At 42.8% G+C, this 230,686-nt stretch carries 213 protein-coding genes, 4 tRNA genes and 2 pseudogenes (2 of these 219 only partly in view); 109 read left to right on the top strand and 110 right to left on the bottom strand.

The window, feature by feature from the left end; genetic code table 11:
- Nucleotides 1-914, bottom strand: partial view of a tRNA dihydrouridine synthase DusB gene (gene dusB / locus ACNURT_RS01955; RefSeq protein WP_419700317.1) — the 5' portion only. The gene continues 79 nt to the left of window position 1, outside the view; the window shows 914 of its 993 coding nt (coding positions 1-914); the start codon lies at nucleotides 912-914; its stop codon lies beyond the left edge, outside the window.
- A gap of 40 nt (nucleotides 915-954) precedes the next feature.
- Between dusB and ACNURT_RS01960 the strand changes: the two genes are divergently transcribed.
- The 4 genes and pseudogenes from ACNURT_RS01960 to ACNURT_RS01975 all read left to right on the top strand — a co-directional run.
- Entirely contained in the window at nucleotides 955-1,899 is a 945-nt protein-coding gene (locus ACNURT_RS01960; RefSeq protein ID WP_419700318.1) for a CPBP family intramembrane glutamic endopeptidase, read from the top strand.
- Nucleotides 1,899-2,111: a DUF2007 domain-containing protein gene (locus ACNURT_RS01965; RefSeq protein WP_166095338.1), complete on the top strand. Its 213-nt coding sequence runs from the start codon at nucleotides 1,899-1,901 to the stop codon at nucleotides 2,109-2,111. Before ACNURT_RS01960 ends, ACNURT_RS01965 begins: the two co-directional genes overlap by 1 nt.
- Nucleotides 2,112-2,259: 148 nt before the next feature.
- Complete coding sequence (locus ACNURT_RS01970; RefSeq protein ID WP_370997008.1) at nucleotides 2,260-3,060, top strand: phosphatidate cytidylyltransferase; 801 nt, start codon at nucleotides 2,260-2,262, stop codon at nucleotides 3,058-3,060.
- Between the two features lie 137 nt (nucleotides 3,061-3,197).
- Nucleotides 3,198-3,851: pseudogene (locus ACNURT_RS01975) on the top strand (phosphatidylserine decarboxylase family protein); the annotation flags it as partial.
- Nucleotides 3,852-4,463: 612 nt separating this feature from the next.
- Here ACNURT_RS01975 and rplS read toward each other — a convergent pair.
- The 7 genes from rplS to ACNURT_RS02010 all read right to left on the bottom strand — a co-directional run bounded on the left by rplS (nucleotide 4,464) and on the right by ACNURT_RS02010 (nucleotide 8,352).
- A complete protein-coding gene (gene rplS / locus ACNURT_RS01980; protein ID WP_076376620.1) occupies nucleotides 4,464-4,811 on the bottom strand; it encodes a 50S ribosomal protein L19 in 348 nt (115 codons plus the stop codon).
- 272 nt (nucleotides 4,812-5,083) lie between these two features.
- Nucleotides 5,084-5,758, bottom strand: a complete 675-nt coding sequence (gene trmD, locus ACNURT_RS01985; RefSeq protein WP_419700319.1) for a tRNA (guanosine(37)-N1)-methyltransferase TrmD — start codon at nucleotides 5,756-5,758, stop codon at nucleotides 5,084-5,086.
- Nucleotides 5,759-5,893: 135 nt separating this feature from the next.
- Nucleotides 5,894-6,283: a VOC family protein gene (locus ACNURT_RS01990; protein ID WP_419700320.1), complete on the bottom strand. Its 390-nt coding sequence runs from the start codon at nucleotides 6,281-6,283 to the stop codon at nucleotides 5,894-5,896.
- A gap of 13 nt (nucleotides 6,284-6,296) precedes the next feature.
- Nucleotides 6,297-6,497 carry a helix-turn-helix transcriptional regulator gene (locus ACNURT_RS01995; RefSeq protein WP_419700321.1) on the bottom strand — a complete coding sequence of 67 codons (201 nt, stop codon included), beginning with the start codon at nucleotides 6,495-6,497 and terminating at the stop codon, nucleotides 6,297-6,299.
- Nucleotides 6,494-6,955 carry a hypothetical protein gene (locus ACNURT_RS02000; RefSeq protein ID WP_419700322.1) on the bottom strand — a complete coding sequence of 154 codons (462 nt, stop codon included), beginning with the start codon at nucleotides 6,953-6,955 and terminating at the stop codon, nucleotides 6,494-6,496. The genes ACNURT_RS01995 and ACNURT_RS02000 overlap by 4 nt, the downstream gene beginning before the upstream one ends.
- A 228-nt stretch (nucleotides 6,956-7,183) precedes the next feature.
- Nucleotides 7,184-7,711: a ribosome maturation factor RimM gene (gene rimM, locus ACNURT_RS02005; RefSeq protein WP_419700323.1), complete on the bottom strand. Its 528-nt coding sequence runs from the start codon at nucleotides 7,709-7,711 to the stop codon at nucleotides 7,184-7,186.
- 101 nt (nucleotides 7,712-7,812) lie between these two features.
- On the bottom strand, nucleotides 7,813-8,352 hold the full coding sequence (locus tag ACNURT_RS02010; RefSeq protein WP_370995738.1) for a 30S ribosomal protein S16: 540 nt from the start codon (nucleotides 8,350-8,352) through the stop codon (nucleotides 7,813-7,815).
- A 155-nt stretch (nucleotides 8,353-8,507) separates the two neighbouring features.
- Between ACNURT_RS02010 and ACNURT_RS02015 the strand changes: the two genes are divergently transcribed.
- Both ACNURT_RS02015 and ACNURT_RS02020 read left to right on the top strand, forming a co-directional pair.
- On the top strand, nucleotides 8,508-9,050 hold the full coding sequence (locus tag ACNURT_RS02015) for a 5' nucleotidase, NT5C type (protein WP_370995739.1): 543 nt from the start codon (nucleotides 8,508-8,510) through the stop codon (nucleotides 9,048-9,050).
- A gap of 66 nt (nucleotides 9,051-9,116) precedes the next feature.
- Nucleotides 9,117-10,841 (top strand): PAS domain S-box protein, encoded by a 1,725-nt coding sequence (locus tag ACNURT_RS02020; RefSeq protein WP_419700324.1) that lies wholly within the window; start codon nucleotides 9,117-9,119, stop codon nucleotides 10,839-10,841.
- A gap of 16 nt (nucleotides 10,842-10,857) precedes the next feature.
- On the opposite strand, the gene pfkA is transcribed toward ACNURT_RS02020, so the two are convergent.
- The 4 genes from pfkA to ACNURT_RS02040 all read right to left on the bottom strand — a co-directional run bounded on the left by pfkA (nucleotide 10,858) and on the right by ACNURT_RS02040 (nucleotide 14,984).
- On the bottom strand, nucleotides 10,858-11,835 hold the full coding sequence (gene pfkA, locus ACNURT_RS02025) for a 6-phosphofructokinase (protein ID WP_419700325.1): 978 nt from the start codon (nucleotides 11,833-11,835) through the stop codon (nucleotides 10,858-10,860).
- A gap of 148 nt (nucleotides 11,836-11,983) precedes the next feature.
- The gene (locus ACNURT_RS02030) at nucleotides 11,984-13,735 is read right to left on the bottom strand and encodes a protein-disulfide reductase DsbD family protein (protein ID WP_419700326.1); all 1,752 of its coding nucleotides are present in this window, start codon (nucleotides 13,733-13,735) and stop codon (nucleotides 11,984-11,986) included.
- A 21-nt stretch (nucleotides 13,736-13,756) separates the two neighbouring features.
- Complete coding sequence (locus tag ACNURT_RS02035; RefSeq protein ID WP_419700327.1) at nucleotides 13,757-14,209, bottom strand: protein-disulfide reductase DsbD domain-containing protein; 453 nt, start codon at nucleotides 14,207-14,209, stop codon at nucleotides 13,757-13,759.
- Nucleotides 14,210-14,213: 4 nt separating this feature from the next.
- On the bottom strand, nucleotides 14,214-14,984 hold the full coding sequence (locus tag ACNURT_RS02040) for a biotin--[acetyl-CoA-carboxylase] ligase (RefSeq protein WP_419700328.1): 771 nt from the start codon (nucleotides 14,982-14,984) through the stop codon (nucleotides 14,214-14,216).
- Between the two features lie 47 nt (nucleotides 14,985-15,031).
- Between ACNURT_RS02040 and rsfS the strand changes: the two genes are divergently transcribed.
- The 9 genes from rsfS to ACNURT_RS02085 all read left to right on the top strand — a co-directional run bounded on the left by rsfS (nucleotide 15,032) and on the right by ACNURT_RS02085 (nucleotide 23,298).
- Nucleotides 15,032-15,406, top strand: a complete 375-nt coding sequence (gene rsfS / locus ACNURT_RS02045) for a ribosome silencing factor (RefSeq protein ID WP_090473431.1) — start codon at nucleotides 15,032-15,034, stop codon at nucleotides 15,404-15,406.
- A 93-nt stretch (nucleotides 15,407-15,499) separates the two neighbouring features.
- On the top strand, nucleotides 15,500-17,602 hold the full coding sequence (gene ftsH, locus ACNURT_RS02050) for an ATP-dependent zinc metalloprotease FtsH (protein WP_370995745.1): 2,103 nt from the start codon (nucleotides 15,500-15,502) through the stop codon (nucleotides 17,600-17,602).
- 55 nt (nucleotides 17,603-17,657) lie between these two features.
- On the top strand, nucleotides 17,658-18,308 hold the full coding sequence (locus ACNURT_RS02055) for a LutC/YkgG family protein (protein ID WP_419700329.1): 651 nt from the start codon (nucleotides 17,658-17,660) through the stop codon (nucleotides 18,306-18,308).
- Nucleotides 18,309-18,437: 129 nt separating this feature from the next.
- A complete protein-coding gene (locus tag ACNURT_RS02060; protein WP_419700330.1) occupies nucleotides 18,438-19,232 on the top strand; it encodes a hypothetical protein in 795 nt (264 codons plus the stop codon).
- Nucleotides 19,233-19,589: 357 nt separating this feature from the next.
- Nucleotides 19,590-19,952: a hypothetical protein gene (locus tag ACNURT_RS02065; RefSeq protein ID WP_419700331.1), complete on the top strand. Its 363-nt coding sequence runs from the start codon at nucleotides 19,590-19,592 to the stop codon at nucleotides 19,950-19,952.
- Nucleotides 19,953-20,351: 399 nt separating this feature from the next.
- Nucleotides 20,352-20,711, top strand: coding sequence for a hypothetical protein (locus tag ACNURT_RS02070; protein ID WP_419700332.1), 360 nt, complete (start codon nucleotides 20,352-20,354; stop codon nucleotides 20,709-20,711).
- Between the two features lie 46 nt (nucleotides 20,712-20,757).
- The gene (locus ACNURT_RS02075; protein WP_419700333.1) at nucleotides 20,758-21,588 is read left to right on the top strand and encodes a sensor histidine kinase; all 831 of its coding nucleotides are present in this window, start codon (nucleotides 20,758-20,760) and stop codon (nucleotides 21,586-21,588) included.
- A complete protein-coding gene (locus ACNURT_RS02080) occupies nucleotides 21,554-22,198 on the top strand; it encodes a response regulator transcription factor (RefSeq protein ID WP_419700334.1) in 645 nt (214 codons plus the stop codon). Before ACNURT_RS02075 ends, ACNURT_RS02080 begins: the two co-directional genes overlap by 35 nt.
- Nucleotides 22,199-22,227: 29 nt before the next feature.
- Entirely contained in the window at nucleotides 22,228-23,298 is a 1,071-nt protein-coding gene (locus tag ACNURT_RS02085; RefSeq protein ID WP_419700335.1) for a PA0069 family radical SAM protein, read from the top strand.
- On the opposite strand, the gene ACNURT_RS02090 is transcribed toward ACNURT_RS02085, so the two are convergent.
- From ACNURT_RS02090 to ACNURT_RS02110, 5 genes are all read right to left on the bottom strand, one after another.
- Nucleotides 23,295-23,684 carry a DUF2809 domain-containing protein gene (locus ACNURT_RS02090; protein ID WP_419700336.1) on the bottom strand — a complete coding sequence of 130 codons (390 nt, stop codon included), beginning with the start codon at nucleotides 23,682-23,684 and terminating at the stop codon, nucleotides 23,295-23,297. The genes ACNURT_RS02085 and ACNURT_RS02090 overlap by 4 nt on opposite strands.
- Nucleotides 23,684-24,130, bottom strand: coding sequence for a DinB family protein (locus ACNURT_RS02095; RefSeq protein WP_419700337.1), 447 nt, complete (start codon nucleotides 24,128-24,130; stop codon nucleotides 23,684-23,686). The genes ACNURT_RS02090 and ACNURT_RS02095 overlap by 1 nt, the downstream gene beginning before the upstream one ends.
- Nucleotides 24,131-24,223: 93 nt before the next feature.
- Nucleotides 24,224-24,967 carry a zinc ribbon domain-containing protein gene (locus ACNURT_RS02100; protein ID WP_419700338.1) on the bottom strand — a complete coding sequence of 248 codons (744 nt, stop codon included), beginning with the start codon at nucleotides 24,965-24,967 and terminating at the stop codon, nucleotides 24,224-24,226.
- Nucleotides 24,967-26,064, bottom strand: coding sequence for a Nif3-like dinuclear metal center hexameric protein (locus tag ACNURT_RS02105; RefSeq protein ID WP_419700339.1), 1,098 nt, complete (start codon nucleotides 26,062-26,064; stop codon nucleotides 24,967-24,969). The genes ACNURT_RS02100 and ACNURT_RS02105 overlap by 1 nt, the downstream gene beginning before the upstream one ends.
- Before the next feature lie 36 nt (nucleotides 26,065-26,100).
- Nucleotides 26,101-26,463 carry a TM2 domain-containing protein gene (locus ACNURT_RS02110; protein ID WP_419700340.1) on the bottom strand — a complete coding sequence of 121 codons (363 nt, stop codon included), beginning with the start codon at nucleotides 26,461-26,463 and terminating at the stop codon, nucleotides 26,101-26,103.
- Between the two features lie 153 nt (nucleotides 26,464-26,616).
- Between ACNURT_RS02110 and ACNURT_RS02115 the strand changes: the two genes are divergently transcribed.
- From ACNURT_RS02115 to ACNURT_RS02145, 7 genes are all read left to right on the top strand, one after another.
- Nucleotides 26,617-27,849 carry a DUF1028 domain-containing protein gene (locus ACNURT_RS02115; RefSeq protein WP_419700341.1) on the top strand — a complete coding sequence of 411 codons (1,233 nt, stop codon included), beginning with the start codon at nucleotides 26,617-26,619 and terminating at the stop codon, nucleotides 27,847-27,849.
- Nucleotide 27,850: 1 nt separating this feature from the next.
- Nucleotides 27,851-28,522, top strand: a complete 672-nt coding sequence (locus tag ACNURT_RS02120; protein ID WP_419700342.1) for a family 16 glycoside hydrolase — start codon at nucleotides 27,851-27,853, stop codon at nucleotides 28,520-28,522.
- A gap of 54 nt (nucleotides 28,523-28,576) precedes the next feature.
- Nucleotides 28,577-29,659 carry an NAD-dependent epimerase/dehydratase family protein gene (locus tag ACNURT_RS02125; RefSeq protein ID WP_419700343.1) on the top strand — a complete coding sequence of 361 codons (1,083 nt, stop codon included), beginning with the start codon at nucleotides 28,577-28,579 and terminating at the stop codon, nucleotides 29,657-29,659.
- Complete coding sequence (locus ACNURT_RS02130; protein WP_419700344.1) at nucleotides 29,644-30,438, top strand: SDR family NAD(P)-dependent oxidoreductase; 795 nt, start codon at nucleotides 29,644-29,646, stop codon at nucleotides 30,436-30,438. Before ACNURT_RS02125 ends, ACNURT_RS02130 begins: the two co-directional genes overlap by 16 nt.
- Nucleotides 30,439-30,445: 7 nt before the next feature.
- Complete coding sequence (locus tag ACNURT_RS02135; protein WP_419700345.1) at nucleotides 30,446-30,721, top strand: hypothetical protein; 276 nt, start codon at nucleotides 30,446-30,448, stop codon at nucleotides 30,719-30,721.
- A gap of 145 nt (nucleotides 30,722-30,866) precedes the next feature.
- The gene (locus tag ACNURT_RS02140; protein ID WP_419700346.1) at nucleotides 30,867-32,525 is read left to right on the top strand and encodes a glutamine--tRNA ligase/YqeY domain fusion protein; all 1,659 of its coding nucleotides are present in this window, start codon (nucleotides 30,867-30,869) and stop codon (nucleotides 32,523-32,525) included.
- Between the two features lie 170 nt (nucleotides 32,526-32,695).
- Nucleotides 32,696-32,953 carry a hypothetical protein gene (locus ACNURT_RS02145; protein WP_419700347.1) on the top strand — a complete coding sequence of 86 codons (258 nt, stop codon included), beginning with the start codon at nucleotides 32,696-32,698 and terminating at the stop codon, nucleotides 32,951-32,953.
- 33 nt (nucleotides 32,954-32,986) lie between these two features.
- On the opposite strand, the gene ACNURT_RS02150 is transcribed toward ACNURT_RS02145, so the two are convergent.
- The 3 genes from ACNURT_RS02150 to ACNURT_RS02160 all read right to left on the bottom strand — a co-directional run bounded on the left by ACNURT_RS02150 (nucleotide 32,987) and on the right by ACNURT_RS02160 (nucleotide 36,298).
- Nucleotides 32,987-33,820 carry an N-acetylmuramoyl-L-alanine amidase gene (locus tag ACNURT_RS02150; RefSeq protein WP_419700348.1) on the bottom strand — a complete coding sequence of 278 codons (834 nt, stop codon included), beginning with the start codon at nucleotides 33,818-33,820 and terminating at the stop codon, nucleotides 32,987-32,989.
- 88 nt (nucleotides 33,821-33,908) lie between these two features.
- Complete coding sequence (locus ACNURT_RS02155) at nucleotides 33,909-34,772, bottom strand: neutral zinc metallopeptidase (protein ID WP_419700349.1); 864 nt, start codon at nucleotides 34,770-34,772, stop codon at nucleotides 33,909-33,911.
- Nucleotides 34,773-34,909: 137 nt separating this feature from the next.
- Nucleotides 34,910-36,298 (bottom strand): IS4 family transposase, encoded by a 1,389-nt coding sequence (locus ACNURT_RS02160; protein WP_419699311.1) that lies wholly within the window; start codon nucleotides 36,296-36,298, stop codon nucleotides 34,910-34,912.
- 218 nt (nucleotides 36,299-36,516) lie between these two features.
- On the opposite strand from ACNURT_RS02160, the gene ACNURT_RS02165 reads away from it, so the two are divergent.
- The 4 genes from ACNURT_RS02165 to ACNURT_RS02180 all read left to right on the top strand — a co-directional run bounded on the left by ACNURT_RS02165 (nucleotide 36,517) and on the right by ACNURT_RS02180 (nucleotide 40,675).
- Nucleotides 36,517-37,197: a DUF6134 family protein gene (locus ACNURT_RS02165; protein ID WP_419700350.1), complete on the top strand. Its 681-nt coding sequence runs from the start codon at nucleotides 36,517-36,519 to the stop codon at nucleotides 37,195-37,197.
- A gap of 24 nt (nucleotides 37,198-37,221) precedes the next feature.
- Nucleotides 37,222-37,863, top strand: coding sequence for an RNA polymerase sigma-70 factor (locus tag ACNURT_RS02170; protein WP_419700351.1), 642 nt, complete (start codon nucleotides 37,222-37,224; stop codon nucleotides 37,861-37,863).
- Nucleotides 37,856-38,839 (top strand): FecR family protein, encoded by a 984-nt coding sequence (locus ACNURT_RS02175; protein ID WP_419700352.1) that lies wholly within the window; start codon nucleotides 37,856-37,858, stop codon nucleotides 38,837-38,839. Before ACNURT_RS02170 ends, ACNURT_RS02175 begins: the two co-directional genes overlap by 8 nt.
- 138 nt (nucleotides 38,840-38,977) lie before the next feature.
- On the top strand, nucleotides 38,978-40,675 hold the full coding sequence (locus tag ACNURT_RS02180; RefSeq protein ID WP_419700353.1) for a hypothetical protein: 1,698 nt from the start codon (nucleotides 38,978-38,980) through the stop codon (nucleotides 40,673-40,675).
- 152 nt (nucleotides 40,676-40,827) lie between these two features.
- Here the strand turns inward: ACNURT_RS02180 and ACNURT_RS02185 are convergent, their stop codons facing one another.
- The gene (locus ACNURT_RS02185; RefSeq protein ID WP_419700354.1) at nucleotides 40,828-41,805 is read right to left on the bottom strand and encodes an integrase core domain-containing protein; all 978 of its coding nucleotides are present in this window, start codon (nucleotides 41,803-41,805) and stop codon (nucleotides 40,828-40,830) included.
- A 366-nt stretch (nucleotides 41,806-42,171) separates the two neighbouring features.
- The gene (locus ACNURT_RS02190) at nucleotides 42,172-43,710 is read right to left on the bottom strand and encodes a Do family serine endopeptidase (RefSeq protein ID WP_370995772.1); all 1,539 of its coding nucleotides are present in this window, start codon (nucleotides 43,708-43,710) and stop codon (nucleotides 42,172-42,174) included.
- Between the two features lie 187 nt (nucleotides 43,711-43,897).
- Between ACNURT_RS02190 and dapF the strand changes: the two genes are divergently transcribed.
- Complete coding sequence (dapF, locus tag ACNURT_RS02195; protein WP_419700355.1) at nucleotides 43,898-44,692, top strand: diaminopimelate epimerase; 795 nt, start codon at nucleotides 43,898-43,900, stop codon at nucleotides 44,690-44,692.
- 363 nt (nucleotides 44,693-45,055) lie between these two features.
- On the opposite strand, the gene ACNURT_RS02200 is transcribed toward dapF, so the two are convergent.
- Together ACNURT_RS02200 and ACNURT_RS02205 are read right to left on the bottom strand one after the other, a co-directional pair.
- A complete protein-coding gene (locus ACNURT_RS02200) occupies nucleotides 45,056-45,562 on the bottom strand; it encodes a hypothetical protein (protein ID WP_419700356.1) in 507 nt (168 codons plus the stop codon).
- Nucleotides 45,559-46,140, bottom strand: a complete 582-nt coding sequence (locus ACNURT_RS02205) for an RNA polymerase sigma factor (protein WP_419700357.1) — start codon at nucleotides 46,138-46,140, stop codon at nucleotides 45,559-45,561. The genes ACNURT_RS02200 and ACNURT_RS02205 overlap by 4 nt, the downstream gene beginning before the upstream one ends.
- Before the next feature lie 315 nt (nucleotides 46,141-46,455).
- On the opposite strand from ACNURT_RS02205, the gene ACNURT_RS02210 reads away from it, so the two are divergent.
- The 3 genes from ACNURT_RS02210 to ACNURT_RS02220 all read left to right on the top strand — a co-directional run bounded on the left by ACNURT_RS02210 (nucleotide 46,456) and on the right by ACNURT_RS02220 (nucleotide 48,297).
- Nucleotides 46,456-47,145, top strand: a complete 690-nt coding sequence (locus ACNURT_RS02210; RefSeq protein ID WP_419700358.1) for an SIMPL domain-containing protein — start codon at nucleotides 46,456-46,458, stop codon at nucleotides 47,143-47,145.
- Between the two features lie 126 nt (nucleotides 47,146-47,271).
- Nucleotides 47,272-47,619 (top strand): hypothetical protein, encoded by a 348-nt coding sequence (locus ACNURT_RS02215; protein WP_419700359.1) that lies wholly within the window; start codon nucleotides 47,272-47,274, stop codon nucleotides 47,617-47,619.
- A gap of 303 nt (nucleotides 47,620-47,922) precedes the next feature.
- Entirely contained in the window at nucleotides 47,923-48,297 is a 375-nt protein-coding gene (locus ACNURT_RS02220) for a DUF6249 domain-containing protein (RefSeq protein WP_370995777.1), read from the top strand.
- Between the two features lie 81 nt (nucleotides 48,298-48,378).
- Here the strand turns inward: ACNURT_RS02220 and ACNURT_RS02225 are convergent, their stop codons facing one another.
- A complete protein-coding gene (locus ACNURT_RS02225) occupies nucleotides 48,379-48,897 on the bottom strand; it encodes a DinB family protein (protein ID WP_419700360.1) in 519 nt (172 codons plus the stop codon).
- Nucleotides 48,875-50,089 (bottom strand): sensor histidine kinase, encoded by a 1,215-nt coding sequence (locus ACNURT_RS02230; RefSeq protein ID WP_419700361.1) that lies wholly within the window; start codon nucleotides 50,087-50,089, stop codon nucleotides 48,875-48,877. The genes ACNURT_RS02225 and ACNURT_RS02230 overlap by 23 nt, the downstream gene beginning before the upstream one ends.
- 181 nt (nucleotides 50,090-50,270) lie before the next feature.
- Between ACNURT_RS02230 and gltX the strand changes: the two genes are divergently transcribed.
- Both gltX and ACNURT_RS02240 read left to right on the top strand, forming a co-directional pair.
- Nucleotides 50,271-51,800 carry a glutamate--tRNA ligase gene (gene gltX / locus ACNURT_RS02235; RefSeq protein WP_419700362.1) on the top strand — a complete coding sequence of 510 codons (1,530 nt, stop codon included), beginning with the start codon at nucleotides 50,271-50,273 and terminating at the stop codon, nucleotides 51,798-51,800.
- Nucleotides 51,801-52,158: 358 nt separating this feature from the next.
- Nucleotides 52,159-52,572 carry a hypothetical protein gene (locus tag ACNURT_RS02240; RefSeq protein WP_370995781.1) on the top strand — a complete coding sequence of 138 codons (414 nt, stop codon included), beginning with the start codon at nucleotides 52,159-52,161 and terminating at the stop codon, nucleotides 52,570-52,572.
- 11 nt (nucleotides 52,573-52,583) lie between these two features.
- On the opposite strand, the gene ACNURT_RS02245 is transcribed toward ACNURT_RS02240, so the two are convergent.
- Together ACNURT_RS02245 and ACNURT_RS02250 are read right to left on the bottom strand one after the other, a co-directional pair.
- Nucleotides 52,584-53,909, bottom strand: coding sequence for an APC family permease (locus tag ACNURT_RS02245; protein ID WP_419700363.1), 1,326 nt, complete (start codon nucleotides 53,907-53,909; stop codon nucleotides 52,584-52,586).
- A gap of 482 nt (nucleotides 53,910-54,391) precedes the next feature.
- Nucleotides 54,392-56,194, bottom strand: a complete 1,803-nt coding sequence (locus tag ACNURT_RS02250; protein WP_419700364.1) for a M61 family metallopeptidase — start codon at nucleotides 56,192-56,194, stop codon at nucleotides 54,392-54,394.
- Between the two features lie 347 nt (nucleotides 56,195-56,541).
- Between ACNURT_RS02250 and ACNURT_RS02255 the strand changes: the two genes are divergently transcribed.
- The 6 genes from ACNURT_RS02255 (at nucleotide 56,542) to ACNURT_RS02280 (ending at nucleotide 64,045) form a co-directional block, all read left to right on the top strand.
- A complete protein-coding gene (locus ACNURT_RS02255) occupies nucleotides 56,542-56,985 on the top strand; it encodes a MarR family winged helix-turn-helix transcriptional regulator (protein ID WP_419700365.1) in 444 nt (147 codons plus the stop codon).
- Nucleotides 56,986-57,008: 23 nt separating this feature from the next.
- Nucleotides 57,009-58,091 (top strand): efflux RND transporter periplasmic adaptor subunit, encoded by a 1,083-nt coding sequence (locus ACNURT_RS02260; protein WP_419700366.1) that lies wholly within the window; start codon nucleotides 57,009-57,011, stop codon nucleotides 58,089-58,091.
- Between the two features lie 118 nt (nucleotides 58,092-58,209).
- Nucleotides 58,210-61,329: an efflux RND transporter permease subunit gene (locus tag ACNURT_RS02265; protein WP_419700367.1), complete on the top strand. Its 3,120-nt coding sequence runs from the start codon at nucleotides 58,210-58,212 to the stop codon at nucleotides 61,327-61,329.
- Nucleotides 61,330-61,394: 65 nt separating this feature from the next.
- Complete coding sequence (locus ACNURT_RS02270; protein WP_419700368.1) at nucleotides 61,395-62,747, top strand: TolC family protein; 1,353 nt, start codon at nucleotides 61,395-61,397, stop codon at nucleotides 62,745-62,747.
- Between the two features lie 66 nt (nucleotides 62,748-62,813).
- Nucleotides 62,814-63,194 carry a response regulator gene (locus ACNURT_RS02275; RefSeq protein ID WP_370995789.1) on the top strand — a complete coding sequence of 127 codons (381 nt, stop codon included), beginning with the start codon at nucleotides 62,814-62,816 and terminating at the stop codon, nucleotides 63,192-63,194.
- On the top strand, nucleotides 63,191-64,045 hold the full coding sequence (locus tag ACNURT_RS02280) for a BadF/BadG/BcrA/BcrD ATPase family protein (protein ID WP_419700369.1): 855 nt from the start codon (nucleotides 63,191-63,193) through the stop codon (nucleotides 64,043-64,045). Before ACNURT_RS02275 ends, ACNURT_RS02280 begins: the two co-directional genes overlap by 4 nt.
- Before the next feature lie 94 nt (nucleotides 64,046-64,139).
- Here ACNURT_RS02280 and lnt read toward each other — a convergent pair whose 3' ends face one another.
- Both lnt and rsmI read right to left on the bottom strand, forming a co-directional pair.
- A complete protein-coding gene (gene lnt, locus ACNURT_RS02285) occupies nucleotides 64,140-65,768 on the bottom strand; it encodes an apolipoprotein N-acyltransferase (protein ID WP_419700370.1) in 1,629 nt (542 codons plus the stop codon).
- A gap of 179 nt (nucleotides 65,769-65,947) precedes the next feature.
- Nucleotides 65,948-66,670 carry a 16S rRNA (cytidine(1402)-2'-O)-methyltransferase gene (gene rsmI / locus ACNURT_RS02290; RefSeq protein ID WP_419700371.1) on the bottom strand — a complete coding sequence of 241 codons (723 nt, stop codon included), beginning with the start codon at nucleotides 66,668-66,670 and terminating at the stop codon, nucleotides 65,948-65,950.
- 111 nt (nucleotides 66,671-66,781) lie between these two features.
- Here rsmI and serS point away from each other — a divergent pair, with 111 nt between their 5' ends.
- Nucleotides 66,782-68,053 (top strand): serine--tRNA ligase, encoded by a 1,272-nt coding sequence (gene serS / locus ACNURT_RS02295; protein WP_419702106.1) that lies wholly within the window; start codon nucleotides 66,782-66,784, stop codon nucleotides 68,051-68,053.
- 259 nt (nucleotides 68,054-68,312) lie between these two features.
- Here serS and ACNURT_RS02300 read toward each other — a convergent pair whose 3' ends face one another.
- From ACNURT_RS02300 to ACNURT_RS02315, 4 genes are all read right to left on the bottom strand, one after another.
- The gene (locus tag ACNURT_RS02300; RefSeq protein WP_419700372.1) at nucleotides 68,313-69,296 is read right to left on the bottom strand and encodes an NAD-dependent epimerase/dehydratase family protein; all 984 of its coding nucleotides are present in this window, start codon (nucleotides 69,294-69,296) and stop codon (nucleotides 68,313-68,315) included.
- A 172-nt stretch (nucleotides 69,297-69,468) separates the two neighbouring features.
- Entirely contained in the window at nucleotides 69,469-69,699 is a 231-nt protein-coding gene (locus ACNURT_RS02305; protein WP_370995794.1) for a hypothetical protein, read from the bottom strand.
- Between the two features lie 73 nt (nucleotides 69,700-69,772).
- A complete protein-coding gene (locus ACNURT_RS02310; RefSeq protein ID WP_370995795.1) occupies nucleotides 69,773-70,138 on the bottom strand; it encodes a response regulator in 366 nt (121 codons plus the stop codon).
- Nucleotides 70,139-70,332: 194 nt separating this feature from the next.
- On the bottom strand, nucleotides 70,333-72,579 hold the full coding sequence (locus ACNURT_RS02315; protein ID WP_419700373.1) for a transglycosylase domain-containing protein: 2,247 nt from the start codon (nucleotides 72,577-72,579) through the stop codon (nucleotides 70,333-70,335).
- 117 nt (nucleotides 72,580-72,696) lie between these two features.
- Here ACNURT_RS02315 and ACNURT_RS02320 point away from each other — a divergent pair, with 117 nt between their 5' ends.
- The 3 genes from ACNURT_RS02320 to ACNURT_RS02330 all read left to right on the top strand — a co-directional run bounded on the left by ACNURT_RS02320 (nucleotide 72,697) and on the right by ACNURT_RS02330 (nucleotide 74,936).
- Nucleotides 72,697-73,776 carry an Mrp/NBP35 family ATP-binding protein gene (locus ACNURT_RS02320; protein WP_419700374.1) on the top strand — a complete coding sequence of 360 codons (1,080 nt, stop codon included), beginning with the start codon at nucleotides 72,697-72,699 and terminating at the stop codon, nucleotides 73,774-73,776.
- A 128-nt stretch (nucleotides 73,777-73,904) separates the two neighbouring features.
- A complete protein-coding gene (locus ACNURT_RS02325) occupies nucleotides 73,905-74,183 on the top strand; it encodes a NifU family protein (protein WP_419700375.1) in 279 nt (92 codons plus the stop codon).
- Nucleotides 74,184-74,243: 60 nt separating this feature from the next.
- Nucleotides 74,244-74,936, top strand: coding sequence for a hypothetical protein (locus ACNURT_RS02330; protein ID WP_419700376.1), 693 nt, complete (start codon nucleotides 74,244-74,246; stop codon nucleotides 74,934-74,936).
- 115 nt (nucleotides 74,937-75,051) lie between these two features.
- Here ACNURT_RS02330 and def read toward each other — a convergent pair whose 3' ends face one another.
- Together def and ACNURT_RS02340 are read right to left on the bottom strand one after the other, a co-directional pair.
- Entirely contained in the window at nucleotides 75,052-75,624 is a 573-nt protein-coding gene (gene def / locus ACNURT_RS02335; RefSeq protein WP_370995800.1) for a peptide deformylase, read from the bottom strand.
- Nucleotides 75,625-75,647: 23 nt separating this feature from the next.
- Nucleotides 75,648-76,874: a M16 family metallopeptidase gene (locus ACNURT_RS02340; protein ID WP_419702107.1), complete on the bottom strand. Its 1,227-nt coding sequence runs from the start codon at nucleotides 76,872-76,874 to the stop codon at nucleotides 75,648-75,650.
- Nucleotides 76,875-77,028: 154 nt separating this feature from the next.
- Between ACNURT_RS02340 and hpt the strand changes: the two genes are divergently transcribed.
- Nucleotides 77,029-77,565, top strand: coding sequence for a hypoxanthine phosphoribosyltransferase (hpt, locus tag ACNURT_RS02345; protein ID WP_419700377.1), 537 nt, complete (start codon nucleotides 77,029-77,031; stop codon nucleotides 77,563-77,565).
- A 166-nt stretch (nucleotides 77,566-77,731) separates the two neighbouring features.
- Here the strand turns inward: hpt and ACNURT_RS02350 are convergent, their stop codons facing one another.
- Both ACNURT_RS02350 and mfd read right to left on the bottom strand, forming a co-directional pair.
- Entirely contained in the window at nucleotides 77,732-78,256 is a 525-nt protein-coding gene (locus ACNURT_RS02350) for a transposase (protein WP_419700378.1), read from the bottom strand.
- A 294-nt stretch (nucleotides 78,257-78,550) separates the two neighbouring features.
- Nucleotides 78,551-81,907, bottom strand: a complete 3,357-nt coding sequence (gene mfd / locus ACNURT_RS02355; protein WP_419700379.1) for a transcription-repair coupling factor — start codon at nucleotides 81,905-81,907, stop codon at nucleotides 78,551-78,553.
- A gap of 337 nt (nucleotides 81,908-82,244) precedes the next feature.
- Here mfd and ACNURT_RS02360 point away from each other — a divergent pair, with 337 nt between their 5' ends.
- The 3 genes from ACNURT_RS02360 to ACNURT_RS02370 all read left to right on the top strand — a co-directional run bounded on the left by ACNURT_RS02360 (nucleotide 82,245) and on the right by ACNURT_RS02370 (nucleotide 83,487).
- Nucleotides 82,245-82,658, top strand: coding sequence for a DUF4199 domain-containing protein (locus ACNURT_RS02360; protein WP_370995804.1), 414 nt, complete (start codon nucleotides 82,245-82,247; stop codon nucleotides 82,656-82,658).
- Nucleotides 82,651-82,959: a DUF2752 domain-containing protein gene (locus ACNURT_RS02365; protein ID WP_419700380.1), complete on the top strand. Its 309-nt coding sequence runs from the start codon at nucleotides 82,651-82,653 to the stop codon at nucleotides 82,957-82,959. The genes ACNURT_RS02360 and ACNURT_RS02365 overlap by 8 nt, the downstream gene beginning before the upstream one ends.
- A gap of 165 nt (nucleotides 82,960-83,124) precedes the next feature.
- On the top strand, nucleotides 83,125-83,487 hold the full coding sequence (locus ACNURT_RS02370) for a TM2 domain-containing protein (protein ID WP_090473867.1): 363 nt from the start codon (nucleotides 83,125-83,127) through the stop codon (nucleotides 83,485-83,487).
- Nucleotides 83,488-83,636: 149 nt separating this feature from the next.
- Here ACNURT_RS02370 and ACNURT_RS02375 read toward each other — a convergent pair whose 3' ends face one another.
- Nucleotides 83,637-85,292 (bottom strand): M28 family metallopeptidase, encoded by a 1,656-nt coding sequence (locus tag ACNURT_RS02375; RefSeq protein ID WP_419700381.1) that lies wholly within the window; start codon nucleotides 85,290-85,292, stop codon nucleotides 83,637-83,639.
- Between the two features lie 132 nt (nucleotides 85,293-85,424).
- Nucleotides 85,425-85,640, bottom strand: a complete 216-nt coding sequence (locus ACNURT_RS02380) for a putative PEP-binding protein (protein ID WP_370995807.1) — start codon at nucleotides 85,638-85,640, stop codon at nucleotides 85,425-85,427.
- Nucleotides 85,641-85,739: 99 nt separating this feature from the next.
- Between ACNURT_RS02380 and ACNURT_RS02385 the strand changes: the two genes are divergently transcribed.
- Nucleotides 85,740-85,946 carry a hypothetical protein gene (locus ACNURT_RS02385; RefSeq protein WP_419700382.1) on the top strand — a complete coding sequence of 69 codons (207 nt, stop codon included), beginning with the start codon at nucleotides 85,740-85,742 and terminating at the stop codon, nucleotides 85,944-85,946.
- 42 nt (nucleotides 85,947-85,988) lie between these two features.
- On the top strand, nucleotides 85,989-86,156 hold the full coding sequence (locus ACNURT_RS02390; RefSeq protein WP_419702108.1) for a helix-turn-helix domain-containing protein: 168 nt from the start codon (nucleotides 85,989-85,991) through the stop codon (nucleotides 86,154-86,156).
- 249 nt (nucleotides 86,157-86,405) lie between these two features.
- Here ACNURT_RS02390 and ACNURT_RS02395 read toward each other — a convergent pair whose 3' ends face one another.
- The 11 genes from ACNURT_RS02395 to ACNURT_RS02445 form a co-directional block, all read right to left on the bottom strand.
- Nucleotides 86,406-87,290, bottom strand: coding sequence for an AraC family transcriptional regulator (locus ACNURT_RS02395; protein WP_419700383.1), 885 nt, complete (start codon nucleotides 87,288-87,290; stop codon nucleotides 86,406-86,408).
- A gap of 34 nt (nucleotides 87,291-87,324) precedes the next feature.
- Nucleotides 87,325-88,125, bottom strand: a complete 801-nt coding sequence (locus tag ACNURT_RS02400; RefSeq protein WP_419700384.1) for a hypothetical protein — start codon at nucleotides 88,123-88,125, stop codon at nucleotides 87,325-87,327.
- A 2-nt stretch (nucleotides 88,126-88,127) separates the two neighbouring features.
- Nucleotides 88,128-89,555 (bottom strand): alpha-L-fucosidase, encoded by a 1,428-nt coding sequence (locus ACNURT_RS02405; protein ID WP_419700385.1) that lies wholly within the window; start codon nucleotides 89,553-89,555, stop codon nucleotides 88,128-88,130.
- Between the two features lie 210 nt (nucleotides 89,556-89,765).
- The gene (locus ACNURT_RS02410) at nucleotides 89,766-91,820 is read right to left on the bottom strand and encodes a discoidin domain-containing protein (RefSeq protein ID WP_419700386.1); all 2,055 of its coding nucleotides are present in this window, start codon (nucleotides 91,818-91,820) and stop codon (nucleotides 89,766-89,768) included.
- A gap of 13 nt (nucleotides 91,821-91,833) precedes the next feature.
- Complete coding sequence (locus tag ACNURT_RS02415; RefSeq protein ID WP_419700387.1) at nucleotides 91,834-93,255, bottom strand: chondroitinase-B domain-containing protein; 1,422 nt, start codon at nucleotides 93,253-93,255, stop codon at nucleotides 91,834-91,836.
- A 115-nt stretch (nucleotides 93,256-93,370) separates the two neighbouring features.
- Complete coding sequence (locus tag ACNURT_RS02420) at nucleotides 93,371-95,065, bottom strand: glycoside hydrolase family 28 protein (protein ID WP_419700388.1); 1,695 nt, start codon at nucleotides 95,063-95,065, stop codon at nucleotides 93,371-93,373.
- 80 nt (nucleotides 95,066-95,145) lie between these two features.
- The gene (locus ACNURT_RS02425; RefSeq protein WP_419700389.1) at nucleotides 95,146-95,829 is read right to left on the bottom strand and encodes a fasciclin domain-containing protein; all 684 of its coding nucleotides are present in this window, start codon (nucleotides 95,827-95,829) and stop codon (nucleotides 95,146-95,148) included.
- A 19-nt stretch (nucleotides 95,830-95,848) separates the two neighbouring features.
- On the bottom strand, nucleotides 95,849-97,297 hold the full coding sequence (locus tag ACNURT_RS02430) for a RagB/SusD family nutrient uptake outer membrane protein (RefSeq protein ID WP_419700390.1): 1,449 nt from the start codon (nucleotides 97,295-97,297) through the stop codon (nucleotides 95,849-95,851).
- An 11-nt stretch (nucleotides 97,298-97,308) separates the two neighbouring features.
- A complete protein-coding gene (locus tag ACNURT_RS02435; protein ID WP_419700391.1) occupies nucleotides 97,309-100,647 on the bottom strand; it encodes a SusC/RagA family TonB-linked outer membrane protein in 3,339 nt (1,112 codons plus the stop codon).
- A gap of 227 nt (nucleotides 100,648-100,874) precedes the next feature.
- Nucleotides 100,875-101,954 carry a FecR family protein gene (locus ACNURT_RS02440; RefSeq protein WP_419700392.1) on the bottom strand — a complete coding sequence of 360 codons (1,080 nt, stop codon included), beginning with the start codon at nucleotides 101,952-101,954 and terminating at the stop codon, nucleotides 100,875-100,877.
- A gap of 61 nt (nucleotides 101,955-102,015) precedes the next feature.
- On the bottom strand, nucleotides 102,016-102,603 hold the full coding sequence (locus tag ACNURT_RS02445; protein ID WP_419700393.1) for an RNA polymerase sigma-70 factor: 588 nt from the start codon (nucleotides 102,601-102,603) through the stop codon (nucleotides 102,016-102,018).
- A 335-nt stretch (nucleotides 102,604-102,938) separates the two neighbouring features.
- On the opposite strand from ACNURT_RS02445, the gene ACNURT_RS02450 reads away from it, so the two are divergent.
- The 4 genes from ACNURT_RS02450 to ACNURT_RS02465 all read left to right on the top strand — a co-directional run bounded on the left by ACNURT_RS02450 (nucleotide 102,939) and on the right by ACNURT_RS02465 (nucleotide 108,522).
- Nucleotides 102,939-105,767, top strand: coding sequence for a TonB-dependent receptor domain-containing protein (locus ACNURT_RS02450; protein ID WP_419700394.1), 2,829 nt, complete (start codon nucleotides 102,939-102,941; stop codon nucleotides 105,765-105,767).
- Nucleotides 105,768-105,786: 19 nt separating this feature from the next.
- On the top strand, nucleotides 105,787-107,211 hold the full coding sequence (locus ACNURT_RS02455) for a hypothetical protein (RefSeq protein ID WP_419700395.1): 1,425 nt from the start codon (nucleotides 105,787-105,789) through the stop codon (nucleotides 107,209-107,211).
- Between the two features lie 58 nt (nucleotides 107,212-107,269).
- Nucleotides 107,270-107,827 carry a histidine phosphatase family protein gene (locus tag ACNURT_RS02460; protein WP_419700396.1) on the top strand — a complete coding sequence of 186 codons (558 nt, stop codon included), beginning with the start codon at nucleotides 107,270-107,272 and terminating at the stop codon, nucleotides 107,825-107,827.
- Between the two features lie 173 nt (nucleotides 107,828-108,000).
- On the top strand, nucleotides 108,001-108,522 hold the full coding sequence (locus ACNURT_RS02465; protein ID WP_419700397.1) for a hypothetical protein: 522 nt from the start codon (nucleotides 108,001-108,003) through the stop codon (nucleotides 108,520-108,522).
- Between the two features lie 77 nt (nucleotides 108,523-108,599).
- Here the strand turns inward: ACNURT_RS02465 and ACNURT_RS02470 are convergent.
- Nucleotides 108,600-108,673 (bottom strand) — tRNA-Pro (locus ACNURT_RS02470).
- 368 nt (nucleotides 108,674-109,041) lie between these two features.
- The gene (locus ACNURT_RS02475) at nucleotides 109,042-109,554 is read right to left on the bottom strand and encodes a hypothetical protein (protein WP_419700398.1); all 513 of its coding nucleotides are present in this window, start codon (nucleotides 109,552-109,554) and stop codon (nucleotides 109,042-109,044) included.
- A 238-nt stretch (nucleotides 109,555-109,792) separates the two neighbouring features.
- Between ACNURT_RS02475 and ACNURT_RS02480 the strand changes: the two genes are divergently transcribed.
- Nucleotides 109,793-111,394, top strand: a complete 1,602-nt coding sequence (locus ACNURT_RS02480) for a serine hydrolase domain-containing protein (RefSeq protein WP_419700399.1) — start codon at nucleotides 109,793-109,795, stop codon at nucleotides 111,392-111,394.
- 89 nt (nucleotides 111,395-111,483) lie between these two features.
- Here ACNURT_RS02480 and ACNURT_RS02485 read toward each other — a convergent pair whose 3' ends face one another.
- The 3 genes from ACNURT_RS02485 to ACNURT_RS02495 form a co-directional block, all read right to left on the bottom strand.
- The gene (locus tag ACNURT_RS02485; RefSeq protein ID WP_419700400.1) at nucleotides 111,484-112,683 is read right to left on the bottom strand and encodes a PQQ-dependent sugar dehydrogenase; all 1,200 of its coding nucleotides are present in this window, start codon (nucleotides 112,681-112,683) and stop codon (nucleotides 111,484-111,486) included.
- A gap of 152 nt (nucleotides 112,684-112,835) precedes the next feature.
- Nucleotides 112,836-112,909: transfer RNA gene (locus ACNURT_RS02490), tRNA-Pro, on the bottom strand.
- 60 nt (nucleotides 112,910-112,969) lie between these two features.
- Entirely contained in the window at nucleotides 112,970-113,242 is a 273-nt protein-coding gene (locus ACNURT_RS02495) for a DUF4242 domain-containing protein (RefSeq protein ID WP_370995826.1), read from the bottom strand.
- A 303-nt stretch (nucleotides 113,243-113,545) separates the two neighbouring features.
- Between ACNURT_RS02495 and ACNURT_RS02500 the strand changes: the two genes are divergently transcribed.
- Genes ACNURT_RS02500 through ACNURT_RS02515 form a run of 4 tightly spaced genes read left to right on the top strand, consistent with a single transcriptional unit; the run spans nucleotide 113,546 to nucleotide 118,291 of the window.
- On the top strand, nucleotides 113,546-116,875 hold the full coding sequence (locus tag ACNURT_RS02500) for a DUF4175 family protein (protein ID WP_419700401.1): 3,330 nt from the start codon (nucleotides 113,546-113,548) through the stop codon (nucleotides 116,873-116,875).
- A 1-nt stretch (nucleotide 116,876) separates the two neighbouring features.
- The gene (locus ACNURT_RS02505; protein WP_419700402.1) at nucleotides 116,877-117,302 is read left to right on the top strand and encodes an ATP-binding protein; all 426 of its coding nucleotides are present in this window, start codon (nucleotides 116,877-116,879) and stop codon (nucleotides 117,300-117,302) included.
- Nucleotides 117,302-117,727 carry an rRNA maturation RNase YbeY gene (ybeY, locus tag ACNURT_RS02510; protein WP_419700403.1) on the top strand — a complete coding sequence of 142 codons (426 nt, stop codon included), beginning with the start codon at nucleotides 117,302-117,304 and terminating at the stop codon, nucleotides 117,725-117,727. Before ACNURT_RS02505 ends, ybeY begins: the two co-directional genes overlap by 1 nt.
- 48 nt (nucleotides 117,728-117,775) lie before the next feature.
- Nucleotides 117,776-118,291, top strand: coding sequence for a glutathione peroxidase (locus ACNURT_RS02515; RefSeq protein WP_419700404.1), 516 nt, complete (start codon nucleotides 117,776-117,778; stop codon nucleotides 118,289-118,291).
- 186 nt (nucleotides 118,292-118,477) lie between these two features.
- On the opposite strand, the gene ACNURT_RS02520 is transcribed toward ACNURT_RS02515, so the two are convergent.
- The 4 genes from ACNURT_RS02520 to ACNURT_RS02535 all read right to left on the bottom strand — a co-directional run bounded on the left by ACNURT_RS02520 (nucleotide 118,478) and on the right by ACNURT_RS02535 (nucleotide 121,637).
- Nucleotides 118,478-119,266: an MlaD family protein gene (locus ACNURT_RS02520; RefSeq protein WP_419700405.1), complete on the bottom strand. Its 789-nt coding sequence runs from the start codon at nucleotides 119,264-119,266 to the stop codon at nucleotides 118,478-118,480.
- A complete protein-coding gene (locus tag ACNURT_RS02525) occupies nucleotides 119,263-120,054 on the bottom strand; it encodes an ABC transporter ATP-binding protein (protein WP_419700406.1) in 792 nt (263 codons plus the stop codon). Before ACNURT_RS02525 ends, ACNURT_RS02520 begins: the two co-directional genes overlap by 4 nt.
- A gap of 1 nt (nucleotide 120,055) precedes the next feature.
- Nucleotides 120,056-120,832 (bottom strand): MlaE family ABC transporter permease, encoded by a 777-nt coding sequence (locus tag ACNURT_RS02530; RefSeq protein WP_419700407.1) that lies wholly within the window; start codon nucleotides 120,830-120,832, stop codon nucleotides 120,056-120,058.
- 94 nt (nucleotides 120,833-120,926) lie between these two features.
- Nucleotides 120,927-121,637 carry a pirin family protein gene (locus ACNURT_RS02535; protein ID WP_419700408.1) on the bottom strand — a complete coding sequence of 237 codons (711 nt, stop codon included), beginning with the start codon at nucleotides 121,635-121,637 and terminating at the stop codon, nucleotides 120,927-120,929.
- An 85-nt stretch (nucleotides 121,638-121,722) separates the two neighbouring features.
- On the opposite strand from ACNURT_RS02535, the gene ACNURT_RS02540 reads away from it, so the two are divergent.
- The 5 genes from ACNURT_RS02540 to ACNURT_RS02560 all read left to right on the top strand — a co-directional run bounded on the left by ACNURT_RS02540 (nucleotide 121,723) and on the right by ACNURT_RS02560 (nucleotide 128,331).
- On the top strand, nucleotides 121,723-122,376 hold the full coding sequence (locus ACNURT_RS02540) for an oxidoreductase (RefSeq protein ID WP_419700409.1): 654 nt from the start codon (nucleotides 121,723-121,725) through the stop codon (nucleotides 122,374-122,376).
- Nucleotides 122,376-124,241: an ABC-F family ATP-binding cassette domain-containing protein gene (locus ACNURT_RS02545; RefSeq protein ID WP_419700410.1), complete on the top strand. Its 1,866-nt coding sequence runs from the start codon at nucleotides 122,376-122,378 to the stop codon at nucleotides 124,239-124,241. The genes ACNURT_RS02540 and ACNURT_RS02545 overlap by 1 nt, the downstream gene beginning before the upstream one ends.
- 1 nt (nucleotide 124,242) lies before the next feature.
- Nucleotides 124,243-124,488 carry a CBU_0592 family membrane protein gene (locus ACNURT_RS02550; RefSeq protein WP_218128523.1) on the top strand — a complete coding sequence of 82 codons (246 nt, stop codon included), beginning with the start codon at nucleotides 124,243-124,245 and terminating at the stop codon, nucleotides 124,486-124,488.
- A gap of 212 nt (nucleotides 124,489-124,700) precedes the next feature.
- On the top strand, nucleotides 124,701-126,563 hold the full coding sequence (gene mnmG, locus ACNURT_RS02555) for a tRNA uridine-5-carboxymethylaminomethyl(34) synthesis enzyme MnmG (protein WP_419700411.1): 1,863 nt from the start codon (nucleotides 124,701-124,703) through the stop codon (nucleotides 126,561-126,563).
- A 115-nt stretch (nucleotides 126,564-126,678) separates the two neighbouring features.
- Nucleotides 126,679-128,331 (top strand): Ig-like domain-containing domain, encoded by a 1,653-nt coding sequence (locus tag ACNURT_RS02560; RefSeq protein WP_419700412.1) that lies wholly within the window; start codon nucleotides 126,679-126,681, stop codon nucleotides 128,329-128,331.
- Here ACNURT_RS02560 and ACNURT_RS02565 read toward each other — a convergent pair.
- Entirely contained in the window at nucleotides 128,321-128,833 is a 513-nt protein-coding gene (locus ACNURT_RS02565) for a gamma carbonic anhydrase family protein (protein ID WP_419700413.1), read from the bottom strand. The two genes, ACNURT_RS02560 and ACNURT_RS02565, sit on opposite strands and share 11 nt — an antisense overlap.
- Before the next feature lie 91 nt (nucleotides 128,834-128,924).
- On the opposite strand from ACNURT_RS02565, the gene ACNURT_RS02570 reads away from it, so the two are divergent.
- Nucleotides 128,925-128,997: transfer RNA gene (locus tag ACNURT_RS02570), tRNA-Gly, on the top strand.
- A gap of 126 nt (nucleotides 128,998-129,123) precedes the next feature.
- Here ACNURT_RS02570 and nadB read toward each other — a convergent pair.
- Nucleotides 129,124-130,716: an L-aspartate oxidase gene (nadB, locus tag ACNURT_RS02575; protein ID WP_419700414.1), complete on the bottom strand. Its 1,593-nt coding sequence runs from the start codon at nucleotides 130,714-130,716 to the stop codon at nucleotides 129,124-129,126.
- 407 nt (nucleotides 130,717-131,123) lie between these two features.
- Here nadB and nadA point away from each other — a divergent pair, with 407 nt between their 5' ends.
- The 3 genes from nadA to ACNURT_RS02590 all read left to right on the top strand — a co-directional run bounded on the left by nadA (nucleotide 131,124) and on the right by ACNURT_RS02590 (nucleotide 133,947).
- The gene (nadA, locus tag ACNURT_RS02580; RefSeq protein ID WP_090473716.1) at nucleotides 131,124-132,116 is read left to right on the top strand and encodes a quinolinate synthase NadA; all 993 of its coding nucleotides are present in this window, start codon (nucleotides 131,124-131,126) and stop codon (nucleotides 132,114-132,116) included.
- Between the two features lie 357 nt (nucleotides 132,117-132,473).
- Nucleotides 132,474-133,517 carry a thiamine-phosphate kinase gene (gene thiL / locus ACNURT_RS02585; RefSeq protein ID WP_370995843.1) on the top strand — a complete coding sequence of 348 codons (1,044 nt, stop codon included), beginning with the start codon at nucleotides 132,474-132,476 and terminating at the stop codon, nucleotides 133,515-133,517.
- Between the two features lie 4 nt (nucleotides 133,518-133,521).
- Complete coding sequence (locus tag ACNURT_RS02590; RefSeq protein WP_419700415.1) at nucleotides 133,522-133,947, top strand: hypothetical protein; 426 nt, start codon at nucleotides 133,522-133,524, stop codon at nucleotides 133,945-133,947.
- 115 nt (nucleotides 133,948-134,062) lie between these two features.
- Here ACNURT_RS02590 and rmuC read toward each other — a convergent pair whose 3' ends face one another.
- From rmuC to ACNURT_RS02625, 7 genes are all read right to left on the bottom strand, one after another.
- The gene (gene rmuC / locus ACNURT_RS02595) at nucleotides 134,063-135,433 is read right to left on the bottom strand and encodes a DNA recombination protein RmuC (RefSeq protein ID WP_419700416.1); all 1,371 of its coding nucleotides are present in this window, start codon (nucleotides 135,431-135,433) and stop codon (nucleotides 134,063-134,065) included.
- Nucleotides 135,434-135,501: 68 nt separating this feature from the next.
- Complete coding sequence (locus ACNURT_RS02600) at nucleotides 135,502-135,765, bottom strand: hypothetical protein (protein WP_419700417.1); 264 nt, start codon at nucleotides 135,763-135,765, stop codon at nucleotides 135,502-135,504.
- A gap of 50 nt (nucleotides 135,766-135,815) precedes the next feature.
- Complete coding sequence (locus tag ACNURT_RS02605) at nucleotides 135,816-136,367, bottom strand: DUF4269 domain-containing protein (protein ID WP_419700418.1); 552 nt, start codon at nucleotides 136,365-136,367, stop codon at nucleotides 135,816-135,818.
- Nucleotides 136,368-136,377: 10 nt separating this feature from the next.
- Nucleotides 136,378-137,529 (bottom strand): hypothetical protein, encoded by a 1,152-nt coding sequence (locus tag ACNURT_RS02610; RefSeq protein ID WP_419700419.1) that lies wholly within the window; start codon nucleotides 137,527-137,529, stop codon nucleotides 136,378-136,380.
- 48 nt (nucleotides 137,530-137,577) lie between these two features.
- Nucleotides 137,578-138,060 carry a gliding motility lipoprotein GldH gene (locus ACNURT_RS02615; RefSeq protein WP_419700420.1) on the bottom strand — a complete coding sequence of 161 codons (483 nt, stop codon included), beginning with the start codon at nucleotides 138,058-138,060 and terminating at the stop codon, nucleotides 137,578-137,580.
- A complete protein-coding gene (ricT, locus tag ACNURT_RS02620) occupies nucleotides 138,060-139,469 on the bottom strand; it encodes a regulatory iron-sulfur-containing complex subunit RicT (protein ID WP_419700421.1) in 1,410 nt (469 codons plus the stop codon). Before ricT ends, ACNURT_RS02615 begins: the two co-directional genes overlap by 1 nt.
- A 2-nt stretch (nucleotides 139,470-139,471) precedes the next feature.
- The gene (locus ACNURT_RS02625) at nucleotides 139,472-140,617 is read right to left on the bottom strand and encodes an ATP-binding protein (protein ID WP_419700422.1); all 1,146 of its coding nucleotides are present in this window, start codon (nucleotides 140,615-140,617) and stop codon (nucleotides 139,472-139,474) included.
- Between the two features lie 186 nt (nucleotides 140,618-140,803).
- Between ACNURT_RS02625 and ruvX the strand changes: the two genes are divergently transcribed.
- The gene (gene ruvX / locus ACNURT_RS02630; RefSeq protein WP_370995852.1) at nucleotides 140,804-141,217 is read left to right on the top strand and encodes a Holliday junction resolvase RuvX; all 414 of its coding nucleotides are present in this window, start codon (nucleotides 140,804-140,806) and stop codon (nucleotides 141,215-141,217) included.
- A 68-nt stretch (nucleotides 141,218-141,285) separates the two neighbouring features.
- On the opposite strand, the gene ACNURT_RS02635 is transcribed toward ruvX, so the two are convergent.
- Nucleotides 141,286-141,717 (bottom strand): GxxExxY protein, encoded by a 432-nt coding sequence (locus tag ACNURT_RS02635; RefSeq protein ID WP_419700423.1) that lies wholly within the window; start codon nucleotides 141,715-141,717, stop codon nucleotides 141,286-141,288.
- 210 nt (nucleotides 141,718-141,927) lie between these two features.
- On the opposite strand from ACNURT_RS02635, the gene ACNURT_RS02640 reads away from it, so the two are divergent.
- The 4 genes from ACNURT_RS02640 (at nucleotide 141,928) to ACNURT_RS02655 (ending at nucleotide 145,044) form a co-directional block, all read left to right on the top strand.
- Complete coding sequence (locus tag ACNURT_RS02640; protein WP_370995853.1) at nucleotides 141,928-142,566, top strand: O-methyltransferase; 639 nt, start codon at nucleotides 141,928-141,930, stop codon at nucleotides 142,564-142,566.
- A gap of 3 nt (nucleotides 142,567-142,569) precedes the next feature.
- Complete coding sequence (locus ACNURT_RS02645; RefSeq protein ID WP_419700424.1) at nucleotides 142,570-143,118, top strand: glycoside hydrolase family 73 protein; 549 nt, start codon at nucleotides 142,570-142,572, stop codon at nucleotides 143,116-143,118.
- Between the two features lie 107 nt (nucleotides 143,119-143,225).
- Entirely contained in the window at nucleotides 143,226-144,062 is an 837-nt protein-coding gene (locus ACNURT_RS02650; protein ID WP_419700425.1) for a glucosaminidase domain-containing protein, read from the top strand.
- Between the two features lie 184 nt (nucleotides 144,063-144,246).
- Nucleotides 144,247-145,044 carry a hypothetical protein gene (locus ACNURT_RS02655; protein ID WP_419700426.1) on the top strand — a complete coding sequence of 266 codons (798 nt, stop codon included), beginning with the start codon at nucleotides 144,247-144,249 and terminating at the stop codon, nucleotides 145,042-145,044.
- A 427-nt stretch (nucleotides 145,045-145,471) separates the two neighbouring features.
- Here ACNURT_RS02655 and ACNURT_RS02660 read toward each other — a convergent pair whose 3' ends face one another.
- The 6 genes from ACNURT_RS02660 to ACNURT_RS02685 all read right to left on the bottom strand — a co-directional run bounded on the left by ACNURT_RS02660 (nucleotide 145,472) and on the right by ACNURT_RS02685 (nucleotide 150,546).
- On the bottom strand, nucleotides 145,472-145,639 hold the full coding sequence (locus ACNURT_RS02660; RefSeq protein WP_419700427.1) for a hypothetical protein: 168 nt from the start codon (nucleotides 145,637-145,639) through the stop codon (nucleotides 145,472-145,474).
- A 35-nt stretch (nucleotides 145,640-145,674) separates the two neighbouring features.
- Entirely contained in the window at nucleotides 145,675-145,866 is a 192-nt protein-coding gene (locus tag ACNURT_RS02665; protein ID WP_419700428.1) for a hypothetical protein, read from the bottom strand.
- Nucleotides 145,867-146,255: 389 nt separating this feature from the next.
- A complete protein-coding gene (locus ACNURT_RS02670) occupies nucleotides 146,256-147,494 on the bottom strand; it encodes a CehA/McbA family metallohydrolase (RefSeq protein ID WP_419700429.1) in 1,239 nt (412 codons plus the stop codon).
- Nucleotides 147,495-147,646: 152 nt separating this feature from the next.
- Complete coding sequence (locus ACNURT_RS02675; protein WP_419700430.1) at nucleotides 147,647-147,892, bottom strand: hypothetical protein; 246 nt, start codon at nucleotides 147,890-147,892, stop codon at nucleotides 147,647-147,649.
- A gap of 67 nt (nucleotides 147,893-147,959) precedes the next feature.
- Nucleotides 147,960-148,595, bottom strand: a complete 636-nt coding sequence (locus ACNURT_RS02680) for a response regulator (RefSeq protein ID WP_370995860.1) — start codon at nucleotides 148,593-148,595, stop codon at nucleotides 147,960-147,962.
- Nucleotides 148,582-150,546: a tetratricopeptide repeat-containing sensor histidine kinase gene (locus ACNURT_RS02685; protein ID WP_419700431.1), complete on the bottom strand. Its 1,965-nt coding sequence runs from the start codon at nucleotides 150,544-150,546 to the stop codon at nucleotides 148,582-148,584. Before ACNURT_RS02685 ends, ACNURT_RS02680 begins: the two co-directional genes overlap by 14 nt.
- Nucleotides 150,547-150,924: 378 nt before the next feature.
- On the opposite strand from ACNURT_RS02685, the gene ACNURT_RS02690 reads away from it, so the two are divergent.
- From ACNURT_RS02690 to ACNURT_RS02730, 9 genes are all read left to right on the top strand, one after another.
- Nucleotides 150,925-151,392, top strand: a complete 468-nt coding sequence (locus tag ACNURT_RS02690; protein ID WP_370995862.1) for a hypothetical protein — start codon at nucleotides 150,925-150,927, stop codon at nucleotides 151,390-151,392.
- Nucleotides 151,393-151,932: 540 nt separating this feature from the next.
- Nucleotides 151,933-152,955: a DUF3078 domain-containing protein gene (locus tag ACNURT_RS02695; protein ID WP_370995863.1), complete on the top strand. Its 1,023-nt coding sequence runs from the start codon at nucleotides 151,933-151,935 to the stop codon at nucleotides 152,953-152,955.
- 404 nt (nucleotides 152,956-153,359) lie between these two features.
- Nucleotides 153,360-154,688: a signal recognition particle protein gene (ffh, locus tag ACNURT_RS02700; RefSeq protein WP_419700432.1), complete on the top strand. Its 1,329-nt coding sequence runs from the start codon at nucleotides 153,360-153,362 to the stop codon at nucleotides 154,686-154,688.
- Between the two features lie 110 nt (nucleotides 154,689-154,798).
- The gene (locus ACNURT_RS02705) at nucleotides 154,799-156,184 is read left to right on the top strand and encodes an RDD family protein (RefSeq protein WP_419700433.1); all 1,386 of its coding nucleotides are present in this window, start codon (nucleotides 154,799-154,801) and stop codon (nucleotides 156,182-156,184) included.
- Nucleotides 156,168-156,371, top strand: a complete 204-nt coding sequence (locus tag ACNURT_RS02710) for a hypothetical protein (protein WP_419700434.1) — start codon at nucleotides 156,168-156,170, stop codon at nucleotides 156,369-156,371. Before ACNURT_RS02705 ends, ACNURT_RS02710 begins: the two co-directional genes overlap by 17 nt.
- A gap of 98 nt (nucleotides 156,372-156,469) precedes the next feature.
- On the top strand, nucleotides 156,470-158,047 hold the full coding sequence (locus tag ACNURT_RS02715; RefSeq protein WP_419700435.1) for a M1 family metallopeptidase: 1,578 nt from the start codon (nucleotides 156,470-156,472) through the stop codon (nucleotides 158,045-158,047).
- A 271-nt stretch (nucleotides 158,048-158,318) separates the two neighbouring features.
- Nucleotides 158,319-159,908 carry a carboxylesterase/lipase family protein gene (locus tag ACNURT_RS02720; protein WP_419700436.1) on the top strand — a complete coding sequence of 530 codons (1,590 nt, stop codon included), beginning with the start codon at nucleotides 158,319-158,321 and terminating at the stop codon, nucleotides 159,906-159,908.
- A 193-nt stretch (nucleotides 159,909-160,101) separates the two neighbouring features.
- Nucleotides 160,102-160,497, top strand: a complete 396-nt coding sequence (locus tag ACNURT_RS02725; protein WP_419700437.1) for a hypothetical protein — start codon at nucleotides 160,102-160,104, stop codon at nucleotides 160,495-160,497.
- A 137-nt stretch (nucleotides 160,498-160,634) separates the two neighbouring features.
- On the top strand, nucleotides 160,635-162,173 hold the full coding sequence (locus ACNURT_RS02730; RefSeq protein ID WP_419700438.1) for a YifB family Mg chelatase-like AAA ATPase: 1,539 nt from the start codon (nucleotides 160,635-160,637) through the stop codon (nucleotides 162,171-162,173).
- A gap of 114 nt (nucleotides 162,174-162,287) precedes the next feature.
- Here ACNURT_RS02730 and ACNURT_RS02735 read toward each other — a convergent pair whose 3' ends face one another.
- The 3 genes from ACNURT_RS02735 to ACNURT_RS02745 form a co-directional block, all read right to left on the bottom strand.
- Nucleotides 162,288-163,898 carry a glycosyl hydrolase family 28-related protein gene (locus ACNURT_RS02735; RefSeq protein ID WP_419700439.1) on the bottom strand — a complete coding sequence of 537 codons (1,611 nt, stop codon included), beginning with the start codon at nucleotides 163,896-163,898 and terminating at the stop codon, nucleotides 162,288-162,290.
- Between the two features lie 210 nt (nucleotides 163,899-164,108).
- Entirely contained in the window at nucleotides 164,109-165,884 is a 1,776-nt protein-coding gene (locus ACNURT_RS02740) for a cellulase family glycosylhydrolase (protein WP_419700440.1), read from the bottom strand.
- Nucleotides 165,885-165,932: 48 nt separating this feature from the next.
- Nucleotides 165,933-167,342, bottom strand: a complete 1,410-nt coding sequence (locus ACNURT_RS02745; RefSeq protein ID WP_419700441.1) for a glycoside hydrolase family 30 protein — start codon at nucleotides 167,340-167,342, stop codon at nucleotides 165,933-165,935.
- A 300-nt stretch (nucleotides 167,343-167,642) separates the two neighbouring features.
- Here ACNURT_RS02745 and ACNURT_RS02750 point away from each other — a divergent pair, with 300 nt between their 5' ends.
- Nucleotides 167,643-168,017: a response regulator gene (locus ACNURT_RS02750; RefSeq protein WP_419700442.1), complete on the top strand. Its 375-nt coding sequence runs from the start codon at nucleotides 167,643-167,645 to the stop codon at nucleotides 168,015-168,017.
- Between the two features lie 57 nt (nucleotides 168,018-168,074).
- Here ACNURT_RS02750 and ACNURT_RS02755 read toward each other — a convergent pair whose 3' ends face one another.
- On the bottom strand, nucleotides 168,075-171,011 hold the full coding sequence (locus tag ACNURT_RS02755) for an outer membrane beta-barrel protein (protein ID WP_419700443.1): 2,937 nt from the start codon (nucleotides 171,009-171,011) through the stop codon (nucleotides 168,075-168,077).
- A gap of 214 nt (nucleotides 171,012-171,225) precedes the next feature.
- A complete protein-coding gene (locus ACNURT_RS02760) occupies nucleotides 171,226-171,831 on the bottom strand; it encodes a hypothetical protein (RefSeq protein ID WP_419700444.1) in 606 nt (201 codons plus the stop codon).
- A gap of 190 nt (nucleotides 171,832-172,021) precedes the next feature.
- On the opposite strand from ACNURT_RS02760, the gene ACNURT_RS02765 reads away from it, so the two are divergent.
- Nucleotides 172,022-172,294: a hypothetical protein gene (locus ACNURT_RS02765; RefSeq protein WP_090473681.1), complete on the top strand. Its 273-nt coding sequence runs from the start codon at nucleotides 172,022-172,024 to the stop codon at nucleotides 172,292-172,294.
- 120 nt (nucleotides 172,295-172,414) lie between these two features.
- Here the strand turns inward: ACNURT_RS02765 and ACNURT_RS02770 are convergent, their stop codons facing one another.
- Together ACNURT_RS02770 and ACNURT_RS02775 are read right to left on the bottom strand one after the other, a co-directional pair.
- Entirely contained in the window at nucleotides 172,415-175,060 is a 2,646-nt protein-coding gene (locus ACNURT_RS02770) for a zinc-dependent metalloprotease (protein WP_419700445.1), read from the bottom strand.
- 85 nt (nucleotides 175,061-175,145) lie between these two features.
- Nucleotides 175,146-176,393, bottom strand: coding sequence for an aspartyl protease family protein (locus ACNURT_RS02775; protein WP_370995879.1), 1,248 nt, complete (start codon nucleotides 176,391-176,393; stop codon nucleotides 175,146-175,148).
- Nucleotides 176,394-176,451: 58 nt separating this feature from the next.
- Here ACNURT_RS02775 and ACNURT_RS02780 point away from each other — a divergent pair, with 58 nt between their 5' ends.
- Complete coding sequence (locus ACNURT_RS02780; RefSeq protein WP_419700446.1) at nucleotides 176,452-177,777, top strand: D-alanyl-D-alanine carboxypeptidase/D-alanyl-D-alanine-endopeptidase; 1,326 nt, start codon at nucleotides 176,452-176,454, stop codon at nucleotides 177,775-177,777.
- 72 nt (nucleotides 177,778-177,849) lie between these two features.
- On the opposite strand, the gene ACNURT_RS02785 is transcribed toward ACNURT_RS02780, so the two are convergent.
- The gene (locus tag ACNURT_RS02785) at nucleotides 177,850-178,416 is read right to left on the bottom strand and encodes a hypothetical protein (protein WP_419700447.1); all 567 of its coding nucleotides are present in this window, start codon (nucleotides 178,414-178,416) and stop codon (nucleotides 177,850-177,852) included.
- Between the two features lie 106 nt (nucleotides 178,417-178,522).
- Nucleotides 178,523-179,329: an N-acetylmuramic acid 6-phosphate etherase gene (murQ, locus tag ACNURT_RS02790; RefSeq protein WP_419700448.1), complete on the bottom strand. Its 807-nt coding sequence runs from the start codon at nucleotides 179,327-179,329 to the stop codon at nucleotides 178,523-178,525.
- Nucleotides 179,330-179,430: 101 nt separating this feature from the next.
- On the opposite strand from murQ, the gene ACNURT_RS02795 reads away from it, so the two are divergent.
- Nucleotides 179,431-181,008, top strand: coding sequence for a S41 family peptidase (locus ACNURT_RS02795; protein WP_419700449.1), 1,578 nt, complete (start codon nucleotides 179,431-179,433; stop codon nucleotides 181,006-181,008).
- Between the two features lie 126 nt (nucleotides 181,009-181,134).
- On the opposite strand, the gene der is transcribed toward ACNURT_RS02795, so the two are convergent.
- Together der and era are read right to left on the bottom strand one after the other, a co-directional pair.
- Nucleotides 181,135-182,436, bottom strand: a complete 1,302-nt coding sequence (gene der / locus ACNURT_RS02800; RefSeq protein WP_419700450.1) for a ribosome biogenesis GTPase Der — start codon at nucleotides 182,434-182,436, stop codon at nucleotides 181,135-181,137.
- Between the two features lie 141 nt (nucleotides 182,437-182,577).
- Nucleotides 182,578-183,453, bottom strand: coding sequence for a GTPase Era (era, locus tag ACNURT_RS02805; RefSeq protein ID WP_419700451.1), 876 nt, complete (start codon nucleotides 183,451-183,453; stop codon nucleotides 182,578-182,580).
- A gap of 144 nt (nucleotides 183,454-183,597) precedes the next feature.
- On the opposite strand from era, the gene ACNURT_RS02810 reads away from it, so the two are divergent.
- The 5 genes from ACNURT_RS02810 to ACNURT_RS02830 all read left to right on the top strand — a co-directional run bounded on the left by ACNURT_RS02810 (nucleotide 183,598) and on the right by ACNURT_RS02830 (nucleotide 187,388).
- A tRNA-Met gene (locus ACNURT_RS02810) sits at nucleotides 183,598-183,670 on the top strand.
- Nucleotides 183,671-183,888: 218 nt separating this feature from the next.
- Nucleotides 183,889-184,668: a DUF3667 domain-containing protein gene (locus ACNURT_RS02815; RefSeq protein WP_419700452.1), complete on the top strand. Its 780-nt coding sequence runs from the start codon at nucleotides 183,889-183,891 to the stop codon at nucleotides 184,666-184,668.
- Between the two features lie 426 nt (nucleotides 184,669-185,094).
- On the top strand, nucleotides 185,095-185,676 hold the full coding sequence (locus ACNURT_RS02820) for a Crp/Fnr family transcriptional regulator (RefSeq protein WP_370995887.1): 582 nt from the start codon (nucleotides 185,095-185,097) through the stop codon (nucleotides 185,674-185,676).
- 118 nt (nucleotides 185,677-185,794) lie between these two features.
- Nucleotides 185,795-186,673: an NmrA/HSCARG family protein gene (locus ACNURT_RS02825; protein WP_419700453.1), complete on the top strand. Its 879-nt coding sequence runs from the start codon at nucleotides 185,795-185,797 to the stop codon at nucleotides 186,671-186,673.
- 280 nt (nucleotides 186,674-186,953) lie between these two features.
- Complete coding sequence (locus ACNURT_RS02830) at nucleotides 186,954-187,388, top strand: VOC family protein (protein ID WP_419700454.1); 435 nt, start codon at nucleotides 186,954-186,956, stop codon at nucleotides 187,386-187,388.
- A 274-nt stretch (nucleotides 187,389-187,662) separates the two neighbouring features.
- On the opposite strand, the gene ACNURT_RS02835 is transcribed toward ACNURT_RS02830, so the two are convergent.
- Both ACNURT_RS02835 and ACNURT_RS02840 read right to left on the bottom strand, forming a co-directional pair.
- The gene (locus ACNURT_RS02835; protein WP_419700455.1) at nucleotides 187,663-188,247 is read right to left on the bottom strand and encodes a Crp/Fnr family transcriptional regulator; all 585 of its coding nucleotides are present in this window, start codon (nucleotides 188,245-188,247) and stop codon (nucleotides 187,663-187,665) included.
- A gap of 39 nt (nucleotides 188,248-188,286) precedes the next feature.
- Entirely contained in the window at nucleotides 188,287-188,880 is a 594-nt protein-coding gene (locus ACNURT_RS02840; RefSeq protein ID WP_419700456.1) for a DUF308 domain-containing protein, read from the bottom strand.
- A gap of 171 nt (nucleotides 188,881-189,051) precedes the next feature.
- On the opposite strand from ACNURT_RS02840, the gene ACNURT_RS02845 reads away from it, so the two are divergent.
- Nucleotides 189,052-190,860 carry a glycoside hydrolase family 2 protein gene (locus ACNURT_RS02845; protein WP_419700457.1) on the top strand — a complete coding sequence of 603 codons (1,809 nt, stop codon included), beginning with the start codon at nucleotides 189,052-189,054 and terminating at the stop codon, nucleotides 190,858-190,860.
- A gap of 155 nt (nucleotides 190,861-191,015) precedes the next feature.
- Here ACNURT_RS02845 and ACNURT_RS02850 read toward each other — a convergent pair whose 3' ends face one another.
- Nucleotides 191,016-191,432, bottom strand: a complete 417-nt coding sequence (locus tag ACNURT_RS02850; RefSeq protein WP_419700458.1) for a hypothetical protein — start codon at nucleotides 191,430-191,432, stop codon at nucleotides 191,016-191,018.
- A gap of 242 nt (nucleotides 191,433-191,674) precedes the next feature.
- Entirely contained in the window at nucleotides 191,675-192,826 is a 1,152-nt protein-coding gene (locus ACNURT_RS02855) for a M23 family metallopeptidase (protein ID WP_419700459.1), read from the bottom strand.
- A gap of 183 nt (nucleotides 192,827-193,009) precedes the next feature.
- Between ACNURT_RS02855 and ACNURT_RS02860 the strand changes: the two genes are divergently transcribed.
- The 4 genes from ACNURT_RS02860 to ACNURT_RS02875 all read left to right on the top strand — a co-directional run bounded on the left by ACNURT_RS02860 (nucleotide 193,010) and on the right by ACNURT_RS02875 (nucleotide 198,958).
- On the top strand, nucleotides 193,010-194,044 hold the full coding sequence (locus ACNURT_RS02860) for a DUF4097 family beta strand repeat-containing protein (protein ID WP_419700460.1): 1,035 nt from the start codon (nucleotides 193,010-193,012) through the stop codon (nucleotides 194,042-194,044).
- A 235-nt stretch (nucleotides 194,045-194,279) separates the two neighbouring features.
- The gene (locus ACNURT_RS02865) at nucleotides 194,280-194,927 is read left to right on the top strand and encodes a hypothetical protein (protein ID WP_419700461.1); all 648 of its coding nucleotides are present in this window, start codon (nucleotides 194,280-194,282) and stop codon (nucleotides 194,925-194,927) included.
- 258 nt (nucleotides 194,928-195,185) lie between these two features.
- Entirely contained in the window at nucleotides 195,186-197,288 is a 2,103-nt protein-coding gene (locus tag ACNURT_RS02870) for a glycoside hydrolase family 97 protein (RefSeq protein ID WP_419700462.1), read from the top strand.
- Nucleotides 197,289-197,437: 149 nt separating this feature from the next.
- Entirely contained in the window at nucleotides 197,438-198,958 is a 1,521-nt protein-coding gene (locus ACNURT_RS02875; protein ID WP_419700463.1) for a serine hydrolase, read from the top strand.
- 55 nt (nucleotides 198,959-199,013) lie between these two features.
- Here the strand turns inward: ACNURT_RS02875 and ACNURT_RS02880 are convergent, their stop codons facing one another.
- The 4 genes from ACNURT_RS02880 to ACNURT_RS02895 all read right to left on the bottom strand — a co-directional run bounded on the left by ACNURT_RS02880 (nucleotide 199,014) and on the right by ACNURT_RS02895 (nucleotide 205,467).
- Complete coding sequence (locus ACNURT_RS02880) at nucleotides 199,014-199,904, bottom strand: hypothetical protein (protein ID WP_419700464.1); 891 nt, start codon at nucleotides 199,902-199,904, stop codon at nucleotides 199,014-199,016.
- 55 nt (nucleotides 199,905-199,959) lie between these two features.
- Nucleotides 199,960-201,192 carry a family 16 glycosylhydrolase gene (locus tag ACNURT_RS02885; RefSeq protein WP_419700465.1) on the bottom strand — a complete coding sequence of 411 codons (1,233 nt, stop codon included), beginning with the start codon at nucleotides 201,190-201,192 and terminating at the stop codon, nucleotides 199,960-199,962.
- 33 nt (nucleotides 201,193-201,225) lie between these two features.
- Nucleotides 201,226-203,106: a glycoside hydrolase family 30 beta sandwich domain-containing protein gene (locus tag ACNURT_RS02890; RefSeq protein WP_419700466.1), complete on the bottom strand. Its 1,881-nt coding sequence runs from the start codon at nucleotides 203,104-203,106 to the stop codon at nucleotides 201,226-201,228.
- A 450-nt stretch (nucleotides 203,107-203,556) separates the two neighbouring features.
- Nucleotides 203,557-205,467 carry a 7TM diverse intracellular signaling domain-containing protein gene (locus ACNURT_RS02895; protein WP_419700467.1) on the bottom strand — a complete coding sequence of 637 codons (1,911 nt, stop codon included), beginning with the start codon at nucleotides 205,465-205,467 and terminating at the stop codon, nucleotides 203,557-203,559.
- Nucleotides 205,468-205,728: 261 nt separating this feature from the next.
- On the opposite strand from ACNURT_RS02895, the gene modA reads away from it, so the two are divergent.
- The 4 genes and pseudogenes from modA (at nucleotide 205,729) to ACNURT_RS02915 (ending at nucleotide 208,452) form a co-directional block, all read left to right on the top strand.
- Nucleotides 205,729-206,481, top strand: coding sequence for a molybdate ABC transporter substrate-binding protein (gene modA / locus ACNURT_RS02900; RefSeq protein ID WP_419700468.1), 753 nt, complete (start codon nucleotides 205,729-205,731; stop codon nucleotides 206,479-206,481).
- A gap of 24 nt (nucleotides 206,482-206,505) precedes the next feature.
- Entirely contained in the window at nucleotides 206,506-207,177 is a 672-nt protein-coding gene (gene modB / locus ACNURT_RS02905) for a molybdate ABC transporter permease subunit (protein ID WP_419700469.1), read from the top strand.
- Nucleotides 207,174-207,663, top strand: a pseudogene (locus ACNURT_RS02910) (ATP-binding cassette domain-containing protein); the annotation flags it as partial. The gene modB and the pseudogene ACNURT_RS02910, both read left to right, overlap by 4 nt.
- Nucleotides 207,664-207,864: 201 nt before the next feature.
- Nucleotides 207,865-208,452: a dihydrofolate reductase family protein gene (locus ACNURT_RS02915; protein ID WP_419700470.1), complete on the top strand. Its 588-nt coding sequence runs from the start codon at nucleotides 207,865-207,867 to the stop codon at nucleotides 208,450-208,452.
- A 60-nt stretch (nucleotides 208,453-208,512) separates the two neighbouring features.
- On the opposite strand, the gene ACNURT_RS02920 is transcribed toward ACNURT_RS02915, so the two are convergent.
- The 4 genes from ACNURT_RS02920 to ACNURT_RS02935 form a co-directional block, all read right to left on the bottom strand.
- Nucleotides 208,513-208,794 (bottom strand): hypothetical protein, encoded by a 282-nt coding sequence (locus ACNURT_RS02920; RefSeq protein WP_419700471.1) that lies wholly within the window; start codon nucleotides 208,792-208,794, stop codon nucleotides 208,513-208,515.
- Between the two features lie 96 nt (nucleotides 208,795-208,890).
- On the bottom strand, nucleotides 208,891-209,373 hold the full coding sequence (locus ACNURT_RS02925) for a DoxX family protein (RefSeq protein WP_419700472.1): 483 nt from the start codon (nucleotides 209,371-209,373) through the stop codon (nucleotides 208,891-208,893).
- An 80-nt stretch (nucleotides 209,374-209,453) separates the two neighbouring features.
- Nucleotides 209,454-209,732 (bottom strand): hypothetical protein, encoded by a 279-nt coding sequence (locus ACNURT_RS02930; protein WP_419700473.1) that lies wholly within the window; start codon nucleotides 209,730-209,732, stop codon nucleotides 209,454-209,456.
- Nucleotides 209,733-209,742: 10 nt separating this feature from the next.
- Nucleotides 209,743-210,315: a sigma-70 family RNA polymerase sigma factor gene (locus ACNURT_RS02935; RefSeq protein WP_419700474.1), complete on the bottom strand. Its 573-nt coding sequence runs from the start codon at nucleotides 210,313-210,315 to the stop codon at nucleotides 209,743-209,745.
- 252 nt (nucleotides 210,316-210,567) lie between these two features.
- Between ACNURT_RS02935 and ACNURT_RS02940 the strand changes: the two genes are divergently transcribed.
- The 5 genes from ACNURT_RS02940 (at nucleotide 210,568) to ACNURT_RS02960 (ending at nucleotide 216,515) form a co-directional block, all read left to right on the top strand.
- A complete protein-coding gene (locus ACNURT_RS02940) occupies nucleotides 210,568-211,404 on the top strand; it encodes a DUF1223 domain-containing protein (RefSeq protein ID WP_419700475.1) in 837 nt (278 codons plus the stop codon).
- A gap of 18 nt (nucleotides 211,405-211,422) precedes the next feature.
- A complete protein-coding gene (locus ACNURT_RS02945) occupies nucleotides 211,423-212,130 on the top strand; it encodes a cytochrome b/b6 domain-containing protein (protein WP_419700476.1) in 708 nt (235 codons plus the stop codon).
- On the top strand, nucleotides 212,111-212,905 hold the full coding sequence (locus tag ACNURT_RS02950; protein WP_419700477.1) for a molybdopterin-dependent oxidoreductase: 795 nt from the start codon (nucleotides 212,111-212,113) through the stop codon (nucleotides 212,903-212,905). The genes ACNURT_RS02945 and ACNURT_RS02950 overlap by 20 nt, the downstream gene beginning before the upstream one ends.
- A gap of 653 nt (nucleotides 212,906-213,558) precedes the next feature.
- Complete coding sequence (locus ACNURT_RS02955; protein WP_419700478.1) at nucleotides 213,559-214,911, top strand: MFS transporter; 1,353 nt, start codon at nucleotides 213,559-213,561, stop codon at nucleotides 214,909-214,911.
- Nucleotides 214,912-215,000: 89 nt separating this feature from the next.
- Nucleotides 215,001-216,515 (top strand): S41 family peptidase, encoded by a 1,515-nt coding sequence (locus tag ACNURT_RS02960; protein WP_419700479.1) that lies wholly within the window; start codon nucleotides 215,001-215,003, stop codon nucleotides 216,513-216,515.
- Here the strand turns inward: ACNURT_RS02960 and ACNURT_RS02965 are convergent.
- The 8 genes from ACNURT_RS02965 to ACNURT_RS03000 form a co-directional block, all read right to left on the bottom strand.
- Nucleotides 216,498-216,644, bottom strand: a complete 147-nt coding sequence (locus ACNURT_RS02965) for a hypothetical protein (RefSeq protein ID WP_419700480.1) — start codon at nucleotides 216,642-216,644, stop codon at nucleotides 216,498-216,500. The genes ACNURT_RS02960 and ACNURT_RS02965 overlap by 18 nt on opposite strands.
- Before the next feature lie 301 nt (nucleotides 216,645-216,945).
- Entirely contained in the window at nucleotides 216,946-217,830 is an 885-nt protein-coding gene (locus ACNURT_RS02970; RefSeq protein WP_370995916.1) for a sugar phosphate isomerase/epimerase family protein, read from the bottom strand.
- Nucleotides 217,831-218,143: 313 nt separating this feature from the next.
- Nucleotides 218,144-218,938, bottom strand: a complete 795-nt coding sequence (locus ACNURT_RS02975; RefSeq protein ID WP_419700481.1) for an NIPSNAP family protein — start codon at nucleotides 218,936-218,938, stop codon at nucleotides 218,144-218,146.
- Nucleotides 218,939-219,253: 315 nt separating this feature from the next.
- Nucleotides 219,254-220,321, bottom strand: a complete 1,068-nt coding sequence (arsB, locus tag ACNURT_RS02980) for an ACR3 family arsenite efflux transporter (RefSeq protein ID WP_419700482.1) — start codon at nucleotides 220,319-220,321, stop codon at nucleotides 219,254-219,256.
- Nucleotides 220,311-220,742, bottom strand: coding sequence for an arsenate reductase ArsC (locus ACNURT_RS02985; protein WP_419700483.1), 432 nt, complete (start codon nucleotides 220,740-220,742; stop codon nucleotides 220,311-220,313). The genes arsB and ACNURT_RS02985 overlap by 11 nt, the downstream gene beginning before the upstream one ends.
- On the bottom strand, nucleotides 220,742-221,179 hold the full coding sequence (gene arsN2, locus ACNURT_RS02990; protein ID WP_419700484.1) for an arsenic resistance N-acetyltransferase ArsN2: 438 nt from the start codon (nucleotides 221,177-221,179) through the stop codon (nucleotides 220,742-220,744). The genes ACNURT_RS02985 and arsN2 overlap by 1 nt, the downstream gene beginning before the upstream one ends.
- A gap of 18 nt (nucleotides 221,180-221,197) precedes the next feature.
- Entirely contained in the window at nucleotides 221,198-221,764 is a 567-nt protein-coding gene (locus tag ACNURT_RS02995; protein ID WP_419700485.1) for a DUF6428 family protein, read from the bottom strand.
- 52 nt (nucleotides 221,765-221,816) lie between these two features.
- Entirely contained in the window at nucleotides 221,817-222,146 is a 330-nt protein-coding gene (locus tag ACNURT_RS03000) for an ArsR/SmtB family transcription factor (RefSeq protein ID WP_419700486.1), read from the bottom strand.
- Between the two features lie 440 nt (nucleotides 222,147-222,586).
- Between ACNURT_RS03000 and epsC the strand changes: the two genes are divergently transcribed.
- The 3 genes from epsC (at nucleotide 222,587) to ACNURT_RS03015 (ending at nucleotide 224,617) form a co-directional block, all read left to right on the top strand.
- Nucleotides 222,587-223,396: a serine O-acetyltransferase EpsC gene (gene epsC / locus ACNURT_RS03005; RefSeq protein WP_419700487.1), complete on the top strand. Its 810-nt coding sequence runs from the start codon at nucleotides 222,587-222,589 to the stop codon at nucleotides 223,394-223,396.
- A gap of 119 nt (nucleotides 223,397-223,515) precedes the next feature.
- Nucleotides 223,516-224,388 (top strand): cysteine synthase CysM, encoded by an 873-nt coding sequence (cysM, locus tag ACNURT_RS03010; protein ID WP_419700488.1) that lies wholly within the window; start codon nucleotides 223,516-223,518, stop codon nucleotides 224,386-224,388.
- A gap of 37 nt (nucleotides 224,389-224,425) precedes the next feature.
- Nucleotides 224,426-224,617, top strand: a complete 192-nt coding sequence (locus ACNURT_RS03015; RefSeq protein WP_419700489.1) for a DUF5808 domain-containing protein — start codon at nucleotides 224,426-224,428, stop codon at nucleotides 224,615-224,617.
- Nucleotides 224,618-225,028: 411 nt separating this feature from the next.
- Here the strand turns inward: ACNURT_RS03015 and ACNURT_RS03020 are convergent, their stop codons facing one another.
- From ACNURT_RS03020 to ACNURT_RS03030, 3 genes are all read right to left on the bottom strand, one after another.
- Entirely contained in the window at nucleotides 225,029-226,030 is a 1,002-nt protein-coding gene (locus ACNURT_RS03020; protein ID WP_419700490.1) for a glycoside hydrolase family 43 protein, read from the bottom strand.
- Nucleotides 226,027-227,262: a DEAD/DEAH box helicase gene (locus ACNURT_RS03025; protein WP_370995927.1), complete on the bottom strand. Its 1,236-nt coding sequence runs from the start codon at nucleotides 227,260-227,262 to the stop codon at nucleotides 226,027-226,029. Before ACNURT_RS03025 ends, ACNURT_RS03020 begins: the two co-directional genes overlap by 4 nt.
- A 257-nt stretch (nucleotides 227,263-227,519) precedes the next feature.
- Nucleotides 227,520-227,948 carry a CBS domain-containing protein gene (locus ACNURT_RS03030; RefSeq protein WP_419700491.1) on the bottom strand — a complete coding sequence of 143 codons (429 nt, stop codon included), beginning with the start codon at nucleotides 227,946-227,948 and terminating at the stop codon, nucleotides 227,520-227,522.
- A 286-nt stretch (nucleotides 227,949-228,234) separates the two neighbouring features.
- Between ACNURT_RS03030 and ACNURT_RS03035 the strand changes: the two genes are divergently transcribed.
- The 3 genes from ACNURT_RS03035 to ACNURT_RS03045 all read left to right on the top strand — a co-directional run.
- Complete coding sequence (locus tag ACNURT_RS03035; RefSeq protein ID WP_419700492.1) at nucleotides 228,235-229,290, top strand: hypothetical protein; 1,056 nt, start codon at nucleotides 228,235-228,237, stop codon at nucleotides 229,288-229,290.
- A 158-nt stretch (nucleotides 229,291-229,448) separates the two neighbouring features.
- The gene (locus ACNURT_RS03040) at nucleotides 229,449-230,120 is read left to right on the top strand and encodes a 3-keto-disaccharide hydrolase (RefSeq protein WP_419700493.1); all 672 of its coding nucleotides are present in this window, start codon (nucleotides 229,449-229,451) and stop codon (nucleotides 230,118-230,120) included.
- Between the two features lie 128 nt (nucleotides 230,121-230,248).
- A protein-coding gene (locus tag ACNURT_RS03045; RefSeq protein WP_370995931.1) for a GMC family oxidoreductase crosses the window boundary here: on the top strand, nucleotides 230,249-230,686 show its 5' end (the start). Its footprint extends 1,296 nt past the window's final position; 438 of the gene's 1,734 nt are visible here — the first part of the coding sequence; its start codon is at nucleotides 230,249-230,251; its stop codon lies beyond the right edge, outside the window.

Here is a 230,686-nt window from a genome sequence, read left to right on the forward strand (position 1 = left end):
AGTTTCATCCGATATTCTTTAAAGTTCTCGATGCCCTTAAAGTAGTTGGAGTAATGTCTGCGCATCTCAAAAACCCCTGTTTTAGGCCCTTTCCACTCAATTGATTTTTGTAAATGCGTTGTACAGGCAGCTATACGCTCGGTAATGGTTGGTTTATCCAGATGCTCGCCGGTATTAAAAAAATGCTTGATCTCGCGGAAGATCCAGGGATAACCTATGGCGGCACGGCCTATCATCATACCGTCAACACCAAACTCCATACGCCAGTTAGCGGCTTTCTCCGGCGAATCAATATCGCCATTGCCAAATATCGGTATCTGTATGCGGGGGTTCTTCTTAATATCACGAATCAGCGACCAATCGGCCACGCCTTTATACATTTGTGACCGTGTGCGACCATGAATAGTAAGGGCTTTTATCCCCACATCCTGCAAACGTTCTGCAACTTCATACACGTTTTTGGTATTGTCATCCCAGCCCAGGCGCGTTTTTACGGTCACGGGCAGGTGCGTGGCTTCAACAACAGCCTTGGTCATGGCTACCATTTTGTCAATATCCTGTAATAAACTGGCGCCGGCACCGCGGCAGGCCACTTGTTTTACCGGACAGCCATAGTTGATATCCATCAGATCGGGTCCTGCAAGCGATGCAATTTCAGTAGCCTCGCGCATGTGGTCAATATCGCTGCCAAATATCTGGATGCCGATAGGGCGTTCATACTCAAATATATCCAGTTTCTGACGACTCTTGGCCGCATCACGGATCAGTCCTTCGGATGAGATAAACTCGGTGTACATCATATCCGCCCCGTTTTGTTTGCACACGTAACGGAAGGGAGGGTCGCTCACATCTTCCATCGGTGCCAGCAACAGCGGGAACTCACCTAAATCAATATTTCCTATTTGTACAGACATGCTTATCTTTAGCGTTGCAAAAATACGAATTTTACACCAAATGATAAAAGACCCCATTAAGGATATAAAACCTTATCAGACTGATATACATCCGTTATTACAATTACTACTCCTTTTCTTCTTCCTGATCTTTGTTCCCGGGATAGGTTATTTTGTAGCCAAGGGCATCAGCACCATGCTTTATGGAGCAAAAACCTGGACAGATGTAGGCACCTTTAACATCGCAAACCCGCAAGTAAAAAACGGTTTATGGATTTTGCAGATTGTAAGCACCACCATTCCGCTATTTGCCGTCCCGGTACTTTTTGCACGTTTCATTGTGCGAGACACATCAACTTATTTAAAGTCTACCTTTAGTTTTCCGCCTGTTTTATTTGTATTGATATTCTCGATCATGTTGTTTTCATCCCCGGTGATGGAAGTATTGGTAAATATCAATCAAAAACTAACCTTACCCGCCCCGCTTAAAGCCATTGAAGATCTGATGCGCGCCATGGAACAGCAAGCCCAAAAAGCTACTGAAGCCATGCTGAGCATGAAAAATATCGGGGACCTGCTTTTTGCGATATTGGTAGTTGGTTTATTAACCGCCATTGCCGAAGAATTTTTATTCCGTGGATGTATCCAAACCATATTTGTTAAATGGACCGGGAATATCCATGCTGCTATCTGGATCACGGCCATCGCATTCAGCGCTTTTCATATGGAGTTCTTTTCGTTTCTGCCACGTGTGGCCCTGGGAGTTTTCTTTGGTTATTTTGTTGCCTGGAGCGGCAGCGTATGGACAAGTGTATGGGCGCATTTTTTAAACAATGGCTCGGCGGTGCTTATTACTTACCTGTATCAGCACAAACTTATTAACCTAAACCCGGATGACCAGCACGTATTTAATTATGGTGCCTATGTGTTTAGCTTAATATTTATTTTAATTTTGCTTTATATATACAGGAATATAGCGCGTAAAAAGCCCATGTTTGATTTTTAATGGAAAAAGGCTGGATCAAAATTTTTACCTCGTCCAATTTTTATCAATCAGAAATTGTTAAACAGGTACTTACCGGCCATCACATCGATACGGTTTTGATCAACAAGCAGGATTCATCACACAAAGCTTTTGGCAATATCGAAGTATACATTCACCAGGAGGATTTTAGCAAAGCCATCGAGATCATGATCCTCAATCAAATTAGTTTATGATTTTGGGAGTAAAGATTTTGGGAGCAAGGATATTTAGACCGATGGTTTTATAGGAACAAAAGATGAATACAGAAAAGATAAAAAAATCCTTACTCCGAATATCCTTGCTCTTTGCTCCAAAAATCACCCAATCACTAATTCAAAATTAATGAAAGTACGTGCCATTACCGGCTTCTTTTTTGTTATTGTAATGCTGGGCTCCGTTTTGTTGGGCTCTTATGTATTCAGTGCATTTTACACAATCCTTACCTCGTTTTGCCTGTTTGAGTTTTACAAACTGGTGCGCGAAGGCGGCTTTAAGCCCAGCCGCGAAAGTGGCCTGATCAACGGCTTCCTGGTATTCCTGTTTTTCGCGGCTCAATGTTATTTCCCGGCCTGGAAGTTCATCTTTTTTTTGCCGGTAACTTTAAGCGCTGTTTATATACAGGAATTGTATAAAAAATCGCCGGCGCCATTCAGCAACCTGGGTTTTACTTTTTTGGGAATCCTTTTGGCAGTAGTACCATTTCTGTTTTTCCACGCTATGGCATTTATGAATGGTCATTTTAACTTTCATATCCCCATGGGCTTTTTGATCATGTTATGGAGTAACGATACCGGGGCCTATCTGGCTGGTCGCGCGTTTGGGCGCACCAAACTGTTTGAGCGCCATTCGCCCAAGAAAACCTGGGAGGGATTTTTTGGCGGCGTGCTGATCAGCGCGATAGCCGCATTGATCATGAGCCATTATTACGTGGAGCTTTCCTGGAAACAATGGGTAAGCATAGCCGTTTTAATATCATGCTTCGGCACCATGGGCGATCTGGTAGAATCCATGTTTAAACGGAGTATCAACGTAAAAGACAGCGGCGGCATATTACCGGGCCACGGTGGCCTGCTCGACAGGTTCGACGGACTTTTATTAGCCGCCCCAATTGTTTACGCGTACCTGTACTTCATTTCAAATTAGTAGTTTTGCAATAAGTTAATATCAAGTAGCGAGTATCAGGTATCAAGACTTTTGAGCACTTTTTTTTATTACTTTGCAAATGGTCTTGATACTTGATACTAACTACTTGATACCAAAAAAATAATCAACCCCATACTATGACTTTTCATAAAGAAGGATATACCTCACTGGCCATTACTGTACTGTTCATTTTTGTATTAAATGCTCTCATACAGTTCTACCTACCACAGGCACACACATTAAAATGGATCGTATACATTTTATCGTTCCTGCTGTTTGTAGTTATTGTGCAGTTTTTCCGCAGTCCATTTTTTGATATCAGTACAGATGAAACCACGGTACTTTGCCCTGCCGATGGTAAGGTAGTAGTCATTGAAGAAGCCGACGAGACCGAGTATCTGAAAGACAGGCGCATCCAGCTATCCGTTTTTATGTCGCCTGTAAACGTACACATAAACCGCAACCCGATGTCGGGCGTGGTGAGTTATTTTAAATACCACAAAGGCAAATATCTGGTGGCCTGGCACCCTAAATCGTCAACCGAAAACGAACGCACCACCATTGTTGTACAAAACACAGAGGGCGTATCCGTGTTGTTCAGGCAGATAGCCGGCGCATTGGCCCGCCGCATTGTGTGGTATGTAAAAGAGGGAGATATTGTGGAGCAGGGCCAGCAATTTGGCTTTATTAAATTTGGTTCAAGGGTGGATGTATTTTTGCCCCTGGGCTCCAAAATACTGGTGAACATTGGCGATGTGGTAAAAGGCGGTCGTACCGTGCTGGCCGAGTTACCCAGCGCCTTAACTACTGTTACTGCTGCCGAAGAAACCGCCTCCATTAAACCGGTATCTATAAAATCCTTAACTACCCCTGCATCCGTTGCAGAACCGGTAGCAGAAGAAGAACCAACCGTAATTGAAAATGAGACCAACCAGGGCGAATTACCGTTGGTAATTGATCACCCTAAAGCCGAAGAGCCTAAAAAGCCTGTAAAGAAAGCCGCACCTAAAAAACCGGCCGCTAAAGCGCCCAAGCCTAAAGGCAAACAGGAATAATTAATTATTGCGATATATAGTAGAAGCCGGTCAATGACCGGCTTTTTTGTGTTTAATCCGCTATAATTTAAGCTGTTAATTCCCCGCGTCATTGTGAGGCACGAACCTCTACTTAGGCAGGTCCATTTGCTTAGTTTAAACTTATCATTACGCTCTGTGTAACATATAGATTGCTTCGTACCTCGCAATGACGCGCGGAGAGGGAATCAAACATACAAATCGCCAGTAAGCAAAGCGTTAACAAGGCGAATAAAATTTTTCGCCATAAAAAAGGCCTTCCCGGATAAAATATCCAGAAAGGCCTTTTGCAATATCAAATACTTTTCCGCTATAAACGGAGAAGGAAAATTAAACTCTTTTTGATTTGATACGGGCTGCTTTGCCGGTAAGGGCACGCAGGTAGTATAGTTTAGAACGACGTACTTTACCTACGCTGTTCACTTCAATTTTATCAATGTTTGGAGAGTTGATAGGGAAGATACGCTCAACACCTATGCCGTTTGAAACTTTACGAACGGTAAATGTTTCATTATTTCCGGTACTGTTACGTTGAATAACAACACCTTGATAAAGCTGAACACGTTCTTTATTTCCTTCTCTGATTTTATAATGTACACTTACAGTATCACCAGCCTTAAAGGAAGGAAACTGCTTTTTTTCTACTGATTGCTCTTCAACAAATTTTACTAAATCCATGATTTTTAGCTCTTAAAGCGATTTTTAGCCCGTAAAAATCGGATTGCAATTATAGGGATTTTTTTTAATATATAAAAGTGTATTTTAAAAATTTCCACATTTTGTTTTTTACTAACAAATTTCGCCTTTTTTTTGAGTCAGCATTAATTAACAAATGCGTCATTGCGATAGCGTGGCAATCCCCAACAAGTAAGACAAACATGCAAATCCGCTCTGTATGGCCAGGGATTGCCATGCTATCGCTCACAATGATGTTAAAATTATAATATTCCTTACTCCAACAGATCTGGCCGGCGGGTTTTGGTACGTTCGAGGGCTTGCTCAAAACGCCATTTTTCAATTTCGGGCGTGTTGCCGCTCAACAGGATGTCGGGCACCTTGTGGCCGTTCCAGTCGGCAGGGCGTGTGTACACCGGCGCATCAAGCATATCATCCTGGAAGGAGTCGCTCAGGGCTGATGTTTCGTCACTCAGCACACCAGGTATCAGTCGTACTACGGCATCTACTAAAACAGCGGCAGGTAGCTCTCCTCCCGATAGCACATAATCGCCAATAGAAATTTCACGGGTAACGTAAATATCACGGATGCGTTGGTCGATGCCTTTATAATGCCCGCATAAAATAATGATATTACCTTTTATAGAAAGCTGGTTAGCGATGGCCTGGTTCAGGCGCTCCCCATCCGGCGACACGAAGATGATCTCATCATATTCCCGCTCAGCTTTCAGCTTTTCGATGCAGGCTGCAAAAGGCGGTATCGTCATCACCATGCCACTGCCCCCACCATAAGGGTAATCATCTACACTTTTTTGCTTATTGGTGGCATAGTCGCGCAGGTTATGTACATGGATTTCGGCTATACCTTTTTTTTGGGCACGCTGTAAAATAGAATGTGCAAACGGACTTACCAGCAGATCGGGCAAAACAGATATGATATCAAAACGCATGTGCAAAGATAGTAAATCAATGTGCGGATTTCAGATGTGCAGATGAGTGGATAGAAACAAGAGAAAAGAATCAAGAACCGGGAAGTAGCGTTCCTTTTGATCATTCTCCTTAATCATTCCATTCCTTATCCAAAATCAAATAGCTTTTTCAATCAACCAGTGGTGTCCGAATGGATCAATCACCTCGCCCTGACGGTAGCCATAATCATAATCCTGCACAGGCGACCTTATGATGGCTCCTGCTGCTTCGGCCTGTGCCATCACTGCATGCACATCATCCACAAAAAGACCGACGGTTACCGTGGTAGCATGAAATTTATCCGGACTAACAGCCGATGAGTGCAGCGTTTGCTCATGCAGATGAAATAATGCTCCGGCTATACTTAGTTCCGATACATGGATAGTACCGTCATCATTGCTAAAACGCCGCAGCTCAATAGCGCCAAAAGCTTTGATATAAAAACTGATATCGGTTACGCCATTAGGAATAACCAATTGCGGGGCGAAGGTTGGCTTGCTTTGCATAATAGACTGATTTTTAATCTTCTTCCTCTAATATAAACACTTCCTCCACCGATTTTCCAAATATGCGGGCAATTTTTAAGGCGAGGACAGTTGAGGGCACGTATTTATTACTCTCGATGGTATTGATGGTTTGGCGCGATACGCCTACTTGGTCGGCCAGATCGGCCTGGGTTATATTTTTGATGGCACGCTCTACGCGTATATTGTTTTTCATGATATTGCTTTTTCTGCTTTTACAGACTGATTAAGTCTAAAAATAACCCACCTAAAACGAACAATAAAAAACACCAGTAGTAACCATAAGTTAATCCCCACAACATGTACGAGTACAATACTATTTGCAAAGATCACGATCAGTATAAACAGGATATAAGTAAAGTACATTGTCCACTGCAGCGAATCTAAGCGCAACTGTATAATTTGCTCATCTTCAAATTTTTCTTTCGAAAAAGCTAAAAGCAATAAACCAACTGTTACCACGAGTGTCGCCATCACATTAAAAGCATGATCAGGAGTAAACAAGCTTGGATTCTCTGGAGGATTTATATGGACTCCATGATCCATATAGCCATGATAAAACAACTTTTTTGCAATCATTACAGGGAAATATGCGAAGATCAATACATACCCAATAAAGCGACTTTTGTAAGGGAATAAGAATCGTGATTTCATAATTGTAAAGTTTAATTTACCAAATGTAAAATAAACCTTACAAATGTAAAATATATTTGACATTTTATTTTTGAATTTCCGTAAACGCAAAATGCCTGTGAGGACACAGGCATTGGTTAAAAAAACAAGATTATCATTCTAAACGTAGTGAAGAATCTTCTGCACCTACATATCATCAGCTTTGCGCTTGAAGGAGATCCTTCACTACGCTCAAGAATGACAAAAGAATTATTCAGACAAATAAACATCCAGCAAACCTTCGGGTAGATCCACATAAATTTCGCCGCCTTCTACATCAATACCTTTTATAATATCAATATTAAGCGGGAACATTACTTCTTTGTTTTTATATTGAACTATAGCGATCAGTTGCTGTGGGTATTCCTGCACTTCCAGTATCTCGCCCAGTTCGCCGTGGGTTTCATCAACGGCAATAAAGCCTTTTACATCGTTCAGCGTAAATTCGGCCTTTTTCTTTTTCGGCTTTAGCTTGTTGGGCAGATAGATGTCTTTTTTTACCAGCAGGGCTGCTTTTTCAATGGCATCCACATCCTCCAGGTATAAATACGCGTTGTTTTTTTGCAGGTATTTGATAGATGTAACAAAATATGGAATGAGCTTGCCTGCAATATCCACAAATAAGGCATCAAACTTAATGGCATCCAGACCATCAAAGTCAACATATATCTGCATCTCGCCTTTGAGGCCCTTGGTTTTTAATATACTACCTACCCGGAAACAATCTTCGGTTTTCATAAAAAAAGAGAGTCAAGAATTAAGAGTCAGGAAGCAAGAAACTGCAATGAATTTCTTGTCTTGGCTCTTGATTCTTGACTCTTAAAATCTGTTTAAAAAATTTATTCTGCGCTTTCAGCAGCGTCTGTTTCAGCAGCAGCCTCTTCAGCCGGAGCTTCCTCTTCTGCAACTTCTTCAGCAACAGGAGCGTTTTTAGCAGCAATAGCAGCAGCTTTATCTTCTTTCTTTTTAGCTTCAGCAGCCAAAGCAGCTTTACGCGCTTCGTCTTTTGCCGATAGTAAGCTGGTTTTTTTACCAGTGATCTTACCGTCTTTTTGCTCAGTCCATTCTGCAAATTTAGCTGCAGCTTGTTCTTCGGTTAAAGCACCTTTTTTAACACCACCTTCTAAGTGTTTTTTGTAAAGCACACCTTTGTATGAAAGGATAGCACGACAAGTATCGGTAGGTTGGGCACCTGTGTTAACCCACTCTAAAGTTTTATCGAAGTTAATGTCGATAGTTGCAGGATTGGTGTTTGGGTTGTATGAACCTAAACGCTCAATAAAACGACCGTCGCGTGGAGCGCGGGCATCTGCTACTACGATGTAGTAAAAAGGTTTGCCTTTTTTACCGTGTCTTTGCAGTCTGATCTTAGTTGCCATTTTTTCTTTTTATGTATTCAACATGTCCCCGGAGTACTTTCTGCGGGGATGCAAAGGTATAAATTATTTGTAATAAATTAAAACCCTTGTAATTAATTATTTATTTAACCTAAAGCTACTATGGGGTAATTGAAAAAAATCGCAATTTCAGGGCCATGAGCTTAAACAGAAAATTACGCATAGCTATTGATATGGATGAGGTAATGGCCGATACCATTGCCAAATTTATTACCCTGTATGATGAACGTCATCAAACTAAAATATCGCTGGGCGATATGCATGGTAAGGAATTCAGAGAAATACTGCCTCCTCATCTGAGCGAAAGCCTGCGGCAGTATATCAATGAAAAAGGTTTCTTTCGTGATCTGCCGGTAATGCCCGGCTGCCAGGAAGTGGTAAAGGCATTGCACGAAAAGTACGACGTGTACATCGCGTCGGCTGCTATGGAATTTAAATATTCACTTGAAGATAAGCTGGAGTGGCTTAACGAGCACTTTCCCTTTATTTCCTGGACCAATATTATTTTCTGCGGGCATAAGATCCTTGATGTTGATATCATGATTGACGACCGGATCAAAAACTTTGTAACATTTAAAGGACGCAAGCTGTTGTTTACCTCGCCACACAACCTTTTAATCAACGATTTTGAACGGGTTAACAGCTGGAATGAAGTGGCAACTAAATTATTACATGAATAAGATGAACAGACTTTGAAATAAATATCCTATATTTAAATGGTAGCCCCCCTATCATTAATTTAAAGTATGTTAAGCCATACCGCCATCACTATTGATTCAATCGATTGTGTGCTTGCTTATGATATTCATGAGCAAAAGTACCTGTTCATCGGTCAGGGTATTGATACTGTTTTGGGCATAACCGCCCGGGAACTGCATCAGGACAATGACCTTTGGGATAAACTGATCGACAAAGAGAGTTTTGCCTGCATAAGACCCCTTATTAACAATCTTGCCGAAAACAGCAGCATTGAATTAAACTACCACATAACCACGCCTCAGCAAATCACAAAAAACATTACCGATAAAAAGAGCATCGTTATTGATGAGGCCACCGGGCATAAAATATTATTAAGCAATATTAGGGAAACACCGGTTAAAAGCAGCTGCATTACAGCTCCGCCAACCGATACGGGGCTTAGCCACCAGTTTTTAAACTCGCTTATTGATTCGCAAACCAGCTTTTTAATACGGATAGACATCAGTGGAAACTATACCTTTATTAACCGGCAATATTTGAAAACCTTTGGCTATAAAGCAAGGGACCTTTTAGGCAAACACTTTTCTATAAGCACCATACCCGAAGAGGCCTACCTTTGCGAAAACGCTTTTATTGAATGCTTGAACAATCCGGGCAAAGTTGTTTCACTACTCCATAAAAAACCCGATATACATGGTAACCTGCATGATACCGAATGGGAGCTGGTATCAATTGTAAACCAAAGTGGCGAAGTTTGCGAAATACAGGGCATCGGTCACGATGTAACAGAAAAAATTAAAATTGAAGCCGAGATAAAGGATACCGCACAAAAACTCGATACTTTTATTGAAAGCATAACCGACTCCTTCTTTATTATTGATAACGAATGGAAATTTGTACGGGTAAATGCGGCGTTTGAAAAAATATGGGGCAAGCCCCGTGCTGAGCTGCTGGGTAATGTGATTTGGGACGTTTTCCCACAACTTATAGGCAGTCCCTTCGAAACAGCGTATCACGATGCGCGCGATAAACAGGAAAGTGTAAAGTTCATGGTATTTTTAGCCTCGCTGAACAAATGGTTCCGCACGGCAGTTTACCCGTCTGCCGAAGGCATCACCGTATTTGCCAAAAACGTCACCTACGAGATGCGTGCCCAGGAGGAGGCCTTATGGACAAAAAACAACCTGGAGGCGCTCATCAATAACACCAATGATAAAATATGGTCTGTTGATAGGGATAGTCGTTATGTTTATATGAACAATGCCTACATAGCACAAATAAAGGCCATGACAGGTATTGCGCCAGAAAAAGGTGAGTTTTCCTATGCAAAAATGGGTTACACCCAGGAAATAATTGACGAATGGGCAAGTTATTATGAGCGGGCGTTAAAAGGTGAGAATTATACTATTGTGGTGGAAAGCGTTGATGAAAAAGCAAAAAACCCAGCTTTTTATGAGGTGAATTTTAATCCCATTTACGCCTTCAACGGCGAGATTAAAGGTGTTGGTTGTTTTGCACATAATATTACGGCAAGACTTAAAACCGAGCAAGAACTGCTTAGTCAAAACAAGCGGATGCGTAATATTGCCTCCCTTAGTTCGCATGAGCTAAGAAGGCCCGTTGCCAGTATGCTGGGATTAATTAATATTATGGACCGGGAGAACCCTAACAATCCCGAAAACAAACAAATTATTGATTACCTGCAAATTGTAAGTACCGAAATTGACGATGTGATACGTCTGATTGTTGATCACACTTTCACAGGAAAATAATCACGAAGATTAAAGCTTACATCGACAATATTTCAACCAGTTTTAACAGGTTTGGATTAATTTCGATGTGATGCTTAATGGCGTGTTCAAACGGAGTGTAAGCTATTTCGTTATGGATAATACCTATCATTTCATTCCGGTGGCCATCTCTTAAAGCCTCAACTGCGGCAGCACCTACACGGCTGGCCAATACCCTATCCATACAGCTTGGCGCTCCGCCACGTTGAATATGTCCTAATATCGAAATACGGGTATCATAATGCGGGAATTTTTCCTGAACTAATCGGCCAACTTCAAAAGCACCGCCAGCCTCTTCGCCCTCGGCTACGATGACAATTCTGGAGGTTTTGTCTTTACGGCCATGTTCAAGCCGGTTAAATAAGCCTTCCATTCCGCCTTTACTTTCGGGTATCAATATAGCCTCGGCACCGGCAGCAATACCTGTGCGCAAAGCGATCAGGCCCGAGTCGCGGCCCATTACCTCAACAATAAACAACCGGTCATGTGATTCGGCTGTATCCCTGATCTTATCCACAGCTTCAACAACGGTATTGATGGCTGTATCATAACCTATGGTAAAATCGGTCCCCATTAAATCGTTATCAATAGTGCCGGGTAAGCCAATTACCGGTATGTCATATTCGCTGCCAAATACCTTTGCTCCGGTAAAAGTACCATCACCGCCAATAGCTACCAGGGCGTCAACATTATGTTTCTGTAATTGATCGTATGCTTGCCTGCGCCCTTCGGCAGTTCTGAAGTTATCGCAGCGGGCAGTTTTTAAAATAGTGCCGCCGCGTTGTATAATATTGGAAACCGATTTACGGTTCATCGGTATAAAATCGCCTTTGGTCATGCCGTCATAGCCACGGCGTATACCGGTAACTGCAATATCATAGTATATAGCCGTACGTACAACTGCCCTGATGGCAGCGTTCATTCCCGGCGCGTCGCCACCCGAAGTAAAAAGTCCGATATTTTTAATCTGCGTCATTTTTTATCCTGATATGGGCATTAGGGGCCCTACCTTTAAAAAATTGAATAATTTAAATTTAAGTAATTTTAAAGCGGCCCTTAAATAAAAACGCGGCGAAGCTTTAAAACTTGCCGCGAATTTACATTTTATTTTTTTAACGCCGAATCTACTTTTTGAAAGCGGCGATACCGCTATCCAAAAATTTGAGATAACTGGCAATATCATAATCCGCCGGAGAGGTAGGTATTTCGGAGCCGCTTGCGTCTTTTAATACATTGCCATCACTGTCAAGCATCACATATAAAGGCTGTGAATTAGAGTTAAACCTTTTGGCTTCCAAATCACTCCATTTACCGCCTAAAGTGGTTATCTTTTTTCCACTATAATCAGAAACAAACTGTTCTGCCACTGGTAATTCGGCCTTATCGTCAACCACAAGCTGCAGCAATACAAAATTATCCCTAAGTCGTCTAAACACTTCCGGATCCGACCAAACGTTGGCTTCCATTTTACGGCAATTTACGCAGTTAAAGCCAGTAAAATCGATCAAAATGGGTTTATGTGTGGCCTTTGAAACCTGTAAAGCCTGGTCATAATCATACCAAGAATCGAGCCCACGGGTTTTTATGCGGGTATAGTTGCTGGCATATTTCCTTTCGCCAATACTCGCAGGTACAACTGCGGCAGGGGCTGATGAAGGCGCGGCTGTTCCACCTGGTATGCTTGATAAGTTAAAATCCTGTGTTGCCTCAGGAGGCAGAAAAGCGCTGATGGATTTTAAAGGAGCTCCCCATAAACCAGGTATCATATAAATTACAAAAGCAAATACAACGATGGCTAAAAAAGTTCGGGGAATAGAAAGATAAGACACATCGCTGTCATGCGAAAACTTGATCTTGCCAATAAGGTAAAGCCCCATCAACAAACCTATAGCTATCCATAACGATAAAAATATTTCCCTGTCGAACCAGTTCCAATGATAAGCCAGATCGACATTTGATAAAAACTTAAGGGCAAAAGCCAGTTCCAGAAAGCCCAAAACAACTTTCACACTATTTAACCAGCCACCTGATTTTGGAAGGCTTTTTAATGCTGAAGGGAATAACGCGAATATGGTAAACGGCAGGGCTAATGCAAGCGCAAAACCAAACATGCCTACAGCAGGGCCCAGACGGTCGCCTTTTGAAGCAGCATCAACCAACAGGGTACCAATAATTGGCCCTGTGCATGAAAACGACACTACTACAAGTGTTGATGCCATAAAGAATATACCCGTAAGGCCTCCTTTATCTGCATTTTCATCCAGCTTATTAGCTAATGAACTCGGCAACGTGATCTCAAACGCGCCCAGGAACGATATACCAAATACAATGAGCAGTAAGAAGAAGAATATATTGAATATGCCGTTTGTAGCCAATTGATTTAGGGCATCGGAACCAAAAATAATGGAGATCAACAAACCCAGGGTCACATAGATAATAATGATGGAAACCCCATAAATAATTGACTGCCCTATCGCCTTTTTACGGCTGCCGCTCTTTTTGGTAAAAAAGCTTACCGTTAGTGGCAGCAATGGGTATATACAAGGCAATATCACCGCGGTAAATCCACCTAACAGCCCAAATATGAATATCTGCCAAAGTGTTTTTGGCTTTTCGGTTGACGGGGCTTTTTGTTGAGTCTTTTGTTTTGCCGCTGCCTGTGCTTTGGCTGAAGAATCAGCTGCCTTTTTCCTGATCGCTATGCTATCAGCAGCAGTAGGGATATCGGTAAACTGTACTCCTGCCGTTGATACTGTATCCGCTTTACTTTTTTGTAAAGCCAGCGCAGGTGGGGCACCAATTGAGCAAAAAACAATCAGCACCATCAATACGGCCAGCGCCGTGTGTATATAAACACGCTTAGTTAATAGTTTCATTTTTATCTTCCTTAAGGTAAATTACTTGCCTAAAGGAATAGTGAAATCAACATCTTCTGGTGGAAGACATTTTTTGTCATTACAGGTCATGTAAGTAAGCTTTCCGGTAACACTGGTTGCAGATGCCGATTTAAGGCTTATTTTTTGTTGAAAAACTACTTCTTTTTCAAAGTAGCTTACATTCATACTAAAAGCTTTCTCATATTTGGTTACGGGGGTTGGTTCTGAGGGCTTTCCAACCGGTGCATATAGTTTTGAAGGTGTAAATTCAAACGAAGTTTTTATTGGGCCGCCATCCTTAACATTAAGCGAGTAAATATGCCAGCTGGGTTGAATAGTAGCTTTTAAAAATACAATGGCTTCTTTATCATTCAACTTTTTTGCCGCGTATGACCATCTTACCGGCGTTTCGATCTGGGCATAAGCCCCTGCGCACATCACTAATGCAACAATTACCAACAGTACTTTCTTCATTTAATTATTTATTTAAAAATTCAATTTGTTTTAAACTAAACTCTTGCTGCCCGTTATTATTTTCAACAACCAGCATTCCATTTTCTTTTACGTTTTTTATAACGCCTTCAAAAATCTGGTCATTTGACCTGAAAGGTTTTACTTCGTTTAACCAATATAGTCGGGATAAATAAGTATTCCTTACAAACAAAAATTTACCCGCTCTTAAATTAAGGTAATATGCTTCAATATGACTGCAAATTTCTGACAATATTGTTTTTAAATCATAATCCCTGTGTAAGATTTGTTTGAGGGATATAGCGTTGCCTGCCCCAGGTTCAAAACTCTCCTGGTTAATGTTAAGGCCAATCCCAATAATGGCATCTTTGATATAAGTGCCCTGGATATGCGTTTCTATCAATATTCCACCCAATTTTTGGTCGTTATAATAAATATCATTAGGCCATTTTATTTTAACCTTATCGCCCAGATAAGGATACAAAGCATCATAAACCCCCAGGCTTACTACCCGGTTCAGATCAAACTGATCACTGACGGGCAAGAACACCGGTGTCAGTAAAATACTGAAAGTAAGGTTTTTTCCAGGCTCACTATGCCACTTATTTTGTTGCTGCCCCCTGCCTGCGTATTGGCTTTCTGCCATAATGACCGTACCTTCGGGCAATGGCTTGGAATTTGACAGTAAATCTTTAAGGAATGTGTTGGTTGAGTCAACTTGTTGAATTGTTACTAAATTTTGACCAACAAATAATCCCGAAAATATGTTATTTTGCAAAGTATAATAATTTTTAACCCAAGAACGTTCAAAACTAATTCTTTTTGATGGTAAAAAACAAAGTGTTAAATCAATCGGCCTATATTTCTGAGCTGGCCATACATGGCATACAGGAAAAAAAGGGGAATGATATTATAAGGTTAGACCTCCGGAATATATTGGGCTCGGTATCGGATTATTTTGTGATCTGCCATGCCGATTCATCAACACAGGTAAAAGCTATTGCCAATAGTATTGAAGAAGAAATTTTTAAAGCTACGCAACAGGAACCCTGGCGTAAGGAGGGCCTTGAATATGCAGAATGGATACTGCTTGATTATGTGGACGTTGTGGTTCATATTTTCAGAACCGACAAACGCGAGTTTTACGGCGTAGAGGATCTGTGGGGTGATGCCGAGATTAAATATTACAAAAGTGCTTAAACTTCCGTCACAATTACCCTCCGGTTTGAGTCATGTACTAAACCTTTGTAAATTTTAAATTATAGATTGTAAGTTTGAGCTCGTAACAAAGAAATGAAAGATATTAAAGATAATAAATCAGAAAGTCCGAAACCTATCAGGAAAATACTTAATAAAAAAACACCGCCTAAACCGCCCAAATTTAACATCATGTGGCTTTATGGCATTGTTATTTTGGCATTTTTACTGGTACCTACCCTTTTAAGCGGCGGTTCTGGCACGCAAACTACCTTCAAGGATGTTGAAGGAATGCTTAAACAAAATGATGTTGAAAAACTGATAGCCTATAAAAGCGGCGACCTCGTGACAGCTGAGGTTTACATTAAAAAAGAAAGCTTAAGCAAACCACAATATGCCAAAGCCGGCAAGGACCAGCGTTTGTTTAATACCACGAATAACGGTCCTCAATACACTTTTACCGATGCATCCTACGAAAGCCTGAAGCAATCTGTTGCTAATGCTCAGAAAGATATGCCAGAGGATCAAAAAATAACCATTCAGTACGAACAGGGGCACGAAAGCTTTTTATCAAACTGGTTGGTACAGGGTGTTATTATGGTTATCCTGTTTGCTGGTGTGTGGATATTTATCATGCGCCGCATGTCAGGTGGTTCAGGTGGCGGTCCCGGTGGCCAGATATTTAATATCGGCAAATCAAAAGCAACTCTTTTTGATAAAGAAGCACAGGTATCGGTAACCTTTAATGATGTTGCCGGTTTGGAAGAAGCCAAACAAGAGGTGATGGAAATTGTAGATTTCCTTAAAAACCCTAAAAAATACACTAATCTGGGTGGTAAAATACCTAAAGGAGCCCTTTTGGTAGGTTCACCTGGTACCGGTAAAACCTTATTGGCCAAGGCCGTAGCCGGCGAAGCGCAAGTGCCTTTTTTCTCGCTGTCAGGATCTGACTTTGTGGAGATGTTTGTGGGTGTAGGCGCGTCACGTGTACGTGATTTATTCCGCCAGGCAAAAGACAAGGCACCATGTATTATATTTATTGACGAGATTGACGCTATTGGCCGTGCCCGTGGTAAAAACAATATTGTTGGCGGTAATGATGAACGCGAAAACACCCTGAATCAATTATTGGTGGAGATGGATGGCTTTGGTACCGATTCAGGTATTATTATCCTTGCTGCAACCAACCGCCCGGACGTGCTGGATTCAGCCTTGTTACGTCCTGGTCGGTTTGACAGACAGGTATCTATTGATAAACCAGACTTGATCGGTCGTGAGCAGATCTTTAAAGTTCACCTGAAACCGATCAAACTGTCAGATGGTGTTGACGCAAAAAAACTATCTGCCCAGACTCCAGGGTTTGCAGGTGCAGAAATTGCTAACGTTTGTAACGAAGCGGCTTTGATTGCCGCCCGTAAAAATAAAGAGTCGGTTGATATGACCGATTTCCAGGATGCTATCGACCGTGTTATTGGTGGTCTGGAAAAGAAAAACAAGATCATATCTCCCGAAGAAAAACGCATTGTTGCATACCACGAAGCTGGTCACGCCATTGCTGGCTGGTTCCTGGAACATGCCGATCCTTTGGTTAAAGTATCTATCGTTCCACGCGGTGTGGCAGCTCTGGGTTATGCTCAATATCTGCCAAAAGAGCAGTTTTTGTATACCACCGAACAATTGCTTGATGAAATGAGTGTTTCGATGGGTGGTCGTGTTGCCGAGGACATCGTTTTTGGCAGAATCTCAACCGGCGCCCTGAGCGATCTGGAACGCATCACCAAACTGGCTTACGCCATGACCAAAATTTATGGTATGAATGGCAGTGTAGGTAACGTTTCTTTCTATGATCCACAAGGTGAATATCAGTTTAATAAACCTTACTCTGATACCACTGCCGAAATGATCGATAACGAAGTGCGTAAACTGGTTGATGATGTTTATCAGAAAACCAAAGTATTGTTGAACGAAAAACGCGACGGGCTTGAAAAAATAGCTCAGAAATTATTAGAGAAAGAAGTACTGTTCCAATCAGATCTGGAAGAGATATTGGGTAAACGGCCATTTGATGAACGTACCACCTATGATAAATTTGTGAACGGAGAGGCTGCTTTAAACCCCGATGTTGATAACAATGCTATTCCGGATAGCTTAACCAACCCGGAGCTTTCGAGAATTGACAGCGAAGACCCGAAACTTTAATATACATCATTAATATAAAGCCATCAGCCCCGCTGATGGCTTTGCTGTTTTTACCATGAGGGATATTACCACATCAAAAGAAAAGCTGCTTAAGAAGATCCGCAAGGCTCTCCTCGAGAAAAGGGATAATCCCTATCCTCAACTGGAAGACCTGCCACTTTATGCATCTGCTAAAGAGATCCCGGAGGTAATGTTTGCCGAACAATTCACCGCGGTTAACGGACAGTTTGTTTTTTGTGAGGATGAAGTGCAATTTATTGAAAGCCTGCTTACCCTGGCCGAAGAGCGCAACTGGCGTAAAATATACTGCTGGGAGCCCGGATTGCAGGAAATTCTCACCCGTTTTGAATACCCTTTTTACGAAACCGACAAAGACTTTGAACAGGCAGATGTCGGTTTTACCTTTTGCGAGGCCCTGATAGCCCGTAATGGTAGCATACTCCTGTCAAACGGAAACATGGCAGGCAGGCGTCTGAGCATATACCCGCCTGTGCATATTGTGCTGGCCTATACATCCCAAATGGTGCTCGATCTTAAAGATGGCTTTAAGCTCATCAAAAAGAAATATGACAGCCAGCTACCCTCCATGATCAGTAACGTAACCGGACCAAGCCGCACCGCCGATATCGAAAAAACCCTGGTACTGGGCGCTCATGGCCCCAAAGAACTTTTCGTTTTTTTACTGGATGACAGCAACTTATCTTAAAATAATATTTTATATTTAAAATACTATTTAATCAAATTAATTGCTTCATTAACCAACTGTTCAGGCTAAAAGATTGTATATGATAAGTTTTATGCAAAACCGTTAGCTTAACATTAAAACCCAACAAAAATGGAAACTATTGAACTGCTTGTTGAAAAAACGATGGTACCTCTTGAGTTATCTGTCGCTAAAGAAATGGTAGCCCGCTACAACTCCACCAGGAAAACATTAATTGATGAAGCCTACGGGATTAATGACACCCGCTCAATTTGGTTTTCCATTGATGGATTTAAGGATTTTTTTAATAATTTACCCGAGAATGCCAGCGGAGTGAGGATTCACCTGGTAGCATACGGTCAAAATGCACGCTATCCCAATCAAACCACCGTTATCTGGACTCCCACTGTTGAACAGGGTTATCAGCATGTAGACGTTCTAAGAGAAGGAGGCGAATCATTCGCTACTGACAAAACCATGATAGCCTGGAACGCGGGAAAGGATTGCCCCCCTGTATGTACCATAATGAAATCTTTTGACCCATCTGCTGACAAAACGATGGTACCTATCGAATTATCCATAGCTAAAGAAATAGTGGCCCTTTATAACGATACCAGGAAAACATTGATTGATGAAACATACAACATCAATGACACCCGCTCAATTTGGTTTTCCATTGATGGATTCAAGGATTTTGTTAATAATTTACCCGAGAATGCTAGCGGAGTGAGGATACACCTGGCGGTACATGATCAGGAGAATAAACATACCCCTAATCAAACCACGGTTATTTTTGCCGCTACTATCGAAAATGGCCATCAGGACGTTGATGTAGTTGGACAAGGCCAGGAGTTAATAAATACACATCTCTTCATGACTGCTTTTGGCGGAGGAAAGGACTGTCCTCCTTTATGCCATTGGGACTAGCTTAAAAAAATGGCTAAAATAAACTCTCTTATTTTAGCCATTTCTTTACTGTATAAACCTGCCTTTTTGTAGCGATTTTACATAATTTACAACCTCCATATCGCCGTAAGACTATCATCCACTCTCTCGATAATATATTTAAATTATATTCAATAAATTCTTGTTATAATTATAACTGACAAAAAAAACTTATTTTTGGATAACCTGTACAATTTACAGGTTTTGCACTGATCTTATTTTTTACGTTTTTTCACCAACCAACCTAAGCAGATATTTTCCTACTTTATAATACCCTTATTAGATTTGGCTGTATTTTATCTGGGAAGAGACAGCTTAACTGAATAAAAACCACAAATAATGGAACCTATCGATTTATCTATCGCCCAAAAAATGGTAGACCACTACGCTGCCACTCGAAAAAAGCTGATTGACAAAGAGCACAACATCAATGATACGCAGTCTGTCTGGATATCGCTTGACAAATTGAAATCCTTTATCAACAACCTACCCGAACATGCCACGGGGGTAAGAATTCATTTTGCCGCTTATGATCATAAGAATGACCATTACCCCAATCAAACTACAGCAATATTGATCGGGACCAGTGAAAATTATACCGAACATTCCGATGCAATAGAAAGTAGCATAGGGCCATTGGGGCCTGAAGACCCAATGGGTCCTTTTAACCAAGGGAATCCATGTCCTCCCTTTTGCCCCTAACCAATCCTTAACGGTTTTGCAAGGCAATATTTTATCAAAAGGTAAATACTTTAATTAAAGTACTTAATTTAGTATTTACCTTAATATAATTTTATGCTTGATTTTATCTATTTTTATTTCGAGCTTTTTGCGTTTTTTGTTTGTTTATACACCTACAAAAGGCTTGATCCTAATTTTAGGATATTCCTCCCCTTTTTGGCGTTTATTGTAATTTATGAGTTTGCCAACATTAAATATTGGACGTTATGGCACCATACCAATGCATGGTGCAGCAACCTGGAATCAATTATTGAAATAATTATTTACACGCGTTTTATAAGCGCTCTCGATAAAAGAAAACAGTATAGAAAAAATGTTCGTATTGTGCTTTTTACAGTAGTCCTCTTTTCTTTCATTGACATGATCTTTATCCAAGGCTTTTTCATGCTGAATACCATTGCCATGGTGATTCAATACAGCATGCTTACTGTATTGGTATGTCTTTATTATTTTAATTTGATGAACAATGTTGACGAGAACCTGGATATTATACGCGATCCGCCATTTTGGGCTACCGCGGGAATCTTATTTTATGCACTTGCGTTTATGTTTTACCATGTAGCTTTTAGCTACATGGCTTACAAACAAAATTATCACTTTTTTATATTGGCTCGGGTAATAATAAATATTGCTTGTCTTATTTTATACTCGCTACTGTCTGTTGCGTTTATATATCAATATAAAAAAGCAGGTTTCAATAATGTTATAAAAACATTGTAACATTTTTAATCTATCACAATCATTAATATGATCAGCCCGCTCAGATATGCTATTTAAAGATGAAGAAATTATTTTATTGATAATTGCAGGTACAGCCATAGTTATGCTGCTGGGCGTTTTTATTATTAGCTTTTTATTAGTCTATCAAAAAAAACAAAACAAAAACGCGCTGGAGAAGGCACAACTGAAATCATCCTTTCAACAGGAACTGCTTAAAACCAGGATGGAGATCCAGGAAGAAACGCTTAACCACATTAGCCGTGAGCTGCATGATAATATTACCCAGGTGTTGTCATTTGTTAAACTTAACCTGGGGGTATTGGGCAGAAACCTGGGCGAAAATGAAAAGACGAGAATAAATGACAATCGCGAGCTCATTGCCCAATCTATCAGTGATCTTCGTAACTTGTCCAAGAGCCTAAGTTTTGAACACATCAGTGTGATGGGGCTGGTAAAAACGCTTGAAATAGAGGCTGAGCGCGTTAATAGGAGCGGCATTCTTAACCTTTCGTTATTGATTGAGGGTAATCCGTATGGTCTTGGGGAACAGCGGGAGCTGGTATTGTTCCGGATATTTCAGGAAGCTTTAAATAACGTCTTAAAGTACGCGCAGGCGGATAACTTTAAAATGAGTTTGTATTATAAAGCGCAAATGTTTAATTTAACCATCGAAGATGATGGGGTTGGTTTTGAACCTGAATTACTTAAAGATAAGGGGGGCTCGGGCTTACGTAATATTGTGAACAGAGCCGCGTTAATCGGAGCTGAAGCAATTATAAACAGTTCGCCAGGCAATGGTTGCCGCATTAACCTTTCACTCAATCCCCTCGTACAAGAAACTTATGCTAACGGAACCTATTCAAATAGCCCTGGTTGATGATCATCGCCTTTTCAGGAGCGGCATTGCTTCAATGGTGGAGAGTTTTAACCGCTATAACGTGCTGTTTGAAGCCGCGCATGGCAAGGAACTGGTTGATAAAATAACTTCCGGGCTGGTTCCTGATATCGTTATCCTGGACATCAATATGCCTGTGATGGATGGCATTTCGACCGCGCAATGGCTTAAAAAATTCCAACCATCAATCCGTACCATTATCCTATCCATGTTTGAGGATGCTGAAAAAGTACTTACCATGGTTAAAATGGGTGTAAAAGGCTACCTCCTTAAAGATGCCGAACCGCATGAATTTGAAGCTGCCCTGCTTAAAGTAACCGAAGGAGATCTTTACTACCCGGATTTTGTAACCAAGCATTTATTAAACAACTTCAATAACGATAAAACTGCAGTAGTAAAGCTCAACCCGCGCGAAATTGAGTTTTTACGCTTAACCGGAACTGAACTTACCTACAAGGAAATTGCCGATACCATGTGCATCAGCGTACGCACTGTTGACAGTTACCGCGACCAGCTTTTTGAAAAGCTGGGCATCAAAAGCCGCGTCGGCCTGGTATTATACAGCATAAAAAACAAACTGATTGATTTGTAATTTGCTAAAAATATTAGCAAATTTGTTAAATGGAACAGGATGAGAATACCGGCTTTTTTAAAGGCCGGGGTGCGCAGTTAAACACACACAACAAATTTTTAAAGAATAAGTATGTTGCCGAGCATATAGAAGGGATTGATGAGCCTCTGCTGGAAAATACCGCCACTCAGCTTTTTGAGGAAACACCTAAAAAGATAGTAAGCGAATCAAACAGCCCCGATCTGAGCCACATGTACTCCATAAACCCCTATCAGGGTTGTGAGCATGGCTGTATTTATTGCTATGCGCGCAACAGTCATGAGTACTATGGTTTTAGCGCCGGGCTTGATTTTGAGCGTAAGATCATCATCAAACCCAATGCTCCGGAACTTTTAGAGCAATATTTTAACAAAAAAAACTACCAGCCGGTATGCATCATGTTATCGGGCAACACTGATTGTTATCAACCGGTTGAACGGAGGCTCAAGATCACCCGACACCTGCTCAAAGTCTTTTTAAAATATAAAAACCCGGTAAGCATCATCACCAAAAACAACGTGATCCTGCGAGATATGGACATCCTCACAGAACTGGCTGCCATGAACCTGGTGCATGTAAATGTTTCTATTACCTCTTTGAACGAACAACTGCGTCAAAAACTGGAACCCCGCACAGTAACCGCTACCGGCAGATTGGCCGTGGTGCAGAAACTGTCAGAAAAGGGCATTCCTGTACGAGTGATGGCTGCTCCTATTATTCCGGGCCTCAACAGTAACGAAGTTCCTAACATTATTAAGGCCGCTGCCGACAGGGGAGCATTAGCCGCCGGCTTTACTATAGTACGGCTCAACGGCAGCATTGCCGAGATATTTAGCGACTGGATATACAAAGCTTTTCCTGACAGGGCCGAAAAGGTGCTGAACATGATACGATCCTGTCATGACGGCAAGCTAAATGACAGTGATTTCGGCCGTCGTATGAGCGGCGAAGGCAAAATAGCACAATCAATCCACCAGATGTTCCGGATGGCCTGTAATCGCTTTATGGCGGGCCGTGAGATGCCTGAATATGATTATACTTTATTTGTACCGAAAAAAGGGAAACAGACGAGCATGTTTTAGACCTTTAATTTAAATGGGCTGCGGGTCTTGCTAACTATTTTATCTACCCAAACACCTAAAGCCACACCAACGGTATAGCATAGCAGATCGCTCCATAAAAATCCCTCGCCTAAAACCAGACGACCAAACAGCGTGTGTCTTAATTCATTTATCCACGGCGCTTTATACAACTGGCTAAACTCTATGGCATAACAAAACAACAGGCTAACGATAACAATAAATTTAACCGGCCTATTTACAAAAAGAAACCGCATGATGAAGTAAATCATCAAAGCCCAAAGAATATCACCTATAAACAAGGGTATAAAAGCAAAATGCCTGGATAACAGGCCAATGATGACGGTGGTAATTATGAGGCAGGCATATATGAGCCTTGATCTGCTCATTAGTTATCGAGTAACCTTCGATGATAATTAACCTGCCCCAAGTGATAAGCTAAATGGGATGCCAGGTGTGTTAAAAAATAACCTGTACTTACTTTGCCATCCATTACTTGCTGCGGATATTCATCGGCCATTTGTTCCTCTGTAAGCTGGTCGAAGGTTGCGGTTATCGTTTGAGCGGTATCATCTATCCGCTTTATTAGTTCGGTCCTCGGAATAGGGCCGGATGAAAATTCCAATGGTCTGTTTCGGATATAACCCGTTTTACCCAACTCCGCGCCGATATAGGTGTTCAGGTTACCTATCAGGTGCAGGCAAAGATTACCAGCCGTGTTCGTGATCTGCTTATCAACAAGCCAAATGTTTTGTTCGTCACGGTATAGTTCCAACTCCGTTTTAAGCTTTTCGAGATCGCGCAGCAACAGCTTTTTTAATATAGGTATTAACATGGGTAATTGTTTACTCCCGGCAAGATAACCAATTATCCGGGCAATAAAAAAGGCGCCTTGCAAGCGCCTTTTCAATATCTAATACGCAAAAGCTTATGCTTCTTCTGCTTCCAGAGCCATCTGCTCGTCAACAAGTATACGTCCGCAATGCTCGCAAACGATTATCTTTTTACGCTGACGGATGTCAGACTGACGCTGAGGCGGGATTTGGTTAAAGCAACCTGAACATGAATCGCGCTGGATAGTTACCACCGCTAAACCATTTTTAGCGTTTTGACGCAAACGGTTATAAGCGGTTAATAAACGCTCTTCGATATTTCCGGTGGCTTTTTCTGCCTGGGCAACCAATTCAGTTTCTTCTTTTTCAGTTTCGGCAGTAATGGTACCTAATTCTTCCTTTTTAGCATCCAGATCGCTCTTGCGCAGATCCAGATCGGCCAGGGCTTTTTCGTAGATCTGGGTTTTTGATGTGATCTCGAAACCATACTCACGTATTTTTTTCTCGCTAACCTGAATATCTAATCCCTGTATCTCAATTTCTTTTGATATGGCATCATACTCCCGGTTGTTCTTAACTTCGTTAAGTTGCGTTTCGTATTTTTTGATATTGGCCTGAGCTTCCTTGATCAGGTTTTTGCGGGTTACAATCTCATCTTCTACATCATCCAGCTCGGCTTTGATCTTTTGAATGCGGGTTTCAAGACCAGCAACATCATCTTCCAGATCGGCAACTTCCATTGGCAATTCACCTCTTACCTGGCGAATTCTATCAATTTTGGTGTGGATGGTTTGTAGTTCGTATAAAGCTTTAAGCTTTTGTTCTACGGTTTGTTCCATTAAATAAAATATTTGACGGGGTTTGTATTTACTTCTGTTAAACGGACGGCAAAGATAGGAAATTTTTTCCGTATTATTTCATACAATAATTGCGCCGTAAATTGTTCACTCTCAAAGTGTCCGATATCCGCAATCACTATCTTTCCTTCGGCATCAAAAAACTCATGATACTTGTAATCGGCAGTGATAAAAACGTCGGCTCCTGCCGATATGGCATGCTTTAACAAAAAGCCTCCGGCACCACCACAAACGGCTACTCTTTTCACATGTTTACCCGTTAAGGCTGTATGCCTGATCACGTGTGTACGCATCTTATCTTTTACATGAAACAGAAACGATTCTTCGTTCTGCGGAATCTCCAATTCACCTATCATCCCTGAACCTACTTGCTGATGCTGATTGGTTAAGGGGAAAAGGTCATAAGCCACCTCCTCGTATGGATGAGCCAGAACCAGCGCCATCAGTATTTTACTTTCCAGGTTTGCCGGAAAAATGGTCTCAATTCGCACCTCATTTTCCAGGTGGCGGGTGCCGGGCTCGCCAACGTACGGGTTGGTTTGTTCGTTACCCTTAAAAGTACCTGTACCTTCGGTATTGAAACTGGTTTCACTGTAGTTACCTATGTTACCTGCTCCTGCTCCAAATAAGGCATCACGCACAGTATCGGCATGGCTCCCAGGCACAAAGGTCACCAGCTTTTTCAACAAGTTATGCTTAGGTACTAATATCCGGCAATTTTTTAAACCCAGCGTATCGCAAATACGTTGATTAACACCTCCCATAATATTATCCAGGTTGGTATGTATGGCGTAAATAGCAATACGGCTTCGAATGGCCTTTTCCACTACCCTTTCTACGTAGGTTTTACCGTTAAATTTTTTAAGTCCTTTAAAAACTATGGGGTGGTGCGATATAATGACCTGGCAGCCTGTAGCAATGGCCTCATCAACCACAGCCTCGGTACAATCTAATGATAGCAGGGCCTGGGTAACTTCCTGTTCGGGGTTGCCAACAATAAGGCCGGCATTATCATAATCTTCCTGGTACACCAATGGCGCCAGGCTTTCCAGGTACGCGGTAAGTACAGCTAATTTCATGAACAAATATGGATATAAAGCATTTACCGGTATATATTAGTTGCTTAAAATAGCCATCCGGTGGCTTTCGTAAGCCATTTCTTTATTATACTTTAAAGTGAGCGATTTATTGTTCACCAGGTCAACAATAGTGCCTATTACACAAAGGCCTCCTGTTAAAAAATAAAGGATACCCATACCTATCTGCCCTAAAACAAAACGATGTATCCCCGCAAAGCCAACAAAACCCAATAATGTAAAAATGAGTATTTCGTTAGCGTTTTTACGCTTACTGCTGTAAACCATGTAAAAATACTTTTTCTGGCTGTCGCTAAGTTCCCCGGTGGCTTGCTGCAAGAAACCCATTTCTTCGGGGCCCATATCAGCAAAGTTCATGTAGGGATCCTGGTGTATGTTCATGTTAACTAAGGTTTGTGGTGAGCTCTTTTTCAAAAATAAATATTTTATGCTATAAACCTATAGATGAAGCAAGGTAATTTACCCGATCTTTATAATCAGAGCCGTGCAACTTTTGACAAACAATAGGTGTCTGTATGATAACATCTCATCACCATGCCAGTTAAATCATTGATCTGTCTTTTCTCAATTCTAAGTTTGTCGGTTTGCGGCCGGGCACAAAATTTACCCAGCCTGGTCCTGAACAGGAATATCAATTCAACTTTTAGCATTATAGCTTATGATCCACAGGCACAGGAATGGGGTATTGCTGTGGCAACCAATAATATTTACGTTGGCAATTCTACCTGTTACATCCGGCCAGGAATGGGTGCCTTTTCGGTGATCGCGGAAACAGAGCCCATGTATGCTTATAACGGTTTTGATCAATTGAAAGCAGGCAAAACTATTGAGCAGGCTATACAATACACCCAGATGAAAGATACCCTTGCCGATTACCGACAAGTTTCGGGTATTGATGCAAAAGGGAATGTTTATGCCTTTACAGGTTCTTCATTAAAATACTGGAAGGGAAAATCGGTCCAGCTCACAGGGAAATACTACGCAGTTATGGGTAATCAGCTTAAGCCAAATGTATTGCATGATATGGCCAGTACTTTTGAACATACCAAAGGCACACTTGCAGTACGCCTGTTAAAAGCGCTCGTAGCCGGAGAAAATGCCGGCGGGCAGATCAGCGGGAAGCAATCTGCAGCCTTACTGGTCAAAGGTAGCCATAATGAGTGGTTCAATCAGATTGATCTGCGTGTTGATCATTCCAAAGATCCATTTGCAGATCTCCAAAAACTGCTGAACTATCATTATGGCCGCATCCTGATCAACCAAGCTAATTATGCCATTAGCATAGGCAATAAGAAACATGGCGAGGGCCTGTTAAAACAAGCTGTCGGGCGAACGAAAGGCTGGTACGGCATTTATCCAAAAATCGCCAAAACTTATTTACTGTTAGGCCAGGATAAAACCGCTATAAAACTCATCAAAGCCGCGGTGCGGAATGAGCCAAAGTGGCGGGAAAACGTTTCGGCTTTTTATTGTCTGTATCATGACCCTGCGATCAGCTCTTTATACCCGGTAAAACAGTTTACAGTTATTGACTGGAACAACGCTATCAGTATGCTTATTGACTTGAATCACCTACAGGAAAGCATAACCTTGAGCAAAACAGTGATTGGCAGATATCCATCATCGTCCTATACCTGGTATCTGCAAGCCAAAGCGTATGAGTCATTAAGAGATCTGGATAAAGCGAGAACTGCGGATATGACCTCGCTAAAGATAGATCCGGAAAACGCTGATGCTAAAAGATTATTAACCGAACTAAATCATTGATATGTACAACAAGATATTATTACGTGCTGTTATTGTAGTTTTTCTATTGGGCTCAACTACTGTCTTCTCTCAGCAGCGCACTGTCAGTTATGATCTGTCGAGATTACTTTCGGTGCGTCAACTTAATATCAGTAACCGTGAGGCTGCCGTATTGCCCAATCATGAAAAAAACGGCATCATGTTATCGGCTAAAGATGATGATGGGGTAGCCTTGATCAATAATGTAACCTTCAGCAACGGCATTATTGAGTTGGATATCCGGGGAAAAAATGCGGATCAGCAGAGTTTTTTAGGAATCACGTTTCATGCAGTGGACGCCAAGACCCTTGATGCCGTGTATTTCCGACCTTTTAATTTTCTATCAGCTGATTCGGTCCACCGGATACATATGGTTCAATATGTATCTCACCCGCAATACCCATGGTTTGTATTACGAGACAAATTTAACGCACAGTATGAAAAAGAGATCACTTCGCCACCAGATCCAAATCAGTGGTTTCATGTTCGGATAGAGATCCGGTATCCACAAATAACTGTTTTTATCAACGACCGGGAAACGCCCTGTTTAAGCGTAAAACAACTCAATGATCGCAAAAGCGGCAAACTTGGGTTATGGGTAGGCAATGGTTCTGACGGTGCATTTGCGAATCTGAAGGTCACTTTTTTGGAATAGATAAATTTCGCGTTCAGACGTAGGGGTAAATGATCATCCGGGTGTAATACTGGTATGAAAGTATTAGTTACCGGAGCAACTGGTTTTATTGGCCGCCAGCTTACCCTGGCACTGGCTAACACCGGCCATGAAGTAAAAGCCTTGTGCCGCAATACCGATCATCCCTACCTGATCAGGCATCCGAACATCGAACCGGTGTTAGGCAATATTCTCTACAAACAAACACTGGCAAGGGCCATGGAAGGCTGCGAGCAGGTTTATCATACCGCCGCCATGGCCAAAATGTGGTGCCGCAACCCCGATGACTATCATGAAACCAATGTTACCGGAACCCGAAACGTACTGCAAACAGCCCAAAATTGTAACGTGCAGAAAATAGTATATACTTCCACCTGCGGCGTATGGGGACCAACTATTAAACATCCCATGACCGAAATTGACCCGCGCATTACTGGTTTCCCCATCGCTTACGAGCGCACCAAATACCTGGCCGAACTGGAAGTGCAGAGTTTTGTAAAACAAGGTTTATCCGTAGTAATCGTGAACCCTTCACGGGTATATGGCGAAGGGCCGATAACGGATAGCAATACGGTTAGCAAAATGGTATCGGGTTATTTAAAGGGCACATGGCGTTTTATCCCTGGCAATGGCGAACAAGTTGCCAATTACGCTTTTTTGGATGATGTAGTTGCCGGACATATAACCGCTATGAACAAGGGAGCCATTGGCGAACGCTACATTTTAGGTGGACATGATATCAGCTTTAATGACTTTTTTAAAACCTTGCAACAGGTATCGGGTAAGCAATTAAGCATGATCAGGATACCGTTAAAACTTATTCAGTTTTACAGCCGGTTGCAATGGCTCAAAACCCGGCTCACAGGTATTCCCCCTGTCTTTTTACCTGAATTTGCTGATCGCCTTAAATACGATCAGAAATATAGCAGCCATAAAGCGATAACCCAGCTGGACTATACCATAACCCCCTTTACCGAAGGCTTGAGTAAAACAGTTAACTATTTAAGTGGATCAACGAATAAGGATTATGAGATCAAGGACGAGATCAATAAGGATAAAATGAATCTTTTGGACGACATAAGCAACCATCAATCCGAACAATTATGCAGCAGCAATTAACAGCCATTGTAACCGGAGCCAGCGAGGGTCTCGGAAAATCATTTGCCATTGAATTAGCCAACCGGAACATTAATCTGGTGTTGGTGGCTTTACCAGGATCGGGGCTGCCCGAACTGGCATCCTTTATCCGCAAAAACTTCGCGGTGGCTGTTCATCCTTTAGAAATCGACTTAACCCATGCCGAAAGTTATGCTGAAATTTTTAGCCGATTAAAAGAGCAGCATATCACAGCGCACCTGCTTATCAATAATGCGGGGCTGGGCAATTGGTCGTGGTTTGAGGATAAAAACATTGCCTTTTATAAAATGCAGATAGAGCTGAATGTGATCACGCCTGTGCTGCTTACCCGGCTGTTCCTTGCTCAAGCTGATGCATTCGTTACTTCCTATATTTTAAATGTGGGTAGCTTAGGCGGCCTCTTCCTGGTACCTAAAAAGCAGGTATATGGCGCCACCAAATCATTTATCCGGTATTTTACTAAATGTTTGCAATTGGAGCTATGTGGATCAAACGTAAAGCTCAGTTTGCTGAGTCCCGGCGGCATTAACACTAAACCGGAACTGCTGGTGATGAATAATACCTTGAAAGGAATATCCAAAGCTACCATATTAGAACCCGAACAGGTTGCCCGCATAGCCATTGACGGATTGTTGAAAGGTAAAAAAGAGATCATCCCAGGAATGGTTAACCGATTACTTGTTCTATTGAACAGTTTATTGCCGGCATATATAAAAGATAATATCATCAAACGAAGATTAAACACTATTTTAGTATCCTAAATTGAATATGATCTTATCATTACCTATATACAGGCTTATCAAAAATTTGCGCAGCTATTTTAATCGCACCAGCAATACCTGTGAGGTAATTGACGATGAGATCATTATTGTTAATTCGGGCAGTCTGCGCGGATTAATTCTGGAGTTTCATTACAATTTTTGCCAGGTAAAGATTCGGGGGCGGTTAAACCTCTGCATTGATATTACCCGCGATGTTTCCGTTGATGTGCTCATGCGGATACTGGCAAGCCATAATATCATTTCGAGCCCTCCGGTTGGATAAAAGATCATAGACAAAAGGATAAAGGACCGATGAACGTCATTGGTTTCACATATAAAAAGAAAATCCTTGCTCTTTTATCCTTTTGTCCTTTGTCCCCCTTAAGGGCAAAATTTTTGTTACTTTTGTAGCTATTGCTATTTTATTTATGAGCGAAGAGAGATCACTGAATTTTTTAGAAGAAATTGTTGAAGAAGATATAGCTGCCGGGAAAAACGATGGCAGGGTATTAACCCGTTTTCCGCCTGAGCCTAATGGTTACTTACACATCGGGCATTCCAAATCTATATGTTTAAACTTTGGACTGGCGCAAAAATATAACGGCAAAACCAACCTCCGTTTTGACGATACCAACCCCACCAAAGAGGAGACAGAATACGTTGACAGTATCAAAGAAGATATTAAATGGCTTGGCTTTGAATGGGCCGAAGAATTATATGCGTCTGATTATTTTGATCAGCTGTATGAGTTTGCCGTAACCCTTATAAAAAATGGCCTGGCTTATGTTGATGACAGTACTGCCGAGGAAATAGCCGCGCAAAAAGGAACGCCAACCGAACCCGGTACACCCAACCAGTACCGCAGCCGTTCTGTTGAAGAAAACCTGCAACTGTTTGCCGATATGAAGGCTGGTAAATACCCCGATGGTGCTAAAGTATTACGGGCCAAAATCGACCTGGCTTCGCCAAATATGCACCTGCGCGATCCATTGATGTATCGTATTAAACATGCGCATCATCACCGCACTGGCGACAAATGGTGCATCTATCCGATGTATGATTTTGCCCATGGCGAATCGGACGCTATCGAAAAGATCACACACTCTGTTTGTACGCTGGAGTTTGTACCTCACCGCCCGTTATATGATTGGTTTATTGAAAAGCTCAATCTTTTCCCGTCAAAACAATACGAGTTTGCACGTTTAAACCTCAACTATACCGTAATGAGCAAGCGCAAGCTGCTGCAATTGGTGGAGGAAAAGCATGTAGAGGGATGGGATGATCCCCGGATGCCTACCATCAGTGGTTTGCGCCGTCGTGGTTATACACCTGCCAGTATCCGTGAGTTTTGCGAGCGCATCGGCGTAGCCAAACGCGAAAACATGATCGACGTTGGTTTGCTGGAATTCTGTATCCGCGAGGATCTGAACAAAACCGCCTGGCGCCGCATGGCTGTGCTTGATCCGATCAAGTGTATCCTGACCAACTATCCGGAAGGTGAAACCGAAATTATGCACGGCGAAAACAATCCAGAGGTTGAGGGTGGCGATGGCAGTCGTGAATTTCCGTTTAGCCGCGAGCTGTGGATTGAGCGTGAAGACTTTATGGAAGAACCGCCGAAGAAATTCTTCCGCCTGGGTGTGGGCCTGATGGTGCGTTTAAAAAATGCGTACATCATCCGCTGTGATAGCTTTGTAAAAGATGCAGATGGCAACGTGACCGAGATCCACTGTACTTATCTGCCTGAATCAAAATCGGGCAATGACACCAGCGGTATCAATGTAAAAGGCACTATACACTGGGTGAGCGTGCCACATGCTAAAACCGCAGAGGTAAGATTGTACGACCGTCTGTTCCAGGTGGAAGATCCATCTAATGAGGACGGCGACTTTAAAGATTACCTGAACCCAAACAGTCTGCAAATATTGCCCAAGGCTTACATCGAGCCCGATCTGGCCAAGGCCACACCGGGTAAGGCCATACAGTTTATGCGCAAAGGCTATTTTACTTTAGACAAATACTCCACTCCAGATCACCTGGTGTTTAACCGCACGGTGACCTTGAAGGATGGCTGGGTGAAGAAATAACCCCCCGGCCCCCTGAAGGGGGAGTTTTTGATTAGCATACTTGGCCCGGTTTTTTAGAGCCGGGCTTTTTTTATTCCCCCCATCAAGCCCATCAAAAGTTCCCCCTTCAGGGGGTTAGGGGATTTTATTTTCGGAGTAAGGGTATATGTCTATTAAGGTGTTCTATTTTTATGAAAAAGTTAACGCTATCCACCCTGTTGCTCATATTCCTGATGAGCTGTAAAACTCAACAAATATCCTTGGGCTTATCTGAGCAGAAATTTACCAGAGAGCACCCTGCTGCAACACGTGTTGAACTCTCCATATATAGAACCGTTTACCTGGATAACCAGAGCACCGAATTTTATTATTTTAAAGACCAGAAGCTCTACAAAATGGACCATGGTTTTACACCCTATGGTTCCACCAAGCCAGTGCCTACCCGATAGGCTCCACTGTCAAAGAGTTCCCCCTTCAGGGGGTTAGGGGGTATACTTTTTATATACGTTATACAGGATGTTCAGATCAAACTGGGTCATGGTTGGGGTTTCGTCGGTTTGCACAAAGTGACGTTTAAAGGCTACGATGGCGGCGGTGAGGTCGCGGGTATCATAGCCAATGAGTTTGAGGGCGATGGCATAATCGAAATTATCGGGTGGAACCTCCAGCAGGTAATCACGCCAGTAACCGAAGCCTTTTTCGGCCAGCAATTGCCAGGGGAAGAAGGGTCCGGGGTCTGGCTTACGCAAAGGGGCTATATCCTGGTGACCAATAAAATTACTTGCCGGGATGCCATAGGTCTTTTTAAGCTGCGTTAGTAAGGCCAACAGGCTTTTCACCTGGATATCATTAAAAGGTTCATGACCATTGTTGTCGATCTCAATACCGATAGAACAGCTATTCATATCGCTGATACTACCCCAGCGACTTACGCCGGCATGCCATGCCCGCAGATAGTCATTCAGCATATGGTAAACTTTGCCATCTTTAGCCACCACATAGTGGGCGCTCACCTGCGGTTTTACCAGGGTGAACGTTTTAAGCGTTTGCTGTATAGAATCCTGCGCGGTAAAATGGATGATCACATAGTTGGGTTTGCGCAGGTTAAAGTTCACCGTACCCACCCATTCACCCGGAATATTGGCACCCGCGCTATCCACCAGCATAGGCGCCTGCGTTTGCTCAATCACTTTCACCACCGAATCGGTTTTGCTGGTATACACCTTATTGGTCAAGGCATAAGGCCCCTTCAGCGAGCAAGAGCTCAAAGCCGCCAGTGCGACTATGGAGAATATGATGTAATGGTAGTTTTTCATGCGTGTCGCTAATGTAAGCAAATAACACACGAGGCGGGAAAGCGTTTTAGTTGATGGAGGAGGAGTCAGGGAATTGTTACGTTGCCCCCTACTCCAAATCCCCATTCCCAAAAGTATCACCCTGACTAACATCTCCCGTTTCGTAGCCTTTCTTAAACCAGTACATGCGTTGGGCGCTGGTGCCGTGGGTAAAACTGTCGGGTTCTATGTGGCCGGTGGCTTGTTTTTGCAGGCGGTCGTCGCCGATGGCGTTGGCGGCGGTGAGGGCTTCATCAATGTCGCCTGGGTCCAGGACATTTTTGAGGTTTTGCTCATAATGAGCCCATACGCCGGCATAAAAGTCGGCCTGTAACTCCAGTTTTACGGAGAGCTTGTTGTATGCTGTTTCGCTGAGGTGGTTACGAGCTTCGTCCATTTTGGCGGAGGTACCCAGCAGATTTTGTACATGGTGCCCTACCTCATGCGCTATCACGTAGGCCTGGGCAAAATCGCCGGCAGCGCCGAAGCGGTTTTGTAATTCGTCGTAAAAAGAAAGATCGATATATACCTTAGCATCTGCCGGACAGTAAAACGGTCCGGTAGCTGAGCTGGCATTACCACAACCCGAGCGTATGGCATCGGTAAACAGCACCAAGCGCGGTTTCTCGTAGGTTTTACCCATATCGCTAAAAATCTTTGTCCAGATATCTTCGGTATCAGCCAGCACCACACGTACAAAATGTTTTTGTTTGTCTTCGGGCGCATTAGGGTCTGTGGCACGCTGTTCGGTTTGCGGTTGGCTGTTGGTAGCCACCTGGTTAAGCAACTGCGAGGTATCAACACCCGTAAAATAATAAATAGCCAGTGCAATAATGCTTACTATACCGCCGCCCAATGCAAAGCGACCGCCACCGCCGCCGCTACCACGGTCGTCTTCTACATTATCGCTTTCGCGTCTGCCAAACCATTGCATATTGTTGTGATTAAAGTGTATAGTAAACTTAAATGTTTTAAGGATTGTTTGCAAGGAATAATGAATTATCACATGGACGCTGGGGCCAGGTGAGTTGACCAAATCCCTCCCGTGGGGCTACTGTGTGGACACATCTTTTAGTTGTAATCTTGATAGAGTAGCCATCCTTCATAAACGTTATAGAATTTAGCCAGGCCCTTTTGCAAGACGATCGGGCCTGGTTTTCTTTGAGAAGTATACCCTTTCCAACCACCTATGCGTGCAATTATCCATGTTGCCCATTTCAGGGTGTTTACTTTTGCCGTGTTCTTTAACTTCTCTGTTGCCCCTTCCAACTTTTTGGCTATCATTTGTAAACATTTTTGTTCCTGGTGATCAAATACCTCATCTATAGATTGTTCATTATCATCCTGATATGCGAGCATCATCTGCAGGATACGCAGACTTGCCATCATCGCCAACAAAGTAAGTTTGCGTATAGCCCAACCTTGTTCCAGTTGAGATTTTTCGATTCTGAAGCCGTCTGTTTTAAGTAAACGGTGGATCTGTTCAATATGCCAGCGCTCTTTATACCAGCAAATGATCTGCAAGGCCTGTTCGGCTGTTGTTACTTCATGTGTGGTTAATATCCGCCAGTAAATACCTTTGTTTTGTTCAGCTGCCTCTACCACATATATTTCCTGAACGTTTGCCAATTGTTCATTTCTGCAGGAAACCGGCTTTAAAAGCTCAACCTTAGCCCATTTTAGCCCCATTCGAACAATACGCTTACTGCTGGCCTTTCTGATATCGCCCGCTACAGCAAGATCATAACTATACATAACAGGTAAGGCATTCAGGCAACCGCTTAGCTTTAATTTCCCGCTTATCAACCGGTCATGATTAGAGCGGATCAGTAAATGTACTTTGTCTTTTTCAACTACGTCAAACAGATCGTAAATGTCGCTTTCCCGATCTGCAACGATGGTTATCGCATTTGCCTGCTCCAATAACGCTTTACTCTGATTGGCTGCCGCTATCCATTTATAAGATTCTTTTTCCTGGATAGGTAAATGCTGATAATCACGATCATGTTTCCCCGGAGTATCTGCGGGCCTTTCCCATGTTTTAATATAAGAATAGCCCAATGCATGACTATGCTCTGCATCAACTACTAAACTACTATGCAACATAAAGCCCAGAATATCATCCCTTGAAGTAGTTCCTAATCCACTTTTAGGTTTAATTCGTCCCCGCTTGGATGAAAAGTTAAACTCTGTGGTATCTTGTATACACAATAAATGGCGGCCCGAACTTAATCTCCGGCAACGATCAACTATACTTTTTTCTATAGCGCTTTCGCTGAAACTTTCGTTGTTAAACAAACGATAGAAGCTTTTTTGTTCTGCATCTGTTTCTGTGATCTGTCGTAAACTACTATTACGGCCCGTGGTTAGCTTCCTTAATGCATCAGTCGCACGCCTTTCTATCCGTTTATCGCCAAATGCTCCCTTAAAATCAGGGTTCGAATTTATAGGTTCATCCATTTCGCAAAAATCGAACTTTTATAGCATACTTGTGTCCACACAGTAGCCCTACGGGAGGGATTTGAAAAAAGTCAACAAATAAAAACTACTAAATTGATAGACTTTTTATATATTCGTAAAATATTATGAAATCAAGTAGGGGTAAATCTTTAATATGTTGTAATAGCTGTAGTTAACATCGCTAACAGTTGTTTCATTTCTATTAAATTTTTACCACCATGATACCTGCCCTACTCATCTGGCTCTTCAAAAAATACCTGGCCACGGCCTTAAAGGATAAACATATTACCCCCTTAACTTTTATTATGCCCTTAAAAAAAGCGGCAACCCTGCTGGCACTGCTTTGTTTTTCGTCGGGCTTACTGGCGCAGGAACAGATCACTAAATACAATGTGCTGCACAGCGGCAAAGTGGTAGGGCGCATGGATCTGTATCAAAAACGCGAGGGTGACGATCTGTCGTTAAAAGTGATCTCGCAGGTAAAAATGCGTTTCATTATGAGCATCCAGGTAGATATTCATGAGGAATCTGTTTTTCAGAAAGGGAAACTCATCAGTTCAACCATTTGCCGTAAAGTAAATGGCAAGGAGAAAGCTAACCGCCAAACCAAAGCCTGTGGCGATTGCTACCAGGCGACGACAGACGGTAAAAGCAAACAGCTCGATCAGAAATATATCGGCACAAACCTCATGTTGCTGTACTGCCATGAACCAGATGACAACGCGCAGATCTATTGCGATAATTTTCAACAGTTTTTGCAGGTAAAACAGGTGTCGCCACATGTATATCGCATAGATCTGCCCGATGGTAACTATAATTTTTACTCGTATACCAATGGTATTTGCAGCAAGGTTGATATTCACCACTCGCTGTACACCATTCAGATACAACTGGCCTGAATTTTACAATTACGCCCCTCGCCTGTGAATTTGACCGCCAAACAAGCTATCTTTAACGCAAACTTTCACCCTTTTAAAGTGGAATATAGCGATAGCTCGGTCATCAATTTACTAAAGCAGGGCAGTCAAAAGGCTTTTGAATGGCTATTTAAAGAACATTTTAAAAGTCTGCATGCCTATGCGTACACATTTTTAAAGGATGATGAGGTGGCCGAAGAAATTGTACAAAATGTATTTTGCCGGATCTGGGAAAAACGCGATAATCTTAAAACCGATGGTTCGCTCAAATCATACCTGTACCGGGCTGTACATAACGAAAGTTTGAACTATTTAAAACATCAAAAGGTAAAGACCAGCTTTGGCGTGTATTATGCCGGGCAACTACAGCAGGGCGAAGAGGAGCAAGCCTCAGACAAGATAATGGCCGCCGAATTGCAACAACGTATCGACACGGCCATGAGTGAGCTGCCGCAGCAATGTCGCACTATTTTTCAGCTCAGCCGCTTTGAGCAGCTTAAGTACCAGCAGATAGCCGATCATATGGGCCTTTCTATTAAAACAGTGGAGAACCAGATGGGTAAGGCCTTGCGGATCATGCGTCAGAAACTGGCGGAATTTTTACCGATCATTTTATTTTTATTAACCCGATGGCTGCATAATGAGTAATGCCAATATACATATGGATGATGATCTGCTGGTGAAATACCTGGCAGGCGAAGCTACGCCTGCCGAGCACCAACAGGTAGAGGATTGGGTGGCAGCCAGCGAAACTAATAGAAAACTTTTTGACGATTTTAAACTGATCTGGGATCAGAGTCTGATAACAGAGCGGGATGTGAATAAAGATGATGCTTTTATCCGTCTGCAAAAACGAATCAACAGCAATACTCCTGTCCTTCGCAACACGATGATCAAAAAACTGAGCCGCAAACAGTGGATCGGTATTGCCGCATCGGTAATTTTAATATGTACCGTACTTTGGTTAACGTTTAACCATGTTTACGATAATGGTTCGGTTTCATTTGTACGAATAGACAGTAAAGATAAAGTACATACCCAGTCCCTTCCCGATGGATCGGTGATCACCCTGAATACCCGCTCAACTATTGTGTATCCAGGTCGGTTTACCGGTAACATCCGCCCGGTAAGTTTAAGTGGCGAGGCCTTCTTTAAGGTAAGTCCCGATAAAACAAAACCATTTATAATTAAGGTGAATGATGTAACGGTTAGGGTAGTTGGGACGTCATTCAATGTCAAAAGTCGCAATGGCAAAACCGAAGTGATTGTAGAAACAGGGATTGTACAGGTAAGCAAAAAGCAAAACAGTGTCGACCTAAACCCTGGCGAACAGGTAACAGTGACTAAAGAGCAGGGGCTATTGCCCAAACAACAGAGCAAGGGCAAACTGTATAACTATTACCTTACCGGGCAACTGGTATGTGATAAAACCCCGTTAAGTGAGGTGGTGCAGGCCCTTAATGAAGTGTATGGTGCTCACATTGTGATAGCCAATAAATTATTGGAGAGTTTACCGATCACCACTACGTTCAAAGGTCAGTCGCTTAATGAAGTTTTGGACGTTATTAGCGGCACATTTAAGATCACGGTGGTTCGTAAAAACCAGCAGATACTTTTAAAATAACCAATTTTGATTTCGGAATTCGAATGTTCGATTTCGGATTGAAATAACTACAAGCAGGGTAGCTAAATAATTAAAAAACTCAGTGGATTCGAGTTCAGAAAAATCCGAAATCGAACATCCCAATTCCGAAATTACCTTATGTACAGCTTGCACAGATATATCCTTTTCTTCCTGATCATATTTACACTCCCGGCTATTAGCCGGGCAACCGAAGGTGAATCTATCCTCGCCAAGAACATATCTGTCCATGTCAGCAACATGCGTTTAGGCACAGTGTTAAAAACTATCGAGCAAAAGGGAAATTTTACTTTTTCGTACAACAGCAATATCGTCAAAACAGATAGTCTTGTAACGCTGGATGCTGATAACTGGACCATAAAGGAAGTACTCGACCGTATGCTCCTGAATCGTTTTGAGTATAAGGAAACGCGCAGTTTTGTGATCCTGCGCTACGCTCCCTTACAGCTATCCTTAATTACCGAAAAAGCCATTGCAGAAAATGACGAGTATAGCATCAGCGGTTTTGTAACCGACGATCGCAGCGGCAAAAAACTGGAAAATGCCAGTGTGTATGACCGCTCGCTGCTGCAGTCCACCCTTACCGGTAAGGATGGCCACTTTGAGCTTCGCCTTAAAAACAACGGCAAACCCGTAATGCTAACGGTAAGTAAGGAATTTTACAGAGATACTACGGTCACTTTCCTCTCTGGTGTCACTGTAAACCCCAACCAATCGCAACTGGATGAGGATGGCTACATGGTGAGTAATGAGGATGACGGCATTGAGCACACCGCCCTGGGTCGCCTTTTCACATCAGCATCGCAAAAGATAAGGGCAGCCAATCTGCATGGCCTCATAGCGCAGGCTCCCTTCCAGGCATCGGCCATACCAGGTGTAAGCACCCATGCCGAATTTAGCGGTCAGGTAGTTAACTCGATTTCCCTGAACGCTGTTGGCGGTTATAATGCCGGGGTTGACGGTTTTGAACTGGGCCTTATTTTTAACCTGGACAAGGGCGACGTGGGCGCGGTACAAATAGCCGGCATATTCAACGTGGTAGGTGGTAATGTAAACGGGATACAGGTTGGGGGTTTGTACAATAATGTACTGGGCAGCGTTCGGGGGATACAGCTTTCGCTCCTGCATAACAGTGTAAAACGTGATCTGAACGGCATACAGGTGGCCGGCCTGTATAATCACACCCGGGGTTCGGTAAGGGGCATACAATTGGCCGCATTGGGAAATATTGCCGGGCAAAAATACAGCGGTGTGCAAGTGGCCGGACTTTTTAATTATGCCCGCAACCTGCGCGGTGTTCAATTGGGATTGATCAATATAGCTGATACCTCATCGGGTTACAGTATTGGATTGATCAATATTGTACGTTACGGCTATCATAAACTGGCCTTTTCATCCAACGAAACATTGAATGCCAACGTAGCTCTTAAAACAGGTAGTAAAAACCTGTACACCATGTGGATGGGTGGCCTTAGGGTAAACAACAATAATAAATTATACGCCTTCGGGCTTGGATTTGGCCGCGAATTGGGCATGGGCAAACACCTGGGCTTTAACCCCGAAATAAGTGAACAATATGTTTACCAGGGTAACTGGGCACGCACCAACCTGTTGGGCAAGCTTGATGCTGCTTTAACCTACCGTTTTGCCAAAGCCTTCTCTCTCAATGCAGGCCCATCACTCAACCTTTTTTACTCTGATCAGCGCAACCCGGTTAATGGATATGCTTACGTTAGGGACCTGCACCACAGCTTTATTAAAAACAGCAATAGCTGGACCGGCTGGGTTGGCTGGACGGTGGGAGTGAGTTTTTTTTGATGGTAGGGACTTATTCCCCAGGCGTCATTGCGAGGTACGAAGCAATCTCTACATAAGCAGGTCAGTCATACATGTTTGCTCTGTAAAGCATAGAGATTGCTTCGTACCTCGCAATTGTAAGGGTTTAGTAATTCGAGGACAGATTAGCGGGTTTATTTTTGGTTGTTTAGGGTGATCATATCAATAGGTTTTTTTCCACCAATACCTTGATGAGGTCTTTCCCAATTATAATAAACCAGGTACCTGGTAAGTTCGTCTTCCAATTCTTCGAGGGTATCGAAATCGGTTTCCTCGATCGGGTCTTCTTTAAGGGTACGCCAAAAGCGTTCCACTTTACCGTTTGTCTGCGGCCTATAGGGCTGAATATACCTGCGTTTGATACCGGTTTCCATCAGCATCCGTTCAAAAGGATGGTTGCGTTTGTTCTGGCTGCTGGCCGGGCCAAACTCCGGGCCGTTATCAGCAATGATCTCTTCAAACTGGATGCCGAACTTTTCTCTGATCATCCGCATACAGCGCAAGGCGGCAAACATAGTGGTTAAGGCAGTGATATCTTCCATAACCTCTGCAAATGCTACCCGGGAGTAATCATCAAGGACACAAAGCAGGTAAAGATTACGATGCTGGCCCCGAATGATGGTTTTGCTTAAATGATGACAATCGATATGACCTAACTGTCCCATACGTTCTTTGATGATCTTACGTTTAACTTCTTTGTCTGCTGGTTTTAAACGGTTTTTACCGTAACGCTTCAGGATATTATAAACTCCCGATGGCGATGGCTTAAAGTTATCTGATTTCTGTTTAAGCTCATCAGCTATTTCAAACTTATTGTTGCCCCGGGAGCGCATTTCAAGCACCCAAGCTTCATCAATAAGGGACGGCCTTCGGGTGCTGTACTTAGGCCCCCGTTTTGCCGGTAACAGGTCTTCCTCATTTCCGGATTGTTTATACCGGTTGTAATATTTGAGAAAGCTTCGACGGTCGGTGTGATGGAATTCATAAAACTCCCTGACCAGTTTAAAATTTGGGTGAAGGCCTTGTTTGACCAATTCGTAATCTTTGATTAGATAACGATAGGTTTGCAAATAATTGCGTTTCAGGGTCAGATCGTTCGTGTTAATTCGCATAACTTTAAGTTACACTAATCTGTCCTCGAATTATCTGACCTTTACAGCAATGACGCGGCTTTCCCCCTCTTTCCACCGCAGGTGAAGAGAGGGGTGACGAGCGCAGCGATGTCTGGGTGAGTCGATACCGCGCATTCAATCCTTATCCTCCGTCTGCTCATGTATTACCAGAAGGGTTATTTTGTTAAATTTGTGTTTACATGGTTTACACTTTTTCGGGCTGACACTTGTTTATTCAATTGACAATCAATTTATTAGTTTATTTTCTATCAAAAAAACGGTTTACGGTGTAAACCATAACTTAAAAACAAAAAAACCCGGCCATATAGCCGGGTCTTCTTAAACAATCAATTATTTAAATTTCACTTATTGCACCTGGAACATATTGTTAAAGTTTGTTCCGTCTGGATAGTAACCAGAAATAACCAGGTTACCGTTACGCAGGTTGGTGATGGCTTTATCAATATCAGCTACGCTGTTGATAGGCTGTTTATTGATGCTGGTAATCACTGATCCAACAGGGATCTCAAAATTATCAAACAAATGGCCCTGGCGCACCTGGGTTACCTTCACACCGGAGTTTACATGGAACTTGGCTTTTTCGGCACCGGTTAATGGCTGGAAACTTGCACCCAGTTTATTAAACAGTTCCTCGGCCGATTTTGAAACGGCGGCAGTACGGTTGGTTGGGGTGGCATCTGCTTTAAGTGTCACAGCAAATGTTTTCTCTTTACCATCGCGCAATACGGTTATATTCAATTTATCACCAGGCTGCATACGGCCAACATGCTCCTGCAAATCGGATGATTCATATACAGGGGTACCTTCTACCTTGGTAATAATATCGCCCTTTTTAATACCTGCCTGCTCAGCACCGCCACCAGATACCACATCGTTCACATATAGACCATTGGTGTTAGAGATGCTTAGTTTTTGGGCCACATCAGGGTTAAGCTCGGTAAAGCTTACACCTACAAATCCGCGTTTTACGGTACCGTACTTTTTAATATCGTTCAATACCTTTTTGGCCAGGTTAACAGGGATAGCAAATCCGTAACCTTCATATGAACCAGTGTGTGATGCGATAGCCGCATTAATACCCACCAGCTCGCCTTTGGTATTTACCAGGGCGCCACCACTGTTACCAGGGTTAATGGCCGCATCTGTTTGGATGAACGATTCGATCGCTTTATTCAGTTTCGGAGCGCTCTGCAGATTACGTGTACGACCAAACGGATTATCGTCATCGCCATTATCCTGGCTGCCAATAATACCTATATTACGACCTTTAGCACTCACAATACCAGCGGTAACAGTAGATGTTAAGTTAAACGGATTACCTACGGCCAGTACCCACTCGCCTACCCTAACTTCATCAGAGTTACCCAATTTAACAATAGGCAGGTCGTTCGCGCTGATCTTGATCAACGCCAGATCGGTGCTTGGGTCTGTACCAATCACTTTAGCCTGAAAAGTACGGTGATCATTGGTGGCTACTGTAATTTTATCAGCCTTTTCAACCACGTGGTTATTGGTAACAATATAGCCATCGGGCGAAATAATAACGCCTGAGCCAGATGCCATTTGCGGACCGCGTTGTGGCATACGCTGACCAAACATATCACCAAACATTTGCTCCATCATATCCTGACTACCGCCCGATTGGCTGCTGTACGTAGTACGGATATATACTACCGCCGGGGTTGCTGCTGCTGCTGCCTCTGTAAAATCAAGCGACCCGGTTGATGATACTACCGGCGCCATTTTATTGCTTGTAAAATATACCTTTTGCTTTTCCTCAAAGCTCATGTTATCGGAGTATTTGTTCTCGATAACCTTATATGCGCCTAAAGCAAGTGCACCTCCCACAAAAGCGGTTAATAGTGTTAAACCTATCTTTTTCATTTATATTTGCCTTTCTTTATTTTGTTTATATAATTTAACAACTCAAATTTAATACCATATAGACTACATAGTCAACCATTAGTTAAAGAGTTTTTTGTTAAAATTTGTTAAATTGAAAATACCGGACCAGTTAATTGCGGTTTAAAGTTTGAACTACCTTAAGTAGCTGATATTAAATGACATTATTGTGAATATACGATTTTATAAATACCAGGGCGCCGGCAATGATTTCATACTGGTTGATAACCGCGAAAACAAGATAGATCATACCAACCCCAAGCTGATCTCAAGCCTGTGCGACCGCCGTTTTGGTATCGGGGGCGATGGTATGATGTTCCTACAAAACAAGGAAGGCTTTGATTTTGAGATGGTTTATTATAACGCCGATGGCGCCCCAAGCAGCATGTGTGGTAATGGCGGCCGTTGCATTGTTGCTTTCGCTAAGTTTTTGGGCATCATTAATAACGAGACTGAATTTTTGGCGGTTGATGGCCCACACCATGCCAAAATTTCAGACAGCGGCGATTGGGTAAGTCTGCAAATGATCAATGTTGATCAGATCAATACCGATAACGAGGCCTATGTACTGAATACCGGCTCGCCCCATTACGTAAAACAAGTAGAAGATCTGGAGCACCGCGATGTATACCAGGAGGGTAAAGCTATCCGCAACAATGCTACCTATCGTGAAAAAGGCATCAACGTTAATTTTGTAGAATCCACCGGCGATGGCTATTTTGTACGCACTTTTGAACGCGGGGTTGAAGACGAAACCTTTGCCTGCGGAACAGGTGTTACAGCCGTAGCCCTGGCTATGGCCAGTCATAACCAAAAAACCGGGCACATCACCACCCCAATCAAAGTTTTAGGCGGCGATTTGAACATCCGTTTTAACTACGACGGAAAAGTATTTACCGATATCTTTTTAGAAGGCCCCGCTGTGCAGGTATTTAGTGGCGAAGTGAGCCTCCCAACCACCTGAAGAGGAGTTTTTGAATTGCGATCTTGAAGCGCTGCAATTTCGATAGCAGTGCTTTTTTTATATTTTCTTACCCTTAAATATCCGAATTAAATTTCTCTTTCAGGGCGATAGGGGTAAAAAAATAAAAGCCCCCCAGACTTGCTCCGGGGGACTTTCAACCTAAACCTTATCACAATTAAACTGGTAAGTTTACCAGTTCATGTAAGGTTATACAATTACTATACCAAAATTGTCGATGGTTGTAAATTTTATGATTATGTAATTCAGATACCTTAGCAATGTTCAAAATCTGATACATAGATTACATAACTGACTAATTGTATGGTCACTTGTCGGTTTTGGCATACACATTATACAACAATTTTATAAGTGACTGGCGGTCTTTTTTCTACGCAGATAAGCATCCGTTAAAAATAAGGCAAGTACTACATCAAATATCAAAAACCACTTTAACACCGGTCCGCTAACAAGGCTATTGGTACTGGGTAATTTTACTCCGACGGGTAGTTTAATATCCGTAGCGCTGATGTTAATTCCGGAAATATGAATATTGGCAAATATAAATGTTAGTAAAGTCAGGATAGTAAATACAAAGAAAATAGCGATGCCCAGGATAATGCGCTTATCGATATTAGCCTTTAATGGCTGCATGGCATTCTCTGTACGGATGGCCTCCATTACATTATAAGTAAAAGCCATCGGTGGCTCATCCAGCTCCATTTTGGCAAATTCCTGGTTAAGTGCCAGCAGCTCCTGATACTTTTGAGCATACACCTCATCCTGCTCAATAAGCCTGGCTATGACATCCTGCTCAGCCGGGCTGCAGGTGTCATCAATATAATTCCAGAGTTTTTCCTCAATCGTGTTCATATCAGTTCTTTCACCTCTTGTTTTAAATTTTGCTCCAGCTTCTCTTTCAAACGCTGGCGTGCTCTAAATAGTTTAACCTTAACCGTGTTTGTTTCCATTCCCAATGCCTGGGCAATTTCTTCCAGTGATTGCTCGCCTTTATAAAACAGGGTAATGATGGTGGCATCATCGGGCAGTAATTGCGCAATGGCCTGATTAAGGTAAAACGATCTTGATTTATTTTCTATATTATTGGTATCATAGCCCGACTCCCTGCTTTCAACCTGTATAAAGGTATTTTCATCATCAATGGAATCTGTTGCTACCCTCTTTTTTCTTAAAAATGTCATCGCTGTAGTATAAACTATACTGTACAGCCATGTACTAAATTTCGACTGCCCCTGGAACGATGCCAGCGAGCGGTACGCTTTTATAAAACAATCCTGCGCAATCTCTTCAGCATCTTCCCGCCCCTTGGCAAAACGCATAGCCAGGGTAAATACAAAACGCTGGTGCCGTTTAACCAGGTCGGCATAGGCCGATTGGTTACCTGCCAGGGTTTGTTCTATAAGTTCGATATCTGAAAGCTTGCTCTGCATGTGTTACAACCTCTCCGACGCCGCGGCTTTAAATCAGGTTACAGGGTTTATGTAAATTTAATGAAAATTTAAGCCGGACGCCTACCTTCTATCAGCTTAAATTCAAACAAAAACTGTAGCTTTATACAAACCTAATAACCAGTCCCCAACACAAATAAATTATAACACCTGTTACATATTAAACTTTTGGCACGTTATCATAGTCACATAACATATAATATTTATAAAAATAACTATCACAAGAAACCACATCTGAACTCCAAACAAACACAATACGGTTCAGCTCCGTTTCGCAATCTAAAAACAATTTACCCCATGAAAAAGCTACTTATCCTTGCAGTATTAATTATGACTACTTACGGAACCTTCGCGCAAACGGTTGACCTGCGCCGCAAAATTGATGTTACAGGCATTGCCGAACAAGAAGTTACCCCCGACATTATATATGTTTCTATTTCATTACAGGAATATATGAATGGTAAAAACCGGATTACTATTGATGTTTTGGAAAATCAGTTGGAAAAAGGTGTAAAAGACGCTGGTATTCCCCGCGAAGATTTTACAATAAACGATGTTTCGGCCTGGAACAACACCTATCAAAAGAAAAAAACTCCTGATTTTTTGGCTGGCAAACAATACCTGGTTAAAGTTACCGACCTGAATAAATTCAACCAGATACTGGCAAAGGTTGATCCAAAAGGCATCCAATCAACCAATATCCAGAGTTATGACTATTCAAAGATCAATGAGTTGAAAAACACCTTGAAATTAAAAGCATTATTATCGGCCCGTGATAAAGCCGCTTTCCTGGTAAATGGACTGGGTGATAAATTGGGCTCTGCAATAAGCATCAGCGAAAGTGATAACAGCAGCTTTCCTCAGCCACGCGCTATGATGATGTTTAAATCAGCCGCCGCCGATGCTGCCGGACCTGCCGAATCAGACATCGATTTTAAAAAGATAAAACTGAGCTTCCAGATACAGGCTACGTTTGAGATAAAATAATCCCTCCCCCCCCGGCCAGTTGGCGGGGCGTTTTTGAAATACTTGAAAGCCTGGCTCCACATGGAGCCAGGCTTTTTTATGCTTATTAATAACGTTATATTTAGTCCTGCTAATTCTTATTTGAACATGAAAATTAAAGCCACTTCTGCGAATAAAGTAAATGATAAATTAATAAAATATAAAAGAGGCGATTGTTTAAGCATCAATTGTAACAACGGAAAATATATTGGTGCTTTCATTTCAGAAAGATTTAATAACTATTACGATTTGACCTTGATCGAATACTATGAGGACCATAAGCCCGAATTATATCATTTTATTGACGGGAGGTTTTGGGGCACGCGATCTGGCTCATGGGAATTATTAGCATACGCCGTTGATAAAAAAATGGCTTTGTGCAGTTATATTGATAATCATGAAGGCATTGAAGTTGTAGGAAAATTGCCGCTAATCGTCTTATTCCTATATCAATGATATAATAGCCTTGCACAATTATTATATTGACGGCATCACAATAAGGATTGAAAAAACCAAAAATGCAGAAAAATATCCCGACCTCGCTTTCATGGGTAAGCACCTGGTACCCGTGAAAAGTATCATTATTTTATAATTTCTTTTTACAGCCCCCTCTTCCGCCTTTGACCTTTAGCCGTTTACCTCTTTTTTTCATTAAAGGTGTAACCTGATTAAAAACAGTGTAGTCATAACCTGCAAATACACCACAATGGTGATTAAAAAACAAGAAAAAAATTAATTAACTAATTAAAATTAAATATTATGGAAACCAGTCAATTGGCTATATTAATGGTAATCATCGTTTCTCTTGGCTTTCTTGCCATGGTCTTTGGGATCGTTTATTTGAAAAAACGAGAAAATTTGGCGATGATTGAACGTGGTATGGATCCACGTAGTTACAAACCACAATCTGCCCCTTATCAAAACTTAAAATGGGGATTATTACTCATCGGCTCAGGCGTCGGTTTATTTCTGGCCTTTATTTTAGATCATTCCGTATTCCGCTATATGGACGACGAGGCCTTTTTCCTTTACGTTGCCCTGATTGCCATCTTCGGCGGAGCTGGATTGATTCTCTCCTACCGGATAGAAAAGAAAGAAGTAATAGATAAAGACGAGCTTACGCTTCAGAAATAATCAGCAGTAGGTTCTCCGTCGACTTAAAGCGTCTGTTTTAACAGGGGCTTTTCGGCGTTTAGCACATTTTTCGATATTTATTTAGTTTGAAATATGATATTTCTCTTTAAAAGACTGTATATGATATAATTCGTGTCCGGCCATCATATAAACAAATGCCCGTACCGAAAACAAGTGATCGCTGGCAATACCTGTACGCAGTAATTGCTCTTCGCTAAACCCTTTGATCATATAAATGTTTGATAAGCGGGTAGCCTTAAATTCCGCCGCCAGGTCCTGTATGCTTTGAGCACTGAAATCAGCATTATCTACATAAACATCCTGATCAAACCCGGGCAGTTCAATATAATTTCGTGAAAAAACAAGGGCCCGGTAAGCAAAGGTACGCTCGGTATCAATCATATGACCAAGCGCCTGTTTAACAGTCCATTTACCAGGAGCATAGGCATAAGCGGCCTGCTCATCTGTAAGTTTACTGAACAGTTGATAGCTCGATTCCATTAAACGTTCCAATAGCTCAATAACCTGAGTATCTGGAACCAGGTTTATATACCTGCTGGCAAAGGGTGAATATTCTTCAGGAGATGGCTTGCCTATCATTTCGCGTGTTTTTTAATATGATCCTAAATGTTGTTCCCTTACCTATTTCGGAGTCTTTTACAAATATCTGCCCGTTATGGTAATTCTCTATCATACGTTTAGTTAATGACAATCCCAAACCCCAGCCCCGTTTACGTGTGGTGTAACCCGGCTGAAAAACCGTGTCAAACTTGGAGCGCTGTATGCCTTTGCCGGTATCCGTTACATCAATAAAAACCTGGTTTTTTACCTTGTTGCCCCCTATTTCTATATGGATGCTTCCCTTGCCTTCAATGGCGTTCACTGCGTTTTTTAGTAAATTTTCCAATACCCAGTCAAACAGGGGGATGTTAAGTCCGGCTTTAAGGTGCGGGTTGCCGGTCATTTCAAAACTAATGTTCTTACTCACCCGCACTTTAAAATAATCAACAAAATCTTTAACCACAGCATAAACACTGTGCTCTTCCAGCACAGGCTTCGATCCTATTTTTGAAAAACGATCGGCAACTATTTCCAGGCGTTGTACATCATTCTCCATTTCTGCTATCAGGGTATCCCCTTCGGCATTGAACCTTTCTTTCATCAGCTCAATCCAGGCCATTAGTGATGATATGGGCGTCCCCAGCTGATGGGCTGTTTCTTTGGCCAAACCAACCCATACCTGGTCCTGTTCAGATTTACGGGAGGAGCTGAAAGCGGTATATGCCATCAGCAAAAATATAGCGATTACTGTTAACTGAACATAAGGGAACAAGCGCAATTGTTGCAATAAAGGCGAATCTTTATAATATACGAGCCAATGTTCGCCCAAAACTAATAATTTAATAGGAGCATGCTGTCTTTTCATATAATCCAGCTCCGACTTAAAATATTCCGGATCGTATTTTTTTGTCTTACTTCCTTCAGCTTGAAGTTTTACAAAAACCTTAGTAGTATCTAATCCTCTACTGTATAGAAAATCTCCTTTTGAATCTACAACGATGGCCGGGACGGTTAAGCTATCACGCACACCTGTTGTAAACTGCAAAAAATCATTATCATCCGAATTAAATAACTGTCGCATACTCATGGCCCAAACCTGCGCGCGCGTACGCTCGGAGCGGGCTATGTTTTTAACCAGATAGCGGGTATAAAATAAAGAGCCAAAGGCAATAACCACGGCAAACGCGAGCAGAAAATATTTCCAGCGCTTCTTCTGTTGGTATGGGTTCATACTGGGCACAGCCCAAATAACGTAAAATTGATTTGGAATATATAATTTTTGTTAGCCGATGGTTCATAGATCATAGTTCATAGCCCCGATATGTTTAATTCACGTCAAAAACCATGAACTACGATCTATGAACCATATGCGCTTTCAAACTTCCCGGTAATAAAATTATCTTTGCCCCATCATGACCGATAAAAAAGTAAGAGTTCGTTTTGCGCCAAGTCCAACGGGCGGTTTGCACCTGGGCGGCGTACGCACCGTATTGTTTAACTATTTATTCGCCAAAAAACATCATGGCGAATTTGTTTTAAGAATTGAAGACACCGATCAGACCCGCTATGTAGAGGGTGCTGAACAATATATTTTAGATTGTTTAAAATGGTGCGGCTTGCTACCCGATGAAAGTCCCGTAGCTGGAGGCCCTTATGCTCCATATCGTCAAAGTGAACGTAAGGCGCTTTATCGGGAATATGCTGAACGCCTGGTAATGCAGGGCCACGCCTATTACGCGTTTGATACAGCAGAAGAACTGGATAAGAACCGTAAAGAGATCCCTAATTTTCAATACGGACAGGCATATCGTGATAGTTTACGCAATTCCATTTCGCTGCCACAGCATGAGGTGGATGCCTTGCTTGATGCCGGTACACCACACGTGATCCGCATAAAAATGCCTGCCGACGAAACCATCAGCTTTAATGATATGATCCGTGGGCACGTAAGTTTTGAAACTAACCAGGTTGATGATAAAGTGCTGCTCAAAGCCGACGGTATGCCTACCTACCATTTAGCGGTAGTTGTGGATGATTACCTGATGAAAATTTCGCACGCTTTTCGTGGGGAAGAATGGTTACCTTCTGCTCCCGTACATTTACTGCTGTGGGATTACCTGGGATGGAAAGCTGATATGCCGCAATGGGCACACCTACCTTTAATATTAAAACCGGATGGTCATGGCAAGCTTAGTAAGCGCGATGGCGCCCGCCTGGGTTTCCCGGTATATGCCATGACATGGTTTGATGCCAAAACAGGCGAACTTACCCCCGGTTTTCGTGAACTGGGTTTTTTACCCGAGGCATTTTTAAATCTGCTGGCTACACTGGGTTGGAACGATGGTACTGACCAGGAACTGTTTACGCTGGATGAACTGATCGAAAAATTCTCGTTGGAACGGGTAAGTAAAGCCGGCGCTAAATTTGATTTTGAAAAAGCCAAATGGTTCAATGCCGAATGGATTAAAAGGCTTAATGCTGAAAGCCTAAAGCTGAAAGTAAAAGCAGTTTTAGAAGAAAAAGGAATTACAATCAATAATGACGATTACCTTTTAACCGTAATCAACTTAATAAAAGACCGCTGTGTTTTGCTAACCGATTTTTACCAGCAGGCTGGATACTTTTTTGAGCAACCCAAAGAATATGACCTCAACGCGGTAAAACCCAAGTGGACAGACACTAAAACCGATTTCTTTAACGCACTTACCGCTTTATTAAACAGCGACCAAACTGCTTTGGAAGCGCACAGCTTTGAGGAAGCTTTTAAAGCCCTGATGGATGAAAAAGCTTTAAAAGCAGGCGATGTGATGTTGCCATTCCGCATTATGCTGGTTGGCGGCAAATTTGGCCCGCATGTATTTGACATAGCCGCATTATTGGGCAGACAGGAAACCATCAGCAGGATAGCCGGAGCCTTAGAAGCGTTTAGCAGTCCGGCCTGAAAATAAGCCGGCTTTATAAGCCGGCAACATAGTTATTTATCATTTCTAACAACCATTGCCTGCGGGCAATGGTTGTTTTTTATATCCAAAATATCGAAACAAACATCCTCCCGATATCGTAATAAGGTCAATCTGCCAGAAAAAATAATACTTTATCATTTGATGAGCGGAGGGTTACTTAACCGTATTTTACTTTCAACGAAATTTATTTATTATATTAGAAAATACTGAGTGTCAGAATTTTAACATTTACATCAATTACACTTTTTTTGTATCAATATTATTACAATTAGCGATAATATTTTGTAGGAATGATATTTAAATTCTAATTTTATAAGCCCCCCTTAATTAATTGGCTATGATCCGTATACGGTCTAAGAATGTACTATTGGTTGCTGCCGATACTTTTTCGGTTGGTTTACTGGCTGACAACAAAATGTTCAGGCATATTTCTGTGGTGAGTAGTATTTTCCCAACCATACATGAAATCAAACCCAACGTAGTCATATTTGATTATGACCACCTGATTAAGGACATAGAAAAAATATTGCGCCGCATAGTTAGTAACCCGGCGTACAGCAAAATAAAAGTATGCTGTTATAAAAATGCCGCCCATACCAAAACCGATAGCCTGTTAAAAGCTCTTGGAGTTGACCACATCTTTTATCCCGAAGATTTCAAAAAACCTGCTGAAAGCAAAAACATCCCAGGCGTGCTATCTGCTATTTTTGAAGCACCCATCATCAGCAGGCTGGCTAAAGCTTCTAACTAAATTGTACCCACTCAATTTGTTTTTAAATGGGGTTTGCGAATTAAAATAATACGCCATACCACTTCGGCGCTTAGCAATGCGGCTACTGCAAATACCGCGGCTTTCAATGCTTCGGGTGTTGACGACAATGCGCCACCTAATGCCACTGCATAAACCACAAAAGGAAAAATCAATACCAGGCAAAGTCCGGTGATACTTAAGGGGATTCGGAATGGCCGTACTTTAAGCGGCTCCTTTAACCTGAGCTTTACCAGTGCAATATATTCCAGGGATAATCCGGCACCATAAACGGTTACATCAATGATCAACAGATCGGCAAAGGTCCATAGTACCATAAAGCTAACCACCAGCGAACAAATAATGATAGATATATAGGGTGTTTTAAAGCGGCGGTGCAGCTTGTTTAACCCGGCAGGCAGTAAATGATCTTCAGACATCACCTGCGGAACCCTTGATACCGATAGTAATACAGCTGCATAGATACCCAGCGTACTGGCCATGCCACCGGCCGCTATGGCAATTCCCAACCACCGGCCGGCTACCAGCACGCCCAATGCCGGGAAACCATCATTGGTTAAAGTATCATGGTTAATACCCGATTGCTGGGCTATCCAGGTGATAAAAAAGTAAACTACCATTACCAGGATAAAAGCGATGATCATGGATACCAGGTACGATTTCACCGGCTTTTCAACCTCCTCGGCGTAGGTGGTTATATTATCCCAACCCAGGCAATTCCACATTACAGTGTACAAAGCCATCCCAAAAGAGGGGAAACTGATGCCTTTTAAAGAGGGCGATGGAATGCTTAAACTGCCGCCATGCTTATGAATAGCCAGCACAATTAAAATAATAACCGGCGCCAGTACTGCCGCGCTCAAAAACAGCGATACTTTACCTACAGGCACTATCCCCAGTATATTTAGTCCCGCCGAAGCCCAGATAATGACCAGGCACACCGGTACCTGGTATTGCAGCAAGACCGGGAAAAAGAACGATGCGTATTGTACAAACAGAACGGGATATATGGCCAAATCGACAAAAGTATAGAGCCAGGTCCACCAACCCTCATAAAAGCCCCAGCGGGTGCCCAGGGCATATTTTACCCATTTGTAATAGCCGCCGGTAATAGGCATCATGCTGTTCAGTTCCAGTACGGTGAATATGGCGGGCACATCCCAAAGCAACGGGGTTATCAGCAGCACCAATAATGCGCCATGATCACCGGCATAACTCAGCAGCGGCTCCAGACCATAGGGCCCACCCGAGACGGTAAAGAAAATAACAGCGACAAGCTGTATCGGTCTGATTTTTTTTAAGGCTTCGGCTGATGGCATGAACTATAAAAATACAATTTAGCTTTATTACAAAAATCAAACAACGGATATTTTAAAAATACTTTTTAAAGCCTGATTTTAACACTTTTCGACGTAAAAAGCCGGTAAAAACGAGTCGAAAACTTTTCAAAACCTCATCAAAACCATCCATTTTAACACTTTTTAACAAATTTTTGATCGGTTTTGAAAACTTTAAAAAGATTTACAGGATTGGCTTACAATAAACTAAATACCAAACAGTCTGCTTTTGGTCCTTTTTGTCCCTTTAAGCAAATAGCCCTGCTTACGTTTTTCAAGTAAGCAGGGCCATGGTATTTATACACTTAAATATACGAAAAAAATTTCTGTCTGAACCCGAATTTATAGAATTTACGAATCGGTCGAATGATAAGCCCTGATTTATAGATGAAAAAACAGAAGCTATTACATAAGCGTACTTTATTCTGGAAATTCCTAAATTCTATAAATTCCGGTTCAGACAATTATAAACTCAGCCATTTTTTACGCACCAGTTGTTGCTGTGCGGTTGCATTATCAACCGGTACAATTTTATATTTCACGCGTGCGTTTTTCAGCAGGGTAACGTCCAGTGTAAGCGGCAATCCGTCGCGAATCACCCCGACCTTTATTTTATCGCCCACTTTTTTACCGGTTAGGATGGTTGCCGCGTCGGTAACAGCAACGTCGTCAATAGTAACCAGTTCGTCGTTAACGTTAATACCATCTATATAGCCCGATGTTCCACGCACAACACTGGTAACTATCAGTTTTTTATTGGGAGTGATGGCGGTAACTATGCCCAACGCCGGGTCGTTGTTATCGGCTAGCTCATCTACTATTTTATAACCGGCATAACCCAGGTATTTATTATAATCAACCGGGGTTAAACCATTGATGTATTTTTTATAAAAATCGTCCAGCTTTTTACCGGCAAACTTTTCGAAGCCCTGTTTAAACTCCGCATCGGTATAGCCTCGTTTTTTGGTTTTGTAATACTCGGTATACATGTACTTCATCACATCATCCAGCGCGTATTTGCCCTTGCTGCTGTTGATGATTTCCAGGTCGAGCATCATCCCAACTATCGCCCCTTTGTTGTAGTAAGATATGGTGGTATTGTTGGAATTCTCGTTGGGGCGGTAAGCCTTTATCCAGGCATCAAAGCTCGATTCGGCTACAGTCTGCACATTTTTGCCTGGCAGGTTTTCCAGGATGTTGAACTCTCCGGCCAATACATCCAGGTAGTTTTCGGGCGGATACAGGTTGGTACGACGAACCGCTATTTCCTGGTAGTATTCAGTAAATCCTTCGGCTATCCACAAATTGGTGGTATAGTTCTCGTTATCATAATCAAAGGGACCCAATACTATCGGGCGCAGGCGTTTTACATTCCATAAATGGAAATGCTCATGCGCGGCCAGACTTAAAAAGTTCTGGTAACCTTTTTCGGTTCCATAAGCATCGCGCGAAGCGCCTAAAACCGTAGAGCTTAAATGCTCCAGGCCACCGCCGCCACGTAAATGATTATGTACAATAAAAACGTAATGCTTGTTAGGGTTTTCGCCAAAAATAGCCGTTTCCTGCTCCACAATGCTGTGCAGATCTTTTTTCAGGCGTTCTTTATCATAATTACCGCCGCCATACATACACACCTCATACTTTACACCCGCTGCATCAAAACCAAAAACATCCTGATTACCTACTTCAATGGGCGAGTCAAAAAGGATATCATAATTAGGCGATACACGGGTAAAAGGATCATTATTCACCATTTCCAGACTGGTTGAAACCTTGCTCCAGTCTTTATAGGGTTTAATATGGATGGTTGATGCCTGGTGCAGCATATTAGCCGGGTAAATAAAGATCCCCGAGGTTGACAGGAAGCCATGCGAAGCATCAATATAGCTGGTACGCACCGAGATCTCGTTGGCATAAACCCGGTATTTAATATTTATGGTTGATATACCCTTCGTGGCAATGCGCCAGGTGTTTTTATTGATCTTGGGCGATGCAACCGTTTTTCCGCCGGCATCGGCGCTAAAAGCTTCGATGTTTTTGGCAAACTCCCGCACCAGGTACGAGCCGGGTGTCCACACAGGCATTTTAAGATCGAGCGTGTTTTGCTTTAATCCTGAAATATGCATTTCAATATCAGCATAATGCACCTGCGCTTCCGGGAAAGACACCGTATAAGATATATTGGCCGTAGTTTGCGCCTCACTGATAGATGGACTCATATAAGATATGATTAATAAAAATGTAATGATCTGTTTAAATGGTTTCATGGCGCAAGTTAAAAAATTTATGTGTTCAAAAAATTGGGGTAACGATGTCGCAGACGACTCACCCGACCATCGCTGCGCTTGGTCACCCTCTCTTCAGCTTCGCTGAAAAGAGGGGATTTGAAAATTTGGATATGATGAAATAAAAACAAAAACTCCTCCACCCTCTTTCCGCCGCAGGCGAAGAGAGGGTCGGCAAGCGAAGCGATGCAGGGGTGAGTCGTCGACGCTATACTTTGCCCAGTGCAAGTCCTCTCCACCACATCTGCTACCCTAAAATTAACCTTGTAAAATGGTTGATACATACAACTATTTATGCTGTATACCATTTAAGTTTGCGTCACCTTATAATGTCGTTAATAGAACCCATATCCCGCAAACTGATACGTTTGGGTAAATTGTACCAAAGCCTGATCGCTAAAAGTACAAAACACCTGGACGTAGACCGGTATCATTACGTGCTATCACTTATTTACTATCACGACGGGCAATTATCACAAAAAGCGCTGGCCGAAAAACTCGGCAAGGATAAATCGGCTATCGTAAGCATTATAAACCTGCTCAGCGCCAAAGGATTTGTGTACCGGGAAAACAATCCGGCCGACCGCCGCGAACAATTATTGAAAGTTACCGAAAAAGCAAAGCTCGCTGTTCCGCATATTGTGGCCACCTTTAAAAGCGTCAATGCCGAAATCGCCAAGGGAATATCTGCTGATGATATGAAAATATTTGAACGCGTATTACTTCAAATGCAAAACAATATAAAACCTTTAACAACAACTGATCAAAGCTAAATCACAAAAATGATCCATTTAATATGAGAACAAGGTATATCATTTACACCGCGCTGGCTTTGCTGGTTGCTTATTTAATTTACAACAAATTTTTTAGCAAAAACGCCAAGGAATCTGCTGCCGCTATGGCTGCCGGAGGCAAAGGCGGCAAGCGCAAAAACGGACCCGTTTCCGTTAACATTATGATTGTAAAGGATACCGCCATAAACAATATCATAGATGTAACCGGCTCCATTGACGCCAACGAAAAGGTAAACCTGGTGAGCCAAACCGCCGGCAATATTACCGGCATCTATTTTACCGAAGGCAGCAAAGTGAAAAAAGGGCAACTGCTGGTTAAGGTTTATAACCAGGATCTGGAAGCATCGCTTCAACAGGTGAACTACCAGGTGGCACTGGCCAAACAAAATGAGTACCGCAATAAGGTTTTGCTGCAAAAAGAAGCCATAAGTCAGCAGGAGTATGACACCTCTTTAACCTCTTTAAACTCATTAAAGGCCCAGGGCGATATGATCAAGGCGCAAATAACCCGCACCGAGATCAGGGCGCCGTTTTCGGGCACTATCGGCTTGCGTAATGTGAGCCCGGGTGGCTACCTGTCACCCCAAACTTCCATCGCGCAGCTGGTTAATATCGATCCGGCTAAGCTTACCTTCTCGGTACCCGAAAGGTATCTTTCTATTATTGGCCCTGGCAGCAAAGTTAAATTCACTACCGAAAGCTCCAGGGAAACCTTTACCGCCTCGGTGTATGCTATTGATCCCGCTATCGATATTAATTCACGCACCATTACTGTGCGGGCCAAAGCGCCAAACCCCAAAGGCTTACTAACCGCCGGTAGTTTTGCCAAAATTAATTTAACGCTCGATCAGATCCCTAAAACCATTTTGATACCCACCCAGGCGGTTATTCCCGATCTGAAAAGCAACCTGGTTTATGTTTATCATAACGGCGTGGCCATGAGCAAACCGGTAAAAACCGATATACGTACCGATACCAAAATACAGATCATTGATGGCTTGAAACCCGGCGACAGTGTGGTAGTATCGGGTATTATACAAATGCGACCAAAAGTTCCTTTGAAAATTGCTAAGGTTATTAAATAGAGTGTTGCCTCACCCTGCCCTCTCCTTTGGAGAGGGTTCAAAAAAGCTGTTGTTTTAAAGTCCTCTCCTTTGGCGAGGATTTAGGTGAGGCTAAATATAAAGTAATTAAAAAAAGCATATGAGTTTATCCTCAGTCAGTATAAAGCGGCCGGTATTGGCCACAGTAATGTCAGTAGCCATTGTTGTGTTCGGTATCATTGGCTATAAATTTTTAGGGGTGCGCGACTTTCCTTCGGTCGATCCGCCCATTATCTCGGTATCTACCAGCTACGCCGGCGCCAATGCCGATGTAATTGAATCGCAGATCACCGAGCCGCTGGAAAAAGCCATCAACGGCGTTCCGGGGATCCGTAACCTGTCATCAACCAGTTCGGTAGGTTCCAGTAACATTACCGTGGAGTTTGACCTGGATGCCGACCTGGAAACCGCCGCAAATGACGTGCGCGATAAAGTTGGACAGGCGCAGCGCCAGTTACCCCAGGATATCGACGCGCCGCCGGTTGTAACCAAGGCCGATGCCAGCGCCGACCAGATTATTACCCTGGAAGTACAGAGTGATACCCGTAACATTAACCAGTTGGATGATTATGCCGAAAATGTGTTGCAGGAAGGGCTGCAAACCATTCCAGGCGTAAGTACCATTAACATACAGGGCCAGCGCCAGTACGCTATGCGTTTGTGGATTGACCCTAATAAATTAACCGCCCAGGGTGTTACCGCAACAGATATTGGCGCAGCATTAGCCAAAGAGAATGTGGAGCTGCCTGCGGGTAAAATTGAAGGTAACAATACCGAGGTAACCATCAGGGCATTAGGAAAACTATCAACCGAGAAGGATTTTAACGATCTCATCATCCGGTCAGACAGTAACCGTGTAGTGCGTTTGCGCGATGTAGGTTATGCCGTTTTAGGATCGGCAAACGAGGAAACTATTTTTAAGGAGTCGGGCGTGCCGATGATCGGCTTGGCCATTGTACCGCAGCCTGGTGCCAACTATGTGCAGATAGCCAAAGATTTTTACAAACGCCTGGATCAGATTAAAAAAGACCTTCCGCCGGATATTAAGGTAAATGTGGCCCTGGATAATACCCGGTTCATCAACCAGTCGATATCCGAAGTACAGGAAACGCTCATCGTATCCTTTGTATTAGTGGTTATCATCATTTATCTCTTCTTCCGCGATTGGCTTATCGCTTTCCGTCCGCTCATCGATATCCCGGTATCATTGATCGGGGCATTCTTCATCATGTATATTTTTGGTTTCTCCATCAATATATTAACCCTGCTGGGCATTGTGCTGGCAACAGGCCTGGTGGTAGATGACGGTATTGTGGTAACCGAGAACATTTATAAAAAGGTAGAGGCCGGAATGGCCATTCGCAAGGCGGCCTTTGAAGGTTCGGCCGAGATCTTTTTCGCGGTAGTATCTACCTCGGTTACGCTGGCGGCGGTGTTTTTACCCATTGTGTTTTTACAGGGCTTTACGGGCCGTTTATTCCGCGAGTTTGCGGTAGTGGTAGCCGGGGCGGTATTAATATCGGCATTTGTGTCCCTGTCGTTAACACCGATGCTTAACGTAAAGCTGATCCGCAAGAGCAACAAAAAATCAAAGTTCTACGAAAAAACCGAGCCCTTCTTTGTGAACATGACCAACTCCTATACCGAAACGCTGGTTAAGTTTATGAAGGTGCGCTGGGTATCATTCGTGATCCTTGCCATATCGCTGCTTATTATTGGCGTGCTGGTCCGGATCATCCCTTCTGAGCTGGCCCCGTTGGATGATCGCAGCTTATTGCGCTATACCGTTACCGGATCTGAAGGTGCTACGTACGAGTACATGACCAAATATATGGACAAGGCAGCGCAGCTGGTAGAAGATTCCATTCCGGAAGCACGGGTTAACTTCGAGATCGTTTCACCATCATTTGGCGGCGGTGCATCCAACACCGGTTTTGGCCGTATTGGCCTGGTTAACCCTGACGAACGCGGTCGCACCCAACAGCAACTGGCAGATTGGCTCAGTAAAAAGCTAAGCAAAATGCCCGATGCCCGTGCCAACGTAATACAGGAACAAACTATCAGTGGCGGCGGTAGCGGCGCCCGTACTTCGTTGCCCGTACAATATGTGATCCAGAACCAGGATTTTGAGAAAATACGCGCGGCGCTGCCTAAGTTCTTTTCTGAAGTATCCAAAAGCCCGGTATTCCAGGGGACTGACGTCAATCTTAAATTCACCAAGCCCGAGTTAAGGGTAATTACCGATCGTGACCGGGCACGGGACCTGGGGGTGTCTGTTGATGATATTGCCCAAACCCTGCAACTATATTATAGCGCCGGCCGTTTGGATTACTTCCTGATCAATGGTAAACAATACCAGGTAATTGCCCAGGTAGATCGCGCCAACCGCGACCAACCGCTCGATCTGAAATCCGTTTACCTGCGCAGCACCAAAGGCGGCCTGGTACAGCTGGATAATGTGGTAAAAGTAACCGAAGGCGCAACACCGCCGGCTATTTATCACTTTAACCGTTATAAATCGGCCACCGTATCGGCTGGTTTAGCGCCTGGCCGTACCGTTGGTGATGGTATCAAAGAAATGGACCGCATATCCAAAGAAATACTGGACGATACCTTCAGCACCGCCCTAAGCGGTCCATCACGGGATTATGCCGAGGGTTCATCAAACATCCTGTTCGCCTTTGGTTTTGCATTATTGCTGATATACCTGGTTTTGGCGGCCCAGTTCGAGAGTTTTATGGATCCATTCATTGTGATGCTTACGGTTCCGCTGGCTATTTCGGGCGCGTTTTTATCCCTGTGGCTGTTTAACCAAACATTGAATATTTTCAGCGAGATCGGTATCATTACCCTGGTGGGTCTGGTAACCAAAAACGGGATCCTCATTGTGGAGTTTGCCAACCAGCGCATGGAGCATGGCGTTGCTAAATATGAAGCCGCAGTTGAGGCCGCTACCGCGCGTTTACGCCCGATATTAATGACCAGCTTGGCCGTGGTGCTGGGCTCTGTGCCTATTGCCTTTGCATTGGGCGCGGGTGCCAAAAGCCGTGTATCATTGGGTATTGTAATTATGGGGGGTATGCTGTTCTCGCTGATCCTCACTCTTTATATTATCCCGTTGATGTATGTGATCTTCGCCTCCAAAACCCGCCGGGATCCCGATCATGAACCGGAAGACGCTGAAGCGAAGAAGGTATCTGAACCAGAATTAAATTTATAGAATTAAAGAATTAACAGAATAATGAATCCGGGATCGGGCATCCAAATTCCGAAATCAAAAACCAAATGCTAAACTTTAAATCCGAAATCGAACATCCGAAATCCAAAATCAGGAAAATAGTTTTCTGTATTTTTTGCAGTCTGGTTTTCAGCGTAACGGCCTGGGCTCAGGATGCTCCTTTGCTTACGCTGAAGGAGGCTGTGGAGATAGCTCTTAAAAACAACTATAATATCAAGCTGTCGCAAAATAATTCAACCATCGCGGCAAATAATGTTACGCTGGGTAATGCCGGTGTTTTGCCGCAGCTCACCGGCAATTTTGCCACCAACAACAGCAGGCAAAACACCAAACAAACACGTAATGACGGCACGGTTAATAATATTAATGCCCATAACTCCAATAATAGCTATGGCGTAAATCTTAACTGGACCATTTTCGACGGCTTTAATATGTTTGCCAATTACGATCAGTTAAAAACCGTTGATACCTTAAGCGCTATCCGGCTAAAGGATACCATCCAAACCACCGTTGCCAATGTGATCACTACTTACTATGATCTCATCAACCAAAACGAGCAGATCAAAGCGCTCAAAGGGGCTATCGATATTTCGCGCACGCAATTGCGTTATGCTAACGACAAATATAAAGTTGGCCGCGCATCGGGGCTTGATGTATTAAACGCGCAGGTTAACCTCAATACCGATACGGCCAACCTGGTTACGCAATACCAGCAGTTCAAGGCTGTCAAAATACAGCTCAACCAGTTATTGATCCGCGACCTGCAAACCGATTTTACCGTAGCTGATACCATCCTGATTGATGATAAACTAACCCTTGCCGAGATCATTAACAGCGCCCAGTTACAAAACCCGGCCATTTTATCGGCACAGATCAATAAGCGTTTAGCCGAAATTAACCTGAAACAGGTGCGCTCAACCCGGTATCCGCAGGTAGGTTTAACCTCGGGCTATACTTTTTCTAATAGCAAAACACCGGCGGGTTTTACGCTGTCGCAAAATGTGCATGGTTTAAATTACGGGTTGACCGCCTCTATTAATATTTTTGATGGCTTTAACCAAAACCGACGCGAAAAGAACGCGAAAATACAGATCGACAATGCCAATATCAGCGCCAAACAAACCCGGCTGAACGTAGAGGCGCAGATCAATAACTTTTTTGTGAGCTATTTATCTGGTCTCGACCTCATTAAACTGGGGCAGGCTAACGTTACCATAGCTAAAAAGAACCTGGATATATCATTAGAAAAATATAAGCTGGGTAATATTACACCTTTGGAGATCAGAGAGGCCCAGCGTAATTACCTGGATGCGCAATCCAAGTTCTTTGCAGCTCAGTATCAGTCAAAACTTGCAGAGGTTACTTTAAAACAGATCACCAGCAGCATTAATATTAATTAAGTACTAATAAGTATTTATTTATAGCGTATGTTTCTTAAATTGCTTTAAAAAGCTATTTTTGAAACAATGTTAAATCCCTACAAAACCTGCCTGTTGATTGATGATAATTACATCGACAACTTTGTTACGCGCAGGATTTTGGAAAACAGTAACTTCGCTGAGCAGATCATTGTAAGACAATCGCCAGCCGAAGCTATAAATTCGCTCCGGGAGGGTACTATAAAACCAGATGTTATCTTTTTAGATGTACGCATGCCCATGATGAGCGGTTTTGAGTTTTTAGAGGAATACGATACGCTTTTGATCAATAAAAAAGATATTAAAATATTTATGCTTTCTTCTTCCCTTGATCCAACAGATAGGAAAGAGTCGGTAGGAAACAAGTATATTACCCAATTTATACATAAGCCATTAACAGTTAAAGCGCTCGAAGAAATTTGTCCATGATCTTAGTTGCCGATAGCGGATCTTCCAAAACAGACTGGCTGCTCAGCCTCCCAAAGCAAGAGCCGGTATCATTCAAAACCGCCGGATTAAACCCATATTTTTTAACCGAAAAAGAAATAGCCAAAATAATACAGGACCAGGCACCTGATATGGTAGCTTATGCTAATGATATTTCCGAAATATATTTTTTCGGAGCGGGCTGCTCCAGTCCAGACAGGCATGAGATCGTTTCCAACGCGATCAGCCAGCTGTTCACCAAAGCCTTTATCAGTGTCGATAGCGATCTTTTGGGTTGTGCCTACGCTACCTGCGGGCACGAAAAAGGCATTTGCTGTGTGATGGGTACCGGATCAAACATCTCCTACTTTGATGGCGAGAACATCCATGATGGCCAGCATGGCCTGGGTTTTGTTTTAGGCGACGAAGGCTCCGGCACCTGGTTTGGCAAAGCGCTCATTACCGATTTCCTGTATGGCAATATGCCCGCCGATATCAATGAGGCGTTTGACAAAGCATATGGATTGAATAAAGAGATCGTGATCAAGAACGTATATCAGCGGCCCAATGCCAATACCTACCTGGCTTCGTTCTCGCGTTTTGTAAGCGAAATAAAAACCACCCCTTACGGTCAGGAACTGCTGGAAAGAGGCTTACTGGAATTTATTGATACCAACATCAAATCGTACCCCGAATATCATCGTTACAAATGCCATTTTGTAGGCTCTATCGCCTATTTCTTTGCGGAAGAATTAACAGCCCTATGCCATCGGCACGGTGTAAAAACCGGCAAGGTGATCAAGCAACCCATCAATGATCTGATGGCCTTTATTTTGAAGAGGAACGAGGAGTAACACATTGGTTCATTGGTTCAATAGTTCATTGGTACTTATCAAACGGGTCGGCTGTCAGCGAATAGCTCCTTTGCAAATTTATAATAAGACAGCTTTATAAAGCAGCAATCTGTTTCTTCCTAAACCTCCCCTTCACTACAATAAATCCGATCAGCAAAACAGCTATAAAACTTCCGGCTTTGGGTAGGTAATCGCCGTGCTCTGCATAAAAAGTAAGCTCTGAGTTAAGGTTGATATCCTGTTTTATGGCAGCCTGGGTCCACCATTTGGTTTGCTGTATGATGTCGCCGCGCTGGTTAATGAAAGCCGAGATCCCCGTATTGGCCGATTGAGCCACCCAACGCCGGGTTTCAATAGCCCGCAGCTTGGCGTAATCCAGGTGCTGATCTTTACCCGATGTATTTTCCCACCAGCCATCATTGGTAATTATGGCAATGAACTGCGCCCCTTTTTGTACCGAACGTGCTACATAACCCCCGAAGATAGATTCGTAACAGATCACCGGATCGGCGCCAATACCACTTTGTGAATAAACTACCCCTGCATCAGGCTGACTGCCATAAGCGCCCGTGGCCCCGCCCAGGTGTTCAAATACCGGCTTTAAAAATGATAACGCGTTGCCAAAAGGTAAGGCTTCGGCGCCTGGAACCAGTCGCGATTTATGATAGAACTGCACATTGCCACTGTTTTCAATCGCGATAGCCGAGCTAAAATTATCCGCGAATACGCCGGGCTGCTGTGTGGGGCTGGCCGTTGGGGTAGCTTGTGAATTATAGAAACGGTAGGTTTCGCCCCCGGTTATCAGGGTGCTGTTTTTGTATTTGCGTAAAAAATACTGCGCCTGTTTAAAGTAAATATTGCTGTTGATACCATCCTCATTCATATACTCCGGAATGGCGGTTTCGGGCCATAAAAAAAACTCGGTATTGGGCTGGGCTACACTCCGCGACAGGTGGATCATGATATCGATCTGCAGATTGGCAGGGATATCCCCCTCCTTTCCATAAGGATCAATGTTGGGCTGAACCGCCACCACGTTCGATGGATTTTTCTGCTCAGTATAATTGTAATAAGTGTATAACGAAAAGCTAATCGGCAGCAAAATAGTCAGTACAAACGCGCTGATCAGTTTTAGTCGCAGCTTTTTTGCCTGTGCCTCACGTAAGCCCACATAAATTAAAAAAGCCAGTATGTTTATCGCCCATACCCAAATGGTGCCGCCATAAACACCGGTATACTCATACCATTGGATCCATTGGTGGCTCACCGCGAACCCGTTACCCAAAGTCATCCAGGGAAAATTCAGGTCCCAGCTCTGGTGCAGGTACTCATAGCCTATCCATAAACAAACCAGACCAGCTAAACTCCAGCCCCGGCTGGTTATCAGTCGTAAGCGATAATATAACCAACAAGCCAGGGCCATGAGCAACGGCCCCAGCGAATACGGGATTAGCGTAATGGGAATAGCCACAAGGTCACCCACTATTTTCAGGGCGTTGTACACCCAGTAAACAGAGCCTACATTCCAGATAAAAAAACCAATAAAGGTTACGTTGAATATTTGCCTCCCCTTTTTGGCCGATGTGGATTGGATAATGTTTTCCATCGCCAGCAGTATGGGCACAAAACCAAAAAACAGCAAAAAGGTAGTATAAGGCGTAGGCGGCCATGCTATCCACAGCAGTAATCCGGAAAGTATGGCTAAAGGAAGATTTTTTTTCATTTGTTATTTATATCATATCGGTTTGGAAAGAAAACCCCATGTCATTGCGAGCGTAGCGCGGCAATCTCCTCGCGTTCTCATTCGTGAGAATAGCTACGAGATTGCCACGTCGTTCCTCCTCGCAATGACATATTTTTTTGTTTTTAAAGCCCTCTCCTTTGGAGAGGGTTGGGTGAGGTCTATTCCTCTTCGTCTTCTTTATATTTATTTTTTGATGTTTTAGCTTCGGCGCCTGCTACACAAATCACAAACTCGCCTTTTACGGGGTGCGTTTCAAAATACAGCTTTACCTCGGCTACGGTACCGCGAACGGTTTCCTCAAACATTTTAGTGAGCTCGCGCGATATGGACAATTGGCGATCGGCACCAAAGTACGTGGCCATTTCGTCGAGTGTTTTCAGTAAACGATGCGGCGATTCGTATAGTATTATAGTGCGTTCCTCTTCGGCCAAAAATTTGTAACGGGTTTGGCGACCTTTTTTCAGCGGTAAAAACCCTTCAAAACAAAACTTATCTGTAGGAAAGCCTGAGTTAACCAGCGCAGGCACAAAAGCCGTAGCACCAGGCAGGCATTCTACCGCGATATCAAATTTCAGGGCCTCGCGCACCAGGTAAAAACCCGGATCGGATATGGCCGGCGTTCCCGCATCAGATATCAGGGCGATGTTTTTTCCTTCCAGCAAAAATTTCACGATCTCGTTGGATGATTGGTGTTCATTATGCTGATGATGCGAAAACACTTTCTGATGAATATCAAAATGTTTCAGCAATGGCGCCGATGTGCGCGTATCCTCGGCCAATATCAGGTCGGCCTCTTTCAAAATACGTATGGCCCTCAAGGTAATATCCTCCAGGTTGCCTATTGGGGTGGGTACTAAGTATAGTTTACCTTTTTCGTTCATGGTTGTATGGCTCGTAGTTCATAGATGATAGTTCATGGTTCAAGAACAAAAAACCATGAACCATGAACTATGAACCATGAACTAATTATATCTTTGCCTAAAAATAAAATAATGCTGCAAGTTAGTTATATCCGCGATAACCGGGAACAGGTTTTGGAACGTTTGGCTGTAAAAAATTTTAAACAGACCGAACTGGTTGATGAAATAATTCAGTTAGACGATAAACGCCGTCAAACTCAAACCAGTATGGATAACGTTTCGGCCGAGGCCAATGCTGCCGCCAAACAAATAGGCGATCTGATGCGCGCGGGTAAAAAAGACGAAGCAGAAACCATTAAAGCCAAAACAGGCGCCTGGAAAGAGGATATCAAAAAGCTGGGCGATCAGCTGGCTTTTATAGAAGAAGAATTATATCAAAAACTGGTATTATTACCCAATCTGCCACATAGCTCCGTACCCAAAGGTTTAACCCCCGAGGAAAACGAAGTGGTATTGGAAAACGGCACAAAACCCGCGCTGCCTGCCGATGCCTTGCCGCACTGGGAACTGGCCGCAAAATATAATTTGATCGATTTTGAGCTGGGTGTTAAAATAACCGGCGCCGGCTTCCCTGTATATAAAAATAAAGGCGCAAAACTACAGCGTGCCCTCATCAACTTTTTTATTGACGAGGCCGAAAAAGCGGGCTACAGCGAAGTAAGCGTGCCATTGATGGTGAACGAAGCATCTGGCTTCGGCACATCACAATTACCGGATAAGGAAGGGCAGATGTATCATGTTGGTGTTGATAATTTATATCTGATACCAACAGCCGAAGTGCCCATCACTAATATGTACCGCGATGTGATATTGAAAGGTGAAGACCTGCCGGTAAAAAACTGTGGTCATACACCATGCTTTCGCCGTGAGGCCGGTTCATACGGCGCGCACGTACGCGGCCTGAATCGTTTGCACCAGTTTGATAAGGTGGAGATTGTGCAGGTAGTACAGCCCGACCGCTCCTATGAGGTTTTGGAACAGATGAGCGCACACGTACAGGGTCTGCTACAAAAACTGAGCTTACCTTACCGAGTATTGCGCCTTTGTGGCGGCGATATGGGTTTTGGCTCTGCTTTAACTTACGATATGGAAACCTGGAGCGCCGCGCAGCAACGCTGGCTGGAAGTATCATCCGTATCCAACTTTGAAACTTTCCAAAGCAATCGCCTTAAACTGCGTTTCCGCAATACCGAAGGTAAAACCCAGCTGGCCCACACTCTCAACGGTAGTGCATTAGCGTTACCCCGCATTGTGGCTACCCTGCTGGAAAATAACCAGACCGAAAAAGGCATCAGGATACCGGATGCATTGGTACCATATACCAGGTTTGAGTGGATTGATTAAATAACCTCCTTCAATTTACCCGATTACTCCACGCGTCATTGCTATAATAAAAGAACAAATATTCCATACGAGCAGGTACGACGTAGGCAACTGAACGAAGGGAACCCTGAGGAATATAGTTGGGTCCGATATAAACTCAGGGCCCATTTCAAGAGGCCCTGAGTGGGTTTATATATAACATACAGGAATACATATTTAAATTACTGATTAGCAGCTATATAGATGTTAATCATAAAAAATACAAACCCGCTTTTTGTAACTATTCAACAGGATAGGGCCCCTGCTCAAAAACAGTATCATGGTAGCCTTTGTTGCCAACTTCGCGGGATAGGGGGCTTCTGAAATCCGTACCTGCGCTAAGGCATTTCAGTACATGGGCAAAATCATATTTGGGTCGCCATCCCAGTTCATTAAGGGCCCGGCTGTTCACATAAACCCGGTCAATATGCGGGAACATGGTCCACTGCTGGGTGGCGAAGAGTTGTTCATAATGCGGGAAGAGCCGTTTGACTATCGCCGGGGCATTGGTGTGAAGCATGGCTAAATCCTCCTTTGTAAATGGTGTTGTTGCCGAAATGATATAACGCCCAAACTTAATAGCCCGGGCTTTTTCAATCGCCAGGATATGCGCGTCAACCACGTCTTCCATTTCTACCCGGCGATACAGCAATTCGTTGGCTTGTACATTTGGCGCGCTGTATTTTCCTCTTACCGCGGCATCATCATCTGCTTCCGGGAAAAACCGCGATGTTCGTAATATTACAACACCCAGGTTGTGTTTGCGGGCAAACATTTCACACAGGTTTTCGGCGGCTATTTTGGTTACACCGTAAATGTTTTTGGGTATGGGCGTTACCTCTTCGGTGATCCAGGCCGCAGGCTCACCGGGAGCGGGATTCATAGCCGCGCCAAATGTACTGGTAGTGCTGGTATAAACAAAGGCGCTTATCCTGGCAGCTACAACTTCTTCCAGCAATATTAGCGTGCCCGAAACATTGGTGTCAATAAAATCATGGTTGGTATGGGTGGCGATGTGCGGTTTATGCAGCGTTGCAGTATGGATCACCGCCTGTATATCTTTGAGGCAACCGCGGATAAAATCCCTGTCTGTTATTGACCCTACATGATCTGTAAAAGCCGAAGCTTTGATATCCACACCCCGTGCCTGCCGGCCCTGTGCCTTCAAGGTTCGCAAAATGGCTTCACCCAGATGACCGGCGCTTCCGGTTACAAGAATACTCATGAAACAAAAATACCAGGTTTACTTTATAAAATCAATGAAGCGCGATAAATGCAGGTTTACAGACGCGATAAAAAAGGGCCAATGATCCTTAGTGAAGGTTTGTATAGGAAAAATCAGATTATGTAGCGTTTATTCTACGTATAGCTGACCGGGAAAACTCATAGAAGAATAATTACATCCTGAACCGCAGGGATACAGACCGGCCTAATGCCTGAGCCAATTCCGGATCAATCAGCGGACCGTCTCCCTGTTGTATCCATGCTCCGCGGATATCTTTTTGAAGGGTTATTTTTTCGCCGTTTAATAATATTTCAAGCTCTGTAGTGGCTTTACTGATCGGCGTTGTGTTTATCTGGTAAACGTGGTCGGTATCGTTATATGTTATTCGTAGTGGCAGACCCATCTTTTTCTCCTCGGGGTAAATATACAATTGTTGTAGTTAAATCGGGCATTTTAAAGAAAACAGTGGAGGATGCTCAAGCGACCAATTGGTGCCCAACCACTTCTATCAGGTTATTTATACCAAAGGGTTTGTGCAAAATATCATCAGGCGCACCTTCCTGTTTTAAAAGACCTTCGGTGTCTTCAATGTCGGTGCAAATAATTACAGGGAGCGTTTGGGTTTCTTTATTCCATTTGAGCAGGCGGCATACATCTATACCATCTATACCAGGTAAAACAGCATCAAGAATAATCAAATCCGGATGGTTTTGGCGGATACTGCTAAATATATGAGTGGCATTGTCAAGGGTAATTACCTCATAGCCATTACTGGTTAATATGTATGCCATTACCTCCACCATCAGGCCATTGCGGTCAACTATCAGTATTTTCTTTGCCATGATCCTAATTCGTCATGGAAACAGGTATGCAAAGGCCATGCCATTGATTCCCTTGGTTTTACGAGAAGGGTGCTGCGGGGCAAGATATAAGAGTCAAGAGTCAGGAAAGGCCTTTGTTATAGCCTTAACTCCTGGTTCTTGACTCTTAATTATATGTGGATGAACATCTAATTTACAGCGGCACCATGTACAAGCTATAAATTGGCCTTTTGCTTCAACTCGTCCTCTTTATCATCCTGCTCTTTTCTCAGGCGCCGTTTTTCCTGTCTTATGTCTTTCCGGGTTTTGCCCGTGGTATCAATATTGTCTATTTTTAATTTATACTCCTGTTTCAGAGCCTCAATTTGCTCTTTTAATTTCTCCTTAGCGCTTTTCTCCTTTATCTTTTCCTGTTCTTCTGCTTTTTTAGCCGTGGTATCTTTTTTACCAAAAAGACGCTGAAAGAAGTTTGGTTTTTTTACCGGGTCTTCCAATACCGGCATCACTTCATTGTCGTCGCTTTGCTTCATCAGGCTATCGGCAGTAGCCGTATCCACCGGCGCGATACTCCGGCGCAGGCTTTCCCGCAGACGAACGCTATAAAAACCGTATGCGTTGGTATCCCGTGCCGTATAACCTTTTTGTGCCATTAATTTACCGATGAGATTAAAGTACCCATGGAGGCCGGGACGAAGCGTGCCATCGGGCTGAAAAGCGTATAGGCCACCCTTTGGATAGGGTACAATACTGGCCAGGTAAATACTTTCGCCCAGGGTAAGTTCTGATGGCGATTTGCCAAAATAATAATGCGAGGCTTCTGATATACCGTATATACCGCGTCCCCATTCAATAATGTTGAAATAAACTTCCAGCATCCGGTTTTTGGTCATGATGCGGTTGTTCTCGATGATCCAAACGATCAGGATCTCTTCAATTTTACGGGCAAGCGTTTTTTCGCGACTTAAAAAGGCGTTTTTTACCAGCTGCATAGATATGCCGCTACCGCCGCGTTTAAACTTTTTAGTTTTAAAATCGGTAACCAGCGATTTACGCAGAGCTTCATCCACAAAACCGTGATTGGTATAAAAAGACGGGTCTTCGGCCGTCATTACAGCATTGCGCAGATTGGGTGATATTTGTTCCAGTGGTGTAAATTCCGGGTTTTCGGGCCCAATGACATGCGGCGACATGGCTTTGCCTTTTTCATAAGGGGTGTAAACAAATGTGCTATTTAGCTTGGTCAGGTCGGTTTTGCCATACTTCACTATCCTGAAATTATCCTTGCTCAGGCGCGAATCAAATTGAAGGTCATCGGGCTTGGATGAATCCATATAAAAATTGAGCGCATAGTTGAGCTTGCCCGCAACCTGTATACCATTCAGGGCATCAAACATCCCGGATGGGAAGGAGTCGAAAATATCTGGAGCGTTTAACCAGCCGGTATTGATCTTAAGCTCATATATTTTTACAGGGTTCAGCGTGTATTTGATGAAAGGATGCGCGGTAAGCTTTTTAATATGGATAAGCGATGAGCTGTCGACAGATACATAATTGCTGCCTACAAATACATTAGCATCGATGGATGCATCAGGGAACACAATGTTATCTGATGATAAGCCAGGGTGATTAATAAGAAGATTGTGCACCGCCCAGGAACCATAAATTTTTGTTTCGCCGCCGCTGTGCTCCACCTTGGTAAGCCGGGTGCTGATGGTATCGAAATTTAATACAAGCTTAAACTTTTTTTGGATGATAGGCAGCTCCACTTTTTTGCCATCGGCATATAATTTTACGTCGATGTCCTTATCCGATGGGTGCATTTTACCAGCGATATGCCAGGTGGCGGCGCCATTATCCACATCAATGGTCGAGGTGAGGTTGCCGTCTTTAATCAGGGCGGTTTTGGCCAGTAGCTTTAACCTGGTGCTATCGTCCCTAAAAGAGATCAGAAAATTATTCAGGTGCAGGTTATCGGGTATCTTGTAAAGCACTTCGTTAATCAGATGATCGGCCAGGTCGGCCAGGTCAACCTTATCATGCGTGGCGGTAGTATCTTTTTTCTTTTTAAACAGGAAATCGAAGTTTTTAACCCCTTTTACGCTGGTGAGGTTTATAAAGCCATCCTGCAGCGAAACATCCGCCAGCTTAATATCGCCAACAATAAGCGGTAACAGCTTTACACTTACCACCAGGTTCTTGATATTCAGTAAACTATCGCGCTGTTCGGGCACTATCGAGATATCAGAGAATGCTACCGTACTGGAGCCCGTAAAATGGGCCGAACCTATTTTTACATCTAAATTATAATCCCTCCTGGCTTTTGCTTTAGCTTTGCTGATAGCTTTTTGAAGCAAGGCCTCGCGCTTGGAATAGGCAATATAGCCACCTATTAAAAGGATAAGCAATAAGGGGATCAGTATAAATGCGGCTATGCGTATGTATTTAGGATTAAGACGCTTCATGTGTAAATTTTTCCAAAACTAAACTAAATCTTATCCCCTGCAAACGGTTGTTTCTGCAAATTGTTTCTTTAGCAAACGCAAATCAACGACCTGTTTTCATAAATTTGCCATAATATTATGATAATTACCAAAGAACAAGTTTTACAAGCCCTGGGCAATGTGGAAGAACCGGATCTGAAAAAAGACCTGGTTACGCTGAACATGATACAGGATATTCATATAGATGGCAACAACGTTAGCTTCTCGGTGATACTGACCACGCCGGCCTGTCCGCTGAAAGCAATGATAGAAAATGCATGCCGTAATGCTATCACTCACTTTATAAGCAAAGAGGCGGTGGTGAACATCAATATGACCTCGAGGGTTACCTCTCAAAAAAATACCGGCGTTCCCGGCGTTAAAAATATTATAGCGGTAGCGTCTGGCAAAGGTGGTGTTGGTAAATCAACGGTAGCGGCAAACCTGGCATTGGGCCTGGCTAAAGCCGGAGCGAAAGTGGGTTTGATAGACGCGGATATTTATGGGCCATCTGTCCCTATTATGTTTGGTTTAGAGGGCGCACGCCCCCAGGCCAGCGATGTTAATGGCAAAACACGAATTGAGCCGATTGAAAAGTATGGCATCAAATTGTTGTCCATAGGTTTTTTCACAGATCCGAATCAGCCCGTGCCTTGGCGCGGACCGATGGTATCAACCGCGGTAAAACAATTGTTTAATGATGCTGACTGGGGCGAACTGGATTACCTGGTAATAGACCTGCCACCCGGAACCGGCGATATACATATTACGGTTACACAAACTTTCCCCGTTACAGGAGCGGTAATTGTAACTACGCCGCAAAACGTGGCACTTGCCGATGCTAAAAAGGGAATAGGCATGTTTTTAATGCCTGCCATTAACGTGCCGATACTGGGCGTGGTCGAAAACATGTCATACTTTACACCTGCCGAGCTGCCCGAAAATAAATATTATATTTTCGGACAAGGTGGCGGGCAAAAACTGGCCGCGCAATTGGATGTACCATTTTTAGGAGAAATTCCGTTAGTAAAGAGTATAAGTGACTCTGGCGATGCGGGCAAGCCAACCATACTGGAAGAAGATGGGATAATGACACAGGCTTTTTTGGAAATGGCCAGCCGCGTGGCACAACAGGTAGCTATTTCAAACGCGAAAGCAGTTGGTTCATTAGTTCATTAGTTCACAGGTTTTGTTTGTGTCTGATGATTAATTAGGTAAGATTACATGGTTAAGACCAATGAACTAATAAACAGATGAACAAATAAACAAATTGTTGTAACTTTACTTTATATTATAATTTAGTTAAAATGAGTTTATTAAGTCAAGTAGAGACAGCCTTAGATACCATCCGTCCGTATTTGGAGACTGATGGCGGGAATGTTTCGATTGAGGAGATTACCCCTGAAGGTGTAGTTAAATTAAAACTGTTGGGTTCGTGCGGTTCATGTCCCATGAGCATCATGACGCTTAAAGCCGGCATTGAACAGGCTATTAAAAAAGCCGTTCCGGAAGTAACCGGTATTGAGGCTATCAACCTAACAGACATTGACGACCCTAACGCGGTGCTCCCTGAAAATTTGAGATAATGTTAAGTATTGTTAAAATGCCGGTCTTATTTGCTGCATTAACGTACTTTTGTTAAAGTTTTGAAACTTTTTCCGGGCGTAGCCTGTAATATATCCGGAAAAAGTGATTGGTATATGAAATATCTGATAGCCATATTATTTTTATTTGCGACAATTGGGGCCTTTGCACAAAAGCATGATGACAGGCCCGTTGTGCAGTTTACAGGTGTAGTACATAATGCCGACAGCTTAAATGTTATTGTGCCTTATGTTACCATAACCAATACTTCGGCGCATAATTCGGCAGGGCAATCAAACTATAAAGGCTATTTTTCATTTGTGGTGCATGAACAGGACACCCTGCGTTTTACCTGCGTTGGATACGGACCGGTAACGGTTGTTATTCCTTCCAATGTGCCCAATAAAAGCTACACGCTACAAGTTAATCTGAAAGCACAGATCATAAATTTACCCACATTCCATGTGTTTCCATGGGCCACTACTGATGAGTTTAAGAAAGACTTTTTAGCGGTAAAACTGGCTGATGACGACCTGGAGATAGCGCGTAAAAACATCAGTCGTACTACGCTGGTTGCTTTAGGAAACGTATTACCCCGCGATGCTCAGGAGATACAGTCAGCTACGGCCCAGAGTATGCATAACACTATCCTGAATTCGCATTCCCTCACGCCAAATCCATTGCTTAACCCATTTGCATGGGGTAGTTTGATTAAACAGATAACCGATTCTGATAATAAAAGCAGCAGTAATTAAGTCTTAAGTTCTGAGTAAGTAGTCTTAAGTCTCATTTGGGAACAATGTAGTTGAAGTCAAAAAAACATATTCGTGTTTTAACTTAGAACTAAAGACCCCAGACTTACGACTTAGCCTACCGCCCTTTTTTAACGGCCGGAAATTTCATTTTGTAGTCAACATCAACCATCCCTTTTGAAATATCGTTCAGCTTTTTCTCAATGAGACGTCTGCGCAGCGGGCTTAACTTATCGGTGAAAAGCTTGCCTTCAATATGGTCATATTCATGTTGTATCACGCGTGCGGCAAGGCCTTTGAAGGTTTCTTCGTAATGTTTCCAGTCCGCATCGTAATAAGATAGTTTTACCACGGGTTTGCGGTACACATCTTCCCTGATATCCGGTATGCTCAGGCAGCCTTCATTAAAGCCCCATTCTTCGCCGGTTTCTTCTAATATGGTAGCGTTGATAAATACTTTTTTAAAGTCTTTCAATTCGGGCTCATCATCACTAAAAACAGAAGCGTCAACCACAAACAAACGCATAGACATACCCACCTGCGGAGCGGCCAGGCCAACGCCGTGGGCGGCATACATGGTTTCAAACATGTTTTCAACCAATTCTTTGATATGCGGGTACTCGTCTGGTTCAATGGCTGTTGCTTTTTTCCTTAAAACAGGATCTCCGTAGGCGATGATAGGATACTTCATTTTACAAAAATACAGGTTTATTCTTATTTGGGTTCAAAATTCAGTGTAATTAGCTTGTCAATATCAAAAATTTCGTTGCTTATTTCCAATAACTGATCGGCTGTTACGGCATTTATTTTGGCAAAAACATCGTCCAGCGTATCAATATGGTTAAAATCAAGCAAACTTTTTGCCATTGATATGATCAGGCTCATGCGGTTTTCCTCGGCCAGGGCAATTTGCCCAATAAACTTTTCTTTGGCCTGGTGCAGCTGCAAGGTCCCCAGCTTTTGCTCGCGCAATTTTTTTAATTCTTTATGTACCAGGCGAGAGGCTTTTTCGGCTTTTTCGGCATCGGTTCCGAAGTAAATTGAAAAAATGCCGGTATCGGTAAGCGCGGTATAGTTTGACTCGATGGTGTAGGCAATACCATACTTTTCGCGGATCTCCAGGTTCAACCGGCTGCTCATACCCATGCCGCCTAACAAGTTATTAAGCAGCAACAGACCATTTTTATGTTGATGGGATGATGAATAAGCCTGGTTGCCGATGATACAATGCGTTTGCGATATCGGTTTTTTAATAATATGAATGCCATTTTGGTTGGCCAGCGGCGCTATCCTGTTTTTTTTAAGATGATGCGCAGGGATGCCTCCAAAGTATTTTTCGGATAGTTTGATGATCTTTTTAAAATCATAATTACCATGAACGGCAAATACCATTTCGGAGGTGCTGTAATTGGCCTGGATAAATGCACGGATATCGTCGCCATTCATTCTTCCAACAGATTCGGTCGTCCCTAAAATATTATTACCCATGGGATGACCTTTAAAAAGCAGTTCTTCAAAATCGTCCTGTATGGCTTCTTCGGGCTGGTCGAGGTAAGAGGCAATTTCGTCCAGAATTACGCCCTTTTCTTTTTCCTGCTCATCCTCCGGAAAAGTGGAGTGGAACAAGATATCTTCAAATAAGTCCATCGAGCGCTCCAGATGCAGGTTAAGCAGCGACGCATGTATACAGGTATATTCTTTTGTGGTATAAGCATTCAGATCGGCACCTACCAATTCCAGCCGATTTAAAATTTGGCTGGTGTTGCGCCTTTCGGTTTCTTTAAACAGCAGGTGCTCAATGAAATGGGCAAGGCCTTCCTGTTGCTCTCCTTCATCGCGCGAACCGGCATTTACAATAAAACAGCAATGGGTTATGGCAAAGGGCGCGTGTTTGTACAATATGCGGATGCCATTAAGTAAGGTATATGCCTGGTAATCGATCATGAGGTGCAAAGATACGTTATATGCAGTATAATTATTTTGGTGCTATTGTAAGCGATTTATACTATTTTAGGGCAAAAAATCGTACATGCGTATGTAATTACTTAACATACCGAGTTTAAAATGCCCCCAAACATTAAAGTAGCCCCCACTTATGAAAATTAAAATTGCCGATCTTGAATTTGAACCCCTTATCAGCGAAAAATCTATAATAGAACGTACAACAGCTATTGGTCAGCAGTTAAACGCCGATTATCAAAATAGCATTCCTGTGTTTGTTGGCGTGCTGAACGGCAGTTTTTTGTTCATAGCCGACCTCATTAAACAAATTGATGGGCCTTGCGAAATTGCCTTTACTAAACTGGCTTCCTATTACGGCGGTACTACCAGTAAGCTCAAGATACGTGATGATATTGATTTGATCATGGATATTAAAGACCGCGATGTGGTGATCATTGAGGATATTGTAGATACCGGCAATACGCTGCATTACCTCATTGATAAATTGAAACAGCGTAACCCGGCATCTATTGCAGTATGCTCTTTATTGTTGAAACCTGCAGCTTTACTGAGCCCTATTGAAGAGCTGAAATATGTAGGCTTTGAGATTGAGAACGAATTTGTAGTAGGCTATGGCCTGGATTACCAGGAAATGGGCCGGAATTTGAGAGATATTTATAAGAAGGTGTAGTTTGAAATTCGGAATTGGGATGTTCGATTTCGGATTTGAACTATATGAGGTCATCCGAATTTATTTCGGGATCTCATTTGTTAAGTATTCCACGTTTATGGTGTTTGCCATGCATGTTGGATGCCTCCTTTCCCCGCGGTTTGTGTCCTCACAAACCGCTTTGAAATTACTCATAAATCGTCATGTAATGAGTTAGCCAATTAAATTTTGGATCATCCTGCTCATAGAAAGAACAGGATGAAAAATAATAGTTGTTAGGATCGTCAGCCAGGTCCCAGTGTTTCTGCAATGGATTAAGATGTAAATAATCCAATTTTTGCTCCAGCATTTTTCTGTCAGCTATTTTTATAGGCAATGAATTCCGTTGCCAAAATTGATAATTTCTGCTATTGTGATCCGTTTTGAATCTTCGGAGAAGCTCATCGCTGTCCTCCCGGAGAGCTTCTAAAAATTGATGTCCGGTAAACTTCATAAAACTGGCATGTGGCATTTCCTTGCCATTCGTTTCCAGGCATTCCCATATCAAGTGTATATGATTAGGCATAATTACAAAACCATAAACTTTTATTTTTCCTTTTTTAATAAGATATATCAGGCTCTTTAACACAATGTGTTTAAACTTTTCCGTACGCAGAAGTGGTATCCAGTCAAGAATAGTTGCAGTATAAAAGTAAACGCCATTTAATTCCATAGATAGAAATTAAGAAAAATAGTGGCAAGGAAGTAAGCAAGCTGCCTGTGAGGACACAGGCAGCGGTGAAAAAATGGTTTACCCCCCGGTTTGTGTCCTCACAAACCGCTTTTGCCTTGAAGTGGAAAAAATAAATGCCATTTAATTCCATGGATGGAAATTAAGAAAAATAGAGACAAGGAAGTAAGCAAGCTGCCTGTGAGGACACAGGCAGCGGGAAAATGATGTTTTAATTATGCGCCGCGGTTTGTGTCCTCACAAACCGCTTTTCCCGCAAAGATAAGGGGTTGTGGATTAATCAACCCCGACCATACCCGCTATCTCACTCAAAAACAACACTGCCTGATCAATACTGTTTACGCCTTCAATACTCAGACGCAGGGTGTTTTTTACTTCTTTGAGGTTTGTGCGGCGCATATTGCTTTGTACAAAGGTGAGCACATTGCGGAAAGCATCCGATTCAAAATAGGCCGATTGCTGGTTGCTGATGAAATAGCCTCGCAATACATTCTTTTTAAGCGAGATCTTTTCAAAGCCGATAGCTTTGCCCAGCCATTGCATCCGCATGGTGTTGAGTAGATCGTTAACCTGGGGTGGTATTTTGCCAAAACGGTCATGCAGCTGTTGCTGAAAAGCAGATAGTTCGGCCTCGTTCTCGAGCTTGGATAGTTCGGTGTACAGGTTATAGCGTTCAGAGATATTGGTCACGTATTCATCGGGGATCAGGATCTCCAGGTCGGTATCAATCTGGGTAAAGGAAATGAATGGACGGGGTTTATCATCCGGGAAAACGCCTTTAAATTCATCTTCTTTCAATTCCTGTATGGCCTCGTCCAGGATCTTGTGGTACATGTCAAACCCGATCTCGGCAATAAAACCGCTTTGCTCGGCGCCAAGTAAATTTCCGCTGCCACGGATGTCCAGATCGCGCATGGCCACGTTAAAACCACTGCCCAGGTCGCTGAACTCCTCGATGGCACTCAGACGTTTGCGGGCCTCGCTGGTTAATGTGGATAATGGCGGGCTTAACAAATAACAATAAGCTTTTTTATTGCTTCGCCCCACACGACCGCGCATCTGGTGCAGATCGCTCAGGCCAAACATGTGGGCGTAATTGATGATGATGGTATTAGCGTTCGGGATATCCAAACCGGCTTCAATAATGGTAGTAGCCACCAGCACATCATACTCGTGGTTCACAAATTTCAGCATCACATCTTCCAGCGCGTCGCCCTCCAGTTGCCCGTGAGCTATGCCAACACGTGCCTTGGGTACCAGTTTATGGATCATACCACCCAGTTGCGGCAGATCGGCCACGCGGTTATGAATAAAGAACACCTGTCCGCCACGTTCCAGTTCAAACTCCACGGCCTCTTTGATCAGCGTATCGTTAAATACATGCAGCTCCGTAACTACCGGCTGCCTATTTGGTGGCGGGGTAGATATGATAGAAAGATCGCGCGCCCCCATCAACGAAAAGTGAAGCGTACGCGGGATAGGCGTAGCGGTAAGCGTCAGCGTATCCACATTGGCACGCATTTGTTTCAGTTTCTCTTTGGTTGATACGCCGAATTTTTGCTCCTCGTCAATGATCATCAATCCGAGGTCTTTGAACTTAACATCCTTGCTCACCAGGCGGTGTGTGCCGATAATGATATCTACCTTGCCTTCCTTCAGCTTCTCTAAAGTATCCTTGATCTGCCGGCTTGTTTTAAACCGGTTAATGTAATCAATATTGGCCGGAAAGCCCTTGAGCCTGTCAGTAAATGTTTTGTAGTGTTGAGCGGCTAAAATAGTAGTTGGTACCAATATGGCCACCTGCTTGCTATCAGCCACGGCCTTGAATGCTGCACGTACGGCAACTTCGGTTTTGCCAAAACCCACATCCCCGCAAATCAAGCGGTCCATCGGGTGCGGCGATTCCATATCCTTTTTAAAGTCGGCAGTGGCTTTTTCCTGGTCCGGTGTATCCTCGTAGAGGAACGAGGCTTCCAGCTCGGTTTGCAGGTAGCTATCGGGCGAAAAGGCATTCCCTTGCTGGGCCTTGCGCAGGGCGTAAAGCTTGATCAGGTCGCGGGCTATGTCCTTAACTTTTTTTTTTGTTGTTTTCTTAAGACGTTCCCAGGTATCGGTTCCCAGTTTATTCATCTTGGGCACAGTACCTTCTTTGCCGCTGTATTTGGATATGCGGTTAAGCGAGTTGATGTTCACATACAGCAGATCGTTATCAGCATAAATCAAGCGGATCATCTCCTGCTGTTTACCGTTAACCTCTACTTTTTCCAGACCGGCGTATTTGCCTATACCGTGGTCAATATGAGTAACGTAGTCGCCGGGTTTCAGGTCGCGCAGTTCTTTGAGCGTGATGGCCTGCGAGCGCTGGTAACCTTTTTTAAGCTTGTATTTATAGTAGCGGTCAAATATCTGGTGATCGGTATAGCAGGCCAGTTTTTGTTCATGGTCCACGAAACCTTCGCGAATAGAAACGCTGATGGGAGTGAATTTTACGGTCTTGTCGAGATCGTCTAAAATAGCATATAAACGCTCTACCTGCCGGGCAGAATCGGTGAGGATAAAATTCTCGATCTTATCGGCCTCGTTGTTTTTAAAGTTGTGGATCAGCAGCGTGAAGTCCTTATTGAACGATGGCTGAGGTCGCATATCAAAATTGATAGAGGCCGTAGGCTGATAGAAGAATTGTTTACCAAATTCCACCACCGGGAAATCAAATAGCTGGTCGGCTATCAGCTTTTCATCGGTAAAGCCAAACTTAGGGTCAATCCATTCAGGGTTCTGCGTTTTTTCTTCGGCAGAGAGCGCCTTCCACAGGTTTACCGCCTTTTTAAAACCAGTTTGAATAATGTCCAGCGTAAACTGTACGTCTTTTATCCATACCTGGGTGCCGGGCTCCACATACTCCAGCAGGGATATATTGCTTTCTGTTAAAAACTTGGATTGTACATTGGGTACAATGGTAATGCTTTTAACCTGCTCAACAGACAGCTGGCTTTCAATCTCGAACGTGCGGATCGACTCAATAAAATCGCCAAAAAACTCCACCCGGTAAGGCAGGTTGTGTGAAAACGAGAAGATATCAACAATGCCACCACGTACAGAAAATTGCCCGGGCTCGTACACAAAATCAACCCGGTCAAAATCATACTCAATTAAAAATTCATTGATAAACTCAATGCTCAGCTTGCTGCCAACGGCTATCTCGAGGGTGTTTTTTTCCAGCGATGAGCGGTCGATCACCTTTTCGGCAAGCGCTTCCGGGTAGGTAACAATTAATTGCCCAAACTCATTAGAGTGATTAAGCTCGTTGAGTACTTCGGCACGGGCCAGTACGTTGCTGCTATCGGGCTGCGTAAATTCAAATGGCTTTCGATAGGATGATGGAAAAAGTAAGGCTTCTTTACCGGTAAGGTTTTCCAGATCTGCCTGAAAATAGCCGGCCTCTTCACGGTCGGGCAGTACAAATACCATGTGCTTGTGCTGCAAAAAATACAATGCTACCGCCATGGCCGAATCACTTGACCCGACTAAACCACGTAGCTGTATTCTTGGATTTTTGGAAGCGTTAAGGGCTGTTGCCAACGCTTTGATCCTGTCATCAGCTTTGTATCTGTCTAAAATATCACGGATGTTCAAAACTGATGCAAATGTACGGAAAAAGATTTGTGGAGAGAAGGGAGCAAGGATTTTTGGAGCAAGGACCCAGGGAACAAAGATTTTTGGAGCAAGGATTGAGGGAGCAAAGATTTTTGGACCAAGTAATAAGGATTTAAAGAGCAAATGATTTTTATATGTTGTTTCGGAAAAGTCAGTAACCAGGATGGTTTTATTCCTTACTCCCAAAGTCCTTACTCTTTGTTCCTAAAAATCTTATTCCAAATAAAACAATCTCTATGAATTATTACTTTTTAATGGTAAATTCAATAAACTTATCATTATAAGCTACCTATTGTTTTAACCTAATTTTATAACCATGAAGAATGCAATTATTTGGGGTATTATCATTGGCGTATTAAGTGGAATTTGGATGTTGGTAATGCACGGTTCGGGTATTTCACCAACCGACGAAAAAGTGGCCACACTGGAGTATTTTTCATTTCTGATCCCGGCCCTTGGATTATTTATAGGGATCTACAGCTATCGTAAAAACGACTGTAAAGGTCAGATGGGGTTTTTAGAAGCCCTGATACAAAGTTTTAAGATATTAATTGCTGGTGGTATTGTAACCGTTTTTGCCACCATATTATATTTTAGCTACGCGCATGTATCCATGAGCAATGTAATTGAGGCCTCTTCGGGCCGTATATTCGGCGCTTTGCTGGTGGGTGTGCTATTGGCGTTTGCCGTATCTTTACTGTTCCATAACAAAGCGAACAAGGTTGATTAAAAGGCTCTTTTCAAAATATTTTGAACTGGTTTTCTGGGTAGCGGCCATGCTGGCCCTGGCGTTTAGTACGCCAGGCGCCGAATCGCATTTTACGTTGTGCCCTTTAAAACTCATGGGCTTCAAATGGTGCCCCGGCTGCGGACTGGGGCATTCTATCATTTATTTGTTTCATGGCGATATCCGCAATTCCTTTCATGCCCACTGGTTGGGCATTCCCGCAGTAATCGTTATTTTTCACCGGATCTATGTTTTGAGTGTATCCCGTGTTGTGCGGCTCGGGGAACGGGGTTCGGGTTTTTAAAGCACCACCGGTCCTCGAACCTCGCAACGCGCACCTCTTTTTCACCGTTAAAATTTCTCCACTCACCGACTTGTTCCTGCTGCTAACCAGTTTTCCATAGGCTTGTTTTGCTTATCGCAATACCTTTATATCATCAAACAAACGATAATCTTAAAAGCTACTAAAATGAACACTTACCCAAATCCATATATGATGTTCGACGGAATGACACCTGAGGAGTTTTCCTTTTTACAACAGGCAACAGCATCACTAACAGAAAATCAACAGCGGTATTTTATAAATATTTACGGCGGTAAAAGAAGAAACCCGCAGGATATTATGCTGGCTACTTTACTTGGTTTTGTAGGTGTATCTGGTGTGCAACGCTTCATGACCGACCAGATAGGTATGGGCCTGGTTTACTTTTTTACTGCTGGTTTTTGCTTTATCGGTACCATTGTCGATCTGATCAATTACAAAAACATCGCTACCGATTATAACAAACAAATGGCTTTTGAAAGCTTCAACATCGCTAAAATGAGCAACTAAATAAGCCCTTTGGGGATGATAGTTTCACTATATATATACAATGAAAAAATCCACCTTCTGTTACGGGGTGGATTTTTTTATTGTTTATTAGTTCATTGGGACATTCTGGCAAACCGTAGTTAATACTAATGAACCAGTGAACAAATGAACTAATGAGCCAGTGCCTTATCCCTTACAGCCTTAAATTCCGAATGCGGTTTCCAGCCAGGGAAGGTAGTTTCGTTGCTGAGTTTGGTGCCTATGCGGTAAAGGATATCCGCTATCTGAGCCATACCCGTAGCGTCCATGTCGGCACTGTAATTATCCGCTGGTTGATGGTAGCGTTGCGAATTGTATTCCTTTTGCTTGTCTTCCCCATAGGATGCGCCTTGTGTTTTGCTGATGCTGCCATTATTAATATCCAGCGCCGGAACGCCGAGTTTGGCAAAGTTAAAATGATCCGACCGGTAATAGCTGCCCGCACCCGGATGACGGTCGCCAACGGTAGTAAGGCCATCTTGTTTAGCTATATCGGCCACATAATCTTCCAGGTCGTTTTGGCCTTTGCCGGTAATGGCTATGTCTTTGGTTTCGCCGTAACTGCCCAGGGCATCCATGTTCAAATCGGCAATGGTTTTGTTGAGCGGATAAACCGGGTGAGTGGCATAATACTCAGAACCCAGCAAGCCTTGTTCCTCAGCGGTTACCGCTAAAAATACGATAGAACGCTTAGGCTTTTCTTTAGCCTGCTGAAATGCTTTGGCTACGCTGATGATAGCCGCTACACCACTGGCGTTATCCACCGCGCCGTTGTAAATGCTGTCGCCTTTGGCATCGGGTTTGCCAATACCCAGGTGGTCCCAGTGGGCGGTATATAAAATATATTCGCCGGGAGATGTGCTGCCTTTGATGGTGCCGATAACATTATGCGATGTAGAATATTTAAGCTTATTATTGATAGTTAAAGAAACCGACCTGTTAAGCGGAACGGCCTTGAAGCTTTTGCTGCGGGCAATGGCGCGCAAATCGCCGGTGATGCCTGCATCAGCAAAGAGTTTTTTAGCGGCATCTTCCGTGATCCAACCTTCCACCTTACAGCGCGACATGTGTTTATCTTTCTGAGTAAGGTAAAGCTTGGCGCCCGAATTACTGTTGGATACTACCTCCCACCCATAGCTGGCCGGTTCTGTTTGGTGCACAATGATAACACCCGCAGCGCCCTGACGGGCGGCTTCTTCAAATTTGTAGGTCCAGCGACCGTAGTAGGTCATGGTATCGCCTTTAAATATGGTTGGGTCGCCACTTTTAAAGCCAGGGTCATTTACCAATACCACCACGGTTTTGCCTTTTACATCCAGACCGGCATAATCATTCCAGTGATATTCGGGGGCAACAACACCGTAACCTGCGAAAACAAGCGGGGAGTTTTTAAGCTGCACCGCATCCACTTCCTGGCGGCTGAATGTTACAAAGTCTGTTAGCTTGTGCAACGTTATAGGCGATTTACCACCGCTAATCACCATGGTTTCGGATGGTTGGCTAGTGATCTCCACCATAGGTACATCCTGTAAATAACTGCCGTTATTGCCGGGTTCAAGTCCGGCTTTTTTAAACTCAGAAGAGATATAGGCAACAGCTTTGGTTTCGCCTGCGGTAAAAGGCTTACGACCCAGGAGCGAATCATTGGCCAGCACCGCGATGTGCGATTTGATCCCGTCGGGGGTTATGGCTTTTTCGCTTTCTTTGCTGCCTTTGTCATTCTGGCTGCATCCGGCCAGCAGAGCAATGCCGCCTATGGCCAATAGGTAATGGTATTTGTTTTTCATTAGGGATAATTAATGTGTTTATTTCAAATGTAGTTAAAGGAAATGCTTAGTACAAGCATAGACACTCCGTGAAAACAATAAAAGCGACCATTTGGGGTCGCCTTGTTATTATTTGTCGGTACTGTAAAATGTTCAGGCTATCTGCCTCTGTTGATAGGCAGCCTGGTCTTCTATTTTCTTAATCGCTTCAACGGTTTTCAGGAACGAATCGGGGGTTATAGAGATACTATCGATACCTTCTTCAACCAGAAACTGGGCAAAGTCGGGATAATCTGATGGGCCCTGACCGCAGATCCCCACCTTGATCCCGGCCGTTTTTGCCGCTTTTATCAACTGTGAGATCATCATTTTTACGGCCTCGCGTTTCAGGGAGGCCTGCGTACACGATTAAAGGTTTTGCTAAATCAGTTACTTAATGCACCTGTCAGCGAGAGGATACCCTTATTAATGCAATTACTGGCGCCTATTGCCAGCGAACGGGAATACCGCTCCATAAATCCGCAGATACAGCAGCATACCTTTAACGCGGGCGATGAAACCCGGCTCACCAAAATTTACCTTTATACCCTTAATAATTTTCACCGGGTTATTACCTTAAAGGAAATTCGCCGCGGTTATTTATATGGTGCCCAATGCCTTTTGCCGGTATTTTAAATCGCGGGTGCATAAAAGCTATTTTGATTTTTTTTGCTGGAAGTGCGCGTAAACCATGCCTGTAAGCTGCTGAAAGAAACGGACTACAGCATCGTGATCATCAGTTATGAATCGGGTTTCTCCAACCTGTCGAATTTTAACAGGTACTTTAAACGCATTACCGGGAAGAAGCCTTTGGCGGTAAGGAAAGAGTTTCAGCGTTATTTGTAGACCTCACCACCCTCTCCTTTGGAGAGGGGTTTAAAGTAAATAAAAACCATGTCATACGAGCGATAGCGTGGCAATCTCCTCGCTTGCATATTGAACGCGATGAGATTGCTTCGTTCTCTCCACAATGACGTGGGGGGACACTTCATGGTAGCTCTCTCGAAGCATTACAGGCTGGCTCTGCGCCCTACCCTTCAACGGAAGGAGACAAGGTACGCTCTGGGAGTTTTCCCGAACTTATTTTATCCTCCCCTACCATGAACTGGTTTTTGTATGGATAAATTCTTTCTGATAGTTCAAGGGGCTTTTACCGGTTATCTGCTTAAAGTACTTATGAAAATTGGTGAAGTTGTTAAACCCGCTTTCATAGCAGAGCTGTTTCAGGGGTAGCTTGTTTTCGATCAGTAATTTGCAGGCATGCCCTACCCTGATCTCCAGTAAAAATTTGGAATAGGTTTTACGCGTGCGCGATTTAAAATAACGGCAAAAGGAATTTGGACTGATCCCTGCCAGATCGGCAAGTTCATCCATGTGGATCTTGTTTTTGAAATTAGCCAATGAGTATTCATATATCACGTTGATGCAATCATTCCCGGCTTTCTCTACATTCGGGCTAAAACCTATAGACGACAAGATATCGGCATGATCATACCCGGCAATAATGCTTAACGCTTCCATCAACAGGATGATCCGTTTTGAACCTTCGGCGCTAAGCAGATCTTCCATGATTTCGGCTATTGCTTTTTTTGCTCTGCCTGTAATCTGTATCCCCCGCCGGGCTTTTTCCAACACCGTTTTGATCATCTTATTTTCGGGCAGCTCTAAAAACCCGTTGCCCCAAAAGTTTTCGCAAAAATGGGCTACCCGGATATCAACAGGAGCTATTTCTTCTTTTGAAAAATAGACGTCGTCAAATCGCCAGTAATGCGGCAGATAAGCACCGATAATCACCATATCCCCGGCGTTGAACTGTCTGATGTTATCACCTACAAACTGCGTCCCACTTCCTTTTTTAAAATGGATCAGCTCAATTTCCGGGTGATAGTGCCACCGGTTATTAACACATGGGATAAGGTCTTGTCGTACACTAAAGGACTGAGCAGGACCTGCTGATACTTTGAGTAATTGTGGCTTCATTCAATTGGCTTTTAATTGGTTATCAAAACAAAAACTATTGCTCCCGGATAGAGATATCGGCAAAACAAACATCCTCATCCCTGATATATTCCGCGCTTTTCAAACTACGGTATACTCCCCACTTGGGCCGGCAAAATGATGTACCTTTTCTCCACAGGTCAATATCCTTATTGGTATAATTCAATAATATTTTGCCGTCTGCCACCCGTTTGATGATCACAGTGTAGCTGCCGTGAGTGTCATAATGCATTGTTTCCGTTGCCTCAACCCAGGCCCCTTTAAAATCGGCCAGATTTACTTTGGTCAAAATGCCCTGCGAACTTGCTTTTTCCGCTCCGGTATGGATAACCTCCAACTGATCGGGTTGGCCAAACCGGGGCGTAAAGGTGATGATCGGCGCCCCGGCATCGCCATCGCCAGCTTTGATCTGGTGGATGTGCGTAAATGTGGGCTGGGCTTTAAAGCCACTGTCTATTTTAAATTTCCATTTGTACTCAACCGTTTCGCCCAGTTCGCCCTTCAGCTTAGCGGCAGATGGACCGTAGGTTTTGATCTCTACCCGTTCCCGGTCGAAGTTTTTACAGCGGTCATTATCTTCCTTAACATGGCTGTGAAAAACAAACACGTACTCGTTCAGCTGTTTATCAAACGCCTCTGTAATATGTTTAACCGGATGTACGCAATCAGGTACTTCACAGGCATCACCTCCTAATACACGGGAGATCTGCTTATAGGCATTATGGCTCCCATCAGCTTTCAATACCACCTGGGCCTTTAGCGTGCTGCCCGTAAGCAGCACGCCGGCAATTAAAAATATAGGGGTATTAAATTTCATGCTTAATCAAGTGCTCCGGTTTTCATTTTACCCGCTGGGCTTGTTGTTGGGGATGCTACGGTACCTTTTACTTCCAGCTTAATTACCGTGGCTATGTTATCTGTGGCGTTAGCCGGTACATTTACGGTTACCCCATCGTTGGATGCTTCGGTTTTTAAAACAGCTCCACCTGCAAGCATTTTGGCACTAACAATTTCATTTTTTAATCCCGGAACAACCAGTTTGCCATCTGCCGGCCAGTTAAATACAGATAAGTATAGTATAGTATTTTTACCATCGGGTTTAAGTGTGCAGCGGCCCCAGCTTAGCGGTTGTAACGGGCTTGCCTTGGTGGCATATATCGCTTCGCCGTTTACCTTCATCCATTCGCCCATCTTTTTTAAGGAGGCTATGCTTTCCTGCGGGAACTCGCCTTCGGCTGTGGGACCAACATTTAACAGATAGTTTCCTCCTTTCGACGCGATATCTACGAGGTTATGGATCAATGTTTCGGGCGATTTCCATTTATGATCATAGCTTTTATAACCCCAGGTGCCATTCATGGTCATACAGGTTTCCCAGTCTTTACCATCCAGCTCGCTCAGGTTGGGGATCTTTTGCTCGGGTGTTTTATAATCACCGGCAAAGTTGGGGCGCTTCAGGCGATCATTGGTGATGATATTGGGTTGCAGTTTAAGCAGGTCCTGTAGTTTTTGCGCAAACTCATCGGTCATATTGGTTGGGGTATCCCACCAGATCACCGCTACATCGCCATAATTGGTCAGCAGTTCTTTTACCTGCGGAACAGCTACCCTGTCGATATACTCGGCCATGGTTGATGTGGTTTGAGCCGGATCCCAGTGACCAGTGTGATCTTTGGTATAAGCATCTATTTTGGCCGAATCGGGATTTGGCCAGCCTTCAGCGCTTACCTTGCGGGCAGCAGCGCCGCCAGGGTTATTCCAATCCTGTGCTTGTGAGTAATAAAACCCAAGCTTGATATCATATTTTTTGCAGGCTGCAGCCAATGGTTTTAAAACATCCTTGCCATAAGGCGTGGCATCGGCAATATTCCATTTACTGGCGTTTGATTTAAACATGGCGAAGCCGTCGTGATGTTTCGCGGTGATCACAATATATTTCATACCGGCTTCTTTGGCCAGTTTTACCCAGGCATCGGCATCATACTTTACAGGATTGAATTTTTTGGCAAAAGCTTGATATTCGGCTACCGGGATCTTGGCCCGGTTCATGATCCACTCGCCGCCATGACCCACCTCATATCCTTTGTACATACCTCCGAGAACGGCATAATCACCCCAATGGATAAACATACCGAAACGGGCTTCGCGCCACCATTTCATGCGCTCATCGCGCGAAAGTTCTTTTTGTGCAAAAACACTATGTATAAAAAATACGGACAGCAAACATGCTATAAAAAGTTTCTTCATCAGGTTTTTATTTCGGCAGATATAGTACCTGCCTGGTTTATAATATTTACTATTGAATTAAATGAGCACAACCGATCAATGCCGGTATGGCTTGTGGTTATACTAATTGGTTATGCGCATACATTTGTATAGCTTTTATCTATGTACAATGCGCGTGGTGTTTGGTACCACATGAGGCTTTAAGAATCTACGCAAACGTTTTCGTTCTGACTATATCTTACTATCCGGGCTTCTCCCCCTTTCCATATATAAACCGAAATTATTGATTGCCACATAATCGCTGGCTTTCAGTACGGTCAAGCGAACCTTCCAGGCAATGGTCGTTGGGAATTTTGCCACCACATTTCTTCCGATGGTTGTCCCTTGTGTCAGCAACTTCCAATCACTATCCAACTGCGCTTCCACTTTATAAGCGGTTATATGCTGCCCCTGTTCGTTGAGTTGCAGGATGTTTATTTCAACCGGGCCTTCCATATCAATTTCGAGCGTGGCTTTGGTTACCCCATCATTGGTACGCCAGTAAGTAGCGCGGTTGCCGTCAATCGCTTTTTCGCCACCAAACTCGCGGGTGCTGCCTTTTACATCGCTGGCATTTACCGGTCGATCAATGGCTTCATTAAAGCCCAGTTTATCCCTCTGCGTTTTAAGCGGCAACAGGCTTACCTGCTTATTCGGAAACATATCGACTGTGTTACCTGTGTACCCTATATTTTTAAGCCCTTTTGTTCCCAGGCGTTCGGCCAGTTGGGCCAGATAAAGGCTTTGAATCTCCACCGGCGAACCGTGCGAATCAAAATTACCATCGGGCAAAACGGGTGCGCTGTCAAATAAGCGTGCGGTTTGTTCGCGTTTGCCAATACAGCCAATGGCCCAGTTTACCGCACCCGGCGGGTTTTGAATAACATAGGTTTTAGCTATACAATTCCAGGCTACAGCCCATCCCATCGTCCAGCCATGACCGGAACCCGCAATACCCCGGTTCATAAAATCTATCCCGCCGTCCGGTACGGTACAGTTATCAACCAAAAGCCCGGTTGCCCAGCGTTGATGAGGTTGTACACGGCTTCTTGTTCCCCTAAAGGTGCAATTGAGTAAAACATTCGGTCCTGCAATTAAGGAGGAGGTCCAAACGAAATACATATTGCCGCCGGTGATCTCGCAGCGGTCGATCAGGTTTTGCCCGCCTTCTAAACTAAAATCTGTTGGTTTGGATGCGCCCAAATTGGCATAGGTATGTTTTATGATCACTTTTTCCATCGTGATGCGGTTACCGGCAAGCACTGTGGTGTTCATGGTTTCTTCGCAATACACATCTTTTACCCAGCAATCGTCTCCGCCCACACGGATACCGGCATAGGGCGCATGACCGTAATCAATTTCGAGCGGCGGGCATTGGATATGTATATTTTCGACCCCAACCTGCGTAACCCGCGATACCGGTTTTGCTTTTATAATGATTGTACCCGGAGGGTTTAAAAACTGCGCATCATAAGAGTCGGCCAGGGGAATATCAATAGTGAGTTTATTACCGGAGATGGCTACTATCTTCCTTTTAGTAACACCCCGGGAGCCTGCTTTGAGCCAGGTTTCTTTTTTACCGTCGCGCCACATATTATCCATGCCCATAAAATGTATCCAGCTTTCGGTTACCGGGCGGTTGATGGCAATCGTGTCACCAGCAACAAATCCCGAAGCATCAGCAACGGTAAAAGATGTACTGCCCGATGGCACGTAAGTATCGGTAATAATGGTTTTGACTGTATTAGCCGCGCCGCTATCAGCCCTTTCTGTCCGGCCTAAAGGCACATTGGTGTTGCCGCGGCCGATAACTATAGCCGTATGATGTTCTCCAACCATTTTGATGGTGGTACCGTTTGCCCGGCTTCCATTGCCACGCAGCACCACTCCGCTTGTTGATAAAAGGATTGGGCCTGAGCAGGTAAAGGTTCCCGAAGCCAACTCTACCGCACCTCTAAATCCGTTTTGTAAGGGCAAAGCCGATACCTCATCTATAGCTTTCTGAATAGCCTGGGTATCATCACTCCCCGATGGTTTTATTACCTGTTTTACAGGTACAGCTGGAAATGCTACACCGCCACCCATATAACCCGCGGACGAAAAATCCATGATCCTGTCGCCGGTTGGGGTGGTTTTATAAACCAGCTTACCATCCTTAGCCCGGTATACCCACTGACTTTTACTTTTTTGTGCGAAAGTACTGGCTGTAATCAACCAGCATAATATAAATACACTAATATTTTTCATTTGATAGATCTGCTTAATTTTTAGCTTGATGACCAACATCGGACGGACTAAGCGCATGTGCCTTAACCGGGGCTTTGCTTTGTTCGTCGGCGCCAGTATCAAACGGAGCTATACGCGGCTGGCCATCCATATCTGTATTCACCGCCGGGTATGCCGCGCTTCCATGATCAATAGCAGGGCTACCGGCTTGCAAATGATAAGTTCCAGAGGCGTTTTTTTCCAGTTTAGGATCGGCTGTGGTATAGCCCTCTGCCGGCATATTACCGGCATCCTTTACCCGGAATATGATATTACCCAACCATTGCGGATTGGCGTATGGACCAGAAATAGTAGCCGCCGGTCCACCTCCCTGTATGATATTATCGGCCACGGTAATATAAGTGGCACCCATGCCATTCTTCCGGGCGGTTTGGATGATATTTTCTTTATTGTTAACCAGTGTGTTGTAAGCGATGATCACCCGGTCTGGCCGGTCGTGCGCGGTGAGCTGGGCGCCATCGGCAACTTCCCCGTCGCCATTGCCAATTACGATAGCCGAGCTGCAGTTTTCAAAATAATTGCTGTAAATAAGGTGATCGTCGCCAAAGATCCTTAAGCCTGGTGTATTGAAAAAGTAATTGCCGTATACTAAACTTTTGTTACCATGGCGCAAGGTGAATTGTGCAGGGCAATCGCGAACGGTATTATACCGGAGTGTTACTGCCGATGCCTTAACCGAGATGAGCTCGTTCTCCCCTTCGCAGCGTTCAAACAAATTATATTCAACCACACTGTTGCTTGATGATAAGCTGAAGCCGCTTAATCCAAACTGTAATGCTTCCGCACCATTTTTACCACCCTGACTGGCAAAATTGTTAAAATAGTTATGGTGGATATGTAACCTCTCGGCTATTTGCTTGCCCTCACCACGAATGGCGACAAACCGGCCCATCGCGTTTTTATTTTGAAAGGTATTGTGATCCACCTCCTGATCGCTGCCGGCAATGGTCAAGTCTTCTCCATCGCCCTGGTTTTCAAATATATTTTGAGTAAAGCGGCAGAAGCTGGTACCTATCCCCGTTTTGGCTTTGGATGCCGCATGGGTAAATTTAAAACCACGGATGATGACATACGCTGCCGGACTTTGTAAACTAAACCCTCCCTTACCTGTAATTTCCGCAGCGCCTGTATGCTGGGCGGCAATAATAATCGGTTTTTCACGGATTCCTTTTCCACGAACGGAGATATCCTCAGTGGTGGTATAAACGCCGTCGGCCAGCAGGATCAGATCTCCGGGCTTAGCCTTATCAATGGCCTTTTGCAGATCGGCAATTGACGAAACCGAAACTGTTTGTGCCAGCATGGTTTTGGAGGGCAGTAACAATAAAACAGCCCAGACAATAGTTAACCTGCTCATGTTGTTTTTTAAATAGATGTAAAGCTTCGTTTTGTGCATGATGCTCTATTTTTATGAGGATAAAAGTATAGTGTGACTAACATCGGTTTATTTTTTAAGGGTTCAATTGCACAAATAAGCTAATTGATACACTCCATTGGCTTTAACATGATTGTTACAAAACCCGCAGTTTCACCGCTTGTGCAGATGCACCGGATGCTAATACCAGGGCCTTATCAGCTTTAGAGGTGTCTCCACCGTCTATGATGATATTGGCACATTCTTTTCCCTCTGCCTGCAGCAAATTGGTAACCGGTGTTAGTACCCGCAGGGCGCTTACCAAAACATCACGGGTGTTTATGAAGCGGAGTAACGATTCGGATTTTTTTTGACCTTGTGCGCTCAGGCCATTCAGCGTAGCGTCTTCCACATTATCCAGTATAACAGCCGGGCGCAGATCCGGGCTTTCCATCGTCAATCTCACGTTGTGAAGCGTCAATCCACGTACATTACGTGCATATATGCCGTAGGCTGGCGGCACCCCTATCTGATAATATTCCGCGGCTACTTTTGGCACATCGCGCACCGCTCCATGTTCTGCCGTACCGCCCCCGGGAAATGAGATGTGTACATCATTGAAAGAAATATGTTCCAGGAAAATATCATCCATGGCATTCAGTGTAATACATGAAAATATTTCGCCGGCATTATATTTACTCGTAAACTCTGCATCACGAAGCTGCACTGGCTTTACTACCGTTGCATGAATATGATTAAATGAAATATTGCGTACAATAGCCGGGGTATTGGCAATGGGATTAACCGAAGATTTACCATTACCCGATCCTATGGAAATAGGGCCCGTTACATCTTTCATCACCAGGTTTGAAAACGAGATATTCTCAAACCGCGAGCCCGGTGAGCAACGCATTTTTATAGGGCATCCATAGGTTTCATATATAAGGCAGTTGGAAACGGTGATGTTCTCAGCCTCCCCTCCCCCAAACCGGAATACGGACCAGCGTGTGCTAAACGAACAATCTGAAACAGTCACAAACTTACAACTGCCAAATAGCGCGCAGGCATCGTCCTGGCATTGCACATCGCAATTGGAAACATGCATATAGGTACTGCCAATAAAATGAAAACCATCGTTATTGTGGATCACTTTACTGCGGATATATAAGCCCTCAAACTTTCCTAATGTGCACATACAAACCCTTATGGAATGATAGGCGCTGTTGATGAGCGAAATATCACGCACAGTTAAATTTTTGCATTGATAAAAAAGCAAATGATACGGGCGGTGGTTCCCCGAGATACCGGCCGGCGGCAATACGCCTTTGGTATCGCTGCGGAATTGTGCACCCTGCCCGTCGATAGTACCATTACCTTCAATGGTGATATTTTCGGCATTGGCGGCAAATATGAGGCCTACGTTACCATCGTTCATGGTCCATCCAATATCCAAGGGGATCGCCTCGCTGGCATGATATTGTTTACCATCGGCGCTGCCCAGTAATTTCCCCTGCGCTGTAATGTGCAAAGTAACGTTGCTTTTCAGTTCAACCGTACCTATCACAAATACACCGGCCGGCACCAGGACCGTACCTCCTTGCTCCTTGTTGCATAGATCAATGGCCAATTGCACCGCGAGAGTATCCAGCGTTTTGCCATCCCCTTTTGCGCCGAAGTCGCGGATGTTATACACCCGTGCACCAATATCGTTAGTGGTTGTTTTTACAGGTCCGGGGCGTTCGGTACCAAGTGAGTTAGAGGTAACCACGGCCAATCCCGTTCCTAATGAGATCTTGCCCATCGCGCCCAGCCAGTTACGGCGCGATACGGATTTGTTATGTGTGTTTGCCATTTGTTTCATTTCAATGTGTTTAAAAGAGCCGGCCGCAACAGGGAGCCCCGTCGCGACCGGCGAACCAATTAAACCATGTACTATTTTGTTTGATAAAAAAGTACCCTGTCAATTACCTGTATAGCTCCGTTTAAGGCCAAAATATTACTGGTACGCACACTCACATAACCTGCCGAATTGGAAAAATCATTTAACCGCATGGTAAAGTTCTGATCATTATTAACCCGCAGGGTCATGATCGATGTGGGGTTCAGCGGGTCGTAATTTTGTGGTTGCAGCGTGGTGGCCACCACATTGGTAGGTGTTAAATTGTTAAATGAATAGGCTCCTTGTACAATTAAATACAACAGGTAGTTTTTTACCTGCTCTTTAGGGTAATCGCTCCATTTGGTGGCAGGCTTGCCGTTCACCAGGTATTTGCCCCAGTAACAATCAGCCGTTATAGTTGGCACTTTATTTACCACCGTTGTTCTGAAAACGGCATCGTTATGCAGAAATATAAAGGTGCAGTCGGTTTTAATATATAAATTGGTATCTATACCAGAGTATTCAATAGCCTGGCGCATCAGCTTAAACACCGTATCTTTTCCGGCAAAGTTGTAGCTGCGATCTTTTATATACTGCCATGCGGTTTTGTTAATGTGCGGATCAAGCACATAGGGGTGATAATCGGCATTTTCCTGCAATTTTAATCCGGCCACATTACAGCCCGCCATACTTATTAAGAGGCCTATGCATGCAAGCCATACGATTGCTTGTTTCATCTTCTTCATTTGATATAAATTAATAAGGTGGATTTTGAGTGAGCTTGGTATTGGCGTTCAGCACATTCTGGTTTATTGGCCAGTAAATTTTCCGGATATCGCCAAAACCTGTCGGCGGAAAACCTTTTTGCGTTTGCCGTATTTTAATTAAAGGATCCATAGTCGAAACGATGATACCGTTTCGTTGCAGATCGAACCAGCGTTTAGCTTCACAAAACAACTCCAGCTGGCGCTCGCGTAAAATGCCATTTCCGTTTAAAGGGTTGCCATAAAGCATATCATCGGCATTGGCAAAATCACTGGCCTGGTAGGCTGGTAAACCAGCGCGGGTATGTACCATATTTAAATAAATAAGTGCATTCGCCAAATCGCCGGTCCGGTTTAAGGCTTCAGCCCGTAAAAGATAGATATCTGCGAGGCGGTATAAAGGGAATAGCAGGTTGGCCTGCGGTGAGTTAGGATAGATCTGGTTGCCGTTCTTATCCAGGTTTGGCGCATAGTATTTCCATATTTTATCGTGATTGTTCACTTTAAAATCAACGCTCTGGGCTCCCCTTATATCTGCGGTTGTAGTTGTAAAATAGGTCCACAATGCCGGGTCTACGGCAAAATCGCTATTGGTATCACCAGCCCCAATTTCCTGTGAGGTCTTATTACCGCCATCAACCGTAAAATCCCAATTCAAACTCCAGATATCTTCTTTGGAATTTGTTGGCGAGGTGAAAATGTTTTTCCACGTAGCGGTAGGTTCCAGACTGTAGCGTTTTAGTGCCAGCAGCTTATCACACCATGACAAAGCATTGGTATAATCATGGTTGTACATATAAACATCCATCAGCATGGCCGCGATGCCGCCGGAATTTACATTCCAAACTACTGAGGCTGTCTTGTCAGACAGGTCATAGGCTTTCAACAGATCGGGCAGGATCTCGTTTTTCATGATATCAGCTGCCGGAGTTACAGCCTTATACGGATCGGTATTCAGGTCCTCATAAGGCTGTGTCCATAACGGTACATTACCCCAAAGTCTTATCAGCCAAAAATAACAGTAAGCTCTGATGGTTAGCGCCTGTGCCTGCAGATCATTGGATGTAGCGGCATCAATTACCGGAATAGTTGGAATGTATTTTATAGCAAAGTTGGCGCGGCTTATAGTGGTATAGATCAGGGTCCAGTCGGCGCCATTGGTAGTGGGTGTTAATACATTGATGCTCAGTGGCAGGGCATCATTATAGGTTGGGTGAAAAGTGAGGTTATCGCTCCGGCCATCGCCCCAATAGATAAACTGGCTGTTAAACATATCCTGAATACCATCATATATACCTGCAACGCCAGCTTTGGCATCATCCGCGCTTTTCCAGAATTTATCACTTCCTAACTGACTTTTAGGGGGCTGATCCAGCAGCTTTTTACAGCCTGATACCAAAATCAGCAATGTTAAAAAAGTAACGCTTAATATTTTTTTCATGTCTCGATGAATTAGAAATTAACATTTATACCAAAACCAACCTCACGTCTGCGCGGATAGCGGCCATTATCATTACCCGGAGTTAGGGCCGAGCTGGAAGAAAATTCCGGGTCATACCAGGTGTAATTTGTCCAGGTGAGCAGGTTTGCTCCATATATATAAGCCCCTATGTTTTTGAGCTTATAGCGCGAAGCCAGGTTAGCCGGTAAATTATAGGTAAGCTTTGCATAACTCAGCCTGATGAACGAGGAGTTTTCCAGGAACCTGGTTTGCGTGCCGGGGAAATTCGCTGTTGAGTTCTTTCGGCCCATGTAAGGAATATTGGTGATATCGCCTTGCTTTTTCCAGGAATTGTAAGTGGTATTATTATCAGCCACAATACCCGATGTTGCCAGGTTATCCAGTGTTTGCCGTGGACTGTCGTAGATTTGGCCCCCCCAGGTAGTGTTTAGGGTAAAGGATAAAGAAAACTGTTTATAATTTATGGTATTGATGATAGAAGCGTAGAATGAGGGTTGCGCGTTACCTAAAACCTGGCGGTCATTGGCATCTATCACACTGTCTTTTTTCACGTTGTCAAATATCATGTCGCCGCCAAGCAGTAAAGCGCCGCCAGCATACATATGATGTACGGTACCGCTATAGGTTTGCCCGTTCAGCGTATACCTTTGAGCTGTTTTACCGTCGGCAGATACCCCTTCTGGGGTTAACCTGTTCCAATTGCCATCGTAGGCGTTTGAGGCATCATACTGATAAACACCCAAACCTTTGTAGCCATAAAAATCGCCGATCTTTCCACCTTCCTGTACCAGGTATGTGGCCCCACCAGAAGTTGCCAGGAATGGCTGATGATTGTACAGGCTCTTAATACGGTTCCGTTCAATCGTCAGGTTAGCTCCAATGTTCCAATTAAAATTTTTGCTGGCAACCGGCGTTCCGTTCAGCGAAAGCTCAAAGCCCTTATTAGTAACATCACCCACATTTACATAAACATTGGTGAAACCGGTTTCAACCGGGATGTTACGCTGATAAAGCAGGTTTTTGGTTGTCTTTTGATAGTAATCGGCGGTTACATTTAATCTTGAATTGAAAAACTGCAGATCGAGCCCGATGCCCTTTTGGATATTGCTTTCCCATTTTAACTGGGAGTTGCCGAACTGGTTGCTTAACACCACCCCATTTACAGCATTATAAAAAGAAGAGCCAAAAGTATAGATGAGCAAATTAGAGTTGGATGGGATCCGGTCGTTACCCACCTCACCATAATTTACACGGAGTTTGGCATCATTCAGTACTTTTTTTGACCAAGCCATAAATGGTTCATCTGTAAAACGCCAGGCTGCAGATGAGCCGTAGAAATCGCCATATTTATTATCCTTACCAAACCTTGACGAACCATCCTTACGGTAAACTACGCTAAACAGGTAGCGACTCTTATAATTATAGGTCGCCCGGGCGTAAAGCGACTCGCGGCTGGTTGACCCCGCATCGGTACCGGTATTGGTTTGATCAATAGTGCCATAAACATTCGAAGTGTATATGGTTTCATTGGCCGAATTTGAGCCGGCAATTTTAAAGTTGTTATTCTGCGTTTTTTCGGCACTTACACCAGCCACGGCGGTTATGGAGTGGTTACCGAATGTTTTAGCATAGTTTAAAAATCCCTGGTAGGCCCAATTGGTATTAACCGCAAAACTTTCCCTGCCCGAATTAACCAAAGGACTGGCGCTGCTTAACAATTTAGGGTCAAAAAACACATTATGCGGTGTTGATAAACCAAAGTCGAAATTATTGGTTAAGCGCAAGTCTTTAGTTATGGTGTAATCGATCTGGTTAAACAGGTCACCTGTATAAGTATTGGTAACATTAACTTCCAGCAAAGCAACTGATAACTGGTTGCGGCGACCACTAATATATCCCGTTAAAGTACCGTCGGGATAATATAGTGCTAAATTTGCCGGCCGCTGAAATGCCTGGTTAATGGTATTGCCCTCGTTAATATTATTATTGGTATTGTATCCGAATGACAGGCGGTTGCTATATTTAAATCTTGGGGATACCTGGTAATCCAGATTAAACCGGGCCTGAAGCGTTTTTGCATAACTGTTAACAATAAGGCCCTGGTCATTAATGTACCTGATACTGGAGTAATATTGTATGCTTTTTTCACCTCCGCTTACTCCAAAATCAAGAATATCCCTTTTGGCGGTTTGGGTAATAACATCCTGATTATCATTATCGGAGTTAAAAACAACGTTTAATGAATCATTGGTAGTTGTTGGTTTGTCAGGGCTGTTTCCGTTATATAAATTTCGTTCAATGCGCAGATCTCTGGAGTTTGGCTGCTCCAGTTTATGTGCCATCACCCCAAAGATACGGGCATACTGGGCATTGATCAACGGTTTGCCGGGCCTACCGCGTTTAGTGGTGATCAGGATAACACCATTTGCCGCCTGCGAACCATAAATAGCGGCCGATGCCGCGTCTTTTAATACCTCGATAGATTGGATATCATTGGGGTTTACATTATCGGCGCTTTGGCTTAAAATACCGTCAATTACAAATAGCGGCGCATTACCCGCACTTGAAAATGTCGATCCCCCGCGTATCTGAATAGAACCTGTCGCGCCGGGTTCGCCAGAGTCATTGATAACCAACACTCCCGATGCCTGTGATTGCAAAGCATCTATCAGGTTTATGGGATGGCGCTCCTCTATTTGTTTGGCTGTTACTGTTGAAATGGCGCCGGTCAAATCGCGTTTGGCTACCGATTGCCCATAGCCTGTGACAACCACCTCACTTAAATCAGTCGCTGATTCTTTTAATATTATATTGATGCTTTTTCGGTCGCCAACAGGAACCTCCATGGAAACATAACCCACGGATGAAAACACCAGTATGGCATTGTTATCAGGTACATTGATCAGGAACTTTCCATTAGCATCGGTAAGTACTCCAATCTGGGTACCTTTTAGCTTTACGCTTACACCCGGCAATGGCCCCTTGGCGTCACTTACCACCCCAGAGATGGCGATTGATGCCGTTTGTAGCCTATCAGTAATGATGACCAGATTATTCCCGTTCAGTTTATAAGTAAGATTTGTTTGTGACAGCACCTTTTCCATCACCTCCGCAATAGAGGCATTGCTCAGGTCTATCTTATCAATAAGCTTTGCATTCAAAGCATCATCATTATAAACAAAGCGGTAGCTGCTTGCCTTTTCAACTTCGGCAAGTGCTTTTTTTATCGAAACGTTATGCAGGTTAATATTGATCTTATCCTGCCCGTAGCCTTTTGAAAAAACCTGAAAGGACGATATCACGATCAGGAGAAGGGTACACTTTGTCATGAGGAATATTTTTATAAGGCATTGCAACCGCATATTGCTTATGCGGCAAGCATTTTTTTTCATAATTTAGTCTTTAGGTTACTTTAATTATTGGTTTAAGACGACTGGTAATTTTGAAGGGACCAACACTGCGGGGGATGCGTCAAACATTCTCCGCTTTTTGGTTTTATTAGCATTTTATGGGTCGAGTTTTATCATACGCGTTTGATTTAAGGTTAATATGCCGGTCAATAAATGATCACTTTATCGTTATTAATTAAAAAGCTGAAGTTGCTGGTAGCCTTAAGCGCTTCCAAGGCTGCAGCCAATGACTCTTTGGTAAACTTTCCGCTAAACTTTTTCTGCTTCAGCTCATTATTTTTAAAGGAGATAGAAACGCCATACCAGCGCTCCATTTTTTTGGCAACGTCATCAAAATATTCATCATCAAATACCAGCTTATTTTCAAGCCATTGCGCTTCGGCTGGTAGTGAGTCGTTTTGCTCGTGATGCAAAGAGCTCAGGGTTATCAAAGTATTGTTTTCGTTTTTATTGTGCGCGTTTTTGTTGGGTAAGGTTAGCTTTTCAGAAGGTTTTAATATGATCTTATGGTCTGGATTTGATACCGGTGTCAGCTCTATCCTGCCCCTGATCAATGATGTTTCGGAGGTGTTATCATTGGCATATGACCGCACATTAAAAGCGGTGCCCAATACCTTGATCTGCATGGTCGCGGTATTTACAATAAAGGGATGTTCGGCATCCTTTACCACATCAAAAAAAGCCTCGCCGGTTAAGCGTATTTCCCTGTACTTATTGCCGTAGTTAGTTCCGTAAAATATTTCACTCCCTGCATTAAGCCATACTTTGCTGCCATCGGGTAGTATTATTTTACTAATGCCGCCAAGGGGGGCCGCGATCTGGTAAGTTTGTCCCTGACTATTTCCGGTAAAGCTTCTCCAGTAAAAAAATGACAATAAACCAAAGACCAAACATGCCGCCGAAACGTACAAGCGGCTTAAACGATGCCAGATGCTTCTTACTTTGGCAGGGGCCTCAACCATGTCTTCCGGGCTTTGAAAATTGTCTGTTTGGGGCGTATCCATATCCAGTTTACTTTCCAAACGGGCCCACTTTTCCTGTATCTTATGCGAAATAAAACGGGGAGGCTTATCAGGGTTTTGTTGCCACAAGGCTTCCAGAACCTGTATGGAGTATGCATCGGCCCAGGGTTGAGCAGTCAATATATCCAACTGTTGAAGCTCTTCGGGGGTAGCTTCATTATTGAGTTTTTTTCCTAAAAGTATCCAAAGAGTTTCCTGGTCCATTGTTTTTAGCTTCAATAACAAGGACAGGAAAAAATGAAAACACCCCAGTGAAAAAATTAAATTAATTCACCGACGCCTTTTTGAATACTCTTTTATGATGATCCGGCGATGCTGAAATTGCTGCAGCTACAGATTTAAGCGCATTGCCCATATGATATTCTACCGTTTTGGGAGATATGTTCATAATTTCAGCAACATTTTTGTATTTCAACCGGTCTTCCTTAACCAATTTAAATACCATCTTACATTGTTCGGGTAAGCACTGTATGGCATCATTAATAATTTTGGCGAGTTCGGCCGTGATCAGCACCTCTTCAACCGAGCTATTGATATCCTTTAATTCAAATCCCACCGATTCGATATCAACACATACAATACGGTTTGCCTGGTTATAGTTAAGCGCCTGGTTTTTTATGGCTACATACAAGTAAACGGTTAAATTATTTACCTCGCTTAATTTAGTACGGTTTGACCATACTTTTACAAATACATCGTCAACAAGCTCTTCGGCTACTTCTGTCAGTTTTACAAAAGAGCATGCCAGTTTTAATAATCGCTCATAGTACAGAAAGTAGATCTTCTGAAAAGCGGCAAGATCACTATCACGCGCTATTTTTAATAATAGCTCTTTAACATCAATATTTAACATGTATAATCAGGTTTGAACAAGTGCATTTATGGTGGAAAAATGCTGGTAATTGGTTAAACCTAATTTAGGGTTGAAAAACGCCTCAGAAATAAACTATATTGACTAAATACTAACTCCAATTTACAAATTCATTAAGGAAGGCCGCCTAACCACGATTCCCGAATAATTTAGCTCCATTAAGTATGTACCGACATAAGCGGACATATCGGAACTATTTAAGTCGGCAAATTAAGTCTGTGTTAAGTTTCGGTTATTGAATCCGTTTGGGGTAGATTATTCAGTTTTTCTCCAGTATTCTACAGGTTTCTTTGCGGAAAATCAAAAATCCGTAGTCCATGAAACACTCCTACTTCCTTAACAGGTTATTGTTGTTTTCTTCCTTAATCTTCCTGTTTGCCTTTTCGTCTGTTGCACAGACCATAAAAGGTAAAGTTGATGATTATAAAACCGGCGAGCCACTGGCCGGAGCAACAGTACATTTAATACAACAGGGCGTAAATAAAACAGCCTCCGTAAACCTGAACGGCGCCTATATATTTAAAAATGTGCGCGCCGGTGCTTATCAAATACAGGTAAATTATATCGGCTATAAACCCTCGCAGGTTTATGCAGGCAGTATCAGTACCACCGACGAAGTAAAGATCATCAATATTGATCTGCAGGATGCGAGCACCCAAGTGGCCGAGGTTAAAATTACCGGCCAGGGCAATAAAGAAACAGACCGGGCGGCCCGGGGCATTGAGAAAAATGCCAGCATGATCCAAAACATACTTTCGGCAAACACCATCAAGCTTTTACCCGATGTAACCGTGGCCAATGCCTTGCAGCGTGTAAGTGGTGTGAGCATACTGCGCTCGCCCAGCGGCGAGGGACGTTATGCTATCATACGCGGTATGGAGCAACGCTATAACTCCACACTGGTAAACGGCATCAAGATCCCAAGTCCGGATCCTGCTTATCGCTTTGTACCCATGGACATATTCCCATCAGAAATGCTGGACCGCCTGGAGGTAATAAAAGCGCTTACACCCAGCATGGAGGGCGATGCCATTGGTGGGGTTATGAACCTCGTGATGAAAAGCGCACCCAATCAATTTGTGCTTAGTGCCAATGTATCTGGAGGTTTTTCTACTTTATTTTCATCCAGCCGACCGTTCGTGGCGTTTGGTCCCTCGCTAAACAGGCAATCGCCGGCAAGCATTAATGGCAATAGCTATGCGGCAACTTATAGTGATTTTAATAATAAAGCCATCGCCAGTGATAAAAACATGTCGACCCCATTTAGCTCGACAGCGGGTTTAACCATTGGCGACCGTTTTCTGAATAATAAACTGGGCGTAATTGTTTCGGCCAGTTATCAGAATATCTATCGGGGCTCCAATTCCAAACGGTTAATCCCCAACGCACAGCCCGATTATCAGCCTTTGCCAAACAGTCCTCAATTTTCCGATTCTTATGACCGTACCTATTCTACTCAAACGCAGCGCTTAGGTATCCATAATAAAATTGACTACGTTATTGATGATAAAAACAAGATCTCCTTATACAATTTGTACATCCATCAAAATGAATACGAATCGCGCCTGTCATCAGATACTTTGGGTTTAGGTTTAAACTCCACCGCTTTTAGCAAGCAGATCACCTTATCAAACAGAAGTACCTTAACCCAGCAAAGCATTTATAATTCTACCTTGCATGGGGAACATTTAATAGGTGATGAATGGAAGTTTAATTGGGATGGCGTTTATTCCAGAGCTACCCGCAATATGCCCGACAGGACCGAGTTTTCATACGATGCCAATAAGGCCCTCAATAGCGCTGGCGCGGTTACCAATGAATATGATAACAATACGGTACTAACTCACCATTGGGAAAACAATAAAGATCAGGATATAAGCGGTTACGCCAACCTGATCTATACCCCTAAAATTGCCGGCAAACCTGTTGAGTTTTCAACCGGGGGCCTATTTCGCCATAAAATAAGGGACGCATATTACATGGAATATACCCTAAAAGGAGGGTCAACATTATATAATAATAATTTCAGTTCAATTCCATTCACTATGTCGTCGCCTGTAGATGGTACGGGTAACAGCAACACCAATTTAGCCAACAATTATCATATAACCGAAAACGATAATGCTGAATATCTGCAAGCTAAATTTGATCTGCTTCCTAAACTACAGGTTTTAGGTGGTGTAAGGATCGAAAATACCAACCTCTCCTACCTTACCCAATCGCCTATTACCGTATCAGCCCGGAGTGGAAAATATATTTACACCGATGTTTTACCAAGCGTTCACTTAAAATATGCCTTAACTGATGAGCAGAACATCCGGGCATCATATTTTGCATCCATCAGCCGGCCGGGCTTTGGTGAACAGGTACCTTATCAAATAGATGGGGAATATTATAAAGAGGAAGGAAACCCGAATTTAAAGCATATTACGGCTGATAATTATGATGTGAGGTATGAGTTTTTCCCTGGAGGATCTGATCAATTATTATTAGGCTCTTTCTATAAAAAAATCTATAACCCTATCGAATATTATGTAGTTCGTGGCTCCGGGCCAAGCGACCTGCTTATACAGCCGCAGAATGATCCTGGTAATGCTATCAATTATGGCTTTGAGGCTTTGGTAACCAAGTTTTTTGGTGTAATCGGGTTCTCAGCTAATTATACTTATACCCATTCCAGGGTTACTACACCTAAGCTCCTGTATGCACCAACAGGGACTAATGGGCAACCAATGAACAGCATTATTGGTGAGACACGCCCGCTGCAGGGTCAGGCCAATCATGTGGGCAACGCATCTGCATTATTTAAAAGCTCCAAACTGGGCTTAGATATGCAGCTGGCTTTTGTGTATACCGGCGAACGCCTCGCACAGGTTTCCGCATACGCCAATCTTGACTTTTACCAGCACGCTTATGGACAGTTAGATTTTTCTTTTGAAAAAACATTGTTTAAACACTTCTCTCTTTATGGCAAGGTTAATAATATCACTAATGCCGCTGCCAAGATATATCTGAAATATCCGCATGATAAAATTAAGTCGCAGTTGCAGGAGTTTCTGGGTAAACAGGATATAGCTGCTCAAACTTTAGTGCAAAGCGATTACTACAAAACGCTATTCCTTGGCGGGTTCAGGTATAAATTCTAACAACTAATAAACTATAACGATGAAAAAATATATAATCCCCATCATCTCACTGATATTATTGGCATCCGTTTCCGGTTGTCAAAAATGGAAAGGTGAACATACTGAGATTTACAACTATACCCCACCCGCTGCTAACCCGGTAAGCGATAAAGCCCCGCTCTCATGTAGTGGTGGCAGCACGGTTAGCCCGGTAAAAGGCACTATGCTCAGCGGTAAAACTTACACCGTACAGGCGGGCTGCGATCTGGTTATTAATCCTTTAGATACCTTATTGATGCAACCCGGTGTAACTTTAAATATGGGCGCCGGCAGCAGTTTGATTGTTTTAGGAACTTTGGTTAGTAACGGCTCCAAAAATCAGCCTAACTGGATAACCATCCCCGGAATAACCAAAAATGATGCACCTGGTGGCGTTGCCCCCACTGCAGATCCTGCTTACTCCGGCAAATGGAAAGGTATTATTGGCGGTCCAACCTGTAATCTGATGGTATTACGCTGGACTCATGTGGAATACGCTGGTTTAACCGAGGGCGACGCAACATCTAAGCTTGCCAGTTCAGGCTCCGGTAACCAATACAGTATTTTATTTGCCAACTATAAAGGGAGTTTTATCATGGAAGATTCCTGGTTGTATGGTGGCGTAGATGATCCCATCCGGATATCGGCAGGTAAAGTTGCCATTTTCCGCAGCACCTTTGAAAAGAACGGGGTTAATGGTGGTGATTGTTTAAATGCCAAGGGCGGTACCGTAGGCACAATGGCCTATAATCTTTTTGTAGGGACAGCAACAAACGGCCAAAAAGCATCAAATAAAGGGCAGGCGATTGGCGCACCGCAAACTAACCTGGTGATGTATAATAACACCTTTGTAAGCGGAGGATACCGACAACAACAAAGCGGTCGTGGGGGTTGTATCAATTACGAGGAAGGTGCTGCGGGCATGTACTATAATAACGTAGCTATAAACTGCCGGTTTGGTTACCGGGTAGTAGGCAATCCGGTTGCCGATGTGGCACATCTTTCTTACGGCAATAACTATCAATGGGCCGATTCATTGAGCGTGGCAAACCAGTTTTACCCAACCGGTTACATCACCCAGCCACAAACTACTGATATCCCATCCATCACTTCTTCAGCAAAATATCTCCCCACTAATTATCAGTTGGGCTCTATTTATGATGGCAGCGATGTAGTTCAGAAAAACAATCCAGCGTTTTTGAATTTTCCCTTACCTACAACAGGTCATGCTCTTTCACAATATAGCGCCGTTGGAAATTTTAATTTCCATTTGCAGGCAAGTTCTCCGCTAATTGGAAAAGGAAACACCAGTATAAAACCCCTAATCACTGTTCCGCTGGATAAAATTTACGGACTCTCTGATCCTACCCCACCAGGCGCTGATCTGGGTTGCTACCAACTAAACGGTACTGGCAACCAACACTAATAATTTTCAGGGATAGCTGAATTTAAATTCGGCTATCCCTTTATAATCCCCCATCAAAATGAAATTACTTATTAAAAGCGGGTCCCTGCTGTTGGTTTGCGTATGGTTTATGGTATCAACCACAGCTGCTCAATCCCCCAACTTAAAGATTGTATTTATACGCCACGCCGAAAAACCGGTAAAGGGCGATAACCTAACCTGCCAGGGAGTGAACAGATCATTAAAACTTCCGGCTGTTATTACCTCTAAATTTGGGATCCCTGCTTATATTTTTGTCCCTGCTATGGATTTAGGAGATGCCACCAAACATTCCCGGATGTTTCAAACCATTATTCCTTTAGCGGCAAAGTACAACCTCACAATTAATAGCAGCCGGCAAGAAAAGGATTCATTAGGCATGGCAGCCGATCTTAAAAGCAGAACCGGAACTACACTGGTGGTTTGGGAACATAACAATATTGTGCCTATTGTGAGGGCTTTAGGTGTAAAAGACCATGATTTAAAATGGCCCGATAATGATTATGACAGCATCTGGGTAGTGACATTTAAAAACGGGGATGCCACTATTGCCTTTGATAAAGAAAATATACACCCTGCTGCCGATTGTAGTTTTTAAATTTCCCTGCCTGTCAAGGGTAGTTTGGTTATTCTTATGAACTTTTATTGATAATGATTTGTGCGGATCGCCTCTTTTTCCTTTTTTGATAAAGATGCGTTGTGTATCTTTATTTACTCTCCTAAGATTAAATCGTATATTATAAATCAATTATATCCTTAAAACAGAAAAACATGTTAGAGAACCTACTTCAGTTGGTGACACAAAATGCAGGAGATGCAATTACCAATAACCCTCAAATTCCAAATGAACACAACGAAGCCGCCGTACAGGACGCTTCCTCATCCATAATGGATGTATTGGGAAGCCATTTATCCTCCGGTGGCGGTGGCTTATCCGGGGTGTTATCGTTACTCAAAGGTGGTGGCGGCGATTTAGCCAATAACCCTATTGTTAGTCAAATTATACAACAGTTTAGCGGTAAGCTGCAAAATAATTATGGAGTTGACGGCGCTGCTGCTCAATCAACAGCAACCAGCCTGATACCGCAGGTTTTAGGGCAACTGGCCAACAAAACAAACGATGCCGGCGATAGCTCCTTTGACATTCAAAGCATCCTGGGCTCATTAGGGGGCGCTGATGGCAAATTTGATATGAGCGATGCCCTTAATCTTTTCCACGGAGGCGGTGATGGCGCAGAAGGCGGCGGCGGTATATTAGGAAAGCTGACGAGTCTGTTTGGCGGTTCTAAATAAGTTAAACACCTGATCATTTAATCTTTCGAAAAAAGAAAAAGCCTTGATTACTAATAACCAAGGCTTTTTCTTTTTCGTCGGGATGGCGGGATTCGAACCCACGACCTCCAGCACCCCATGCTGGCGCGATACCGGGCTACGCTACATCCCGAAATGGTTGATTCTAACTCAAAAACATCGTTTACAGTGTACTGAGCAAGTATTACAAATTAATTGCTTGGTTAACCTTTAAGTTGTTAATGATCTTTTTTGACGTGGTAGTACACGTTGATGCAAATATAATCATGTGTCTGTAATTGTAAAGGGTTCCATAATGATTTTGATTAAGTGAGTGAAATGAATTATGATGTCCCTATACGGTTATATCAATCAAGTGCAAGATGGAAAAGGAATAAATAGGTTGTGTACTGGCTATGTGCGTTTATGCCGGAAACTCTTGTACGCTACTATAGTTATAAATGTACCTTTGTCTAATAATTCATTCCTTACTTTCTATTTCATAAATAATTCCTGAAGCGCCTAATTAAATATCGCATTTAATGTGCTTTCATTCTCTATTAACCAATCCTTTGCTGTATTAATAACAATCTGTTCTATATTGTCTCTTGTTGCTCCATCCCAATACCACTGTATTTCATCATATTTTAAATCGTTCCAGGCCCAATACAAACTGTAAAAGTCGCAGATCGCAGAATGATAATCTACAGATATAACGAAATCACTAAGGGCATTAAGGTTTTCTTTGATTTTTATACCCTGTTCCAATTGCCTGACATAATAGCTGCTATAACTAATAATCCCCTCAACTCCTTCCTTCGAAGACAGATTAAGTTCATTTATTGCTGCTTTTAAATAGCTCACTATTTCAAAATAGTTTACTGGTTTGGTTAAACCTGCTAGTATCAATAAATGGTCTGTTTCCCATCCAAGCGCGATCATTTCATATGCCCAATCTACTACCTCATCTTTATTGAAAGCTGGTAATATTTGATATGCTATTACTTTACAAGTTAATGGACTAAGAGTTTTCATTGAGATACAGCTTGTTGAAAAAACATTGCATTGATTCAAAGATATCAAGATTACTCTTTATTATACAGATGTGCTATTTTCTGAATTGAGATTGTTCAATGTTGGTTTTGGCTTACTACATATTTTTACTAAAAAGGGGTATCGCTAAACTTCACCTGAATAACTTTATCCGCACAAAGATTATAATCCCTAAAAAAGCTTATTTTAGTTTTAATTATAAACCTTCAAAATTACCGGAATGCCTATTCATCATTTACCGCCTAAGCAAATTATTGTAAGATCATGGTCTGGGTACTGCAAAAAGCAGTTGTTTGCCGTAATTTTATGCTTTTTGTTTTTCAGCAGTACGCTTTACGCTCAAAAAACAAGCCCCTTCCCTATCAGCATACCCGAGGCAGAGGGTGTTTCGGCAGCCGGGATTGACAGTTTTCTGAATGCGGCAGCACAAAGCAATCACGAGTTTCATAGTTTTATGTTTTTGCGGCATGGCAAAATAATAGCTCAAGGCTGGTGGAATCCATATCAGCCGACGTTAAGACATAGCCTTTACAGCTGCAGCAAAAGCTTTACTTCTACCGCTATCGGCTTTGCGGTTAGTGAAAAACGCTTGTCGGTAAACGACAAGGTGGTCTCTTTTTTTGCCGGCAGCTTGCCGGATTCTATACCGCCTTACCTTGCAGCCCTTACGGTAAAAGATCTTTTAACTATGAGTGTTGGCCAGGCCGTCGACCCTACTTTTGCCGTCGCATCCAAAGAGGATAATTGGGTTAAGGCTTTCCTGGCATTGCCTATAGCGCATAAACCCGGTAGTCAGTTTTTATACAACTCCATGGCTACGTTTATGCTATCGGCTATTGTACAAAAAATAACCGGGCAAAAAGAAGTTGATTATCTTAAACCTCGTCTATTTGATCCGCTGGGAATAAAAGGTATGGATTGGGAAATTAATAAGCAGGGCATTAATACCGGTGGCTGGGGGTTGCGTGTAAAAACCGAAGATCTGGCTAAAATGGGCCAGTTTTACCTGCAAAAGGGCATGTGGAACGGAAAACAATTATTGCCAAAGGAATGGATTGAAGAGGCTACTACCTTTAAAATTGATCAGGCGCCAGGCATCGCCCAAAGCAAAAGAGATTCGAGCGACTGGATGCAGGGTTATTGTTATCAATTCTGGCGCTGTCGTCATAACGCCTTCCGCGCCGACGGTGCATTTGGGCAGTATATCATTGTGATGCCCGATCAGGATGCAGTAATTGCCATCACCTCAGAAACAGGCGATATGCAGGGCGAACTTAACCTGGTCTGGAAATATTTACTGCCGGCCATGCACCCAAAAGCTTTGCCACTTAACAAGGCCAATGATGTTAAGCTCGAAAAACATTTATTAGCTTTAAGTTTACCGCCCGCGACTAATACCAGCAACCATACCAACAGCACCTTCACCAAAACCTTTTCCATTCAGCCAAATGCGCTGCATATCAGGTCAATTGCTTTTAATATAACCAATAATGTTTGCCATGTGACCCTGAAAAAGGATTCGGCCAGTTATGCGCTTAATTTTGAACCCGGCAAATGGTTGCCGGGCAAAACGGATATGCAGGGTCCTGGATTGGTTACCGGAGCCAGGGAAGATTTTTCATTATTGGTACCTTACAAAGTGGAGGGCAGTTATGGTTGGAATGACAACCAGACATTGCAATTGAAGCTACGCTATATTGAAAGCCCGCATACAGAAATGATCACCTGTCATTTCAACGACCAGCAATTAAATGCCGATGTGGAGTACAGCTTTAATTATGGAAATAACAAGGTTGTGTTGCAGGGGGAATTGGTTAAGTAAAATTGCTTCTCCGCAGGATTGAGTGTGCTTAAAAAAACAAACGCGTCGGGGCAAGGCTCCGGCGCGTTTTTCATATCGCAATTATAATATTATCGCTTAGCTATCTTATATAATTTACCAGCGTCGGTTGCGGCGTAAATAGCACCGTCTTTACCGGTAGCCATGCAGCGCCAGCGTTCGTTTTTATCGGCCAGCAAACGTTCTTCGCCTACTACTTTGTCATTTTTAATTACCAGGCGAATGATGTGTTGTCCGCTCAGTGCTCCTACAAACAGGTTGTTTTTCCACTCGGCAATATTACCGGTATAAAACATCATGCAACCGGGCGAAATAACCGGGTCCCAATAGTAAACCGGTTGTATGGTTCCTTTTTTTTGCTGAATGCCATCGTAGACTTTTTGTCCGCTATATTCGATGCCATAGGTAACGTATGGCCAGCCATAATTACCACCGGGTTTGATCAAATTGATCTCGTCTCCTCCACGGGGACCAAACTCGGCCTCCCAAAGGCCACCAGTAACCGGGTTTATGGAAAACCCATCCGGGTTACGAAAACCCAGGGCATATATTTCGGGTTTAGCATCAGCTTTGCCAATAAACGGGTTACCAGCAACCGGTTTACCATCTTTGGTGATATGAATGATCTTCCCTGTGGTGGCGCTTAGGTCCTGCGCCTTCACGCGTATATCATCGGCCATCCGATCGCCGGTACTTACAAAAATATTCCCCTGTTTATCAAACAATAAACGCGAGCCAAACTGGCCGGCACCTTTGTACCGTGGTGAAGCTTCAAATATCACCTTCACATTTTCAAGTTTGGTTTCATCAGCTGATAATTTACCCTTAGCTACCGCCAGAGTAGCTCCATCACCCGGTTGGGCATAGGTCCAGTAAATCATGCGGTTTTTTATAAAATCCGGGTCGATGTTTACATCAAGCAAACCACCCTGGCCGGCAAATTGTACCTCGGGGAAACCAGTGATGGTTTTATCGATTTTACCGTCGGTCTTTACTATCTGCATAGTTCCGGGTTTACTACTGATCAGTAATCGGCCATCGGGTAAAACATGGATGCCCCATGGGCCCTTTAATTCGGTGCTGATTATTGTAACCGTGTACGGGGTTTTAGTTTTAACGCTTCCAATGCGCGTTTGTCCGGCAAAGGCTGGTTTGTAATTACTATTGGCTTTGTTTTTTTCTACCGGCTCGCCGGTTTGTGCTATAGCGGTTGTGGTTACACATAACAAAAGGGAGCCTAAAATTAATGGCGTATGAAATTTTGAAAACATAATACGATTTTGGGTTAATGTAAAGTAAGTTACAACGTTATCGGCAAGATGCTTAATTACAACAGGTTTTTTACAGTCAATTATTCAATAACAACATAAAAGCCTACAAAAGTTTATTTTGTAGGCTTTTATCATCCCCGGTATCGCTTTCGTCGGGATGGCAGGATTCGAACCTGCGGCCTCCACATCCCAAATGTGGCGCGATACCGGGCTACGCTACATCCCGAGTGATTGGAGTGCAAATATATACTATGATTTTTAAATCTATAATAACCTTATTCTGGTTTTATTCTGCCGTTGTTGGGTCAATGATCCTTGAGATCTCACTGATTGAATTTGCCGGGAACCCACCCTGACTGGCATGTTCCCTGATCATCTCCTCATTTGGCGCTATATAAACACAATATATTTTATCAGTAGTTACATAACTATTAACCCACTGTATTTGCGGCCCCATTTTGCTTAATACCCCACAGGAGGTTTGCGAAATGGCCTTTAATTGTTCATCTGAAAGATTTCCCGCCCCGGGGATTTCCCTTTCAATAACATACTTTGGCATATAATTTTAATTGGTTTTTGATAAAGTAATTTACAAACTTTAATGATAATTACAACACTGATAATTAAGTTATTACAACCATATTGAATAGGTTATTGGCGTGCCCGCTTCAAGTAATATGAATCCCAAACAAATACGACACGCCTTCTCTATATAATAATGTACCCTCATTCTGAAGCAGTCGCTTAAATTTAAATTATTCATATTGTTTATTATTCCTTCTGAGATTAACTTAATTAGTGTATTATATATATTCTTCTATTTTTTCGTTTAATATTGTGTTGAGAATTTTTGCATCACTATATGAATTCTGCCGAAAATTATGAAGCACTTATTGATAAGATCAACATCTTTATCCGGAAGTACTATTTTAATAATTTTTTGCGGGGGCTAATCTTTCTGGGCGCCGGCCTGTTTACTGCCTATGTAGTTATTACGCTGAGCGAATATTTTGGCAATTTTAATATCGTTTTCCGCAGCATCCTGTTTTACTTTTTCATACTCCTCAACATCGGGCTGGTATGCTGGCTCATTTTACCGCCATTCCTTTCCTGGCTCAAACTGGGTCATTCGCTAAGCCATGATGAAGCAGCCGAGATCATCGGTAAACATTTTCATGATGTTAATGATAAATTACTGAATACCCTGCAACTTAAAAAACTGGCCGCTGCCGACGAAAAACATCGCGCCCTTATTGAAGCCAGTATCGATCAAAAGATAGAGGCCCTTAAACCCGTAAGCTTCCCTTCAGCAATCAATATCCGGGAGAACAATAAATACTTAAAGTGGGTGCTGGCTCCTGCAGCGGTGATCATCGTACTTGCTTTTGCCGCTCCATCTATATTAACTGAAAGTACCAAACGGCTCATCAGGCACAATGAATACTTTGCCCCGATAGCTCCTTTTCGTTTCCATGTTCTGAACAAAACCCTGTCCGTTGTACAGGGAGATGACCTTAAACTTGATCTTAAACTCGATGGTGACAGGCTGCCTGCCGATGTTTATATAGAAACGGCTAACAATACGTTTAAGCTCGATAAAGAAAACATCAGTAAGTTTCATTACCTGTTCAGCAATCTGCAACAAAACACAACGTTCCGCCTGCTGGGGAATGGCTTTGCTTCAGTTCCTTATGAAATACGTGTAAACCAGAAACCGGCCCTGCTGCATTTTGATGTAGAATTGAGCTATCCCGCCTATTTGCATAAAAAAAATGAGAAATTACTTAATGCCGGCGACCTGGTAATTCCTGAAGGTACCGCGGTGAATTGGCTCCTGCACACACAACATGCTTCCGGTTTGCAATTTTACTTAAACGGCGTTAAACATAGCGCCAAATCAACAGGACCCGATCTGTTTGAATATAATGAAAAGGTTTTTAAAAGCACGGTTTATAAACTTAATCCCATAAACCCGCTGGTTAGTCATAGCGACTCCTCTGCTTATCATATCAATGTAATAGCTGACGAATCGCCAACCATTACCGTGCAGGAAAAATCTGATTCGGTAAGTATTAATGCCCTGTATTTCAACGGAAAGATTCAGGATGATCACGGTTTTTCATCACTAAACTTTCATTATAGCGTACAATCGGCTAATAATAAGGGCCCTCAAAAAACGTTTATCAAACGAATTGATGCTGCGATGAACCAAACACAATCAGACTTCTTTTACTTCTGGAATTTGAAGGAGTTAGGTATAGCGCCGGGAGCCCGTGTAAGTTACTTTTTTGAGGTTGCTGATAACGATGGTGTAAACGGGCCTAAAAGGGCACGCACCGCTGAACGCACGCTTAATTTGCCCGATGCCAAAGCCATTAATGAACAGTTGAATGCCGGCACCCAGGCGGTAAAGCAAAAAATGCAGTCGGCTATAAAATTAGCCGGTCAGGTTGAGCATGATTCACAAAAACTCAATCAATTACTGCTGAATAAAAATACCCTCTCCTTTGATGAAAAAAAACAGGTAGAAGATCTGTTGCAGAAACGCCACGACCTGGAAGATCTAGTCAAAGAAATAAAAGACGAGAACCGGAAAAACCTCTATAACCGCAAAGAAACCCAGCAACAGAACGAGGAGCTATTGGCTAAGCAAAAGCAAATTGAAGACCTGTTTAATAATGTGCTTGATCAAAAAACAAAAGAACTATTGCAAAACCTGCAAAAGCTTTTAGACCAGGAACAAAAGGATGCGACGCGCGATGAGTTATCAAAAATGCAGATGGATAATAAATCGCTCAAAAAAGAGCTTGATCGTATGCTGGAGCTTTATAAAAAGCTGGAGTTTGATCAAAAACTGAATCAAAGCGTTGACCAGTTGAATAAACTGGCCAATAAGGAGCAACAGCTGTCTGACAAAACCAAACAACAGGGAGCCGATCAAAAGGCATTGCAACAGGAACAGGAAAACCTGAAAAAAGATTTTCAGGACATCAAAAAGGGCCTGGAAGATTTGCAGAAAACCAACGAACAGGCAGAACACAAACAGGATTTTCAGAACCCTGAAAAAGAAACACAAAGCATTGACCAACAAATGGATCAAAGTGCCGGTGAGTTGCAAAAAAACAATAAAGATGGCGCGTCAAAATCGCAAAAACAAGCTGCCAAACAAATGCAGCAGTTAGCGAGCAAGCTATCCCAGGATAATGAAGAAGGTGAAAGTAAAGAAAATGCCATTGATGCCCAGCAATTGCGTGAACTTTTAAAAAGCCTGGTGAACAGCTCTTTCAATCAGGAAAAGGTGATGCAAACCCTAAAAGGTACCAATCCTACCGATCCCTCTTACATTACGCTCTCTCAAAAACAAAAAGATATTAAAGATAACCTGAAAACGGCCGAAGATAGTCTTTATGCCATCAGCAGGCGCATCCCGCAAATACAATCAACCGTAAACCAGGAGATCAGTGGTATTAACAGCCATATCGACCAGGCTCTGGATAACCTGGGCGACCGCCGCACAGCCGAAGCCAACCGCCATCAGCAATACGCCATGACGGCTATGAACAATCTGGCCCTGATGCTCAGCGAGGCCCTGGAGCAATTGCAAAAACAGATGAATAAAGGCGGAAAAGGTAAGGGTAAAAAGCAATCTGTATCGCAACTGGCAAAAATGCAGGAACAGCTGAATCAAAATATGCAAAAGGCACGCGAACAGATGCAGCAGCAGGGCAACCAGGGTAAAAGCTCACAGGGAAAACAGGGTAATATGAGCGAACAGTTAGCCCGGATGGCCCGCCAGCAACAAATGATCAGGGAGTCTTTGGAAGAGATAAATCGTGAACAGAATAAGGATGGAAAAAGTGGTTTAGGAAATTTGGATAAAATTTCTAAAGAAATGGAACAAACTGAGCATGATCTCGTAAACAGGAAGATTACAGATGAAGCATTAAAAAGACAGGAACAAATCCGGAGCCGGCTATTGGAGGCTGAAAAGGCAGAACAGGAACGGGAACAGGATCAGCAAAGAGAAAGCCATGCCGGTAAGGATATACCTCCTGGTTATATAAAAGCACTGCAGGGATACCAGCAACAAAAGAGCAAACAAACGGAGCAAATAAAAACGGTGTCTCCGGCACTTAATTTGTATTATAAACAAAAAATAAAATCTTACTTTGATCAACTTAATGCCAAATAACATGGAACAGGCAAATGTTCATACCAGCAGCGAATTGTTTACGTTACAACTACCGTCAAAAACGGAAAGTATAGCGCAACTCGAGCAGCTGATTGAAGAAATTGCTGATAAATATCATGTAGCCGAGGATACCTTCGCTAACATGATGACCTGCCTTAACGAGGCCGCCATAAATGCCATTATTCATGGTAATAAGCTCGACGAAACGAAAAAGGTAATCATTAACGCCGAAGTAGGCCCCAAGCGTATAATATGGACCGTTACGGACGAAGGGCAGGGTTTTGATTATGCCAACCTGGCCGATCCAACCTCTCCCGAAAATCTGGAGAATTTGACTGGTAGAGGCGTTTTTATCATCAAGCACCTGGCCGATCAATGCATTTTTAATGCATCGGGCAACACTATCGAACTACATTTTAAAATATAATGCCCGCTATTCAGTTTTTTGAAGAAGACATCAGCTATAAACTTAAAAATAAAACCCTTGTGCGCCAATGGATCAAAGATACCATCATCGCCGAGGGTTTTAAATTGAAAGAGCTTACCTATGTCTTCTGTTCAGACGCCTACTTACTGCCGATGAACCAGCAATATCTTGATCATGATACCTATACAGACATTATTACCTTTGATAATTCGGAAGTTGAGGGGGATATTGTAGGTGATATTTTTATTTCTGTCGAACGCATACGCGAAAACGCCGCCAAATTCAATATACCCGAAATTGATGAGCTGCACCGTGTAATTATCCATGGCGCTTTACATCTGTTGGGCTACACAGATAAAACTGTTGTTACAAAGAAGAAAATGACACAAAAAGAAGATGAGTATTTGGCTAAAAGAAATTTTTAATAGTTAATTTTACTCAAAGAAATTTGTCTCACATCAATTATAAAAACAATGAAATTACTTACTTTAATATTCGCTTTCCTTTTTATCACAGCGCCCTCATCCGTGTATGAGTTTAAGCTGAAAAGTATTGATGGTAAAGATTTTACCCTGGCCAAATACAAAGGCAAAAAGGTTTTAATTGTAAATACGGCCTCAAAATGCGGCTTTACTAAGCAATATACAGATCTGGAAAAATTATCTGAACAATACAAAGATAAGTTGGTAGTTGTGGGTTTCCCGGCTAATAATTTTGGTGGTCAGGAACCTGGTACCAATCAGGATATCAAAACCTTTTGCAAAGAAAACTTCTCGGTAACCTTCCCAATGAGCGGAAAAGTTAGCGTTTTAGGTTTGGATATTGACCCATTGTTTCAATACTTGACTACAGCACCAAACCCCGATTTTACAGGTGATATCAAGTGGAACTTTGAAAAATTCCTGATCGATGAAAATGGTAAACTGATACATCGCTTCAGGTCACAAACCACCCCATTATCCCCGGATATCACTAAATATTTGAACTAAGATCTTACCTTTTAAATAAGCAAAAGCCTCTGAAGACACTCCAGAGGCTTTTTTGTTCATTTTGTTCACCATACATGCCCATTTTTTAGGGCTTAATGTATAGTGTTTGTGTATATTATTCTGCATAGTTGTAATTAGTTGGTTTGCCCGCGAAAAATATTGCAAATATATCAGTTAATGTTTTTGTTAATTTCCTTTATCATCTTTTTCCTTTGCGGCTTTTTCTTTGTCTTTTTGAGCCTGTTCCTGTACTTTTTTTATAGAATCCTGTTTAGCCTTCGCGGCTTTCTTCTTTTTATTAAAAAAGCCCCTGAGTAAAAAATTATGCTGCGCCGCTTTCAGATCCTCATTAAGGGTATTAGTGGTGGTATGCACCTTTTTCATAGTAGTTTGTGCCTGCTTAACAGTGCTTTCGATGTTTTTAGCCATATTATCGTTATTCAGTAAACGACCTATACTCCCTTTTCCGCTATTGATTTTTCCAACTATCTGTGATAGGTCTGTTGTTAACACTTCTGCGTTATCAGCAACACGGGTAAGCTTAGTTATTATTTTGTCTACGTCAACCGGGTTTATAGAGCCCAAACGTCCCCCTGGTTGTACCTCTTGATGACTTGTTATGCCTCCTGGTGCTATCACCACCAGCTTATCCCCCATTAATCCATCACTGCCAATGCTCAGTTTCGCGTCTGTTTTAATAAACTTCTTAACGCTGTTGTTCAGCGTCAGGTCAACCCTTACCGAACTATCGGTTATAATGTTAATTGATTGTACTACACCAACATTGATCCCTGCAAAGCGCACATTATTACCTACTTGCAAGCCGCTCACATTTTTGAAAGTGCCATATACATTAAATGTAGAATTAAACAGGCTTTTTTGACTGCCTATAAAAAATATACCCAATACCAGCACCAGCAACCCGGCGAAGGTGAAGAGGCCTATTTTTATTTTTTGTGATGATGTGGTTTTCATGTCGTTTCGTTAAAAAATGATCGTACCATTTTGTTATCCGATTTTTGCAGCTCTTTGTAAGAACCTTCGGCTATATATTCGCCATCATCCATCACCACAATACGGTCAGCCGTGATCCTTGCACATTCCATATCATGCGTGATAATGATAGATGATGTTTTATATTTTTTCTGCATGTTGAGTATCAACTCGCTAATCTCCCGGGACGTAATCGGATCAAGCCCGGTGGTTGGTTCATCATACAGCATAATTTCGGGTTTTACAATAAGCGTTCTGGCCAGGCCTACTCTTTTGCGCATACCACCAGACAAGTCTGAGGGCATTTTATCAATAGCATCCAGCAAACCAACACCATCCAATACCTCCTCTACCCGTTTATCTATCTCTTGCTGATCATTAAGCTTTAGCACACGGGTTAATGGAAATTCCAGGTTCTCCCTTACGGTCATGGAATCATATAAGGCCCCACTCTGGAATAAAAATCCAATTTTCATCCGCAATTGCTTCAGGTCTTCGTCTCCCATTTCAGCTACGTTTTCACCCAAAACAGTTAAAGTGCCTGCATCGGGTTTAAGCATACCCACAATGCATTCAATTGTTACAGATTTTCCCGTGCCTGATTTTCCTAAAACCACCATATTCTCTCCTCTTTTCAGGTCAAAGCTGATATTCTTGAGTACTTCATGATCACCAAAGGCTTTAGCTATACCTTTGGCATGTATAACCACCTCCGCTTTTTTTGTTAAGTCCGGTTTCTTCGTTTCACTATTTTCACCTGCTGCTTTCATATCAATGGTAAAATAATAAACTGGTGATCTGAACGGCGATAGCATCAATAACAAATATCCACAGGGAGGCGGTAACCACAGCCGAGTTGGCAGCAATACCTACACTCTCGGTGCCCTTATTAGAATGATAGCCCTTATAACAGCCAACAAAACCTATAGCAAAACCAAAAAATATGGTTTTTACAACAGCAGGTAACAGGTCTGAAAAATCAAGGGAGGAGATACATTTATTAAAATACAGGGAAAAACTTATACTATCGGTAATATTTAAAGCGATAAAGCCCCCGAATAAGCCTATAGCATCACCAATAATAGAAAGCAGTGGTACCATGAGGCTGGTTGCCAAAATACGCGTAACAACGAGATATTGCAGTGGATTGGCTCCCGACACTTCCATGGCATCTATTTGTTCGGTAACCTTCATACTCCCAAGCTCGGCGCCAATACTTGATGCTATTTTACCCGCACAGATGATAGCGGTAATAACAGGCCCTATTTCGCGGATGAAAGATACCGTAAGGGTTTTTGGCAACATGCTGGCCGCGCCAAGGTCAACTAACGACGGCCTGAGCTGTACAATTAAAACCAGCCCCATGATAAAGGAGGTAATGCCCACAAGCATCATGGAGCGGTAACCAATTTCATAACATTGCCGTACAAATTCCGACCACTCAAAGCCGCCGGCAAATATATTCTTGAAAAACCTGGCAAAGAAAACGCATTGCTCGCCAATGCCTTCTGCCCATCTTCTCCATCCGGTAATTGCTTGTTCTGCCATAAGTTACGTTCAACTAATGTGTAAGGGATAAAACAACTTTTTATCCTTTTGTTTGCAGTTCAAGAAAATTAACCTTTAGGTTCGGCTTGCAGGTTTATGACATTGGTATATCAATAATCAGGAAACGGGAAAATTCTTCGGGTTCAATTGTAAATGAACTGGTATCATAAACACCCAGGGCATCTCTTTTGTTTAAAACCGTACTGTTTATTTTAACAGAGCCATCAATAACAAACACATAAGCCCCATTTCCAGAGGTCTTTATATCATAGTTTATGTGTGTACCTGCTTCAAAATTACCCATGCTAAAGGTAGCATCCTGGTTTAACCACAGGGTATCCGGACTCTTTACCGGTGATATAAGCGTAGTGAGTTCATTTGTTTTTAAAAGTGGCTTAAAATCCTTTTGATCATAGCGTGGTTGTATATCACGCTCTTTAGGGAAAAGCCATATCTGCAAGGTTTTAGCATCTTCTGTACGTGAGGCGTTATATTCCGAATGGTAAACCCCGGTTCCCGCCGACATCACCTGTACCTCACCCGCTCTGATCACACCGGTATTGCCCATGCTGTCTTTATGCTCCAATCCTCCTTCCAATGGTATGGTAATGATCTCCATGTTATCATGCGGATGGGTACCAAAGCCGGTACCACCAGCAATAATATCATCATTCAATACTCGTAATACACCAAAATTAACTTTGTTAGGGTCATAATATGATGCAAAGCTGAATGAAAAGTTGGCCTTTAACCAACCCAGGTTATTTTTTCCACGTTCATTTTCGGGATAAAATATTGTTTTCATGATGTTCTCCTATTTATATGTTTAAACATACAATTTTTATTCCACAATTTATTTATGCGTACTTTTGCAAAAAATTGTGCAGACGATGTCAAATAAGGCTATTATTGCAGGTTCAAGCGGACTAATTGGCAGTAATTTATTAGATATTTTACTCCAGGAAAGTTTTTATGATGAAGTTTTAATTCTGGTTAGAAAAGAATTAGCTATCCGGCATCCTAAACTGACTCAATTGATAGTGGATTTTGATCGGCTGGAGGCTTATGCCGATCAGCTGACGGGCCATGTTATATTTTGCTGCCTGGGCACAACCAGGCATAAAACTCCTGATAGAGCTGTTTATCGCAAAATTGATCATGATTACCCTTTGATCCTTGCGCAATTAGCACATAAAAACGGGGTAGAACAATATCACCTGGTATCAGCTGTAGGTGCCAATGCTGCTTCATCAACCTTTTATATTAAAATCAAAGGCGAAACAGAAGCTGATATACAACGGGTGGGCTTTGCGACCTTACATATTTATCGCCCATCCTTGTTAACAGGTAATAGAACCGAAAAACGGGTAGAAGAGAAAATAGTAACCACACTGTTTAAAATAATAGATCCGTTATTGTTTGGCGGGTTAAAAAAATACAAAAGTATACCTGCGTCAACCGTGGCGGGAGCGATGTACAAACAATCAATGCAAATTAACACAGGCTTATTTATATATGAGTCTGACAAAATAAAACAACTATAGTGAGTACTTACATTTCGGCAGAAAATCTTGGTCATCAGTTTCATGACAACTGGCTTTTTAAAAATATAACCATCGGTATAAACCGCGGCCGCAGGGTTGCGCTGGTTGGTGTTAATGGGGCGGGCAAATCTACCCTGCTTAAATTACTGGCGGGCCATTTAAAACCAACCGAAGGTAAAGTGGTGCAAAGCCGTGACTTGAACATGGGCTACCTGGAACAGGACCCTGGTTTTAAAGACGCGGTAACCATCAGCGATTATATTTTTCATGCTGATGATGTACAGCAGCAACTAATCCGTAAATATGAAGAGCTTTTGGAAAATGAGCCCGATAATTCCAAGGCCATTGAAAAAGTGATGGAGGAGATGAGTGATGTGGATGCCTGGGAATATGAATATAAGATCAAAACTATTTTAGGCCGACTGGATATTCATCACCTAAACCAAAAGATCAATACCCTATCTGGCGGACAAAAGAAACGTTTGGCTTTGGCTAAGCTGTTAATTGAAGACCCTGACATTTATATTTTAGATGAGCCTACCAACCATTTAGATATTGATACCATAGAATGGCTGGAGAAATTACTGACCGAAGGCAACAAAACTATATTGATGGTTACACACGATAGGTATTTCCTGGATAATGTATGTAATGAGATATTAGAGATTGACCGTGGTAAAATACAGCCTTATAATGGCAGCTATGGATACTATCTGGAAAAGAAAGCCGAACGTGATGCGGCGGACGAAGCCACATTCCAAAAAAACAGCAACCTGCTGCGGAAGGAGCTGGAATGGATGCGCAGGCAGCCACAAGCCCGCGGAACAAAATCAAAAGCTCGTATTGATGCCTATTATGATCTGGAAGAGAAAACCAAAAGCGGTGGTATACGCGAAAAGGTTGAATTGAGTGTAAAAACAGCACGCCAGGGTAACAAGATCATGGAGATGGAACATCTTTATAAGTCATTCAGCGACCGTACTTTTATTAAGGATTTTAGCTATATATTTAAAAAAGGCGACCGTATTGGTTTGGCTGGTCGTAATGGCAGTGGTAAATCTACATTGCTTAACCTCATAACTGGTGGTTTGCAACCCGACAAAGGAACTGTAGTAAAGGGAGAAACCACGGTACTGGGTTACTTTCATCAGTCGGGTATTAAGTTTAAAGAAGATGAGCGCGTAATTGATATTGTAAAAAACGTTGCGGAGTTTATTACTATGGCTGATGGTAAAACTATATCCGCTTCGGCCCTGCTTACTTTATTCCTCTTCCCTCCTGCTAAACAGTATGGTTTTATATCTAAGCTGAGCGGTGGCGAAAAGAAAAGGCTGCAGTTGATGAGTATATTGATGAAGAATCCCAATTTCCTGATACTGGATGAGCCTACTAATGACCTGGATATTGATACCCTGAATGTATTGGAAGAGTTTTTAACCAATTATACCGGTGTATTAATGATCGTATCGCACGATAGGTATTTATTAGATAAGCTAACCGATCAGCTATTCATTATGGAAGATGGTGGTCATGTACGTATATATAATGGTAACTATTCCTCTTATCGCATTGATCTGGAAGAAGAGAAACAACAAGCTAAAAAGCCTGCCCCTGTTGCTCCCACTCCATCCGCTACTCCTAAAAAAAGCAAATTAAGCTTTAAGGAAGCAAAGGAACTGGAAACAACAGAAGCAGAAATACAAGTTATAGAAATTCAGATAAAGGATAAAACCGAACAGCTAAATACTACGGGCATAGCTCCGGAAAAACTGAATGAGATACTGGCTGAAATTGATGCGCTGAATAAGAAACTGGATGCAAAAAGCATGCGCTGGATGGAGCTTACTGAATTAAATGAATCATAAAGTGAAAACATCGGATATCATTGCTTCTGTGGGTGTGATCATACTTTTGATCGCTTTTTTGCTAAATTTATTTAACAAATTATCAGCCGAAAGCAAGACATATAAGCTCATGAATTTTGTAGGTGCAGGTACTTGCTGCTATGCTTCATACATGGTTAGCTTTTATCCGTTCGTGGTATTAGAGGGTGTATGGGGCTTTGTAGCTTTAATATCATTATTAAAGGTTCCACGTGGAACATCGGTATAGATAAGTATTTTTGCAAGTCATAAGTCTTTAGTTAGAAGTTCTAAGTAAAAATTAAATAAAGACTTGTATAATTTAAGAACCATGTTCCACGTGGAACATGGAGGTAAGTTAAAAGCTCATGATCTTAAGTCAAAAATAGATATGCGACTCAAGACTCAGAACTTCTGACTCAGTACTTAAAAGAAGGTTCCACGTGGAACATGGAGGTAAAAATGTTTAAGAAATATAATGTAATAGTTGTTGGTGCAGGCCACGCCGGCTGTGAAGCTGCTGCTGCTGCTGCCAACCTGGGGTCGTCTGTGTTGCTTATTACCATGAATATGGGAACCATTGCACAGATGAGCTGTAACCCTGCTATGGGTGGTGTTGCGAAAGGGCAAATAGTGCGTGAGATAGATGCTTTAGGCGGCTATTCAGGTATTATTACAGACAAAACCTCTATTCAGTTCAGGATGCTGAATCAATCTAAAGGCCCGGCTATGTGGAGCCCACGGGCACAAAGTGACCGTATGCGCTTTGCAGAAGAGTGGCGTTTAGCACTGGAAAGAACCCCTAACGTTGACTTTTGGCAGGATACTGTTACTTCTCTATTAGTAAAGAATAATACTATAAAAGGAGTGCGAACCTCTATAGGTGTAGAGATAGAAGCCGACGCTGTAGTACTGACTAACGGTACTTTTTTAAATGGCTTGATACATATAGGTGAAAAGAAGTTCGGCGGTGGCAGATCAGGTGAAAAATCAGCAACCGGCTTAACTGAACAACTGCTTACATTAGGTTTTGATTCGGGCAGAATGAAGACCGGCACCCCTCCCCGTATTGATGGCCGCAGCTTAAATTATAGCCTGATGGAAGAGCAATGGGGTGATGAAGAACGTGGTCGTTTTTCTTTTACCGATGTAGATATGATTCAGGAACAACGCTGCTGCTGGATCACCTATACCAACACCAAGGTGCATGAAACCCTAAAGGAAGGTTTTGAAAAATCCCCCATGTTTACTGGTCGTATCAAAGGATTAGGTCCGCGTTATTGCCCTTCTATTGAAGATAAAATAAACCGTTTTGCCGAGCGCGATCGTCACCAAATATTTGTTGAACCAGAAGGATTGAATACCATCGAGATCTATGTTAATGGTTTTTCAACCTCTTTACCAGAAGATGTACAATACAAAGCGCTTACCCAAATACCCGGTTTTGAAAACGCTAAGATGTTTCGACCAGGCTATGCTATCGAGTACGATTACTTCCCGCCTACCCAGTTAGGTTTAACTTTAGAAACTAAACTCATCAGCAACTTATACTTTGCCGGGCAGATCAATGGTACTACCGGTTATGAAGAAGCAGCATCTCAAGGGTTCATTGCAGGCATAAACGCGCACCAAAAGCTTAATGATAAACATGAGTTGATCCTGAAAAGATCTGAGTCATACATTGGTGTATTGATAGATGACCTGGTAACTAAAGGTACTGAAGAGCCATACCGCATGTTTACTTCCAGGGCGGAACATCGCTTATTACTACGTCAGGATAATGCCGATATCAGGCTTAGTCCTATGGGTCATGAGCTGGGATTGATCAACGATGAACGACTGGAAAAGGTAAAACAAAAAGTTAAAAACTCCGATGACATTGTTGCTTACACCAGGAGTAAATCAATAGATCCATCAAATGTGAATGGCTTATTGGACGAGTTAGGTACAAGCCCCTTATCGCAAAGCGCTAAACTTTTCAATTTACTAAGCCGTCCGCAAGTAGGTTTTAACGACCTTAAAAAAGTTGATGAACCACTGGCGGAATTATTATCAGCTTATGATAAAGAAACTATTGAGCAGGCTGAAATAAAAATCAAATATGAGAGTTACTTTATAAAAGAAATGGAAATTGTTGATCGCATGAAAAAAATGGAAGACCGGGAGATCAATCCAGAATTTGATTACCATACCCTTGGATCACTTTCAAAAGAAGCACGCGAAAAACTAATGAAGATAAAACCACGCACTTTAGGTCAGGCCTCCCGAATTTCAGGGGTATCACCTTCAGATATTTCAGTTTTAATGATTCATGTTTCCAGATAGAACGTAACATATTAATAATAAACACATTATAAAATGTTGTTTTAAATCAATTATTTTGGTTTTTTAATATCATAGCTCATAAAAACATAAAAATCGTTTATATCGCCTAAAAACCATGTTAAATAACAAACGGGTCAATTTTCACAATTTTCCATTCTATTTTCTGGCTTTTTTACTCCTTATTGGCTGCGCGGCACAGCAGCCACCCCAGGGGGGACCGCGCGATCTCACTCCTCCCAAATTGGTGAAAGCAATACCGGCTAATAAAACACGGAATTTTAACGCCAAGGAAATTACTCTTGAATTTGATGAGTTTATTAAACTCACCAATCAGTACCAGGAAGTAAGCATGAGTCCGGCGATGGAAAAACAACCAGAGTACAGTTCCAGCAAAAGGATATTAAAAATAAAGTTGAAAGACACTCTTCAAAAAAATACAACTTATGTTATCAATTTTGGAAAGGCCATCCAGGATGTTAACGAAAGCAACGTACTTAAAAACTTTACTTATGTTTTCTCTACCGGCCCGCATATTGACTCCTTAAGTATTTCCGGAACTGTAACCAATACTTTAACCCAGGAAAAAGAAAAAGATGTAACCGTGATGCTTTTCACATTAAAACAAGACTCCCTCCTTTTTGGGAAAAAGAAACCAAGCATTTTCACCACAACAGATTCATCCGGAAATTTCAGTTTGAATAACCTGCGGGAAGACACCTACCGAATCTATGCTTTAAAAGAAGCATCACCCAATAAGATATTTGATAACGACCAGGAATTAATTGCCTTCTTAAAAAAACCGATCCACCTACGGTCCGATACTTCAAATGTCCAGCTTAATCTTTTTAAACAAAATCCAGAAAAATTCAGATTTTCTGAAAAGCGCTTTGATACGGATGGAAAGTTACTTTTTGTTTTTAATAAGGCGTTAACCAATCCTTCCATAAAAGTTATCTATCCTGCAGATATCGACAAACAAAAGCAGGTAGACTTTAGTAAAACAAAAGATACAGCATCCGTCTATCTGCGCAATATGAATTTTGATTCTATCAGGGTAGCAGTATTTGATAATGGTAAACCTATAGACTCCACTTCCCTCTTAAAAGGAAAAAAGGAAACCTTTCAACGCTCACTAACTTTTCAATATAATATTAATAACAATAACTTGCTTAAGCCTGGTAACGATTTAAAACTAACTGCCAGCTTACCTATAGAAAACTTTGATAATTCACTCATCACTCTTAATGAAGACTCCGTTGCCGTTGCTACCAGCGACCTAACCTTGCAAAAAGATACAGGAAACTTTAAAAAACTAACCCTGAAATACCGTTGGCGCCAGGGCAGCAAGTATGAGATCATTTTTAATGAAGCCGCATTCACCTCTATATATGGAGATAAGAATAAAAGAATATCAAAAAAGTTTCAGATAGACAAAACAGATAATTACAGCTCACTTACAGTAAAAGTTACGCTTCCGGCAGATACTTCAAAAGCATACGTTGTTGAGTTGTTAAACGATCAAAAGAAAGTATTACAAAGCGACCCGCTACGGCGCACTGGTTCCATTGTTTACAAGAACATTATCACAGGTAAATACTTGTTACGGGTAATTTATGATGAAAACAAGAATGGTAAATGGGACAGCGGCAATGTACACTTAAAGAAACAACCTGAACAGACCTGGGTGAGTGATAAATTAATATCATTAAGACCAAACTGGGAAGCAGAAGAAGCTATAACAGTACCTAAAGAACCTGTTACTCCTTAAACCAACCGGAGTACATGATATAATTATTAGGGAGCTGTTTGAGCATAGCTTTTTGCTCGTCTGTTAAGGCCTTTATCTTTTTTGCTGGAATACCGGCATACAGATATCCCGATTCACAGATTGTGTTTTCTAATACCACTGCTCCGGCAGCAATGATCACAAATTCGTTTACAACAGCGTGATCCATCACTATGGCACCCATGCCTACTAACGTATGATCATGCAGCGTACAGCCGTGCACAAGGGCATTGTGCCCAATAGAAACGTTACTGCCTATATTGGTAGCCGCTTTTAAATAAGTGGCATGTATCACAGCCCCGTCCTGAATATTGGTATTGTCTCCTATTTTAATATAATGCACATCTCCCCTAATTACCGCATTAAACCAAACAGAACAGTTTTTACCCATTACTACATCACCAACAATAGTAGCGTTGGGAGCAATAAAACAATCATCACCCCAAACCGGGCTTTTATCTTTAACTGGGAGTATAACAGGCATATCTTTAATTAGTGGGTTATTGAATTAGTAATTTAATAGATGGAAATTATTGATTTGATGTACTTTTTATTATGTTTGGCTACAAATTTAAGCGGAAATAGCTCAGCTGGTAGAGCATCAGTTTCCCAAACTGAAGGCCGCGGGTTCGAATCCCGTTTTCCGCTCATATTATCTCTTTCCACTACGTCATTGCGAGGTACGAAGCAATCCCCGATAAGCAGAGCCGCTCTGTATTTTGGGGATTGCTTCGTACCTCGCAATGACGCATTTATTATTATCTATTTATAATATTAAAAAACCGTATCCTCTACTTTTTCCGCATGCAATGGGTAGTCTGTAGTATAATGTAGTCCCCTGCTTTCTTTACGCAACATGGCCGATTTTACAACAATAAAGGATACTTGTATTAAATTACGCAGCTCGCAAAGCTTTACGGATAGCTTTGTCTTCTTATAAAAAGATTCTGTTTCCTCGTATAACAAACCTAACCTCCGTAAGGCCCTTTCCAATCGGAAATCGGAACGAACGATACCCACATAGTCATTCATCAATTTCTGCATTTCGCGTACATTGTGTGTTACCAGGATATCTTCGTTTGATAATTGTACACCTTTTTCATCCCAATCGGGGATATTATCAGGGATAACAAAATCTTTAAATTTACTTACTGCGTCTTCGTATATCCGGTGAGCAAAAACCAATGCTTCTAATAATGAATTGGAAGCCAAACGGTTAGCTCCATGTAAACCAGTTGAAGAACATTCACCACAGGCATATAAACGTAATATAGATGATTGCCCCATATGATCTACCATAATACCACCGCACATATAATGACATGCCGGCGCCACCGGGATCATATCCTTGGTCATATCGATACCTATCTCCAGGCATTTGGCATATATATTAGGGAAATGATTTAAAATATCCTTTTTACTGCGATGCCTGATATCCAGGTAAACAAAATCCTCGCCCGATTTTTTGATCTCGGCATCAATAGCGCGGGCCGTAATATCACGTGGAGCTAATGACTTACGTTCGTCGTACTCTTGCATAAACTCTTCACCATTGGTACGTTTTAATACACCACCAAAACCACGTACAGCTTCCGATATTAAGAAAGAAGGGTATTCGCCCGGATTATATAAAGCTGTAGGATGAAATTGTATAAACTCCATATTACGCACTTTTCCTTTGGCTCTGTAAACCATAGCAACACCATCACCGGTAGCAATGGTTGGGTTAGTGGTTACCGCATAAATATGGCCGGCACCACCCGAAGCCATTACCGTTACTTTGGATAATATCTTTTCCACAATATTACTTTCGGTATTGAAAGCATAAATGCCATAGCAGGTAATATCTGTACTCGATTTACCAACCAACTCGCCCAAATGATGCTGAGTGATCAGATCGACCGCGAAATAATGTGTTAATATCTCAATACTAGGATTCTTATGGATTTCTTCTAAAAGTGAACGCTCTATTTCCCAGCCAGTTACATCTTTATAATGCAGTACCCTAAATTCCGAATGCCCGCCCTCTTTGGCCAGGTCATAAAAGCCTTCATTGGTCTTATCGAAATTCGTTCCGTAATCAATAATTTCATTGATGCGTTCAGGACCTTCTTTAACAACGGCTTCCACAACTTCCTTGTCGCAAAGCCCATCACCCGATATTAAGGTGTCTTCTATATGCTTTTCAAAAGAATCTTCTTTTTTATCCACAACTACGGCAACACCGCCCTGGGCATACTTAGTGTTTGATTCATCTTCGTTTGATTTTGTAACTATCAGAACCTTACCATGCTTTGCAGCCTTTAGCGCAAAACTTAATCCTGCGATGCCCGATCCCACAACCAGAAAATCAACTGCTTTGGTCATATTTATATATAAATTGTGTAAAAGTATAATTAGTGTTAACAACAGGTACAAAACCTGTTAATTTCATGTAAACAAATAGCTAATAAATAATCAACTCGTGGATAACTGCCATTTTTGATGCTAATATGAATAATTTTTGAGCGACTTTTGAGGTACTAAAGTCATATAGTTAACATTTTACCCACTCACAAAATATTAACATAAAAGTTTTTCAAATAAAATTTGATTGTCATACGAATCACAAAATCAATCAAATATAATATGAAAAGATGTGGAAAACTGTTAGTAAAATGTGAAAACTAATTAATGAAACAAAATATATCACGACTTTTGCACAATACTAACACACCAATAAACAATAGTTTTATTTATATAAAAAATTAGTTGTTATTAATTGAAATGTTGAAATGGATATCTTCGAAGAATTAAATGTGAAAGGATTTGTGGACGAATACATCGACCCCACGCTTGATCTTTTTGATGAGATTGAAAAACTTAAAAAGGAAAAAAATGCAGTTATTTTGGCTCATTATTACCAGGAACCCGATATCCAGGATATTGCGGATTATATTGGAGATAGTTTGGGGCTTTCGCAACAAGCCGCAAAGACTGATGCCGATATTATCGTTTTCGCCGGAGTACACTTCATGGCCGAAACAGCCAAGATCCTTTCGCCAAACAAAAAAGTTTTATTACCCGACTTAAAGGCAGGTTGCTCATTAGCTGATAGTTGTCCACCCCATTTATTTAAAAAGTTTAAGGAAAACTATCCCGATCACCTGGTGATCACCTACGTAAACTGTACAGCCGAACTGAAAGCTTTAAGTGATATTGTTTGTACATCAAGTAACGCCGTAGCCATTGTAGAGAGCTTACCAAAAGATCAAAAGATCATATTTGGACCCGATAAAAACCTGGGTGCTTATGTGGCTAAAAAAACAGGACGTGACCTGGTATTATGGAACGGAGCCTGTATGGTTCATGAAATTTTTTCCAGGGAAAAGATCACTAAACTCAAGGAAAGATACCCTAATGCTAAATTGCTGGCACACCCTGAATGTGAGGAAGTTATATTACAAATGGCCGATTATATTGGTTCAACAACCGGGATACTGAAATATGCAGGCAGCCATCCGGATAAAGAATTTATAGTTGCAACCGAAGCGGGGATACTACACCAGATGCAAAAGGAAAATCCGGATAAAACGTTTATTCCGGCACCGCCAAACAATAATTGTGCTTGCAATGATTGTCCGCATATGAAACGTAATACACTGGAAAAATTATATCTGTGCTTAAAGAACGGATCACCGGAAATAACAGTGCCGGAACATATTATTGAACGTGCGGTAAAACCAATTGAACGGATGTTGGAAATATCGGCACGGTTGGGGTTGTAAAGGCATAAATAAAACGCGTCATTGCGAGCGCAGCGTGGCAATCCCCGATTTGTAGAGCCACTCTGTATAGTTAGGGATTGCCACGCTGCGCTCGCAATGGCGTATCTATTTTATGGAAAGATTATAGGTGAGCTTTTAGTATTACCCCTAGAAATCCAAAAAAATTTCCCGCCAAAGGCGGATATGATGGATTGTTGTGCCGGTTGGGACAGTGAGATTGGTAGAGGCTAAAATCCTAAAAAAATTTCCCGCCTTCGGCGGTAGACATCATGTTGGTTTTTGCGACGACCCGAAATTTTTACACCTTAATACGGCGGAACATTTTTGTATTTTTGCAGATTATTATATTAAAGAAAAATGTTTGAAAATCAGGACAGGACGAATTTAGAGGACTTAGGCGAATTTGGGCTGATAGGTCATCTGACAAAAAATATAAAATTGACCCAGCAAAGCACCGTAAAAGGTGTGGGCGATGATGCAGCTGTACTTGATTTTACCGGCAAAAAAGTGTTGGTAAGTACCGATATGCTATTGGAAGGTATCCATTTCGACCTGGCTTATACCCCACTAAAACATTTAGGCTACAAAGCCATACAGGTAAACCTGAGCGATATTTATGCCATGAATGGTACCGCTTCGCAGGTTACGGTATCTATCGGGATGTCGAGCAAATTTCCTTTGGAAGCCATTGAAGAATTATACGAGGGCATTTATATTGCCTGCGAAAAATATAATGTTGACCTGGTTGGCGGTGATACCACTTCGTCAAAACAAGGTTTGGTGATCAGTGTAACTTCTATCGGTTATGCGGATGAGGCTGATGTAACCTACCGCAATACAGCCGGCGAAGGCGATTTGATCTGCGTGTCCGGCGACTTAGGCGGCGCCTATGTTGGTTTGCAATTGCTGGAGCGCGAAAAACTCATCTACCTCGAAAATCCACAGGTTCAACCCGATTTAGAGGGAAAAGATTATATTGTGGAGCGCCAGTTAAAACCAGAGGCTCGTCGTGATATTGTCGAATTGCTGAAAAGCATCGACGTAAAACCAACATCCATGATCGATGTATCTGATGGTTTGGCATCTGAGATATTGCACATCTGTAAGCAAAGCGATAAGGGTTGTAACCTGTATGAAGATAAGATCCCGCTGGATCCGATGACCTATGAAACAGCCCGCGAATTTAACCTTGATCCTACCGTTTGCGCGCTGAGTGGCGGCGAAGACTATGAGCTGCTTTTTACCGTAAAACAAGCCGATTACGACAAGATCAAGTTCAAGATGGATATCACCATCATCGGGCATATCACCGAGCCCTCAGCAGGTTGTAACCTCATTACCAAAACAGGCAATGTACACGCCCTGAAAGCGCAGGGATGGAATGCTTTTAAAAAGGATTGATAAAATGTTTAACAGTCTTTTTAAAAAACTGAATAACGGACAAGATACCGGTAAACCCCAACAGGTTGCTACAGCAGTAATGTTATTATACTTGGCATTCATCCTGTCCATGGTAACCGATTGGCTTGATGGTATTGGTGTTATCCCTTTCATTATCAGTTTTATTGTGATCAGTCTGGTGATCACAGCTACCTCTGCCGGTAAAAAATGGGCACGTATAGTGGCCCTTATATTTATCGTTTTCAACGTGCTTTCCTTTGGGTTCAACATTGCACAATTGCTAAGCCATGCTATAAAAGAGAAATTCACCAATTTGGTTATGGTACTATATGCCATCGAGATTGTGATTGAACTGATAGCCTTACGCCTGCTATTTTCCAAACCGGCTAATAGTTGGTTTAATGAGCATGGGAAAGATGTGATTACGTAAACACATTTCCCTTGTTTTGTCATGCTGAACGTAGTGAAGCATCTATCTGTGCAATACGCAAAGTTCATTATAGATCCTTCGTTCCTCAGGATGACAAATAGGTTAAGGCGTTTATCTACTCATCCCCGATAAATTTCTGATCGATCTGCTTATCAGCCTTAGCGCCTAACTTTTTGATCTTTTCGGCGGTGGTAGTCAAATTTCCGCGGCCTTCTGAGAGCTTATTCAAAGCCGTATTATAAGCGCTTTGGGTTTGGTTGATATTGCGGCCAATGCTGTCCATGTCGCCCAGGAAACCTACAAATTTGTCATACATATCGCCGCTCAGGCGGGCAATTTCCAGTACGTTTCTGTTTTGACGCTCCTGTTTCCACATGCTGGCAATGGTGCGGAGTGTAGCCAACAGAGTTGACGGACTAACGATCACCACCTTTTTATCCCAGGCATAATTAAACAGCTCACCATCCAGTTGAACGGCTATACTGAAAGAGGATTCAATAGGAACAAAAAGCAGGACAAAATCGGGCGAGTTGATCTTGTACAGGTCATGATATTTTTTGGATGACAGACCGCCGATATGATTCCGGATAGATTCAATGTGTGCTTTGGCAAAAAGCTTCCGGTCCTCCTCGGTATCTGCGTTTACCAGGCGCTCATAGGCTATCAGGGATACTTTTGAGTCGATCACGAGGTGTTTATCATCGGGCAGGTCAATGATCACGTCGGGCTGATACCGGGTGCCGTCAGTGGTCTGCATGGCAGCTTGTACACGGTATTCCTGATCGCGTACCAGGCCCGAGCGTTCCAACACCCGTTCCAGGATCACTTCACCCCAGTTACCTTGTTTTTTATTGTCGCCTTTAAGGGCTTTAGTCAGGTTCTGGGCTTCGTCGCTGATCTGTTTGTTCAGGTCCATCAACTGGGTGATCACGCCTTTTAACGTATTGCGCTCAGCGGCTTCCATGTTATAAACCTTTTCTACCTTATCCTCAAAGGCCTTCAGGTTTTCCTTCAGCGGATTAAGGATCATATCCAGGTTACTGCGGTTTACGTCAATAAACTCTTTCGATTTTTCTTTCAGCAGTTTTTCGGCCACATTCTCAAATTCGCGTTGAAACTGTGTACGGATCTGTTCCACCTCCACCTTTTGCTCCTGTAGTTTTTCCTGCTGTGATTGATGATATGCTTTGGTGTTTTCTAACTCCTTGTTAGCCTGCGCCAGTTGAGTACGCTCAAACAAGAGCTCATCCAACAGCCGGGTTTTCTCATCTTTCAATAACTGGATAATATTTTCCTTTTCTATGGATATGATATTACCTTTTTCCTCGGCACGGGCCAGGTTAATTTTAAGCAGATCTTGATCATTGCGAAGCCGGTTCAACTCTTCTGCCGATATCAGCTCAATTGCTTTTGGCTTTTTTAAAAACAAAAAAACTGAAAGCAATAGCATCGCCAGGGAAACAACTAATAAAATATCACCACTCATATTGATAAAAATATTAGTAAAATTATGATAATATTTTTAGTAATGCAATATAAGGTGGCTGAAAAAGGCTAACGCGGAATACTTTTATTAACCGGCGTATCAGCAGTGGGCGCGGCGGCAGTATCCCCTGTTTTGCTGGTATCTGTACTGCCCGGACTAAGGGCGCTACTGCCCGCGGCGCCGGATGATTTGATAGCCTGCGTGCTATCGGCCGGGCCGCTGTTACCTTTGACCGCAGAAGTATCACTATTCCGGTTTGTTTTATCGGTCCCGGTACAGGCGGCTAATGCAAGTATCATTCCTGCAAATATGGTTAAAAGGGAATTTTTCATGTAGGGTGATGTTTTCAGGGTAACATACCGTACATGGGATTGGTTCTGACTTATTTGATATTGAGCCGATCGATCAGTTCCGGATCGAGCAGAGCCTGATAAGGGTCGCCCGAAAGGTGAAGCAAATGAGCGAAGGCAGGCTCGGTTTTATAACCCTGTTTTTTAAGTTCAATTACCTTTTGCCGGAATGATTCACCATAATGCTCCAACAACAAATATTCAACGATCATGTGCCGATAAGCATTTTGCTGTAGGGTTGGAATATATTGGCCAAAAACCTCTACCGGCCAGCCATCGACAGCAAAATTAGCTATGATGGTTTCCTGTTGATTGATAATGGTATCAGTAAGCCCGAAATTCTCAAAATCTGAAAAGGCTAAGGCTACCACGCTTTTGAAATCCACTTTATTACTAAAACAACAAACGATGTCCAGATCGCTGGTTTCTATGTCGATATTGATGGGAATAGTGCCGACTAAAACGGGATCAAATAGCTGGAGAGGGCCAAACAAATCGTATTTTAACAGCAGGCTATAAGCAGCCTGTTGTTGTGAATTGCCAGTGCTTAAATACGCTAAATTAAGGAATTGATCTGTGGACATTTGTAACCGGTTATTTTGAAACGGTATACCAGGGGATATTCAGCAACCCTTTTTTCAAATGAACATCTACTACTGATCCAATAGTATCCTGAAAATATTCAGCTGCTGAAATATCAATATTGCTTGTATTTGATTTCGGGCCCCATGGACCTATTACCAGGTGATAGTGCGTGCCTTTGTTATGTGTAATGCTATGACTCAATACTCTTGCGTCAAAAAGCTTTTCTGTAGAGCGGTCAAAAACACAATTGATCAATATAACACAGCAAAACCCGTAAATACCCCCGGTTAATAAACGGCCAAAACTTAAAGAACCACCTGTGGTTGTGGCTCCTTTATATGTACCAGAAAGCATAAAAAGCATACCCAACCCTACAGCAGCAATAACAAAAGGAAGCCAAACGTGATTGAACGCAAGAATATTATAGCCAGCTATGGATTTGATAAACAGAGGAATTAGGGCACCGTATACACCGATCAAAACACTGTAATAGGGAGTGCGAGGTTTAGCAAAAAGTTTTATTAAGTCTTTACTGGTAATAATGATGATAATGGCTATAAGTGGATAAATGATAAGAATAGCATCAAAAAGGGAGCTTCTCTTAAAAACAAAAAGGAAGATGAAAAAAAGGCCCCCAATAACATTATAAATAATAGCTGTTATCCGGGCTTTGTGAATGGCACTTTTTTTATCCGTTTCTGTGATCCCCAACCGGGTATCATTCAGAATGCTATCCTCGTCGGCTTGATAGTCTACCCGATCAAGATCTGTAAAGTTTTCGTCGAGCCATTTCGTCAGTTCTTCCCACTCCGTATATTCTGCATAATTGTTGATCGTAATTTTGGAATAAGAAGTGTTATTGGGGATAATGTATATCACTTTTGACCCTATCCTGTAACCTTTGACGTCTGCCAAAAGAAGTTCCCGCGTTCTGAATAAATTGATGTGCACAATACGATCATCATACACCATGATTTTTCTTTTAAGAGTTCCTATTACAATAAGTATTGATGATCCGCATAAAAGCATACCAAACAAAAGGCCAAGCGGGTTTCTGGAAACAAAGGTTATTGCTATAAAAACACCAAACCCAAACACCATTAGGGCTATGAAAAAATAAAAAACACGTTGGCTCCGCGATACCGGAAATTCCTGATTCATTGTAATGCGACAATTAGGTTGAACAAGATAGTAAAATAAGCCGAATGCCTACTTTGCTTTCTCCACCCTTAACCCTACGTCGCTCACCTCATGCAGGGGGTTATCGCGCATGTTTTGTTCTATCTCAAAATGATAATTGCCTTTGGCCGGGAATTTAACGTTTGTTTTGAAAGGTACCTGGTAGCTATACAAATTACCAGATCCTTTGCCAAACCATTCACCGTCTTTGCCGGCCAGCTTTACTTCGTAGCGGGTAATCTTTACTTTTTTATCCGGCGATGTTTCGTAGATGAGCACAAACAGGTTGGAATATTTGTAATTGTCGGTAACCCGCAAATTCAGATACAGATTATAGGCTGCAGATTCATCGTTAATTTTGCAATCAAACTTTATCCGGTTCACATAGCTCCAGTTATGATCGGAAATGGCATTATTATTATCCATAACCGAATTAGCGTCGGAGCAGCCGGCTAATACGGTGATCAACAAAACTCCTGTTATTGTACAAAAGGTTTTTAGGGCCCGTTTCATTATGATTTACTATCCGGCGGTGGGTTGTTATTGTTTTTGTTTCCACGGTTTGGCCTGCGCCTGTTATTCCTGTTGCGGTTTTCTTGTACCGGTTTATCACCCTGTGGCGGGCGGTTAGCCTGCTGTTGTGGCGGCCTGTTGCCTTGCGGAGCCTTAGGTGCATCAGGATTTTGCTGCTGCGCCGGTTTTTCTGCAGCTGGTGCTGCGCCCTGTTGGCGTGGTTGGTTACTACCGCGGTTTTCCGGTGCAGAGGCGCCCGGCTTTCTGTCCTTATTACGGTTCCGGTTATTGTTATTCTTCTTTTTGTTATTGTTACGGCGCTCATCAAGACGGGTTAAACTATCCTGACCAACCACATTTTCATAATCAAGCACTTTGGTTGGTTGGGTTTCTACCTCAACCAATTCGCCCAGGTCGGCAGGAATAATACCTTCTTTATTTTGCTGCTGAATTTCTTTTACCTTACTGATAGGCAAAGGCACCCATGATTCTTCGCGCGGATAGCTAAACCACATGATTTTTTTAAAGATATCCGTTTTCTGCAAGCGTGCATCACCCTTTTCTGTACGCAGCACGTTCACATTATCGGGGATATATTTCAGGGCATCCATATAGGTGTCCAGCTCATAGTTGAGGCAGCATTTCAGTTTACCGCACTGGCCCGCCAGCTTCAACGTGTTGAGCGATAGGTTCTGGTAACGCGCTGCCGAAGTAGATACGGTTTTAAAATCGGTAAGCCAGGTAGAACAGCACAACTCACGACCGCAGGAGCCGATACCGCCTAAACGGCTTGCTTCCTGCCGCATGCCTATTTGCCGCATCTCGATACGAATGCGGAAGGTTTCGGCCATTTTTTTGATCAGTTCCCTGAAATCAACGCGGCCTTCGGCCGTATAATAAAAAGTAGCTTTGGTTTTATCGCCCTGGTAATCCACATCGCTCAGCTTCATGCTCAGGTTAAGATCAAGGGCCAGCTTGCGCGATTTGTGCATGGTTTCCCACTCCATATCTTTAGCCGCTTTCCACTTGTCCACATCGGCTACAGTAGCCTTGCGGTATATCTTTTTCACTACGTCGGCTTCTTTAACGTGGCGTTTCACCATTTGCATGCGCACCAGTTCGCCGGTTAGCGATACATGGCCTATATCATAACCACCGGTAGCCGCTTCTACAGCTACCAGCTCGCCGGCTTCCAGGTAAATATTGTCGGTATTTATAAAAAACTCCTTTCGTGAGCCTTTAAATTTTACTTCAATAACCGGGAACGGCTTATAATTTGTTGGCATGTCCATGTGGGCCAGCCAATCGTAAACATCTAATTTGCTGCAACCATTAGTAAGGCATGAACCATTACTTTTGCAGCCCGCAGGCGAACATCCGCCACCTGTTGAGCAACTTCCACAACCCATAATTAATTTGGTATATATTGACTCCCCTGAGGGATGGTTTTTAAATTTAATATTTTAATAATCTGTAAAGATACATCTAAAAATAAAATTTTAGGGTTTGCATTTCTCTCTACATGATAATGCGCTTTTTCAAGCTCATCACTTATATATTGGCTCTTTTCAATACTCAGTACATTGGTCATCTTTTGTGCCGTTTCCAGCTCTTTTGCCGGCAGGTGCACCAGGTTGCCGGCGCCGGCCATGAGCAGGCAGCACTCGCGTATAAAGCTGATGCCGTAGCGTAAAAAATTTTTCTGGTTTTCGCGGCCCATTTTGGCAAACTGGTCAACAAAGGTTAAAATTTCCAGTCCCTTGTTGCTAAAGCATAGGCGCAGCCATTGTACAAAAAGGTTATGATAGCCTTTATTGTCCTGCTGCAGCATGGTTAAAGCTTCGGTTAAGTTGCCATTGCTTAAATAGGCAATTTCGGCAGCGGCGTCCTCAGTTTGCTTATGTTCGGTAAGCAGGTATTGTTTTATTTCCTCGTAAGTAAGGCAGGGGATCTTAACCAGCTGCGTGCGCGACAGGATAGTATTCAGTATCTGATCCTGATTTTGTGCCACCAATATAAACAATGTATTAGGCTGGGGTTCCTCAATGATTTTCAGTAACGCATTACCTTCCTTGTCCAGGTATTCAGGCAGCCAAAGGATCAGGATCTTATAAACCGATTCAAATGGTTTAAAGCTGAGTTTTTTAATGATCTGGTGGCACTCGGCAATGTTGATATTCGCCTGCTTGTTCTCGGCATCAAGATATCCGCGCCAGTCGTCAAGACTCAAATAGGGATTGGCGGAGAAAGCTTCGCGCCATTGTTCAATAAACGTAAGAGCGGTATCATCCTTGTGTTTAGCGAAAAACGGATAAGAAAAATGCAGATCGGGGTGCATCAGCTTTTGATATTTACGGCACGACGCACATTCGCCGCAGGAATCAGCAGCCTGTTTATTTTCGCACGATAAAAACTGCGCGTAAGCAACAGCCAATGCCAGGCTGCCCGATCCTTCGGGACCCAAAAATAACTGCGCATGGCTTACCCGGTTCTCTTTTACCGTGTTAAGCAACCGTTGCTTTACAGCATCCTGTCCAACTATATCTTTAAACTGCATTTGGTGCAAAATAAGAATTAGATGTGAGATGTTGTTAATCAGATATGAGATATGAGATGTGAGATATGAGGCAATTATGCATAAATTATTGATAATGAGACTATTATTCTATATGGAAATTGAAGGGAATATCCTATATCTTTACCAAATGAAAACCTCATATCTCACTTCTCCTATCTTTACAAAATGAGAATAATGGCTTTTGATTATGGTACCAAGCGTATAGGCATCGCGGTGACCGATCCCTTGCAGATCATTGCCACCGGGCTGGACACCATACATCCACAATATATTGTAGATTATCTGAAAACCTACCTGCAAACAGAGCAGGTGGAGCGCTTTATAGTGGGCGAACCCAAGCAGATGGATAACACCCCCTCTCAATCGGCCGTGCATGTAAAAGGTTTTGTAACCCTGCTTAAAAAGAATTTCCCGGATGTTCCCATCGAAATGCTCGATGAGCGCTTTACCTCCAAAATGGCATCCGCAACTATAGCCCAAAGTGGCATGAACAAAAAACACCGGCAAAATAAGGAACTGGTTGATACTATATCGGCGGTGATATTATTGCAGAGCTACATGGACCGCAGATTATTTTGATTGCGTTGATTTCGCTGATACTTTGCAGCTGTTCAATGATTTATTCGTTGATGCTTTGTAAGTGATTCTTAATTTGATGATTGATTTTTTGATTGTTGTTTGGCCAACTTGTATTCGTTGGTGATGCGTTTAAACTCCAGGCTCTTTGAGCCGAAATTGAGGAGTAGCCCCGTTTCTAATTTGTAAGCCTCCAGATAGTTTATTACCTGGGCCAGGTGCGCGTCTTCTAGCTTTGATGTCGCTTTAATTTCTACCATAATAATATCATGAACTAAAAAATCCACACGTCTTTTCCCAATGTTAATTCCATCATAATAAATGGTCATTTCCAATTCCTGACTAAATATTAATCCGTTCTTTTGCATTTCAATAGCTAAAGCTCGCTGATAAATAATTTCTTGAAACCCATTCCCTAATTCGCTATGAACCTTCATGGCGCATCCAATTATTTTACCCGTTAATTCCGAGTGCTTATAAGCATTGTTTATGGCGTTACTCATATGTACTAAAGATATCAAATATGTATAACTAATAAAGCCTAAATCTGCTCAATCAGAACAGATAATAATCCTTACATACGGCAAAAAAGCCCTAAATAAATACTTTAATCTATAAAGAAGTCAAATAAAATCATCTAATAATCAGTAGCTTACGAAAAAAATCAGCGAAATCAACGCAATCAAACCCATCAACGGTTTATCTTTGCCCCCATGGATATTCTACCACATGGCCTACAGGCATACTTAGATGACCATTGCGACCCCGAGCCGGCAGCATTGCAAAAGCTCAACCGGGAAACGCATTTAAAAGTGCTCCGTCCGCATATGTTGTCGGGTCATTATCAGGGTCGTTTGCTTAGTTTTTTGAGCAAAATGATACAGCCCAAACTGATCCTGGAAATAGGCACTTTTACCGGCTACTCTGCCATTTGCCTGGCTGAAGGGTTGGTAGAAGGCGGCATCCTCCATACCATTGAAGTGAACCGCGAGATGGAGGAGATCATCAATTCACACTTTAAATCAACAAATGTTGAAAATAAAATAAAACTTCATTTTGGTCAGGCAGAGGCCATTATTGCTGATTTAGAGGAAGATAATTTCGACCTGGTGTTTATTGATGCTGATAAAAAGAATAATTATACTTACTTTCAAATGACTTTTAACAAAGTCAGGTCCGGAGGATTAATAATAATTGATAATGTTTTGTGGAAAGGAAAGGTGTATGGTGACGAAAAAGATACCGATACCGAGAATATCCGCAAACTAAATGACCAGATAGCTGTTGACCCCAGGGTAGAAAAACTAATCCTGCCGGTTCGCGATGGGCTGCTGGTTATCAGAAAAAAATAAATTATGAAAAAAATCTTACTGATTACATCATTGTTGGTCTCAACATTAGCTGCTTCAGCACAGAAAAATACCCCAACTTCTTACATTGAAAAATTTAAGGACGACGCCATCCGCATCATGCACGAAACCGGGATCCCGGCAAGCATCGTTTTAGGTGTGGCCATGCATGAGTCGGCCAGCGGCAACAGTACCCTTGCACAGCATTTAAACAACCAGTTTGGTGTAAAAGGCGGCGGCGGCGCGGTTTTTTACAAAGGCCATAAAAAAGTACGTACAGCCTATAAAAAATATGATTCGGTGATGGACTCTTTCCAGGATTTTGCCCGTATCATGACCGAGCGCAAGCCGTTCAGCCACCTGGCCGACGCGCTTACCCACTATGATTACCTGGGCTGGGCCAAAGGTATACAGCGTGGTGGCTATGCCGGCAGCCGTAAGTGGGCTTCGCAGGTGTTAGGTATCATCCGCAAGTACGACCTGCATGACCTTGACGAAAAACCAGAAGATTCCTTAAAACAGGTAAAGCAGCCGCAATTGGCAGAAACAAATTAATAAAGGATTGAGAGTCAAGAAATAAGAGTCAAGAATCAAGACGGAGGAATAACGAGCCCTTTCTTCCTGATTCTTGACTCTTAATTCTTAACTCTTTTTTTAACCGTATGCAAAAACAAATCTATCTACTACTGTTCGTAGCGGCTGTTTGCCTTGCCTCCTGCTCGGCCAAAAAGAAAACCATCTCCAACAAACAGGTTCGGCAGAATAACAATACCATCAAAAAGCAGAATCAGGATGCTATTGCCAATTATCAGTCATATACTTCCTTATCTTATATCGACCGGTTTAAAGGCATAGCCATACAGGAAATGAACCAGTATGGCATCCCGGCAAGTATTACCCTGGCTCAGGGTTTATTTGAGTCGGGCAGCGGTAACAGCGACCTGGCTAAAGTGGCCAATAACCACTTTGGTATTAAATGCACCAGCGACTGGAAAGGGAAAAGTTATTACAAAGATGATGACAGTGCCAACGAATGCTTCAGGGTGTATGACAACCCCGACGACTCTTACCGTGACCACTCCGCTTTCCTGAAACGTAAAAACTACGCCCGCCTGTTTGAACTGGATAAAAATGATTATGAAGGCTGGGCCCGCGGCCTGAAACAATGCGGCTATGCTACAAATCCCAAATACCCGGAGCTGCTGATCAATATTATTGTGCGCTACCATCTTGACCAGTATGATCGCCCGGAAGGAGAAATTGCCAAGATTAAACGGGAAGACCGCGTGCTTACGCAGATCAATAATACCATTGGTAAAGCCGATACCGACACCATTGCAAAAACCAAACCCGACGATAAAATATACACCGTTAAACAGGGCGATACACTATATAACATATCCAAGCGTTTTGGAATAACAGTTGATGAGTTAAAAGGGCTAAACAACATTGTTGATGACCATATTGCTATTGGTCAGAAGCTGGTAGTTGTGAAATAGTAATAGAATCAGGAAATAAAATATAAAAGCGTCATTGCGAGGTACGAAGCAATCTCTATACTATACAGAGTAATCCAGCAGAGGTAATTTGCTTATGTAGAGATCGCTTCGTACCTCGCAATGACGGGCTTGATATCACTTTTGTTCGCCCCCCTCAAAAAGCTGTTAATTGTTGTTAAATAATATGACCAGGAACGGCCGAAAGCTTATTTTTGGCGCTGCAATGAAAATATGGCTGCTATTGTTTTTATGTACGCTATCTGCAACGGTTTTTGCCCAGCAAAAAACCGTTGACGGTATTGTATTTGATAAGGACAGCAAAGGCCGTATTGCCAAAGTGAATGTGCTGAATGCCACAACGGGCAAATCGGTTTATAATACCTTTAAGGGCGAGTTTAATATTGAGGCTAAACCCGGCGATGTGCTGATTTTTACCAAGCCCGATCATTACGCTGATACCTTAAAATTACAAAACAACGCCTCACTGGCTGTTTATATGAAACGCTCAGCCATACAGCTGAAAGAGGTTTTTGTGCGCGATACCATGCTGAACCCGCAAAAACAGCTGGATGCGACTAAAAGAGATTACACCAAACTTTACGGATCACTGGATAATCATGACCTGCTTACGGTTGCGCCAGGAATGGGTGCAGGCATTGGTATTGATGCCTTATGGAACTCCTTAAGCCGGAGCGGCCGCAATGCCGAAAAGTTACGGGGCATCATTGAACGGGATTACAAGCAAAATGTGATCGACTTTAGGTTTAACCGGACTTATGTTGGTAACATAACCCATCTTAAGGATCAACAGCTAACCGATTTTATGCAGCGTTACCGCCCCGGCTACTACCTGGTAACCACTGCCAGCGATTATGAATTTATCGCCTCTATCAAATCAAACCTGAGGCGCTTTTTACGCTCGCCCCGGGCGTTTGCTTTACCCCAGTTGGTTACTCCGAAGGCAGAAGATTTGGCAAATTGAAGCTTGCTGTTTCAGGCAGATTAATATCACCTGATATTAAATAGGCTTATTAACAAAGAACAGGGTCAATTGTATTCAAAGTCCAGTTCTGTTAGGCTATATTTTTGGCGTTAAATAATATTACCGCAACCCTAATGGTATGGCAAACGATACACCAACCGGTAGTAACCCGGTTGAAATGAGCTGCGATATTACCCAACTTGAATTATTGTTTTGACTGTTCAGATCTTACTTTATCCTCTTTATAAAGCTGCTTTCCGGCATTATATGCAAACATTAAAAACACATATACTATTGCAAATACAATAACACATAAAATATAGTTGAAATTTTTTTCTGCCATGATTTGAACAATTTTTGTGAAAGTAAGCGGACATTATTTTAATAATGCCCGCTCTTAATGTTATAAAACAGTTATTAGCCGCTATTACCCTTTAACAGACTCAACTGCGTAACCAATCCAAAAAGCGGCTCCTAATACTGGAGAAATTACCGTAAGCACTCCGCCTATTATAACTGTTCTGGTTGAAACGCCTCCTGAAATTTCTAATGCTTCGTCATAACTCAATTCGGTTAAACCTAATTCTTGTATCATAAAATTGTTGTTTTAATTTTAGTGTAATTAAATTTTTATTGACCGTGTGCTTTATCATAATCGCGGGCGTTTTTTCCTGCCTCATATGCGGCACCAACTAAAAAAACGACTCCGGCAATTACCAATCCAATTGCTACTTCTTCTCCAAACCCACCCCCGGTTTCCCGAGCTTCAGTGGGAGTCATAGGCATAAGCCCCATTCTGTTTAAATCTAATGTTTGGTACATGTTGTTTGGTTTAGTTTTGTTTTTCTGGTTTTTGCACTATGCATGGGTCTCAGAAATAGTTATCCCATATCAGTAATGGCCATAATGATGTATCTAATATAGTTAAATAATTATTTAAAAAACCAATAATATTTATTAATAATTGTTAAAAATATTGCCGCATGTTTTGATTAATTAACTAGCATCCTGCTTGTTGTAATAAATGATGGGAAATAAACTAATATTATAGGATAAAATATTAGTTTATTCTATAAACTATATCTATATTAAGCTAATATAAATTGGCCCTGCTCTTTTTTTGATGGGAATTAATAAAATTAGGCCTATTAAAAAAGCCCCTGCAACCGTTATCTATTGGCATTAGGGGCTTTATCATCAATTTGCAGTAATCAAAAATTAGGATCGAAATTAAAATAGATGGGGTTTGATAAGCCTATCATATTGCCGCTTAGCGCCATTGATCCGGGAACCTGCGGATACGCGGTTTGCGGACCCTGCACTTCCACCCGGTAATAACTGCGGCCCTGTGCTTGCGGGGTATCAGTAAATTCCACAGAAGCCGTTTTGCCGTTTACCTGGAAGGTGCCGAATTTGTCGCCATTTTTTATAACGTTAACTGTGTAGGTGGAGTCGGCCACTGTTTTCCCGGTTAATTTAACCTGGAATTTTACGGGTTTGCCTGTGGCTTTGGTGTTATCGCCCATCATCATATCCATTTTACCGTCCTGGTTAACATCTGCATAAAACTCAACGCGCGGGGCGTATGGGTTTGAGCTTACACAAACACGGCCATTGGTCAGCGCGTCTATCACAGCCTGCGAGGTACGCGCTGTGGCAAATACCCAGGTGGTGGGCGTGCCTACATAATTGGCCTTAGCCTGATAGGTGTTTTTGGAGGGTTGCTCTGTGCCCTCGGGCGTACCGTGATGCGCGTCGCTGCCGCCCCTGCCGGTTAGTTTGCGGCCCGATGAAAGCATATCATCCCAGATCATGATGGCGTTAGCGTTTTTTGACCAGATGGCTGAGTTCCAAATCTCTATGGAGTTCACCATATCGTATGAATATCCGAAATGATCTTTGCCGCTTGGATGATTGGCCGACAAATGGATGCCCAACTCTTTTTTGATAGCCCCGATCACCACGTCGCGCTGGTCACGCACGTCATATAGCCGCTGGTGATCATAAGGTTTGGCCGAAAACGCGTTGCCATGCCCGCGAACGGTGGTCCATTCGGCGCCATACAATAATAATACAGAATCCGACTTAAACTCAGGGTCGGCCCAGGTGTTGTGCGCTACATCACCGTTTACATGGTTGTCATGATCGGTGATGCAGATGTAATCGATACCAACCGCTTTTGAAAAGGCGATGATCTTGGCGATGGAATTATTTGACGACTCCGTGCTGTGACGGGAGTGTACATGCAGTTCGCCTTTAAGCCATACGCCCTTGCTCAGGCTGGCAATTGGCGGGAGCACCTCCGGAGTAACAGGTGCCCATGGATTGCTGTGGTTTGATGGCCCCTGTGCATAGCAGGCCAGGCAGGTCATGAGCAAAGCAACTGTGGTACGGGTAATGCGCTTAAATAACTGATTTGAGAGAGAAAGTGTTTGTAAAAAGGTGTTCATTTGCTTTAATTTTTAACCATGTAAGGTATTTGGCTGCCAACTTACCCCACTGATATTAGCAAATTGTTAAAGCCGGGAAAATGCAGTATAAATGTGACAAAGGGAACTACTCAATGATGATTTTTCCCCTCCTTTCCCGGAAATGGATCACATCAAGCTTTTCTTCTCATTATATGCCAGGATTCCATGGGTCTTCCTGTGTTATAGGAACCGGCCAACTCCCAGCCTCTCGTAGCCAAATAGTTCAAAGCATCAACAATCGATGTAAATTCCTTAACTATTTCTGTTTCTTTTTCGAAACCGGTCTCCTGCCCAAAATCAATTTCAATATCAACTTTGGAGGAAAATGCGTGCTTGGTTGCTGTCAGTGTACAATATTTTTCGTTTAGTGGTAGCATTATTGTTAGGGTTTTATCAATGTACAATATAAGAAACTTTTTTAGGCCCTGGCTTATCTATGAGCCCTCACAAAAGCTTCTGCTGTACGGCAGCCATCAGCAGCTCGGCAGTATTTTTTACCTCAAACTTTTGCAGCAGGTTTTTCCGGTGTGTATCCACAGTAAGGGGACTCAAAAATAGCTCGGTGGCAATGGCTGCGGTAGTTTTGCCCTGGGCCAGCAGCTCCAGGATCTGTTTTTCTCTTTTGGTGATGGATGCAACCTCATTAAGCCCGGCCTTTGAAGGGCGGCCCATAATTTCCTTCGCCTCCCGGCTAAAGGTGATCAGCCCGTGCAGCGCTTCCTGTATACAGCCCAACAGCTCATCCTGCGAAACATTTTTCAGTAAATAGCCGCTGGCGCCGCATTGCAACATTTGCAGCATCATACTGCGTTCTGTTTGATTACTCAGGCCCAGCACAATGGTTTTGGGCGAGATCTTCTTGATCTCCTTACACAGTTCAATACCGTTAACATCGGGCAAACTAATGTCCAGCAATACCAGATCAACCTCGTTCTGGCTTAAAAACGAGATAAACTCCCGCCCTCTTGTAAAGCTTACCGTAGTGTAAATGGCGGCTTCGGGTTTTAACAATGATTTCAAGCCTTCGATTACCATGGGATGATCATCGACAATGGCGAGTATGGTTTTATCCTGCTGCATTTAATTCGATGTTAATAACGGTACCTTCATTGATCGCCGATTCTATATCCATTTTTCCCTTCATGTAATCTACCCGGTTTTTGATGTTGCTAAACCCGATGCCTTCGGCATCTAAAGCGGTTTTAACATCGAATCCAATGCCGTTATCTTCTATGGTGATTAAAAATATATCGTTGTTCTGGCTGCATTGCAATATGATATTGCTGGCTTCCGCATGCCTCACCGCGTTTGACAGAAGCTCCTGTACAATACGATAGATATTGGCCTGGATAACCGCCGGCATATCTTTCCGGATGTCATAGGCCTGAAACTTGATCTTGGTTTGTTCGCTCATCAATGATTCGCACAGATCGCGCAGGGCGGTTTCCAGCCCCAGCCTCAGCAAGCTTTCGGGCATCATGTTGCGGGCTATACGCCGTAATTCTGCCACCGAATGGTCCAGTTGCAATATCACCCCGTCAAGCTCCTGGTGCCCGGCCGCCTTTGCCTGTCCCGAAAGTTTTATTTTGATACCCGAAAGCATGCCTCCCAGGCCATCATGCAGATCCCGGGCTACACGCTGCCGCTCCTGCTCCTCGCCGGTAAGCATGGCCTGGGTGAATTTGAGCTGCTGCTGTTGTTCGATCTCTTTTAGCTGCTGCTGATGGTTTAGCTCTTTCTGTTGCGCCAGTTTTTTGCTGTTGCGATAATAGTAGATCAAAAACACCGTAATGATGAGCAAAGTTATACTGGCGGTACCCAGTAACCAGTTGGTCAGTTTCGCTTTTTGCCTGTCCGCTTCCAGCTCCGTAATTTTCTTCTGTTTTTCGGCAGTCTGATACTTTATTTCCAGCGAGTTTATTTTTGTTTCCAGCGTGCTGTGTGAAATGCTATCGCTCAGAGCGCTGTACCGTTTCATCCAATCATAAGCGCCGGCTTTATCTTTCAGCTCTTCATCGGTTAAGGCCAGGCAATAAAACAATTGCGACCGGTTTGAGGCGATGTTCATGAAGGGCTTACGATGGCTGAGGTCAAGCGCGACAGCCTTAGCTTGCTGAAAAGATTTTTTATTATACAGGGCATAAAATTTTTGCATCAGCAGCCGCTGTTCCGGATACTCCTGCTGTAATTTTTGCGCCAGGGCAATACCCTTGTCAATAACGGTGAGCGACTGATCAAACTGCCCGGCTATCGTGAGGCGCATGCCCTCACCCGCATAATAATCAAGCCAGGCATCAGCATCGGGGTAAGGTGTTAGTAAAATGCGCATGCTATCCAGCATGGCGGCGGCCTGTGTAGCCTTGCCCGACAGTGAATAGTTTTCAGACAGCGTATGATAGGCCGATGCCAGGTATTGCGCGTCTTTCGGCGCGTTTTTTAGCGTGGCGATGGCTTTAAACAAATAAACTTCGGCCTTTTTAAAGTTGTTTAAGTTTTTAAAGGCAAATGCTACATCCAGATATATTTTGCCGGTATACCCCCGGTCGCCGGCCTGTTGGGCCAATGGAAGGGCCTGGTTCAGGAGGATGTTTACGTAGGCCTCCAGATTGTCATTTTTATATTGCAGCAAGCGGGCATAATCATGCAGGCCCTTGGCCCTTATCAAAAGCGCATCGGGAGTATTATACTTTTTTAACTCCTTATCCGCTTGTAAATAAGTTTTTATAGCCGAATCGGGACGCGCCCCCGGTAATGTACCCGCCTGAAATACTAAGAAAACCGATTGCAGGTATTTATTGCTCCCGCTGTATTTAAGCCCCTGTTTTAAATATTGGCGGGCTTTCACTGTGTCTTCTGACAGAATAAAATAATCGGTTAGCCGGAAACAGCTGCGGGCTTTCGCGCTATCTGGTGCAGGGTTGTTTAAGGTTAGGCGAATGCTGTCGGCATAATGTTTTCCGTTAAGGGGCAGCTGTGCGCGGCTACTTACGGCTATCGCCATAAAAACGATCAAACTGTAATATTTTTTCATTGATTAAGCTGAGGACTTTGGTAGATGCGGGATAATCAGGGGCCTAAATTTAATGGTAAAGTTTTCTTTTATCCAAATGCTGTCCTGAAATTCCTTTTATGCAAAGTTGAATTATTTAAAAAGCATTAAAAATACCTAACTATAGGTATAAAAAAATACCAGATATACCCGATTGTTTGTTTTTACTTCCCGGCCTACTTTTGAAACGCCTACTCCCTAACATGGCACCCGCCTACAAGCAAGATTGAAAACGCATAGAGGAAGAAATGATAAAAAGCAACAGATAATACAATAGGAATAGCAGGTATACCCATACCCAAACCCGGATGTGGAAGAATTTACAAGTAAATAATCACAAACAATTTAAAAACAACTCTTATGAAAAAAGCAATTTTATGGATAAACCTTGTCGTTTTGGGTTTACTGACCTTTAGCGGATGCTCCAGCAAAAAAGATGATCCGACCCCTCCGGCTCAAACTCAAAAAAACATGAAGTTTACCATTACGACTACCGGTCTTCTGGCTTCTGACGATTTTGATTTTGTTATTGTTGGTACAACAGTTCAGGGAACCGAGACTACCTTATTTAAACTAAACGGCGTTGTGCAGCCTAACCAAAAAGCCCTAACTATTACAAACGCTCAACTTAGGGCAGGGCAAGTGGTGATAGAAACAACTACGCCCATATTTGCAGCGGCTATTAGCACGGGTGGATTTAGCGCCACCAATGGTCATAGCTTTACTTTTAAATTGGAGCCCGTTATTGACGGAGCTGCACAGCCTGTCATCAACAAAACCATCACCACTACGGTATATACAGGTGATTTTCAATATTCAGCAAAATAACAAGAAAAAAACCTGGCCTTATCTTTTAACAACATCTTAATCTTAAACCCTGGGCGCGATGCCCGGGGTTTTTGCTTTGATGGAAAATGTATTTTAAAACACAAAGTGCTCTGAATCAGATATTTGAAACCTTGATTGAAATCAAGAATTTTATAGAGACGAGGTTTTCCGGCTGCAAAGCCAGCTCATCGGGCATGTCATTAAGTTAAGGATCGACTCCAGAGGGGTCAAATGTCGGTAGAAAATAACTTGTAAAAATATCGTGCCATCGGTACGCAACTCGCCAAGTTCCGTACCGATGGCACGATAAAAATGTTAAAAAATGAATTTTCTACCGACATTATGCACCTACGGCGCATTCGGGGTCTCTTAACTTAATGACATTGCTCATTGGGCAAGCGCAAGGACCGGCGATATTAGTTGACGAACTCCTTCATCAATTCCTCACCCTGCTCCCCGATCTTCACTTTTTTAAAACCATCCCCTCAAATTTTTATTAATCTGTTATAAAAGGAGATTTTTTGCTTTAATTTGTTTACTATGTTTACAACCCGACTTGTACTGCCATTCCTGGCATTAATAGCCCTGGGCATCAACGCCAAAGCACAACAAACCGACTCTCTGAAGCGCGACACCGTTAAAATTGATACCGCGCAAATCAATAAACTCCGGATAGATTCCCGGAAAAATGCCATCCCAACCCGTATTCGTCCGGTACAGCTGCAAAGGGCACAGGTGCCTTTAAGCATGCTGGATTATAAAGTTAACTACTGGAAAAAGTCTATCACTTTTGGGTTGAATTTTAATCAGTCGTCATTTACCAGCAATTACGCGGCGGGTGGAGTAAACGCGGTAGCGCTGGGATCTAACTTTATTTACCATACCGAATATAACAAGGCTCCGTTTAGCTACGTATCTGAACTGAACCTGCAATACGGCGTATCTAAAAACAAAGGACAGGGCAAACGCAAAACCAACGACCGTATTTACTTTGATAATAAGCTGGCTTCGCAATTATCCAAACACTGGTACATATTTGGGTCGTTAACGTTTGAATCGCAATTTGATAAAGGCTATAATTATATTGACAATGGTAATGGTACGTTTACACAGGATTATATTTCAAATTTTATGTCGCCGGGTTATTTAACAGAATCATTCGGTTTTGAATATAAGCCTACCGGGTATTTTGATTTACGCATAGGTACCGGTACAGCCCGCCAAACGTTTGTTTTAGATACAACCATTCATCAAAAACAGCAAGACAATTACGGTGTACCAATAGGCCATACCATAAAAAATGACCTGGCCTTCCAGATGGTTGCTCTGTTTGATAAGGATATCATGAAAAATGTCCACCTGAATACGCGCTACGCCTTATTTATACCTTATGGGCAATCGCTGGCATATATCACCCATCGTGTGGATATGGTTTTATCGGCCCGGGTTAACCGGTTGATCAATGTTAGTCTTAATGGTACCCTGCTTTATGACAAGCATACTTCTCCTGATGCGCAGGCTACAGAGGGACTGGCCCTGGGGGTGTTGTATAAGTTTCCGTAAGTTTATCGACTAAAATTTCGTATATTTGATTCATACCAACAGCCCGGTTTCCATTCAAAGGAAACCGGGCTGTTCTGTTAAAAGAAAAAAAGGTCCGGGAACCGAACGTTTGGCATTTAGTTATTTGAAAGGCAATAAATTAATACTTTTTAAAGTTTCAGAAACTACTCAAAACCGGGTTAAAATTTGTTAAACAGTGTTAAAATGGGGGTTTGGCAAACAGTTTTCGTCCTGTTTTATCCTGTTTTCGGCCAGAAAAGTGTTAAAATCTGAGGTTTAAAAAGTTTTTGTCGACTTGATGTAAAAGCTCTTTTCAAAATGCGTGTTCATCGCCAAAATAATTCAATGGATATATTTCAAAATCATACCTTTGTAACCTTTAAAGATTAAAGTACTGTATAATAATGTTTGAAAATCTTTCGGATAAACTCGACAGGGCGTTCAAGGTCCTGAAGGGTCAGGGAACTATTACTGAGATAAACGTGGCCGAAACCATGAAGGAGATACGCAAAGCCCTTCTGGATGCCGACGTTAACTATAAAACCGCCAAAGCCTTTACCGATGACGTAAGGCAAAAAGCACTGGGTCAGAATGTATTAACAGCCGTTTCGCCAGGCCAGCTGCTTACCAAGCTCATGAACGATGAGCTGGCCGAGCTGATGGGGGGCACTACTGCCGAACTTACTTTTCCGGCTACGCCAACCATTATCCTCATAGCAGGTTTGAATGGTGCGGGTAAAACAACCTTTACCGGCAAACTGGCCAACTACTTAAAAACACAAAAAAATAAAAAGCCCTTACTGGTTGCTGATGATATCTACCGCCCCGCGGCTATTGATCAGCTGGAAGTATTGGGTCAGCAGATAGGTATCCCGGTTTATGCCAACCGCGAATCAAAAGACCCTATAGCCATAGCCCGTGAGGGTATTGCCCTGGCTAAGCAGAACGGCCACAATGTAGTGATCATTGATACCGCCGGTCGTTTGGCTATTGACGAGGCTATGATGGTGGAGATTGAGCAGGTAAAAGCAGCTGTAAATCCGCATGAGATCCTGTTTGTGGTGGATTCCATGACCGGTCAGGATGCGGTGAACACCGCCAAGACATTCAATGACCGATTGGATTTTACCGGTGTGGTTTTAACCAAACTGGATGGTGATACCCGTGGTGGTGCCGCCTTATCGATCAAATCGGTAGTGAACAAACCGATCAAATTTATCGGTACCGGTGAAAAAATGGAAGCGCTGGACGTTTTCCACCCCGACCGTATGGCCTCCCGGATCCTGGGCATGGGCGACGTAGTTTCCCTGGTAGAGCGTGCGCAGCAGCAGTTTGACGAGAAAGAAGCCGCCGAACTGCAAAAGAAGATCCGCAAAAACAAGTTTGATTTTAACGATTTTTACAGTCAGATACAGCAGATCAAAAAAATGGGTAACATGAAAGATCTGATGGGCATGATACCTGGGGTAGGCAAAATGATGAAGGATGTGGAGGTTGACGATAATGCTTTTAAAGCCATCGAGGCCATCATCCAATCTATGACGCCCTATGAAAAATCAAACCCCGAAACTATTAACCAAAGTCGCCGCACCCGTATAGCCAAAGGTTCCGGTACCGACCTGGCCGAGGTAAACCGCCTCATGAAGCAGTTTGACGACATGAAAAAAGTAATGAAACAAATGAGCAACCCGGCAGCCATGGCCAGCATGATGCGCCGTATGCCTAAGATGTAAATACAAGTTTTTGTAATAAATGTTCAAAAAATAAGCATCGGATAGAAAGGCATTTTATTAAAGCATTATTATATTGTGATTGCTTTTAAAAAAAATAAGGCATTCACGTTATGTTCAAAAAACAATTTTCGGCAAAAAGCGTAGCCATTATTGCTTTTGTTGTACCTGTATTGGGTATATTATCAGATAGCTATAATAATAGTTACGGTTTTTTTACCAGAGCACTATCAGGTCTGCTTAGTCCGCTAAATCTCCAATGGTTAGGCATGCGGAATGCGTCTGCTGCCTTTAACTTAATTTTTTGCGCATTGTTGTTATTGGGTGCCATATTATTTGTATCGTCAAAAGGTAAAGAAACAAGGCTGCCCAGGTTTGCCTTCGCCATTATATTATTTAACAAGGCAATTTTTACACTTTACGCCCTTAGCACTATACTTACAGGTAGTTTGTTTGCTGCGGACGGAAGATCGAAGCTGGTTTTTTTGGCATACCTCATTATAAGGCTGGCTTGGATAGGGCTGGCCTGGCAGGTGTTAGATTACTTTAATAAAAACAAACAGCTGGAGATACAAACAAATACCGATGAGGAGCAAACAACCTCCAACTATGTGAGTGCATCGTCGGGTCAGCGGTTCATGAACCTAATTGCTGATATGATTATGGCGGTGCTTCTTTTTTCGACTTTGATTGAAATGCTGATTTATAGCGACCTGCACAATAATATATTGATGCGTTTTCAGGCAGTTATTGGCGAAAAATTTACCCTTTTAATTCTCATTTTTATTGGCCGGCTACTATACTATGTTCCTTTTGAGGTGGCTTTTGGGGCTACACCGGCTAAATATCTAACCGAAACACGGGTGATAAATGATAATGGTGAAAATTCAGATTTTAGTACTATTTTAAAACGCACATTGGCCCGGTGCATCCCCTTTGAAAGCTTCTCGTTTTTATTTGGGAACGGCGGATGGCACGATCGTATTTCGGCGACAAGTGTAGTCAAAGAAAAAGGTACGGGGGTTAATGGAAGGCGATATTTTCTGGTAGTACCGATAGGTATAGCGCTTTGGGGCTTGAGCTATTGGGGATACTCCGAATATGGCGCTTATAGTCGCCGCAGAGAATATCAGGCCGAACGGGAGCGAATAAAGGATGATATATATCATAAATTGGATAATGCCAATACAGAAGATTTTTTTGAATTAAAGACTGCCGGATCAGATTACTACCAAGACTCCAATGTGTTTATGAAAGTTGAAAAGATATCAGGGAATAGTATATCTTTTTCGGTAATAGAGATGAACAAGAACGGGCAATATTCACAGCAAGACATCGGAAAAGTTTACAGTTCGCTTAAAGGTACCTTTAAACAGGTTTCGTTTACCAAACAAGAGTTGCACAACGCAGTAAAATCAACCCTTGCTGAATCAGGATCTGAAAACAGAGGTCTGGCATTAAATAATCAGCTTTATTTTATTAATGATATTACTAAGTAATTACGCAGCAAATATTCAACTATGTGGTAGAAGGGCGGCAACCAGCCTCTCCAAAGTTGCTGCCGGGGGAACAGAATTGCTTGATGCTATTGCGCAGTATGAGGAAAAGGTGCGGGAATACAGCTGTAACGCAATTAATGCTTTGCAGCAAGGAGGTAAAAAACTCTATAAGCAATCGGCAAATTAAAAGGCGTCTTGCTTTTAGATAAATATAAATGAGGAACTGATTGGCCGCATTTTTATTTTAGTTTTGTGTAATACACGATACTGCCCTCATTTAAACATATGCGTAAAACGATATTATCTTCGGCCTTTTTAATTTTAGGCATGGCCGCCAAAGCACAAGTTCCCGGTGCTATTATTGATGTGCAACATTATAACTTTGCCCTGCAATTAAATGATGCTGATAATAATGTCAAAGGACAAGCCACGGTGGACGTTAAATTTTTGAAAAACGCTTCTGCATTTAATCTCGACCTCGTTAAAAAGAATGCTGAAGGTAAAGGGATGCAGGTATCAGCGATTACCGAAAAAGGTAAAAAGCTCAAATTTGTACAGGATAGCAGCATCGTTAAAATATATAGCACTGCTAAAACAGGCAGTCTGCACAGCTACAAGATAAGTTATTCTGGTATTCCTGCCGATGGCTTGATCATATCCACCAACAATTTTGGCCACCGTACTTTTTTTGGAGATAACTGGCCAAACCGGGCGCATAACTGGCTCCCCTGTGTAGATGTTCCGGCGGATAAAGCCTCAGTTGACTTTGTAGTAACGGCACCCGATCATTACCAGGTGATATCTAACGGCTTAAAAATAAAGGAGCAGCAATTGCCCGGCCATCTGAAGCTAACACACTGGCATGAGTCTGTACTACTGCCTACCAAGGTAATGGTTATAGGTGTAGCCGCCTTTGCTATTGATCATCCGGGAGATGCTGGCAATATACCCGTATATACTTATGTGTTCCCGGAGAATAAAGACGCTGGCTTTAAAAGTTACGCCGTGGCCAAAGATATACTGCCGTTTTTCATCAAAAATGTTGGTCCGTTCAGTTATGAAAAACTGGCCAACGTGCAGTCGAAAACCATATTTGGCGGCATGGAGAACGCCAGCGCTATATTTTACTTTGAAGAATCGGTAACATCGCCAGGCATAGAGGAGTTGATGGCACATGAAATTGCCCATCAATGGTTTGGCGATGGAGCCAGCGAAAAAAGTTTCTGGCACCTGTGGCTCAGCGAAGGTTTTGCTACCTACATGACCACCCTGTACCTGGAAAGCAAGTATGGCACTGATACCCTTAAAAAACGCCTGCTGACCGATCGTAAAAAGGTGCTGGAATTTGAAAAAAAGCGACTTACTCCTGTGGTTGACAGCGCGGTGAAAAACGACTATATGCAGCTGCTTAACGCCAATAGCTACGAAAAAGGCGGCTGGGTATTACACATGCTCCGCCGCAAACTGGGTGATGAGCTGTTTTGGAAAGGTATACAAAACTACTATGCCAAATACCGCGGCAGCAACGCTAATACCGATGATCTGCGCCGTGAAATGGAGCAGGTTAGCGGCCAGGATCTGACCCTGTTTTTTAACCAGTGGCTCCGCAAAGCCGGGCACCCAGATCTGAACATAGGCTGGCATTATGATGCAGACAAAGAATTGGTTAGTGTCAGTGTTGAACAAAAGCAGGATAATTTATATGAGTTCCCGCTGGATGTTGCTATTAATGGGGAGGTATTCCACATTCAGGTAAAAGATAAAACAACTTCGGCCCGATTTCCGGTAAAAACAAAACCCGACGCTATCATGGTCGATCCGAATGTAAATGTATTGGCCTCATTTAACATTGTGGCTCAATAGTTCAATACGGAAAGGCAAAAAAGATCTTCACTCCCCTTGATTTATAAGAATTTATAATTATCATTGTGTTAAACAAACACAATGATAATTATAGAAAAGATCTTGTTTTAAACAGACCTGTTCTGTTGTCCTCCCCTGCTTATCTGTAGTATCATTTCTGGTTGTTGTTTGGGCATTCTATAGGCCCATTGATCTGTAAAAACCAATTATACTAAACCAAATATGTTATGAAAAACGCTCCTCATTTTGGGCTGTTTTAGCCCTATGTCTATTGCCTGCTTATGGGCGGTGCCAGGGCAATAGCGGCGATGCCATTTTAGCCGGAAAAAATATCGCGGTAACCAGTACCGACAACGGGCAGGTTCGCGGATACATCCATAATGGAACTTTTACCTATAAAGGTATCCCCTATGCTAAAGCACAGCGATTTATGGCACCAGAAAAACCTGCGTCATGGCCAGGAGTTCGCGCATCATTAGTTTATGGAGCGGTTTGTCCCATAGATCCCACCACCACAGTGAATGATCTGCTGGAGTTTGGTTTTAATCACAACTGGGGTTATATGAATGAGGATTGTCTCAAACTCAATGTTTGGACGCCCGGCATCAATGATCAAAAAAAGCGCCCGGTAATGGTTTGGTTGCATGGCGGTGGCTTTAGCGCTGGTTCGGCCATTGAACTCCCCTCCTATGACGGCGAAAATCTGAGTAAAAAGGGCGATGTGGTAGTCGTGTCTATCAATCACCGGTTAAACTTATTAGGCTTTTTAAATCTATCGGCCTATGGTGATAAATATAAAGCCTCGGCCAATGCGGGTATGATGGATATTGTGGCGGCTCTGCAATGGGTAAAACAAAACATAGCCAGCTTTGGGGGTGATCCGGATAACGTAACCATCTTTGGTCAATCTGGCGGGGGCGCCAAGGTGGGGACGCTGATGAACGCGCCATCGGCAAAAGGCTTGTTTCAAAAAGCCATAGTGGAAAGCGGAAGCTACCGCAGCGATTTTATGACGGCCGATGTTTCTAAACGCATTGGCGCGGCTGTGCTGGAGGTATTGAATCTGCAACCAGGCCAGGTTGATTCATTACAATCTATGCCTTATGAGCGTTTGAGTGCGGCTTGCAAAAAAGCTTTTATAAAAGTTCAGCAGCAATTAAAGGCTGAAGGTAAACCAGTTGGCGCCTTCGGACTAATGTGGGAGCCGAGTATCGACGGAAGCTTTTTACCTTATAATATGACGGACCCGGCGGCTATCGAGCTTTCTAAAAATGTGCCTTTGCTGGTGGGTTCTACCAAGAATGAATTTATGGCTTCGCTCATTAACCCGGCTATCGCGGGTTTTACTTTAGACGAGGCCAAGGCATATCTACAGAAAAAATATGGCGATAAAACCGACGCTTATATGGCCGAAGTTAAAAAAGCATATCCCAATACCGTAAAACCGGCCGACTATATTGACATCGACCTGACTACCTTCAGGCCGGGAACCGTGCGGCAGGCAAATGCCAAATCGACGGTAGCTGGTGGCGCCCCTGTTTATATGTACCAGTTTGCCTGGCAGTCGCCGGTAATGGATGGTATGTACAAATCGGTTCATTGTATGGATATAGCCTTCCAGTTTAACAATATCAGCCGTTGTGAAGAGTTTACCGGGGGAGGTAAAGAAGCTTATGCGCTGGCCGCAAAAATAAGCCAGGCCTGGATAAATTTCGCCCGTACCAGTAACCCCAATGCAAAAGGTTTGCCTAATTGGCCAGCGTATACCGAAAAAAATGGAGCTGCGATGGTGTTCGATAACCAGTCAGAAATAAAATACCATCATGACCAGGTATTGTTACAAATGGCTGCTGCTAAATAGAGGTTGATATTTTTGCGGTATCAGTAAGGATTATTTGCAACAATTTCATTTTTTGGTGAAATGAGGTGTTTATTTAATAAAAATGCAAGGTTGATAAAAAATATTTGATTTAACACAATAAAATTCTGAAAAATTGCGTTATTTCGATATATAATATTACAACAAGCCATTATTAACCTTAAACCAACAACCTATGAACACTACAAGATTCTATAAATCCATGTATGTAGGCTTTTACAGATGGAGTTTCAAAAATTTTGGTCAGGGTAGTTTACCCCGCTTTAATTCGCTTTTTGGATTGAATTTTTTGCTGATCGTATTTTTAACCACATTACTGTTGATCGCACAGCTTTGTTTAAAATCGAGTTGGTTTAATGTTAATCCCATGGCAGGTACTTTTATAATGCTGGGGGCGGCAGGCGCCTTACTGTTAAACTATTTTGTATTGTTAAACAATAAGCGATTTAATAAACTCAATATTGCCTTTGAGAAAATAAGCAAACACCATCAAAAAATATGGTCGGTTATGATACTGGCCTGTGTAATTGCATCCTGTGGATTTATGATGGTTATTGCCCGGGTAGCCTAATTTCAAGATCAAAAATAGCAGTCCGCCGTCTCTTGATATAGAGGCGGCGGTTTTTTATATGTACCTATTTAATATCTTTCTGTTTTCCTCTGCTAATTAAAAATATTTATCTTACGCATTGATTAAACTTTATCACAGTGTTGGTTAAAACTTTTGGCAGTGCGGTTTATGGTATTGAGGCTATTACCATAACAGTTGAGGTAAATATAGCGGCGGGTACTAAATATTTTATAGTTGGCTTGCCCGATGTGGCCGTAAAAGAAAGCTATTTCCGGATTGAATCGGCGCTTAAAAATACCGGCTTCCGGATGCCTCGCCAGCAGGTGGTAGTAAATATGGCCCCTGCAGATATCAAAAAGGAAGGGTCTTCCTATGATCTAACCATTGCCACGGCCGTTTTGGCAGCGTCAGGTCAGTTGGAACCGGAGAATCTGGATAAATATATTATTATGGGTGAGCTATCACTCGACGGAAGTTTACAGCCCATTAAAGGTGCGCTCCCTATAGCTATACAAGCCCGTAAAGATGGTTTTAAAGGATTTATTCTCCCTAAGCAAAATGCTCGTGAAGCCGCTATTGTAAATGACCTGGAAGTTTACGGCGTAGATAACATCAAAGAGGTGGCCGGATTTTTTAATGGAGACCTGAACCTTGAGCCCGAGAAAGTGAATACCCGTGAGGAATTCTATAACAGCTTGAGCAACTACGATAGTGACTTTAGCGAAGTGAAGGGCCAGGAAAACATCAAACGCGCGCTGGAAATTGCCGCGGCAGGCGGGCATAATGTAATATTGATCGGTCCGCCGGGAGCGGGAAAAACCATGTTGGCCCGAAGGCTGCCTTCTATTTTGCCTCCCCTTAGCTTATATGAATCTTTAGAGACCACCAAAATACACTCGGTTGCAGGCAAACTGGCCGCGGCTGATGCGTTGGTTACCATCAGACCCTTTCGCTCGCCGCACCATACCATTAGCGATGTGGCATTAGTTGGAGGAGGAGGCAATCCGCAGCCCGGTGAAATTTCGCTGGCACACAATGGGGTATTGTTTTTGGATGAATTACCCGAATTTAAGCGCAGCGCACTGGAGGTAATGCGCCAGCCGTTGGAAGAACGCCGCGTAACCATATCCCGGGCTAAGTTTACGGTGGATTATCCATCAAGCTTTATGCTGGTAGCCAGTATGAACCCCTGCCCCTGCGGTTATTATAATCACCCCGAAAAAGAATGTATTTGTCCGCCGGGAATGGTGCAAAAATATTTGAGTAAGATCTCTGGACCGCTGTTGGATAGGATCGATCTGCATGTAGAAGTAACGCCGGTAAATTTCAGCGAGCTATCCTCAGACCGCGCTGCCGAAAAGAGCGAGTTGATCCGTGAACGGGTGATAGCAGCCCGTGAGATACAGATAGAACGCTTCGGCAATCGCCAAGATCTGCATGCCAATGCTCAAATGAGCCCACAGATGGTACGCGACCTGTGTAAAATAGATGTTGCTGGCCAAACGCTGCTCAAAAAGGCTATGGAAAAATTGGGCCTCTCTGCCCGGGCGTACGACCGGATCCTGAAAGTATCCCGCACCATTGCCGATCTGGCCGGCAACGAAGAAATCAAACTGGAACACCTGGCCGAGGCCATTCATTTCAGGAGTTTGGATCGGGAAGGCTGGGCTGGGTAGTATGGAGACGGAGTCTCCGTGCATAGTGGTCCGTAGTTTCCAGCTACGGACAGCGCGGTGATGAAAGCTTAACGACTTCGAGCTATTATACCCGAAGTCGTTAAGCTGTATTAACTATATTGCCTGGTCAACATACACTTTTTGTATCCTTATGGAGGAGTTGTTTGTTAGGTCGTTATTCCAAAAGGTAAGGGCTAATGCGGAAACACTCACATTGCTGTAAAGCTGATAAATTGTTGGAGTTGTAGTTAAGGCAACAGTACTTTGAGTAATAACTGTTGTCCCGTTTAATCGCTGATAGTTTAATACTTGTCCTGCAGTATCTGCATAACAGCAGATATAAATATTCATTAAGCCTGTTACTCCTGGTCTGAATGTTATTGATGATCCATAGGCAGCTATGGGGGGCAGGATAAACTCGTTATTGATACATTTTAATGTTAATCCGTAATTGTTATTTGTAAGGCCATCCGTTGATGGGGTTGCGAGATAAACACAGTTGCTGGATAAGGGTAGCTGCTTTTGAGAATTAAACGGAACCCCATCTTCTCTTGAATTTCCTGAGTATATAAATACGGCTTTTATTGTTGGATTATACCAATATGGATATCCATTAGCATTTAAAAACAGGCTTCCCATTGTGACGCCTCTGGTAAAATTATTTCTTATTGTAACTAAACAAGAAACGGTTATAGCGGAAAAGTCAAGCCAATACGGCGCAATGCCTGACGCCACATCAACCCGGTTATCGGTAACAGATACCTGGTAAGAGGGGGGTAAAAACTTCAATACACTATTCATTGTCGGGCCTGTTGGGATCCGTTCAAACAAATTGTATTCAATTTTAGGATCCAGATCGCTGGATATAATATAACTACCTCCCCTTGCTGATAAAATATCGTTGTGAGAAACTAATGTTTGTGAACCAAAAGTGGTATGGCTAATTAAGTTAATGGCTGCTACTAATGGAGAAAATATGCGATTGTTGCTGATTGTACATAAATCACTTCCCTGAAAATCTATGCCGGTGTCGAAACTCTGAACAGAACATTTATTAATTACACCATCAAAACATTTTGACCATTGAATGCCTATTCCTCCATTAGCTATAGTTGTGTTATTTGTTCCCAAAATATTAACTTCTTCTATGTAAGGACGCATAACATAACCTTGCTGTGAATCACTACCATCACTAAAGCCTTTAGTAACATCATTAATTTTGATCCCGCTGTATCCATGAATTTGTAGTTTGAAAAATTTGGGAGCTTCATAAGTACCCAGACCAGCAGGCGCCTGATAATAAAACGCAAAGTCGGTTACCGAAGAATTTATAATTGAGGAGTTCATTCCATCACCGGTTACAGTAATGCTATCGGGTAATATAATAGTCGCGGATATTGCATAATTTCCTGCCGGAAAATATAAAATGCCTTTACCGGTAGCATTTATCGCTTTTTGTATAGCGGTTGTATTATCCGATCCCGAAATCCCAAACCACCTTACATTTACAGGTCCTGAATATACCCTTTTCCAAACCCCTGTACTTGAGGTTCCATTGTACAGGATAATGGTACCGTCGTTATCGGTTACGCCGGTAAGGCTGCTGTCCCAAAAGAAAATACCTTCGCCACCATCACCTATAGATGAATAGCCCTGGACAAATACAAACTCACTCCCTGAAGTGTAGGGAAGCGCCCTTAGTGTTGAATAATTTAATGTAAACATAATTGGTAGGTTGAATGATTATTGTGATATAAATTTATGAAGCAACTGAGTCAGATTCATTCACGAAACTGTTAATAATAGATTATATAATTGGTCAGCCTTAATGTTTAGGTTATCCGTAGTTATCAGACCAATAAAAAACGCGTCATCGCTTATAATATTATAAGCGATGACGCGTGATAAAATGCTGTAATAGCTTAGATGCTTACCTTACTTCCCCACCCAAAATTGTAACCAATGCAAATTATACCCCCCATTATTGGCGTAAACCCTTACCCTATTAGTTCCTGCTTTAAGTCGGATATCTTTTACGGTGATCACCTGCCAGGTTTTAAGGCCGCCGGTATTGGGTATAGCAATTTCTTTTGCTTGATCGGCGCCGTTTATATTAAGCGTTAATTTGGCATCATCGGTTGCGGAAGCTACTTTTAGTTTAACCGAATAAATCCCTGCTGTTTTTACCTGTATGGTGTATTGGGTCCATTCGCCGGTTTCTATGTGGTCAACATAAAAACTGTTGTAGGCAGTGGAATCTTTGCTGATGTCCACGCCATCATTACGATAAATGCGCCCGTGATTTCCGATGCCCGGTTTTCCGGAGGTATGGTAGTCGGCCGTGTCGGTATCAAAATAGGCAAAACCATTGCGACCAAGGTCATAGTCAACAGCGTTGATGATGGTACCATTGGTAACCTTATTGGCTTTAAATGGTTTGGTTGCGGTAGTGAACGGTTGCCTGAAAATAGCATCGATCACATCATGGTGAATAATGGCGTTCTCTAATTTAGCATGAATGGCCATTTCGAGTGTGCCGCTGTATACATTGCTTTCCTTGGGTTTGTGTTTACCGGTATTCAGGTAACGGGTTACATCATCATAATTCAAGTTGGAAGGGATCTCGATCGGGTTGTTATTGCCCATCTTCTTCAAAGGCCATAAAGCCCAACCCAGATTATTTTTCTCCAACAAATGGATTTCCTCCGTCAGCCATACGTTGGAGTTTTCGCCGGTCTCTCCTATCCAGGCAGGCACGTTATACTGATCACGGGTTTTGATGATGTGTTCTACCGATTTTTGATCGTTAAAATTCCAGTATTTGTGAAAGCTCAGCACCATGTTTTTATCCCAGGTAGGCAGTATGCCGTTATAGTTATTACCCCAGCCGTTACCCTCAATAATGATGATGTGTTTTTTGTCCACCTCGCGAATAGCATCGGTAATGTCTACCATTAATTTGCGTAAGGGAGCATTGGTTTTTTCCTTTAACCCGTTTTTATCATTGGCCGGATCATCAAAACCCCAGTTGGGTTCATTGATGATATCATAGCCGCCAATGTTTGGTTCATTTTTATACCTGTCGGCCAGTTTGTGCCAAAGAGCTATCATTTTTTGTTTATTGGCTTCGCTGTCCCACAATGATGGCACATTGGTGTTGCGATCTGATATATTGAGGTCGTTACCCTGGCCTCCAGGCGCGGCATGCAGATCAAGGATCAGGTACATATGGTTTGCTTTGCACCAGGCCAACAGGTCGTCGGTCATTTTAAAACCCTTGTCTATCCAGGTATTTTGCCCGGCAACCGGCTCTTTTTCAACAGGTAGCGTATAAAGGTTATAATGCATCGGTAAACGCACCGAGTTAAAGCCCCAGCGGTGCATCGAATCAATATCTATTTTTCGGGTATTGTTGGCGAGCCAGGTATCATAAAATTCCTTGGTTTCGGCAGGGCCCATCAGCTCTTCCAACCTTTCGCGGATGCGGTATTGGCGACTGTCCTTATTAATATGCAGCATATAACCCTCCTGCAACATCCATCCACCCAGGCCCATGCCGCGCAGCAATACATTTTTGCCGCTTTCGTCCACTATCTTTTTGCCATCTGCCTTTAAAAAGCTTTGGGCGCTGCCCTGTAACGAAATAAACGAAACGAGTAAGACCAGGAATAATGCCCTTACCGATATATTTTTAAAAGTTTGTAGTAACATGATATGATATACTTAGGTTATTGGTATAAACAAATAGTTAAAGAACGCTTACCAGATATAAGTGCCTACAGAGCCCTTATCCAGGGCAGTGGTAACAGCTTGGCCATTATATTTGATACTAAAAGTCTGCGACGAGTCGCTGGTGTTGGCTACAATAAGAACCTTTTTACCATTCGGCGTTTTAAAAGCCACGTTTGGCAGTGTATCCGAGTTATTTGAAGCGATACGAACCGAACCAGGACGAACAAATTTAGACGCGTGGGCTATGGAATAGTAAGCCAGATTGCGTTTTACCGCGTTTTTATCGATAGTTACCGCGCCCTGGCACATGGGACAACCTCCCCGGTCGGTATAGGGTTTATAATCTGGATCGGCGGCCAAATTCCATTCCAGTACGTTGCGGCTCCAGTTGCGGGTTGCGCCAATGATCAATCTTTTAACCGGCGAGGCTATATTGATGGTGGAACTGTTCTCTTTTTCAACCACCATTTGCTCCGTAAAATAAAGGTTTTTATCCGGGTGGGCATTGTGCACATCGGTTAACGCCTCAATATCCCCGCCGTATAAATGGAAGCTAGAACCGTCGATATATTTACGGGCGGCAGGGTCATTCAAAATGGAGATCGGATAATCAGGTCGGTCGGCATTATGGTCATAAATAATGATCTTGGTTTTGATGCCAGCAGCTTTAAAGGCTGGTCCGAGGTTGTTTTTAATAAACTCACCTTCGTCCGGAGCTACCAATAGTAAACTCGGATTGTTGCCGGGATGCAAGGGTTCGTTTTGAATGGTAATGGCGTCAATCGGAATCCCATTAGCTTTCATCCCCTGTATATATTTTACCAGGTATTTGGCATATACGCCATAATATTCTGGCTTTAAACGACCGCCACGGGTATCTTCATTGGTTTTCATCCAAGCAGGCGGCGACCAGGGTGAGCCTAATATTTTAATAGCCGGATTGATAGCCAGTATCTGTTTCATCACCGGGGTCACATCCTGCTTATCTGGTCCAAGGTCAAAATGTTTCAAGGTTGGGTCTGTTTGTCCCGCGGGCATATCATCATAAGAGAATACTTTTTCGTTCAGGTCAGATGCTCCAATGCTTAACCTGATATAGCTTACGCCAATGTTATTATCATTAGTGGCAAACAACTCTTTGAGTAAGGCCGAACGGCTATCCGGACTCATGCGAATAATGTGCATGGCGCTGCCCCCCGTTAACGCAAAGCCAAAGCCATCAATAGGCTGGTAAGTTTTTTTGTCGTCAATACTGATGGTAAATCCGCTATCGTTAGCCGGTTTAAAAGTTAAAGCATCTTTTTGCTTTTCAAATAAAACAGATCTATCGGCCCTGGTTAGCCATAAACTGGCCTGAACCGCTTTTTGTGCATTGGCGTTGATTGTGGTGCCAAACAGCAGCGGCCACAATAAAAGTGATCGGATATTTTTATTCATAAATTAAATTTAACAGGAAGGTTACTGCTGCAAATTGGTTCAAATAAGGCTTAAATTGAATGGTAAATTTATTATTGTTTTCAATATAATGGGATATAAATTATTGAGTAACTAATATATTACGAAAGTGTAAAACATACACCGGATTATGTATTTGATTTGAGGTTTTTGCGCCCTATTTTAACACTACAACAAAAAACATAAAGCCCAATATTAATTCGGCTATCATGTATATTAATTAAGACTTTAAATTATTTGCCAGTATTGGAATTTATTTATAGTTTCACGGGTAGTATAATAATGGAAGAACCGCGCAAAAAGATCATCATATTTGATGATGATGAAGATATACTTTCTATTTGCAGTTATATCTTAGAAGAGAAGGGATGGGAAGTGCATACTTTTACCGATTGCAACAACATTGTTGGTAAAGTGTTGCCGATTTTACCAGATGTTATATTAATGGACAACTGGATACCTGATGCCGGAGGAATTGTAGCTACCCAAACACTTAAAAAAAGCGAAGAATTAAAACATATCCCGGTTATATACTTTTCGGCTAATAGCGATATCCAATTATTGGCCAGCCATGCCGGCGCCCAAACTTATCTGGCCAAACCCTTTGATTTGGAAGATCTGGAACGGGTTATAAGTAATGTATTGACGACGCAATAAAATATTCTTTATATAAACAAAAGAGCCCCTTCCTAATCGAAGGAGCTCTTTTCATGACTAATTTTGTAGCCCACCAGGAACACCTGGTACACCTCCTCCGCCGTTGCCGCCATCGCGCCTTCCACCACCATCTCTGAACCGGCCAGGACCCATATTATCCTGAACAGGGGCCTTGCCTGCAAATTTTTTAAGGTTAAGGGTAAACGTTAACAGATAATATCTTGAAAGCCGGTTAACACGAGATTGGGTCAATGAACTGGCTGTTGATGTTGATGAAAAGCCTGTGTTTTGATTAAACAAGTCAAAACCAGATAAACGGAGAGTTGCTTGCTTATTTTTCAAAAAGCGCCGCTCCACATACAAGTTCAGGATGTTAGGGTTGGTAACCTTAATATCCGAACTGTAACCGTAGTTAGTGGCCTTGGAGTAATCATAGCTAAAAACCCAATCGCCAAAGTAGTTTTTACCGGTAAGACCGATGTTCCAGGTCCTGATATTCGAAGTTCCGCTTAACAGCGGACTTTCTACAGAGTTGCTTGTTCGGTTGATGGCGTAGTTGGTTAAAATTTGTGCGTCAATAACGTTATTGATGTCAACCCTGAAACGGACTTCCGGGGTAAATACCAGGTTTTTGGCAATGTTTTTTTGAGTAGTGGCCGCAAATGAAGTTGAATCGATATCGGTTAGATAGCCTATATTATTGGTGTAGGTAGCGGTACCGTTAAAAGAAAGCGTGTATTTACGGTTTTCCCATGGTTTTGAATAAGTTAAACGGCCCGAACCGGTGTAATATCCATCAGCATTTAAATACTGGGTTAAAATGGTGTTTTGGAATCTCGGGTTAGGCGAATAAAGACGAGGATAGGTAATGGTGTTGGTTACCACCTGGTTTTGTACACTCTGGAACGATAGGTTAGCAAAGAATACATCACCTGTCTGGAAACTGAACTTATTATACCTGATCGAAAAATTGTTGGTAAACTGTGGTTTCAGATTAGGGTTGCCTTCAACCGGGTAAAGCGCGTTTGAAAAGTCGATAACGGGTTGTAATTGTGAAAAACTTGGCGTGCTACTTGATCCGTTATAGTTAACACTGAATGACTGGCTGCGCGAAAAATTATAAATGAAACGGGCGGTTGGAATCACATTAAATGTAGAGATGTGCGTTGAAACGCCGGTTACCGGTGAGTTGCCATCTAAAACGGATGGTTGAACGCCTAAGCCTAAAGTATAGTTATATTTCTTTTCAATAAAACGGTAGTTTAAGCCTACCTTATTGGTTGTAAAGGTGTAATTATAACGGTTGCTTAACGCGCTGTCGCTTCTGAACGAAAAATCAGCCTCATTAAAGAGCGTATCAGTTTCTTTGTTATTGGTTGTAATAGCACGGTTAAACGCGTAGTTAAGTTCCAGATATGAGCGTTTGCCTATTGGGTTCAGGTATGAAACGTTGGGCCCGTAACTGTTGGTACGGCTATAAGTATTGATCATTTGATTGGCCGGAGCAGTAGGGGCACCTGCTGTAAAATCATAAACCGGATTTTGGTATGACCAGCTTGGCGCCGAACTTACGGTAGCATTAATGCTCAGGTTGTGGCGGTTTTTAAAGCGATGGTTAAATAAGGCGGTGAAACCATAATTCGGAGCTTGTGAATCGCCGCTGGTAAGAGAGGTATAAGCGGAACTTACTTGGCCATCACGGGTAAAGGTAGAAGCCTCGGTTTCGTTGGTATTTGTGCCCGCGTATGAAAATGTTGGTGTAACCTTTAAATAGTTGATCGTATCTGGTTTATACTCCATATTCCAGGTAAACCGGTGGTTTATATTCTGATCTTTTTCAACACTGTTTTGGTTTTGTGTTGTACCCGACCTGTTTTCCTGCAATGTATTGGTTGTTGTTGTAACCGTATTATCGGCAAAGCTATAGCTACCATATACCGAAAGCTTTTTACCCCATTGGTCGCGGAAGTTAGCTCCCAGGGAATGTGCGTTGGTTTCGCCATTTTGCGTAGTTATTAAGCTGCCCGAGTTACCACCGCCCCGGCCTGCATTACCACGGCCGCCTCCGCCAAAACCTCCGCCTCCAAAACCTCCGCCTCCACCGCCGGTTGGGCTGCCGAATGAAAAAGTATTTACGTTGGTATTGTTAATGCTTCCTAAAACAGCAATTTGCTGGTCGCCATTAAAATTAAAAGCATTTATCGATCCTATATAACGAGTTTTATCAGGAATACCCTGGCTTTGAGGTAGTGCGTCTCTACCACCGCCAGCTGTGCCCTGTCCAAAATAACCATAGTTTTTATCCTTACGAATGGTGATGTTCATGATCTTATCCGGCTCGCCGGTTTTAACGCCGGTAAGGTTAGCCTGGTCGCCATAATCATCAATCATTTGAATGTTCTCAATCACATCGGCAGGCAGGTTTTTAGTAGCGCTTTGAACATCGCCTCCCATAAAGTCCTTACCGTTTATGCGCACCTTGGTAACCTGTTTGCCTTGGGTAGTAATGTTTCCATTTACGTCTACATCAACACCGGGTAGCTTTTTGATCAGGTCTTCGGCCGGTGCATTCTCCCGTACTTTATAAGCACTGGCGTTGTACTCCACGGTATCCTCTTTCAAAGTTACCGGATTAACACCCACAATAGTAACCACATTAAGCATATTGGTTGAAGCTTTCATGATGATGTTACCCAGATCAACGGGCTTTCCGTCGGGATCTAATGAAAAGTGTTTTTTGATAGATGTAAAACCAATGGATGATAATGTAAGTGTTATTTTACTGCCCTTAATACCCGAAAAAGCGAACTTTCCATTCGCATCGGCAATAGATATGGTACTATCCCCGCCATTTGATATGAGCTTAATACTGCTGCCCGGTAACGACAGTTTGGTAGTGTCTACAACGGTGCCGCTAATATCATGCGTGGTTTGTGCCAGCGAGTTGAATACCGTTAAAATGGTTAGACTTAAAATAAGGAACAGGGGTTTCATAGAGTGTTTGTTCTGCTTAAAAATTTTATTAATTATACATTGGACACAATCCAATTGCAAATGTTCAACTTATAAAGTATTAAATATTAAAAAAGCATACGATTGTTACATAAGAGGCGCTAAATGCTTATTAATCATATCATTGTTACAAATATTAAGCGTAAAATGGCCTGCAATATCAGCTCTTTTGCGCTTAATAAGGGCCTTTATTAAATTAGTTGATATGCAAAACTGTTGCTACTTCACTGTAATTTTTAAAATTGATACCCGGATGAGCGATTTGCAAGGTGGTAACGCTGCCCCCTGGAATAACTACAATTTTAAAATCGAGCCCGGTTTGTGAAAAATTGGCTTTGATATCGACATAACCAACTCCAAAGTCAGATAAGGTAATGGTTCTGCCGGCTTCGCTGTAAGGCAATGCATAATATGCCCCGGTACTTCCTGTAGTTCTAAAGTAAGCTAAAACACCACCACTGTCAACTATATCCTGGGTAATGGCCGGTATCGTGAAATTGGTAAATCCGGTTAGAGTAACACTTTTATCGATTAACAAATAACTTTTAACACTCATGGTACCATCGGCTCCGTTAGCGCCATTAGATCCGGCTGGTCCTTGAGCACCTGTTGGCCCTGTTGCTCCGGTATTGCCCGTTGCTCCTTGTGGACCGCCCGGTCCCGGTGAGCCGGTATCTCCTTTAGGACCTTGTGCGCCATTGGTTCCGTTAACCCCCGCCGGCCCCGGATCTCCCTTTTTACAAGCGTTTATACTGAATAGACATATCAATAAAGCAGTAAATAATAGTCGCGGTTTTCTCATGAATTTTTAAGTTTTTGGATGGAGTTGTGGACTTATTACGGATGTATGAATAATTAGTTTCAGGCGATGAGAATAGCGGAACAATTATTGTTGCCGATTAAAAAAGGAAATTAGTGTATTGTTTAAATAATACAAAAAGTGAACAACAAAACCGGCGAATGTTTCGTTATGTTTAAAATCAAGTTAACCTATGAATAATATTAGCAGCACACTGCACTCAAAAGTGCACAATTGGATTGATGCCATCGGATTTCGGTTAAATGCGTCACAAACCAATAATAAAAGCCACGTCACCACTAATCATTATTTCTTTGAAACCTTTAATTTTTTTGAGAAAAGACGAAGGAATCATCCGGAAAGCACAAAATTTTTATGTTTTGATGCCTATGGAGAAAAGATCAATGTAAGGTCACTGCTTGATCTGCAGATTGCTTTTTTCGAAAACATCAGTCAGCTTAAATAGCTATGCTATAGCTGGTTATTATAACCCTTGTTCAATTCTCCCTGACTAATGCTGCATGTGTCAGGTATATTCATAAAAAAACCTGCTTAAACTAAGCAGGTTTTTTTATGAATGAGCAGATTAATAGTCTGTTGGTGTTTTTGGCCAGCAATTCATATAACCAGCTTCTGAGTTTTCTTTCAATATATCATTATTGTTTATTCCCCGCATCAATGTCCCCTGGATGTTGATCACTGCTTTATCCGGATTTAGCGCATCTTTAATACGCAGGTGAAGATCAGCAAAGTGAGCTGTGGTTAAGGCATCCCCACCCTTTGGTAACCCGGCATCTATTTTCTTCAATTCTGCACGTACCATTGGTCTGATATCAGATAAAACAATGTTTATTGGCGTTAGGCCGAAAGAAGCCAATTGCGCGCTTGTTACGCCCGGGAATGAAAAACTCGCGTCGGTGATCAGTAAACTTTTCAGGTTTTCAATATAACCGCGTTGCAGATTACGTTTAAACGCGTCTGGTTTGCTGCTGTTAAATACTCCGCTGTGAATATCTGTAAACAGTTCGGCAACAGTATAAGCATTGTTGCCATTTTTGGCTTCATTATCATACATGCGTGCCAGCCTTGATGGACTAATTACATTGGCCAAAACCGAAACCTGGATTGATTTGATCCGGCCGAGTACAACCCCGTTATCAAATTTGCTTAGTTCGGGCTTGTTTATTAACCATAGCGGGGTTTCAAACAATTGCTTGTTTAAAAACAGCATAGCATCATGTTGCAGGTTCTTGTTTACAAAACCATAAACAGCCCCTTTTTGATCATAGGTTTTAAAGTTTTCATTCATACCACCAATATTGGTAGTAACATGACCCATGTAACGATAAAACTGGCCTATAACCTCGTTGTATAATTCTGCTACATCGCTAAAATTCTCGTTTTTTTGATAGGTCCATTTTTCGAGGTTAGGTAAAATGCGTTTTAAGTTAGCTATGCCATAAGTACTGGCTTTCATGGCATTATCGCCCAGGTCCTCGTTTTGCAGGCGTGGGTCAATGGATGTACCCTGGCGGCCAAAGTAATAAAGCGCGTTGCCGGCTTTTTTATCGGTCCAATCGGCCAATATTTCTTTTTCCTGTACCGCTGTTTTATTGCCTGGGAACCAGCTGTAACCCCATTTGATGGCCCAAAGGTCGTACTCACCTATTTGCGGATAAAGGTGCGTAACGCCATCGCCTGGTTGGGCGATGTAGTTAAAACGGGCATAGTCCATAATAGATGGCGCCGTACCGTGTTTATCAGTAAATGTTTTAGAACGAAGTGAATCAACCGGATAAGCATAGCTTGAACCGAAGTTATGCGGTAAACCAAGCGTGTGGCCAATTTCATGTGATGATACGAAACGGATAAGTTCGCCCATTTGCGCATCAGTAAATTGAGCTTTGCGGGCGGCGGGGTTTACTGCCGCGGTTTGTATCAGGTACCAATCGCGCAGCAGGCTCATTACGTTATGATACCAGCCAACATGGCTTTCCAGGATCTCGCCGGTACGCGGATCAGAAACATGGGGGCCATAAGCGTTCTCAACATCTGATGCAAAATACCTGATTACACTATAGCGGGCATCCTCAGTGCTAAATTCAGGATCCTGTTTATGGGTTGGCGCTTCTTTACCAACAATAGCATTTTTAAAACCTGCCGCTTCAAACGCTTTATTCCAGTCGTTTATGCCGGCTATGAGATAAGGCACCCATTTTTTTGGCGTTGCCGGATCAATATAGTAAACTATTTGTTTTTTGGGCTCAACCAGTTCGCCGCGTGAGTAAGCAGCCGGGTCTTTAGGCTCCAGTTTCCACCGATGTATATATGCGGTTACCTGGGCTTTTTGAGCGTCTGTGCCATAATCGGTTTGGCGCTGGCCAAAAAAGCCAACCCTTTCATCGCTGATACGGGCTTTCATGGGTGTTTTGGGCAATAACAGCATGGAGGTATTGAACTCAAAAGTTATAGCTCCTGTGGAGTTATCCGTAGGCGATTCTGCAGAGCGATAGGTTTTTAAAGTACGAGCCTCCAGGTTTATCGGAAAACTTTTAATGGTATCAATATAAGAGCGGGTATTATCAACTCCAGAAACTTTATAGGCTTTTTTAACATTATCTGTTAGGCCAATAGCGCTTATATCACCATTGTAAAAATCGGTAACATCAATCAGTACGCCTGTACTGTCCTTATTAAATGCTTTGATATCAAAGGAAGCCAATACAGCATCCAGATTTGAGTTTTTAACAGATTGGTACATATCGGTAGTACTATCCGCTCTTATAGAATAGCTGGGAACCCGAATAAAGATCTGTTTATCATGGCGCTCCCATTTCCAAACCTGGTCGTTCAGTTCTTCTCCACCATATTGCTGACCGAAGGTTTTTAAACCACCCGGGGTTTTAACATAGCGGGTAACCACCAGCATTTCACGGTTAATCAAAGAGTCGGGAATTTCATAGTAATACTTGCCATCAACCTTGTAGGTATTAAAAAGACCGCTGTCGGCCTTTGTTTTACCGGTTATAACATCGGCGAATTTTTTAATGCCCTCTTTTTTGGGTGCACCAACTGTTGCCGTAGCTACGGCAGTTCCGCCTGGTCCTGATGTTGTTTTAAGGGTTATGGTTTGGTTTGCTGTGTGTTTTTTGGTAGCGCATGAGCTGGCTAAAACAGCAAAAATAAAAGCAGAGCCCCGTAAATAACGGCCCGCGATAAGGTTTGTCTTCATTTATGTCAATACTTAAACAGTAAACTTAACTAAAATAAACACGATGTTATAACATATAATAGGGTGAATTTTAAAAATCACCCTATTATATGCGTCTTTTGAGGGTAAGAATCACTTTATCTAATTTTTTATCGTGATAAACGTCAAGCAAAAGGCTACGATCGTTCCGGGACTTGAATATCTCGTCAATTTCTTCGAGGGTCATTTTTGATACCGATTTAAAATTGATAGCTACTATTTCGTCATCCCTTTCCAGGCCAACTTCATCGGCAGCGGAACCAGGTTCAACGCGGTTAATAATGATCCGATCAAAATTATCGCCGGCAGCATAGTATTCCAATCCGCTCATATCATGCTCAAACGGGGCTTTATAATTTGAGCCGGGTTTTAGGTACATGGTGTTATGGGTATAATCCAGGATAACCGAAAAGCGCTTTAAAGTCCCAATACCCAGGTTACCGTCCCGGGGAACAGAAAGGGAACTTTGGGCATTATTGATATCCGGAAAAGAGGCTATTAGCTGCTTGATTTTAAATTTACCCAATTCTAATGACTCCAGCCGCCCGATATACCCATTAATAGGGCCGTTTAAGCCAATACCGAGGTTGGCTGAGGCAATAAATTTTTGCGGAAGACCATAACGTTTTACCACCGTTTCGAGCGAGATGGGGTGCCCGGCTCCCAGATCAATAATCAGCTTGGTTTTTATATTCTCGCCGCTTTGTAGTTTTACCCATGTTTCTACGTATGGTTTCCGGTCTTCAATGGTGATGGGAATCGGTACCCCCTTTCGAAACACTTTCAGGTCCTTTGGTCGCCAAACGGTTAAGGTACTATCAGGAACATTAATTTTGACGGCAAGATTGTTGAAAAACTCGTAGCCAAGTAAGCCATGTATGGGCATACCCGCATAACCGGATAAACTGAACAGGTCCTTTTTCAAAATGGCTGCAGCTACATCATAACTTACCAATCCGGGTATTTCAATATCTAATGGAGAGGTAACATAAGCTTCAGCGTCTTCGCCCTCCCCAAGCCCGGGTATTTTTAAGGTTCGTTTGTTAGGAATAGAGATAGAATCGATTAATTTAGGGTCGGTAATGATCATTAAGCCAACACCGGTATCTAATATAAAATTGAACGGGCCTTTATGATTAATGCTTAATTTAATCACCATAAGGCTCCGCACCAGGCGAAAAGGGATGGTTACTTTTTTTTTATGATAATCGAGATCAAAGTATTGTGCTTGTGCGGCAAAAAAGCAAATCGAAAATAAACACGTCAGCCATACTGCCCGGAATTGCTTTATTTTATGAAATAGCGTGAGTAGCAAGGTTATTATAGTTGGTATATTAAATTTACAACAATAATTGGTTAAATTGAATAAATGTATGCTAAAAACAACTTTTATATTTCTGCTAATAATTTGCGGTTTGGTGTTATTTAATGATACCGTTTATGCCCGAACTATAAAAAAGAGAAAGATAAAAAAGCAATTTAAGCACTCCCTGATCATGCGCGATCATTTCACGGGCTTCGCTTTGTATGATCTGGATGATCAAAAAATGATATATGAGTTAAATGCTGATAAATATTTTATCCCGGCATCCAATACAAAGCTATTTACTTTTTATACCTGCCTTAAAATGCTGGGCGACTCCATACCTGCACTTCGTTATGAGTTGCATAATGACTCGCTGGTGTTTTGGGGTACTGGTGACCCTTCATTTCTGCATAGCGATCTCAAAGGGACTAAAAGTCTGGGCTTCCTGGCCCGGAGTAATAAAAGCCTATACTACTCAACAGCGGGTTATGCGAATAATTTTTTTGGGACAGGCTGGGCCTGGGATGATTATAATGATTATTACCAGGCTGAAATAACAGACTTGCCCATAGAAGATAATGTGGCCTTATTATATGCTGATGGTAATGGTAACCTGCAGATCAAGCCATCCTATCTTAAACGGTTTTTAAGCAGCGATACGAGTTATCATCCGGATAAGTTTAAGGTTAAACGTGATTTTTTGCGTAACAGTTTTATTTACCCGGTAATGCCCATACCGCCAAACTTTAAACAGGAGATTCCCTGGAAAACAAGCGTGGAACTAACATTGGAACTATTGCGGGACACACTGAAAAAGCCCGTATGGCCTGTAAATATACCATTAAGCGCTACCGCGAAAACGATCTACAATGTGAACTCGGGTACAGTTTATAAACGAATGCTACAACCCAGCGATGATTTTATTGCAGAGCAGCTATTGTTGACCTGTTCATCGGTCAAATTTAATACCCTCAATACCGATTCGGTGATCGGCTATTCCAAAACGCACTTTTTAAATGATCTGCCGGATGAACCGCAATGGGTTGACGGCTCCGGGCTTTCGCGTATGAATTTGTTTACTCCACGAAGTATTATCGCCCTATTGCAAAAAATTAAAGCCCAGGTAAATAACGACTCGTTATTGTATAGCATGCTGCCTGCCGGCGGTGCTACCGGGACACTTAGAAATGCTTATAAAACAGATAATGGACGGGTGTTTGTCTGGGCAAAAACCGGCTCCTTATCCAACAACTATAATCAAAGCGGCTACCTGGTTACCCGAAAAGGAAAACGTCTGGCATTCTCCTTTATGAATAACAATTTTACCCGATCTGTTAAAGAAATCCGTGACGAAATGGTACGGATCATGACGTATATTCATGAAGAATTTTAAATCCTTTCCAGCAATAAATGTTCATGAAAAGACACAGAGTAAAAAACGTTAAAATGATGCGGTTAAACTGTTTTAATTTAACCGCCGCATCAGCTGCTCTTCTACCATTTTAAATACCTGTACCGGTTTTAACGTACGCCAGCCCAGATCATCAAGCACACCGCCAAAATTGATATAATAATCAATATTGTTGCGTTTAAATTCATCTATTACGTGCTCGCGGAAATTGATACCGGCTATCCAGCCGTCCTCAACATCCTGAAACCACTCTTCATAATAACAATCATCAGAGGAGTGGAAGTTGAGCACATTTTCGCCTATCAGTATAAAATGATTGATGCCGTTATCGATCATGAGCTCCAGCAGCTCACGCTTCAGCATCATGATGTCGTTGTTGATGGCGTCGTTCCACTCGCCAATAAGCTCAATAATGGTGTACCCCTTTTCATAATCGGCAAACAGTACTTTAAGGTACAATGTGTTGGAGCCGAAGGAATCCCACTGCGGGTGCAACAGATAGTTATATACCTGCTTATCAAATTCAAACTCACTATATTCAGTAGCATAAAAAGGTGAATATTCATCTTCTGATGCTATGTAATCATCCCGCCACCGGTAATATGGTTCTATCTCGTGCATATCTTCAGATTTCAAATGTGCAGATTTCAAATGAGTAGAATTATTATGTACAGATCATTTTTAATAATTTGCACATCTGCACATTTAAAATCTGCACATCAAAAAATTATTTTTTATAATTATCAACCGCATTGCGTACGCTTCCGTATTGTTTTAACAGCGCTGCGGCCTCATCTTCATTTAACCCGGTTTCTTCCATTACCATGCGGGCTCCACGGTTAACCAGCTTGTTATTACTCAGCTGCATATCAACCATCTTGTTTCCTTTCACCCTGCCTAACTGAATCATGACACTGGTGCTCAGCATGTTTAAAACCAGCTTTTGAGCCGTGCCGGCTTTCATCCGGGTTGACCCGGTTAAAAACTCCGGTCCGGTAATTACCTCAACCGGGTATTGTGCTTCGGCAGCCACAGGGCTACCACTATTACAAACTATGCAGCCGGTTACAATATTATGTTTATGAGCCATTTTTAACCCTCCTATTACATATGGAGTAGTGCCGGAAGCCGCAATGCCCACCACAACGTCTTTATCAGTAATGTGAAACTCTACCAGATCTTTCCAGGCTTGTTCTGTATCATCTTCGGCAAATTCTACCGCTTTGCGTATGGCGCCATCGCCGCCGGCAATAATACCAACAACCATATCAAACGGAACACCAAATGTTGGGGGGCATTCTGAAGCATCAACCACACCTAAACGACCGCTGGTACCGGCGCCAATATAAAATAAACGACCACCATCGCGCATTTTAGCGGCTGTTATAGTAGCCAGGCGTTCAATTTGAGGCAAGGCTTTTTTAACAGCCAGGGGAACTGTTTGGTCTTCCTTGTTAATGCTTTCCAATATCTCAAGAACAGATAGCTGCTCTAAATTCTTATAATGTGATTCCCGCTCCGTAATGGTTTCCATTAATTTTAAATAATTTATAACAAAATTCGGTAAAAAACATCAAATGAAAGGATGCCAATAAAAATTATTGATGCGGCATTGATTAACTTTGTTTGCTGAATATGAAAAAGACCGCGGGCGTTATTTTCAGGACGATGGTCCTGGTGCTGTTAGGGATTACCATTGGGTTGCTGATAGGCGATAGAAAATTTGCCGACCGGAACCTTGGTTTTTCATTTTCAGATAATAACAAGCTGTCGAAAGTTTTAGACCTGGTTGGTCATAATTATGTTGATAGTGTTAACATCGACAGTATTGAAGGGGCATCTGTTAATGAGATGCTTCAAAATCTGGATCCGCATTCGCTTTATTTACCGCCACAACAGGCACAATCAATTAACGAACGTTTAGATGGTGGGTTTAATGGCATTGGCATCGAATTCCAAATATTACGGGATACCATGGTTATTACGCAGATTTATGAAGGGGGCCCTGCCTCCAAGGCGGGTTTGCCGGCAGGCAGCAAAATAATTACCGTAGATAATAAAAAATTCGCCGGAACAAAGCTTACCACAGATAGAGTGAATAAGGTTTTTAGAGGAGAAAAGGATACTCCCTTATTGCTTGGCGTTGCCAATGGAACGGAAATAAAAACATACGCCATAAAACGGGGCCGTGTTGATCTGAGCAGTGTGAACGCAGCTTATATGGCTAACCCGACAACGGGTTATATTAAAATAGGCAAGTTCGCATCAACTACGGATACAGATTTCCGCAAAGCGCTGACTAAACTTAAAACAGATGGCATGAGCAGTTTGCTGCTTGACCTTAGAGGTAATGGCGGCGGATATTTGAACGCGGCAACAGCTCTGGCAGATGAGTTTTTGGGCAAAGGCAAATTAATTGTATATACCAAAGGCATTCATGAACCCCGTACAGATTATTTTGCCACCGATTCTGGCTCGTTTCAACAGGGAAAGGTAACCGTATTGATTGATGAGTATTCGGCCTCGGCGAGTGAAATTTTGGCAGGCGCATTGCAGGATTTGGACCGGGCTACCATTGTAGGCCGCCGCTCATTTGGCAAAGGCCTGGTGCAGCAGCAGTTTCCGTTTGGCGATGGCTCTGCCGTAAATTTAACCGTGGCCCGGTATTATACCCCATCGGGCAGATCGATCCAAAAATCATATAAAGGAGGTTTGGAAAGCTACCGGAACGAACTGGCCTTGCGGATGAAAAAGGGTGAACTTTTTTCGGAACAGAGCATCCGGAATGATTCTGTTTTTAAAGGCTCGTATCATACCCTAAGCGGACGTAAAGTTTTTAGTGGAGGCGGCATTATGCCTGATGTTTTTGTGCCCGCTGATACCGCACAGAGCACCTACGTTGTACAGAACCTAATTGACCAGCAACTTTTCACAGCCTATGTGATTGACCGGATGCAACCCATGTTGAACAAATTTGCAACCGGCGATGATTTTATAAAAGAATATACTGTTAGTGATGATGATTTCCACAACTTTATCCTGTACTCTTCAAAAACAATAAAGGAAATAGACTCGCACGAATTGTTGATATCCCGCGACTATATCAAAAGCATCCTCAAAGCCAACGCCGCCCGTTTTAAATGGGGTGATAATGCTTTTTATGAGGTAATGAATAGCAATGACGAGGCCTTTAAAAAAGCGCTGACCAATTAACAGGATTTTTAGGATTGGGAAAAAGATTTACAGGATTTCTTTACAAGATCCGCTATTTATATAGCGCGCGATCATTGTTGTGTAAGGGTAATCCTGTAATCTACTATTAATCCTTAAAATCGTGTCCTACTTCTGCCTGAACCAAACTTGTATAGGCGCGCCGGCAAAATCAAAATTCTCCCGTAGCTTGTTTTCAATAAAGCGATAATAAGGCTCTTTTATGTATTGCGGCAAATTACAGAAGAACGCGAACATGGGCGATGTACCTGCAATTTGCGTTATATACTTGATTTTTACGTATTTGCCTTTGATGGATGGTGGTGGATAGTTTTCGATAATAGGCAGCATCACCTCGTTTAATTTAGAGGTAGCTATTTTACGGGCACGATTTTGATAAACCTGGTTAGCTACATCAATTACCTTTAACACACGCTGTTTTTCGGTAACGGAGGTAAATACAATAGGCACATCAGTAAAAGGCGCGATCTTTTCACGGATCTGCTCTTCAAAAACCTTGATGGTTTTGTTATTCTTTTCGATGAGGTCCCATTTGTTTACTACGATGAGTACGCCTTTTTTATTTTTTTCGGCCAGGTGAAAAATATTCATATCCTGCGACTCAAACCCTTCTACCGCATCAATCATCAGGATGATGACATCGGCTTCTTCCAGGGCTTTAATGGTACGCATTACGGAGTAAAACTCTATATTTTCCCTCACCTTTGTTTTTTTACGCAAACCGGCAGTATCAATCAGCATAAAATCATGGCCGTACTGGTTATAGTGGATATGGATAGAATCGCGAGTGGTGCCGGCTATAGGCGTAACAATGTTACGGTCCTTGCCTATCAAGGCGTTAATAATAGATGATTTGCCCACGTTTGGCCGCCCAACAATAGCATATTTAGGCCGGGTGTTTTCTTCTGGAAATTCATCCTCAAAGTGCTTTACTACCTCATCGAGCAATTCGCCGGTACCTGAACCGGTCATGGAGGAGATATTATAGATTTCCCCTAAACCAAGACTGTAAAACACGGTAGCATCAGATAAAAGGGCATTGTTATCCATTTTATTAACCACCACAAACACCGGCTTGTTGCCTTTACGCAACATGTTGGCAATTTCATCATCAAGATCGGTAATACCGGTGGTAACATCAACCAGGAACAGGATAACCGAGGCTTCTTCAATAGCTATCTCTACCTGTTCGCGTATAGCCGCCTCAAATACATCGGCAGAGTTGGCAACGTAGCCTCCGGTATCAATAACGGTAAAATGATGGTCGGTCCATTCAGAAACGCCGTAGTGCCTGTCGCGGGTTACACCGCTAAAATCGTCGACAATGGCTTTGCGGGTTTCAGTTAAACGGTTATATAAAGTTGATTTGCCTACGTTTGGGCGGCCCACTATGGCTACTATGTTACTCATTCTTTTTAGATTTGAGATGTAAGATTTGAGATGAGCGGCCATTTAAGCCTCCATATCCAAATCCACATCAAAATTATTTGATTAATTTATAAATACCAGATTTATCTCAAATCTAATATCTCAGATCTCACATCTGTGGTTTTATTCGTATCCGAATTTTTTAAGGTAATTTTTTTTGCTGCGCCAGTCGGGTATCACTTTCACAAACATCTCGAGGAAAACTTTTCTTTGAAAAAACTCTTCCATATCGCGACGGGCATAGGTGCCTACTATTTTAAGCATTTTGCCCCCCTGGCCAATGATGATGTTTTTTTGTGAGTCGCGCTCAACAATAATTTCGGCGCTGATGCGGTGCAGGGTTTCGCCTTCAACAAAGGCGGTTACAATAACCTCGGCACTGTAAGGAATCTCTTTTTTATATTGTTTAAGCAGTTGCGCGCGGATCATTTCTGACGCGAAAAAACGGTCGTTACGATCAGTCAGGGCATCTTTTTCGTAGTAAGGTGGATGCTCCGGCAGGTTTTCTACCACAAAGTCCATAACGGCTTTGATATTATGCTCCAACAGGGCCGAGATCGCGAAAACCGCTTTTGGCTTTAGTTTTTCCTGCCAAAATTCTACTTTCTTTTTTACCGTTTCTTCATCACTTTGGTCAATCTTGTTGATCAGTACCGCAATTGGGGCTAATGAACCTTCCAGCTTTTTAAGCACATCGGTTTCATCAAATTCCTCATAAATGTCGGTAACCAGCAAAATCAGGTCGGCATCTACAATAGAACCATCTACCTGGTGCATCATGCTTTCGTGCAGGGCATAGTGAGGTTTGATGACGCCAGGCGTGTCAGAAAACACGATCTGGTAGTCGTCGGTATTAACAATTCCCAAAATACGGTGACGTGTAGTCTGTGCTTTGGGGGTGATGATAGACATTTTTTCGCCAACGAGGGCGTTCATAAGGGTTGATTTACCTGCATTGGGCTTACCAATTATACTTACAAAACCCGCCTGATGACTCATATAAAAATAATTAAAAATATATTTGGACTGCAAAGAAACGAATTATATCTTTGCAGTCCAATTAAAACGGAGTGCAAATTGCATTTTTGACAATTGGAAGGAACTTTCCGAAGTTATGACGGAATGCAACATATAAAAATACAGTGCGGGATGGAGCAGTTGGTAGCTCGTCGGGCTCATAACCCGAAGGTCGTAGGTTCGAGTCCTGCTCCCGCTACGAAAGTTAAAAGCCTCAAGTCGAAAGATTTGAGGCTTTTTTGCGTTTGGGCAGATTGTGTAATAGTGGTACGGCGATAACATCTACCATAAGCCGAAGAATTATTCACATTCAATCATTGATACAAAGAACCGGTGCTTACCGATGTGATTATTAATTAACTCAATATAAAATCGTAAGTTTAAGGATTGTAGCTCACAGCTTATCAAAGAAAGCAAATGGGAAAAACGCTGAAAAAAACTACTCATAAAATGAATACTGCGATCATTTGCAAAAATTGCGATGGTCAGGTATCGGGCAATTTTTGTAGTGGTTGTGGACAACGGGCAGACACCCACAAACTTAATATGCATTTTATTTTACATGATCTGCAACATGGACTGTTTCATTTTGATAAAGGAGTTTTGTATACTGCTAAGCAGTTGCTGACAAGACCTGGTCACACTATCCGCGAGTTTTTGGAAGGAAAAAGAGTCAGGCATTTTCAGCCACTATCCTTTGTTATTGTGCTTGCCACTTTTTATGGATTATTCTGGCATTACTTAATTTTCGACCGCCTTCACGCGAGTTTAATTGAGCCCAGGGACGGCATAACCAGGGCTTCCGTGAAAATCATTACCTGGATGACTGAGCATTTTGCTTTTGATGGTCTAATCTTGATCATAACCAGTACCTTGGCTTCCTATGTCATATTTAAAAAACGGAAATATAACCTTGCAGAACACCTCGTTTTGAATACATACTTAATGGGGTTGTTTTTAATTGTTAGCCTGCTCGTTTTCCCCATTGTTTATATTTGGGGTATCGCAGCAACTCTCCAATATGGCATAGTTCAACAGGGTTTTCTACTCATTTTAATGTGCTGGTGTTATTCCCAGTTCTTCAACAATACTTCGAAAGCTAAGACAATCGGGCTCACTTTTATTGCCTTTTTGGTCATTTCAGTTCTAAACCTGGCTATTGGGTACTTTGCCGGTTGGATTGTAACGCAATTTTAGGGACAGAAATAAAAAATGAAGTTTACAAAACCAACTATAAAAGATTTATAAAAATGACTTCAATATTCATTTGGCTTTGTGCAAAGTGAGCCCCATCGGGGGATCGAACTCCTATGAATTTCATTTTATACGCCTGCCAAAATCTGCAAACTAATAAGTAAATGGATCGGGTTTGCTCCCGCTACGCAAGTTAAAAGCCTAAGGTCGAAAAATTTGAGGCTTTTTTGCGTTTCGGATATTTTGTATTTAGTGAGGCGGTTATAACACTGACCATAGGCAGGTAATACTATTTTAAAAGACTAATCTATTTTTTTTGATAAACTTTACTTTTGTTACCAGTTTATACTTGCTTTTAAAGCGAGCACAAGTATTACCAAAGTGAAATATATCTTTGCATTGGGTTCAATTTAATAATCATTAAAATCAGTGCACAAAAACCTATTAGCATACATCAGGGAGCACGCTACATCGCCACTTACAAGTGATGAGGAAGCGTTAATTGTAGCGGCTTTCCAGCCTAAAAAGCTCAGGAAAAAGCAATACTTTTTAGAAGAAGGCAATGTGTGTAAATACGTTGGTTTTATTGTAAAAGGTGCTATGAGACAATACAGCGTAGATGACAAAGGTGCGGAGCATATTGTACAGTTATACATTGAAAATTATTGGGCAAGCGACCGTGAAAGTGCGCTCATGCTTACTCCATCAAGATTTAATATTGATGCCTGGGAAAACACCGAACTACTTGTTGCCAGAGTAACAGACATGCTGGATCTGATAGAAAAGGTACCTTCATTTGGACAAATGACAAGGTTAATGGACCAAAGAAGCTTCATCGTTTCTCAGCGAAGATTGAATTCTACCATTAGTAATACAGCAGAAAAACGCTATGAAGAATTTGCCGATAACCACCCTCAGTTTATTCAACGATTTCCCCAGCATCTCATTGCTTCTTTTTTGGGCATAACTAAAGAAACTTTAAGCAGAATTAGAAAACAAGCAAGTAAATAACTTCTGTTTCAATTATTGATTTTACAAAAGCGTTGATATTTATCAACGCTTTTTTTTATCATTTCTCATCGTTCCGGGGGGTGCTGTTGCTGCAATTTTACATCATAAAAATAAACAGATGAAAAAGCAAACAATAGTAGTAATTGGAGCAACAGGTGCACAAGGTAAGGGTATTGTAAATGCCCTTGTAAATGAAGGCTCTTTTAATGTGAAAGCAATAACCCGTAATCCGGAAACATATACAGGCCAAGCAAATGAAGCAGTTTATGCAGATCTAAAAGATTTGCAATCCTTAAAAGAGGCTTTTACAAATGCTTATGGTGTATTTGTGGTAACCAACTTTTGGGAAGGTGCCGACGAAATCACCCAGGGTAAAAATGCCATTGATGCGGCAAAAGCAACGGGAGTGCAACATTTTATATGGTCAACGCTTCCGGATGTTGAGCTCATTAGTGAAGCAGAATTTGAAGTGCCTCACTTTAGTGGCAAAGCTAAGGTAGATGATCTGGTAAAAAGTGCAGGGTTCAAATATGTAACATTTGTTCAGCCTCCATTTTATTATCAAAATCTTGTTGGAATGATGGGCCCACAGCCAAAACAAGATGGCACAAGCGGTTGGACACTACCGATTGACCCAACAAAAAAAGCGATTCACATGGCGGACATTAATGACCTGGGAAAAGTTGTCGCCGGTGCATTTTTGCAACCCGAAAAAGTTGGAAACGGTAATTACCTTGCCCTGGCAACAGAGTTGTACAGTTTTAATGACATCATAGATGCCTATAAAGCCAATGGACAAGAGTACAGCTTTTCACAAGTACCAGCCGAAATGTTTTCAACTTTTTTTGAAGGAGCAAAGGAGTTAGCCGAGATGTTTGGGTATTTCGAAAAACACACTTATATGGGACCCGATTCCATATCACGAATTGAATTGGCGAAAGAAACAGCCACCCATAAATTTGTGCCGCTCCAGGAATGGCTGAGTAAAAACAATTAAGAAAAAAAGTGTCTCAACAAAAGGTAATAGTGCTGCAGTCGCCCGCTATCCATCCAACGAATGTTAGCTACAAAGCGCAAAATGCTATTTTCCTCAGGTCTTCTAAGAAATAGTTTGAGAAACGCTCCTTGAGGGCTCCGCAAGTAAAAGCCCCCTATCGAAAGATTGGAGGCTTTTTTGTGTTTGGGATATTTTGTAAGTTGGTGGTGCAGTGATAACACCGACCATTGGCTGAAAACGAGGCGCGTAAGCAGAAAATTAAATAATTAAAAATAAAATTATGAGAGCAATTAATCCATGGATCAACTTTAACGGAAATGCCGAAGAAGCATTCACTTTTTATAAATCAGTTTTTGGCGGAGAGTTCGCAAAGATCATCCGCTTCAAGGACTTAGCGAGCGCTGAGTTTCCGGTAGCAGGAAATGATGAAAACAAGATAATGTACATTGCCTTACCAATTGGCAAACACAATGTATTAATAGCCAATGACGTTCCCGAATTTATGGGACGGGTAAACGAAAGCGAAAACAGGTCTAAAATATCAGTTAGTGCAGAAAGTCGTGAAGAGGCAGACAAAATATTTAGCGGACTATCAGCAGGTGGCGATATTGAGGGAAACATTGGTGACAGCCCCTGGGGTTCATACGCCGGAATGTTTAGAGACAAATATGGTATTGAATGGATTGTGGAATTTGACCCAAATTACAAGGGATAAATTTAACAGAGAAAATAGCGAACACCTAACTTGCATTACCTCAGCAACAGCCAGGTAACGCTTGCTATCACCATGCTTAGGAACATCAAAGCAGCAGGTGTTTTGATCCCCGGTTAACGATACGAAAGTAAAAAGCCTCAGGTCGGAAAACCGGAGGCTTTTACTTTTAGGATATTTTGTGGATTTACACTTTTGTGTACATGTTTCCAGATGTATGTATTTGATTGACAATTAAATATAATAATGTTAACCATAAAAAGTGTAAACCCACTTTTTACCGTTGTATCCTTTTCCTGATCCGACTTAAAGATGGATTCTTGATGCCGAGGTACGAGGAAATATGATAGGCCGGTATACGGTTAATAATATTGGGGTGTTCGTCCAAAAGTCTGATGTACCGTTGTTCGTGCGAAAAAAACAAGAGCTCCTCGGCACGGGATTGCGAATAGGTAAAGAACAATTCTGCCAGCAGCCGGCCAAAGGTGGCCCAGTTGGGATGGGTTTCATACAAACTCATGAGATCATGGTAGCTGATATAAACTATTTCGCAATCCTCCATCGCCTGGATGAAATAATGACACGCGTTACGGGTAATGAAACTCCGGAAGGAGACGATAAACTGACTCTCGGAAAAGAAAAAGATATTCGTCTCCTCGCTTGTATCTGGACGGCTATAGTAGATCCGGAAAATCCCCTTAACCACCAGTCCCAGATCGTTACAAACCATGTATTGCATATTGAAAAAGTCGCCTTTTTTAATTTTGCGGGGTTTCCAAAAGGGCCTGCTGTCGGCTATGTCTTTTTCGGTTAAATCGGAAAAACTCGTTAAATGTGCTTTCAGTATTTCATGAGGGTCCATAACAGCGTCTGGATTTTACATTTTAGCAAGTATAAATAATCAGGCTGCCTTTTCAAATCCTTTTATAGTTTTTGACAACCGGATAGCGGCGAGCAGAAAATAAAAAGCGCCAAAAGCCGAATAGCCTGCCAAATTGCTGATGCCCATAGTTGGTGACTTTGCCATAGCAATAAATACACTACCAGCCAGCGTAGATTGCCCCCCGCTAATGATCATTGGCCATTGCCCTCCCAATTCTTTGCGGCGGCGCAGACCGAGTATCAATTGTATAAGACCGGTAACAATTGCCCAGACACCAAAGACGATTAACGCTGCAGGAACGCCCTTTTGTAAAGCCAGCGCTACGCCAATAGTAGTGAGGATCCCGATAACCATGTTTACATATTGTGGTGTTTTGGATACGTGCGGCGGATTGGCCTTAATGTCCCAGTAGGTGGCAATAACATCCCAAGCGGGATAGATAATAAAAAGTATGGCAGTGATGCTGCTGTTAGTTTTAACAAAAACTGAAATGAGGATAACCCAAATAACAGAAAATGCGGTACGTGCAAAGTAGAGGCCGCGCAGCGATCTGGCAGTTTGGACAGTGGTTGCTGAGTCGGTGGTTTTTATTGATTCAATTGATGAGTTCATGACGTTATTGATGTTTTTGAAAGCAAATGTAGCCGCTAATGATTTGGCATTTTTTCACTTAAGTGAAAATCAGAATAGCTGCTTTAATGCTTTTTTATTTGATAATAAGGAGCTATTATCAAATAAATTTATTTTAATAAGTTTGGGAGCCCCTCCAATAAACCAATGATCATGAATAAAAACCGGATTGTTTTAGTACCATTTCTACTCATCATTAATTGCTCCTGTTTATTTGCTCAGGCGCCTGCTTTACCTACCCGGTGGACAAAAGCCGCCCGGGAAGCCGAAGTTCCTTTTCCGGAGTATCCACGGCCACAACTACAACGCGGTGATTGGATATGTTTGAATGGAAAATGGGATTACCGGGGAGGAAAAGATGTTGCCGGCGCGCTCGACCCGGAAAAGCCCTTATCCTTTGAAAGTAAGGCTGAGCAAATACGGGTTCCGTATTGCCCGGAATCGGCATTATCTGGTATTCAGCGTAAGCAGGAGATCAATATGTGGTACCGGCGTAGTTTTGTAATTCCTGCCGATTGGAAAAGCAAGCAGGTAATTATTCATTTTGAAGCTGTGGCCCATCAGGCAACCTTGTTTGTGAACGGACATAAAGCGGGTAGTCATGCTGGTAGCTATGATGCTTTTAGTTTTGACATTACCCCCTACTTAACCAATGGGAAAAACACCTTGGTTTTGGCGGCTTATGATCTGAATGATGGCCGGGTACCATCAGGCAAGAGCGGTCCCAGGGGCGACTATACCTTCTGCTCGGGCATATGGCAAACCGTGTGGCTGGAGCCGGTAAACAAAGCGCGTATTGAAAGCATCCGCCTGTTGCCCGATCTGACTGGCAGCCGCTTAAAAGTGCTGGTAAATACCAAAGGCGAAGGAAAAATAGTCGCGATAGCCCTTGATGGAAACAAAGTGGTTTCGGAAGCAACATCATCCAATGGCACCTACTTTTATCTGTCTATTAAAACGCCAAAGCTTTGGTCGCCGGATGATCCTTTTTTATATGATCTCAGCATCAGCCTGGAAGATGCTCATGGCAAGATCACCGATAAAGTAAAAAGCTATTTTGGTATGCGCGATATTAAATTGGGTAAGGTTAATGGCGTTACCCGGCCTTTGATCAACGGTAAGTTCATCATGCAATTGGGACTGCTCGATCAGGGTTACTGGCCAGACGGTGTACTGACCGCCCCCACAGAAGAGGCGCTCAAATTTGATATCCAGTTTACCAAAAACGCGGGATACAACCTCATCCGGAAGCATATGAAAACCGAGCCGCAACGGTTTTACTATTGGGCCGACAAACTGGGCCTGTTGGTTTGGCAGGATATGCCGGCCATCTGGTATCAGAACGAAGATACCACCAAAACCAGGGGCGAATTCAGGAGGGAGTTGAAAACACTTATCGATCAGCATTATAATTCACCATCCATTATTACCTGGGTGCCCTTTAATGAAAACTGGGGAGCATTTGATGTTAAAAATATAACCAGTTGGGTGAAGCAGTATGATCAGTCAAGGCTGGTTAATGGTAACTCTGGCTTTAATAATAACCCATCCTATCAGAAAGCCTATGGCGATCCGGGCAATGGCGACTATGTAGATACCCATATTTATGTTGGTCCATACGGGGCGTCGGTTCCTGACCAACACCGGGCGGCATCATTGGGCGAGTTTGGTGGCGTGGGCTTATTTGTGCGCGATCATATGTGGCCCGTAGCTAATAACGCTTATGACTATGAACCAACCAAGGCGCGACTGACAGACAGGTACGTGTTTTTGCTTGACGAGGTTGAACAGTTGATGAAGTACAAAGGGCTCAGCGTAGCCATCTATACCCAAACCACCGACGTAGAACATGAAATAAACGGAGTACTTACTTATGACCGGGCGGTTGAAAAAATGGAAATAGAACGAGTTAAAGCCGTGAATGAAGCCGTTATTAAAGAAAGCTATAAGTTGACACCTTGATAAGAGTTGGCTAGTACTAATCAGACTTTTCAACTTTAGTCTTGGTTTCGTGATGAAAGTAGAGAGGACCGGGACGTTGATGGATCCCGGATTGTTAAGGGCTTTGGTTTAAGCGCCTTTCAATTCGTGTAAAAGTTTTGCATACAAGAAAGAGATCAATAGTATTGAAGGCTATAGCTATAAAAGCTTTGTGGTTCTTCATTTAGAAAATTTTTCCATTCAATAAGATTCCCATTTTTGTCGTAGCTATACTCAGTATCATATTTAATGGGAAATTTTTTTAGATTTCCAAGGTATACCAAAATGGGAAATTCCCTTGAAAGGCCGCTTGTCGCGTTTGTTTCTACATGTATTTTTGATACCTTTTTTGCCAGATACTGGTATTGAACGGTTTTATATAAGGTATCCTTTTGTACAGACATTTTACTAAGTAAACCATCCGCATTGTAATCATATTGCACTGTTATAGGAGTTTTATCAGCAGATAGCTCCCAATATTTTTCATTGATCAGCCTTTTGTCGTCATAGGTGTAATAATTATAGCCCATTGATGTTTTTATTCCATTGTCCATACCATAAATATCCTTCTTTAAGTAAGCTATCAGAACTGTAAGTGTAGGTAGTTTCCTTCCAGGTATTCTTAAGCCGAAGGTTATAGAAAAACTCTTCTTTCACAAGCTTCCCTTCTCTGTAGTAATAATTTGTATAGGTAACAGGGTGGCCGTTTAAAGTATATTTATAGTTTACCAGCTGCCCAGAATTATTGTAAGTAAATAAATTCTCATATCCATAAACAGTCGGGTCTTTAAACCAATTACTTATCAAACATGACTACTGAATTTGGCGCAGGCCGTTCTTTGGTTACGAGTATGGATGCGCCGTTTACTGTGGATCTCCACAGTTTTTTTCCAAAAGTGGATAAATCAGGATAAGAGCCTAAAAGGTTAAATTGCTCAAGTTCAAACGGGATGCCCTCGGCTCCCAGTGGCGAATCTTTTGTAGCCAGGTGAAGGTGCAAATGCGGTCCGGTTGTTTGCCCGGTAAAACCTAAAGAAGCAATCACCTCTCCCCTTTTTACTTTTTGGCCGGGTTTAACTTTTATACTGCCGGGTTTCAGGTGCTCATAAAACACAAATTGATCCTTTCCGATTTTGATAGAGATATAATTACCAGTAGCGTTTTCGGGCGATGGGGATTGATAGCCTGAAAGTGTTAAACTCTCTGGGAAGTTGTTTTGGACAGAAGCAATAATCCCATCACTCACTGCCAGCACATTATTTCCATAGCCATGCCAGTTCTGGATGGTATCTTCGTTATGGGTAGCATAGTGGCCATTATTATCCAGCTTTATAAAATCAATGGCGAATCGCCCTGGCAGTCGGGCTGTTCCGTTTATAGTATAAAAAACGCGACGGTGCCCGGTTGCCCACGATGGTTCATAAATGGCAGCCCATGGTCCCCCGTTTAACGGTGGCCCGATGACCAATGAGGCTTTTGATCCAATAGATATCGGAGCTCCTTTTATTGAAACAGGTGTTTTTTTGTTCCCATTCAACAGATCAAATTCAAGCCGGTGAACTAAATGCATTGCTGTATTTCTGAATGGTAGACTAAACTCCAGGTAAATTACAGCGAATGAGCCCGGCGGTAATGTTAGGTTATCGTCTTTTGGGGATATCCCCGGCCGTTTAACGCGAGTCTTTAATCGGGTTTCATCAACATTGAAAATAGCAGAAGAATTATTAGCATTTAACACATCAAGTATTTTCAGCCTTAGCGAGTCTTTTGCGAAATTGGCGATGTTGAGCTCGTAATAAATGCATGGTTTACCGTTGATAGCCGTTGGGGCCGAAACAAAAGGTACGCGCATATCAACGGTGGTTTGATATTGCTGCGCATAGCTTTTTCCTTGCGATAATATAACCGCAATGACAGTCCAAAGGATATACTTGTTTTTCGCGGGCATTTGAATAGCGTAATTGCTGATACTAAAATTAGCATAATTAAAATGATGCCATCAAATATATTCAACCGGTATGCCTGAATATTCAACCGGATTGATGATCCGGTCTAAATAAATATTGATCGGGATGCAACGTATTTGATAAAGGTGTGGTCTTATGTAAGAAATAAACCAATATCAAATCATATGAAAACATACTTTTTACTATTTGCCCTTGCCTGTCGTACAACTGCTGCTATGGCGCAGGATGATAGCAGGACGCCATATCTTACCAAATCATTAAGCAGTGATGCCATTAACCGGGTTATAGTAAATACATCGGCCGGCGGTATTTTAGTTAGCGGCAGAAGCGGCGAAGCCGCACGGGTGGAGGTTTACATTAAGGGTAATAATGGTCGCGAACTTTCAAAAGACGAGATCAAAAAACGCCTTGACGAAGATTATGACCTGAGTGTTTCGGTTACCGGGCATGAGGTTCGTGCTATTGCAAAAAGCAAGCATAATTTTTCTGATTGGAAAAGACAGATGAGCATATCATTCAAAATATATGTTCCTGAACAAACATCAACAGACCTTAAAACCAGTGGTGGTGGTATCAGTCTGGATAATTTAAAAGGAAACGAAAGCTTTACTACCAGTGGCGGCGGTTTACAGATAGACAGGCTTAACGGAGTAGTTCGGGGTGAAACCAGTGGCGGCGGTATACACGTTTCTAATTCCGGTAACGATATCAACCTGGAAACCAGCGGCGGCGGAATTATTGCCAAAAACTGCACCGGGAAAATCAAACTGGAAACATCCGGCGGTGGCTTGCAGCTGGATAACCTGAACGGCAATATCAGCGCGAATACCAGCGGCGGCGGTGTGCAGGGTAACAATATAACCGGCGAGCTGATCACCAGTACCTCTGGCGGCGGTATCGATTTAAGGCAATTGGATTGTAGTTTAAATGCTTCAACCAGCGCGGGAAGCCTGCATGCGCAAATGAAAAGGGTTGGTAAATATTTAAAGCTGGATGTGAGTTCCGGAAATATCGACCTGGAACTGCCATTAAAACAAGGGCTTAGCCTGGACATTCGAGGCGACCGGATTAGTTCCGGAAAAATAAATGGGTTTAACGGCGAGTGGGAAAAAGACCATGTACGCGGAACAGTGAATGGCGGTGGTGCATCTGTTAGTGCCGATGCATCAAGTGGAAATGTGAATGTGAAGTTTAATTAATACATTTTTAAAATAATACCGCAATAAAGGCGGCTCCCGGATATCCGGGAGCCGCCTTTATTATTTAAAAGTTTATTGTACAACTGTTTTTAAAGGTAAAACGATCTGTTTAAATTTTAAGCCGCACAGTATTAGCGTTTTATATATTATAATATTTATATAGTTAAACCAAATATTATAATTCGGGTCATACTCCCGATTATAAAACAAATATTAACCTTATAAACACAATTTTATGTACAAAAAACTTCTACTGGTAGTATTATCAGTTATTACTCTTCAAGCGGCTAAAGCACAAACAGAAAAAGGCAATCAACAATTAGGAGCAACATTTGGAATATCGGTCACCAATTCTAACACCCGATCGGTTGATCTGGATAATAACATAAGCGATAATTCCAAGGGTAAGTTAACATCGTACTCCATTTCGCCCAGTTACAGCTATTTTATTGCGGATAAATTAGATATTGGTGCATCAGTAGGATATCAATCTTCTAACCAGAAGTATGACCCATTCTATAGTTCACAGGTTCAACAACAAAGCAAAAGTTTCTCGGCCACCATATTTTTAAGGAAATACTTTTTATTTGATAATAAGATCGGGATACGCACAGGCCCGTACGTGGGTTATCAACAACAGAAACAACGGTATGTTTATACCAGCAATGAAAGCAGCAACTATGATAGTGATAGCTATAGCGGAGGTGTAAATATGGATCTTGTTTACTATCCTTCTAAACATATAGGACTTGCGGCTGCCTTAGCTAATCTAAGCTACCAGCATCAAAAATTTACCGGCAACAGCCTGGGCAATGCAAACACCTTTAGTTTGAACTTTGTAAACTCTTTTATTCTATCCGCCTATTATGCATTCGGAAAATAATTAAATCCTAAAACCAAACCACAATTAGGCCTTAGATCTATGAGATTTAGGGCTTTTTTGTTTTCTGGATGGCGAAAAGGTATAAAACTATTTATAAAAACCCAGTAAAAAATACGATTTATTAGATTTAATTAATTGATATAAAGGGTGTTAAAAAATAAAATATTTATATTTTAAATAAATAAATATGAAGCTGTTTATAGGATGATAAACTTTGTTGGTAACCAATTAATCAAAGCCGGTTTTTAATTCTAAAATATGCGTAGATCTATACTCATTGCAGCGTTCATGCTTCATGCTGTGCTTTTTGTTCAGGCACAGGAAATAACATCACCCGATAAAAACCTTACACTCAAATTTGAGCTGCAGGGAAATGGCGTGCCAACCTATCAGCTCCATTACAAACAAAGGGCGGTGATCAAGCCCAGTAAGCTTGGTTTAGAAACCAAAGATGTACCATCATTTCTGGACGGTTTTACCATCGCCAAATCAGAGCAAAGCACCTTTGATGAGTCATGGAACCCGGTTTGGGGTGAGGAAAAAACCATTCGTAACCATTACAACGAATTGCTGGTAACTCTAACACAAAAGGCCGTTCAGGACAGGTATATCCGCATCCGTTTCCGTTTATTTAATGATGGGCTGGGTTTTAGATATGAATTCCCTTCGCAAAAAAACCTGAACTACTTTATCATTAAAGAAGAGCATACGCAATTTGCTTTGACCGGCGATCATAAAGCGTTCTGGCTGCCCGGCGATTTTGATACCCAGGAGTATGAAACGGTAACCTCCAACCTGTCAGAGATCAGAGGTAAAATGAAAGCCGCGGTTACACCCAATGTATCGCAAACCACCTTCTCGCCAACAGGAGTACAAACCCCGCTGATGCTGAAAAGCAAAGATGGTTTGTACATCAACATACATGAGGCTGCCCTGATTGATTACTCCTGCATGTCGTTAAACCTGGACGACAAGAATTTTGTGCTGGAATCCTTTTTAACGCCTGATGCTATTGGCGATAAAGGCTACATGCAAGCCCCAACACAATCGCCATGGCGCACCGTAATTGTGAGTGATAAAGCCGCGGGCATACTGGAATCAAGACTGATCTTGAACTTAAACGAGCCAACCAAATACAAAGATGTATCCTGGATAAAACCCATTAAATACGTGGGTGTATGGTGGGAAATGATCACCGGCAAAAGTACCTGGGCCTATACCGACCTGGAGAATGTTCAGTTGGGCATAACCGACTATTCAAAAACCAAACCCAATGGCAAGCATGGAGCCACCACACAGCATGTAAAAGAATATATCGATTTTGCAGCTAAAAATGGTTTCGATGCCGTATTGGTTGAAGGCTGGAACCAGGGCTGGGAAGACTGGTTTGGCAAAACCAAAGATTATGTATTTGATTTTGTAACCCCCTACCCCGATTTTGATGTAAAAGAACTGCACCGTTATGCTGCCGAAAAAGGAGTGAAGATCATTATGCACCATGAAACATCAGGCTCGGTACGCAACTATGAGCGCCACCTGGATACAGCGTATAAATTTATGGTAGAGAATGGTTACAATGCCGTAAAAAGTGGTTACGTTGGTCAGATCATACCGCGGGGCGAACATCATTACGGGCAATGGCTGGTCAATCATTACCTGTATGATATTACCAAAGCCGCCGAGTATAAAATTATGGTGAACGCGCATGAAGCGATACGGCCTACCGGCTTGTGCCGTACCTACCCCAATTTGATAGGCAATGAGGCTGCAAGAGGAACAGAGTATGAGGCTTTTGGTGGCAACAATCCCGATCATACCACTATTTTGCCTTTCACCAGGCTAATGGGTGGTCCTATGGATTATACACCGGGTATATTTGAAACACAATGCAGCGTTTACAATCCCGAGAATAAATCATTTGTACATACCACGCTGGTGCATCAGCTGGCCTTGTATGTAACCATGTATAGTCCGCTGCAAATGGCCGCCGATTTGCCCGAAACCTATAATAAATACATGGACGCGTTCCAGTTTATTAAAGATGTTGCTGTTGATTGGGACGAGAGCCATATCCTTGAAGCGGAGCCCGGCGACTATATCACTATTGCCCGTAAGGCCAAAAATAAAGAAGAGTGGTACATCGGCAGTATTACCGACGAAAACCCGCGCATAGCCAATATTACATTTGAGTATTTGCCCAAGGGCAAAACGTACGAAGCAACTGTTTATGCCGATGGTAAGGATGCCAGTTATGATAAAAACCCGAAAAGCTATGCCATCCGGAAAATCAAAGTTACGTCTAAAACTATACTGAAACAGCCTGTTGCCTCTGGTGGCGGTATGGCAATCAGTATCAAATAAAGGATGAGTGCAGAGGGATAGGTGTTTGAAATATATTGATTAAGGAGAACCCGCTATTAGTAGCGGGTTTTTTTGTGGCCCATGTATAACATGATCATCCAATTTTTGCTGCCCGGGTTTTTTCCTATCTTGCATCTTTTGAAAACGAAATGAAGAGACTTTCCTTATTAACGTTATTGAGCTTTTTTACAGCTACTTTAACATTCGCGCAGCAACCAGATTTTATTGAAAACAAACTCGACGCTTATATTAAGCAAGGCTTAAAAGATTGGAACCTTCCGGGCCTTGCCATTGCCATAGTGAAAGATGGTAAAACAGTGATCATGAAAGGCTATGGCGTGCGGGACATCAAAACCAATGAACCGGTTGACGAAAATACTTTGTTTATGATAGCCAGTAACAGCAAGCTATTTACCGGTACGGCGCTGGCACAGTTAGATGCAGATAAAAAACTGTCGCTTGATGATAAGATCACCAAATATTTTCCGGGTTATTCGGTATACGATGCCTCTATCACACCCTTGCTTACTATAAAAGATCTGCTGGGACATCATTTAGGTACCAAAACCTTCCAGGGCGATTTTACCTTTTGGAACACCACCCTATCCCGCCAGGAAATTATGAACCGGATGAAACTTCTGAAACCATCCATGGAATTCAGACAAAGCTTTGGCTATTGCAACAGTTGTTTTTTAACCGCTGGCCAGGTAATACAGCAGGTAACCGGCAAGCCCTGGGAAACTTACATTCAGGATAGTATCCTAACACCGCTGGGCATGAACAATACCTATCCCTTAACTGTGGGCATAGCGGCGCGCAAAGGCGTTTCAAAACCATATACCAATGCTTTCACAGGCCAGATGGTTGAATTACCGTATGACCAGGTGGATAACCTGGCGCCTGCCGGCAGCATAGTTAGTAACGTAAAAGACGTAGCCAAATGGCTCAGCACGCAGTTAGATAGCGGCAGGTACGAAGGGAAACAGATCATAGCCTGGAAAGCCCTTCAAAAAACCCGCGATGAAAATACGATTTTGAGCAGCAGGGCCTCGGTGACTTATCCTATGCACTTCAGGGGATACGGTCTTGGTGTTTTTGAAGCAGATTATAATGGCAAACAGATTTTCTGGCATACCGGCGGTGCAAACGGCTTTGTAACCAATACCTGTTTTGTGCCCGAAGAAAAACTGGCCATCACCATTTTAACCAATAACGATAATCAAAGCTTTTTTGAGGCTCTGCGGTACCAGATATTGGATGCCTACCTGGGTGTTCCCTATAAAGACCGCAGCCAGGCTATGCTGAAAGACTTTAATACAGATCAGCAGGAAACCGTAAAGAAAACCAATGATATGCTGGCTCGTGTAAAAGGGAAAACTCCAGAGTTGTCACTTGCTGCTTACACCGGCAAATATCAAAACCCACTTTACGGACAAATGGAAATATCTGTAAATAAAAAGGACTTGTTAATAAAATTCAGCAACCATCAATACCTTACTGCATCCCTGAAATATATGGACAATGGCGAATGGGTATTGGCATACAACAATCTGGCCTATGGTATTTTCCCGCTAAGGTTTAAAACAGACGGTGGCAAAGTAGTATCTACAGAAATTAAAGTGAATGACGGATTGGAGTATGATCCTTACTTGTTTGCGAAAGAGAATTAACAAATAGAACACGTAAAGAAAAGGAGCGCTCAATACGAGCGCTCCTTTTCTTATATTAAAAAGCTAATCCCAATCCACCCTGTACCCTAAAACCACTGCTTACAACCTCATTGAGCTGGGTTTTATCAACCTGTCCATTATTGAGGTAAAGCTCATCGGTACCATTACCGGTTTGCCAGTTAAAGTATCCGCCGCCGATGTGTATGCTGAGATTGCGGTAGATGGTGTAAACAAACTGTCCGCCGGCATCAATCCCATAGCCGCTGGCGTGGTGACGGTAGCTGACCGGGTGCTGAAAAGTTTGGATTAGGTTCCAGTTGGCCGTGCTGTTATAATTAACCTGGTTATAGGTAACATCGGCAGCAAGTTTTAAATTTTTGATGATGCGTACAGATGATGTTATTTTTAAAAAGCCCCCTTTCCAGTTGGGTTGATAGGTGCTGTTTAAATCAGGAAAGTTGCCGGTGCGATCCAGTAAATGTAAGGCCTGTTTGCTCATGGTATATCCCACATAAGGTATCAGGCTAAAGCGCTCGTTGTTGATCAGGATAAAACCTGCCCCTGCATTCCACAGGAAAATGCTGCCTTTATCTCCGTTAAATGTTTCGTGATAGGTGGGGTTGGTACGGTTATCGGCCCCATAATCGGTATCTGTTACAGAACCTGATGATATAGATTGCCGGTTATAGCCTGCATACAGGGAAAAACGTTTCCATACATTCCATTGTACATTAGCAGCTATATTTTGCCCGCCCAGGTGCTGCCATTTAAGCTCCGAATAAATATTGGGGTTTTGCCCGTTAAGGTTTCCGGCTATCGACCAGTGAAAACTTTGCTGCTGATAACCTGTTGCCAGCGATACCTGCAATTTTTTTTCGATAGATTGAGCGTACAAGCATGATATGCCTGTAACAAACGCAAAGCAAAAACATATAAATTTTTTCATCAGGTAAATAAAAAGCCTGCCTTTGAGGTAAGGCAGGCTAAATATAAAGATTAGGTTACTGATTTATACCAAAAGCTTCCCAGCCAGAGGCTGTAGCCCGGGTACAGGTCATAGGCTGTGTTCCATTCTCACTTGAAATGAATTTACCGTTATTGCCCCTAAACGTAACTTTACCGTCGGTTGTAGGGACCCAATCAAACTTTTCCCAATCGCTAACAGTAGTGCGGTTACAGGTGATGGCTTGAGTACCATTTTCTGAAGACACGTATTTACCCATGGCTTGCAGCGCGACTTTACCGCCGCCGGCATCAACAACCGTAAAAGTTTCCCATGCCGAAGCGGTTGGCCGGTTGCAGTTCATGGCCTGCGTGCCATTTTCGCTGCTTACATACTGGTTGTTGAAACCCTTAAGCGTTATATTTTGACCAATTGGCGGGTTTGATGGATTACTGGTGCCCGAAAGATCATACACTCGTACATAATCAATCTGCATGTTACAAGGTAGGGCACCATCGTTAATGGTATTGCCGGGCAAGTCGCCGCCGATAGCCAGATTCAGGATAATAAAGAACGGATTGTGGAAAGCGCCTGTATTGTTAATATTGTTGGCAATATTGCCGGTTACATACAGGGTATTATCCACATACCAACGGATAGAGTTGGTATCCCACTCTACAGCGTAGGTATGGAAACCTGTAGGACTGGTTGTAGTGCTGCCGCCATATTGGGTATGCTGATTGCCGCCAGCTATGGCCCAGTGCATGGTTCCCAGGATGGTATTGGAGGTGTTCACCTGCTCCATAATATCAATTTCGCCGCAGCTTGGCCATGGTGTACCATTGTTGATACTGGCGCCCAGCATCCAGAAGGCTGGCCAGGTTCCTTGTACTGCTGGCAGCTTGATGCTGGCCTCGATACGACCATAGGTTGGCTGAAACTTACCCGCGGTGGTCAGCTTAGCCGAAGTATATGGCTGACCGCCTACCGTTTGCTTGCGTGCGGTAATAGTAAGCAATCCTCCCCCAACGGTGGCATTGGCCGATTGATAGTATTCCTTTTCATTATTTACACCAGGATTGCCATTATCTATGTTCCAATTGGCAGTGTTTACACTGGTGCCGTTAAACTCGTCAGACCATACCAGCGTGCCTGCTCTGGGCGTACTAACCTGGGTTGGATCTGCCTGCGAAGCCGAAGGCTTGTTCAGGTCCTTTTTACATGATGCGGTAACTACCAGGAGCGCCATTACTATAAGGGCTGCTTTTACAGAAATTAAAAGTGATTTCATAAGATAAGTATGTTAATAGTTAGTTTATAAGTTTTACTGGTTTACGCCAAAAGCTTCCCATCCGCTGGCTGTAGCGCGGGTGCAGGTCATGGCTTGTGTGCCGTTTTCGCTGGATATGAATTTGCTGTTGTTGCCGCGCAGGGTAACTTTGCCATCGGCTGTGGTTATCCAGTCAAATTTTTCGGTATCGGAAATGGTGGTTCGGTTACAGGTAATGGCTTGAGTGCCGTTTTCTGAGGATACATATTTACCCATAGCTTGCAGTGCGATTTTACCGCCGCCTGCGTCAACTACCGTAAATGTTTCCCATGTAGAAGCTGTTGGCCGGTTACAGTTCATGGCCTGGGTGCCATTTTCGCTGCTTACGTATTGGCTGTTAAAACCCTTAAGTGTAACAGTAGAACCTATCGGCGCTCCTGTTCCCCCGCCGGTTGATTGTGTGCCCGACCATTTGAATGTGGCCACCGCACCCGCTGCCAGGCTATAAGTAAAGGATTCGGTACCCCATTTTACCTTAAAATTAACGACTGATGACCCGTTGTTCAATGCCACCAGCACCTTGCTTCCATCTGAGTTTTTGAAAGCTACGTTTTGAATGCTGCCCGATAAGTTTGAGGAGATGCGAACTGCTCCCGGACGTACAAAGCGTGCGGCATGACCGATAATATAATAGCCAACATTACGGGTGATGGATGTACCGCTCACAGTAATGCCACCCAAACAGGTGCTGCAGCCGCCCGGTGTATGCGGGTTATTATTAGGGTCCGATGCCAGGTTCCACTCCAATACATTGCGGCTCCAGTTGCGGGTTGCACCAATGATAAGGGTATTTACGTGCCAGGAAAGGTCGCCGCCAAAGTTGCTTGGCGCGCCAACCCATTGCTCGGTAAAATAAATGTTCTTGTTTGGATAAGCATTGTGCACATCTGTCAATGCGCCAATACTACCGGAGTACAGGTGAAAAGCAGAACCATCCACATAAGGATTAGCGCCTGCATCGGCCAGTACAGCTTCGGGATAATCTATCCTATCGGTATTATGATCATACGCAATGATCTTGGTATTCAGGCTCGCAGCGCGTAATTGCGGTCCCAGGTTGTTTTTGATAAAGTTGGCTTGTTCGTTGGCCTGCATCACCATACTGGGGTTGTTGTATGGGTTTAGCGGCTCGTTTTGTGGCGTTATAGCATCAATAGTAATGCCCTGGGCCTGCATGGCCTGTATATATTTTACAAAATACCGGGCATAGGCATCATAGTAAGCCGTGTTTAAACTGCCTCCGGTATAACCGTTATTGCCGGTAGTGTTCACCTTCATCCAGGTTGGAGCTGTCCATGGGCAGGCCAGGATCTTGATGGAGGGGTTAATAGCCAGTATTTTTTTCAGGATGGGGATCAGGTCTTGATTTTCCTGACTGATGCTGAAATTGTTCATGTTTACATCGCCGGATGTTTGGTTATAGGTAAAATCGCTGGAGCTCAGGTCGGACGCCCCAATACTGATACGTAAATAACTGATGCCGATTTGCCCATTGGCTGTACCAAAAAGTTCATTCAATACAGCTGATTGATTGCCGCCCAGCCCGTTAAGCAAACCAGCGCTGCCGCCGGTTAAGGTAAAGCCAAAACCATCGATGCTCTGGTAGGTTACGTTTTCGTCAACGGTTACGGTGGTGGCATTGGTGCCCGCGTCGGCAGCGAAATTGAAACTGGTTTGTGCTTCTAACTGTTTCGACCTATCGGATGTCGTGACCCAGGCATTTACCACTTCATTAGCTGCGCGGGATACGGTTTGAGTGTCCTGTCCTGGCGTAACCGCCGCCGAAGCGCGGGAATCCTTTTTACAGGAGTAAAATACGCCGGCGGATAGCAGGATAAATACCGCCAGCCATTTTAAATTGTAATTGATCTTCATAAGTTGTTATTAGTTAATTGGTTTTTTGTGCATCGGTCTTCACGTACGGCCCATCTGCAGCAGGCGCAAAACATTACATGTAATTTAACCACAGCTTAAAATATTTGGAATTTTAACCCGTGTATCAAATACACCAGTGCAATTTGTTTTTCAGGAAGGCAGTGTTATGTACGGTTTATAAATGTTGTAACAAATTTATGTTATTTTAAACGTAATAAGCAAGAAAAATATTCATAAATAACTGATTAATAATAAGTTATATAAAATTCGATACGCTTTAAACACAGGCTCATAAACTTTATAAAAGGGCCGCTTAACGTTGCAGAGAGGGTTTTTATAAATAAAATAAATATTTGTGATACGCTTGTATCGCAATTAATTTTAAAGAAAAAAGAAGGAGCGGCATTATGCCCGAAAGAATAGTAACGGCCTAATAAACAGGGAAATGGCTTAATTAGCCGAATTGTCGATCACGAGCTTGCTCCAGCCTTTGTTTCCGGCATCCTTGATCTCTTTTTTACGGGTTTCCATCACTTTTTTAATCCGCGAGCTATAAGCCCAGCAGGTACTTTGACGGATAGACAGAATCTCGGACAGCTTGTGCGATGATATTTTGCCTTTGGTAGAATACATTAAAAATATCATGTAAAAGGCTTTATTGATAGGTATGCGCGTATTTTGTAAAATGGTATAGGCTATTACCGATTCTTCATAACCGCATTTGGAGCAGCGGCGGCTGTAAGGCAGGTGCCCGCTGCCATAATGAGTGTTATTGCACTTTCGACAGGCATAGTCATTGGCCCATTTTAAGTCCGACAGAAATTTAAAGCAGGTTTCACGGTCGGGATAGATCCTGCTGAATTCTTCAAAATCAACCTCGGCAGACATTACGCGGTCGTGCGTAACTTTTTCAATGTCGTTATGTAAAATAATATTATCCTTTTCCAGCAAGATGTTCATCCTTGAAATTTCTTCGGCTTGTTGCTGCAGCAATTCATTAACAGACCTGAGCTCCTCGTTCTGTTCGGCTATCATCCCGGATTTTTCAACCAGTTCTTTGGTGCGCTCCTGTACCTGTTCTTCCAGGCGTTTGTTGAGCACATCTTTGAGCTCTTCGTTTTGCTTCATCTGCATAATGATGCTGTGCTGGGCATCATCCTTTTCCTTTTTCAGGATGCGTACTTTATCGCCAATGGCAAAGGATATAAACAACATCTCCATGATAAAACAACCACTGAGGCTATAATAATCAAACTCAGTAACTGGCAGCCACCATATATTAAGGGCGATGCAGCTTTTGATAATAAAGCCAATGAGCAAAAAGCTATAGCCAATTACAAAAAAGCGGGCTGGCTTATATCCGGTAAGCAAAGTATAACAACCCGCATAAAAAGCAAGCGACAAGGGGATAAACTCAATGATCTTGTAATTGAACCAGCAATTATTGATCAAAAGGCAGGCAGCAAAAAACAGGCTCCGCCCTACAATTACCCAGCGGATAAGTTTATTTAGACGCGGTGCATTAACCTTTAAATTAAGCAATTTTTGGGTAAACAGCACGGCGAAAATACTGGCGGCAAATAAGGCTATGCCGTAAGCATACTGGTTCCAGAAAGGGGCGTTTGGCCACATGTACTGGTAAGCGATGCCATCGGCACACATTTCATATAAGCCAATGCTGATGTTGTAGGCGATGTAATACAGGTATTGTATCTGCCGCATGGCAATAAACATCATGAAATTGTACAGACCGAATACCAGGATCATCCCATAAAAAACACCAAAAAAGAAATACTCATCCAGCGCGTAACTGATAAACCGGCTTACCGAACGGAGTACGATAATGATGTTTACTGAATGGTTTGATTTGATCCTGACGTAATAAACACCATCATTATCAGCATTGGGGTTTAGGTTAAGCGTGAGGTTTTTATGCTGATAGAACCGGGCCCCGAAGGGATGCCGGCTGCCCAGATAAGTTACCTGGTAACTACCTTGTATGCCGGGTGAATAAACGGTAATACTATCAATGGTTTGATCAAAAAACTCCAGGATCCAGCTGTTTTTGGTGTCCTGGTTTTTACCGATCTTCAAACGGTACCAGTACGCAGAGCCGGGATGTTTGGTTACGGGGGTTGGTTCGGTGTTAACTTTAAAACTGCCGGTAAGCGCCAGGTTTTTTACCTGGTTAAAAGTAAGTTTCCCAGTGGTATCTTCCAGGGATAAAAGCTGTTTATATTCAAATATATGCTGCTGTACCTTATCATTTATGGGTACTGTATTTTGCGCGCACACGTTTATAGTAAGGCACAAAAAGAAAACCTTGGTTAACAGAAATGACCGCAATAAAAGTTTCAACATGCTCACAAGCAGGTAAGGGATCTTCGGTACCGGTAATCAATAATTACCGGTATCGAAGCTGGTTAGTTTTGGTTAGTGTCAGGCCGGATACAATTATAATAGTTTTCTTTTTATTATCCTATTAAAGGTACTTTATACACTTATTTAACCCGGTGTAAATAAGTATTATACACCTAATTTAATCGTTTTTGCTTCAAAAAACGGCCAAATAATCATTACTCATAGGCTAACAGTGTATATTAGTATCTTTTATTGAACATTATGAATAAAAAGGGGCTTATATTTTTATCACTTGCAACTCTTTTGCTGCATAGCATAGCGCTGGCACAGAATGTACGGGTGGCCGCCGCGGCTAATCTGCAATCGGTTATAACGGTTTTGCAGAAGGATTTTAAACAAAGAACCGGTATCATGATCGAACCTATTGTTGGCTCCTCCGGAAAGTTGGTGGCCCAGATCAGCAACGGCGCCCCTTTTGATGTATTTCTGTCGGCCGATATGAGTTTTCCGGAAACCTTGTTTAAAAACGGCTTCGCCGAAAAGAAACCAATTGTTTATGCCGCCGGGAGTTTGATCATCTGCAGCTCGCAAAATATCGGCTTTACCAATTGGGAGCGTTTATTATTGAGCGCCCGGATAAAAAAAATAGCCATTGCCAATCCGGCTATAGCACCTTACGGTAAAGCAGCTACTGAATTATTACAGCGGAAAGGTATTTTGGACGATGTACAGCCCAAAATTGTTAACGGCGAAAGCATATCACAGGTAAATACTTATATCACCACCGGGGTGGTTGATGTGGGCTTTACCACGCAGTCGCTTATTAAAGAAACCGGCAGCAAAACAAAGCTGTACTACCAGGTGATTGATCCAAAACAGTATGAACCCATATTGCAGGGACTGGTGCTGTTAAAACATGGAGCCAGCAACCCCGATGCCGAAAAATTTTATCAGTACATATTGAGCCCCGGTGCAAAACGGATATTTACCGCATATGGTTACCGACTTCCATAAAAACATTTAACTCTATACCAACTGATGGATCTTTCACCCATTTGGCTCACCTTAAAACTGGCAGGTATTACCACCCTGATACTGCTTGTTATAGGCTTGCCCTTTGCCTGGTGGCTCTCCAGAGGACGGTCGCTTTTTAAGATCATCATAGAAGCTTTTATTACTATGCCACTGGTACTGCCTCCATCGGTACTGGGCTTTTATTTGTTGCTGGCTTTTAGTCCGCAGCATGGTTTGGGGAACTGGCTGCAGAAAGTATTTAATGTGCAGTTTGTATTCTCGTTCCAGGGTCTGGTGCTGGCATCGGTTATTTATAGTGTGCCCTTTATGGTAGGCCCGATAAAATCGGCCTTACAGCAATTGCCATCGGCTTTAGCAGAAGCTTCATACACCCTGGGTAAAACCGAATGGCAAACATTCAGGTATGTATTGCTGCCCAACATAAAACCATCTTTATTAACAGCAGCGGTACTTACTTTTGCCCATACCCTGGGCGAGTTTGGTGTAGTGCTCATGATTGGCGGTAGTATTCCGGGCGTAACCCGGGTGGCGTCCATCGCGGTTTATGATGCCGTGGAACAGCGGGACTATGCTATGGCCAACAATTATTCGCTCATTTTATTTGCCATTACCTTTGTACTGGTGACAGGTGTTTTTGTGTTTAATAAGTATCAGGCAAAAAGCCCCCTGGGATGATCAGTATAGCTATCGAAAAAAAACTAAAAGCCTATCACGGGCAACAGGTATTGCGGGTTAACCGGCAATTTGCTACCGGCAGCATTACCAAAATATACGGACCATCCGGGTCGGGAAAAACAACATTTTTAAAGGTTATAGCCGGATTGTTAACACCGGAACAAGGAACCATCATAACGGATGGTATTACCTGGTTTAATGCGGAAACAAAAATCAACCTACCCCCTCAAAAAAGAAATACCGGTTTTGTTTTTCAGCAGTACGCCTTGTTTCCAAACATGACCGTAAGGCAACACCTGGAATACGCCACCAGGGATGAAGCCTGGATAAAAAGACTATTGCTTTTGGGTAAACTGGATACTTTACAGGAACACAAGCCCGATTACCTGTCGGGTGGGCAGCAGCAGCGTTTAGCCATATTGCGCGCGTTGGCCACCAAGCCTCGGATACTGTTAATGGATGAGCCCTTCTCTGCCCTTGATGCTAAAATGAAAGCCGAATTGATAATGGAGCTGAAAACAGTGATCAAAGAGCTGAATATAACTACCCTTATTGTAAGCCATAACCCACAAGAGCTTGAAGGCTGGGCCGATGAGGAAATGGTGTTTGAGTAATGCGATTGTGGGCCTTGAATTCTTAAAACAGGGCTCCAAAATGTCGTAATCATAACGCTAAAATGTCGTGATCATGCCTTTTCACGCTGCGCTTGAGCAAGTAACTTTGAAACATCAATTTACCCTAAAACGGATGGACATGAGAAAGTTAAAATTACAAATGAACATTTTGCTTGAAAATAAATGGGACAGCGGAATGTCTGATTTTAGCATCGACAATCTTAAAAATGTTGACTGCATTTTACATGGGCGAAAAACAGGAGAAGGTTTTATTCCATATTGGGCCGATGTAGCGAGCAATCCTGATGAAACGGAGTATAAACTTGGAAAACGATTTACAGAGATCCCGAATATTGTTTTTTCAAATACACTCGAGGCCAGTAAATGGGACAAAACCACCATTATAAACGGCAATTTAGAAGAGGCAATAAAAGCCCTGAAAAATGAAGAAGGAAAAGACATTATGGTTTATGGGGGTGATTCATTTGCATCATCGCTAATTCAACATGATTTGGTTGATGAGCTCTATTTGCTTATAAATCCTGTTGCGCTTGGTAACGGACAACAAACGTTTAATCCTTTAAAAAATGATTCAGAACTGAAGCTTGTGAACTGTAAACCATTTGCTTGCGGTACAGTTTTATTGCATTACACCAGATAGGGAAATATTAAATAAAAAAGGGAGGAGTATAAGCCCCTCCCGCTCAAAACAATACACAACTCACATTTTACTTGCAGTGTCTTTTGACATTTTCTTTTTGCCCATTTTGTCATTTGACATCTTATCCTTGCTCATTTTACCCTTCGACATTTTGTCTTTGCCCATTTTGTCAGTCGACACCTTGTCCATTTTTTTGCCTTTGCTCATCTTGTCCATTTTGCCGGTATCACTTACCGCAACGGTTGATACTTTTAATGGAGTTACTGTTTTGGCCTGCACGCTTAAGGTTAAACATACGGCTACTAAACCTGCGGCTAAAGCGCCTGAAATAATTGATTTCATACTTTGATTTTTAAAATTTTAATGTGTGGTTCGTTATTAACATTTAACCCTTAGTCGGGCGGCTTACTCAAACCTTACAAAGTATTTTAAACTTTATTAAACTTCAGGACTGTTCTTTCTCCTGTTCATCAGCGAGTCGATGGAGAGCTTACCTGCACCGGTAAAAATAAGAGAGATGAGGCCTGCTATATATAACAGGTTTATCTCATAACCCGGCGGACCGAAAATTGGCCCCTTTGATGTTAGTCCGATAGTTTTAACAGCGCTAAACCCATAACGAATTTGAATGGTGAACATAGCCACCAGCATGATTACAATAAGCGGGATAGCTATTATGCCAACCCATGCACCTAATAAAATAGCCAGGCCTCCCAATAACTCGGTTAACGGGGCTATCCAGGAAGTAATATGCGGAAAGGGTACGCCAGTTTGCGCAAGCAGTTTTTCAAAACCTGCCGGGCCGCGACTTAATTTGACCCAACCATGGGCCATAAAGCCAAAACCAATAATAAGGCGTAAAATTAAAGGGGCCCATTCCTGATAATTTTTTTTCGATCCGGAAAAGATAGTATTGTTCATGTTTGAAGTATAAAGATTAACTACAGACGGTTTACTCAGCCCTTAGTCGTAAAATATATTCAAACCTTACAAAGCATTAATTATTTATTCAGTTCTTCTTCAATACGATCCTGCAGTTCTTTTTTAAAGTTTTCATCAAGCGAGAGCGTTGATGTGTAAAGTTCGGTATCATGAAAAAGCTGTAGCACCATCTGGTGGATAATCTGACTTTGTTTATTGTACAGTTGGCACATGGAACAACCGGCCAGATGTATTCTGAGCTCGATGCTTTCGCGGAAACTCAAGCTTTTGATCTGTCGTTTCTCGATGAGCAGGGTGGCTTGTTTGCAGTTGTATATAACTCGTTTTAAGTGATTCATGATTAATGTTTTAGATCCAGTTTTTTTGCAGGCAAGCCCGCAGACTAAGCTTGGCCCGGTGAATAATAACCCAAAAATTGGCCTGGGTAACCCGGAGTTCACTGCAGATAAATTCCGTAGCGGCATCGTCCATATGTTTCATGGTGAAAACCGACTTCCATAGCACAGGGAGTTTTTGCATACATAATTGCAGGATATGGTTAAACTCCTTGCCCCTTAAGGGTTCATGATCTTCAATGCCAAATGGCAGGGGTTGGTGGGCTTCGGTCCAATGGCCGGTATCTTCCTCAAAAAAATCTTTTTGTTCTTCCTCGGCTTTTTTCTCGCTTATGTTGGCCAGGCCCGATGATTTTTTACGGTATACATCAATGATCTTATTTTTCAGAATAGCCGTAAGCCAGGTCCGCTCGGTGCTTTTGCCCTCAAAGCGATCCACTTTTTCTAAAGCGGCCAAAAAGGTTTCCTGCACCAGGTCCTTCGCCTGTTCTTCATCATTAAGACGCGACAGCGTGTACGAATACAGGTAATCGGCATGGGCGTTTACCCAATTGCGCGGGTCCAGTAATTGTTTTTCAGTTACCATTAAATAAATTTACTCATAACATTTAAACATTAGTCGTAAGCGCATTTAAATCCTTACAAAGCAACACTTGTTTTTTTAAGTCGCAGTGATATAATCCTATTTATTAATTAAATTTACATATACCTCATAATTATAAAAGATTTGTGCCGGTATAACCCAACCGGCATTCTTAAAAGAAAAAATAAAATTTATTGTAAGGTTACGATACGCAACCCGACTAAGCAGGAAAAACGTATATCAAACAACAGCAATATGAGATCAATTAAAATATTTGCCCTTGCCGCCGGTTTTATAACCGCGGTTATGGTATTGGCGGCTTTTATTATTCCTAAAGATAAGGCCCCGGTAAAAAATAAAATAGCAGCCGATGGCAAAGGTTTTGCCGTAGTGGAGCTTTTTACATCAGAGGGCTGCTCCAGTTGCCCCCCAGCCGACGAACTGGTGGCCCGAATACAAAAAGAAGATAAGGACAAGCTGGTTTACATACTGGCATTTCACGTTGATTATTGGAACCGCCTGGGCTGGAAAGATGTTTTTAGCAGCGCCGATTACTCCAAACGCCAAAATCAGTACGCCAATTGGTTAAACCTGCAATCGGTTTATACACCGCAAATTGTGGTTAACGGCAAAAAGGAATTTGTAGGTTCGGAAGAAGGTACCTTGCGCAATGCTATCACCGCCGGTCTGAGAACTAATCCCGCGGCAACTTTAACCCTTAACATCCAAAAAGAACCGGATCATATTACCATACAGTACCGTGTAGCCGGCGCCGAAAAAAATAGCGACCTGCTTTTAGCCCTGGTGCAAAAAGCAGCGCAAACCAAAGTTCAACGCGGCGAAAATGGTGGTCGCACTTTATCGCATGTTCAAATTGTGCGTAAAATACAAAGCCAGCCTCTAAATACAGGCGGCAATGGTAATACAACTATTACTTTACCCCAGGGAATAAATACACAGGATTGGGAAATAATTGGCTTGGTACAAAACAAAACCAACGGCGAAATTTTAGCCGCCGCCAAAGCCAACTTAATGACAACTGTTAATGCGAGCAAGTTGGAAGCCAAAATCAATAATTCACTAAATCACTAATTCAATAATTGCCCCGTGATGAAAGTTATTAAAGAGAAACATCCTTTAGCCATGCGCTGGACGCATTGGGTAAACTTTCCGATACTCACCATTATGATATGGAGCGGAATGCTGATCTATTGGGCAAATGACGAGTATAAGATAACCTTGTTCGGGCATACCTTTTTCAGCTTTTTCCCTGATTGGTTTTACAATGCTTTGCGTATCCCCCACCGCCTTTCAGAAGGGATGGCTTTTCACTTTTTGTTTATGTGGTTTTTTACGCTGAATGGCATTTTGTATGTGCTGTACACTATCATATCGGGCGAATGGCGCGAACTGGTGCCGAAAAAAAATTCATTCAAAGAGGCCTGGCTGGTGTTACTGCACGATCTGCATATCCGTAAAATGGCGCCGCCACAAAACAAGTATAATGCTGCCCAGCGTATCGCTTATACAGCTATCATCATCATGGGCATGGGTTCGGTGATAACCGGACTGGCTATTTATAAACCGGTACAGTTTTATTACCTCACCTGGCTTTGTGGGGGCTACCATTTTGCCCGCATCCTTCACTTCGCGCTGACTATTGGCTATGTGCTTTTTTTTGTGGTCCATGTAGTGCAGGTGATCCTGGCCGGGTGGAACAACTTCCGGTCAGTAATCTCCGGATTTGAAGTGATAAACGACGAACCTAAACCTGTTATTGAAATTACACCATCAAGTGATGAAAAAAACATTCAGTAAAAAGCAGAAATCGCCTAAAAAACCGCTTACCGTTGAGCAGAAGATCACGAGGCGCAACTTTCTCTCGTTCGGTACTTTTATTGTGGCGGGGAGTGTGGCATATGGCGGCTGGAAATGGTTATACAATTCGCCCGAGGAAGCACGGACCATGACCGCGGGTGCCCGTGCGCCTTTAAGAAGGGCATTGAACAAAACAGAACTGGCTTTTCGCCGTATTTTTAGCAATAACAACCTGGTTAAAACCTATCCCAAAGAAATGGCGGCAAAAAATGTGCGCCATAACAGCGACATCGGTTCGGAAGGAAAAATAGATATAGATGCCTGGAAATTGCAGGTAAAAAAACATACCGGTGAAGTATTGCAGATCTCGCTGGATGATTTAAAAGCCCTGCCCAAAACAGATATTGTATATGATTTTAAATGTGTGGAGGGCTGGGACCAGATATCGCATTGGGGTGGAGTGAAATTCAGTGATTTTATCAATCATTTTAAGCTCGGTGCTGAAACGGAATTACAATATGTGGGATTAGCCACCCCGGATAAGGAGTATTATGTTGGGATAGATATGCCCAGCGCCATGCACCCGCAAACACTGCTGGCCTATGAGGTGAACGAAAAGCCGCTGCCGCCCAAACATGGCGCGCCTTTACGCCTGATCATCCCGGTGAAATACGGGATTAAAAACTTAAAACGCATTGGCAGTATGAGTTTTAGTGATACCCGCCCGCCAGATTACTGGGCCGAACAAGGATATGATTATTATTCGGGCTTGTAAAACAGAATGACGCGTCATTGCGAGGAACGAATCGACCTCTTTAAGTTTGTCATCCTGAGGAACGAAGGATCTTCTTCACCAAGCCTACCGCTTACCCGCTCTTGGCCGCGGGAGGGCCAGTTACTTTGTAGCCACAAAGTAACCAAAAGGCTGTCAGCAGAAATGCTTCTTTGCCGCACATGGCCTTTGCCCTGCAAAACGGACAGAACCACGGGCTGCAATTATTTTGCCCTACTTCGTTCGCACAATCCTGCGCTTCAGCAAAAACTTGCTATGCCCTTGCGGCCGCACCTGGCCGTCATCGTTCTGCCCGCTTTCGCCCGAAGCTGTTCTGTTGACGGAGGAAAAGAATGATTGAGTTTAATCAGTAATTCACTAAATCATTAATTCAATAATTAAAACTCGCGTTAGGGATAGCAGCGGATACCGGCCATGAGCCTAAGGCCTGCAGGCGTATGAGCCCGTCCGCCGGCTGGCGGAAACGCCCAAATGTTGTTTAGTGTCCTCATACCTATATTCATCAACTCCTTAACGGCTTACCTTTTCAATAAAATTCAATGATTCAATAAATCAAAGAGTATTCAATTTATCCATCATCTACAATCTGCACATCTATAATTTGCACATCTGCATAATATTTGCATATTGCATATATGCCGGCTGCTCAACTGCCACTTTCAAAACAACTTGCTTATGCCTGTGGAATGATAGGCTGGAGCATCATGACCAATCTCATCATTGTGATGCTGCCCTATTTCTACTTGCCGCCATCCAACGCCGGGCTGATACCCTTAGTGCCCCAATTGCTTGTTTTTGGTGTGTTTAATATCATGTCGCTCATAGCGGCTTCGGGCAGGTTTGTGGATGCCCTGTTTGATCCTTTTATAGCCTCATTGAGCGATAAAAGCAACAATAAGCAAGGCCGGCGTATTCCCTTTATGAAATGGGCGGTTGTACCGGCGATACTTTTTTGCTCGCTTACTTTTTATCCCCCGGTTAAAGGCGAAAGTATCACTAATGCCATATGGCTCACGTTTACGCTTATCGGGTTTTTTATGGGTGCAACAACTTACATCATTCCATACAATGCCCTGTTGCCTGAACTGGCGCGTACCGGCGCCGAAAAAGTAAGGTTATCCTCCTTGCAGCAGTTTGGTTTTGTGATAGGTATTATTATATCGGCCCTGGTCAATAATTTTGCCGATCTGCTGCAGCACATCCTCCATACGCCCAACCGGGATACCGCTGTACAATACACCGTTTTAGGTCTTTGTGTGTTTGCGGGCCTCGTAATGTTGGTGCCGGTTTTGGCTATTGATGAGAAGAAATATTCGAGGAGCCTCCCATCCCACCTGCCCTTGCTTTCTGCAATTCGTTTAACTTTCAGCAACAGCAATTTTAAGTACTACCTCATTTCCGATTTTTCGTACTACATGGCGCTTAGTATCATATCAAGCGGCTTACTGTTTTTTGTGAAGGTGCTGCTGCGCCTGCCCGAATCAATGGGCGGCTTGCTGATGGGGGTTATGGTGTTGTTTTCATTGGTGTTTTACCCGCTCATCAATTACTTGTCTAAAAAGATAGGGAAAAAAACCATTATGCTTTTTTCGTTTGGCTGGTTAAGTCTCATTTTTGTGGCCATATTTTTCCTGGGGAAACTCCCGCTATCGCCAAAGGCACAGGTTTATATATTGGTGTTAAGCACATCGTTCCCGCTGGCATCGCTGGGCATATTACCCAATGCTATATTGGCCGAAATTGCCGAGAACGACGCCAAAAAAACCGGTGAGAACAGTGAAGGGATGTTCTTCGCGGTTAAATATCTTTTTGTGAAACTTGGCCAAACAATGGGTATAGCACTATTTGCCTTTTTAACCGTTTATGGTAAAGATCCGGGGCACGACTATGGCCTGCGGCTTAACGGTATTTGCGGATGTGTGCTTTGCATACTGGCCTTGATTTTTTTTAGCCGGTTCCGTGAGCGAAAAGGGGTATCTGAACCTTGATTAGAATCCTTTAATCAGGCCAATCATGGTTCGGATAATGTATCTGTTTTTATTTATATTTAAAAACAGTACACATCCCCTTATTAACAATGAAAACAAACCTTGAGCCGGTCTTCAAAACTTTTCTTTATTTTTTTACAGCGATTATAATTGCAGCTTGTCATCAGCCGGGGTCTAAAAAGGAGGCATCATTAAAGCCGACCAGTGCAGATGCCGCGATTCAAAAATTAGCTGTAAAAAGCATGCATGACGATCTTTCTATACTTTGGTCGGCCATTAAGGAGATGCATCCGGCGTACGGCATGTATATGACCCCAGACAGCTTGCAGAAAGTTTATGATCAGGTGGCCGGGTCCATTGATACGCCCTTGTCCGAAAAAGATTTTATTAGCCGGATTTATCCGCTGATAAGCAAACTCGGTTGCGGGCATACACAGTTAAAACATTCCGAAGCATACAAAGATGCCAAAGTATCGCATTTACCTTTTGAAGTATTAGTTCGCGGTAACCAGGCCTGGATCACCACCTATCAGATAGCGGAACTTCATACCGGAGATGAGATAGTAAGTATAAATAATGTTCCTGTTGCCGCTATTATTGATCACGGATCTGATCTGTATGCCGGTGATGGACATAATAAAACCTTTAAAGAATTATTTTTGAGTGAATATGACGGTTTTGAGGATGCCTGCAATTACTATTACCACTGGACTCCCCCTTATCACATCTCCCTGCGTACTAAACAAGGGGCATTAAAAACTATGGACGTTAATGCCGCCGTGAAAGGCGCCGCGCAATTGGAGCATCCCAAAACGGGTGATAATTATGCCGGTTGGATAATAGCTAAAAACACAGATTATTTACCCTTGCGATTTTTAAAAAGCGGCTCAACCGCATGGTTTGAGGTGCATAGTTATCAATATAACGATACAACTATTTTTAAGGAGGCTTTTAAACAGATCCATGAAAAAGGGATAAAAAACCTGATCATTGATCTGCGGCATAACACCGGCGGCGATATCAGGGTGGGAGCAAAATTATTGAGCTATCTGGCTGATACGCCTTTCCCAATGGTTGGCGATGTAAGATCAAGGTTGCCTAACCCCGCCATCAATCATTTCGAAAAATACTTTGATACCGCAAAAACGGCAAGCTTTAACCAAAGCTTCAACCCAACACATATTAAAGAGGGCGCTTATTACCATGTTGATTTCAGACCCGTTTTTGGAAATTTGCTTGGCATCGCCCCTCTTGATAAAACGGCTCACTTCAAAGGCAATTTGTTGGTGTTAATTGATGGCGCTACCTTTTCTTCAGGAGCGCTTTCAGCAACAGCCATCAAAACATTTTGTAAAAACGCCAAATTTATTGGTCGGGAAACGGCAGGCGGTGCCGAGGGCTGTAGCGGCGGAACTATACAGCATTTAACATTACCCAATACACATATCGTTGTTGAGTTTCCATTGTTACGCTTTGTGTCGGTTGCCAGGCACCCTGCGCCGGGCCGCGGCATTATGCCCGATTACCCGGTAGAATATAGTCCGGAAGACATAGTGAATAAAACAGACCCTGATTTGAAAAAGGCCCTAAGCCTGATACGCTAACTCCTGCTGTTTAAGCAGGGGTTTTAGCTGTTTGCCCTGCTGCGCTTCTGCCGCGCAGGCAAACAGGAATGATGCTGCCAATGCTATCAGCAAGCATTTTATCATATTGATATCGATCTGCATTTTCATAGGTATTAAAATTTGTGCAGGAGCGACCGGATATGATAAAACAAAACCATCGCTTTATATATAAAACGATGGTTTGTGTATAATGTGCTATTGTAACAGTATTTTTAAACTAACATTAGTATGAGATTAGAGACGGTATCCAATATCAACAAAAAAACTGTCATTTCGAACGAGGCACGAGGAGAAATCTTATACGATATACCATTTTAGATTGCGTGGCGTAAAAGATTTCTCCTCACCCCAGCACGCTTTGTCCATCGCTGTTTGTCGAAATGACATTTGGCCCCGCCCCGGGTACACGTTAAACTAAGTTCTTTTTAATGTAGGTAATGCTTTGGGTAATGCTGTCGAAAGGATCGCCGGGGCAAATGTCCTGCTCTACAAAAAAGTACTTTAAGCCCGCTTTATTGGCCTGGGTAAATATCTTTTTAAAATTGATAATGCCGTTGCCAACCTCTGTAAATTTGCGTTCGGGCGTTTTATCCAGATCTTTCACATGCCACAGCGGGAAACGGCCCGGGTGCTCATTAATCAGCGCGATAGGGTCCTGGTTGGCTTTGGTTAACCAGTACAGGTCTATTTCAAATTTCACCAGATTTTTATCAGTTGCTGCCAGCAGGATCTCGTATGGATATTTGCCATTTTCCTGTATAAATTCAAAATCGTGGTTGTGGTAGCAAAGTTGTATGCCCGATTTTTTGCAGATCTCGCCTGCTTTGTTAAAATCTTCGGCTATTTTCTTATAATGATCCAGGTTACCGCGCTCTGGTGTTGATAAGTAAGCGCATACCATATATTTCACACCCACTTCGGCCGCGTCGGTAACCGCTTTTTCCCAATCATTCAGGATAGTGCCTTTTTGTGAGGCGCCGTTCACCTGCTCCTCGCCCAGGCGGTAATGCGCGCTTGGCATAATGAGGCCGTTTTGTTTTAAAAGCGCTTTAAATGCTTTAGCATCCATGCCGTAAAACAATTCGTTGCCGGTATAAGTAGCGCCCTCAACCGAGGTATAGCCAACCTGGGCAACTTTAGCCAAAGCCGCTGCCGGGTCCTTTGACATGGCATCACGCACGGTATACAATTGCAGGCCGATATACTTTTTATCGTAAGCAAATAAGTTCGGAGCCGCTAAAAGTCCGGCAGAAATTAATGCCGAAGTTTTGAGAAATGAACGTCTGGTTGTCATCGATTTACTTTTAATTGGTTAATGTAAATATAGTGTAATATGAACACTAAAAGCAAGCGATTATTACTGCCTCCTGTGAAATGTTTTTAAAAAGCTCGTCTGAAAGGTTAGGCTAAAGCCATTTTGTATGTTGAAAATAGTCCGTTGGCTGAAGCCAAACGGCAATGAATAAAAAAGGTCCATGACAAAAAAGGTCCTAAATTCATTGCCGTCCCATTTATGGGGCGGGAAATAATAAAAAGAAAGACGACTTCAGCCAAACGAATCTTGATGATCTTTAAAGGATTTCCCTGCAATTAATCCCACAGATCGGCTAAACCTGCGACGCCGCTGTCGGCTGTAACAATGTTGATGTAATATGGGTTATCAGCTTAGCATCGGCGTAATCGGGGATACTGCTTACCTTTTTCCATTCGGGGTTGGAGCCAAAAGCTTTCCAGTGTGCGGCCTTGGCATCCAGGTCGTCAAACGTGATCATATAGGTTAGGTTGGGCCGGTGATCGCCGATAATAACTTCGCCAAAAAACACGGGATTAAAACCCAGCTTTTTAAAAATATCTATCTCGCCGGCATCATTAAACATTTCCAGTTTCTTTTGACCCGCGCTTTCGCTGGGGTGCTCGTACCGGCGCAGCTCAAAAATACGCTGACCTTTTTTGGGCACTTCCATTTTGGGCATATGCTTGAAAGCTTTTAATAACGAACTTTCAATACGCTCATAAGCTGGTTCGGTAGCCGGGGCGGTTAAATAAGGAGCTCCTTTTTCCAGGTAAACCGGGTCGAGGTTAAGTTTTTCCTGTACGTTTAAAAAATCGGTTAGATTGTTAAACGGAATCAGCGCGTAAATTTTGGTTTGCCCCTCGGGTTTTAGCTCGGTGAACACGCCGATGTGCTTACATCCCAGTTTATTGAGTGCCGGGATGGCTGCGTTTTGAAAATAATCCTCCACCAGTTTTTGCTGCGTTTCGTTTTTTAGGAGATAGGTACGCAATTCGTAAAACTCGGTACTGCTTTTTTCTTTGGTGATGGCTGCCATACTGTTTTGGGCTGATATACCGGCTGCCGCGGCCGTTAAAGCTGAAGCTTTCAGGAATGAACGTCGTTTCATGGAATATTTTGGTTAATAAAATAAAGGTAATAAGATAAAGGTAAAACGTATTATTAAATATGTCAATCGCGAGCGCAGCGAGAGCCCCCTCTAAACGGCGAAGCCCTCATGTAATAATCTCCCCCAAGGGAGGAGACTTCAAAAAAGTATTTTAAAGCCCTCTCCCTTGGAGAGGGTTGGGTGAGGCTCTTGCTTCGTCGTTCCCACAGCAATGTCAATGACACAAATAGGGCTGTCATGGAGCCTGTCGAAGCATGGTGGGCTGGCCTCTGCGCTCTACCCTTCGACGGAGCTCAGGGTGACAGCCCTATCCTATTACTTGTCTGTATAGTACCTCTTCCTGAACCAGAAAGCCAGGTTTACCAAGGCGATCAAAGCGGGCACTTCCACCAGCGGACCGATAACACCTGCAAAAGCTTCGCCGGAATTAATGCCGAACACGCCGATGGCTACCGCGATAGCCAGTTCAAAATTATTCCCCGTGGCCGTAAAGGCGATGGAGATGCTTTTTGAATAATCGGCCCCGAATGATTTACCGATGAAGAAACTCAGCAGGAACATTACGGCGAAGTAGATAACCAGCGGTATAGCTATCCGCACAACATCAAAGGGGATGTGTACGATAAGACCGCCCTTAAGACTGAACATCAACATGATGGTAAACAGCAAGGCGATCAACGTAATAGGTGAAATAAAGGGCACATATTTTTGTTGGAACCAGGTTTCACCTTTTATCTTGATGAGCGTGTACCTGCTGATGATGCCGGCGGCAAACGGGATGCCCAGGTAAACACCCACGCTTTTGGCTATCTCGCTCATGGTAATATGTACTGTCAGACCTTTAAGGCCGAACAACGGCGGCAAAATGGTGATAAATACCCAGGCGTATACGCTGTAGAGTAATACCTGGAAAATGCTGTTAAGGGCGATGAGCCCGGCGGCATATTCGCGGTTCCCTTCGGCAAGCTCGTTCCATACCACTACCATGGCTATGCAGCGGGCCAGGCCGATCAGGATCAATCCTACCATGTAAGCCGGATGGTCGTGCAGCAGGGTTATGGCCAAAAAGAACATCAGTATTGGTCCAACTATCCAGTTGAGTACCAAAGAGGCGCTTAATACTTTAGTATCTTTAAATACCTGGCCCATGTTTTCATATTTTACTTTGGCCAATGGCGGGTACATCATCAGGATCAAACCGATAGCCAGTGGAACATTGGTTGTACCGCTGGAAAATGAATTGATGAACCCGGCCGATGATGGTATAAAATAACCAATAGCCACCCCTGCGGCCATCGCCAGGAATATCCAGAGCGTAAGGTACCGGTCCAAAAAGCTCAGCTTTTTACGCTCAACCACCGGGGCGCAATGTTCAACCAGCATGGGATGTTTTTAAGTTTTCGTTCACGAAGTTTTGGGTATACTGCCTGATCATTTCGCGCACCTGCCTGAATTGCTCCATGATCTCGTCCTCGGTGCCGGTTGCTTTTGCCGGGTCGGGAAAGTTGTAATGCAGTTTTACAGCCTTTGTCGGGAAATACGGGCAGCTCTCTTTGGCGTTATCACAAACGGTGATCACATAGTCGAAATCAATATCCAGGTATTCATTAACATTGTTGGAGGTGTGATGGGAGATGTCGATTCCATCGCGTTTCATGATCTCAATAGCCCGCGAATTAACCCCATGTGTTTCGATACCCGCGCTGTAAATATTGGCTTTGTCGCCTGCAAAATAACGCAGGTAACCTTCAGCTATCTGGCTGCGGCAGCTGTTTCCGGTGCAAAGCACCAATACATTTTTCATTAGTTATTATTTTTTAGTATTTTTTTCATAACGATGGCAGAAACCGGGCAAACATGGCTGAACTCCGACGATTGCTGTACCACGGGAGGCACTTCGTCCCTGGTGATGCGCAGAAAGCCTTTCCGGTCAAAATAATCTGCTGCCGTTTCCGTGAGCAGGTAAAGTGCCACGAGGCCTTTTGACCTGCTTTCTTCAGTTATGCGTTGTAGCAATTGCTGCGCTATACCTGAGTTTCTGAATTCGGGGTGTACGGCGAGTGAGCGCAGTAAACCAAAATTTCCGTAAACCTCCAATCCCGCAACGCCAACAATTTTTTGATTTTGTATGGCAACCAGAAAATCATCTAAGTTGTCCGGAAGATCATTTACAGGGAGCTTTTGCGACTCCAGCAATGCAATGATCTCCTGCCTGTAAGCTTGTGCCTGTTCAATGTTCATATCTGTATTCGTAAATATTTAGCAACAGTCCGAACCCGGTGTACAGCAGACTTCGGCTTTAACAGCCAGGTTCTTTAATTCTACCTTTGGTTTTGCGGGCTCTGGTGCACAGCATTCCTCGCCCTTTTCGTTTGTTCCGCAACTCCCGCCGCGACTGATCGCTTTACATTGCACAGCATCCGGGCGCAGGTCGATGATCAGGCTTTCGCCGCTCACGATCATATCTCCCGGAAACATCTGGCGCGTATCAAATTCCGAATTGCCAAATTCTATTTTAACCGTTCCATTGGGATTTAAAGGCAGCATTTTTTCTACAATATCCACAATAGACAAAGCCTTTTTTACCTTCATAGATCGCTCCTGCTGTTCGGCTTCGGGAACCCATAATTGTACAATGATCTCGGTCCAGGCATTCATCACACCGCCGCAATCAACCGAGGTAATGGGCGCCTGTTTAATTTCGGTGATGTGATAGGCCGCATCCACCAGTTTACCTTCGGCATATTGAAATTGGAGGTCCAGGTCGGGATGCTGTAACAGTGTTTCCTTAAACGTTGCCCAATTGATGGCTTCTACTTTGTTCATGATCGGTATATTTTATTATTGCAATATTGCGATTGATTGGTGTAAAAAATTTTTAACAACAGCTATTCAGGTCCTTGTACGAGGAGAATAACACATTTAATTCCGTTTGTAAATTATTCCAGGCTTTTGGCTCTATGCAATAACAAACGCTTACGCCTTCTATGGTGCCCTGTATCAATCCCGCGTTTTTCAGCTCTTTAAGATGTTGCGAAATGGTGGGCTGCGCCAAACCCAGCTCATCGGCCAGATCGCCGCAGATGCAAGCTTTGGCCGCTATAATGTGCTGCAATATGGCAATACGCGCGGGATGTGCTATAGCTTTTAACTGCACGGCCAATTTGTTTTGTTCGTCGGTGAATATTTCTGTTTTGGTGATTCCCATAATATATATTGCAATATTACGATTAATATCGATTTGTCAAGAATTATTTTTTATTTTTTTGGGGATACATAGCAACCGGCATCGACTCACCCTGGCATCGCTGCGCTCGCCGACCCTCTCTTCGCCTGCGGCGGAAAGAGGGGTCTTAAATAACAAATAAGCCATGTCATTGCGAGCGTAGCGTGGCAATCTCCTCGCATGTTTAAACGCGAAGAGATTGCTTCGTCGTTCCTCGCAATGACATAGAAGAAAAACAATCAAGTCGAAGCGCAGGCGGGGTGAGTCGTCTATATCAGGCAAAACACCACTTCACCAATAGCACACCCATCGCCAAGCCTGTATATCTATCAATTAAGTAGCGTTTTTTACATACAAAACACATTCTTTTGCCTAAACTTGCATTTATAACGCGCTGTTTTCTACAACAGCCCGCATAAAACATGAGTGAGGAGTTTTACGAGCAAATTTTTAACAAGCAACAAAGGCTGGAGGCCGTGCCATCGAACAAGGAGATCACCCGGTGGGCGCTCCAGGTAATTCATTTGCTATATCCCGAGCAAACCGGGCAAATATTTGCTGATGTTGCCGCACTTAAGGCAGAGTTTGCCCTGCTGGAGAATGAACTGCACCACATGATGGAGGTAACCAAAGGTTGCAACGATTGTGATAATAAAGAACGGGCGGCGCGGTTTTTTAAAGGACTTCCGGAGCTGTTCAGGATCTTGAATACGGATATACAGGCCATTTTTAATGGCGACCCTGCTGCACAAAGTGAGTTTGAAGTAGTGCGTACCTACCCGGGCTTTTTAGCCATATCCTTATATCGCCTGGCGCATAGTTTGTATACCGACAATGTGCCTTTGATCCCCCGGATCCTGACCGAATACGCGCACTCCAAAACCGGTATCGACATACATCCGGCTGCAGTGATCGGCGAGTATTTTTATATCGACCACGGTACCGGCATTGTGATAGGCGAGAGCGCCATTATCGGTAACCATGTAAAATTGTACCAGGGAATTACCCTGGGCGCCCTGAGTGTGGATAAAAGTATGGCCAATACCAAACGGCACCCAACGGTGGAAGATCATGTGGTGATATACTCCGGGGCTACCATCCTGGGCGGCGAAACCGTTATTGGGCATAACAGCCTTATAGGGGGTAACGTATGGCTTACTAAAAGTGTACCCCCGCATTCGAGAGTGTACCATAGCCCAAGTCACCGGACTTTGAAAAGTGATGAAGTATAAATATAGTATCGAGTCGTTAGTATCAAGTATCAAGATTTTAATGAGATTGTATATACATAACAAAAGAAGAACGTCGTGATACTTGATACTAACGACTTGATACTAAAAAGATAAAATTTATGGCTGGCATTATTGATATCATAGGAAATACGCCCCTGGTTGAAATACAAAAACTTAACCCCAATCCCAACGTAAAAATATACGCCAAGCTGGAAGGCAATAACCCCGGCGGCAGCGTAAAGGATAGGGCCTCGCTCAACATGATCCGCAGCGCTATTGAACGGGGTGATATAAAACCGGGGACTAAATTGATTGAAGCAACCAGCGGCAACACCGGCATTGCCCTGGCTATGATAGCGCGGCTTTTTGGTTTAGAGATCGAATTGGTGATGCCTTCCAATTCTACCCGTGAGCGTACCTTAACCATGGAGGCCTATGGCGCCAAAGTAACCTTGCTGGAAGGAATTGAACTTTGCCGCGATTATGCCGAAGAAAAAGGCGCTACTGAAGGCTATTTCCTGCTGAACCAGTTTGCGAACCCTGATAATTACATGGCCCACGTAAAAACTACCGGTCCGGAAATATGGCGCGATACCGAAGGTAAGATCACCCATTTTGTAAGCGCAATGGGTACCACGGGCACCATTATGGGCTGCTCCCGGTATTTTAAAGACCAGAATAAGGATATACAGATAATAGGCTGCCAGCCTACCGAGGGTTCATCCATCCCTGGTATCCGCCGCTGGCCTGAAGCCTACCTGCCCAAAATATTTGATGCCAGCCGGGTCGACCGGGTAATGGATATCTCGGAAGCAGAAGCTACCCAGATGGCCCGTGAAATGGCCAAAACCGAAGGCATATTTGCCGGCATGAGCAGTGGCGGTGCGCTGGCAGCAGCTATCAAATTGGCCGCTGAGCTCAAAGAAGGTGTTATCGTATTCATTTGCTGCGACCGCGGCGACAGGTATTTGAGCAGTGATTTGTTTGGGTAATTAAAGCTTATATTTGAGTAAGTAAATTACTGGTGATATGGAACCTATCGAAGACGGCTCAAACTATAAATACGGGGTATTTTATTTCAATAAAAACGATCCGCGCACAATCGTCCCCAAACGCATCAGGTTTATGGGCTGGACGCTGAACTTTGCCCGCCCCGCCAGCTATGTAATTATGGCGGCTATAGCGGGCTTGGTCGTATGGGCTATTGTTTTTAAAAAGTGACACGTCACGCTTGTCTATCCTAATATTTGTTGTCCTGAGGAACGAAGGATCTTCTTCGATAGGTGTATCGCGAAACAGATGCTTCACTTTGTTCAGCATGGCAAATTTTCTCCGCCCGCAAATTTGATCGTCTCTTTAACATTTCGTACATTTATATATCAAACAGCCCGCTTGTCTTTCAAAAGACAAGCGGGCTGTTTGGTTAAGAGAAAAAGACTAAAAACCGACCGTTGGTATGTGGCTGTTTGATAGTAAATAAATTAATACTTTTTAAAGTCTTCAAAACCCATCAAAAATTTGTTAAAAAGTGTTAAAATGGAGATAAAACGGAATAAAAATGATGAATAACTAAGCTATTTTACCCTGTTTTCGACTAAAAAAGTGTTAAAATTAAAGGTTTAAAAGTTTTTACTACTTCAGCTTCCTGGCAGTCACGCCTTCGTTGGTGATCTTCACGGGTTGAATGTTGCCATCCTTGTCAAAATACATTTTATCGATACACATCACCCGGTGGTTGGCATCCGTTTCGGTAAGCGGCCTGCGATGGTAAACAACATACCATTCGTCTGTACCCGGTACGTTGATCACCGAGTGGTGACCGGCGCCGGTGGCAATGCTGGCATCCTGCTTCAAAATAGTGCCAATGCGCTTAAATGGACCAAAAGGGGTGTCGCCAATGGCATAAGCCACCCGGTAATCCGGACCAGTCCAGCCGCCTTCGCTCCACATAAAGTAGTATTTATCCTTGCGCTTAAACATCACAGGGCCTTCTACATAACCTTCGGGGGTTATTTTCTTATAGATTACGCCATCTTCAAAAGGCTCAACACCTGTAAAATCGTTCTTTAGCTTCACGATGTTACACTGCCCCCAGCCGCCGTATATCATATAGTACTGGCCGTTATCGTCACGGAAAACAAATTGGTCGATAGGTTGGGCTTTGTTAATGATCTGGTCGATAAGGGGTTTGCCCAGGTAATCTTTGAAAGGGCCTTCGGGCTTATCGCTTACAGCTACACCTATACCGCCTTTTTCGTTATTGTTCTGGATATCGTTAGCGCCGAAGAAAATGTAGTATTTGCCATCTTTTTCGGTAACTGCGGGAGCCCAAAGCGCGCGCCTCACCCATTTAACTCCGCTGGTATCAATAATATGGGGATGTTTGGTCCAATGCACCAGGTCGGGCGATGAAAAAGCATCCATAAATACCTGCTCGTTGTATTTGGCCGAATAAGTGGGGTACAGCCAGTACTGGTGGTTAAATATTTTGGCTTCGGGATCGGCATACCAGCCTTCAACCACGGGATTGCCTGATGTTTTTTTGTCTTGCGCGTTGGCATTAACAGCAGGTGTTAATAATGTTACGCCTAATAGTACGCTTAAAAGCAGCTTTGGGGCTGTGCTCCTGTTCATTTTTGGGTATTAGTATTGTTCTTTGGTTTTTTCTTATTAAAACGTCTGTTGGGTTTCTTTTTATTGTCCGATCGATCGGCACTATGGCTATGCGTAGGCTGTATAGCGGCCAGCTCATCGGGTAAACCTACCAGGCGGATAGGCCGTTCTATGAGTTGTTCGATGTTCTTAAGCTTACGTTCATCACGGTGATTTACAAAGGTGATGGCGGTTCCTGTAGTGGCTGCACGCGCGGTACGGCCAATACGGTGGATATAATCTTCCGGGTCACCGGGAACATCATAGTTGATCACCAGGTCGATACCCTCCACATCAATACCGCGCGACAGGGCATCGGTACCGATAATTACCGGTAACTGTTTGTTTTTGAACTGCAGCAATATTTCCTCACGCTCACGCTGCTCCAGATCGGAGTGAAAAGCATTGGCGTTAATTTTGATGGCTTTGAGTTCTTTGTATAATGATTTAACGATCTCCTTGCGCGATGCGAAAATAATGGTACTGGCATAGGCAGAATCGCGGAGAATGAGTTGCAGCAAAGGTGTTTTTTGCTGATCATGCAAACGGTAGATCTGTTGATCGATACCTACAGCGGGTTGCGACAGGGCGATATTGATCTGCTCGGGCTCCTTCATAATGGCCTTAGCCAGTGCGCGGATACGGCCGGGCATAGTGGCTGAGAAAAGCAGCGTTTGCCTGTTTTTGGGCAGATAACTAATGATTTTTTTGATATCATCAGAAAAACCCATATCCAGCATCCGGTCGGCTTCGTCCAGTATCAGATGGGTAAGGTGGTTCAGCTTTAAAACCCCTGATGTAAGGTGGGCAATCAGCCTGCCGGGTGTAGCTATAATAATGTTCACATTATTTTGAATGCCCCGGCGTTGCTGCTCGTAAACGGCGCCATCGCCACCGCCAAATACAGCTATGGAGCTAATGCCCGTAAAATAAGCCAGCCCTTCTACCTGCTGGTCAATTTGCTGGGCAAGCTCACGGGTGGGCGCCAAAACAAGCGCGCTGGTATGGTGTTTATTGCTATTGCTGATGAAATTTAATATGGGCAGCAAATAAGCGCCGGTTTTACCGGTACCGGTTTGTGCGCAGGCAATAAGATCATGACCCTTTAAAACTACGGGTATGGCCATTTCCTGTATGGGCGTTGGGTTGTTGAAGCCCATACTTTGTATGCCCTCGAATAATTGTTCGTTGAAATTGAAATCCTGAAACGTCACTATGTTCTACTTGGTGTGTTACGCAAGGTATAGATTTTTGGAACAAGGAGCAAGTTTTTGAATTACGGACAAGGATAACAAGGATCTCGGGAGCAAAGAATAAAGACTTTTTGGAACAAAGAGTTTTTGGAGCAAGGAATAAGGATTTTTTGAACAAAGATATATAGATTAAGGAGAGAGGATAAGGAAGGAATGGTAAAACAAATTGTCTTTACTCCCAAAGGCCTTATTCCTTGCTCCCGAAATTCTTGCTCCCCTTATGAGTGTATATAACTCTTTAGCTGTTCAATGGTTTCTAATTGAGATAGTATGGTTTCTGTAACCAGATCATTGATAGAAATAATACCGCACAGCGCATCATCAATAAATACTGGCAGATAGCGGATATTACTTTCGCTCATGATGTGCATGCAGGTTTCGATGGAGTTATCGGGTAGTATGCGGGGTAAGCCGGTACTCATAATATCGCGCACAAGGGTTTCATGGGATGATTTTCCTTTCAGGATCACCTTTCGGGCATAATCACGTTCGGTAAGCAGGCCGGCGTATTCGCCATCCTCCATTATAACCACCGAGCCGATGTTTTCATCAGCCATTAATTTTAATGCTTCCAAAACTGATTTACCGGCATCAATGGTAACTATGCGGCCGCCTTTGCGGGCAAGGATATTTGAAACTTTTATCATGGCACTAAGGTTAAAATGACGAATTGGCTATAACCAAATATAACAAACAGAATTGAAAAACAAGAGATACCCTGCTTATAAATATCAACAATTCAGCATTTTATCAGGGAATTGCCATCTAATGGGTATATAGATAGCTTTTACGTTTGTTTGACACTGCATATGCCTCATAAAAAAGAATAATATCTAATATTGCCCCGTAATTTTTAACAGTATTTTAACATTGTGCGACAGGAAATTATTGGTTTTAGGTCTTTAACTACCGGTCAAAATAATTCATACTACATTGATCAATCTTATACCCCACAAAACGCGTTTTAAAAACAACGCCCGCTATATCCAATTAATCCCTGCCTTAAAAGTGATCTGTTGCCTGCTTTGCCTGGCTTTGCCTGCCAGTTTGATGGCTAAAGACACGGCTCTTAAGCAACCGGGTGTATCTGTGGCTGACACCACCGCCGACTCTGTTCTGTTAAAGCGGCGGTTGATCAATAATGCCTTTGATAATATCTTTATACAAAACCTGCGGACCTCCGAGGGAGGTAATGATTATTTTAACAAGATAAAAACCCAGTTAACTGCCGATCTGGCGCCCAACTTTATCTTATTCCAAACACCCAAATCGCGGTTTTTTGCCACTTTTACAGCAAGAGTTAAAATACGTTTGCTGGCCTCTCATGGAGCTCCGGTAAAATCGCCAAGCTTTATGCCCGGGGCTACCATATTTTACCGGTTGAATGAGGATACTTATAAACCAAAGTTTTTGTCCTTTGGCTATTCACATCACTCGAACGGGGTAAGGGGCCCGTCATTAAATCCAGATGGCAGCTTTAATCGCGACAGCGGAAAATTTACCACCAACTTTTATACGCTTACCTATTATACCGGTAAGCGGATCGATAAAGAAAACCTGATCATTAATCGTTACGATAATATAGCCCTTGAAGTACACGCCGGTTTATTTGGCCTGGGCATGTCTGAAGGATTAAAGGATCATTACGGATTTATCAGGGTTAATGGCAGCCGGATGTATAACCTGGCCAAAGCTTATGACGATCCCTTGGAAAAAGGGAAAAAAGTGTACAAAAACTGGCAGCGTATCCGGTTTGATTTTACTTACATAGCTGATAAGTACGACAATTATTCGGCCGTTGATTTTAAGAAACGACTAAATGTAAGTTTGAAGTATTATTACCAGTTCCCGTTTATGCCAAGCACAGCCCTGATGGTTGGTGGTGGTTACCGCGGACAGGATGATTATAACCAGTTTTTTGAGGATAGTTATGGTTATGTAACCATTGGTTTGGCCTCAGACCTCTCATTCAATTTTGGCAAACATTAAGTCTAAAAAGAAGTCCGTTTTTATATAACCACATTTTTACACAGCTATTCACAGCTGTTTGTAATTTATTTTTCATATAATCGTTTTAGCATTGAAAAAAAGCAGATATATTTAGCCCAACCTAATGGTATATCTTAATTAAATCTAAAACAATTATAATGAAAAAGACCCTTTTGAGCCTCATGGCTATCCCTGTGCTTCATTTTGCGGTATCGGCCCAAACCAAAGGCTTTAAACCACTATTTGATGGTAAAACAACCACCGGTTGGCATACCTACTTAAAAACCGGTTCTGGTGCATGGAAAGTTGTTGATGGTGCATTGCAGCTTGACCCTAAAGCCGAAGGCCAGGGTGATTTGGTTACCGATGGTGAATACGAAAATTACGAGCTGAAACTGGATTGGAAGATCTCTGAAACAGGCAACAGCGGAATTATTTTCGGTGTGCACGAAGATCCTAAATTCAACGAAACTTATCTTACCGGCATCGAAATGCAGGTATTGGATAATGCCAAAGCAAGTGACAACAAAAAGGCAAACCACCTTGCGGGCTCATTATACGATATGAAAGCCCCATCAGCAGATGTTGCCAAGCCGGCCGGCGAATGGAACTCTGTTGTATTGCGTAAAAAAAATGGTCATCTTACTTTTTGGTTAAATGGAACTAAAATAATAGAAACAGAGATTGGCAGCGACGAGTGGAAAGGATTGCTGGCAAACAGTAAATTCAAAAACTGGACCGATTTTGCCAAATATCCAAAAGGCCATATTGCGCTTCAGGATCATGGCCATGACGTTGCATTTCGCAATATTTACATCAAACAGTTATAATATTTAAAAATGATTATGTTGTAACGCTTTGCGTTCAATATATTTATACCATAAAAACCAAATGAATGCAGATGTATGCCTGCGCGTGCATCTTTTCTTCTCTTAACAGAGGATACACCTGATATTATATGAGCGATCTACAAATCAAGAAATCAGCAGAAACTTACGATGTAGTTATTGTGGGTTCGGGAGCTGGTGGCGGTATGGCTGGTTATGTGTTAGCCAATGCCGGTGTAAAAGTGTTAATGTTGGAGGCCGGAGCCTATTTTGACCCAGCCAAAGACTCACAACAATTAAAATGGCCATGGGAATCACCTCGTCGAGGCGCGGGTACAACCCGTCCTTTTGGTGATTTTGATGCTGCTTATGGCGGTTGGGAACTGGAAGGCGAACCCTATACCACCAAAGACAAAACAGAATTTTTCTGGTTCCGCTCGCGGATGCTGGGCGGCCGTACCAATCACTGGGGCCGTATCTCGCTGCGTATGGGGCCGCATGATTTTAAAGCCAAGGATGGCCTTACCGATGATTGGCCGATAACCTATGATGAAGTTAAGCCATATTAT

The sequence above is a fragment of the Mucilaginibacter sp. NFX135 genome (assembly GCF_048565145.1).
Classification (GTDB): Bacteria; Bacteroidota; Bacteroidia; order Sphingobacteriales; family Sphingobacteriaceae; genus Mucilaginibacter.

Excerpts from the sequence above, each read along its gene's own strand:
- ACNURT_RS02415 (WP_419700387.1), bottom strand. The coding sequence starts at position 93,255 with ATGCACAAAACGAAGCTTTACATCTATTTAAAAAACAACATGAGCAGG.
- ffh (WP_419700432.1), top strand. The coding sequence starts at position 153,360 with ATGTTTGAAAATCTTTCGGATAAACTCGACAGGGCGTTCAAGGTCCTG.
- ACNURT_RS03000 (WP_419700486.1), bottom strand. The coding sequence starts at position 222,146 with ATGGGAATCACCAAAACAGAAATATTCACCGACGAACAAAACAAATTG.
- ACNURT_RS02970 (WP_370995916.1), bottom strand. The coding sequence starts at position 217,830 with ATGACAACCAGACGTTCATTTCTCAAAACTTCGGCATTAATTTCTGCC.
- rsmI (WP_419700371.1), bottom strand. The coding sequence starts at position 66,670 with ATGAACGAAAAAGGTAAACTATACTTAGTACCCACCCCAATAGGCAAC.
- ACNURT_RS02095 (WP_419700337.1), bottom strand. The coding sequence starts at position 24,130 with ATGTTAATACCTATATTAAAAAAGCTGTTGCTGCGCGATCTCGAAAAG.
- ACNURT_RS02845 (WP_419700457.1), top strand. The coding sequence starts at position 189,052 with ATGAATAAAAACCGGATTGTTTTAGTACCATTTCTACTCATCATTAAT.
- ACNURT_RS01970 (WP_370997008.1), top strand. The coding sequence starts at position 2,260 with ATGAAAGTACGTGCCATTACCGGCTTCTTTTTTGTTATTGTAATGCTG.
- ACNURT_RS02740 (WP_419700440.1), bottom strand. The coding sequence starts at position 165,884 with ATGTTACTACAAACTTTTAAAAATATATCGGTAAGGGCATTATTCCTG.
- ACNURT_RS02860 (WP_419700460.1), top strand. The coding sequence starts at position 193,010 with ATGAAAACATACTTTTTACTATTTGCCCTTGCCTGTCGTACAACTGCT.
- ACNURT_RS02105 (WP_419700339.1), bottom strand. The coding sequence starts at position 26,064 with ATGAAATTAGCTGTACTTACCGCGTACCTGGAAAGCCTGGCGCCATTG.
- ACNURT_RS02950 (WP_419700477.1), top strand. The coding sequence starts at position 212,111 with ATGAAAAAAACATTCAGTAAAAAGCAGAAATCGCCTAAAAAACCGCTT.
- arsB (WP_419700482.1), bottom strand. The coding sequence starts at position 220,321 with ATGCTGGTTGAACATTGCGCCCCGGTGGTTGAGCGTAAAAAGCTGAGC.
- ACNURT_RS02750 (WP_419700442.1), top strand. The coding sequence starts at position 167,643 with ATGGAAGAACCGCGCAAAAAGATCATCATATTTGATGATGATGAAGAT.
- ACNURT_RS02160 (WP_419699311.1), bottom strand. The coding sequence starts at position 36,298 with ATGGATGAACCTATAAATTCGAACCCTGATTTTAAGGGAGCATTTGGC.
- ACNURT_RS02305 (WP_370995794.1), bottom strand. The coding sequence starts at position 69,699 with ATGGGTCTGCCACTACGAATAACATATAACGATACCGACCACGTTTAC.
- ACNURT_RS02755 (WP_419700443.1), bottom strand. The coding sequence starts at position 171,011 with ATGAAACCCCTGTTCCTTATTTTAAGTCTAACCATTTTAACGGTATTC.
- ACNURT_RS02735 (WP_419700439.1), bottom strand. The coding sequence starts at position 163,898 with ATGTTTACATTAAATTATTCAACACTAAGGGCGCTTCCCTACACTTCA.
- ruvX (WP_370995852.1), top strand. The coding sequence starts at position 140,804 with ATGAGAATAATGGCTTTTGATTATGGTACCAAGCGTATAGGCATCGCG.
- ACNURT_RS02055 (WP_419700329.1), top strand. The coding sequence starts at position 17,658 with ATGAGGGATATTACCACATCAAAAGAAAAGCTGCTTAAGAAGATCCGC.
- ACNURT_RS02780 (WP_419700446.1), top strand. The coding sequence starts at position 176,452 with ATGCTAAAAACAACTTTTATATTTCTGCTAATAATTTGCGGTTTGGTG.
- ACNURT_RS02645 (WP_419700424.1), top strand. The coding sequence starts at position 142,570 with ATGAAAAAAATCTTACTGATTACATCATTGTTGGTCTCAACATTAGCT.
- ACNURT_RS02960 (WP_419700479.1), top strand. The coding sequence starts at position 215,001 with ATGAAAACAAACCTTGAGCCGGTCTTCAAAACTTTTCTTTATTTTTTT.
- ftsH (WP_370995745.1), top strand. The coding sequence starts at position 15,500 with ATGAAAGATATTAAAGATAATAAATCAGAAAGTCCGAAACCTATCAGG.
- ACNURT_RS02610 (WP_419700419.1), bottom strand. The coding sequence starts at position 137,529 with ATGAATCAGGAATTTCCGGTATCGCGGAGCCAACGTGTTTTTTATTTT.
- ACNURT_RS02150 (WP_419700348.1), bottom strand. The coding sequence starts at position 33,820 with ATGAAAAACTACCATTACATCATATTCTCCATAGTCGCACTGGCGGCT.
- ACNURT_RS02690 (WP_370995862.1), top strand. The coding sequence starts at position 150,925 with ATGAAAAAAGCAATTTTATGGATAAACCTTGTCGTTTTGGGTTTACTG.
- ACNURT_RS02985 (WP_419700483.1), bottom strand. The coding sequence starts at position 220,742 with ATGAAAAATGTATTGGTGCTTTGCACCGGAAACAGCTGCCGCAGCCAG.
- cysM (WP_419700488.1), top strand. The coding sequence starts at position 223,516 with ATGGCTGGCATTATTGATATCATAGGAAATACGCCCCTGGTTGAAATA.
- lnt (WP_419700370.1), bottom strand. The coding sequence starts at position 65,768 with ATGAAAAAAAATCTTCCTTTAGCCATACTTTCCGGATTACTGCTGTGG.
- ACNURT_RS02945 (WP_419700476.1), top strand. The coding sequence starts at position 211,423 with ATGAAAGTTATTAAAGAGAAACATCCTTTAGCCATGCGCTGGACGCAT.
- ACNURT_RS02600 (WP_419700417.1), bottom strand. The coding sequence starts at position 135,765 with ATGAAAAATTCCCTTTTAACCATATTTGCAGGAATGATACTTGCATTA.
- ACNURT_RS02530 (WP_419700407.1), bottom strand. The coding sequence starts at position 120,832 with ATGGCAGAACAAGCAATTACCGGATGGAGAAGATGGGCAGAAGGCATT.
- ACNURT_RS02495 (WP_370995826.1), bottom strand. The coding sequence starts at position 113,242 with ATGCCAAAGTATGTTATTGAAAGGGAAATCCCCGGGGCGGGAAATCTT.
- ACNURT_RS02930 (WP_419700473.1), bottom strand. The coding sequence starts at position 209,732 with ATGAATCACTTAAAACGAGTTATATACAACTGCAAACAAGCCACCCTG.
- ACNURT_RS02245 (WP_419700363.1), bottom strand. The coding sequence starts at position 53,909 with ATGCCATCAGCCGAAGCCTTAAAAAAAATCAGACCGATACAGCTTGTC.
- ACNURT_RS02840 (WP_419700456.1), bottom strand. The coding sequence starts at position 188,880 with ATGAACTCATCAATTGAATCAATAAAAACCACCGACTCAGCAACCACT.
- ACNURT_RS02185 (WP_419700354.1), bottom strand. The coding sequence starts at position 41,805 with ATGCGAATTAACACGAACGATCTGACCCTGAAACGCAATTATTTGCAA.
- ACNURT_RS02350 (WP_419700378.1), bottom strand. The coding sequence starts at position 78,256 with ATGGAATTAAATGGCGTTTACTTTTATACTGCAACTATTCTTGACTGG.
- ACNURT_RS02220 (WP_370995777.1), top strand. The coding sequence starts at position 47,923 with ATGGAAACCAGTCAATTGGCTATATTAATGGTAATCATCGTTTCTCTT.
- trmD (WP_419700319.1), bottom strand. The coding sequence starts at position 5,758 with ATGCGTTTTGATATCATATCTGTTTTGCCCGATCTGCTGGTAAGTCCG.
- ACNURT_RS02180 (WP_419700353.1), top strand. The coding sequence starts at position 38,978 with ATGTACAGCTTGCACAGATATATCCTTTTCTTCCTGATCATATTTACA.
- rmuC (WP_419700416.1), bottom strand. The coding sequence starts at position 135,433 with ATGAGTGGTGATATTTTATTAGTTGTTTCCCTGGCGATGCTATTGCTT.
- ACNURT_RS02225 (WP_419700360.1), bottom strand. The coding sequence starts at position 48,897 with ATGATAGGCAAGCCATCTCCTGAAGAATATTCACCCTTTGCCAGCAGG.
- rplS (WP_076376620.1), bottom strand. The coding sequence starts at position 4,811 with ATGGATTTAGTAAAATTTGTTGAAGAGCAATCAGTAGAAAAAAAGCAG.
- murQ (WP_419700448.1), bottom strand. The coding sequence starts at position 179,329 with ATGGAAACCATTACGGAGCGGGAATCACATTATAAGAATTTAGAGCAG.
- ACNURT_RS02395 (WP_419700383.1), bottom strand. The coding sequence starts at position 87,290 with ATGAAGCCACAATTACTCAAAGTATCAGCAGGTCCTGCTCAGTCCTTT.
- thiL (WP_370995843.1), top strand. The coding sequence starts at position 132,474 with ATGTTTGAAAATCAGGACAGGACGAATTTAGAGGACTTAGGCGAATTT.
- ACNURT_RS02430 (WP_419700390.1), bottom strand. The coding sequence starts at position 97,297 with ATGAAAAAAATATTAAGCGTTACTTTTTTAACATTGCTGATTTTGGTA.
- ACNURT_RS02440 (WP_419700392.1), bottom strand. The coding sequence starts at position 101,954 with ATGGACCAGGAAACTCTTTGGATACTTTTAGGAAAAAAACTCAATAAT.
- ACNURT_RS02000 (WP_419700322.1), bottom strand. The coding sequence starts at position 6,955 with ATGAAATCACGATTCTTATTCCCTTACAAAAGTCGCTTTATTGGGTAT.
- ACNURT_RS02325 (WP_419700375.1), top strand. The coding sequence starts at position 73,905 with ATGAGTTTATTAAGTCAAGTAGAGACAGCCTTAGATACCATCCGTCCG.
- ACNURT_RS02135 (WP_419700345.1), top strand. The coding sequence starts at position 30,446 with ATGATCTTATCATTACCTATATACAGGCTTATCAAAAATTTGCGCAGC.
- ACNURT_RS02270 (WP_419700368.1), top strand. The coding sequence starts at position 61,395 with ATGCTAAACTTTAAATCCGAAATCGAACATCCGAAATCCAAAATCAGG.
- mnmG (WP_419700411.1), top strand. The coding sequence starts at position 124,701 with ATGTTTAAGAAATATAATGTAATAGTTGTTGGTGCAGGCCACGCCGGC.
- ACNURT_RS02035 (WP_419700327.1), bottom strand. The coding sequence starts at position 14,209 with ATGAAGAAAGTACTGTTGGTAATTGTTGCATTAGTGATGTGCGCAGGG.
- ACNURT_RS02825 (WP_419700453.1), top strand. The coding sequence starts at position 185,795 with ATGAAAAAGCAAACAATAGTAGTAATTGGAGCAACAGGTGCACAAGGT.
- ACNURT_RS02660 (WP_419700427.1), bottom strand. The coding sequence starts at position 145,639 with ATGATACAAGAATTAGGTTTAACCGAATTGAGTTATGACGAAGCATTA.
- pfkA (WP_419700325.1), bottom strand. The coding sequence starts at position 11,835 with ATGACGCAGATTAAAAATATCGGACTTTTTACTTCGGGTGGCGACGCG.
- ACNURT_RS03030 (WP_419700491.1), bottom strand. The coding sequence starts at position 227,948 with ATGATAAAAGTTTCAAATATCCTTGCCCGCAAAGGCGGCCGCATAGTT.
- ACNURT_RS02850 (WP_419700458.1), bottom strand. The coding sequence starts at position 191,432 with ATGGACAATGGAATAAAAACATCAATGGGCTATAATTATTACACCTAT.
- ACNURT_RS02995 (WP_419700485.1), bottom strand. The coding sequence starts at position 221,764 with ATGAACAAAGTAGAAGCCATCAATTGGGCAACGTTTAAGGAAACACTG.
- ACNURT_RS02400 (WP_419700384.1), bottom strand. The coding sequence starts at position 88,125 with ATGAAATTTAATACCCCTATATTTTTAATTGCCGGCGTGCTGCTTACG.
- ACNURT_RS02635 (WP_419700423.1), bottom strand. The coding sequence starts at position 141,717 with ATGAGTAACGCCATAAACAATGCTTATAAGCACTCGGAATTAACGGGT.
- ACNURT_RS02480 (WP_419700399.1), top strand. The coding sequence starts at position 109,793 with ATGCCTATTCATCATTTACCGCCTAAGCAAATTATTGTAAGATCATGG.
- ACNURT_RS02885 (WP_419700465.1), bottom strand. The coding sequence starts at position 201,192 with ATGAAATCACTTTTAATTTCTGTAAAAGCAGCCCTTATAGTAATGGCG.
- ACNURT_RS02940 (WP_419700475.1), top strand. The coding sequence starts at position 210,568 with ATGAGATCAATTAAAATATTTGCCCTTGCCGCCGGTTTTATAACCGCG.
- ACNURT_RS02130 (WP_419700344.1), top strand. The coding sequence starts at position 29,644 with ATGCAGCAGCAATTAACAGCCATTGTAACCGGAGCCAGCGAGGGTCTC.
- ACNURT_RS02425 (WP_419700389.1), bottom strand. The coding sequence starts at position 95,829 with ATGAAACAAGCAATCGTATGGCTTGCATGCATAGGCCTCTTAATAAGT.
- ACNURT_RS02230 (WP_419700361.1), bottom strand. The coding sequence starts at position 50,089 with ATGAACCCATACCAACAGAAGAAGCGCTGGAAATATTTTCTGCTCGCG.
- ACNURT_RS03015 (WP_419700489.1), top strand. The coding sequence starts at position 224,426 with ATGGAACCTATCGAAGACGGCTCAAACTATAAATACGGGGTATTTTAT.
- ACNURT_RS02385 (WP_419700382.1), top strand. The coding sequence starts at position 85,740 with ATGCAATTACTGGCGCCTATTGCCAGCGAACGGGAATACCGCTCCATA.
- ACNURT_RS02815 (WP_419700452.1), top strand. The coding sequence starts at position 183,889 with ATGGGAAAAACGCTGAAAAAAACTACTCATAAAATGAATACTGCGATC.
- ACNURT_RS02615 (WP_419700420.1), bottom strand. The coding sequence starts at position 138,060 with ATGAAACGGGCCCTAAAAACCTTTTGTACAATAACAGGAGTTTTGTTG.
- modB (WP_419700469.1), top strand. The coding sequence starts at position 206,506 with ATGGATCTTTCACCCATTTGGCTCACCTTAAAACTGGCAGGTATTACC.
- ACNURT_RS02765 (WP_090473681.1), top strand. The coding sequence starts at position 172,022 with ATGAATAATATTAGCAGCACACTGCACTCAAAAGTGCACAATTGGATT.
- serS (WP_419702106.1), top strand. The coding sequence starts at position 66,782 with ATGCTGCAAGTTAGTTATATCCGCGATAACCGGGAACAGGTTTTGGAA.
- ACNURT_RS02260 (WP_419700366.1), top strand. The coding sequence starts at position 57,009 with ATGAGAACAAGGTATATCATTTACACCGCGCTGGCTTTGCTGGTTGCT.
- ACNURT_RS02890 (WP_419700466.1), bottom strand. The coding sequence starts at position 203,106 with ATGAAGATCAATTACAATTTAAAATGGCTGGCGGTATTTATCCTGCTA.
- ACNURT_RS02370 (WP_090473867.1), top strand. The coding sequence starts at position 83,125 with ATGAACACTTACCCAAATCCATATATGATGTTCGACGGAATGACACCT.
- gltX (WP_419700362.1), top strand. The coding sequence starts at position 50,271 with ATGACCGATAAAAAAGTAAGAGTTCGTTTTGCGCCAAGTCCAACGGGC.
- ACNURT_RS02445 (WP_419700393.1), bottom strand. The coding sequence starts at position 102,603 with ATGTTAAATATTGATGTTAAAGAGCTATTATTAAAAATAGCGCGTGAT.
- ACNURT_RS02255 (WP_419700365.1), top strand. The coding sequence starts at position 56,542 with ATGTCGTTAATAGAACCCATATCCCGCAAACTGATACGTTTGGGTAAA.
- ACNURT_RS02020 (WP_419700324.1), top strand. The coding sequence starts at position 9,117 with ATGTTAAGCCATACCGCCATCACTATTGATTCAATCGATTGTGTGCTT.
- ACNURT_RS02855 (WP_419700459.1), bottom strand. The coding sequence starts at position 192,826 with ATGCCCGCGAAAAACAAGTATATCCTTTGGACTGTCATTGCGGTTATA.
- ACNURT_RS02485 (WP_419700400.1), bottom strand. The coding sequence starts at position 112,683 with ATGTTTTCAAAATTTCATACGCCATTAATTTTAGGCTCCCTTTTGTTA.
- ACNURT_RS02880 (WP_419700464.1), bottom strand. The coding sequence starts at position 199,904 with ATGAAAAAATTTATATGTTTTTGCTTTGCGTTTGTTACAGGCATATCA.
- ACNURT_RS02320 (WP_419700374.1), top strand. The coding sequence starts at position 72,697 with ATGATAATTACCAAAGAACAAGTTTTACAAGCCCTGGGCAATGTGGAA.
- ACNURT_RS02975 (WP_419700481.1), bottom strand. The coding sequence starts at position 218,938 with ATGAAACGACGTTCATTCCTGAAAGCTTCAGCTTTAACGGCCGCGGCA.
- ACNURT_RS02280 (WP_419700369.1), top strand. The coding sequence starts at position 63,191 with ATGATCTTAGTTGCCGATAGCGGATCTTCCAAAACAGACTGGCTGCTC.
- ACNURT_RS02715 (WP_419700435.1), top strand. The coding sequence starts at position 156,470 with ATGCGTAAAACGATATTATCTTCGGCCTTTTTAATTTTAGGCATGGCC.
- ACNURT_RS02065 (WP_419700331.1), top strand. The coding sequence starts at position 19,590 with ATGGAACCTATCGATTTATCTATCGCCCAAAAAATGGTAGACCACTAC.
- ACNURT_RS02165 (WP_419700350.1), top strand. The coding sequence starts at position 36,517 with ATGATACCTGCCCTACTCATCTGGCTCTTCAAAAAATACCTGGCCACG.
- ricT (WP_419700421.1), bottom strand. The coding sequence starts at position 139,469 with ATGGGTTGTGGAAGTTGCTCAACAGGTGGCGGATGTTCGCCTGCGGGC.
- ACNURT_RS02215 (WP_419700359.1), top strand. The coding sequence starts at position 47,272 with ATGAAAATTAAAGCCACTTCTGCGAATAAAGTAAATGATAAATTAATA.
- ACNURT_RS02560 (WP_419700412.1), top strand. The coding sequence starts at position 126,679 with ATGTTAAATAACAAACGGGTCAATTTTCACAATTTTCCATTCTATTTT.
- ACNURT_RS02785 (WP_419700447.1), bottom strand. The coding sequence starts at position 178,416 with ATGCACGAGATAGAACCATATTACCGGTGGCGGGATGATTACATAGCA.
- ACNURT_RS02640 (WP_370995853.1), top strand. The coding sequence starts at position 141,928 with ATGGATATTCTACCACATGGCCTACAGGCATACTTAGATGACCATTGC.
- epsC (WP_419700487.1), top strand. The coding sequence starts at position 222,587 with ATGAGTGAGGAGTTTTACGAGCAAATTTTTAACAAGCAACAAAGGCTG.
- ACNURT_RS02420 (WP_419700388.1), bottom strand. The coding sequence starts at position 95,065 with ATGGCAAACACACATAACAAATCCGTATCGCGCCGTAACTGGCTGGGC.
- ACNURT_RS02375 (WP_419700381.1), bottom strand. The coding sequence starts at position 85,292 with ATGAAAAACAAATACCATTACCTATTGGCCATAGGCGGCATTGCTCTG.
- ACNURT_RS02895 (WP_419700467.1), bottom strand. The coding sequence starts at position 205,467 with ATGTTGAAACTTTTATTGCGGTCATTTCTGTTAACCAAGGTTTTCTTT.
- era (WP_419700451.1), bottom strand. The coding sequence starts at position 183,453 with ATGAGTCATCAGGCGGGTTTTGTAAGTATAATTGGTAAGCCCAATGCA.
- ACNURT_RS02175 (WP_419700352.1), top strand. The coding sequence starts at position 37,856 with ATGAGTAATGCCAATATACATATGGATGATGATCTGCTGGTGAAATAC.
- ACNURT_RS02725 (WP_419700437.1), top strand. The coding sequence starts at position 160,102 with ATGAACACTACAAGATTCTATAAATCCATGTATGTAGGCTTTTACAGA.
- ACNURT_RS02080 (WP_419700334.1), top strand. The coding sequence starts at position 21,554 with ATGCTAACGGAACCTATTCAAATAGCCCTGGTTGATGATCATCGCCTT.
- rsfS (WP_090473431.1), top strand. The coding sequence starts at position 15,032 with ATGGTAAAAAACAAAGTGTTAAATCAATCGGCCTATATTTCTGAGCTG.
- ACNURT_RS02835 (WP_419700455.1), bottom strand. The coding sequence starts at position 188,247 with ATGGACCCTCATGAAATACTGAAAGCACATTTAACGAGTTTTTCCGAT.
- ACNURT_RS02475 (WP_419700398.1), bottom strand. The coding sequence starts at position 109,554 with ATGAAAACTCTTAGTCCATTAACTTGTAAAGTAATAGCATATCAAATA.
- ACNURT_RS02380 (WP_370995807.1), bottom strand. The coding sequence starts at position 85,640 with ATGATGATCTCACAGTTGATAAAAGCGGCAAAAACGGCCGGGATCAAG.
- ACNURT_RS02565 (WP_419700413.1), bottom strand. The coding sequence starts at position 128,833 with ATGCCTGTTATACTCCCAGTTAAAGATAAAAGCCCGGTTTGGGGTGAT.
- ACNURT_RS02190 (WP_370995772.1), bottom strand. The coding sequence starts at position 43,710 with ATGAAAAAGATAGGTTTAACACTATTAACCGCTTTTGTGGGAGGTGCA.
- ACNURT_RS02925 (WP_419700472.1), bottom strand. The coding sequence starts at position 209,373 with ATGAACAATACTATCTTTTCCGGATCGAAAAAAAATTATCAGGAATGG.
- arsN2 (WP_419700484.1), bottom strand. The coding sequence starts at position 221,179 with ATGAACATTGAACAGGCACAAGCTTACAGGCAGGAGATCATTGCATTG.
- ACNURT_RS02520 (WP_419700405.1), bottom strand. The coding sequence starts at position 119,266 with ATGAAAACCACATCATCACAAAAAATAAAAATAGGCCTCTTCACCTTC.
- ACNURT_RS03040 (WP_419700493.1), top strand. The coding sequence starts at position 229,449 with ATGAAAAAGACCCTTTTGAGCCTCATGGCTATCCCTGTGCTTCATTTT.
- ACNURT_RS02465 (WP_419700397.1), top strand. The coding sequence starts at position 108,001 with ATGTTAGAGAACCTACTTCAGTTGGTGACACAAAATGCAGGAGATGCA.
- ACNURT_RS02015 (WP_370995739.1), top strand. The coding sequence starts at position 8,508 with ATGAGCTTAAACAGAAAATTACGCATAGCTATTGATATGGATGAGGTA.
- ACNURT_RS02655 (WP_419700426.1), top strand. The coding sequence starts at position 144,247 with ATGACCAGGAACGGCCGAAAGCTTATTTTTGGCGCTGCAATGAAAATA.
- ACNURT_RS02965 (WP_419700480.1), bottom strand. The coding sequence starts at position 216,644 with ATGAAAATGCAGATCGATATCAATATGATAAAATGCTTGCTGATAGCA.
- ACNURT_RS02695 (WP_370995863.1), top strand. The coding sequence starts at position 151,933 with ATGTTTACAACCCGACTTGTACTGCCATTCCTGGCATTAATAGCCCTG.
- der (WP_419700450.1), bottom strand. The coding sequence starts at position 182,436 with ATGAGTAACATAGTAGCCATAGTGGGCCGCCCAAACGTAGGCAAATCA.
- ACNURT_RS02675 (WP_419700430.1), bottom strand. The coding sequence starts at position 147,892 with ATGCTACCACTAAACGAAAAATATTGTACACTGACAGCAACCAAGCAC.
- ACNURT_RS02120 (WP_419700342.1), top strand. The coding sequence starts at position 27,851 with ATGTACAACAAGATATTATTACGTGCTGTTATTGTAGTTTTTCTATTG.
- ACNURT_RS02875 (WP_419700463.1), top strand. The coding sequence starts at position 197,438 with ATGAAGAGACTTTCCTTATTAACGTTATTGAGCTTTTTTACAGCTACT.
- ACNURT_RS02090 (WP_419700336.1), bottom strand. The coding sequence starts at position 23,684 with ATGAGCAGATCAAGGCTCATATATGCCTGCCTCATAATTACCACCGTC.
- ACNURT_RS01960 (WP_419700318.1), top strand. The coding sequence starts at position 955 with ATGATAAAAGACCCCATTAAGGATATAAAACCTTATCAGACTGATATA.
- ACNURT_RS02250 (WP_419700364.1), bottom strand. The coding sequence starts at position 56,194 with ATGAAACCATTTAAACAGATCATTACATTTTTATTAATCATATCTTAT.
- ACNURT_RS02200 (WP_419700356.1), bottom strand. The coding sequence starts at position 45,562 with ATGAACACGATTGAGGAAAAACTCTGGAATTATATTGATGACACCTGC.
- ACNURT_RS02505 (WP_419700402.1), top strand. The coding sequence starts at position 116,877 with ATGGAACAGGCAAATGTTCATACCAGCAGCGAATTGTTTACGTTACAA.
- ACNURT_RS02515 (WP_419700404.1), top strand. The coding sequence starts at position 117,776 with ATGAAATTACTTACTTTAATATTCGCTTTCCTTTTTATCACAGCGCCC.
- ACNURT_RS02310 (WP_370995795.1), bottom strand. The coding sequence starts at position 70,138 with ATGGCAAAGAAAATACTGATAGTTGACCGCAATGGCCTGATGGTGGAG.
- ACNURT_RS02710 (WP_419700434.1), top strand. The coding sequence starts at position 156,168 with ATGATATTACTAAGTAATTACGCAGCAAATATTCAACTATGTGGTAGA.
- ACNURT_RS02455 (WP_419700395.1), top strand. The coding sequence starts at position 105,787 with ATGAAAAAATATATAATCCCCATCATCTCACTGATATTATTGGCATCC.
- ACNURT_RS02745 (WP_419700441.1), bottom strand. The coding sequence starts at position 167,342 with ATGAATAAAAATATCCGATCACTTTTATTGTGGCCGCTGCTGTTTGGC.
- ACNURT_RS02360 (WP_370995804.1), top strand. The coding sequence starts at position 82,245 with ATGAAGAATGCAATTATTTGGGGTATTATCATTGGCGTATTAAGTGGA.
- ACNURT_RS02205 (WP_419700357.1), bottom strand. The coding sequence starts at position 46,140 with ATGCAGAGCAAGCTTTCAGATATCGAACTTATAGAACAAACCCTGGCA.
- ACNURT_RS02060 (WP_419700330.1), top strand. The coding sequence starts at position 18,438 with ATGGAAACTATTGAACTGCTTGTTGAAAAAACGATGGTACCTCTTGAG.
- ACNURT_RS02865 (WP_419700461.1), top strand. The coding sequence starts at position 194,280 with ATGTACAAAAAACTTCTACTGGTAGTATTATCAGTTATTACTCTTCAA.
- rimM (WP_419700323.1), bottom strand. The coding sequence starts at position 7,711 with ATGAAAACCGAAGATTGTTTCCGGGTAGGTAGTATATTAAAAACCAAG.
- ACNURT_RS02870 (WP_419700462.1), top strand. The coding sequence starts at position 195,186 with ATGCGTAGATCTATACTCATTGCAGCGTTCATGCTTCATGCTGTGCTT.
- ACNURT_RS02920 (WP_419700471.1), bottom strand. The coding sequence starts at position 208,794 with ATGAAATCAATTATTTCAGGCGCTTTAGCCGCAGGTTTAGTAGCCGTA.
- ACNURT_RS02830 (WP_419700454.1), top strand. The coding sequence starts at position 186,954 with ATGAGAGCAATTAATCCATGGATCAACTTTAACGGAAATGCCGAAGAA.
- ACNURT_RS02210 (WP_419700358.1), top strand. The coding sequence starts at position 46,456 with ATGAAAAAGCTACTTATCCTTGCAGTATTAATTATGACTACTTACGGA.
- ACNURT_RS01995 (WP_419700321.1), bottom strand. The coding sequence starts at position 6,497 with ATGAAAAACAATATACGCGTAGAGCGTGCCATCAAAAATATAACCCAG.
- ACNURT_RS02115 (WP_419700341.1), top strand. The coding sequence starts at position 26,617 with ATGCCAGTTAAATCATTGATCTGTCTTTTCTCAATTCTAAGTTTGTCG.
- ACNURT_RS02770 (WP_419700445.1), bottom strand. The coding sequence starts at position 175,060 with ATGAAGACAAACCTTATCGCGGGCCGTTATTTACGGGGCTCTGCTTTT.
- ACNURT_RS02110 (WP_419700340.1), bottom strand. The coding sequence starts at position 26,463 with ATGAACATACACCAGGATCCCTACATGAACTTTGCTGATATGGGCCCC.
- modA (WP_419700468.1), top strand. The coding sequence starts at position 205,729 with ATGAATAAAAAGGGGCTTATATTTTTATCACTTGCAACTCTTTTGCTG.
- ACNURT_RS02100 (WP_419700338.1), bottom strand. The coding sequence starts at position 24,967 with ATGGAACAAACCGTAGAACAAAAGCTTAAAGCTTTATACGAACTACAA.
- ACNURT_RS02540 (WP_419700409.1), top strand. The coding sequence starts at position 121,723 with ATGTCAAATAAGGCTATTATTGCAGGTTCAAGCGGACTAATTGGCAGT.
- nadA (WP_090473716.1), top strand. The coding sequence starts at position 131,124 with ATGGATATCTTCGAAGAATTAAATGTGAAAGGATTTGTGGACGAATAC.
- ACNURT_RS02410 (WP_419700386.1), bottom strand. The coding sequence starts at position 91,820 with ATGAAAAATATTAGTGTATTTATATTATGCTGGTTGATTACAGCCAGT.
- ACNURT_RS02915 (WP_419700470.1), top strand. The coding sequence starts at position 207,865 with ATGCCTTTTCACGCTGCGCTTGAGCAAGTAACTTTGAAACATCAATTT.
- ACNURT_RS02155 (WP_419700349.1), bottom strand. The coding sequence starts at position 34,772 with ATGCAATGGTTTGGCAGACGCGAAAGCGATAATGTAGAAGACGACCGT.
- def (WP_370995800.1), bottom strand. The coding sequence starts at position 75,624 with ATGAAGTATCCTATCATCGCCTACGGAGATCCTGTTTTAAGGAAAAAA.
- ACNURT_RS02665 (WP_419700428.1), bottom strand. The coding sequence starts at position 145,866 with ATGTACCAAACATTAGATTTAAACAGAATGGGGCTTATGCCTATGACT.
- hpt (WP_419700377.1), top strand. The coding sequence starts at position 77,029 with ATGAAAATTAAAATTGCCGATCTTGAATTTGAACCCCTTATCAGCGAA.
- ACNURT_RS02435 (WP_419700391.1), bottom strand. The coding sequence starts at position 100,647 with ATGACAAAGTGTACCCTTCTCCTGATCGTGATATCGTCCTTTCAGGTT.
- ACNURT_RS02275 (WP_370995789.1), top strand. The coding sequence starts at position 62,814 with ATGTTAAATCCCTACAAAACCTGCCTGTTGATTGATGATAATTACATC.
- ACNURT_RS02070 (WP_419700332.1), top strand. The coding sequence starts at position 20,352 with ATGATCTTTATCCAAGGCTTTTTCATGCTGAATACCATTGCCATGGTG.
- ACNURT_RS02460 (WP_419700396.1), top strand. The coding sequence starts at position 107,270 with ATGAAATTACTTATTAAAAGCGGGTCCCTGCTGTTGGTTTGCGTATGG.
- ACNURT_RS02450 (WP_419700394.1), top strand. The coding sequence starts at position 102,939 with ATGAAACACTCCTACTTCCTTAACAGGTTATTGTTGTTTTCTTCCTTA.
- ACNURT_RS02125 (WP_419700343.1), top strand. The coding sequence starts at position 28,577 with ATGAAAGTATTAGTTACCGGAGCAACTGGTTTTATTGGCCGCCAGCTT.
- ACNURT_RS02075 (WP_419700333.1), top strand. The coding sequence starts at position 20,758 with ATGCTATTTAAAGATGAAGAAATTATTTTATTGATAATTGCAGGTACA.
- ACNURT_RS02010 (WP_370995738.1), bottom strand. The coding sequence starts at position 8,352 with ATGGCAACTAAGATCAGACTGCAAAGACACGGTAAAAAAGGCAAACCT.
- ACNURT_RS03020 (WP_419700490.1), bottom strand. The coding sequence starts at position 226,030 with ATGAACAGGAGCACAGCCCCAAAGCTGCTTTTAAGCGTACTATTAGGC.
- ACNURT_RS02535 (WP_419700408.1), bottom strand. The coding sequence starts at position 121,637 with ATGAAAACAATATTTTATCCCGAAAATGAACGTGGAAAAAATAACCTG.
- ACNURT_RS02085 (WP_419700335.1), top strand. The coding sequence starts at position 22,228 with ATGGAACAGGATGAGAATACCGGCTTTTTTAAAGGCCGGGGTGCGCAG.
- nadB (WP_419700414.1), bottom strand. The coding sequence starts at position 130,716 with ATGACCAAAGCAGTTGATTTTCTGGTTGTGGGATCGGGCATCGCAGGA.
- ACNURT_RS02760 (WP_419700444.1), bottom strand. The coding sequence starts at position 171,831 with ATGAGAAAACCGCGACTATTATTTACTGCTTTATTGATATGTCTATTC.
- ACNURT_RS02955 (WP_419700478.1), top strand. The coding sequence starts at position 213,559 with ATGCCGGCTGCTCAACTGCCACTTTCAAAACAACTTGCTTATGCCTGT.
- ACNURT_RS02935 (WP_419700474.1), bottom strand. The coding sequence starts at position 210,315 with ATGGTAACTGAAAAACAATTACTGGACCCGCGCAATTGGGTAAACGCC.
- ACNURT_RS02405 (WP_419700385.1), bottom strand. The coding sequence starts at position 89,555 with ATGAAGAAACTTTTTATAGCATGTTTGCTGTCCGTATTTTTTATACAT.
- ACNURT_RS02650 (WP_419700425.1), top strand. The coding sequence starts at position 143,226 with ATGCAAAAACAAATCTATCTACTACTGTTCGTAGCGGCTGTTTGCCTT.
- ACNURT_RS02145 (WP_419700347.1), top strand. The coding sequence starts at position 32,696 with ATGAAAAAGTTAACGCTATCCACCCTGTTGCTCATATTCCTGATGAGC.
- ACNURT_RS02140 (WP_419700346.1), top strand. The coding sequence starts at position 30,867 with ATGAGCGAAGAGAGATCACTGAATTTTTTAGAAGAAATTGTTGAAGAA.
- ACNURT_RS02500 (WP_419700401.1), top strand. The coding sequence starts at position 113,546 with ATGAATTCTGCCGAAAATTATGAAGCACTTATTGATAAGATCAACATC.
- ACNURT_RS02240 (WP_370995781.1), top strand. The coding sequence starts at position 52,159 with ATGATCCGTATACGGTCTAAGAATGTACTATTGGTTGCTGCCGATACT.
- ACNURT_RS02670 (WP_419700429.1), bottom strand. The coding sequence starts at position 147,494 with ATGAACACCTTTTTACAAACACTTTCTCTCTCAAATCAGTTATTTAAG.
- ybeY (WP_419700403.1), top strand. The coding sequence starts at position 117,302 with ATGCCCGCTATTCAGTTTTTTGAAGAAGACATCAGCTATAAACTTAAA.
- ACNURT_RS02300 (WP_419700372.1), bottom strand. The coding sequence starts at position 69,296 with ATGAGTATTCTTGTAACCGGAAGCGCCGGTCATCTGGGTGAAGCCATT.
- ACNURT_RS02795 (WP_419700449.1), top strand. The coding sequence starts at position 179,431 with ATGAAAAAGACCGCGGGCGTTATTTTCAGGACGATGGTCCTGGTGCTG.
- ACNURT_RS01990 (WP_419700320.1), bottom strand. The coding sequence starts at position 6,283 with ATGCAAAGCAAGCCAACCTTCGCCCCGCAATTGGTTATTCCTAATGGC.
- ACNURT_RS02605 (WP_419700418.1), bottom strand. The coding sequence starts at position 136,367 with ATGTCCACAGATCAATTCCTTAATTTAGCGTATTTAAGCACTGGCAAT.
- ACNURT_RS02590 (WP_419700415.1), top strand. The coding sequence starts at position 133,522 with ATGTTTAACAGTCTTTTTAAAAAACTGAATAACGGACAAGATACCGGT.
- ACNURT_RS02265 (WP_419700367.1), top strand. The coding sequence starts at position 58,210 with ATGAGTTTATCCTCAGTCAGTATAAAGCGGCCGGTATTGGCCACAGTA.
- ACNURT_RS02315 (WP_419700373.1), bottom strand. The coding sequence starts at position 72,579 with ATGAAGCGTCTTAATCCTAAATACATACGCATAGCCGCATTTATACTG.
- ACNURT_RS02705 (WP_419700433.1), top strand. The coding sequence starts at position 154,799 with ATGTTCAAAAAACAATTTTCGGCAAAAAGCGTAGCCATTATTGCTTTT.
- ACNURT_RS02625 (WP_419700422.1), bottom strand. The coding sequence starts at position 140,617 with ATGCAGTTTAAAGATATAGTTGGACAGGATGCTGTAAAGCAACGGTTG.
- ACNURT_RS01965 (WP_166095338.1), top strand. The coding sequence starts at position 1,899 with ATGGAAAAAGGCTGGATCAAAATTTTTACCTCGTCCAATTTTTATCAA.
- ACNURT_RS02685 (WP_419700431.1), bottom strand. The coding sequence starts at position 150,546 with ATGAAAAAATATTACAGTTTGATCGTTTTTATGGCGATAGCCGTAAGT.
- ACNURT_RS02525 (WP_419700406.1), bottom strand. The coding sequence starts at position 120,054 with ATGAAAGCAGCAGGTGAAAATAGTGAAACGAAGAAACCGGACTTAACA.
- ACNURT_RS02030 (WP_419700326.1), bottom strand. The coding sequence starts at position 13,735 with ATGAAACTATTAACTAAGCGTGTTTATATACACACGGCGCTGGCCGTA.
- ACNURT_RS02680 (WP_370995860.1), bottom strand. The coding sequence starts at position 148,595 with ATGCAGCAGGATAAAACCATACTCGCCATTGTCGATGATCATCCCATG.